Source organism: Parasphingorhabdus sp. (assembly GCF_039939955.1).
Taxonomy (GTDB): domain Bacteria; phylum Pseudomonadota; class Alphaproteobacteria; order Sphingomonadales; family Sphingomonadaceae; genus Parasphingorhabdus.
Window position 1 is genome coordinate 1 of record NZ_JBDVHS010000006.1, and the last position, 230,686, is coordinate 230,686.

Consider the following 230,686-nt stretch of genomic DNA (forward strand, 5'->3'; position numbering starts at 1 on the left):
AGTTGCAGGGAATGCCGCCCATATTATAATGGACCGTCGGCACAACCGGCAGTGCTTCCCGTGTCAGGTCGACACCAGCAAAAATCTTACCGGTTTCAGTGATGCCGGGCAGCCGTTCGGCAAGCACTTCGGGCGCGATATGGTCGAGATGGAGATAGATATGATCCTTCTCCGGTCCGCCGCCGCGGCCTTCGCGAATTTCTGTGGCCATGCAGCGCGAAACAACATCACGGCTGGCAAGATCCTTGGCGCTTGGCGCATAGCGTTCCATGAAACGCTCGCCTTCGCTGTTGGTCAGATATCCGCCTTCGCCGCGCGCGCCTTCGGTAATCAGCACGCCCGCGCCATAAATACCGGTCGGGTGAAACTGGACAAATTCCATGTCCTGCAATGGCAGACCCGCGCGCAGCACCATGCCGCCACCGTCACCGGTGCAGGTATGGGCGGACGTCGCGCTGAAATAGCAGCGCCCGGAACCGCCGGTGGCCAGCACCACAGCATGGCTGCGGAACCGGTGGATGGAACCATCTTCCATGCAAATAGCGATCACACCGCGACATTCGCCGTCTTCCATGATCAGGTCGATGGCGAAATATTCGATGAAGAAATCCGCGTCATATTTCAGGCTCTGCTGATAAAGCGCGTGCAGCATGGCGTGGCCGGTACGGTCGGCAGCGGCACAGGTGCGCTGGACCGGAGGCCCCTCGCCCATATTCTGCATATGGCCACCGAAGGGACGCTGATAGATCGTGCCGTCTTCGTTGCGCGAGAAAGGCACGCCAGCATGTTCCAGTTCGTAAACCGCCTGAGGCGCTTCGCGCACCAGATATTCGATCGCGTCCTGATCGCCGAGCCAGTCGGAGCCCTTGACCGTATCATACATATGCCACTGCCAGTGATCGGGCGTATTATTGCCCAGCGAAGCGGCGATTCCGCCCTGTGCTGCAACAGTGTGCGAGCGGGTCGGGAAAACCTTGGTAATGCAGGCCGTTTTCAGGCCTGATTCCGCTGCGCCCATGGTCGCGCGCAGACCGGAGCCTCCGGCGCCGACAACCACGGTGTCATAGCTATGGTCGATGATCTTATAGGCTGGCTGGGTGGATGTATCAGTCATTATGCGGCCACTCCGGTAAAGGCTATTTTCGCGACCGAGAAAATTCCCAGAGCCGCGCCGCCGATGGCGAAAAAGTTGAGCAGGACGATCAGGCCAAATTTGACGCCATGATCAGGAACATAATCCTCGATCAACACCTGCAGGCCAAGCCGCAAGTGCCAGAATATGCTAACCAGCATCAGGATCATCGGTACGGCGACCAATGGTGAGGAAAGCCATTCGACCAGCAATGCGTGATCGAAATTCGGCAGCCGGACCAGCGAGAAAACCAGCCACAGTGCGAGCAGCAAGTTGCTCACTGCGGTCACCCGCTGCACTATCCAGTGATGCGCGCCTTCTTGCGCCGATCCGAGGCCGCGTACCCGGCCGATATTGGTTCCTGAACCCATGTTCCGATTCCTAATCTATAGAATATTCTTGGAAGCGATGTAGAGCCACATCGCGCCGGTGGTGATGATTGCGGCCAAAGGCACAGCAACCGACCACATTTTATTGGTCTGCAACTCATAACCCGCACCGGCATCCATGACGAAATGGCGCAGACCTGAATACATATGTTCGAAAAAGGCAAAGCTCATGCCGACAAGCACAATATAGCCAGCATAGTAGAAGTTGAACCAACTCAGAAAATATTCGTAGCTCTCTGGCCCAGCCGAAATCGCGTAGAGCCACCAAACCAGCAATGGTATGCCAACCAGAGCCATTGCATCACCGGTTATACGGTGAAGGATAGAGACCAGCATTGCTGGGCCCCATTTATAAACCTGCAAATGCGGCGATAGCGGCCTTGATGGTGATCCCGGTGCCTGAGCCATTATTTTCCCCTGACCAATTGCTCCAAATATGCGGAGTCTTTCACGTCGATGCGGTCTCTTAGCGAAAAGCATCGGCCATGCAAACCAGATGGGCGGCCTTTGACGCATTTTGTTAGTCCAAGCGGTCCAACGACCGTTTCATCCCGCGAAAAGAGGATCATCAATGGACCTTTTCTTCAACCCACACTAACCAAACCACATGGCAGATAGAAAGAAACATATATTGGTAACCGGGGCCAGTCGCGGAATTGGCAAGGCAATCGTCGAATCACTAAATTCGGACGATGCTGTGGTGATCGGTCAAAGCACAGCAGGCGACAACGGCCTGATCGCTTCCGATTTTTCTGAACAAGGCGCGGCATCGAGGCTCTGGGAAGAGGCACTTGCGCGTCTGGATGGCCGGATAGATGTTCTGATCAACAATGCCGGCCTGTTCCAGCCCAATCCGCTCTCCGCCCATGACTGGCTGGAAAGCTGGAACCGGACCATGACGATCAACCTGACGACCTCTGCCGAGCTATGCCGTCTCGCGGTCCTCCATTTTCAGGAGCGCGATCAACCGGGCCGGATTATCAATATCGCGAGCCGCGCGGCCTATCGCGGCGATAGTCCCGACCACTGGCATTATGCCGCGTCCAAAGGCGGTATGGTCGCAATGACCAAAAGCATCGCGCGCGGCTATGCGGCGCAAGAGATATTGGCCTTTGCCATTTGTCCCGGTTTCACCATGACCGGCATGGCGGAAGACTACCTGGAAAGCCGCGGCGGTGATAAATTGCTGGCCGACATTCCACTCGGCCGGGTAGCCCAACCCGAAGAAATAGCGTCCATCGCCCGTTATTGCGCCCTCGATGCCCCGCCAAGCATGACCGGAGCCGTGCTCGACGCCAATGGTGCGAGCTTTGTACGATGATTGCCCGGGAACATCTGGACACAGCATCAATACCCGGCGGCGATGAGCTCAAACTATTTCGTCGCGCGCTGAAAGGTGCAGATGAATATTCGATCATGCTCGGCCGCATCGAATTGATGAACAGCCGACTGAGCGGCTCGGAGCAAGCCCTAGCCACCCTCACCTGCGAGCGATTGTCGGTCAAAAATCCGCGTCTGCTGATCGGCGGCTATGGCATGGGCTTTACCTTGCGCGCGGCCTTGTCGGTCCTGCCACCACAGGCCCGTGTCGAAGTGGCCGAGTTGATTCCCGCGATCGTGAAATGGGCGCGTGGCCCGATGGCGGCACTGTCGCAAAATTCCCTCCAAGATAGCCGCGTGACCATCACAGTCGACGATGTATGCGATGTCATCGACAAGGCCGACCGCGAATATGATGCCATTTTGCTGGATGTCGACAATGGTCCCGATGGCCTGACCCATGAAGCCAATGACCGGCTTTATAGCATGGCGGGTCTGGCGAAAGCCAAGACGGCACTGCGATCCAACGGCATATTGGCGGTCTGGTCCAGCGAAGGCGATGCGAAGTTCACAGCGCGCCTGCGTAAATCCGGCTTTGCGGTCGACGAAAAGACCGTAGCAGCCCGCAGCAACGGCAAAGGTGCAAAACATACGATATGGTTCGCACAGAAAAGATAGGGTCACGACGCTAGCAAAAGACCGCAAGCTCCGCTAACGGCTCCCCATGCTCAATTTCAGCAATATAACTGTGCGTCTTGGCGGCACCGTCATCCTAGAAGGTGCGACAGCCGCACTGCCTCCCGGTGCACGCGTCGGGATGATCGGCCGCAATGGCGCTGGCAAATCAACCTTGATGAAGGTGATTGCCGGTATGCTCGAGCCCGATGACGGCAGTGTCGATATCCCCAAGGACGCAAGACTTGGCTATATTGCCCAGGAAGCCCCTGCCGGACAGGATAGTCCCTTGGACACGGTGCTGGCGGCTGATGTAGAGCGCGCAACATTGCTGCAGGAAGCGGAAACCGCGACAGACCCGCACCGGATCGGCGAAATTCACGAACGGTTGAACATGATCGAGGCCCATAGCGCACCGGCGCGGGCGGCCAAGATTCTGATCGGCCTTGGTTTTGACGAAGCGGCACAAACACAACCGATGGACAGTTTCTCCGGTGGTTGGCGAATGCGCGTGGCGCTCGCAGCCCTGCTGTTCTCGCAGCCAGAAATTCTGCTACTCGATGAGCCGTCAAACCACCTTGATCTGGAAGCGACCCTATGGCTGGAAAATTTCCTGACCAGCTATCAGGCAACGATATTGGTGATCAGCCACGAACGCGACCTGCTTAACAATGTCGTGGATCATATCCTCCATCTGCAACATGGGACAACGACCCTCTATCCCGGTGGCTATGACGCGTTTGAGAAACAGCGGGCTGAACGACAGGCCCAACTGGCTTCTGCCCGCGAGAAACAGATTGCCCAGCGCGAAAAGCTGGAATCCTTCGTGTCCCGCTGGGGCGCAAAAGCGCATAGCGCCAAACAAGCACAAAGCCGCGTCAAAGCGCTCTCACGCATGGAACCGATTGCCGCAGCGATTGATGATCCCTCGCTCAGCTTTCATTTTCCAAGCCCGGCAGAGTTGAAACCGCCACTGATCACGCTGGATGATGCCTCGGTCGGCTATGGCGACAATATCATCCTGTCTGGCCTCAACATGCGCTTGGACCCGGATGATCGTACGGCGCTGCTCGGACGCAATGGTAATGGCAAGACCACCCTCGCCCGTCTGCTCGCCAGCCAGTTGGCCCCCAAAAAGGGATCAATCAACAAATCGGGCAAACTGACCGTTGGCTATTTTACCCAATATCAGGTCGAGGAGCTGGATACCGCGGACACGCCGCTGGAGCATATGACCCGCCTGATGAAGGACGCGAAACCGGGTGCCGTGCGCGCGCAGCTGGGACGCTTCGGTTTTTCGGGTGACAAAGCGACAATCAAGGTTGGCAAGCTGTCTGGCGGCGAACGCGCGCGGCTGGCCCTCGCGATGATCACGCGGGACGCACCGCATCTGCTTATCCTCGATGAGCCAACCAACCATCTCGACGTCGACGCCCGAGAAGCGCTGGTACATGCTCTTAATGAATATAGCGGTGCCGTCATCTTGGTCAGCCATGATCGCCATATGTTGGAACTGACCGCCGATCGCCTGGTGATGGTGGATAGCGGCAAGGCCCAAGAATTCTCCGGATCACTCAAGGATTACACCGATTTCGTTCTCGGCAGAAACCAACCCAGCGCATCATCGTCCAAAGCCAGCGGCGGCAATCGCAAGGAAGAACGCCGCGCCGCAGCGGAACGGCGCAAGCAGCAAACCGAATTGCGCAAAACCGTCACCGCTTCTGAAAAAGCAATGCAGACATTGGGCACGCAGTTGTCAGCGATTGACCGCGCGATGTTTGACCCTGCGTCGGCCGAACCCGACCATGCCGGCCTAAAGATGACTGACTTGATGAAATTGCGCGCCGACACGCAGGACAAGCTCGACAAAGCCGAAGCCCAGTGGATGGACGCCAGCGATCAGCTGGAACGGGAAAGTGCCAATGCTTGATAGGACCAGCAGTTGACCCAAAGTTGGAAGGTCTCTCTCCCCTGCACGCGCGCCGAGGCGCAGATGCTGACGGAAGACCAACTGTTTGTTGCCTCCAGCGATTCCATACCGACGATTGCCACCAGCGAAATAGACACAAGTCGTCCAGATGATTGGATGATTGATGTCTATTGCCAAACCAAACCCACTTCAGAATTTATAGAAAATCTACTGCAACTCTCACCCTCGACAGAGAAGTCTGGTTACCAACCCGTTGTCGAAAAGCTGGGAGACGAGGATTGGGTGACCATGAGCCAGCAAGGCCTTGAGCCGCTGCGCGCCGGACGTTTCCATGTTCACACGTCCCAGGACGAGCCATCTTCTGATCGAAAACTGATCAATATCTGCATCGATGCCGGGCAGGCCTTTGGCACCGGTCATCACGAGACTACGATGGGCTGTTTGAATAGTCTGGATCGGCTGAAGCGGACCGGCCACCGGTTCCGGAACATTGCTGATGTTGGAACGGGAACGGGCCTATTGGCTTTTGCCGCCCATCATCTCTGGCCAAATGCAAAGATCATCGCCAGCGACATTGATCCCATTGCGGTGACCGTCACCGAATCCAACGCCCAGTTAAACGCAATCGAACAAGGCAACGGCCGCAGCCATATCCGACTCGTTCAGAGCAATGGTCTGGATCATCCGGCGCTCAAACAACGCGCGCCTTTTGATCTGATCATCGCCAATATACTCGCGGGACCTCTTGTATCGCTTGCTCCACAAATAGCGGCGGGTGCCAGCCCCGGAACAGTGCTCCTGTTGGCCGGGTTGTTGACCCGCCAAAAGCCAGATGTTGTGCGCGCCTATGTTCGGGGAGGTTTCCGCCTCAAGCACAGCCATCTCGAAAATGAATGGCCGTGCCTAACCTTGGTCAAATCCAGAAAATATGGCTGGATCCGCAAACCGCATAAGAAGAAGTCACCGTTAGCTTCTGATTATTTCGGGGAGTGCTGAACTTTGTGTTCCGCACCGGATGATCAAATCATTTAATCAGACGACAGCAGCATCACCGGCTTGTGATTGGGCATAAGCCTGCGTCCCTATGGTCAGCAACTCATCCCCATCCACAATATCAGCGATTTTGATATCGGGCAAACCAGCGATTTTCTCATAGACCGGCTTAAAGTCCGTCTCGACCGTCACCCGCAACAGCTCGTCGAGACCGGGAATGACAAAATAATTCTGCTGATAATCATCGATCCGATATTCGCTACGCAAAACCCGTTCGAGATCGAACATGATCCGGTTGGGGCTGGGATCGTCGAGCGCAAAGACGCTCTCACCGTAGCTGGAGACGATACCCGCGCCATAGATGCGCAGGCCTTCTGCTTCCTGAATTAGACCGAATTCCACGGTATACCAATATAGCCGTGCCAGCTGTTTCAGCGTACCGAATTTCAGAGCCCGCAATCCACCGCGACCATAAGCGGCCATATAGTCTCCAAACCGTTTATCCGCGAGCATTGGTACATGGCCGAACACATCGTGGAAAATATCCGGTTCCTGCAGGTAGTCCAGCTGATCGCGCTGCCGGATAAAATTGCCCGAGACAAAGCGCCGGTTAGCGAGATGATCAAAAAACACGTCATCGGGCACCAGGCCGGGCACCGCCACGACCTGCCAACCGGTGGCGTCCATCAATATCCGGTTGAGCTCTTCAAAGTCAGGAATACCCGGCTGCGACAGATGTAATATATCGATACCGTCGAGAAACGCCTGAGCCGCCCTGCCCGGCAGCATTTTCTGCTGTCTTGCGAACAAAATATCCCACGTCTCATGATCTTCGGCGGAATAGCTTTGCCAGTCCTGATCAATGGTCCAGTCAGCATTTGCGTGTGCTGGCGGCTTGTCATAGACATGGTTGTCTGGATCGGGGGATGTCAACATTTCCGTATCTTACAGCAGAAAAGGTTTCGATGGCAACTTTAGTGCGGAAATGGTTGAGACGCATTGTTTGCGCGCTGGGAGCGATGGTCGCGCTCTATCTTCTTGCCGCTCTGGTCGGCAGCCTTCTACCGGCCAATTCGGATTGGCAAAGTCCGGATGATGGTGTCGAACTGTTTATAGAAACCAATGGCATACACACCGGTATCGTCATGCCACTATGGAGCGATATCCATGACTGGACGCCGTTGATCCGGCCCGAACATCTTGCGGACCCGGCGCGCTACGGCAGTCATATTTTGGTCGGCTGGGGTCATGAAGGCGTCTATCGCAATACTCAAAAATGGAGCGATCTACGGCCAAGTGACGCCATAAGTGCAATTTTTGGCAGCGAAGATGTCCTTATCCACATCTATCACCTGAACTATCCACAGGCTTATCCTCATTATCGCCGGAGCCTGAAAGTCAGTGAGACCGAATATCGCACAATCGCGGCGGCCATTGAAGCCAAATTTCTGCTCGACGAACACGGCCGCCCACAACCGTCACCGGGCTATGGCCAGTCCGACCTATTCTATCAATCACACGGCCGATATAGCGCGTTCCACACTTGCAACAGCTGGACCAGCGATGTCCTCCGACAGGCCGGCATTCGCACCGGGCTTTGGACTCCATTTCAAAGGGGTGTGATGCGCTGGCTGCCCGAAACCGCAGAATAGCTATTGGCTGGCGAGCATTCTCTTCAAACCGGCGCGATCTGTAATCGTTACGAAGCCATATCCCGGCTCGATCAGACCAGCGGCCTGCAATTTGGTCAGGGCCTTACCCAATGACACACGCGAAACACCCAATAGATCCGCCAAATCCTGTTGGATCGCAATAACCTCGGCTCCATTGTCCTGATTGCCGCACAGCTGGAGCAGCGCCTGCGCCAGTCTTTGTGGAACCGAGAGACTTCGACTGGATTCGACCAGGTTGATCGCTTCCTGCACGGTGAGCGCCATCGTCTTGAGCAGCAACCTTACCATCACCGGATTCGATTCCATCAGACTCTGCAGCTCGCCGTCGCCAATTTTGATCAGGGAGCAATCTGTACCGGCAATCGCATCCACAGTCCTCGGAAACTCGCCCATGAACGCCAGTTCGCCAAATGTGTCGCCTGCACCAATCAACGAAAATAAAGTCAATCGCCCGTCGATGCCATAGCGACCGATTTGTACCGATCCCCGCTCAATATACCAGAATTCACGCGCCAAATCACCGCGCTGCTGGATGATCTGCCCTCTCTCGAAAGATCGCCGCTGACCACGCGCTAACAAGTCCGCGCGCAGCTGTTCGGGAAGTCCCTTGATGAAGCCGGTTCCGGCCAACGGGGCGGCATCGTTCATGAAAATCTTCCAGAATGATAACTTGTTTGCATTTACATGTGCATACATCCGCTATCCAATATTCGCAAGCCACCCTCTCGGAGAGAAATTATGCGGCCTGAAGTTATGGCGATAACGGCAATCTTCCTTCTTTTCGGACTGTTGGAATTTTTCCGGACCAATCTGTTTCACAAGTCGGAACAAACACGCGATGATGCTTTTGTCGAAATCATCGGTTCGTTCCTGCTGCTGGTCGTCACCCAACCCTTTATCATCATAGCGGCGCAATATATACTCGGCGCGTTCGCCCCTCAGTGGGAGGGCGCTCTGCTGGGCATTCCGTTGATCGCAGCGATCGGTTTGTTTCTAATTTTTGACGATATGATGCAATATTGGTGGCACCGGCTTTCACACAGCGTCCCCATTCTCTACAATCTACACCGGTCGCATCATAATGCCCGCTATATGAGCGTGCGCTTGGTCTACCGGAACAATATTTTCTATTATCTCACCATGCCCAGCATCTGGTTCTCCGGTGCGCTGATCTATCTCGGGCTTGGCTGGGTCTATGTTGGCTATATCATTTGCAAGATGGCCATCATCATTGGCGCACATAGCGATGTCGCATGGGATGAGCCCCTCTATAAAATCAAATGGCTTTCCCCGGTCATGTGGGTCGTGGAACGCACGATATCGACACCCGCAACACACCACGCCCATCATGGCCGGCACCTGAGCGACGGAGTGACCAATTATAAGGGCAATTTCGGCAATCTACTGTTCTTCTGGGACGTGTTGTTTGGAACCGCCAAGATCACCCGCCGCTATCCCGACAGCTATGGTGTTGAAAATCTAGCACCGGCAACTTTAGGGCAACAACTGGCTTGGCCGATCTTTCCAGAGAATAAGGAAGGCGGACATGGCGTGAGGGAATTGGCCGCGATCGAGGCCGCTGCAAAAACTTGAAACAAAGCTTCTTGGGGGAGAGGTTCGGCGGTCGCTCGCGTTGCGTATGAACGGCCGCCGTACTTCAAGAAGGGAACCAGTCCAGTTTGCCCCTTCGCTATTTGCGTTCCGATGGAGGGCGCTGGCTAATCGGCGGTAGATTGCCGATCATTCCATCCGGTCGGGCCGCCGCCAGCATTCTCTGATAGGCGGGCCGGGACTGCATTTTCTCTTTCCAAGCTGCGATATTCGGAAATTTTTTGGTTTCGACGAGGTTCAGTCCGGTTGCCACGTTGAGCGGAAAGAGCATCATGATATCGGCCGCTGAAAATTCAGCGCCCCCGAAATAGGGGTTTTTCGCGAGATAATTTTCCGAAAACTGCACCACCGCTTCACTGTCGACAAGCCGGGATCTAACCGTCGGTGGATTGGTCCGCCATGCACGATAATCGCTGAACAAGCGGGCCGAGAGCGAACCCTCCGCATAATGCATCCACATCAGATATTCCGGATAATATTCACTGTCCCGCGCCGGTCCCAATTTGCCTGGTGCATAGCGGTTCAAAATGGTTTCAATGATCGCGCCGGATTCCACCAGAATCTGGTCACCGATCACCACCGTGGGCACCATCGGCATTTCATGCCCCAAGGCATGCACCTTGGCCATGGATGCGGCCAAATTCCCGCGCACATATTCAAGCTCATAGGGAAGTCCCAATTCTTCCATCAACCAGACAACCCGCTCCGAACGACGGCCCTCGAGATGATAGATGGTCACATCCGGCATCGGCATGGCTGCAATTTGAGCGGGTTCTGACTGTGCCTGAGCCAATTGCGGTACAGCGAATGCGGCAGCTACAAGCGCCAAGCTGGCAGTGGTGATACGAAGCATTTCATTTTCCTCCCTTATGCCCGACCCGATTATTTTTTGGTGAGCCGTAACGTTGTAAAAATCATTGTCAGCGGCAGACCTGCCGGATCGGACCTTGCCCGGCAATGGTTATTTTGAGGAGTGATTTTCCTGTGTCGAGTTTAGGCCTGCAATCGCTGATGGACCAGGCTCTACCAGTTTACATTTCTTCAAATTTCCGCTTGTCGGAATAACTTAATCAGTGCAGGTGGTTGTGATTACGGGATTTTGGGAAAAGCCAACGACGGGTTTTTTGTTTGGCTATTCTTAAAAACCACCCAGATATGAGCGCTACAGCGCCGACGGGGAGGATGATTGACAGAAGCTTTGGCGTCCAGTGCGCCCATCAAAAAACCGTCATTCTGGACGAAAACGGCTTATGGATTTGGTTCCGCTGCTTATGGCACCAAGGACGCCGGTCTCAAGTATTTCCTCCTGCTATTCTATTCCCAAGTCATCGGAGTGGACGCCCGTCTGGTAAGCTTGGCCATTCTGATCGCCTTGATTTTCGATGCAATCAGCGATCCAATCGTCGGCTACTGGTCAGACAATTTTCGGTCAAAATGGGGGCGAAGACATCCCTTCATGTACGCTGCGGCCATTCCCGTCGCCTTGAGCTATTATTTCATTTGGACACCGCCGGAAGGCTGGAGCGATCAGGCTTTGTTCTGGTATATTGTCATATTGGCCATCACCATCCGCACGTTCATAACGATTTATGAGACACCAAGCACCGCACTCGCCCCTGAACTCACCGACGATTATGACGAACGCAGCAACATCTTGAGCTTCCGCCATTTCTTTGGATGGTCCGGCGGTAATGCCATGACCGTCATCGCCTTCTCGTTCATTTTTCCAGCCTTTGTGACCGTCGCGATCACAAATGGGCAGTTTAACCGGGATGCCTATGCCTTTTATGGGCTGATTGGATCACTGGTAATATTCACTGCCATTTTGATCTCCGCCCTGGGCACACATCATTACATACCCAAGCTGCGAAAAGCCGAACCGAAACGTGACATGACGTTAAGGAAAATTTTCACCGAAATTTATCAAACGGTTTCTAGCCCTTCTTTCTTCGCACTATTCCTTGCATCGTTGGTCGCGTTCATCGCCAGCGGCCTGACGGCTGGTTTGATCCTATATTTCTCCACCTTTTTCTGGGAATTTACTGCCGAACAAATCGGAATGATAACATTGGGCGTTTTCTTTGCGGCTTTTTCCGGGGGAATATTGGCCCCTATCGTAACGCGAAAGCTGGGAAAGAAACGCGGCGCGCTGATCGTTGGCCTGGCGGCCTTTATCGGGGTCCCGCTACCAATATTCTTGCGATTAATTGACGTGCTTCCCGAAAATGGAACACCAGAGATATTCTGGTTCGTTTTGATCACCAATACAATCGATACTGCGCTTATCGTATGTTATCAAATCCTCGCCGCATCCATGATGGCTGATCTGGTCGAGCAAGGCGAAGCAAAAACCGGAAAACGCTCCGAAGGTCTGTTTTTCGCGGCAGGCACGTTCATGCGGAAATTTGGCGAAGGCTTTGGTATCGTCATTGCGGGCTTCGTTCTATCCATCGCCGGCGTGGCCACCGGAGCGACGCAGGGCGAACTATCTGATGAAACCTTGTGGAAACTTGGTGCGATCTACGTTCCGACAGTCTTGGTATTATTTGCCACCGTCCTGACGATCATCAGCTTCTATAAAATTGATCGGAACACGCACGAAGAAACGCTGAAAGAACTGGCAGCGCGCAAAAGTGATACGCCATAAGCTTTGACTAGCCTGGTCTAACCCGCTGCTTTCACAATTTCTGCCCAGCCCGCTTCGTCGATCACTTCGATTCCAAGCTCTGCCGCTTTTTTCATTTTTGACCCCGCACCGGGACCAGCGACCAGCAGATCAGTCTTCGCGCTCACCGAACCGGATGCCTTTGCCCCCAAAGCCTCGGCCTGCGCCTTGGCTTCGTCGCGGCTCATCGTTTCCAGCTTGCCGGTAAAAACGACGGTTTTGCCGGCGACCGAACTGTCGCGGGTTTCGACGATATAGTCAGGCGGAGAGACTTCGCCGAGCAAATCATCCCAGACCGCAACATTGTGGGGTTCGTGGAAAAAGTCAGCCAGCGCCTGCGCGACAGTGGGACCAACGCCGTCAATGGCGGTAATTTCCTCGCGCACCGCTTCGTCGTCACGTGCCGCTTTGCCGATTTCGGCTAGTTTGGGCAAAGTCGTGAAATTCTTGAGCAGGTCCCGCGCCGTCACCGTTCCGATATGCCTGATGCCTAAACCGAACAGCAATCGGGCCGCGTCAGGCTGGCGTTTCTTTTCCACAGCCTCCAACAAATTATCCACAGACTTGTCCTGCCACCGATCACGGACGAGGATTTCGGCGCGATGCTTGTGCAGACGGAAGATATCGGCGGGGCTTTCGATGAAACCCGCCTCGATAAACTCGCCGATGCTTTTCTCGCCCAGACCGTCAATATCCAGCGCCACCCGCGAGACGAAATGCACCAGTCGCTGGAACCGCTGCGCCGGACAGATCAGGCCGCCGGTGCAACGCACATCGACCTCGCCTTCTTCGGCGACTGCTTCGCTATTGCATTCCGGGCAATGGTCCGGGAACTCATAGGCTTCGCGCTCTTCGTCGCGCGTCAGATTCTCGACCACTTGCGGGATCACGTCCCCTGCCCGCTGGATCACCACCCGGTCGCCCGGACGGACGCCAAGCCGTTCGACTTCATCGCGATTGTGCAATGTGACGTTGGAAACAACCACGCCGCCCACGGTGACGGGTTTCAGGCGCCCAACCGGCGTCAGCTTGCCCGTACGCCCAACCTGGATATCAATGCTCTCCAGCGTCGTCTGTGCTTGTTCCGCGGGAAATTTATGCGCCAAGGCCCAGCGCGGCGCCTTGGCGACAAAACCAAGCCGTTGCTGCCAGTCGAGCCGGTCGACCTTATAGACCACGCCGTCGATATCATAATCCAGATCGGCCCGTTCCGCCTCGATATGACGATAATGGGCTAGTATCTCTTCCAGCGTTTCAAAGCGTTTGACCAAAGGCGATAGCGGTACGCCCCAGCTTTCCATCGCCTTGGCCACGGCAAAAGACGTATCCGCTGGCAATCCGCTATGCACGCCCCAGCCATGGGCCCAGAATTTCAGCGGCCGCTTTGCCGTGATATTGGCATCCTTCTGCCGCAACGAACCGGCGGCCGCGTTGCGGGGATTGGCGAACTGGCGGATTTTCTCCGGATCAAAATCGACATTCTTGGCCAGCGCATCCGCCTTGCCTTCGTCCATCAACCGCTCGTTGAGGCCGGCAAAATCGGCCTTAGCCATATAGACTTCGCCGCGGATCTCGAACAGGTCCGGGACATTGCCGGATAGGGTATCGGGAATATCGGAAATCATCCGCACATTGGCGGTCACATCCTCGCCCACCTGCCCATCCCCGCGCGTCGCGGCGAGCACAAGCTTGCCCTTTTCGTAGCGCAATGAGCAGGACAGCCCATCAATCTTGTCCTCCGCCGTCACCGCCACCGGCTCGTCTTCCGGCAGGTTCAAAAACCGCCGCACCCGTGCCAGCCATTCGGCTATATCTTCATCGGAAAAGCCGTTGTCGAGGCTCATCATGCGCTGTTCATGCGCGACTTTCGACAAAGGCGAAGCCGCGACCGCCGCGCCAACCAACTTGTTCGGGCTATTCTCTCGCACCAGATGCGGAAAAGCCTCTTCCAGCTCATTATTCCGCCGCACCAGCGTGTCATATTCCGCGTCGGATATCTCAGGCGTGTCTTCTGCGTGATAAAGCTTGTTATGCTTCGCAATCGTGCGCGCGAGACGCATGAGTTCGTTCGCGGCATCGGCTTCGGAGATGGTTTCGATAGAGGCCATGGTCACTTATCCCCGCTCCAGCAACCGGTCCGCTTGCGCCCTCGCCTCATCGGTCACATCCGCGCCCGACAGCATCCGTGCGATCTCTTGCCTCCGGCCCTCATCGTCCAGTGCGCGGACATCGGTACGCGATACGGTGCCGCTCCGCGACTTGTTGATCAGCATATGCGCGTCGCCTTTGGAGGCAACCTGCGGGCTATGGGTCACGACGAGCAGCTGCGCACCGTTGGACAGCCGTGACAGCCGATCACCGATGGCCGAGGCCACTGCCCCGCCGACACCGCGGTCGACTTCGTCAAAGATGATCGTTTTCAGGCCATATTCTTCCGCCAAAGCAACTTTTAGGGATAGAATGAACCGGGAAAGTTCACCGCCGGATGCGATTTTGCCCAAAGGCGCGAGGGGAGCCCCCGGATTGGTCGCAATCAGAAATTCGATCCGCTCCATTCCGCTTTTATTCCAATGCTCTTCTGGCAATTCTTCAAGTAATGTCCGAAATTTTGCCGCATCCAGTTTGAGCGGCGCCAATTCTCCCGCGACCGCTTTGTCGAGCGCCTTCGCCGCCTTGCCCCGCTTTTCTCGCAGGTTTTCCGCGGCGACAATGTAGGATTTTCTGGCGGAGGCCAAAGATGCTTCCAATCCTTCCAATGTCTTGCCGCCATCACTGATCGCCGCCAGCTTTTTCTGCAATTCATCGAGCAAGTCCGAAAGCTTGTCAGGCTCCACCCGATGCTTCCGCGCCAGCCCTCTCAGATCGAAAAGCCGGGTCTCCATATCGTCGAGTCGCTGCGGGTCGAAACTCAGCGCAGCTGCTGCATCATTGAGCTTTTCCTCCGCTTCACCGGCATCGATAATCGACCGGTCCAGCGACTCCAGCGCCTCTTTCAGCAAAGGATGATCCTCGGCAATCCGGTCTAGCCGCCGCGCCGCAGATCGCAGCGACGCCAGCCCTCCGTTCGAGCCATCAAAAACCGAACGGATCGCTTCGAGATCGCCGGTCAGCTTCTCGCCCTTCATCATCGTCGCCCGTTCGAGAGCCAGCTCTTGCTCTTCCCCCGGTTCCGGGCCGAATTTCGAAAGTTCGGCAACGCTATGCTCCAGATATTCGCGGTCTTTTTCCGCGGATTCCTGATCGTCCTTTGCCTGTTCCAGTGTCGTTTTTGCGGCCTGCCAGGCTTGATATGCCTCGCCAACTGCAGTGCCTTCAACACCGGCAAATGCATCCAGCAAAGCGCGATGGCCCTTGGGGTTGATCATACCGCGATCATCATGTTGTCCATGGATTTCAATCAGTTGCCCGCCAACCGCACGGAGCAAAGCCGCCGAGCAAGGCTGGTCATTGATAAAGGCCCGGCTACCGCCGTCAGCTTTGACCGAACGCTTGATAATCAACGGTTCACCCGGTTCAATTTCAATATCATTGTCGTCTAGCGTTGCGGCAAGCTTACTACCGGCGACAGGCGGAGCGAAACTGGCCGTCACTTGGGCTTTTTCCGTACCCTGACGAACCAGGCCGCTGTCCGCCCGATTGCCCAGTGCCAAGCCCAGACTGTCCAGCAAGATCGACTTGCCCGCACCCGTTTCGCCAGTCAGCACCGTCAGGCCCGACCCAAATTCAAGATCGAGCGCTTCAATCAAGACAATATCGCGGATGGAAAGGGACTGCAGCACAGGACCCTCTTAAAACACGTTTACCTTAGCTGCAACGCATTGCAGCGACATATAGATTTATGTCGCACCATGTTTGTGAACAAGGTCGTAAGCGCGTTCATACCATTTGCTGCCCGGATAGTTGGCCCCCAGAACAGCCGTGGTTTTCTTAGCTTCTGTCGGAACGCCCAGTGCAAGATAGGACTCGGTGAGTCGCATCAACGCTTCTGGCGTATGAGTCGTGGTCTGATATTTCTCGATCACCGTCCGAAAGCGGATGGTCGCAGCAAGCCACTTGCCACGACGCTGATAAAAGCGGCCGATTTCCATTTCCTTGCCAGCCAGATGGTCGTTGACCAGATCCATTTTCAGTTTGGCATCCGCAGCATAGCGCGAATTGGGGTAACGACGGGCAACCTCACCCAAAGACGACAGCGCCTGTTCGGTGATCTTCTGGTCACGGGTGACATCGCTGATCTGCTCATAATAGCAAAGCGCGATCAGATAATAAGCATAAGGCGCATCTTTGTTGCCGGGATGAATCGACAGGAACCGACGGGATGACTCGATCGCCTTGTTATAATCGGCCGCTAGATAATAGCTGAACGCGCTCATCTGCTGTGCGCGACGGGCCCAGGGCGAATAGGGATGCTGACGCTCGACTTCGTCAAACAGCGCAGCGGCAATCTTGTGCTGACCGCTATCAAGCCGATCTTTTGCAGCATTGTAGAGCGTGTCGACATCACGGGCAACATAACGGGTGTCAGTACCACTGCCGCCGCTGCCACCAAACATGGCACAGCCGGAAAGAAGGGAAGCGGAAAGACCCAAAGCGGCCCATTTAAGAATGTGTTTTTTCATATGGAAGACCTCTTAACCGCTTGTTTTCATCCAGCCAAGAGTAAAGCAAAAAAAGCCGCTGGAACAGAATGACCTTCCTTGTTCTCTTTGAGCTTTACCGGAGATTAATCCAGCGATTTGGCGGATCATTTTTCCCATAAAAAAGGGCCCGGATCGCTCCGAGCCCTTTTTTTAACAATATTGGAAAAGTTTAGTCTTCGGTGATCGAAGAAGGCAATGGAATGTCGCCGCCTTCATCCTTTGGACCATCATTTTTCCGACCACGTCCGCCGCCGTCACGGCCACGTCCGCGACCACCACCGCCATCACGACGAGGGCCGCGTGGCTTGTTTTCGCGCGGAGGACGGGTGTCTTCCAGCTCTTCACCAGTTTCCTGATCAACAACCCGCATCGACAAACGCACCTTGCCGCGCTGATCGATTTCAAGAACCTTGACCTTAACAGCCTGACCTTCGCTCAGTTCATCAGCGACTTTTTCGACACGCTCATTCTTAATTTCAGAAACGTGAACGAGACCGTCCTTGCCGCCCATGAAGTTCACAAAAGCACCAAAGTCGACGAGGTTAACGACCTTACCGTCATAGATTTTGCCAACTTCAGCTTCTTCAACAAGGCCTTTGATCCATGCGATCGCCGCATCAATCTGGGACTTATCAGAAGAAGAAACCTTGATCAGACCTTCGTCGTCGATATCGACCTTCGCACCAGTTTCCGCAACGATTTCGCGGATCACTTTGCCACCGGTACCAATAACGTCACGGATCTTCTCTTTGTTGATCTGCAATGTTTCGATGCGCGGAGCATGTTCGGACATTTCGGTACGAACGCTGTTCAGTGCTTTCGACATTTCACCCAGGATATGAGCACGACCGCCACTGGCTTGTTCCAGAGCAGACTTCATGATTTCCTGCGTAATGCCGGCTACCTTGATGTCCATCTGCAAGGAAGTGATACCTTTTTCGGAACCCGCAACCTTGAAATCCATGTCGCCGAGATGATCTTCGTCGCCGAGAATGTCGGACAGAACCGCAAAGTCGGTGCCTTCGAGGATCAGGCCCATCGCAATACCGGAAACCGGACGCGCCAAAGGCACACCAGCATCCATCATCGCAAGCGAACCGCCACAAACGGTCGCCATCGAAGAGGAGCCGTTAGATTCGGTAATGTCGGACAAAACCCGAATGGTATATGGGAAGTCTTCTACTGTCGGCAGTACCGGACGAAGCGCGCGGAAAGCAAGCTTACCATGACCGGTTTCGCGGCGGCTGGTGAAACCAAAACGCCCTACTTCGCCAACCGAATATGGTGGGAAGTTATAGTGCAGCATGAAGTTGGTGTAGCTCAGACCGTCGAGACCATCGATCATCTGTTCTGCATCTTTGGTGCCCAGGGTCGTGGTCACGATTGCCTGTGTTTCACCGCGGGTGAAGAGCGACGAACCATGGGTCCGCGGCAGCAAGCCAACCATGGCTTCAATCGGACGAACCTGATCAAGCTTACGGCCATCGATACGGGTGCCGTCTTTGATGATGGCTCCGCGAACGATTTCAGCTTCCAGTTTCTTGACCATCTTGCCAGCGGTCATCTGGGTCTGGCCATCTTCGTCAGCATATTTTTCTTTGGCTTTTTCCCGAACCGCATTCAAAGCGTCGCTACGCTCTGATTTATCGGTTTTCTTATAAGCCGCAGCAATATCTTTTCCGACCAGCTTGCGCAGGGCTTCTTTGATATCGCTATTGTCTTCGCCAGCATCAAGCTGCCAAGGTTCTTTCGCAGCCTGTTCAGCCAGATCGATGATCAGGCCAGCAACGTCCTTGGACGCTTCATGCGCGAATTGAACGGCGCCAAGCATGACTTCTTCGGAAAGCTCTTTTGCTTCCGATTCAACCATCATCACAGCGCCAGGTGTCGCAGCAACCACAAGGTCGAGTTCGCCGGTAGCGACTTCTTCCATAGATGGGTTCAGCTGATATTCGCCTTCTTTGTAACCCACACGAGCCGCACCAATTGGGCCCATGAAAGGAACGCCGGAGATGGTCAGAGCAGCAGATGCTGCAACCATAGCCAGAATATCGGGCTCGTTGACACCGTCATAGCTCATCACCTGACAGATTACGTTGATTTCGTTGTAGAAACCCTCTGGGAATAGCGGACGGCAAGGACGGTCAATCAAACGCGATGTCAGCGTTTCTTTTTCCGTCGCACGGCCTTCGCGCTTGAAGAAGCCACCTGGGATACGTCCAGCGGCTGAGAATTTTTCCTGATAGTGAACGGTCAGCGGGAAGAAGTCCTGTCCTTCGCGTACCGATTTTGCGGCGGTCACTGCGCACAGCACAACCGTTTCGCCGAGGGTCGCAAGCACTGCGCCATCAGCCTGACGGGCAATACGGCCCGTTTCGAGGGTGAGGGTTTGTCCGCCCCATTCCATTTCGACTTTTTTTACATCAAACATTCGTATATTTCCTTTGTCCCGCCTGCCCTATGCAGTGCGGGGGCTTTCTTGTGTCCAGCAATCCGGCTGAACAGCGGTTCGGGGCCATTTGTGCCCCGTTCGAAAGACATCACCGCCTTATTGCTGCGATGTCCAATGCGAAAACGGCCCCCACATGGGAGCCGCCTTCAAATTTCTTATTTCCGGAGACCTAGGTCTTTGATCAACTTCGCATAACGTTCCACGTCTTTTTTGCGAAGATAGTCCAGCAAGCTGCGACGTTTGTTTACCATCATCAGCAAACCACGACGAGAGTGGTGATCTTTATGGTGACCTTTAAAATGCTCGGTCAGGTTCACAATCCGCTCGGTGAGCACCGCAACCTGAACTTCTGGAGAACCGGTATCGCCCTTTGTCTGGCCGAATTTTTTGATCAGTTCTTGCTTTTTTTCTACAGTAATCGTCATTTATTTTCATTCCTTCGAACATCATTGCATATTAAACCCGCGAACAACCTTTACGGTGCCATCAACTAACTCTGCCAAAGCAACGGGAGAGCCTGCGCTCTCTGTCGCCAAGAAAAGCCCGTCGATAGCCGGGTTCCCGATCATTTCGTCCTCGTCCAGCGTTAAGCCTTGCCGAAGCATTCTTGCCTGATCAGGAGTGAGGTCAAAAGCCGGGATGTCGTCCAGCCCTGCCTCCAGTGGCAAGAGATAGTCTTTAATGTCCGCGCCCTTACCAATTTCATTGACTTTGTCCAGCGAAATCGCCTGTTCCAAGGTAAATGGACCAGCCTTTGTGCGGTGGAGCATGGTCACGTGACCGTAAGTGCCAAGTGCGCGGGCGATGTCGCGGGCGAGGGAGCGAATATAAGTCCCTTTGGAGACATTGGCAGCAAGGGTGATTTCCTCCAGCGACGCACCAGATCCTGAGGCCGGTGCAGGACGACGAATAGAAAGCGCGTAAATCGTCACCTCCCGCAGCTTCATCTCCACATCCATACCTGCTCGCGCCAAATCATAGGCCCGCTTACCGTCGATCTTCAGCGCCGAATATTTGGGTGGGATCTGTTCAATCGCTCCGGTAAACTGAGGCAGAATCGTTTCAATCTCTGTCAAAGTCGGTCGATGGTCAGAAGTTTCCGTAACGGCTCCCTCGACATCCAATGTCTCCGTCTCTGAGCCGAAACCGATCGTAAATTCATAAATTTTGGAAGCATCGAGCATCCGCCCACAAAGCTTCGTCGCCTCACCAATCGCAATCGGCAAAACCCCCGTCGCGAGCGGGTCCAGCGTTCCGCCATGCCCGACCTTCAGCTTATTCTTACCTGTGCCGAGAAGGCCAGCCTCGCGTAAATTTCGCTTTACCGCCCCAACCGCCTGCGTCGAGCCGAGCTCCAACGGTTTATCCAATATGATCCAACCATGCGGCTTCAAGCGGGTTTCTCCCACTCCATCACCACAAAGCCCGGTACCCGGGTGTAGCAATCACTTTTCGGATCATTCTGATCTGGCGGCGTTGGTTCCGCAAAATGGCGCAGGATCAGGCCGTTGGCCAGAAATTCCGTGAGATAAGCGCTCATTGGCCGATGCCAGTTCAAGACATCGATCCCCAACCATCGCTCTCGCGACGCCCGTTCTTCGTGATAGTTGTCGATTTCAAATCTCTTATATTCGCCATCTGGTCCGCGCTCCCATTTTCCGGCGGTAAAATGGCCGGTCAAATTGGCGATCAATATCGAACCGCCAGGCTTCGTCACGCGCGTCATTTCCTTTATCGCGGAACGAAAATCTTCGATATCGATCAGGGATAAATAGCTGATCGTCAAATCAAAGCTGGCGTCGTCAAACAGCAGTTTCTCGCCAACCCCAATGCGATAGTCACCATTCGGATCACGCTGCTGTGCCACGGCAATCAGCTTTTCCACGGGATCGATTCCGACACCGTGCAAACCGCGCTCTTGCAACTTGCGTACGAACCGCCCTTCCCCGCAACCTATATCAAGGAAAGTGCCGCCATGCCTTGCCACACGTTCGAGCATCGCCGCATCGAGAATGGTTTTACGGGTCCAGTCCCCCTCTTCTCCAACGGACGCAACCCATGCGTCAGCAGAGCTTACCCAGCCATTTATCTCACCCGTCATGATTATCTGGCCCATTCTTCTTCGAGCAAACCAAAAACCGCTGTGTCCCGTACATAACCGGTCCAGGTAATCCGGTTTTTGCGCAGCGTGCCTTCATGTTTCGCACCGAGCTTCAGCACAGCTGCCATCGACCGTTTGTTACGGGTATCCACCCGAAACTCGATGCGTGTGAAACCGCAATCAAAGCCATGATCAATCATCAACTTCTTCATCACATCGTTGAAACCGCTACCGCGCACCGATGGTGCAATATAGGTCCCGCCAATTTCGACTGTTTTTGCCACAGGATCAGGATTGATAAAATTGCTCATCCCGACCAGTTGATCGGTACTCCCGTTGATCACCGCAAAGCGAACCCAATTGCTTGTATTGTGGAAGACCTCCATCGCCTTGTCAAAATGCTCATCGAGCATCGACACCGGGTAGATATTCCAAATCTCCTGGTCCTCAGCACAGGCCTTGCGCAGTGGCTCGACATGATACTCAGACAAAGGTTCAAGGCGAACCGGTGCGGCTTCCAGTGTTTGAGACAGTTCAGTCATTGAGCCGTTCCACAAAATGTTTGCGGCACAGGGCAACATAGCTTTCATTTCCGCCAATTTCGGTCTGCTCGCCCGCTGCAATGGCTTTGCCACTTCCATCAATTCGCAGATTCATGGTTGCCTTTCGCCCGCAGTCACAAACCGCTTTTAGCTCAACCAAGCTATCGGCGATGCCCAGAAGCTTCGCCGATCCGGGGAATAGATTCCCTTGAAAATCGGTCCGCAAACCATAGCAAAGCACCGGCACACCAATCTCGTCCGCCATTCTTGCACATTGCCAGACTTGATCTTCCGTCAGGAATTGCGCTTCGTCGATCATCACACACGCAAGCTCATCTTCGCTATGTTCCGCTGCCACAGCTTCAAACAGATCACTATCCTCACCGAAACGGTGGGCATCAGCATGCAAGCCGATCCGCGAAGCAATCGCGCCAAAGCTGGAACGATTATCAATAGCTGCGGTCCACAACATAACCTTCATTCCGCGCTCACCGTAGTTGAACGCCGCCTGCAGCAGATTGCTCGACTTTCCGGCGTTCATCGACGCATAGTAGAAATAGAGTTTGGCCATAAGTTCCGCTGCATAGCCGCTCGTGCTGATCCTGTCGAAGCACTTTTACGCCCTAAAACCACCCTTCGGCAGTCTTCGAACGAATAAAATCAGCCTTCGTCAGCCTCTTTCGACAAATCCTGTGCAACCTTGGGGTTGCTCAACAAGCTCTCGATATGCTCGGCGGTATCGAAGCTCTCGTCTGGCAAAAATTTTAGCTTTGCCGCATATTTCATCTTAACCCGCTTCGCGACTTCCTTCTGGAAGAACGCCGTGTTGGTTTTCAGGGCCTTGAGCACGTCCGCTTCGTCGGCACCAAGCAAGGGCTTCACAAACACCGTCGCGTGACGCAGATCCGGAGACATGCGGACTTCCGTGACACTGACGCTGTGCGATGTCAGCACCGCATCATGGACCTCGCCGCGCATCAGCAGTTCCGACAAGATATGCCGGACCTGTTCGCCGACCCGCAGCAAGCGCACTGAACGCCCTTCGGGAGATGTGTCGTTATATTTTGCCATAAGCTCTATCTCCCTTTTTGATTGAGAACCTTTAAGTCCACGCATCATCCTGCGCGCGTAATCCAAAATGGCTCACGCTGCACAGTCACCCTTCCCTATAGAGAGATTGGTGTTGCTAAATAATCCGCTCGCGCTCTTCAATCTCGAAGACTTCGAGCATATCACCTGGTTTGATGTCATTGGTGTCTTCCAGCACCGCGCCACATTCCATGCCGGCACGGACTTCTTCGACATCGTCTTTAAAGCGCCGCAGCGATGCGATGGTCGTTGCGCTGACGATAACATCGTCGCGGGTAAGGCGAGCGAAAAGACCTTTGCGCAAGGATCCTTCGGTGACCAGCAAACCGGCAGCCTTGTCTCTCTTGCCAGACTTGAACACATCCTTGACCTCGGCACGCCCCATCACGTTCTCGATCTTCTCTGGCCCCAGTTCACCGGCCATTTCGGCGCGGATTTCATCGGTCAACGCATAGATGATGTCGAAATATTTGAAGCGGACATTATCGCGTTTCGCAATTTCCCGGGCTTTCGCATTGGGCCGCACATTGAAACCAATGATCGGCGCTTTGCTGGCACCGGCCAATGTCACATCCGATTCCGTGATCGCGCCAACACCGCTGTGCAAGATACGCACTTTGATATCGTCGTTCGAAATCTTGTTCAACGCCTGCACAATGGCTTCGGTAGAGCCTTGAACGTCGGCTTTGACCAGCACAGGGAATTCCACCGCGCTGTCGGCCGCCGCAGAGAACATATTCTCTAGGCTCGTCGGCGCTTGTGTCGTCCGCTTGAGTTTTTCTTGTTCCGCACGATAGGCCGCAATTTCACGGGCACGCGCTTCATTCTCGACCACGGTCAGCTTGTCGCCTGCCGACGGAACGCCAGAAATACCGAGCACTTCAACCGGCGTAGAAGGTCCTGCTTCCTTAACCTGCTTGCCTTTTTCATCGATCATCGCCCGAACTTTACCGGTCTGCGAGCCGACAACGAAGACGTCGCCGCGCTTCAACGTACCGCGTTCGACCAAAACGGTCGCAACCGGTCCGCGACCGATATCGAGCTTCGCTTCAACAACCGCGCCTTCGGCTGGACGATCAGGACGGGCCTTTAGTTCCAGCAATTCGGACTGAACGTGGATTTTCTCCATCAACTCGTCGAGGCCCAGTTTCTTGAGCGCAGAAACTTCCGCATCCAAAACGTCACCAGACATTTCTTCCACGATGACTTCATGTTCCAAAAGGCGAGTACGAACAGTTGTGGGGTCCGCACCTTCCTTGTCAATCTTGTTGATCGCCACGATCATCGGAACGCCAGCAGCCTTGGTGTGCTTAATCGCTTCGATAGTCTGAGGCATCAGACCATCATCGGCAGCGACGACCAAAATCACGATATCCGTAACATTCGCGCCACGCATACGCATTTCGGTAAAGGCTTCATGGCCTGGGGTATCCAGGAAGGTTACCTTGTCACCATTTTTCATTGTCACCTGATAGGCGCCGATATGCTGGGTGATGCCGCCGGCTTCCCCTGCAACCACATCGGTACCGCGCAAGGCATCGAGCAAGGACGTCTTGCCGTGATCGACATGGCCCATGATCGTAACGACCGGTGCACGCGGCTTAAGCGTTTCTTCTGGATCGATGTCCGCTTGGGTATCAATCTCAACATCGGCCTCGGACACACGTTGAATATTGTGACCGAATTCCTCGACCAACAATTCTGCCGTATCCTGATCAATCGTCTGGTTGACGGTGACCATTGACCCCATGTTGAACAGGGATTTGACGAGGTCAGCCCCCTTCTCGCCCATACGTTTGGCCAGTTCCTGAACGGTGATAGCTTCCGGTACAACAACGTCACGAAACTGCTTTTCGCGCGGTTCGCTAGGCCGGCCAGATCTCTGGGCCCGTTTTTCCTTTTCGCGCGCGCGCTTCAGTGCAGCAAGCGATCGGGCACGGGCCGCACCATCTTCTCCACGCAAAGCGCGGTTGACGGTCAGCTTACCGGATTGACGACGATCATTGCGGTCGCCGCGTCCAGTTTTCTGTTTTTCTTTCTCAGGCTTCGCGCGTTTTGGCGCTTCCACGGGAGTAAATTTACGCGCTGGAGGCCGGGCATCGGTCTTGGCAGCAGCAGTTTCCGGCTTAGCCGGTTCAGCTTCCGCTGGCTCCGCCGCAGCGTCGGTAGATTCGGCAGCAGCTTTTTCAGCGGCAGCAATTTCTTCCTGTGCTTTGCGCGCTTGCTCTTCTTCAGCTTTGCGTTTTTCTTCCGACCGTTTTTTCTCTTCTGCAGTCTGCTCTTTTTTCTGGCGCGTGTCGCGTTGACGCGCTTCCTTCATCGCATCCAGACGCGCTTCTTCAGCTTCGCGCAACAATTTCGCCTGTTTCTCCTGACGAGTCAGACCATCATTCGCCTTAGCCGCAGCTGGCTGTTTTTTCGAGGTCGGTTTAGCCGCTGGAGCTGGCGTTGGTGCTGCAACTGGCGCGGGAGCTGGAGCAGGTGTCTCCTTGACGATTTCTTTCGCCGCTTCCTGTGCACCGGGCTTGCCGACAAGCTTCTTGCGTTTGACTTCGACCACCACCTTGTTGGTGCGTCCGTGGCTAAAAGTCTGTTTGACTTCGCCAGGTTCGACCGAACGCTTCAACCCCAAGGGTTTGCGTGCAGGTTTTGGCGTATCTTTTGTTTCATCACTCATCGAACAGACTTAATCCCTAAAAATAGATATTTTCAACATATTACTTGGTTTGTTTAAACCAAATTACGCAACCTTCTTTTCCGCATCACCCTGCTTTGCATCAGAACCGATAAAGCGAACCCATCTCGCCAGCATATGCGAAATTCGGTCCGCTGCGCGTTTATGGGTTATCCCGATATGAACTACATTCTGGCGGCCCAATGCCACAGAAAGCCCCTGGCGGTCCACTGGCAAAGTCATCCCACGGAAATCTTCGCCTTCACGGTCGCTGCCGACGCGCCAAGCTTGGTCGAGTTTGGACGATCCGTCTTGCCCAGCATCCGACGCATGAAGAAGCATCGTGAGCTCATCCCGGCGCGCCGCCGTTTCAATTTTTTCTGAACCGGTTAGCAAGGTCCCGCCCCGTGCTTCGAGGCCGAGCCTATCCAATGTGGCACGCTCCAGCGCTTTTTCAAGCTGATCTGCCAAATTGGCGGGAATATCAAGCTGACCGGTCTTAAAGGCCCGCGAGAGCGCACCTTTAAGCTGCCCTTTGGAAAGCGCCGCTTCAAGTTCAGTCCGATCGACAGCAATCCAAGCACCACGACCCGGCGCCTTCGCCCGCACATCCGGCGCAATTTGCCCATCAGGGCTCATCGCCAGTCGCACCAATTGATCCTGAGGAAGACTTTCCCCAGTCAATATGCATTTACGGTGTGGCGTACGATCTAGAGTTTTAGACCGCGTCTCATTGGGGAGATTCCGCATCTGCGTCCTCCCCAGCTTCTTCCGTTGCAGCAGGCGCTGCTTCGTCTTCATCCTCAAACCAGTGCGCACGCGCTGCCATGATGATTTCGTTGCCCTGCTCCTCGGTCAGGCCATATTTGGCCAAGACACCGTCGGGTTCAGGCTTACGATTGTCATTCCGGCGACGCGGCTCCGACTTCCGTTTCAGAACCAATTCGTCAGTAGCGAGGTCAGCAACGTCATCGAGCGTCTTAAGACCTGCTTCTCCAAGCGTTACCAACATAGCTTCGGTCAAGTGCGGCAATTCAGCAACCGCGTCCTCAACGCCCAGTTCGGTACGTTTTTCTTTTGCAGCCGCCTCACGCCGGTCCAACGCCTCTATGGCACGGTTCTGAAGTTCCGCGGCCAATTCATCGTCAAAGCCTTCGATGTTAGAAATCTCTTCCGCTGCAACATAGGCAACTTCTTCAAGCTCGCTGAAGCCTTCAGCCACCAGCAGCTGCGACAGAGTTTCGTCGACATCCAGAGATTCTTGGAACAGTTCAGTACGAGCGGTAAATTCAGCCTGCCGCTTCTCACTCGAATCCGCTTCGGTCATGATATCAATCGCAAGAGCAGTCAGCTGGGATGCCAAGCGCACATTCTGCCCACGGCGACCGATAGCCAGGCTCAGCTGATCATCAGGAACCACAACTTCAATCCGGCCTTCTTCCTCGTCGATGACCACACGGCTAACCGTTGCCGGTTGCAACGCGTTCACAACAAAGGTTGCGATGTCTTCTGACCAAGGAATAATATCGATTTTCTCGCCCTGCATTTCCTGCACGACAGCCTGAACGCGGCTACCCTTCATGCCAACACAGGCACCGACTGGATCAATCGAGCTATCATGGCTGATCACACCGATCTTGGCACGAGAGCCAGGATCACGAGCAGCCGCTTTGATTTCGATAATGCCGTCATAAATTTCAGGAACTTCCTGAGCGAACAATAGCCGCATGAAATCAGGATGGGCACGCGATAGAAAAATCTGTGGTCCACGATTTTCGCGGCGCACATCCAGAATAAGAGCGCGGACACGATCGCCAACCCGTGCCGCTTCGCGCGGAATCTGCTGGTCACGCCGGATAACGCCTTCTGCGCGCCCGAGGTCAACAACCACATGGCCAAATTCAACCGATTTCACCACGCCGGTGATAATCTCTCCGCCACGATCCTTAAATTCTTCAAATTGCCGCTCGCGCTCCGCATCACGAACTTTTTGAAAGATCACCTGCTTCGCCGACTGCGCGTCAATTCGACCGAGATCAACTTCTGGCAACGGATCAACAATGAAGTCACCAACATTGGATCCCGGCTCCAGTTTTGCGGCCTGTTTCACGTCGACCTGCTTGAAATAGTCTTCGACTTCTTCAACCACTTCAACCACCCGCCACAAACGCAAATCGCCTGTTTTAACGTCTAGCTTGGCGCGAATATCATTCTCAGCACCATAGCGCGCACGTGCCGCTTTCTGGATCGCTTCTTCCAGCGCCTCGATCACGATCGATTTATCGATCATTTTTTCCGTAGCAACGGCGGTCGCAATAGCGAGCAATTCGGCTTTATTGGCTGAAATAGCACTGCCCATGATTAGTCTTCCTGTTCTTCTAAAGTCTGTTCTTCAATTTCGTCGGTTCCTGCGGCTGAAACCGGTACGGTCGCAGCAATCAGAGCATCTGTCAGAATCAATTTCGCGCTATGGACGTTCGTCAGAGGCGTCTCCTGACTGCCCGCCTCGCGATCGTCAATCTTTATTATGTCGTCTTCAAGGCCTTCGAGTTGACCACGAAGCTGCTTTTTGCCCGCTACCGCGTCAATCAGATTGATCCGCGCTTCATAGCCAGCCCAATTATTATAGTCGAATGGACGGGTTAGCGGCCGGTCAATACCGGGGGAACTGACTTCCAGACGATAAGCATCGTCAATGGGGTCACGGCCCTCTTCTTCCAGCATATCGAACTTTTCCGAGATACGGCGCGACAACGCCGCACAGTCATCAATGCCAAGCTGACCTGTCTCTGGACGCTCCGCCATGATCTGTAACGTAAGTTCTTCCGCACCGGGCACAAACTCCACCCGCACCAAATCAAAGCCCAAAGCATCTGCTTCCGGCTTAATCAGGTTTGTCAGGGACGCTATGTCGGTCAACTATCTTCCATTTCCAAATACAAAGGCTTTGCTGCCGGCCCCGTCTGGCGCCAGCCCCTTCAAATCTCACAATGTTGGGATGCCCTCTATTTAGAGGCAGATTCGCAATATTGCAACGCCTGATTCAAACGGCAACGACATTATAAACAAGCATGGCTAGATAAATGGCGAGCAATATACCGCCTTCCCAGCGCGTTATCTTCCGACCGGTGGCTGCAAATATCAAAAGCAATATGGAAACAACCACCAAGATCGGCAGGCCGAAATTACTAATCTCACTAGGTATCGTACCGGGAGCAATGACCGCCGTAACCCCGCCAATCAGCAACAGGTTGAAGATATTGGAGCCTAGAACATTGCCCAATGCCACGGCGCTGGCACCTTTATAGGCAGCGATCACCGACGTCACCAGCTCCGGCAGCGAAGTGCCAATTGCAATGACCGTCAGTCCGATAACGGCTTCGCTCATCCCGATCAGACGCGCAAGATCGACCGCACCCTCGACCAGCCAACGGCCGCCCAATATGATCATGACGATCCCGGACAAAAGCACCAAAATAGAGCGCCAGAGCGGTTGCTCATCATGCAAATGCGTGTCCGAAACCTCCAAAGACTCCGCTTTTTCATGTAGCGCGCTTGCCCCGACCGGCTGCGTCCGTTCGGCCCAATAGGCGTAGCCCATATAACCAGCCAGTAGCACTAGAAAAGCGCTACCGACGGCAACAGTGATACCGGTCGTGGTAGCGACCAGCCACAGAATAACCGTCATGATCAACGCAAAACCGCCATCTCGCCATAACGGCCCCCGCGGGACTACCATTGGCAGGATCAGCGAGGCCGTACCCAGAATGAGCAAGCTATTTGCAAGGTTGGAGCCGACAATATTGCCCCAGGCAATCCCGGGTGAACCGGCACGGGCAGCCTCAACACTCGCAACCAGTTCAGGTGCGGATGTACCAAATCCTACTATCGTCAGACCAATGAGAAGCTGTGACATGCCAGCCCGTTCCGCAACCCGCACCGCTCCACGAACGAGCAGTTCCCCGCCTACGATAAGAACGACAAAACCGAGACACAGGATAAGAGCTGCGGTCAACATGCCTGTAGATCAGCGATTGCGTTTACCCAAAAGCCGCAGTCGCAATGCATTCAGCTTGATGAAACCCTCTGCATCTTTCTGATCATAAGCACCTTGGTCATCTTCAAAAGTCACCACATCTTCGCTGTAGAGACTGAAATTGACATCAGCTTTCCGGCCGACGACGTTGACGGAACCCTTGTAGAGCTTCAGCCGGACTGTGCCCGTCACCCGTTCCTGGCTCTTGTCGATAGCGGCCTGTAGCATTTCGCGCTCAGGTGCAAACCAGAAGCCGTTGTAAACAAGCTCCGAGTAACGCGGCGCCAATTCATCCTTCATATGCATCGCACCACTATCCAGCGTAAGCTGTTCAATGCCGCGATGGGCTGCGTGATAGATGGTTCCACCCGGTGTTTCATACATGCCGCGCGACTTCATACCCACGAAACGGTTCTCGACCAGATCCAGCCGGCCGATGCCATGTTCGCGACCATATTCGTTCAGCTTCTCTAGGAGAGTTGCAGGCGACATAGCTTCACCGTTGATCGCGACGCCATCGCCACGCTCAAAATCAATGGTAATATATTCTGGCGTATCCGGAGCATCTTCTGGATTGTTGGTGCGCGAATAGACATAATCGGGCACTTCTTCCCACGGGTCTTCCAGCACTTTACCCTCGGATGAGGTGTGCAACATATTGGCATCCGTAGAAAATGGCGCTTCGCCACGCTTGTCCTTAGGCACCGGAATCTGATGCTTTTCAGCAAATTCGATCAATCGCGTCCGGCTGGTAAGATCCCATTCCCGCCACGGTGCGATCACCGTCACATCGGGATCAAGGCCATAATAGCCCAGTTCAAAACGAATCTGGTCATTCCCCTTACCGGTCGCACCATGCGATACAGCATCCGCTCCTGTCAGCTTTGCGATTTCAATCTGACGCTTGGAAATTAGCGGCCGCGCAATCGATGTACCAAGCAGATAAAGCCCTTCATAGAGCGCATTGGCGCGCATCATTGGAAAGACAAAATCCTTCACAAATTCCTCGCGTAAGTCATCAATAAAAATATGCTCAGGCTTAACACCCAGAGTTTCTGCTACTTTCCGCGCAGGACCAAGCTCTTCGCCCTGCCCAAGATCGGCGGTAAAGGTAACAACTTCACACTGATATTCCTGCTGAAGCCACTTCAGGATCACACTAGTGTCCAAGCCGCCTGAAAAAGCCAAAACCACACGTTTTACAGAATCGCTCATTTTACCGTCTTTCCATGAATCAAGCGCCGCGCCTAACAGGCTCCAATTTGCCGCGCAATATGATATACCGACAATCGGGAGGTTCTAATGGCAAAAGCAAAATTGAAAACCAAACCAACCGATGTCGATGTCTTGACGTTTATCGAGACAGCCGAGCCCGACCGCCGGAAAGAAGAATCCTTCAAACTGATTGAACTATTCCGCAAAGTCACCGGCGAGGAACCGAAAATGTGGGGTCCGACAATCATCGGCTTTGGCAGCTATGACTATAAATATGAAAGCGGAAGAGAAGGCACATCACTGCGCTCCGGTTTTTCTCCGCGAAAGGCTAAACTCAGCCTCTATCTAATGGGTGCCTATTGCACACCCGAAGCCCAATCAGAACAAGACCGCCTCTTGGGATTGCTGGGCAAACATAAAGTCGGAAAGTCCTGCCTATATATCAATCGCCTCGAGCAGGTGAATCTAGAGATATTGGAAGAACTTATCCGCAACAATTGGGAATTGATGAACGAACGCTATCCCCAATAATTCTCCAACGACAGACCGCTTCGAAAATAACTATGCCGTCAGGCTTTTCTCTGTTTCGCCAATATAGTCCCGCGTCAGCGGCAAGGTCCGACGATTGCGACTGAATTGAATCTGGTAATTACACATGCCACCATATTCAAACGCCGCTGTCGCGCCAGCCAGATAAAAAATCCACATCCGATAGAAGCGTTCATCATAGAGCGCGATAATCTTATCTTGGTTTTCCAAGGTTCTTTTATACCATTCGCGAAGGGTAAAGGCATAATGCAGACGGAGATTTTCTACATCCGTCGCGATCAGACGATATTGTTCGCTTGCCGCCAGCGTTTCGCTGAGGGCTGGAATATAGCCACCGGGAAAAATATATTTGCGTGTGAAAGCGTCGGTCGTCCCCGGACCACCCATCCGGCCTATTGTGTGCAAGAGCATCACGCCCTGATCCGTCATCAGATTGGCGCAACAGCGGAAAAATGTCCGAAACTGCGGCGTACCAACATGTTCAAACATCCCGACAGAAACAATTCGATCAAATTTTCCAGCCTCACGCGTCGCTAGATCGCGATAGTCAATTAGCTCGAACTTCACCTTGTCCGCCACGCCTTCTGCTTCAGCCCGCTCCCGCGCTTTTTTAAGCTGCTCCTCGCTAAGCGTGATGCCGAGCACCTCTACGCCTGTCTTGCGATGCAAATAGAGCGCCATGCCGCCCCAGCCACAGCCGATGTCGAGCACCCGCTGCCCCGGTCGTAGATCAAGCTTCGCGGCAATATGCGCCTTCTTGTCCGCCTGCGCCTGCTCCAAGGTCATATCTGCGCCGCGCCGATCGAAATCCCAATAGGCGCAACTATATTGCAGGTCATCATCGAGGAAAAGATCGTAGAGGTCATTGCCGATATCATAATGATGCGCGACATTGCTTTTCGAGCGGCTAAGCAAGTTTATCCGGTCCACCCGGCCCGCCACATAGTTACGGACTTTCTTGAAGGCACTAGGGTTCTTTAACGCTCCCCCGCGTTCAAAGGGGCGGTTGGCGCGCAAAAGCTGCACCAATTCCATGATATTTCCCTGCTCGACGATCAGCCGTCCATCCATGAACGCCTCAGCAGCACCCAATCGGGGATCCAGCAATATCTGTCGTATCACCGCTTTATCAGCAAGCCGGACACCAATGTCCGGATATCCGGGCGTCGCGGTACCATAGACTTCCGTTGACCCGTCGGGGTGGGTCACCCGTATCGATCCTTTTTTAATCACGCTTCCCAGAAATCGTCCCAATATCGACATTCATTCACTCCTGACGAAACCGAAATACATCACATACCTGCATACCATTCATAGTCGGCTACATCCTGCCAATAGCCCCCCTTGCCTTCACCGATACCGGCCAGCGATGCGACCGCTTCAATCCCGGTCACATATTTGGCATGTTTATAGCCAAGCTGCCGCTCAACTCTAAGCCGGAGAGGAGCACCATTTTCTATCGGCAAAGCCTCTCCGTTCAGACGATGCGCCAATATCGTTTGCGGATGAAAGCCATCTAGCAGATCGATACTTTCGTAATATGGCCTTCCACCAAGCCTATCCGCACAGTGAAAAACTAGAAACTGCGCACTGCGTTTTAACCGAGCAATATCCAGCAATATTTTAAGCGGAACCCCTGTCCATTGCCCGATAGCACTCCAACCCTCGACACAATCGTGTCGGGTAATCTGGGTCCGCTGCGGCAGGGAATGCAACGCCGCCAGACTGAATGTCTGGGGCCGATCAAACAATCCCGTCAACCGAAGTTGCCAATTGGCGAAGCCTTGTGCTGCGCTGGCTGCATAGTCGGGAGTTCCAGGGTCCCTGGTACCATTGGCTCTGAACTTGGGCGACCGGTCGGCCAACGTATATTCACTAGCCAGTTCCATACGATCCCCAAGTGCGCGCTGAACCGCGAAATTTGCGGTCTCCGCACTCGCCAAGATTTTCTGGAAAGCAGGGCTGCGGTTCAGGGCGTCGCAACCGGTCAACAGCCCCCCTGCACCGACGGCCGCGCTTGTTATCAACCTGCGTCGAGTAATGATCGTCACGCTGATGGCTCCTTCGCTTTTCCACCGAATATCATCGACGCGGTTTGCCGAATAGGACCGGACAGTAGAACCATGATCATGTGAACAACAAAAAATAGCGCGAGCAAGAACGCAGCAATGAAGTGCAACGAGCGGGCTGATTGGCGGCCACCGAATATATCGGTCAGAAACGGCCAGTTCGCATCCATCGCCGGGGACATTGCGAGGCCGCTAAAAATCATCAACGGTAATAGAATGAAGATCACCCCGACATAGCTCAGCTTCTGGATGATATTATAGTCCTGACCAGCCGATTGCCTGATGACGCTCGGCTTGAGATGGCTTTGAAAAGATCTCCAAATGACCGATGGCCGCCACTCTTTTACCCCTATGCGTAAATCTTGCTGGATATGCCTATTCCACAGCGAACCAATCATGAAGAGCCCAAGGCCAACACTGAATATCCAGGCGAAGAAGAAATGCCAGCGCCGGCCATCCGCAAGACTGTAAGTGGAAGGAATAGTTGCCCAGCCCGGGAAAGCCCATTTCTGTATCTTACCTTGGCTGTCTTCCCAATTTCCCAGAACGCCTGTGGTCTCTATGCGCGTCTCACCAAAACGCAGATAACCGAAGCTATCCGACGATCCTACAGCCATCCAGGCATAGTCACCATTTGCTCCATATTCACCCCAATAGAGGCGCGGATGGGCATTGAAAATCGTGAGGCCGCTCATCAGTAATACGATCAAGCACAAAGCATTGATCCAGTGCCAAAGGCGGGTCGTCAAGCGGTGGCGAGGTTGGACTGGAATGATAGTTTCCTCAGGCATGATTACACTCTAACCGCTGGTTCGGCATTGCCAAGCCCGTCGTTACAGTTACTGTTCCAGAAGCATGAACATTTGAAGTGGGGAACCGAATATCATGAGCGTCACAAAACAGGTCATCGAATTGAATCCAGATCCGCTCGCGCCTTATGCGATATCGCCGGGATGGCGGGTCGGTGACCTGCTATTTCTTTCCGGCCAGGCCGCGATTGACGAACAAGGACAAATCGTTGGCGCCAACGACTTTGATGCTCAGTTGAAGCAGTTATTCGCCAATATCGACCGTGTTCTGGAGGCTGGCGGCAGCAGCCGTGAGAAGATTGTCAAAGTCACAATCTACCTAACCGACATGGAATATTTCCCAAAAATCGTGGAAGCTAGAAAAAGCTATTTCACACCACCCTATCCAGCCGACACCATTGTCGAAGTCAAGGCGCTCGCCTTGCCGGAACTGATGGTAGAAATTGACGTAATCGCTACGGCTTAGCCGAGCGCTGCCTGTTTTTCTTCCGCTAGCCTATCCAGTTCCGCACGGCTTTTCTTTTCGCTAGCGGATTTGAGCTGACCGCAAGCGGCCATGATATCCCGACCTCTCGGCGTACGGATCGGCGCGCTGATCCCAGCATCAAAAATGATCTTGGAGAAGGATTTTATCCTTGCCGGCTCCGAACATTCATAGGCCGAGCCCGGCCAAGGATTGAACGGGATTAGATTTACCTTTGCGGGCAAATCATAATTGCGCAGCAAATTCACCAATTCCCGCGCATCTTCATCGCTGTCATTTTTGTCTTTCAGCATCACATATTCAAATGTGATCCGCCGGGCATTGTTCGCCCCCGGATAGTCCGCACAGGCCTGCAAAAGCTCCTCAATCGAATATTTACGATTAAGGGGCACAATTTCGTCCCGGGTCTCTTTGTTGACCGCGTGCAACGAAATTGCGAGATTTACACTTATCTCTTCGCCTGCCTTGGCAATCATCGGCACCACACCGCTGGTCGACAGTGTGATCCGTCGGCGCGAAAGCGCGAGCCCGTCGCCATCCATCACGATCTTCATGGCATCGCGAACATTGTCAAAATTATACAGAGGCTCGCCCATCCCCATCAGCACGATATTCGTCAGCAGACGGCCATCAGACTTATAGGCCTGATTATATACCTTGGTGTTTTCCGCTTCTTCATCGTCTGCAAAATCCATCACGCCCTTCGGCCATTCGCCTAGCGCATCACGCGCCAGCATCACCTGTCCGACAATCTCGCCCGGCGTCAGGTTCCGTACCAGCCGCATGGTACCTGTGTGGCAGAAGCGGCAATTCAATGTGCAGCCCACTTGCGATGAAATACATAATGTCCCGCGATCTTCATCGGGGATGAAGACCATTTCATAATCTTGACTATCCGCCGAACGCAACAACCATTTGCGTGTGCCATCTTCGGATAGATACGCTTCAACAATCTCCGGCCGACCAATGACAAATCGTTCCGCCAACCAGGGGCGAAGCGCCTTGCTCATATCCGTCATCACGCTGAAATCGCTGATGCCGCGATGATAAATCCAATGAAACAGCTGTTTAGAACGCAGTTTTCCTTGCTTTTCTTCCAACCCAGCTGAGATCAGGACCTCTCGGATTTCCGAAACGCTCAGACCAATAAGGTCCAAACGTCCGTCGGGACGCGGAGTCACCTTTGCGGGCAAGGGAACTGGATCAATGTGACCGGGAATCTGCATGCGCCGGCATATAGGAGCGATTGTCAGCAATTGCTAGCCGCGCTTATGTGGAGCTCTTGGCTTTGCTGACAATCTATCGATTGAGCCGCGAACACCCCAAAGACGCTGCATCAATGGCCGTCGCTGCGCCACGCAACAGATAAGCGTCGACGATCGGCTTGCCATTACGGCCAATAGATTCAACCGTCATACTCGTCGCGGAACGGATCGCGGCTATGATCGCCGCATCCATACGTTTATCTTGAGACCATCCATCTGTTCTATTCGCGGTAAGGTGAAAACGGCGGCCGGCGATACTGACGATCACCCGGCTATTGGAAGACCTGTCCCGACTCAGACGAACATGAAATTGCCGTCGGATCTTGCGTTCAGGCCAAAAACCAATGCTGACAAAGGATTTGCGCTCTGCCTTGCCGGTAATGTCCTCGGACTCCGCAATGGCATAACAACGGGGGATTTCCGCATCACGAAACGCGCCCCAGCTATTGAATATACCCAGTGAATCCTTCCCGGTTGCGGGTGCGGCGACCACCGACCCTGCCAGTCCCAGAAAAAGGCACAGCTTTTTCAAGCCTTCTCCCCTTCCCCACCGCCAAGGTGGATCACATCTTCCACGCCGTCACAGACTTGAACAATCGACCCCTGCGGTAGCCCTTCAGCAATTGGCGCACCAAAGCGCGGATGTGGATCGGCCCCGACGAGCAAGCCACGAAGTACCCGGCTGGTCATGCCATGACTGATCAGCACTGCATCGCGTTTGAAATTCTGCTCTGCGAGCCAATGTTCCAGCCTTTTTGCAATGTCGCGATAGTCTTCTCCACCCGGAGCGACAGTTATGAACAGCCGTTCCTCTTCATCTATCTCAAGCTTGCCGCCAAGGTCGCGATAATAGACACCGCCCCACTCTCCCATATCGATTTCCTGCAGCCGCGCATCGCTGCGTGTCTGATGCCAGTCTGCGCCGACATGCTCGGCAATCACCGATAAAGTCTGCAGTGCGCGATCAGTATTCGAGGCAATCAAATCCAGTTCGACTGGATCCGTTCCCAGATGCAATGCCAAGGCTCGCCCCATGGCGTCTGCTTGCGCGAATCCGGCTCTGGTTAACGGGGTGTGCGCATGTTCGCCCTGAATGCGGCCAGCAAGGTTAAAAATAGTCTCGCCATGCCTCGCTATATACAGACGTTTTCCATTGGTATTAATACCACTCATATCGACCAAATCCCGTTCCAAAATGGCAAAAACCATAGGTTGCAACTGCGGCTTTACCCACCTTCTTGCTTTTTTCCACAGTTTTTCACTGCATTATCGGACCTAAGACGGCGATCAGGCTTGCCCTGTCGCACTTTATTGTTAATGAAGCGGTGAACTATCCGTGAACCCGTGCGGACTCTTGCGCACAGCGATTTTCACGGTTGATTGGGAATAAGAAGGACGGTTTATGAAAGCGACCATTGAACGCGCGGCATTGCTAAAGAGCCTGGGCCATGTCCAGTCCGTGGTTGAGCGGCGCAATACCATACCCATCCTGTCCAACGTGCTGATCGAATCCAGTGCCGATGGCAGCATCAAATTAATGGCAACGGACTTGGATCTTCAGGTAGTCGAAACCGTCGAAGCACAAGTGGAGACTGCGGGTTCGACGACCGTATCCGCCCATACTCTTTTCGATATTGCCCGTAAGCTGCCTGATGGCTCACAAGTCCAGCTGGACGCCGCCGATGGCAAGATGAAAGTCAATGCAGGTCGTGCCCGTTTCAATCTGCAGACGCTGCCCCGCGATGATTTTCCTGTTATTGCCGAAGGTGAGTTGCCAACCAGTTTTGAACTGCCGGCCGCTTCGTTGATCCAGATTATCGACAAGACGCGCTTTGCAATCTCGACCGAAGAAACACGCTATTATCTCAACGGTATTTTCCTGCACGTGCAGGATGAAGACAAGCCGGTACTGAAAGCTGCCGCGACCGATGGTCACCGTCTGGCCCGTGTGACCCTTCCCCGTCCCGAGGGCGCAGAAGGCATGCCTGATGTGATTGTGCCACGGAAATGCATCAACGAACTGCGCAAATTGCTAGATGAGAATAGCGAGACATCGGTCCAGATCGATCTGTCCGCCAGCAAAATTCGTTTCACGCTGGGCACTGCAATCCTGACCAGCAAATTGATCGACGGCACCTTCCCTGATTACACGCGGGTCATTCCTACGGGCAATGACAAGCTACTGACAATCGATCCGAAGAGCTTTGCCCAAGGCGTTGATCGCGTTTCGACCATCGCGACGGAAAAAACGCGCGCTGTGAAAATGGCGCTCGGCGATGACAAGATCACATTGTCTGTCACGTCACCTGAAAATGGCAAAGCCGAAGAAGAAGTGCCCGGCTCCTACAAGGAAGACGTCTTCGAAATCGGTTTCAACTCCAAATATCTGATGGATATTCTGGGCGAAATCGAGGGCGACAGCGTGGAATTGCATCTTGCCGATGCAAGTGCACCGACTTTGATTCGTGAGAATGACAAGTCACCTGCGCTTTACGTCCTGATGCCAATGCGGGTTTAAAACAAAGTCTGTCGCTAAACCTTCTCTGACTCTTCTCAAAATCGAGAGGCGTTAGAGACTAGCCTTTCTTTTTACAGCGCAATATAGCGCTCCATTAAGCCCCTCCCCATTTTGGGGAGGGGTATATTTTACTCCGCTGCTTCCAGCATCTCCGCAGTCTGTGGACCACGGATAAGACCGCCCGGACGCGCTTCAGTGACAACGCCGCCTTTGAAGGTCACCTGCCCCGACTTGATCGTATAATCATAGCCATCGGCTTTCTGCAGCAAGCGCTTGCCGCCCGCTGGCAGATCAAAGGCCAGCCATGGCTTACCAAGCTTGATCCGCTCCATATCGATCACATTTACGTCAGCTAGATAGCCAGGCTTCAGCACGCCACGATCGTTCAGGCCATAGAGCCGCGACGTATCCAGGCATTGCCGCTTGATCGCATTCTCGATGCTGATCGTACCACGTTTACGATTCTTCACCCAATGTTCCAGCATGAAGGTCGGGCTGGCCGCGTCGCAAATGGTTCCGCAATGCGCGCCTCCGTCTGACAGGCTGTTCACCGTGTCGTCGGCTTGCTGCAACGTCTCGAGGAAATCGAGGTTGCCGTCCATATAGTTGAGCAGCGGTAGATAGATAAAACCTTTGCCGTCATCGCCCATCATCAAATCATAAGCATATTCTGGGCCGGATTTGCCGGCAGCTTCTGCGCGTGCGGCGATGCTTTCATCTGCCTGTGGTTCATAGTTGAAATCTACATCCATCTCAAACTGCACCGGCCAACCCTGCGTGACGATCATGAAGACCGGTACCATATCAACCTGTTCCGGCATCTGGGCAGTCTCACCGAGCAATTGCGCCTTGAATGCAGGATCCTTCAGCTTGGCATATTTTTCGTCCCAAGAGAGATCTTCCATCGCGATCCAGCTAGGGTGCCGGACGAAAGGATGCACCGTGCCTTGCCATGCCATAACGATGCCGTTTCCACGCAGTGCAATTTGCGCGACGATGTTGGCGCCATTGTCATTTTCCGCGCGCATATTGGCAATCTGCTCGTCGAGCGATTGATCCTTGGCGATAGACTGAAGCGCCGCGAAGGTTACTGGCATGCCCGTTTCACGGCTCAAGTCACCCATCCAGCTAAATTCGTCCCATTCCTTGTTGAGATCGCTTGCCATTTCAAACACACCATAGCCGACCCGGCCCATAGCACGGCCAATGCCGATCAGCTCTTCCTTGGTCGCAGTCGTGCCGGGAACCAGCTCGCCATCAATGCTGCGATGCAGGATCGTCCGCGATGTCGAGAAGCCGAGCGCGCCAGCTTTCAAGCCATCTTCGACAATTTTGGACATCTGTTCGACCTCGTCATCGGTCGGCACTGCGCCGGGTTTTTCTCGATCACCCAACACATAAGCGCGCACAGCACCATGGGGTACGTGCGTCGCGACATCGACGGTGCGTGGCATTCTTTCCAGCTCGTCGAGATATTCGGGGAAGGTTTCCCAGTTCCAGCTCATGCCCTCGGCCAGCGCAGTACCGGGGATATCCTCGACACCTTCCATCAGGTTGATCAGCCATTCATGGCGATCAGGCCGCGCCGGTGCAAAACCGACGCCGCAATTGCCCATCACGACTGTGGTAATACCATGCCAGCTTGAGGGCGCCATTTCATCGTCCCAAGTCGCCTGTCCATCATAATGGGTGTGAACGTCAACGAAGCCGGGAGTAACCAATTTACCGGTCGCATCTACCTCTTCACGGCCTTGTGCGAGCACTTCGCCGACCAGCGAAACACGATCACCATCAATTGCAACATCCGCAACAAAAGGCGCGCCGCCCGTTCCATCAACTACGGTTCCACCCCGAATTACCAGATCATGCATCGACTCTCTCCTTTATATTTTGGAACAGCTTAACAGATTTAACTGGATGATTAAAGGCCACTAGTGTTACACGATGATATGCAAGATCAATTCTCATGGAAACCGGAACCGGCAAGCGGCATTACCCTGCAGATGGTCAGAGCCAATGGCCTAGATTTCGAAGTCGCAATGGCGGGCGAAGGGAAAAAACTGGCGCTGTGCCTGCATGGTTTTCCTGAACTGCATTATTCTTGGCGCCACCAGATCCCGCAACTGGTCGAAATGGGCTATAAAGTCTGGGCACCCAATTTGCGCGGCTATGGCGGATCCAGCAAGCCAGCGGGCATCGACGCCTATCGCCTGAACACCCTTGTTCAGGATGTCGCCGCACTGATCGACGCCAGCGGTGCGGAAGAAGTCACCCTGATCGCGCACGACTGGGGTGCGATTGTCGCATGGCATTTCGCGATCCTGAAAATCCGCCCGCTGACCAAATTGGTCATATTGAATGTCCCCCATCCCAAATGCGCGCAACGAGAAATTCGCCATTGGCACCAGCTAAAGAAGAGCTGGTATATTTTCTTCTTCCAACTGCCATGGTTGCCCGAGAAAATTCTGGGAAGGAATAGTGCGGAACCCGTCAAAAATGCATTTTCAAAAATGGCCGTCGACAAAAGCCGTTTTCCGGACGCTGAGTTGCAAGTCTATGCCGATGCCGCCAACCGGCCCGGCGCCTTGCGATCAATGATCAACTATTACCGGGCTCTGGTCCGCACTAATGATGTACGCGATAATGGTGACGGCATCGTCGATATACCGACGCTGATGATCTGGGGCGAGGAAGACACGGCTCTTGATATCCGTTGCACCGACGGTACCGAACAATGGGTTCCTGATTTCGAGCTACACCGGCTGCCCGGCGTTTCCCATTGGGTGCAACAAGAAGCGCCGGAAAAGGTAAACGCGATTTTGCGGGAGTGGTTGGCTGGCTAGTCCCGTGCCGCGATCATATCGGCGATATCCGTGAATTTTTCTCGCGGAGAACCGTCTCTTGCCCGCGCAATTTCGGCTTCTTCGATTTTCTTCCAATCCCGGAATGTGACCGCCTCCACTCCACGCTCATCAAATAAACGATCCAATCCCTTGCGACCTTCCTTATTGCCACCGGAACCGATATCCTCGGCAATGGCATCAACAATCGCGAAACCGTCGGGTTTATTCGTACCAATCGTGCCGGACGGTCCGCGCCGTGCCCAACCGACACAGTAAAGCCCCGGCAATATCCGGCCTTCGCTATTGGCAAACCGCCCCCGGCCATGTTCATAGGGAACTCCTTCAATGGGTGGAGTGCGATAACCGATGCAACTGACAACCATCTGGCAATCAAGCTCATAGCGCTCGCCGGTTCCAGAAGACCGCATCTCTCTATCCAGAGCTGTCTTCTCAACGATTAATTTCTCAACTTTTCCGTCACCTTGGACTTCGATCGGCATAGCGAAAAAATCAAAATTGATCCGCAAGGGTTTTTCATCTTCTGAATCAGCCGTCAGGAAGTCGCGCAAATGGGTGACCGACTTTCGCATGCCCGGTTCCAGCATGGCATCATCACCGATATCCGGAAAATCATCGGCGTCGACATAAGGTCTCGCACGCTCCAATTTCCCCAGTTCACCCAATTCTTTTGGTGTCATGGCAATCTGATGCGGTCCACGACGGCCGAGGAACGTTATCTGTTCGACTTTGCTACGCTTCAGCCTTTCCAGCGCGTGACCGACGATATCGCTCCCCGCGAATTCATCTTCGGTTTTTGCCAATATCCGGGCAACATCCAAGGCGACATTGCCATTGCCGATGATCGCCACGGATGTGGCGTCGAGCGGAGGCTCAAGGTCTTTGAAATCCGGATGCCCGTTATACCAACCAACGAAAGCGGCACTGCCGAAAATGCCCGGCAAATCACTGCCCGGAATATCAAGAGCACGGTCATGAGGGGCACCTGTCGCCAAAACAACGGCGTCATATAGACCCTGTAATTCTTCGACGCTGACATCTTCACCAACGGTTACATTGCCCACGAAGCGAACATTGTTGCCCAAATTGGTTTTCTCATATCTCCGCGATACGGCTTTGATTGATTGATGGTCAGGAGCAACGCCAGTACGGATTAGTCCAAATGGAACGGGCAAGCGATCAATGATATCCACAGCGACATCTTCGCCATATTTCTTTTGCGCGGCTTCTGCCGAATAATAGCCTGCAGGTCCCGATCCTATGATCGCAATATGACGCATCGTCCTGCCTCCCCCAATTTTATAGCTCTCATGCTAACGCCATAATTTCAAAAGAAAAGCAAAAGGGTGCTGTCATTTTAGCGAGACCGGAATTCATCGGCGGAGGAACTAGCCAGACGCATTGGCAACATTATATCGAAGGCTTTCCTCTTGAGTCAGGCATCGGCGGGTCGATTTATCGCCATCACCGCTTTCCACCGCCCTCGTTTTATACATGACTTCGGACAGCAATTTGCGCGACACACCCATCCGGATCAGAAAATCATTATCTTCCGTCGCAAGAAGCGCACTTTCCTGCTCCACTTCACTGATCAGCCCGACCGTGGAATCCGTACCCATCTCGATGCTATAATTAATCGCGTCGCGATCACCGGTCATTGTGAACATATGAACCATGAAATGGCCGCCAGGTTCTACGATTCTGGCCGTACCGCCCATGAAAACAAAATTGCATGCGCTGAAACAGGTCCAGCCTTTCGGAATGCGTGTAATGATCGCAGTATCAGCCTCCCGGATAACCCGCCCAGCATCATTGCCAGCTCTGGCTAAACCACCAGGTGAACGCAGCCAAATTTCTGAAATGTCCGGATTCTCCGTCAGCATCTTGCGCAACCGGTCAGGCAAGCCTGCATCAACCACGCCTTCGGCTAATAGGATCTTGGTACCTTGCCGATCAACCGGCGTCAGATCCATTTTCGGGTTGGACGACCAATTGGGATAGCGTGGGCAAGTCGGGTTGTTTGGATCCATCCCGATATTGGCATCACTGGCGCCCATCACCAAAAGCGATGCGGTGGCAATTGCGGCTTTGATTCCATTGTTCATATTTCGCACCACGATGGTTTCATAAGGAACATATCCTATCAGTTACACCGTCACAAGCAGTGCCTTTCATAACATCATGTAAAATCAGATATAGAAAATCTGTGATTAACTGTTATTCTGCGTGGATAAGGAGAAACATTAGATCATGATCAAGAAATATTTGATTTCCTGTTCGGCAATTTGCTTGGTTGCCGCTGGCCTCTTCTCCACGGTGCACGCCGCCAATGAAAGCGGTACAGTTTCCGGGACGCTGTTAGTCGGCAACAAAAGCGAAGACAGCTTGAGCTTCATTGACCTAAAAAATGGCAAAGAAGTCGCACGGCGCAATACCGGGCATCAACCACATGAAATCGCTATATCTCCCGATGGTCAACTCGCGGCGGTTGTTTCCTATGGTGGTGAAACGATTGACATTTTTGACGTCGCAGCAATGGATCGGATCGAAACAGTCTCGCTGGCTCCGACCGGACGCCCCCACGGCATATTGTGGCTGGATGACGGTCGGATCATCGCAACAACAGAAGGCAGCGATAGTGTCACCATTGTCTCGCCTCCCACCGGCGAAACGCAACAACGCGAAATTTCGGTTATAAAGACGGACCAAAAAGGCAGTCACATGCTGGTCGTAACGCCCGACAAGTCTCGGGCCTTTGTTTCCAATATGCAATCAGGCACGGTCAGCGTGCTGGACCTGGAGAAAATGACAAAACTGTCGGATTTACCGGCAGGAACCGAACCCGAGGGATTGGCAATCACGCCCGATGGCAAGACCGTCTGGGTCGCCGATCGCCGAAGCGATGAAATGCGTGTTTTCGACGCTCGGAAACTTAAACAATTAGCCCTGATCAAAACCGGAAAATTTCCTATCCGTGTTGCTATCAGTCCGGATGGAAAAACCGCGATAACGTCCAACCTTGGCGATGGCGCCCTTGGTTTGTTCAACGTCGCAACACGCAAGCCCGTTGGCGATATCCAGGTCAGTGGCAACGCTGATTCTCGACAAGTGACGATATTATTCTCACCCAATGGAGAGAAGCTATATGTAGCCGAAACTGGCCCGGATACTATTGCTGAAGTCGATCTTGAAGCGCGTAAGGTCTTACGCCGATTTAAAGCTGGTGCCGATGGAGATGGCTTGGGCATCATCAGTCTTGAAACACCGATAGAATAGATCAAAATCATAAACACCCCGGGTCGCACCGAGGGAGATGAAAATTGCAAAAGCCGTTCAACCGACTGCAAGCGCGGATGATAAAGGCAATGGCAGAGGCATTGTTTCACGGCAGTGAAATGGCTATTTCGGCGGATCAAGTCGTCGAAAATCTGCAGGAGCATTTCACCAATATCGACGGGAAAAAACCAGATGAAATCCGTATGGCGCTCTATGCCTTATTCGCCGTTTTGGGTGGCCCTTTTTTCCTCGCCGCCCCTCCTGGAATACGAAAAAATATAATCCGCAAGCGTCTACAGAAGTCCCTCATTGATGTTCTACAAGATATTGCCCGGACCAAAGGCGTTATCCTCGCCGGCTATTATGGGCACTGGCAGCATGGTGATGAAGAGGAGAATCTTGATAATCCTGTCCTTAAGGATCTCGATTTCGAACTGCCTATGCAACGTGACCGTTCTGCCCCGGGCGAACGGGAAGTTCGCCGGGAGCCAGGCCGTGATCTGACTGCCAGAGCATTTGTCGGCCATGATGCGATACCGGAAGAAACTGATGTGATCGTGATTGGATCGGGAGCGGGCGGCGCAGTGGCCGCTGCTGCGGTAGCCGATGAAGGACATGAAGTCCTGATCATCGAATCCGGTAGTCATTATCCCTCTTCCCGGATCACCCTTGAAGAAGCCCGGATGACCGCCCGTCTATTCAAGGATGGCGGTCTGCAAACAACCGCGGATCGGGATGTCATCGTGTTCCAAGGCCGCGTGGTTGGCGGCTCCACCGTGATCAACAACGGAATCTGTCTGCGCATGAAACAAGACGGCCTAGTCCATCCAGATGCCGAGGATGTTTACGAAACTTGGGCGAAGCTCGGTGCTCCGATCGATGAAGCGGACCTAGTGCCGAGCTACGAAGCGGTCGAGCAGGCGCTTGAAGTATCTGAAATTGACGCGATCGTAGGTCGGACCAACGGCCCCCATCTTATCGACGGATGGAACAAATATGCAGCACAGTCCGATGATCCGCTCGACAAAAAGGCGATCACCGCGTGGTTCAAAAAAAATTACGGGCCGACAGAGCCAAAGAGCGAGTGCATCTATTGCGGCTACTGCAACACCGGCTGTCCTTATGGTCGGAAGAAAGCGATGCCGGAAAGCTATCTGACCCATGCGACCAGCGAAGCACGTGAAAAGCCCGCACGGATATTGGATCGGGCAGATGCAACCGAAATCCTGTGGGATGAAGGTGCCAATGGCAAAAAGATCGCCCATGCCGTCCAAATCACACTCAGAGGCGGCGGTAAGCGGACCATTAGTGCACGCAAAGGTGTCGTCGTCGCAGCGGGCGCGCTTGCCTCCAGTACCCTGCTCAATGACAGCGGCATATTGCAAGCGGGAAGCAATATATCGCTGAATATCGCCTGCCCTGTCGTTGCTCTGATGCCCGAAGGCACGAAGGTAAACGCTTGGAACGAAGACCAGATGGCGACCTATATCGATCGCGGTGATTTTTTGATCGAAAGCCATTTCCAGCCGCCGATGAGCATGGCAATGCTAGTACCCGGTTGGTTTGAAGATCATCATGAGCGGATGAAAAATTACAACCGATTGGTTTCCGCCGGTGTTCTGTTTCCCGCCGACCGTCTTGGCTATATGAAAAATGGCAAGCTCAAACTGAAAATCGGTGAAGCTGAACTATCGCTCTTACGCCACGCATTGGCAGCCATGACCAAGGTTCATTTTCTCAATGGCGCGATCGAAGTCTACCCTGCCCTGCTGCGTGGCCAAACGCTGACCAGTGACATGACCGATGACCAGATTGACGCATTTTACAAGGAGGCCATTATTGAGCCTGATGATGTTGTCTTGTCGAGCTCTCATCCCCACGGAGGCAATGCAATCAACGAAGACCCGCACAAGGGCGTCGTTGATCTCAACCAGCGGGTACATAATACGACCAATTGCTACGTCGCCGACGCCAGCGTGATGCCCAGTTGCATCCGCGTCAACGCGCAGCTCACCACAATGGCCATGGCCCACCGGGCTATGGCAGGCAAGAGGCGTTTCGGTTAACGAAACGCCTCTTTTCCAGCCTATCCGTCCGCACATCACTTTACTTCCGGCCGATATCGTCTAATCGCTGCTGCCAATAGTTTGGAGATTATCATGCGTGCCGACGCGCAATCCTTTGTCGACCGGATCGACGCCGCTCTTTCCCTGATCAAGACCGCCCTTAACTGGGATGCCGCACTACGCCGTCTGGACGAGTTAAACGCGCGCGTTGAAGATCCGACCCTGTGGGACGATCAGACTGCCGCGCAAGCAGTGATGACCGAACGCCGTCGCCTTGATGAATCGATCAGCGCTGCGCAGGAAATCCAGCAAGAGCGCGACGACGCGCTAGAATTCATCGAAATGGCCGAGGAAGAAGGCGATACCGAGCTTGCCGACGAAGGCGTTGCCACGCTCGAAAAACTCGCGACCCGCGCAGACCGGGACAAGGTGAACGCTTTGCTCTCTGGTGAGGCAGACGGCTTCGATACCTATATCGAAATTCACGCCGGTGCGGGCGGTACCGAAAGCCAGGACTGGGCCGAAATGCTATTGCGCATGTATCAGCGCTGGGCCGAAGCACGCGGCTATAAAGTCACTATGGTCGATTATCAGGCCGGCGATCAGGCGGGAATCAAATCCGCGACCATTGAGGTCAAAGGTGACAATGCATACGGCTATGCGAAAACCGAAAGCGGCGTCCATCGGCTGGTCCGCATCTCGCCTTATGACAGCGCCGCGAAACGCCACACGAGCTTTTCCAGCGTCTGGGTCTATCCGGTGATCGACGACAGTTTTGAAGTGGAGATCAACGAGGGCGACCTCAAGATTGACACCTATCGCGCATCCGGCTCCGGTGGCCAGCACGTCAACACCACCGACAGTGCCGTGCGGATTACCCACCAGCCCACCGGTATCGTCGTCGCCAGCCAGAATGACCGCAGCCAGCACAAAAACCGCGCCACCGCGATGGGCATGCTGAAAGCGCGCCTGTTTGAAGCCGAACTGCAACGCCGCGAAGCGGAAGCCTCTGGCGAATATGAAGCCAAGACCGAAATCGGTTGGGGCCACCAGATCCGTTCCTATGTCCTGCAGCCCTATCAGATGGTCAAGGACCTGCGCACCGGCCACACCAGCAGCGCACCCGGCGATGTCCTCGACGGCGCGCTGGATGATTTCATTGCTGCCACATTGTCGCAGAAGGTCACGGGCGAAGCGGTAGATATCGAGGATGTGGATTAGTACAACGCCATTGCCCCCGCGATCTGGCTCGCCTATCCAAGGTCTTATGGGTATTTTCAACTTTCAAACGGCGTTGATCGCGCTTTCGGGTATTCTGCTCGCTACACCACTGACGGCCTGCAAACGGATCGAGGATCCTGACGCAAATCGCGCCGCAACGGCGCGCGCCTATCCGCCTGCTTCGCGACCGGTATCAGAGCTGGCTGGCAATCAATGGTCAACCGAGACGGCGCGTGACAAGCGCGGTGAAGCCGAGGAGATCATGGAGGCGGCTGGGTTGGAGCCGGGCATGACGGTCGCCGATATTGGTGCGGGTGAAGGCTATTATACCGTACGCTTGGCCGACAAAGTCGGAAGCGATGGCCGGGTTCTGGCGCAAGATATTGATGAGGAGGCCATCGATCGCCTAGCGGAACGGGTCAATCGGGAAAGCCTCGACAATGTCTCGATCAAGCTTGGTGCGCCCGATGATCCTCGATTGCCCCAGAATAGTTTTGACCGGATTTTCCTGGTCCACATGTATCATGAAGTCCGCGAGCCCTATGCCTTTCTCTCGCGTCTGCGCCCTGCTCTGCTCAAAAAGAGCGATTCCGAAGGGATTGGTGAGGTCATCGTCGTAGACGTTAATCGCGATTTTGCGCAGCACGGCATCCCGCCAAAGCAGCTATTCTGCGAATTTGAAGCGGTTGGCTATGAGCTGGTCGGATTTATGGAGCGGCCCGAATTGGGCGGTTATTTCGCACGGTTCCGGGCCCAGGGCCCAGTCATTTCACCTGGAAAAATTATACCCTGTCTGTACGCAAAAAATAACGAATGATGTCACGAGCTTGTCGGCTTGTCCAACCATCTATTCTTCTGATTCCGTGCTTTACGTGCCAATCGTCGCCAGTGGCCTCTGTCCCGGGATGACAAAGATTCATCCACTGCCCGCTCACTCAAAATGGTTGGCGTATCCGCACCATATCGCGAATAGAGTTGACGTAATTCCCGTTCATCCTTGATGCGCCGGTCAGGCGATTCAAACAGTTCAAGCATAGAGGGTTCCCATTTTTCTATCGGGAACCCTTAATATCTGTCTAATAAACTCTATAGCACATATTGGACTTCGCTACAAAATTTTACAGACATTTACCTTACTTGTAAAAGGCAGTATCTGCACTTTAAATACTCTATGTGATACTTAGATAAAAGCGGTCCATCCATAGTCAGACTGCAGGTCAGAATCTAGCCCTCGTCGCCCATTTTCAGCGCCGCGATAAAGGCTTCCTGCGGAATGCTGACATTGCCATATTCGCGCATCTTCGCTTTGCCCTTTTTCTGCTTTTCGAGCAGCTTCTTCTTCCGGCTGATATCGCCGCCATAGCATTTCGCGGTCACATCCTTGCGCATCGCCGAGATCGTCTCGCGGGCAATCACCTTGCCGCCAATCGCCGCTTGTACGGGAATCTTGAACAGATGCCGCGGGATCAGGTCCTTGAGCCGCTCGCACATATGCCGGCCACGCGCTTCGGCGGCATCGCGGTGGACAATCATGCTCAGCGCGTCGACCGGATCGCCGTTGACCATGATGTTCATCTTCACCAACTGGCCGGTGCGCAGACCGATCTGGTGATAGTCAAAGCTCGCATAGCCGCGCGAAATACTCTTCAGCCGGTCGTAAAAGTCGAACACCACCTCATTGAGCGGCAGCTCATAGACCACCTGCGCCCGGTCGCCGACATAGGTCAGGTTCTTCTGCACCCCGCGCCGGTCCTGGCAGAGCTTCAATATGCCGCCGAGATATTCATCCGGGCAATAGATGGTCGCCTCGATCCACGGCTCCTCAATCTCGCGGATCTTGACGACATCCGGCATATCCGCCGGGTTGTGCAGGAACTGCTCGCTGCCGTCATTCATCTCTATCCGGTAGACCACCGACGGTGCCGTCGTAATCAGGTCCAGATCATATTCGCGCGTCAGCCGCTCCTGAACAATCTCCAGATGGAGAAGCCCGAGGAAGCCACAACGGAAGCCCTGCCCCAAGGCGGCGCTGGTTTCCATCTCGAACGTGAAGCTGGCGTCATTGAGCCGCAGCTTGCCGATGCTCTCGCGCAACTTTTCAAAGTCCGCGGCATCGACCGGGAACAGACCGCAGAAGACTACAGATTGCACTTCCTTGAAGCCCGGAAGCGGCTCCGGCGCCGGATTTTTCACCGTTGTAATCGTATCGCCGACCGCGGTCTGGCTGACTTCCTTGATCTGCGCGGTGATAAAGCCGATTTCGCCCGCTGCCAGCTCTGGCAACTGCTCGACCTTCGGCCGCATACAGCCGACACGGTCGACCAGATGTTCGGTGCCCTGCGCCATGAACTTGATCCGCTGGCCCTTGGTCAGCACACCGTCGATCACCCGCACCAGAATCACCACGCCCAGATAAGGGTCATACCAGCTATCGACCAGCATCGCCTTCAGCGGCTTGTCGCGATCACCGCCCGGTGGCGGGATTTTGACAACAATCTGCTCCAATATATCCTCGATGCCGATGCCCGACTTGGCACTGGCCGACACCGCTTCCGATGCATCCAGCCCGATAATTTCTTCAATCTCGTTGCGCACCCGCTCCGGCTCGGCGGCCGGCAGATCGATCTTGTTGAGCACCGGAATAATCTCGTGATCATGCTCGATCGACTGATAGACGTTGGCCAAAGTCTGCGCCTCGACCCCCTGCGCCGCATCGACCACCAGCAAAGCGCCCTCACAGGCCGCCAGCGACCGCGACACTTCATAGGCAAAATCAACATGGCCCGGCGTGTCCATCAGGCTGAGCTCATAGGTCTCGCCATCCTTCGCCGTATAGTTCAGCCGCACCGTCTGCGCCTTGATCGTAATCCCGCGCTCGCGCTCGATATCCATATTGTCGAGCACCTGCGCGCTCATCTCCCGCTCGGTCAGCCCGCCAGTATATTGGATCAGCCGGTCGGCAAGAGTCGATTTGCCATGATCGATATGGGCGATGATGGAGAAATTGCGGATATGGGAACGTTCAGTCATCCGCGCCCGTTAGCAGGGGCGTGCCGCCATGTCAGCAGGAAACATCGGCTGAGCAGTTCCACGGAGGGGCGGCGCTATATCTTGCCCGCCTTCCCGCAAGGCGCTAAATCCGCTCCATGCGCACCCGCCTCGCCATTTGCCGCAAGAAAAAGCGCTTTGCCAGTGAAGCAGACGCGATAATGGCGGCACAAAGGGCGACCATTGACCTCCGCCCCTATCATTGTGATCGCTGCTTTCACTATCATCTGACCAGCCGCACCAAGGGAAAACGTCGCTTGCCTGCTGTCGATTGAGACGTGCCCTTCCCCCGTACCTGCCCTCCCCCGCCTTGTCACAAACGTGAAATAAATATGCCATGAAAGGGCAACGCGCTGGTCATAGATCGTGCATCATCATGCAACGCAAATGCAACGGACAGGCGATTATGAAACACCATATGCTCAAGACGATAGGCCTGCTGGCCGGGACCGCGGCGATCGGGCTCTATCCTGCGGCCGCTATGGCCGCGGAAATTTCTGCGGAACAGGCTGCGGCTCTGCTGACCAAGTTGAATCAAATGGAGCGCGAAATTGCCGATCTGAAATCGCAGCTCAGCGATGTGCAACAGACCCAGCAAGCCTCGACCAGCGCGATTGCGTCGACGGAGGCCAAGATTGCTGCGACCGAGAAACGGCTGGAGCAGCAGAAGCCCGTCAAGGTCGGCTGGAAAGGCGCGCCAGAGATGAAAGGCGAGGACGGCTGGAGCTTCAAACCGCGTGGCCGCATCCAATATGACTTTGGCACCGTAGACGCCCCTGCCGCGATCAACGACGCAGGCCTCGGTTTCGCCAACGAAGCCCGCCGCATCCGGCTGGGCGCTTCCGGCGCCATTCCGGGCGGCTTTGGCTATAAGCTGGAAATGGATTTCGCCGGCAACGACCTGACCCTGACCGACGCGTTTTTCACCTATAAGGATGACGGGCTGACCGTGACTTTGGGACAGCAGAACCCGTTCCAGGGGCTCGAAGAGCTATCGAGCAGCAACGACACCAGCTTTATCGAACGCGCTGGCTATACCGATGCTTTCGGTTTCGAACGGCGGGTCGGGATTTCCGCGCAATATAGCATTTCCGACCTGTTGTTTCAGGCCGGTGTCTTTACTGCCAATATCGATGATTTGAATGATGACGAAAATGAAGCCATCGGTTTTGACGTGCGCGCCGTCGCGATGCCGAAACTGGGCGATGTGCAGACCCATTTCGGCGCTTCCTATCACTATCGCGATCTGGGCGATTCCATCGACACCCGCCGCTATCGCCAGCGCCCGCTTGTGCATTTTACCGACACACGGTTCATCAACACCGGCAACATCAGCGATGCTGAATCCGAAACCAGCTACGGACTGGAAGCAGCAATGATCTCTGGGCGTTTCCATGCGGCCGCAGAGGGCCACTGGCTGAAGCTCAACCGCACCGGCAATATGGCTGACCCGACTTTCTTCGGCGGCTCGGTTGAAGCAGGCCTGTTCCTGACCGATGACACGCGCGGCTATAAGGGCGGCGTGTTCAAAGGCGTGAAGGTCGCCAATCCTGTTGGCAAAGGCGGCATGGGTGCATGGCAGGTCAACGCGCGCTACGATCATCTCGACCTGAGCGATGCGGGCATCGTTGGCGGCACGCAGGACAGCTATCAGGCTTCCCTGATCTGGACGCCGATCAACTATGTCCGGTTCATGCTATCCTATGCGAAGATGGATTATAATAATGCTGCGATCCTGGCGGCGGGCGACAGCGACTATAGCGTCGACACGTTCGCTGGACGTTTTCAGCTGAGCTTCTAAACCCCATCACCGCATGGGCGTTACTGCGAGTAGCGATCATGCCGGTTCACCCAGATAATGGCCTAGCGACCGGATCATGTGGATATGATTGGTCATACCTGCCACTTCGGCGCCGATGATACTGGTGAAAGCGATGCATTGTTGATGCACAGTCGCGAGGCCGAAAGCGTTGAACGTATTAGCGCGGCATCCGCTTCATCGCTTCCAGCGGCGGACTGTCCGGTGTCGCATGGAATAGCTCCATCCGTTCAAAGCCAAGGCTGGCATAAAAGCGCTGGTTCGCAGGATTGCTGTTTTCCAGATAGGCTATGGTACCGCTGCGGTCGCAGGCGTCCAGAACCGGGTTGATCAACCGTCGCCCAAGTCCCTTGCCGCGCCCTGCACTGGCAACGCCAACGGTGAACAGATAGGCATGCGGCCCTTTGAGATGGTGGCTTGCCATTGCCTCACCCGCAGCCTTACCCCGCTGTAACGCGCCAAGGCCGCCGCTCGCGAACATCCCCCAATAAGTTTGCAGCCTTCCGATCGTGGAGGTGTCGGACTTGTCGCCAGGCATCAGCCACATGGTCGCGGCAAGATCCTCCCCGTCTTCACTCAATATCTGACAGAAACCATTGGGGGTATAGATATGCTTCGCGAGATTACCGAAGGTCCGCCGCATCGGTTCGAAGCCGCCGAATAGCCAGCTATTGAACGGATCATCGCGAAAAGCATCCGCGGTAATCTCGGTTAGCGCCGGCACGCTTTCTGTCCCGACCGTCCGAATGCCTTCTGCGGGCGCTATATCCGATGCTTTTAGCATCCGTATCGAAAGCTCTTCATATTAATATATGCCGCCTTCAGCCTGCAAGAATTCATCATCATTCTGCGCGGGTGTGCGATTGCGATTGGCAGCCTGTGCAGCAGCTTCTGCCGCAGCCTGTTCCGCAAGCAACTGTGCTTTGCGGGCTTCCAGTCGGGCCAGAAGCTCCTCTTTGCGGATCGAACGGCGCGGTTCGGTTTCCGGTTTAAAGACATCCCAGATGACCGCTGATTGCGGATCGTCGGTCGGCCAGCCACCATAGACGCGCTTACCGCTCTTGCGGTCGACCCGAACCATACGAATGCCCTTCGGGGCAACAAATGGTGTTTTCGGCATGCCTGCCATCGCTTTTTCGGCAAAGCGACGGAAAATCGGCGCGGCCAATGTACCGCCCTGCGCGTAACCGCCCATATTGCGCGGTTGATCATAGCCCATATAGACCCCGGCCACCATGTCCGGTGAACCACCGACGAACCAGACATTGGTCGGGCCACTAGCGGTCCCGGTCTTGCCGAACAGAGGTCGATTGAGGCCTTTAAGATTCTGCGCGGTGCCACGCGTAATCACGCCCTGTAATATGTCGATCATCTGATAGGCCGTCATCGGATCCATCAGCTGTCTTCCAGCAGGACGCGGACGCGGCATCGGCTGACCATCCCAATCGCGCAGATTGCAGTTTTCACACATCCGCTTGTCGGTCCGGAAAATCACTTTGCCTTCACGGTTTTGAACAAAATCAATCACCGTCGGGTTCAGTTCCCGACCATGATTGGCGAGCATGGAATAAGCATTGGTCAATTTCATCACCGATGTATCGCCAGCACCGAGAGCGAAAGCGAGATAGGGATTATAATCACCAATTCCCATCGTCTTGATCGTGCTGACAACATTTTCCATGCCGGCATCATTGGCCGCGCGAACCGTCATCAAGTTGCGTGATTGTTCAACACCCCAGCGCAAGGTCTGCTCACCCGCACCGCGTGCATTGCCAAAATTCCGGAAACATTTCCGCCCGAGCGCCGCTGATTGATAGACGCAAAACGGGCTGTCATCGATCAGAGTCGCCGGTGTCATGCCTTTTTCCAACGCAGTCGCATAGACAAAGGGCTTGATCGTCGAACCTGGCTGGCGCTCTGCCTGCGTGGCCCGGTTGAACGAACTCATCCGATCATCAAACCCGCCCTGCATCGCCCAAATTCGACCATTGTGGGGGTTTTGTACGACCATCCCACCCGAAACTTCCGGGACGTTTTCAAGCCGATATCTGCTGCCACCCAAAGGGCTAACGGCAATGATATCTCCCACTTTCAACTTACTTGGAGCGGAGCTGATCTGACCGGCTGTCCCATCCTTGAAACCAATTTCGGTTTCGCTTCTCGCAGATTTGGTAACCACCGCAATTTGCCAATTTGCATGATCGGTGTTGATAAAGGTCGAGGCCAACCGCTGGGGCCATTGGTCATCAATCTCAATCGTGTTGATCGGACCCGTCCAGCCCTTACCGCGACTATATCGCAGCAAGCCTTCCCGCAGCGCGTCTTTCGTATATCCCTGCAATTGCGGATTCAGCGATGTTCGAACCCATAAGCCACCAGAATAAACGCTATACGGTCCAGCCTCCTCATTTTCGCCAAATTGCTCGATCAGCTGGCGGCGGACTTCCTCGATGAAATACCCACCCACCCGTTCAAAACGGGGGCCGGAATTGGAAACCGCACCCAGTGGCTGCGCCGACGCGGTCTGATATTGCGCGGATGTGATCCAGTCATTGTCACGCATACCCTTCAACACCCAGTTGCGGCGCCCGATAGCGCGCTCCGCATGTACTTCCGGGCGATAGTTGGACGGCCCTTTTGGTAGGATCGCCAGATAGGCTATTTCGTGCAGCGCGAGTGCGTCGACATCTTTGTTAAAATAGGCCTGCGCGGCGGCTTGTACGCCATAAGCATTGCGGCCGAGAAATATCTGATTGAGATAAAGCTCAAGGATTTCCTCTTTGGTCAGCACATCCTCAATGCGATAGGCCAGAATGGCTTCACGCACTTTCCGACGATAGGAAACTTCACTGGACAGCAGCAGGTTTTTCGCAACCTGCTGGGTAATTGTCGACGCTCCGACTGGTCGCCCGCTATTGCTAATATTTGTAACGATCGCGGTGGCAATGCCGGGATAGTCGAGTCCGCCATGTTCAAAAAAGGTACGATCTTCCGCCGCCAGATATGCCCGGACCAGCAATGCCGGATATTCTGAAAACTCTAGTTGCACCCGCCGTTCGCGAGCATAGCTATGGACAGGTTCGCCATCATAAGCGCGCACCATCGTCGGCAACGGCGGCTCATAGGTTCGCAAAGCTGCTGCGTCAGGCAAATCCCGAGCAAAAATCAACCAGATCAGCAACCAGCCAAGAGCACATAGCCCTAAGAAGGCTGCGAACAGTCGAAACCATTTTTTCTGCCAGAGTTTTTGAATTCGCTCGAAAAAGCTGCCTGTGCTCCGTTCCAGCTTATAGGCAAGGCTCTCTTCAGCCGTATCAGACGCATCATTTACCATAGGCTGCGCTATCTAAACGGCCTCGCGAGCATTTTCCAGCGATTATCGATGAAAAGCGCCGACAAGCCGGAGCCGAGATGACGGAACTGGTGTTGGTCCTGCCTGCCGCCTAGCGCAGGGCGAGTTTGCGCGCAAAATGCGACTCGATTGCGCTTGCAATCCCAGTAGCGATTCTGGTCTTGCCTTCCTTCGAACTGAGAAAAGCAACATCATCCTTGTTGCTCAAATACCCGCTTTCAAACAACACCGATGGGGTGTCCGGGGCCTTAAGCACAACCAGCGACGCGAAACGATGCGGATTGGTACGGAAAGTGATCTTCCGCTGGCCTTCGCGGATCAGCAATTTCGCAAAATCAGCCGACACATTCAGGGTTTCGCGTTGCGTCAGATCGATCAAAATCGACGAAACATCATTATTGGAGCCGCCAAGGTTCACGCCATTGATGATATTCGCGCGATTTTCTCGCGCCGCCAGCTTTGCAGCCTCCCGGTCCGATGCCACTTCTGACAAAGTATAGACGGTTGCACCGGAAGCCGCCTGGTTGCCAGCGGCGTCGGCGTGGATCGAAATAAAGAGATCCGCGCCCAGACGCCGTGCAATGCCATAGCGCTCTTCGAGAACCAGAAACTTATCCGTATCGCGGGTCAAGGCTACGCGAACCTGCCCGCCGGCAATCAACCGATCGCGAACCGCCGTGGCGATAGCCAAGACGACGTCTTTCTCATATTTACCGCCATGGGGCGAAACGGCCCCTGGATCATGACCGCCATGGCCGGCATCAATGACCACCAACGGTCGTTTTGAATCATTCGGCCCGTATATTTTCGGTAGACGGACGCTATCCTGTGGTTTGCCCAAGGGGACCTTAACACTATAGCTTTTTTTCGGCGGCTCCGCTCGGAACTTCAGCGGCGGTAGAAAAGATTGTCGTCCAGTCGCTAACTGGCTTTGGCCAACGGCTTTCAAGCTTAGCTGCAAACTTTTACCGTCCTTCGAAAAACGGCCACTGGTAATCACAGCGGGTCGATCCAGATCGAATACAATGCGCGCAATATTGGGATTATATTGTCCCTGTCGCACGGATTTGACGATACCCTTCGCATAGCCGCCCCGCCCAGCCTTACCGCCACGAACATCTACGGCGATACGGTCCGGCCCGATCAAGGAAAAGGTTGAGACTCCTTCTACCAGATCATCAAATGAAACGGTGATTTGCGAACCGCGTACTTCAATACGGCTGATCGAACCGGCCTGCGCCGGATTGGTTAGCAGCAAACTCGATAGCAGGATGGTTACCAAAGCCATGGCTTGCTTATGCATCGCACGGCCCTTTTTGGTCCAGTCAAATTTCATGGCTTCGGATTTCCTGCTTAAATAACAACGCAAAACTACGTGAAGAAGCCATTAAGGATGCTTTGATAAGACATGGTGAAATGACACGGTTAACAGCGCGTTAGGCATGTTTTTATGTTGTCCCCTATTCCGCTAGATGTTTCACGACAGTCACAGTTTGTGTTGCCGATCAGCCCGAGCGGTGCTAGCACCCTGTTCGAACCAACAGGAAAATCCTGAAATGGTTCGACTAAATGCCGAAAATCATTCGGCATCTACCAGGTTGACGCGACATGAGACATGACATTTCCGGCTTTGAAGCTCTCCATATCGGAAGCGCTTCTATGGGCGGAACGACCTTGGCTACCGGCCAGGGCCATGCAGTTGTTGCAGACACAATTTTATCTGAATTTTTTCAAATCAACCGGATAACGCCGCCCGCCCCTCATCAAAGGACCGCGCGCGAAAAACCGTTATCCCTACCATATCGCATGGCACCAACGGGCTCTCGCTCTCTCTGCCATGCCAGGAGACTATTGAATGACAACGCGCATGCTAATCGACGCGCGCCACCAGGAAGAAACCCGGGTGGCGGTCGTAAAAGGGAACAAAATTGAGGAATTCGATTTTGAATCTTCCGAACACAAACAACTAAAAGGCAATATCTATCTAGCAAAAGTAACCCGCGTCGAACCGTCGCTGCAGGCCGCTTTCGTTGACTATGGTGGCAACCGCCATGGCTTCCTTGCCTTTTCGGAAATTCACCCGGACTATTATCAGATTCCGCAAGAGGATCGCGAGAAGCTGTTGGCTGAAGAAGCCGAGCATGCAGCAGAAGAAGCTGCCCTGCGCGCTCAGGAAGAGGAAGAAGAAGACGCTCCTGCGGATATGGTCCGTAGCGATGCGACCGAAGAGCTCGACACCGCGCTGGTCGAAGTCGACAAGGATGAAAGCGTTGACACGATCGATGTCACCGAAGGCGAAATTCCATCCGAAGCGAGCAGCGATGAGGATGATGACGACGATTCTGAAGAAGAAGAAGAAGAAACGTCAGAAGAAAATACCGAAAACAAAGGCAAGAGCGGAGGCCGTCGCGGACGCGGTGGCCGCAACCGTGGTCGTGGCAAAGGCAATATGCCAAAAGCCAGTGATCAGGCCCGTCAAAAACGTATGGCGTTGCGCAAACGCTACAAGATACAGGACGTTATCCAACGGCGGCAGGTCGTGCTCGTTCAGGTCGTCAAGGAAGAACGCGGCAACAAAGGCGCTGCGCTCACCTCCTATCTCAGCTTGGCAGGCCGCTATTGCGTATTGATGCCAAACACCTCCCACGGCGGCGGCATTAGCCGGAAAATCAACAATGCCGGCGACCGTAAGCGGTTGAAATCCATCATTGCCGGTCTGAACCTACCGACCAGCATGGGTTGCATCGTCCGCACCGCAGGACTTTCCCGGACAAAACCAGAAATCAAACGGGATTTTGATTATCTCGCCCGTCTATGGGACGAAGTTCGCGAAAAAACTTTGAGCGCGACGGCACCCAGCCTGATCCACAGCGACAGCGACCTCGTCAAACGCGCGATCCGTGACATTTACAATCGTGAGATTGAACAAGTCCTGGTCGAAGGGGCTGATGGCTATACGGCGGCGAAAAACTTCATGAAATTGCTGATGCCCAGCCACAGCAAGCGAGTGAAGAGCTATGCCGATCCGGTCTCGCTCTTCCAACGCTATGGCGTCGAGGATCAGCTGTCTGCGATGTATTCCCCAGAGGTTCAGCTGAAATCCGGTGGCTATCTGGTGATCAATCCAACCGAAGCGCTGGTGTCGATCGACATTAACTCCGGACGATCGACCCGTGAACACGGGATCGAAGCAACCGCGGTCAAGACCAATATGGAAGCCGCTGCAGAAATCGCGCGCCAATTGCGTTTGCGCGATATGGCCGGACTGGTGGTCATCGATTTCATCGACATGGATCGCAACGGCAATGTTCGCAAAGTCGAACGGGCAATGCGCGACGCGCTGAAAAACGACCGTGCACGTATTCAGGTGGGCCGGATATCCAGCTTTGGCTTGATGGAAATGAGCCGCCAGCGCCTGCGCACCGGTGTGCTTGAGGCTTCCACCAAAGTCTGCCCGCATTGTGAAGGCACCGGATTGGTGCGGACAGCGTCCTCTTCGGCCCTATCGGCCCTGCGCCTGCTGGAAGAAGAAGCGGCGAAAGGCAAAGCCAGCAAGATCAGCCTGCGCACGAGCCAGGAAGCTTGCATCTATGTCTTGAACAGCAAGCGTCACGAGATTGAAGATATTGAGAAACGCTATGGCGTCTCGATCGAAATCGTGCCGGACGGTGAAACCGAAGGTGCGCGGATGGAAATCCAGACATCAGGTAGTCCACCAAAAAATATGCCGAAATTCGAGCCCATCGTCGATGATGATGACGATGATCAGGTCGAAGCAGGTCATAATGATCGCGAAGACGGCGGTGAGCGGCCTAAACGCAAACGGCGGCGGCGGGGCAGACGCAACCGCGGCGGTGATCGCCCGGAATCCGGCAATTCCGAGAATAACAACTCCGAGAATAGCGGCGAGACTGCTACGCAGACGAAGGAAACGGCAGATGCTAGCGATCAGGCCGAGAAGCCGAAACCGCGCACGCGCCGTACCAGCGCTCGCAAGGCCGATAGCGCGCCTGCTACAACCGCTTCCGAAACCGGCAGCGAGGAAAAGCCAGAAGCGGCGCCCAAGCCACGGCGGCGGCGTTCTGCCAAAAGCGAAACCGAAGCTGAAAAGCCAGTAGCAGGCAAAGAACCGGAAGCAGAGGCGACGGAGGAACAACCAAAACGTCGCCGAGCGCCACGTAAAGCCAAGGAAACCAAGGAAACGGCTACGACTCCTGCGGCTGAGACCGACGGCGGAACCGCTGAGGAAAAGCCAGCGGCCAAAAAGGCTCCGCGGGCACGCGCAAAGAAAGCTGATACAGCAGGAACTGCTGACAAGGCTGCTCCAAAAGCGGCCAAAGAAAAAGCGCCTGCCAAACCGCGGAAAACAAAAACCGCTGCGAAACCAAAGGATGATGCTGTCGCAAAAACATCCGATAGTGACGCCGCGAAATCTAGTGATGGGCCACCGCGTCAAGGATGGTGGCAACGCACATTTGGATGATCTGAATGACAGCTTTCCCGTCCCAATAGCGGGGCGAGGAAGCTGTCACTTTCATCCACGGTTCAGGCAGCCATTGTCAGAAGGAAAGATTATAAACGGACTTTCATGCTGAGGAATTTCATGCGCAATAGATTTGCTGTTCTAATTTCCCGCATCGGCCTGCCCAACGCAGGCCGTTTGACCCGTTTCATGGTTGCATTTCTGGCGATGATTTCGATCACCGTCCAACCCGTTGTCGCCCAATCCATTTTGCGCGATGCCGAAACCGAAGCTTTATTCACCGAAATGGTCTCACCTTTGGTGGAGGCTTCTGAACTGGATGCCGACGAGGTCGAGGTAATCCTGATCAACGACCGCCAAATCAATGCCTTTGTCGCTGGCGGCCAACGGATGTTTTTCTATTCCGGTCTTATCGAAAAAGCGGATAGCGCCAATGAAGTGCAAGGCGTTATGGCCCATGAATTGGGTCATATCACGGGTGGCCATGCCATTCGTTTCAACGAAGGTGTGAAAACCGCAACCGGAATCACCTTGCTTAGCCTGGTGTTAGGCGCAGCCGCCATCGCGGCCGGAGCGGGCGATGCCGGAATGGGTATATTGGCCGCAGGCCAGCAAGCCGCCTTGGGTAAATTCCTGGCCTTTAGCCGTGTCCAAGAACGCGCGGCGGATTCGGCCGGAGCCCGCTATCTCTCCGAAGCGGGTATAACGGGCAAAGGCTCAATCGACTTTTTCAAGAAACTGCAAAATTTTGAATTCCGTCTCGGCATACCGCAGGAGGATAGCTACGGCCGGACCCATCCCCTGTCCGGCGAGCGGATTAGTCTATTGAGGGAAGTCTACCAAGCAGACCCTGCCTGGGACACACCGTCCGATCCGGAAATTGAAGCCCAGTTCCAGCGGGTAAAGGCCAAGCTCCTTGGTTTTACGGCGGACCCTGCCGTGACATTGCGGGAATATCCGGAAAGCGACCAATCGGTCCCTGCCCGCTATGCCCGCGCTTATGCTTGGCACAAGAGCGCCTATCCTGATCGCGCCCTCTATGAAGTCAACAATCTGCTCCAAACCACGCCGGATGATCCCTATTTTCTGGAACTACATGGCCAGATCCTGTTGGAATCGGGCAAACCGAACGATGCTTTGAAATCATTGCGCAAAGCTGTGCAACTCACCAATAATCAGCCGCTGATTGCCAGCCTGTTCGGTCACGCCTTGATAGCCACCGAAGACCCGCAATATTTTGAAGAGGCAACACAAGTTCTAAAGGCTGCGGTGCATAAGGATAATCGCAATCCCTTTGCATGGTATCAGCTGGGTGTCGTCTATTCTCATCAAGGCGACATGGCGCGCGCGCAACTGGCAACGGCGGAAAGCTCCTTGCTCGAACGCAATTATGCCAGCGCTATCCGCAGCTCCCAAATCGCTATGGCCGGTATCACCGAAAATACCGCGGACTGGATAAGAGCGCAGGATATTTCGTTCATCGCCAAAGCGGAATTCGAAAAAAGCAGCCGCCGCCGCTAAGCCATTTGGGCTAGACAAGGCTAGCGCCCATGGCCAATGCCATCCTTCAACGAAAGAATCTGATTGTGGAAGATAGTTCAAATAGAAAGTGGATGATTATGGCAGGTGGTGGTCTGGCTATAGCAGCGGCAATAGGCATTTGGTTCTGGCAAAGCAGCAGCGCTTCTACGACCGATGCGACAAGCAAAGCCGCACTGGCGGCTGGCATTGACGCACAACAACAAAAGGCCATCGAGGGAATCGTCCGCGACTATATCCTGAAAAATCCAGAGATTATCCCTGAAGCAGTGGAATTGCTGCAAAATCGCCAGAAGGCTGATGCGATTAGCGCTGTTCGAGCGACAATTGAGAAGCCCTTTGCCGGAAATGCCTTTGCCGGCAATCCCAATGGCGATGTCACTGTCGTGGAATATTCGGACTTCGCCTGCCCTTATTGCAAACAGACCGAACGCGACATCGCCAGGCTGATTGCCGAAGACAAGAATGTGAAAGTCGTGTTTCGCGAGCTTCCTATCCTGAGCGAAGCTAGCAACGATGCGGCGCTAATGGCGCTGGCAGCGGCGAAACAGGGCAAATATTATGCGTTCCACAAAACCATGTTCGCTACCGGTCGCCCGACCCCGTCGACGATCAATGCCGCCGCCAATGAAATTGGTCTAGACATGGCAGCTGCGCGGGCCTTTATCGCTTCACCGGAAGCCAAGCAGGAAATCCAGAGCAACATAGCCATCGCGCAGCAAATGCGCTTCACCGGCACGCCTGCCTGGGTGGTCGGCGATCAGTCGGAAGTCGGCGCGGTTGGCTATGACGGATTGAAAGAAATGGTCGCGAAGGCGCGGGCAGCCAATTAGGCTTCGTCCGCCCTGCCCTTGAACCCTTGGGCAATTACATACCATTCCGATGATCCCTTACGGCTCGCCGGTGGTTTTGCATGTTTGACCACTTCAAAATGCTGCTTCAACAAAGTCAGCAGCTCATGATCCGTTCCACCCGCTAGCACCTTGGCGACAAAAGCACCGCCTTTTTGCAGATTTTCAACCGCAAAATAGGCACCGGCTTCGACCAGTCCCATCGTCCGCAAATGGTCGGTTTGCTGATGGCCAACCGTATTGGCGGCCATATCGGACAGCACCAGATCCGGGGCGCACCCGAGCGCCTCTATCAACATATCTGGCGCGGCATCATCCATGAAGTCCATCTTGAAAATGGTCACTCCTTCGATCGGATCGACATCGAGCAGATCAATCCCGACAACCGCCGCCTTGGGCGCAAATTTTCGTACGACCTGAGCCCAGCCACCCGGCGCAATCCCGAGGTCAACAACCGCCTTCGCTTTGCGCACCAGCTTGAAGCGCTCGTCCAATTCCAGCAATTTATAGGCTGCGCGTGACCGATAGCCATCGGCCCGGGCCTGTTTGACATAGGGATCGTTCAACTGCCGTTCGAGCCATCGGGTCGAACCAATTTTCCGGCCCTTTGCGGTTTTGACCCGTTGCTTGCCTCCTGACCGACCTCGGCTCATCGGCCCACTCCCCGTTCGTTGGACGACATTAACGACCGCAATATACCTTCTCGGATGCCGCGATCTGCAACACCAACCCGTGAGGCCGGCCAAATATCAAGAATCGCTTCTAATATGGCACAGCCACCCACCACCAGATCGGCACGCTCCCGCCCGATACATGGGATATCCGCCCGCTCATCCGGCGTCGCCTCAGCCAGCATCGCGCTAATATCCCGCATCGATTCTGTCGGAACAATCAACCCGTCGATCAGCTTGCGATCATATTGTGGTAATTTCAGATGCAGGCTGGCCAATGTCGTCACCGTGCCGCTGGTACCCAGCAACCGATAATCGCATTGCTCCATGCGCGGCAGGCGATCCGCAAAACTGGAGAAGCTTTCCGTGACCCGCTCCCGCATCGTTGCAAAAGCCTCGCGGCGCGCAACCGGGTCATCGCCGTCGAACCGCTCGCTTTCGGTCAAAGAAACCACGCCCCACGGCGCACTTTGCCAGTCGATAATCTCCGGCGCTGCTCCGCTGGTATCCACCAGCACAAGCTCCGTCGAGCCGCCGCCTATGTCAAAAATCAAGGCTGGGCCATCGCCCGGCTCCAGCAATATCTGACATCCCAGAACCGCGAGCCGTGCTTCTTCTTCCGCTGTGATCACATCAAGCGCGATACCGGTTTCGCGGCGAACGCGCTCGATAAATTTGTCGCCATTGCTAGCCCGTCGACAGGCTTCGGTCGCGACCGACCGGGCGAGCGTCACATTGCGCCGGCGCAGCTTATCCGCGCAGATCGATAAGGCAGCAACCGCCCGATCCATTGCCCGGCTGCTAATCCGACCGGTTTCAACCAATCCCTCGCCGAGCCGCACGACCCGCGAGAAAGCATCTGTAACGATGAAGCCGTCCGACGACGGTTTGGCGACCAGCAACCGGCAGTTGTTGGTGCCCAGATCTATTGCTGCATAAGATCGCAACTTGGGCCAACGCCCACCAGCTTGATGGACAGACGACGCAATACGACTCTGTCCTTTATGTGTCGCCGCATGTTTCGGGCGGGGTTTCCTCGCGGATGCTCCGCCTTTTGTATCTTGCGGCGATGGGGACGCATGATCCGCCATAACCGTACTCTTATATTCTCCGGATCGGATAATACCGCCGGTACTTGCGTCGGAAGATAACGCCGTGACCCCGCCGACGCAAGGGTAGCAAGCTCCCTCTAACGGTAAAATATCATATATAGCCGGAAATATGCGCGGAAGGGCTAGCCCAGACAGAATATCACCATTCACCGGCAATCCGCATTTTCAGCGGGCTGAACCGCGAGCGGAGCCGGGGCATGAAATGTCTGATTTAATAGCCAGAAAATGGCCACCAAAAGGCTTGACCCTAAGCGAGTCCCTGCCTATTGCCGCGCACCGGTACTCCCCTGTCGTCTAATGGTAAGACTACGGACTCTGACTCCGTCAATTGAGGTTCGAATCCTCACGGGGGATCCAATATTTCCTTCAGAACCGCTGAATTACGTCGACTTTGGCGTAAAGCCGATGTGCAGTTCCTTTAGCGAACGCAGCAGAAAATGCGGGTGGATGGCAAAATCATTCTTGCCTTCAATGAACCACATATCTTCAAACCGATCGACCACGGCAGTGAAACCCCAGATCAGCTCGCGCCGGGCCAGTGGCGCGCCGAGGCAATGGTGGACACCGGAACCAAAGCCCATATGCGCCCCGGCCCGCTTGCGCTCGAGATCGATTTTCTCAGGACATTCAAAGATGCTCTCGTCGCGATTGGCGGCGGCATAGCGGATGTTGATCAGCGCGCCCTCGGGAATGGTCACACCATGCATCTCCACCTCTTCTCCGGCAAAGCGCATCAAGCTCTGCACCGGCGATTCCAAGCGCACGACTTCCTCGACAAAGGTCTTCATATATTTGTCGGGGTCGCTTTTCAGCTGCTCCCAGACATCCTTATTCTCGATCAGCAGCCGGATGCCCGAAGCCAGCGCGTTGGTTGTGGTCTCGCTGCCGCCAACGAAGGTGTCTGCCATCATCTCGGCATGCAGTTCGTTGTCGTTGAGCGGCCTGCCCCATTCCTCGATCACTCGGTTGACCAGCTCGCTAAGTAGACTGTCATCGGGCTTCTGACGTAGTCGTTCGAAAATCGGATGGAAATAGTGCTGCCCTTCGATCTCGCGATCGACCATCTCCAGCTCGGATTCCTCGTCCAGCATCATCGATATCCGGTGGAAAAAAGCGTCGGTCCAACTTTTGATTTTCCACATATCCTCGCGCGGTGCGCCCATCTGCTCGCCGATGATGTAGAGCGGCAACGGCACGGCGAATTGGCTGACCCAGTTGCACTGGCCGTCCTCTATGAAACCGTCGATCAGCTCATAGGCGAGATTCTCGACCAGCGGGTCCATGGTCTTGATCTTGCTGGGCTTGAATGCCTCGTTGAACATCGCCCGCATCTGCTTGTGATTGGGATCATCCCGGCTCGATAGCGTCGGTTCGGGCAGCCAGCCCTTATCCTCGAAACGCTGCTGCACCACCAGTTGCCGCTCGGTTGCGCCGGTCTTGTTGAAAACAGCGAACTTCTTGGGACTGCTGGGAAAAGTTACCGGATCGAGCAGGACACGGCGCACATCTTCATAACGGGTGATGACGTAAATGTCGGTGCCGGGCTGTTTGTAGACCGGCGCTTCGTCGCGCAAGACCTTATAGGCATCATAAGGACATTTCTGCGTTTCCGCATCGAACAGATTGATATCAAGATTGGCCTTCGTAGCCATGTCAGTTCTCCCTAGCGCACCTGAATTTTGTCTTGGCCCCATGGCGCAACGCTATCGGCTTTCTGAAAAGCCTCCGGCAGTTCGTCGACCATATGCCAGGTCGCTGCGAGACGTCCGAAACCGACGAAAAAGGCGCAGGTCATCCCCAGTTCGACAATTTGCGCTTCGCTGAAATGATCGCGCAAACCGGCATGAACCGCATCATCGATCGCTAGATGATCGGTCGCCATTAGTTCGCCATAGTGGATCGCCGCTTTTTCCGCAGCGCTGAGATTATCGGCTTCCTGGGGTTTCTCTAGCGAGCAAACCGCGCCTTCGTCGACACCATCATTGACGGCATCGGTATAGCGGATCGCCATGCAGCTGCGGCACTGGTTGAAGAAGGCGATACGGAGCCGCACCAGTTCTACCAACCGTTCCGGCAGGCTGCGCGCCATCTTGAGCGCACCCCCAAATTGCATGAGGCCCAACGCCTGTTCCGGACAATGGGCGAAATAGCGGGTCAGCCCCTGCTCTAGATCAGTGGCCGCATCCGGTTTCACAGCATCCCTGATCCGGGGATCCCAATCCTCCGGTGGTACTTTCGATATCCGGGCCATCCGATCCTCTCCAATCCGTCCATGACGTTTGGGAGAGAGTAGATTTTACCGACAGCAAAGAAACTGTCGAATTGGACAAGGTTTAATTATGAGCATTGCAGGGCGTGACGAACGCAGATTCTATTCCGCTTCGGCGCTCTTGTCATATTTGAGTTCGAGGTATCGACCGCGGATCGAGAGATTGTCGATATCACCCTTTGCGATCTGCTCGGTCACACCGGAAATCTCTTTTTCGATCAGTGACAGGCCACCGATCAGCTGTTCATCCGGTGATTTCCCGATATCCGTCGCTTTCCCGCGCATTGATGCAGGAATGGCTTTATAGCCGTTGATCAATTCAGGCAGATGCTCCCCGACCAGCTTACGGACTTCATAAGCAGCCGCATCGCCTTCATTTAGTTTTTGCAGTTGCGGCGACAGCATATCCAGTTGGACGCCAATGCCGTTGACTATCTGCACAGCCGGAGCCGGCAGGGCCAGTCTTTGATTTTCCAGCCAGATTTCCGTCTTTCCCGCTAGCGACTTTAGATCAGACTGCACGATTGACTCGGGTGTCGGTATTTTCATTTTCGGGAATTTCATCGAGGCCCAGATACCACCACCAATCAAAGCAGCGGATATCATCACACCCCAGAAACCGATGCCGCTCAATATGCCGCCAACAATGCTCGCGCCAACCAACACACCTGCCGTCCACAGAGCAGCGCGGCCCAGTTTCTTGAAAAAATGACCGCGTTTCAGTTCGTGCGAGCGGTTGCCGATTGAACGACGGAATTGGGAGTCGCGAAGCGCTCGCGACGCACTGTCGAAGATTTGTTGATTGGATTCAGGCACCGGGCGTTATTCCTCCAGAGCCGACAAAGGATTTTCCGAAGGGGCCTCCAACTGCGCTTTCGCCTGCCCTTCAGAGCGGGCAATATAGCCTTTCGACTTTTCAATCTCACCGGATAGCGAATTGACCGTCGTCTTCATATTTTCCAACGCCTTGAGTTTGAACGTGTCGATATTGTCCATCGTATCATAAACATTCTGGAATGCCCGTTGCAGCGTTTCGAGCGGGATGGTCGAAGAAGCAGCCTGCTCGTGAATCTGGCCGGTCTGGTTTTTCAGCATCTCGCTGGTACTATCGATCACGCCCGCTGTGGTCGTGTTGAGCGCACCGATCTGGTCCAGAACCAGCTTCTGATTGGTCAGCGCCTGAGCGACGGTAACGCCAGTGCGCAGCGCGCCCACGGTCGTTGTGCTCGCCCGGTCAACGCCTTTGACCAATTCAACATTGTTGCGCTTCACCAGATCAAGCGCGAGATAGCCCTGCACCGTAACCGCCATTTGGGTCAGCAGGTCCTGCGTGCGCTGGCGCACATAGAAAAGCGCGCTTTCACGGATCGCTTTCGCTTTTGCGGGATCAGTAGCGTCCAGTTCTGCCGCTTTGTCTTCCAGTCGCTGATCCATGACCTTGGATACATGGATCATCTGCTCCAGCCGCCCCATGGCCGCCCAGAGATTCTTGCGTTCGACGTCAATGGCCGCATTATCCATCAACAATTCATCTTTGCCGGACCGCAAACGATCGAGGATCGAACCAATATGGCCTTGCGCGCTTTTATAGCCGTCAAAATAGTTGCGCATCTTGTTGCCGAAAGGAATGATCCCGAAAATCTTTCTTTTGGCCGTCAGATTGCCGCGCTTGCCCGGATCGAGATCTTCGACCGTACGGCGTAGCTCGGCAAGATCGGAACCAATACCGCTTTCTTCGTCCATCGACCGGATCGGGCGATCAAGAAAACGGTTGGACTGGCCTGCCGCTTCGGCAATCTCCTTGCGGCCCATATTGGTAATTTGGTCCACTTTTTTGCCAAATTCGGGGCTGTTTTCGTCTTGTTTGATCAAATCATCGATAAAACCATCCACTTTTTCTTCAAGCTTCGACTTTATCTCTTCGCCAACCGGAACAAGGCCAGAGGCTTTTTCAGGAGCGACGGGCACCACCGGATCAGGCGGAGTCAATTTCAGGTCATCGGTCGCGGTGATTGTTTCGGTCGCCATGCTATTCAGCCTCCCTGCCCCGGCACCAGTGCGGGGCTTTCTCTATAAATGGATATAAATGCCGCATTTTTCAAGCGTTTCAACTACTGTATTAGTAAAATAATACAGTTTTTACAAAACTGCGCAACATGCTTCCAACTCTTCCAGCTTTGCCAAAGCTCAGCCTTCCAGCAGTTCCGCCACTTGCGGTGTGATTTTTCCAACAATAACATCAATGCCTTCAGCCGTAGGGTGCAGGCCATCCGGCAGGAAAAGGTCAGGATTACCAACCACCCCATCCATGAAAAACGGATAGAGAGCGACATCATATTTTCTAGCAAGTGCAGGATAAATCACGTTAAACTCATCGATAAAGGCCGCTCCCAGATTGGGTGGGGCCAGCATACCGGTCAACAGAACCGCTATGCCGCGCTGTTCAAGACTTTGAACCATTGCTTCCATATTCGCCCGCGTGTCCGCCGGTTTCAGACCGCGCAGAAGATCGTTGCCACCCAAGCCCAATATCACCAGATCCGGCTTGCGCGGCATATTATCGAGGACGAAATCCATACGCCGCAAACCTGCCGCGGTCGTGTCGCCCGAAACGCCCGCATTGTGGACCCGCACATCTTTACCCGCCGCAGTTAACGCCGCCTGCAGCTCAGGAGCGAAGCCCTCTTTCTGGTCCAGACCATAGCCGGCATAGAGGCTGTCACCGAAGGCAACGATCAGGATATCCGCGTCTTTGGCATCCGCCGTTTGATCGCCTTGCACCGCTGCATCCGTCGGCCCTGCGTCGGCGCTCGTGGCCGTTTCGTCGACGGGCGCTGGACCACATGCGATCAAAAGTTGCAGAAACGCCAGTGCGAACCCATATACAGTCAAATTCTTCAACATCGGATATCCTTACCCCCATGATCGAGAAAACCGCCGCACCGAGCGACGCTGCCACCGTTGAACCCCATATTGCGATTGCAGCCCAAAATGTCACCCTGTCTTTAGGAGAAGGGACAGCCCGGGTCGATATTTTACGTGGCATTGATCTATCGATCGAAGAAGGAAAGACCGTCGCGTTGCTGGGACCGTCCGGTTCCGGCAAATCATCGCTGATGGCCATCCTGTCCGGTCTGGAACGGGCAACCGGTGGCACGGTGAACATCGCAGGGGCTGATTTCGGTGCAATGAACGAGGATCAGCTGGCAGTTGCTCGTCGCGGCCGGGTCGGCATCGTGTTGCAAGCCTTTCATCTGTTACCAACCATGACCGCCCTCGAAAATGTCGCCGTACCGCTAGAACTGGACGGCCAGCCCGATCCTTTTGAAATCGCGGCAAAAGAGCTTACTGCGGTCGGTCTCGGCGACCGGCTGGGCCATTATCCAACCCAGCTTTCCGGCGGTGAGCAGCAGCGCGTCGCTATTGCCCGCGCCATGGCATCCCGTCCAACAATCATCTTCGCCGACGAACCCACCGGCAATCTCGACGGCGCAACGGGCGACAAGATTATCTCGCTGCTATTCGAACGTCAGAAAGCAACGTCTGCGACGCTATTGATCATCACCCATGACCCCGAACTGGCGAAACGCTGTGACCGGATCATCGAATTGCGCGATGGCCTGATCGAACGGGATAGCGCCGCGTGAGCGCTGAGCTGGGCAAAGCGTGGACGATTGCGCGCCGCGATCTGCGGGGCCGCTTTGTAGGACTCCGGCTGCTTATCATTTGCCTGTTTCTTGGCGTCGCGACGCTGGCAGCCATTGGTAGCCTGACCAATGCAATCACCGAAGAGCTGGCCAATCGTGGGCAAGCAATATTGGGCGGCGATCTGGAGATTGCGGTTGCACAGCGTGAAGCAACAGACGCAGAACTGGCCGCCCTCAAACAGGCTGGAACATTATCCGAAACCATAAGAATGCAAGCAATGGCCCGCTTGCCGGACGGCAGCGATACCCAATTGGTTGAGTTGAAAGGTGTCGACAGTTCTTACCCATTATATGGTAGTTTCACACTGGAAAACGGCAAATCTGTCTCGGCGCCAAAACCGCAAGAAATCTATGTCACCCCTGCCCTGATGCAGCGCCTATCACTAAAAATCGGCGACCCGATTGCTTTTGGCGAGGCCAGTTTCACCATTTCCGGCATCATTGCGGATGAACCCGACCGGCTCAGCGAAGGCCTATCTCTTGGTCCGGTCGCGATCACCTCTCTGGAAAGCCTTCGAACCACCGAATTGATTCAACCCGGCAGTCTCTTCGAAAGCAAATATCGTCTTCAATTCCCACCCACCGTCGATCCAGCTGAGATCGGCGACCAGCTTGTCGCGCAATTTCCCAATGCTTCATGGGAGACGAAGACGCGCGATGATGGCGCGCCCAGCACAAGGCGTTTCATTGAACGCATGGGGCAATTTCTAACATTGGTCGGCCTCGCCTCGCTTGTGATTGCGGGAATAGGCGTCGGTAACGGCGTCGCTTCCTATTTGCGGGGCAAACAGGGCGCCATTGCCACGCTCAAGATACTCGGCGCAGATAGCGCGATGATCTTCCGCATCTATCTCTTCCAGATCATGGCAGTGGCGCTTGCCGCGATTGCGTTCGGGCTGGTGGTTGGCGCTCTGGCACCGCTTGCGATCATCCAGATCGCCGGTGATGTCCTGCCGATCAAACCCGAGTTTGCTATATATCCACTGCCTTTACTGGTCAGCGTGCTTTACGGATTACTGATCGCGGTGATCTTTGCCCTGCCCCCATTATCACGAGCAAAAACAATCCCGGCGGCAGGCATCATTCGGGGTGAAGGCCGGTCCTGGCGCCAGATTGATCGGCAAAGCTGGATTGGTGTCGGCTTGGCAATTGCCGCCATTATCGCGCTTGCCCTTTTAACCGCCAACGAACCGCTATTTTCGGCCTCGTTCATTGCCGCAGCAGCGGGCATATTGTTGCTGTTAACTGCGCTGGGCTCGCTGATCCGCTGGATAGCCAGCAAGGCGCCACGCCCGAAACAGCCATTGTTGCGCCTCGCGCTGACCAGTCTCCACCGTCCGGGTGCGCAAACCGGTCAGTTGGTCGTCGCTCTGGGGCTCGGGCTGACCCTGTTCGCGACGCTAGCAGCGATCCAGACCAGCCTCACCAACGAGATACGGTCTACCGTACCGACCGATGCACCAAGCTTTTTCGTTCTCGACATTCCAGTCGAACGCAAGGATGCATTCCGCTCGAAAGTCCTAGAGACGTCGAAAGACGCCGACGTCAACATCGTTCCCACATTGCGCGGCTCCATCACCGAATTCCGGGGTCTACGAGTATCCGAGCTGGAAACACTGCCAGAAGGCGCATGGGTATTGCGCGGCGACCGCGGGCTTACCTATAGCACGACCATTCCCGAAGGCAGCGAAATTTCAGAGGGCGAATGGTGGGACGAAAATTATGACGGACCACCGTTGGTCTCCGTAGATGCCGAACAGGGCGCAGCAATGGGTCTAAAAATCGGGGACAGTCTGACCGTCAGTCTTCTTGGCGTCGAGATCCCAACCAAGGTTGCGTCGTTCCGGACGGTGAACTGGCGGAATTTCGGATTTAACTATGTGCTCGTCTTCCCGCCCAATGTGCTCGCAAATATACCCCATAATGTCGCCGCGACCATTCAGCTTGACGCGGAAAAAGAAGACCTGTTGCTGGGCACATTGCCACAAGAGTTCCCTTCTATTTCAATGGTCAAGGTCAAGGAGATTGCTTCCCAAATCGGCGACATATTGGACCAGATGGCCACGGCCATCGCCGCTGCCGCTTCGATAGCGATATTCTCTGGCATCGCTGTGCTGATCGGGGCCATTGCAGCCTCCCGCCAGGCCCGCGTTTACGACAGCGTCATTCTAAAACTGCTCGGCGCGACCAGAACACAGATATTGTCAGCTCAGGCGATCGAATATGCACTTCTCGCCTTTCTGCTATCGGCTGTAGCGCTGGGACTGGGATTGTTCGCAGGCTGGTTCGTGATCACCCAGATTTTCGAATTTACCTGGCAACCGGATTGGGGAGTCGTCCTGCTAACGCTGGGCATCGGCGCGCTTGTAACTCTCGGCATTGGTTTGCTTGGTTCCATACCGGTATTGTCGGCTAAACCGGCAAGAGCGCTTCGGGAACTCTAGTCCTTCGCCAATCGCACAGCGACCGGTGCAGACAAAAACAATTGCGCAAGATGATAGAAAATCAGCGGCAATATGACCAGGCCGGCCCGTTCCGGTGCAAAGATGATCGCCGCCAAAGGCGCGCCGATAGCAACGCTTTTCTGTGCGCCAGAGAATAACAGAGTCTTCCGATCGGCTCGAGCAAACCCCATCACACCACCAAGCAGCCAACTACCGCCAAAGGCCAGCACCAACCAGAACAGCAGCGCAGCGGCCAACCAAAGAAACTCCGCGCCACTTACCCGCGTCCACATGCCCGCAATAATGGCAGCAGAGAAGGACACATATACCGCCAAGGCGATCGCTCCCTTGTCGAGCCAACCCGTAAGCTCCTTGTGGTGCATAACGAAGGGCCGCAGCCAAGGTTGAAAAACCTGCCCGATTGCAAAGGGCAGAACCAGAATCGCGGCAATTTTCATTATTGTATCGCTAGAAATCACCACGCCTGCCGCACTCGCCAGCAGAGCAAATAGCAAGGGCGAGAGAAACACGCCCACCAGATTGATCGCGGCACTGGCGACAACAGACGCCGCCACATTGCCCTTTGCAATGGCACAATAGCTCGTGGCGGATTGGACGGTGCTGGGTAATACAGCCAGAAAAAGGAAGCCGAGGGCAACATCGCTAGGCAATATCTGGTCCAATGCCTTGGATAGAGATAGTCCAATCAACAGCATCACCCCGAAGACCCAGACAAAGATCGTTCCTTGAAGCTTGATATTGCGCAATCCCGAACGGACTTCATGGCGCTCCAACCGGATACCGTGCAGCAAGAAAATCAAAAAAATACCAATGTTGAAGGCTATTTTCGCAATCGCCTCCACCTGTCCCTGAACCGGAGCCAATGTCGCCAACAACACCGCTCCGCTAAGCAGCCAGATGAATTTGTCGGCAAGGATGAGGCGGATCGTTTGCATCTTGGTTGCGCCGAATGGATTGCTCAAGATGATTTGGCAAGCTTTCTAATGTTGCGGCGCAGCACCAAACAGGCTAAGGGCGCGGCAATATTGGGGCTTTGCCGATGGCCGCCCTATCCTCTCTTACGGTAGAATTTGATATGTCCCTTCGCAATATTGCAATCATTGCGCACGTTGATCACGGCAAAACCACGCTGGTTGACCAGCTTTTCCGCCAATCCGGTACCTTTCGTGAAAACGAGCGGGTCGAAGAACGCGCGATGGATTCGAACGATCTTGAAAAAGAACGTGGCATCACGATTCTTGCAAAATGCACCAGCGTCGAATGGAAAGGCACGCGGATCAATATTGTTGATACCCCGGGCCATGCCGACTTTGGCGGCGAAGTGGAACGCATCCTGTCGATGGTCGATGGTGTTATCCTGCTCGTCGACAGCGCTGAAGGCGCAATGCCGCAGACCAAATTTGTGACCGGCAAAGCGCTGGCGCTGGGTCTCAAGCCCATTGTGGTCGTCAACAAGATCGACCGTCCAGATGGCCGGCCCGAGGAAGTGCTCGACGAAGTGTTCGACCTATTCGTCAATCTAGATGCCAATGATGAACAGCTTGATTTCCCATCGCTGTTCGCCAGCGGCCGCAATGGCTATGCAGGCGATACGCCCGACGTTCGCGAAGGCAACCTAACGCCGCTGCTCGACAAGATTATCGAACATGTCCCTGAACCAGATGTGGACCCAGACGCGGACTTCAAATTTCTCGTGACATTGCTCGACCGCGATAATTTCGTTGGCCGTATTTTGACCGGTAAGGTCGAGAGCGGCAAGATCGATCTCAACATGCCGATCCATGCGATCGACATGGACGGCAAAGTCGTCGAAACGGGCCGTGCCACCAAGATCATGGCCTTTAACGGTCTTGAACGCGTCCCGGTAGAAAGCGCCAAGGCTGGTGATATCATCTCCCTTGCGGGTCTGACCGAAGCGACCGTGTCCAACACGATCTGTGATCCATCGGTGACCGAACCGATTGCCGCACAGCCGATTGATCCGCCAACCCTGTCGATGAACTTTTCGGTCAATGACAGCCCGATGGCTGGCCGCGAAGGCGACAAGGTCACGAGCCGCGTGATCCGCGATCGTTTGCTCCGTGAAGCCGAATCCAACGTCGCTATCAAAATTACCGAAAGCGCCGACAAGGATAGTTTCGAAGTCGCAGGCCGTGGCGAACTTCAGCTTGGCGTTTTGATTGAAACGATGCGCCGCGAAGGTTTTGAGCTGGGTATTTCACGTCCTCGCGTATTGTATCGTGAAGATGAAACTGGTCGCCAGGAACCTTATGAAACGGTCGTTATCGATGTTGATGACGAACATAGCAGCACGGTTGTTTCCAAGATGCAGCGCCGGAAGGCAGAACTGACCGAACAGCGTCCATCGGGCGGCGGCAAGACCCGCCTGACCTTCTCCGCACCGTCACGCGGCCTTATTGGCTATCATGGCGAATTCCTGTCCGATACACGCGGCACCGGCATCATGAACCGCTTGTTCGAAAAATATGGTCCGTATAAAGGCGTGATCGACGGTCGTCCCGTCGGCGTGCTTGTATCGAACGGCACCGGGAACGCTGTTCCCTATGCGCTTAATGCGCTTGAAGAACGGGGCATATTGTTCATTGGCGGCCAAACCCCGGTCTATGAAGGTATGGTGATTGGCGAAAATGCCAAACCGGGCGATCTTGACGTCAACCCAATGAAATCGAAACAGCTGACCAACTTCCGCTCGACCGGTAAGGATGATGCCGTCCGCCTGACTCCGCCAACGGTGATGACGCTGGAACAGGCAATTGCCTATATCGACAATGACGAACTGGTCGAAGTGACCCCGAAAAACGTCCGCTTGCGTAAACGTCATCTCGACCCCAATGATCGTAAGAAAGCAATGCGGAAGGCTGAGGCCGCTTAATCGGCTGATCTGTGTTAGGAAGCTCGGGTCTATTGCGGCTTGATTATCCAGTTGTTTATGGCAATGCGCTCTGATCATTAGAAAATGAGTATATATAATGACCGAAGATCAAAAACCGGATCCAGCCAATAGTGCAGCAGCTGGCCCGGACCTCCCGCCGGACCGTCTGGCCATAAATCCGCGCAGCCCACATTATGGCGGTGAACTGCTATCGCGCGGCATCGGCATTAATTTTCGCGGTGACCGCAAGCATAATATTGAAGAATATTGTGTTTCAGAAGGCTGGGTCAAAGTCCAAGCTGGCAAGACCATGGACCGTAAGGGCAACCCCCTGCTGATCAAGCTCAACGGCGCGGTTGAGGCTTGGTTCGAAGACCTCGGCGATGATGCACCGAAAATAGGCAAAAGCGCGTAACTGGCAGGCGTCCAATATGACCCCAAAGCGCATCCAATATTTCATTGCGCTGGTGTTCTTCCTAGCAGGTGGGTGGGCAGCTTTTTTCCCACAGCACGTAATTGATACGGTGTTCGTTCCAGAATATCGCCAAAATGGCGGTCTACTGCCTTACCTGATTTGCTGCTTCGGCATACAGGAGCTGCTATTGGCGGTGTTCGCTGCCTTTTCCCGCTTCTCGTCGGTTACATTTCTGGTTTACGGCGTCGCGCTGCTCCCTTTCTTCGCGTTCAACTTCTATTTCATTTTTTACGACCCAGTGTTCTCAAACATTGGAACGCTCATAGCGGTGAGCAATGCCATCATGCTGATGCTTTGTTACATCGGTTGGGAGAAATCCAAAATAACTGAATAGGGAGGAAATGAATGAAATTTTCCAACAAAATTGTCTGGATCACCGGAGCGTCGTCCGGAATTGGCGAAGCACTGGCCAAGGCCTTTGCTGCTGATGGCGCGCATATCATATTATCGGGACGCCGCACCGAAGCGCTCGAACAAGTTGCCGCCGATCTGAAGACTGATACATTGATCCTGCCCTTTGAAACGACCGACTATGACGCGCTACCTGCACAAGTCGAGAAAGCCCGCGCTTGGAAGGGCAAAGTCGACATTCTCGTCAACAATGCAGGCATCAGTCAACGTAGCCTCGCGCTGGATACGCATCCTGACGTACATTCCAAGATCATCAATGTTGATCTCCTCGCTCCAATCTGGCTGACCCAGCTCTTGCTGCCGCACATGATCGAAGACGGCGGCGGCCATATCGTCGGAATCAGTTCAGTGGCTGGCCGCGTCGGCGTGCCCCTGCGCACAGCCTATTGCGCTGCCAAGCACGGCCTGATCGGATATATGGATGCCTTACGTTCGGAAACCGAAGCTCTGCACAACATCCATGTCACCAATATTCTGCCCGGGGCCATTCGCACCAATGTGTCTCGCAACGCGCTGACCAAAGACGGCGAGCGCCGCGGCAAGTCGGACGCAGTAATCGACAACGGCATCGAACCAGCAGAATGTGCACGGCAAATTCTGGAAGCGGTTGCCAATAATGCTCCTGAGCTGCTCATTGCCGAAGGTGTCGAAGAACAGATCGCACTGTTGCGGCAGAGCGAACCAGATCAATGCTTCGCCATGACATCGGCATTTGGCGTACAGATTGCCAGCAAATATGAAGCGGGGGAAAGCGACTAATGGCTCTGGTATTACTAGAAAAGTCAGATGGAATTGCGACGATCACGCTGAATCGCCCCGACGCGATGAATGCACTTTCCCATGACTTAAGAACAGAATTTTTTAACGCCTGCAAAGACATCGCCAATGATTCTGCTATGCGAGCAGTCGTTATCACGGGTGCCGGTGACCGGGCATTTACCGCTGGCCTCGACCTCAAAGAACTTGGCCAACAAGGCCTTGGTGCAGCGACCGACCAGAACCCCGCGCGCAATCCCTGCCGTGCACTGGAATCGCTCGACATTCCTGTCATCGGTGCCATCAATGGCGTCGCGATCACCGGCGGTTTTGAACTGGCCTTGGCCTGCGATATCCGGATCGCATCAACCGGTGCACGCTTTGCCGACACTCACGCCCGGGTCGGAATCATTCCGGGCTGGGGGCTCTCCCAGAAACTATCCCGTTTCATAGGCTTGTCTCGCGCTTGTGAGCTCAGCTTTACTGGTCAATTTCTAGACGCCCAAACCGCTTGCGACTGGGGTTTGGTCAACCATGTCTACAAGCCCCAAGAGCTAATGCCCAAAGCGCACGCTTTGGCCACCGATATGGCCAGTATCGAACCGGAATTTCTCAAAGCCTATAAGAAACTGATCTTCGACGGCTATGACCGAAACTATAACGACGCCATGATGCTGGAGAAACAAACCACTGATGCGTGGAATGGCACTGTGACGGCGGAAGAAGTCGAGCAACGGCGGCTAGCGGTCATTGAGCGCGGGCGGGCTTTAAAAACCTAAGGCTGATCCTGGCATACAGCGTTAAAGCTACGATTTCGACGCAGCGAGAAAGTCTATAATTTCGGCCAATGCCTTCTTCGCTTCTGGAATAGGAAGCAGCATCCAGACATGCTGCATCCGATCATAGATTCTCAGTTCAATCCGCGCATCGCTGTCATCGCCCTTTTGTTTCAAGCGCAAGGAGTCCGAAAGCAGCACTTCATCGCTTCCCGCAAAAACCAGCATCGGCGGCAACCGATCAACCGGCTCGAACAGAGGGCTAACTGGGAAGACCGCAGGGTCTTCGCCTTCACGCGCCCACCATGTTCCAAGGCGCCGAATACCTTCAATCGAAATCAATATATCGGTCTTTTCCAGTGCCACTTGCTTTGGATCAGCCGCGGTCTGATCAAGATAGGGGCTGAGCAACACCAGTTTGCTAGGCAACGTCTTGCCCTGATTTCGCAACATCTGAGACAAGCCCAGCGAGAAGCCACCACCTGCGCTGTCCCCCATCACCACGATATTTTCTGCACCATGTCGGGAAACGGCCTGTTCAAAAGCCTCCATCACCATCGCATAGCTGCTGTCCCACTTATTTTCTGGCGACAAAGGGTAGATCGGAACGGTGACGCTGGCTCCCGTTTTGCGGATCAGTTTTTCTATGAAATGCCAATGAAGCGAGACAATGTTAAAAGCATAACCACCGCCATGCAGATAGAATATGTGCAGCGCACTAGCATTTTCCTTGGGGTTAAGTCGGAACAAGGGCTGACCATCAATTTCCGTCTTCTCGATATCGCAATGTTTGCGTAACCAACGAACCGGAGATGCAGGCCCACGTGCGTGGTCACGGGCAGTATATTTTTCGGCTTTACCAGGCCTGAGAAGATAACGTTTCAATCCCGACATACGGACAATAGAAAACAGCAAACGCGCTCTTAAACTGATCATATGGCCACCATCAATGTACGTCGGGCGATGATCACCCGGGATTGCCTTCCATTTGCGCAACATTTGCATCAATCTCGACCCAAGGCTGCTTGCTTCCCGTCCAGAAGTGGATCTGGGGCTGCAAAACGCTCGTGTCATCCAGCGTTCCAGCCTTTATGTATGTCATGCCCGGCTGCGTCGGAAGCGATGTCTTTACTGGCGAACCGCACGTTCCACAAAAATGGCGATGAACGACATTGCCGCTATCCGAATGATCATCATATGTCGTAAGATTGCCACTAATCTCGATTTGTTCATCCGCCACTGCGAACAGCACAGAATAGGAGCTGCCCGCCTGTCGTTGGCAATTTTTGCAGTGACAGACACCGCACATCTGCAAATCACCTTCGATTTTATAACTTACCGTACCGCATAGACATTGCCCCGTCATCGTCATCTCAAATCCCCTTGATCACGCAACTTTGCGCACAAAAACTGTTCCCGCCGAATAGCCTGCTCCAAAGGAACAGATGAGGCCAATGTCCCCGTCTACCAGATCATCGCTATGCTTGTGAAAAGCGATGATCGAACCGGCCGATGATGTGTTCGCATATGTATCAAGGACCGTCGGACTTTCGTCATCATTGGCTTCATGACCAAGCACCCGCTGTGCAATCAACCGATTCATACCGGCATTGGCCTGATGCAACCAAAGGCGGCGCAACGCAGTCGCTTCAATGCCCAGCCTCTCGGCTTGTTCATTGATCATATTTGCAACCATCGGCACCACTTCCTTGAACACTTTGCGTCCCTCTTGGACAAAGAGCTTGTCCTTTTCATCCCGGCTTTCCGGATTGGTGCGGTTGAGAAAACCGAAATTATTGCGGATATTATTGGAAAATTGGGTCTTGAGCTTCGTCCCGACGATTTCCCAGTGCGCGGCAGGGGCAATATCTTTTGCCTCCACCAATATCGCGGTTGCCACATCGCCGAAGATGAAATGGCTATCCCGGTCACGCCAGTTAAGATGTCCGGAACAAATTTCTGGATTGATCACCAACACCGATTTTGCACTGCCCGATCGGATATAATCCGCAGCCGTCTGGATACCGAATGTCGCAGAGGAGCAAGCGACGTTCATATCGAAACCAAAACCATCCTCCATGCCAAGAGCATCCTGAATCTCAACAGCAATAGCCGGATAAGCCCGCTGCAAATTTGAACAGGCGCACAGCACAGCATCAACATCCTCTGGTTTCCGCCCTGCCCGTTCCAAAGCCTGCAACGCCGCTTTGACACCGATTTCTGCGAGCACAGAAATTTCCTCATTGGGTCGTTCGGGCAGACGGGGACACATAACCTCCGGATTCAGGATCGGTTCCTTGGAGAGCACAAAGCGCGATTTAATACCCGATGCTTTTTCGATAAATTCGACCGAACTATGGGGCATTTCTTCCATTTCACCGGCCGCAATTGCTTCGGCATTTTCACGATTGGTGAGATCCGCATAGGCATTAAAGCTGGCAACCAGTTCTTCGTTGCTAATACTGTCTTTCGGCGTGAACAGGCCGGTTGCGGAAATGACGGGAATATTGCTGTCGGTCATGGGAGGCTGTTTTTCCTTCTGCGCTTGTGCTTTCTTATCGCACTATCGTGTGATGGTAATCTTCCTAGATGAAACTGGCAAGCAGGGTTGATCATGGCTTGCCTATCAATTTTGCCTTGCTATCAACGAGCCATGAATGACCGTGTAAAACTCGACGACAGTTGGAAAGCCCCACTCGCTCGCGAGTTTTCTAGCGAATACATGGCAAGCTTGCGGGAATTCCTGCTGCAAGAAAAAGCCGCTGGCAAACAGATTTACCCCAAAGGCAATGAATATTTTCGTGCACTCGATCTGACTCCACTCAATCAGGTTCGCGTGGTGATATTGGGGCAGGACCCCTATCATGGCCCGGACCAAGCCCACGGCCTATGCTTCAGTGTACAACCCGGTGTCCGACCCCCACCATCGCTGGTCAATATCTACAAGGAACTGGAGAGCGACCTCGGTCTTCCCCGCCCTGCCCACGGTTTTCTAGAACATTGGGCTCAACAGGGCGTTTTGCTACTCAACAGCGTTTTAACGGTTCAGATGGCCAATGCGGCTTCCCATCGCGGTAAAGGATGGGAAAAATTTACCGATGCGATCATACGGCTGATTGCGCAGAAATCCGAACCGGTCGTTTTTCTACTGTGGGGGAATTATGCCCAGAAAAAAGCCGCATTTGTACAAAGCGTCGAGCAAGGCGGGCGGCATCTGGTGCTGAACGCCCCACACCCATCGCCGCTGTCAGCCTATAACGGGTTTTTCGGATGCAAGCATTTCAGCAAAGCCAATGCTTTTCTTGAGGAAAACGGGCTTCCCCCCATCGACTGGAGTTTGCCGGACATCAATTCCTAATTCGGTGCAGCCACCTCCGCGATTACGCTCTGGATCCAGTCGTCAATATCCCGAGCGACCTGCGCCGGCGTTTCTTCCATCGGAAGATGTCCAGCATCTGCATAGGTGATCAGCTTGCTTCCCGGAATTGCGGCTTCAAAAGCCTTTGCATGGGACATAGGAATGATCTTGTCATGCTCCCCCCAAAGCAGCAATACGGGCATTTGCAGTGTGCCAACTTCCTCCCATTTCTCCGGTTCTCGCGGTGTTTTTCCTCGATCCACCGCCGCTTTTCGATTGCCGGGGAAGCGCAGCAATTCCCAATAGCGATCAACCAGTTCGTCCGTCAGCCGTTCGGATTGCGCAAAATTCTCTTCCAAGGATGACCTAACCAAAGAACGCGGAGTGATTTCGGGGAGCAACATTTGCCCGATTGATGAGCGCGCCAGTCGAGCGGCGAGATAAGGTTGTATTTTTTCCTCTACCTGCGCGCCCGATGCATCAATCAAAACCAGTCCTGAAATCCGCTCCGGAACCGACAAACCAGCCCTCCAGGACAGCCAGCCGCCCATACTGTTGCCAACCCAATAAGCCTTATCGACACCCACTTTATCGAGCACTTGAACTGCCGCTGCTATATTGGTTTCGGCATCATAGGCACCGGTCGGATTGGGACCCGTGAGCCCGTGACCGTAAAGGTCCAGCGAAATCAGGCGATATTGATCGCCGAGCAAAGCCACTAGGGGTTCCCACGTTTGCAGCAAACTGTTCGATCCATGGATCAGCAGAAGCGCCGGCCCATCTTTGTTGCCCTCATCCCGATAATGGATCTTGGCTCCATGACCGTCGTCAAGAAACTGCGAAGCTTCATTTCCATATTTGGCGATCATCTCGGCGCGATCGGTATCGGGCGTACGGAAAATCAAGAAAGCGGCCCCCAACAAAACCAGCAGCAACAGAATGATACGGATCGTCTTTTTCATGGGCTCACCTCTATTTCGACGGACTTTTTCTACCGAATATGTATCAAAACGCAAATGACCTAGTCTCCCGCCTTCCATTCTCCGAGGGGCAAACCTTCAAGCGACCACTCTCCTATGCTCCATCGCACCAGCCGCAATGTTGGATGGCCCACAGCAGCCGTCATCCGGCGGACTTGGCGGTTCCGGCCTTCCCTAATCGTGAGCTTAAGCCAGCAATCTGGTACACTCTTGCGCACCCGAATAGGCGGATCGCGCGGCCACAGGTCGGGTTCGGAAATTCGTTCGACTTGGGCGGGCTTTGTCATGCCGTCTTTCAATTCCACGCCCCGCTGCAGCGTCAATAGGCTCTCGTCCTCAACATCGCCTTCAACTTGCACCAGATAGGTTTTCGGCGTCTTGTATTTGGGGTCAGCGATCCTCGCCTGCAATTTTCCATCTTCGGTCAGCAGCATCAGTCCTTCACTGTCCCGGTCCAACCGGCCAGCCGGGTAGACCCCAGGCAGATCGATAAAGTCAGAAAGCGTTGCTCGCATGGTTTCACTGCCGCGATCAGTGAATTGCGGCAACACGCCAAAGGGTTTGTTGAAAAGGATCAATTTGCTCATTCCTCTCTTTGCCAGCGGCGGTCAGAATGAGCAATGCAACAAGCGTGCTGCGAACAAAACTACATATCCGTCAGATAATCAGTGTCAGTATAGCTACCGGTTCCAAAGGAATATGTGTAACGCATGCTGATGCAATTTGATAATTTCAATACCGACATGTTCCTGCGGGATTATTGGCAAAAACGCCCGCTGTTGATCAAAAATCCGTGGCGATCCTGGCGCAATCCGTTGTCGCCGGACGAGTTGGGCGGACTAGCTTGCGAAGACCATGTGGAATCACGCTTGATCACCCAATCAAGCGACGATTGGAACGCCGAACATGGCCCCCTTCCCGAGGCGCGTTTTGGCGAGCTTGGAAAAACACCATGGACGTTGCTGGTTCAGGCGGTTGATCATCATGTTCCCGATGTCGCTGCGCTAATCGAGCCCTTTCGCTTCATTCCCAATTGGCGGATCGATGATGTGATGGTCAGCTACGCAAGCGATGGCGGCGGCGTGGGCCCGCATTTTGACCATTATGACGTATTCCTAGTCCAAGGTCTTGGTAAGCGTAGATGGCAAATCGGTAAAATGTGCGACGATCAAACTGCCCTGCGTTCGCACGAAGATTTGTTACTGCTCGCAGATTTTGAAGTGGTAGATGAATGGATATTGGAACCGGGGGACATGCTCTACATTCCGCCTGGCATTGCGCATAATGGCGTCGCCATTGGCGAGGACTGCATGACCTATAGCATCGGTTTTCGTTCGCCGTCCCGCAAAGAACTAATCGGAAACTGGTGTGACGTTATGCTGCCTGAGTTGACCGATGACGATCGATATTCCGATCCCGATTTAACGGCCCAACAGAATCCCGGAGAAATATCCGCCGCCGCCGTCGAACGGCTACACGCGATGTTGACCGAGAAGTTCGCCGATCGCGCCGCTTTCGCACGATGGTTTGGGACATATAGCAGTACGCCGCGCTATCCAGAAACGGACTGGCGGCCAGAAAAGTTCATCGAAATCGAACAAATGCAAGATCTGCTGTCTGCCAAGCATCCGCTGCTCCGCAACCCGGCCAGCCGCTTTTCTTTCATTCGCGAGGGCAATGATAAGCTGCTGCTATTTGTGGATGGGGAATGTTTCCCTTGTGTGGATGAAGCAATCAAACTCGCTGAAATGCTGTGCGCAGAAGATCAGTGTATCGTCGATCCCGAACGGTCGAGGTCGGATGATGTCGTGGCACTGGTGACCGAACTATATAATCGGGGCAGCCTCGCCTTCGATTGGGGTTAGGCACAGAGTGCTGACACATAAAAAAGGGGCGAGAATGCCAAGCATCCCCGCCCTTTTTTGTTCGGTATGTCCGGCTTATGCCTGCTGTAGGTTTACAGCGGCTTTCTTGCCATTATTTCCGGTTTCAACATCATATGTAAGACGTTGTTCTTTTTCGAGCGTCTGCATTCCAGCAGCCTGAACTGCTGTAATGTGTACGAAGCTATCATCACCACCATCTTCAGGGGCAATGAAACCATAGCCCTTGTCGGTGTTGAAAAATTTTACGGTGCCTGTTGGCATAGTCTTATTCCTATTCATAACTTAATTATGCCCGATCATGCAAAATGCAGAACCGAACGGGAGTGGCCAACTTCGAGAAATGGGAAAAAGAGGATGCGACCGTAAGGGTTGCGAAATCTAGATTTCTTCGTAACGCGAGTTATTAGCTATCGCTCCTATAACAACCTAATCATGAATAAGCAAATAGATGCATTTCAAAGGTTTCATGGCCAGAAGAAATTGTGTAGCAATAGCGATGATGAACAAGTCCATTTTGATCCACTCGGCAACGTTTTTTCTATGCATCCCATTGATTGCATGCGATTCATCTCCTGCTTCTGCACCAGAACCATCCCCACAGGATTTGTTTTTTGAACGGCTGAGCCTGCTCTGCGGCAAGGCTTATGCAGGAATATTGGTTTCCGAGCAGAAAGCCGATGCAGACATGGCCGGCAAGCCTATGATCATGCACGCGGCATCCTGTGATCTAAACGAAATCCAAATTCCTTTCCATATCGCCGAGGGCCCGAGCGAGTGGAACCGGTCGCGCACCTGGATTATCACCCGTACGGATCAGGGGCTTCGGTTAAAGCACCGTCATCGGCATCAAGATGGCAGTTTGGACAAGGTCACCAACTATGGCGGTGATACGTATAGCGACGGCACAGCCGAACGACAGGAGTTTCCGGTCGATGCAGAATCCATCGCTTCGTTCAAGGCCAATAACCTCGATCAATCAGTGACCAATATCTGGGCAATCGAAGTAAGCGAACCCGGCCAAGGCGATGCCAAATTTGCATATGAGTTACGCCGTCCACAATCGGCCGGCGGCCGTCATTTCCGTGTCGAGTTTGATCTGTCAAAATCTATCGCTACCCCGCCCGCTCCTTGGGGAGATTAAACCAATATGCTGGCACAGCTAGCCGTCGGAACAACTATGATCCTGTTGACCGTACTAATCCACGGGGTCGGGATTTTTGGCTTAGGCCGATGGCTGCGGATCGAGGCGCGTGAGGAAGCAGAAGAAAATATCCATCCGATGTCCCTACGCGGAATTGCCGTAACCCTGGGCCTCGTGCTGGGCCTCTTCGTGCTCCACGGAATCGAAATTTGGTCCTATGCTGTGGTGTACCGGCTCGTCGATGCGATCCCGACTTTCGATCAAGCCATTTATTTCTCAACCATCACCTATTCGACCACCGGTTATAATAGTGAGGGCCTATCACTCGACTGGCAGATGGTCGCCGCGATAGAGGGATTAAACGGTTTCATCCTGCTGGGTTGGTCTACGGCATTTTTCGTCACCGTTATCGCTCGAATGAGGAACAGCAGATGACCACAACCGAAAGTTCAACGCGTCGCTTTTTCCGTTGGTTGCTGGCAATATTCTACCTGCTGGCCGGTATCGCCCATATCCGCTCGCCCGGCGGCTTCCTTGCCATAACCCCCGATTGGGTGCCGTTTCCAGAACAGGTCATTCTGCTCACGGGCGTTGCAGAGATCGTCGGGGCAATCGGACTACTGGTTCCAACCAAAACCATTCCCTACGCCCGCTATGCCGCAGGTATTGGCCTCGCGCTCTATGCGCTCTGTGTCTATCCCGCGAATATCAACCATGCGATCAACAATATCGCGGTCGGCGGAGAGACCGCGAGTTGGCTCTATCATGGGCCTCGCCTTGCCTTCCAACCGATATTCATCTGGTGGGCGCTGATCGCTGGAGGCGTCACCAACTGGCCGTTTCAGACCAAAAAACGGTGAACCTGCCCAAAAGAGCCCATTCATGCTATGATGCTGTTCGCAAATTTAGGAACGGCTAGGGAGGATGAAATGGAAAAGCATGGCGATCAGATCGAAGTAAGCGAGCGCGAAGCAAGCAACAAACCGCGCGGGCCTCATGGCGTTAGAATTGTATTAGCAACCTCGTTGCTGCTTGCGATAGCGGTAATGTCGCTAGTCTGGATCATTCCAGCGCTAAGCTGAATAGCGGCAAGATATTCAAAACTAGGATCAACAGCGGTCTTTCTGGAGAATACCGTGCCACCATAGAATCGCATTAATCAGAGCTTATTGATCAGCGACGGCCACGGCCGGTGCCGGTATTGGGAGAACCGCGTGAACTACCGCCGGAACTCGAACTATTGCCAGCAGAGCCAGCAGAGCCAGCATCGCCGCTCGAGCTGCTACTTCCAGACGAGGTTGAACTGCTACCGCTGCTACCAGAGCTGCTACCAACCGAAGAGCTTGAACCGCCTCCAGTCGGACCGCCAGTTGAGCCACTACCTGAAGATGATGATGGGCCATTGCCCTCCGCACCGCCTACATTTCCTGCAATGTCCGCGCACTCGCCAGCCAAACAGGCTTCAACATTTGTCATAGTGTTGTCGACTGCTTCACCAGTGCCTGTAAGAGCAACTACCAGACCGACGCCAATAAGCGCGGCCAGCAAACCATATTCAATGGCCGAGGCGCCAGAGCTATCCTTCATGATTTTTTTGATGACCATAGCCCGTTCCTCTATCCATCTTCCCGCTCGGCAGAGTGGATAAATAAACAGAAAATGGCTAAAATTCGTTTAATGATGCCGTATCACCGATCTTAGGCAGTTTCTTGAAATATGAAGTCGACCATCAATGGCGCCATATGCACAGGGACAGGATAAGCACTGTTCCATCACTAGGGTTTCCCGTCATGATTAATGTAAATATATTTACAAATATACATCGGAAAAACGAATTTCCCTGACATTCCGACTCGAAAATTGACAAAAATCTATAGCGCAATTCCCTAAACCCGGCCAAACATTGTCCCAGAAGCTGCAAATAAATTGACAGCATAACGGATAACCACCTCCCCCAGTTTAAGGAAGAAGCCTATGTCCTATCAAGATTTCAAGAATTCTGCAGATAACCTTATCAGCAGCCAGAACGGCGCATGGAGCGGTATTGATTCTGAATCAGTCGCCCGGATGCAGTTGCAGAACCGGTTTAAGACTGGCCTCGACGTTGCTAAATATACCGCAGCAATCATGCGCGAAGACATGGCTGCCTATGATGCAGACAGCTCACAATATACCCAATCACTGGGTTGCTGGCACGGATTTATCGCGCAGCAGAAGATGATTTCGATCAAGAAGCATTTCGGCAATACCAAACGCCGCTATCTCTATCTGTCCGGTTGGATGGTCGCCGCACTGCGCAGCGAATTTGGCCCTCTGCCCGACCAGTCGATGCATGAGAAAACTTCGGTACCTGCGTTGATCGAAGAGCTATATACATTCCTCCGTCAGGCTGACTCCCGTGAACTCAACCTGTTGTTCCGCGACATTGATGCGGCACGCGAAGCGGGTGATGCAGCGGCAGAAAAAGCCGCCATGGACAAGGTCGAAAATTTCCAGACCCATGTTGTTCCGATCATCGCCGATATTGACGCTGGTTTTGGTAATGCGGAAGCCACTTACTTGCTCGCCAAGAAAATGATCGAAGCGGGCGCCTGTGCTTTGCAAATCGAGAACCAAGTGTCGGACGAGAAACAATGCGGTCACCAAGACGGCAAGGTTACCGTGCCACATGAAGACTTTATCGCAAAGATCCGGGCCTGCCGCTATGCCTTTCTTGAGCTGGGCGTAACCGATGGCATCATCGTCACCCGTACCGACTCACTCGGCGCTGGCCTGACCAAGCAGATTGCGGTTTCCAACGAACCTGGTGATCTGGGTGACCAATATAACAGCTTCCTCGATTGCGAAGAAATTGATCCGGCCACCGCGCAAAATGGCGATGTCATCCTCAATCGTGATGGCAAGTTGATGCGTCCTAAGCGGCTTCCTTCGAACCTGTTCCAGTTCAAACCGGGTACCGGCGAAGATCGTTGCGTTCTCGACAGCATCACCTCGCTGCAAAATGGTGCTGACCTACTCTGGATCGAAACCGAAAAGCCTCATGTTGAACAGATTGCTGGCATGATGGACCGGGTACGTGAAGTCGTTCCAAACGCGAAATTGGTTTACAACAACTCACCTTCGTTCAACTGGACCCTGAACTTCCGCCAGCAGGTCTATGATGCGATGGCTGCAGAAGGCCTTGATGTTACGGGATATAATCGGGACGATCTGATGGATGCCAAATATGATGATACCGAGCTGGGTGAAGCGGCTGACAAACGCATCCGTACATTCCAGGCCGATGGTTCGAAGCGCGCCGGCATTTTCCATCACTTGATCACTCTGCCAACCTATCACACCGCCGCATTGTCGACCGACAACCTCGCCAAGGAATATTTCGGTGACGCTGGCATGCTGGGCTACGTTCTTGGCGTGCAGCGCAAAGAAATTCGCGAAGGCATTGCCTGTGTGAAACATCAAAACATGTCGGGCAGCGACATTGGTGATGATCACAAGGAATATTTCGCTGGTGACGCCGCTCTAAAAGCTGGCGGCGCGCATAACACGATGAACCAATTTGGGTAATTCAGAATAGGTCGGGTGCTCCCACCCCTTTCGGGGCACCCGATCAAACCAGTTTTCCTGGGGAGGAAAAAACTATCCGTCGGCAGCAATGTCGGCGGATTTTTTCTGTGTAAACAAATGTCCTCAACGCTATCGGGGTTGATCACATTGGGTTAAGACTATTGGCTCTAATATTGAATCAATCGTAAAAGGGGACAGCATGACATTACGGAAATCCGGTTCTGTATTGGCATTGGCAGCTTTGTTAGCATCCTGTGGCAGCGGTAGCGGCAGCAACAACAATGTCAGCCTGCCCGGTGGTGGTGGAGCAAGCCCGACACCCTCACCGACCAGCACGGCCTGTTCGCTACGCAACCGACAGCTATGGGCCTTTGATCAGATCAACGAATGGTATCTGTTTCCGGAAACACTTCCGGCTAGCCTTGATCCCGCGCCTTATAGCTCCGTACAAGATTATATTGACGCGCTTACCGCCACGGCGCGGGGCCAAGGCCGCGACCGGTTCTTCACCTATATTACCTCCATTGCAGAGGAGAACGCCTTCCTCAACTCCGGCGCGACAGCAGGCTTCGGGATACGATTGAACTATGACAGTAGCGCATCGCGGGTATTCATTCTTGATGCCTTCGAAGGCGCTCCCGCTCTTGCTGCCGGACTTGACCGCGGCGGCGAGCTATTGGCGATCGGGACCAGCACAGCCAATTTGCAAACCGTCACGTCACTCTTTGCCCAAGGCGGCGCGGGAGCGGTTAGTGATGCACTTGGGCCATCAACCGAAGGCACCAGCCGCGTTCTGCGCTTTCGTGACGCTGCGGGCGTAGAGACCACCACGACGATCAGCAAGGCCAACTATGCGATCCAGCCAGTCTCGCCGCGCTATGGCGTGCAGATCATCGACAATGGTGGCACCCAGGTTGGCTATGTCAACCTGCGCACTTTTATCGATAGTGCCGAGCAGCAATTGCGTGATGCGTTCTTGCAGTTCCGCAACGCTGGCGTGACCGAACTGGTCATCGACCTGCGCTATAATGGCGGCGGACTGGTGCGGACCGCTGAATTGTTCAACGACCTGTTAGGCCGAGAGCGCTTTACCAATCAAGTGCAGTCGATCACCCGTTTCCGCGCTAGCAAGTCTTCACAAAACGAAACCCGCAATTTCCAACCGCGAACGGAGTCCGTCGCACCAACACGGATTGCCTTCATCACCACGGGTAGCTCGGCTTCGGCCAGCGAATTGGTGATCAACGCGATGATCCCCTATCATGACGCCAATATGGCGTTGGTTGGCAGTGACACATTTGGCAAGCCGGTTGGCCAGATCGGGCTGGACCGCGCCGCCTGTGATGACCGGATCCGGATCCTCGCCTTTGCCACCGAAAATGCCGATGGCAATGCCAATTATTTTGACGGTCTAGCCAGCTCGCTCACCAACAGCTGCCAGGCAGCCGATGATATCAGCCGGCCGCTGGGCGACCCTGCCGAAGCATCGACGGCCAGCGCGCTCGGTTTTCTCTCTGGCGCTGCCTGCACGCCGATCAGCGGCGTGCTCGATGGCGCAATCGCCAGCACCAGCCGGGCTCCGACCGGACGCAGCCAAGCGCTTTCCGAGCCGCGCGAGCTGCTGATGCCAGCACAGCCAACCCCGGCCCAGCGCGAGGTTCCGGGATCATTCTGACGCGGCAATGGAGCTGACCGATCACCAATTGATGGAGGCCAGCCTTGAAGCGCTCGCCCCGCGTTATGACGGCATGGCGGCCGAACTGTTCGACCGCTATATCGCCGGTCACCCGCACTATGCCGCCGCCTTCCTCAATCCCGCAGCCGCGCAGGAGCGGATGACGCGAGAGACGCTGGAGGTGATGCTCGGTCTCGCAGCAGACGAAAATTGGGTTGATCACACCGTCACCAATTTCATCGACCTGCATCACAATTATGCCGACTTCACCCCCCAAGATTATGCCATCTGGTTCGCGCTGGTGATCGAGACCATGGCCCGCCGTACCGGTGCCGATTGGCCCGAAGGTGCCAGCGCCGCATGGCAGCGACAGGCCGATGGACTGGTCGCCAAAGTCGCCGCGGTCGAGCGCAATGATGAGGTTCCGACGCGGTCATAAGTTTCACCCCGCCCCATAGAATAAGGGATGAAAGGCCACCACGGCCTTCGGTTCCTGCACCCGCAACGGGAGTATCTGATAATAAGCGGCTGGCTCGCCTTCGGGGCAAAGGTCGGAAAATATCCGAAAGCCGAAGCGGCTGTAATAGGCCGGATTGCCGGTCAGCACACAGCCTGCCGCATCCCGTTCCCGCAGCATCGCGATGCCCGTTTCGATCAGCTGGCTGCCGATATGCTGCGCCTGCAAGTCCGGTTCCACCGCCACCGGCCCCAGCGTGTACCAGCCCGGCGACCCGTCGGCGGCGAAGGCCTCGGTAAAGGTCACCTGCCCGACCACCGCGCCGTCTTGCTCCGCCACCAATGAGATTGCCAGCGCTCCGGCATCGCGAAAGCGGTCGATCAGATCCTGCTCATTGCCGTCGGCAAAGTCCATCGGCGCAAAGGCGCGTTTGGTGATATGATAGATCGCAGCCTGATCAGCGGGCTTTTCCGGGCGAATGACAAGGCTCATCGCGCCGCAATCCCGGCGATCAGCAGGATCAGCGCCACAGTGCAGCTCACCGTCCGGACATGGTTCCACGGCAACCAGCGCTGCATATAGCGACGCCACATGGCCTCGGCATCCGGTCCCGCCGCATCGGTCGCTTCGAGCGCATTGTTCAGCGGCACATTGCCGACCATCGTCACCACCAACATGCCCAGCACATAAAGCGCCCCGCCGCCAACCATCTGCCAGGCGCCAGCATTGCCCCATTGCATCACGCCAAAGACCGCGAGCAATAGACAAGCCAGACTGCTCAGAAAGAACAGCGGCAGAAACAACGACCGCAAGATGATCCGGTTGATCGACTGCATCGCCAGCATGCCGACCGGCCGCCCCGCCGCGTCGAGCGATTGCAGGACAAAGGCCGAGAAGGTGAAATAGACCCCCGCCATGATGCCCACCGATATCGTGGCGAACCAGAGCGTTGCGGTGATCACTTGTTCCATCCTTTAGGCGTCCCGTTCCTTCATCTGCCGCATCCGCAACAGCAGATAGAGCGCAAAGCCGACGGCGACACCGGGAATGATTCCCAGCAACGCGCAAATCCAGCCATGGCGAATATCCAAAGCCTTTGCTTCATAAGCGATCCAGGCGGCCAATATGACCCAGCAGGCCAATACATCGGAAGAATAGCCGCTGGCATAAGGATTGACGAACCCGGCGGCAAAAGCGCCGATAACATCCGGCTCGGCGATCAGGGGCGGGATCACCAGCATGATGAATATCCCGAGAAACACCGCAGCAGCGGCGATGATCGTGGCTTTAAACAATGGTTCGCTCATAATATCATCTCTCTCCTATTGCCCGCCTGTTCCCGGCGGACTGGCCGGCAAGCTAGGCCGGAAGCGCGGCCTTGGCAAATCGCGCACCGCGCCGAACTTTACACAATCACGCGCTTTTATTTTCTGTCACCTTCCGGCCCCTCGCCCCCATCCTCCTCCGGCGGCAGCATCCGGTCAAGCCGCCCGAGTAGCGTCAAAAGCGCGCTATTGTCGGCTTTTCGGACCGTCCCGACATAGCGGCCGCCGCGCAGGACGGGCCGGTAGCTGCCCTGCTTTAGCCGCTGGAACAGCGTTTCTAGTGTGACCTTTCGCCGCTGACCTGCTGGCACACCCATTATCATATCCCAGGCCGCAACAAATTCCTCAGCGCCGGGCTTGCGGCGGAGCCGATAAGCGCTCTCCCTGCTCATCCCGACCAGCGCCGCCGCCTTTTTGACGCAGCGGGTCTGCGCCAGCAGCCCAATAAATTCCGCCTGCCGGACCGGCGACCAGCCGTCGGCGCGCGGGCGCAGCGGCACGGGCGTAAAAGCAGGGACGCGAGAAATGGTGCGTTCTTGCACAGAACGGCTGCGGGGGTCGGGACGGAAGTCTAACATGATCGGGATTAAGGCATATCGGGAGCGGTGTAGGAAAGGGAATTGAACTCAAATTTGGATATACCAAATTCGCTAGCCTTGGAAAAATCATGTATCTGATCATCATCGACAACAAACGAAAGAGTCAGCCTGGCGATAACGTGCAAGCAATCTCACGAACGGCTGGCCAAACCCGTATCAGAATTTGAACCAAGAAGAACAAGAATGCACAAAGCCATATAGCTATTGAGACTATCGATAAGATAATCATGTGATACGACACTGATGGTTTTTTTACTATCTGCTGGTCAACCCAACGTCGGAAAAACGACTGCTTCTTGCTACCCTTAAGTGATTGACGAACCTGTTCCTTGATATCTTTCATAGGACGTTCAAAGGAAGTTACCCCGAGCTTTTCTGCTAGTTCATTGACTTCAACTTCCCAGCTTTCTTGCCAAAAACGCGACCCTAGATTTGTTCTAAACCATAAAAACGAGGTGATCGTTCCAAACACCGTAATAATTAACGCCAGCAGATTATCGTCAACTGCAATCGCTCCAATTCCTAATGCAGTGATCAACACTAGAAAATAGTTTGAACGCTGCCAGAACAGCTGAATCTCAAAAGCTCGGTTTTCCAATGCAATATCGAGCTCTTTTAGACGATCAGATTTGGTTTTCTTGCTAGCCAAAGGATTTAGCTCGAGGAAGTTTAATTTTACCTGTATATATGTTTCTCAAAATCATTTCTGACCAAAGATCAAACGATGACAGGTCGTTCAAACGATGACTTAAATCCAACCAACTCAGTTGGTTTATTGAAAGCTCGCCTTTTTTCGGAATCTCATCATTTTTGTGGTGAAATGCAACCAAGACCGCAATGTGGTGTCGAGCATCAAAATTGTCGTCAACATTCACGTATCCAAGGATTTCCGTGCGTTCTTCCGTATCAGTAACGTCTGCATAAACATCGTCTAGAAAAAGCTCTTCGCGCAGCTCTCGGACCGCGTTATTTCGAAATGCATCCGATCCCATATTAAATAGGTCAAAATCTTGGTCATTTATATGGCCACCAAACCCTACGCTAAGCTGCCCCTTTAACTCGTCGCTGGTTGTTGTGAATTTTCCTCTCTTATAGATCAGCAACTTTGACCCGTAATACACCAAGGTAAAAGTAACAAATTGCTTTAATGTATCGTCTGTCTCTGCGGATGCACGATCCACAAATTTGCACTCTCGTTCGTAAAGGTTTTTAAATTCATCGTCGCTGAAAGGGGTATACTCGCCGTAGATAAGAGAATTTAGTTGGTCTTTAGGAGCCACTAGAACATTCTCTTTACGGATAGACTTCGTTCGTAAATGTCCAGCGTAGGCTTGCTTATATTCTTCGGGAGTTCCAACTAAGGAAGCCACTTCGTGCAAAAAATACTTGGCTGGCCCTGTCCTATAAAACGCTGAACGACTACTTTTCTGACGAATGTTTTCAGAGAGCCTCGCTGCCAAAGTCTTATCCATTCTCAGTCCGGATAAATGAGATGGCAGGAAACCTTCCTCACGAGCGAAATCAAGAATCTCAGAAGGGCTTAGCGGCGTTTTCTTTTGCAAGATGGCTTGATAGGCCACGTTCAAATAAGCGTTGTCGCCGAAAGAGGATGGAGCACTCTCAGCCATTGGCCTTTTGATTTCTAAATATTAACCCATACACTCGCTTGGACCCTATCGATCGTTCGGTAAATACTTTCAACGAAAACCCCATCTGCATAACGCAGTCTATGATTCGTTCCAAACGGTCAGCGATGAAGGGATACTCTTCTCCTGTAAACCGGTCAACTTTGTCCAAAGTGATCGGGTTATCCAAAAACTCAGAAACAATGTTCGATGAGCCTAGTTCAATCGCTTCTGCCAGAATATCCTGCCATACGTCCGGTACAATCAAAATTAAACTGCCATCCGAAGTACAAAGAGAGCAGATCTTTTTTATCACAGATGGCGATGTTCCCAATTCCAACAATGAAAAACTAACTAACACTGCTTCAAAATGAGCATTATCTAGTATCGCTTCAAGGACGTCACCACATATAATTTTTTGCTGCATATCGTTCGGTTTAAGTTTTTCCGCATGATCCAATCTACGCTGATTACTGTCAACGAGTGTCCAAAAAGCTTCATGGGAAAGCCCTCGATCGATTTCACGAGATAAATGACCGGTTGCAGCACCGACGTCAACAATAGACGAAACCAACTCCTTATTGAGGTAATCTCTAACAAAAGGTATTATAAAACTGGTACGAATTGGATCAATATTTGAACCATTTTCCCATTGCAGCACTTCGTCCAAATTTAAATAACCCCACTATTTATATCTAGAGTATCTGTTTTTGTTACTACACGTTTCTTACTATTTCAATTTTTTTGATTTGCGCCAATTGTAAGAGAAAAATTTGTCATTGGAAATTTTCGCTAGCAGAATCAAAAACAATTCACCCAATGCAAAACCAACACAGATTTGATACCCTCCTCCCAACCACCACAACAGGAGGCCCCACCATGACCACCCCCCAACCAACCCACCGCCAGGGCCATTGCCTCTGCGGCGCCATCACGATCACCGCCGCACAGGCCGTTAGCCATGTCGATTCCTGTCATTGCCGGATGTGCCGGCGTTGGGGTGGCGGGCCGTTTGTCGAGATTGATTGCGGGACGGATGTGGTGATTGACGGGGCGGAGAAGATGACCGTCTACAGCTCGTCGGAATGGGCGGAGCGGGCCTTTTGCGGGGATTGCGGCTCGCATCTCTTCTATCGCCTGAAGGGTTCGGGCGAGCATATGGTCTGCGCCGGGCTGTTCGACGATGCGACGGACAAGGATGACGGGCTGGCCCTCCGCCGACAGGTGTTTATCGATGAGAAGCCCTCTTATTACAGCTTTGCCGGGGATAGCGAGATGCTGACCGGTGCGGAGCTGTTTGCGCAGGCTGGCGTAGAGCAGGAATAGGAACGCCAGTCCGGTTCGTGCCGGGTCCTTCGACCGGCTCAGGACGAACGGTGGGGTGTGGACGCACCTGCTCTAGTCTCAACCAATCCGTTCGTGCTGAGCCTGTCGAAGCATGAGTGGGAAAAACTGAACCTGCCTCATAGACGCGGCCCAACAGGCTCACGATGAACGGTTGGGGGTGGAAGCGTCTTGTTCTTGCCTCAACCACTCCGTTCGTGCTGAGCTTGTCGAAGTACGGGTTGGAAGATCTGGGCCTGCCTCATAGACGCCGCCGTTGACCTGCGGTCGCCTTCGGCCCGACAAGCTCGGGACGAACGGGGTTTTTCGCTTTCCCGCACCCCTAGCCGCGCTTCAGCATTCGTTCCGCCCGCGCCAAAGCGCGCTGGCTATAGCTTTTGAGGCGATTGTCTGCGGGATATATACGCGGCGAGGACGGGCGCAGGCCGATTTGGCGCAGGCGGCTGTTAAAGCGGCAGGCATCGGCGTGGTGAAAACTCCACTCGCTGCGCCAGGTCAGCGATAGCGAGACCGAGACCTCGTCATGGACCTTCACCCAATGCGGGCTAAGGATCGGTACATAGATGGCCTCGCCGGGGGTGACGGTGATCGGCTGGCCGCGTTCTTCCCATTCCGGTTGCCACGGCAGATTGCGCGGGCCGCCATTGAAATATTGCTCGAAAAACGGGTCCCCGATCATGTCCGGGTCGGCGGCCGGGAAAACGGTCATCGTCTTTTTGCCCAGCGCCTGGAACATGATATTATATTCCGGGTCAAAATGCAGCGGCGTGACCGCTTGCGGTGAGGAGATGAAGATAAAGCCCTCCAGCCGCATCATCTCTCCGGTACGCGGCTCGACCACCGGCTCAATCGCGGACAGCACATCGCGCATCAACTGCGCATAGGCCGGGTCCTGATCGATGGTCTTGAGCAAAACCCAGGAGCCACAGCTGTCGATCTGCGCAATCGTTTCGTGGACGTCCAGCCCGGTATAAGGCGTTTCTTCATAGGCTATACCAAGCGGCAAATCGGTCGCGGCGTTAAATTCAATCGATTCCGGGCGCAGCCGCCGCGCGAGCGCCGCCAACGCGTCCAGCTCCAGCAAAGGGTGGCTTGCAATTTCGTGCGTCAACTGACGCGGCATATGCGGATAGGCAGCGCTCAGCGCGCCCAATGTTTCGGTAGAAAATGGCATCCTAACCATCGTCATCATATTCCCGTTATTTGCGACCATCCTCACGATAGGCAAAGATCGTTAAAATACGATAAAATGGAGACAGTTGGGTGGATATCCGCGATCAGTTCGCAAGGTGGCGGGTACGAATGCCCTACGCGGCGTAGCGCACCGGATCGAAGCGATCGCACCGATTTTTGCAAGTCGGTCATTGACAATTTCAATTAGGAATAATACATTCGTATTTATGAAAACCAACAGCTCTCTTGAACCCGCCCTTCATATCATGCTGCTGCTGGCCGCTGCCCCGGCCGGGCGCGAGCTAGCGGCCCATGATCTGGCCGACTTCCATGAATTGCGGCGCTCGACGCTTGCAAAAGTGTTACAGCAGCTCGGCGCAGCGGGATTGGTTGCCGGATCTGCGGGGCGCTATGGCGGCTACCAGCTGACACGTCGTCCGGCGGAGATCAGCGTCTATCAGGTCGCCGCCGCGATTGAAGGCGTCGAGCCCAGTTTCCACTGCCACGAAATTCGCCGCAACGGCCCCTGCGCCGGTGCCAAGGGCGATTATTCGCCCCGCTGTGCGATTGCCCAGGCCATGGACGCCGCCACCCTCGCCTGGCGCCGCGCGTTGGAGGACGTAAGCATCGCCGACCTTCTCCAGACAACCGGCGACACCACCGCACCGGCGATCCAGCAAAAGACCAAAGACTGGTTTGTCGAACATCTTAGAAATTAGAAAGGGCCTGATATGACCACCCGCGAGATCAACCAACAATGTTTGCTGCGCCACATGAAGGCGGAAGCCGAGCATGACATGGCCGGCACATTGGCCACCATCCATCTCGATGCGCTGTTTGAGGATCAGCCGATTGGCCTGATATTGAACGGACGCGAGGAAACTGCGCGCCATTATGATCTGTGGTGGAGCGCCTTTGGTATCCAGACCGACGGTGGCGCCTTGCACTGGGTCCGCGATGATTTCGTCATCGGCGACGCCTATTTTATCGGCAAACATATCGGCCCGTTTCTGGGCATCGAGCCAACCGGGCGCGCGGTCCGCTTCCCCTTCACCGTCTATGTCCGGTTCAAGGACGGCCTGCTTTCGGGCGAACGGTTTTTCTATGATCTGAACATGATCATGGCGCAGCTTGGCCAGCCAAGCGTTCCCCTCGCGGCATGAGCGCACCAGCAAAACCGCCCGCATTGTTCCTGCTCTGGCCGGAGGGCCGCGACGCGATGATCGCGGTGGATCGGCTGTGCGAGGCTGAGGGGCTATCGCTGCGGTCGCTGGAGCTGGTGCGGCTCTGGTGCTCGGTGCTCAACCGCTGCAGTTTTTGTATCACCATGCATAGCGCCCTGGCGGAGGCTGCCGGCGTTCCCCCCGCCCTGCTCGAATACCTGACCGAGCGACGCGTACCGGCCGCTCTCGACGATGGCGATCGGGCACTGCTCGGACTGGCCAGCGCGATGACGAAGCTGGACGACAACGCATCCCTAAAGGCCGCACAACAAGCGATGGCGCTGCATTTTAGCGAGCGGGAAACCGCGCTATTCAGCTATGCCATCGCCCAGATCAACGCGTGGAACCGGCTCGCCCTCACCAGCGAGGCCATGGCGGCGCGGGACTAGCCCCCTTACGCCGCGTAGCGCACCGGATAGCTCGGCAGGTTCATGATTTCTGCTGCCTGCGCCGGTGTCGCGATGGGTCGGCCCAGCCGCGTGGCGAGCGCCACCACTTCTTCGACCAGTTCGACATTCTGCGGCGTACGCGGACCGCCATAGGGTTCGATCCCGACCTGCACATGGCCGCCACGCAGGATCGCTTCCTCGGCCAGACCGCAGCCGACACAATCCGCGCCAAAGCTCGACACCAGCCACGGCAGGCCACTGCCCTCGATCATCTCGAGATAAGCATCGAGCGCTTTTGCGGTCGGCGGCAGGCCAAAGGGTTGATCCTCGGTGCCGAAATAGAATTTCATAATCCCGCCCGGCGGCAGCTTGCCCGCGCGGTGCAGCGCCATGATGAACTTCACAAAGCCGGGTTCAAAAATCGAGATGCTCATCCCCAGCTTCAACCGGCGGCATGCTTCGACATAATAGTGACTATCGTGCATGTCGTTGCGATAGATCAGCTGCGTCGGAGCGAAGACGCCGTCAGGACCGGGCACCGCAACATTGAAACTGCCGGGATCGCACAGACCCTGCGCGATCAGGCCCTCGTCCGCCATCGCCTCGATATGCGAGAAACGCTCCTCGACCGGCACGCCCTCTTTCCCCGGCATGGTCGGGGTGAGAATGGCATCGGGGCGTAGTTTGAGCAATTTCCGCCACGGCCGCGCGTAATTTTCCGCGTCCATCACCCCGGTGCCGCCAAAGACCGGCGCCTCGGTATGATTGTGCACGAGGGCCGCGCCCGCCTCCATACAGGCCACCGCCTGCGAGACAATTTCGTCATCGCTATAGGGCACATGTGGGTTCTGCGCCTTTTTGACGGAACCGTTGAGCGAGACTTCGATGATGAGCGGAATATCGGAGATTTGAGTCATGACAATCTCCTAGCATAAGCCCCTCGTCATCCCCAGCCCTCTTGACGTCCCACCGTATCGCTGTATTAATACAGTATGAAAAGAAAACTCGCCATCACCATCTGTCTCGTCTTCCTCGCATCCGGCCTGATCCGTATCGGTGTCAGCCTGCTGATGATCGGGCAAACCCTGGGCTGGTGGGCCTTTGGTGGCGAAGCGACCGAAGCGCTCGCCGAGACGCAGCGCTTCATTGCCGAACGGGAGTATAATCTCGTCGGCTTCACCCCCCTCACCTATTTTGGCTTCATCATGTTCATGGGAATAACCATCAGCCTCGGCGCGATCGGGCAGATGTGGCGCAAGCATTGGGGTCTGGTGCTGATCGGCATCTACCTGCTGAGCCACGGGGCGCTGTTCGTCAATTTCATGACGGTGAATCTGAAGATATTCCTGTGGGGATTGTCGGTGGTGGCCACGATGGTGCTGGTCTGGGCCAATCGGGAAGCGCCGCCGGAGAGCCAGTCGCTCGCGACATGATTGGCTCACGATAGGCTCTAAACGAACGGTATCGCCACCGCGCCGTTGGTAAGGGGCATTAGCATCCGGCCCCGCTTCCGTGCCCGCCAGCAAATGCCGTTATTTTTTCCAGCCATGCGAGAGCAGCTTCACCGTCACCCGCCCGGTGGCGACATGGATACCGCCCGCGCCGTGCATCGGGAATTCGGCGACATAGCCAGCGCTGCCCTTGCGCTCCAGATCGGCGAGCAGGCTTGCGATCTCGTCTTCTGACAAGCGATATTCGGCGGTGACATCGCTGTCGGCAGGCTTGTGGAAATCGACGTAAATATCTTTCAGGATCGGAAAATGGAGCGCCGCGTCAAGAAACGAAATACCCGGCAGTGCCGCCACTGCCTCCGCCAGCACCGTATAAGCGCCCATATAAAGCACGCCGACATGGTTCTCATTCCCCGCCAACGGCATCAACAAATGCGCATAGCCATGGCTTTCTTCAAGCCGCTTGAGTCCGGTGCGCTCGACAAATTCGACACGAAATTTGGGTTTGTTGTCGCCTTGCTCGCTCATGATGACCTCTCCCTGTAGTGCACCGTCACGACGGGACGGCGTGCGGTTCTGGCGGTGAGTTTATCAGCCAATCTGGGGCGCTATAGGCTTGCTTTTGATAGGGGGATGGGGACGGTTGCACCTGTCACCGTAATTCCAACTGGCCAGATAGTAGATTGACTCTCAGGGTGTTCACCGGATAGCCATCCCTATGGCCATACCAGACCCAGCAATGGTTCCAACCGAACCCGTATCAGCAAACGTATGCGCGCAAATGGTAGAATCGGCTACACGCTCTTGTCAGCCATTGTTTCAAATACCTCCTGAGCCGGTCAATAGCACGGCGGACTCTCTCGCAATGTTGTCTACAGCCTTCACGTTCGGTTCAATTATACTTGCTATAATAGCAGTCATTGCTGGCTTCGCTTGGTCTAAGGTTGTGGCCTACAAAGCGGAGGAAGAGGCAAAAAAAGTAGCAAAAGACTGCGCGGATGTATATATAGAGGATTGGTTAGCCAAAAAGGCTCCTGGAATAATCCGAAGTAGAGTAGACTTTATCTTGGACGCGACTTTAGGTCCAGGCGATGACGCCAAGGCCGCAGATGATATCGGAAAGGAGGCATAGTTATGACAGACCACATGCAAGTTATTAAACGGCATTGGGACAAGACGCCCGTGCCGATCAACGAAATCATCTGTGATATAGGCCTGCCCATTGAGTACAAGCCGTTGCCCGATGATATTTCAGGTTATATTGAACGCGAGAACGGCGATTACCGGATCGTAGTTAATGCCAATCATGCGCAAACGCGCCAACGCTTCACTGCGGCGCACGAACTAGGGCATTATATCTACCACCGCGATCTCCTTGGAGAGGGCGTTGGCGATAATCGTGCATATCGGACAGAGGGAACAGACCGCCCAAATATGAATATCCGGCCAATTCATGAGCGGCAGGCAAACAGCTTCGCTGCCAACGTTTTAATGCCTAAACACAGGCTGGTGGATGTTGCCGGAGAAACCACGCTAGGATTGGCTAACAGATTTGGCGTTTCACAAGAGGCTATGCGGATTAGATTGGGCCGATAGGGGAGGCTATTCAATAATTCGGTTCATTTCATCGAATAGATAGGGCGCGGCGGTCACGGTTTTTTGACGGCGGGCAACTTTCTTGAAGTGCTCAATATCACTGCACATTTCCATAACACCCTCTATCTTCCCGATCTGGCGCGTGAGGATTGTGCGACCCTCACCAGTTAGTCATTGATGGAATCGTGCTCGGCGCTTTCCTTCATCAGTGACGTTCAATTTGTCGAGTTCCGCCTTCACATAACCGTTCTCAATTGGTTCGTAGACATATTTATTGATGAATTTCCCATAGTATTGGGAATTATCGTGACAATGCACTTAATCCGGATGCCCGCTCAGATTTGGGTGGCGCACAGTCTGCGTAATTCATAAAGGCAACCGAAGTTTCCAATTTGGGTGAATTTCTCTCGGATCATCAATGAGATCACGGTTCAATTCGTAAATCTCGTTTGCACGGATCGGGTCATCGAAGTATTTACGTGCAATCGTTGGCAGATCTTCTCCGGGCTCAACCAAATGAAAGTCCACAGACTTTGTTTCAAGATCACATTGACGAAGTTTGTTAAGCTTTAAAAGCATTTTTTCAATCTCGTCGCTTAAACGAGCTAAGGGTTTTGGCCTATATTCCAGACCTTCCGGCAAATCGGTAGCCTTAAGCGACCACCGCCGAAATGCGAAAGCACTGACATCTTTCATAAACGTCGGACCTTGTCGGGGTGCATGAAGCAGTTTTCTATTCAACCAGCCAATTCCTCCCCTTTCATAAAAGGGGCGGTCTGGATCGTTTTGAAGCGGAGAAAGATAGTCTGGCTCAACGCCAAACACCCTAGAGTTTTTCGCCACATTTATTTCTAAACCGGCCCGTCTTGCTCCAACTAAAATCCACGAAAACGCAGAATCCGATAGGCCTCTCATAGGTCCGCCTCCCCCGACGGCGCTGTGCACCCCTGGGAACCATTTTTGCTGATATGGTGCCTCTGCATCATAAGGGGAAATACCTTTGTCAGAGTTTAACTCATTGACGTTTCCCCAAATCGTAGGCCGAAACAATTTCCGAGTTTCATCAATAGCCAGTGCATGCCGCGCGCTGTGAACCTTACTGGTCAGACGAACATCATGGAACCCTTTGCGACGATTCAGCCAATTTGCCCCTGGAAGGACATTCGGCCATCCCAACGCACCAACAGTATCCCAAACACCTACATATTTAATGTTTAACTTTGTCGAGTGTTCTTTAACAAAATCGTCCACATTCTCACAACGCCAGTCCTCATCAAATTCACTGACACAAACTTTTGAGGAATGTTCGGCGCGAAATTCTAACGCATCTAAATGATCATCGCCATCAGCACCCATGGCTGCTTCATAAAGCTCAATAGCTCTATCGATTTCTTTAGCGCTATTAACGTCCAAAATTCCGACATGGCGAACAAACCCTGCAAACGAGCGGGCTGTAAAAGCCCCTCTAGAAAAACCAAAAATGAAGATTTCATCTGCTGGCTCGTGATTAAAAATCAGAAACCGATAGGCTTCTCTCAGATTTGTAACCAAGCCGACGCCAAACAAAGTACCCCGAACTCGATCAAGTTTTCCAGTTCCAACGCCCTCATCATAATGAACCAGCTGAGGCGTGCCATCTGGAGCAGTAGGTAATATGCTCTCCGCCATAAGTACAACATTCGTTGGATTCACAGCAGCAAGCTTATTTGTAGTGCCATCGAAACAGAATACTAGTCGTTTCATAACATCGGGCCTCTGTTCCGAATATTCTTAATACGCTATACTGTAAAATTGCAATGAAAAAACTATTCCCGCTTCAAATCACTCCGCCGCTACCCCACCTCATCTTCCGGCAAATACAAGCGATCTCCCTTGTCCTTATAGACTTTCGCCATTTCGCGCATGCCTTCTTCCGCTGCGGCCTTGCTGGCCGCGGCGGTATCCGCGCCCAGTTTCTCGCTCGCCAGAAAGCCTTCGGCGCTCTGGTTTTGCGTGCTGGCGAAGTCGCGGACTTCCTGGCTGATCTTCATGCTGCAGAATTTCGGGCCACACATGGAGCAGAAATGCGCGGTTTTCGCGCCTTCTGCCGGCAAGGTCTGGTCGTGATATTCCATCGCCGTATCGGGATCGAGGCTGAGGTTGAACTGATCGCGCCAGCGGAACTCGAAGCGGGCTTTCGACAGCGCATCATCGCGGACCTGTGCGGCGGGATGGCCTTTCGCCAGATCGGCGGCATGGGCCGCGAGCTTGTAGGTGACAACGCCGACTTTCACATCATCGCGGTCGGGCAGGCCCAGATGTTCCTTGGGCGTGACATAGCAAAGCATCGCGCAGCCATACCAGCCGATTTGCGCCGCACCGATGCCGCTGGTGATATGGTCATAGCCGGGCGCGATATCGGTGGTTAGGGGGCCGAGCGTGTAGAACGGGGCCTCGCCGCAGACTTCGAGCTGCTTTTCCATATTCTCTTTAATCTTGTGCATCGGCACATGGCCGGGGCCTTCGATCATCACCTGCACGTCCGACTTCCACGCGCGGTGGGTCAGTTCGCCGAGCGTATACAGTTCGGAGAATTGCGCTTCGTCATTGGCATCCGCAATCGAACCGGGGCGCAGACCGTCGCCAAGGCTATAGGCGATGTCATAGGCCTTCATGATCTCGGTAATGTCGTCGAAATGTTCGTAGAGGAAGCTTTCCTTGTGATGCGCGAGGCACCATTTCGCCATGATCGAACCGCCGCGCGAGACGATGCCGGTGACGCGTTTCGCCGCCATCGGCACATAGGGCAGACGGACACCAGCGTGGATGGTGAAATAATCGACCCCCTGCTCGGCTTGCTCGATCAAAGTATCGCGGAAAATATCCCAGGTCAGGTCTTCGGCCACGCCGCCAACTTTTTCCAGCGCCTGATAGATAGGCACGGTGCCAATCGGCACGGGGCTGTTGCGGATGATCCATTCGCGGGTGTCGTGAATATTGCGGCCGGTGCTGAGGTCCATGACCGTGTCGGCGCCCCAGCGGATCGACCAGACCATCTTGTCGACTTCGCTGGCGACATCGGACGCGACCGCGCTGTTGCCGATATTGGCGTTGATCTTGACCAGGAAGTTGCGCCCGATCGCCATCGGTTCGCTTTCCGGGTGGTTGATATTGTTCGGAATGATTGCGCGGCCTCTGGCCATTTCGTCGCGGACAAATTCCGGCGTGACATAATCGGGAACCGACGCGCCAAAGCTTTCGCCATCGCGGACATATTCTTTCAGCCGCTCGCGCCCGAGATTCTCGCGCTCGGCGACATATTCCATTTCCGGCGTGATGATCCCCTGACGCGCATAGTGCATCTGGCTGACGTTGGCGCCGGACTTGGCGCGCAGCACTTTGCGGCGCACATTGGGGAACGGGTCGACGCCGCCGCTGCGGTCGGGGCCTAGCTGGCCATTGTCTTCCGGCTTGATCTCGCGCTGGTCGACTTCCTCGACATCACCGCGCGCACGGATCCACGGGGACCGCAACTCGTTCAGGCCGGTTTTGATATCGATCAGCGCTTCGGGGTCGGTATAGGGGCCGCTGGTGTCATAGACGCGCACCGGCGGTTCGCCGCCTTCCAACGCAATTTCCCGCATCGCTACCCGAATGCCGCTGCCGCTATGCGCCGCGACATGGACCTTCTTTGATCCACTGATCGGGCCGGTGGTTACGCCAATTTCGGTTTTTGCTGGAAGATCAGCCATATATGTTACTTTCTTTGCAGGTTAAACTTGAAGCCGGAGCAAGCCGGCGAAGGATGCGGCAAGGCCGACGATGATAGCAAGGACAGCCCATATTCGCGCGCCTTTCGGCATTATGCGGCTGGCAAAGCCCATGAACCAGTTGCCAAAGGCGAGGATCAGCATGCCTTCGACCACTATCCAGCCGCCGATGACAGTGATCAGGATCGACAGCCAGTCGGCGGGATCGAACGGATTGACGAGATAGATGGTCGCACCAAGAATCAGGGTGACCAGGCCGGTGATGAATTGCAGCGCGCTGCTTTCTTGGACTTCACTGACCATCTTGGTCCAGAAACCGGGATTGCGAAACTCGCCCACGCCAGCGGCCAGGCCGTAAAGGCCGATAAAAAGGGTGATCCAACCGGTAATGTCGCCTACACTGCCCATCGCGTCTCTCCTTCTATCCTGATGGAGAAAGAGCGTATTCGGGACAACCCAATGACCGCTCCCTCCCTCCGCCGGTAAGCCCATGAATGGTGCCGGATCAGGTTCTGCGGGTCGGGCGACGTTACGCGCCCCTCTCAGTCAAACGACTCCCCGGGGAAGACCGGAGTTTAGGACGAAGCGAAGGTGAGGTCCAGCGAAGTTTACGCGAAGTTTGCGGGCCGAGATCAGCGGCCAGCGAAATCACAATATATATTTCATCTTCACCGAATATTGCGCATCATCGGTGCCGATGGTGAATTGCGCCGATTTAAATTTTGGCGGGCCCACACCGATCTTGGGGTTGCGAGAGAAACCAAAGCCTTCGCGCGGCAAAAACAGTCGCAAGTCCATTTTGCCATTGGCATTTTCATCGTGGATCAGCGCGACCGCATAAGTTCCCGGCTTCACATCGGCAATCTGTATGGCGGCGGCCTGACCAGCGGAGATTTTCAACTTGCGCGCTTTCTTGTCCTTGCGGCAGTCGGGGAAATATTTGGGATTGGCGCTTAGACAAACCAGCACATCGCCCTTGTCGGAACGCAGGCCGCTGATCGCCAGATCAATGGAGGCCGAGACCGCTGCTGCGACGGGCACTGGTGCGGCCGGAGCCGGCGCTTCACTCGCCGACGCGCTTGCGCCGAGCAGCATCACCGAAGCCGCGCCCAGCATTGGCAAGGCCGATATCCGTGCCGCAGATCTTGTCCCAAAAGCGAAAATATAACCCATAATTTCCTCGATATAATTCATGATGCTTCTCGTGGTGGGTCGCGGTTATCAGCCACTGTCCCAATCGTCCGCGAACAAGCCAGCGCGGGAACATTTCCCACCCCATATGGTTAGACACGCCCATAATCGTCATCAGCAGCAATACCAGCCCCAATATGCCGACATGAATCGGTATTGCGATGACCAGAGCCGGAATGACGATGGCGCCACTGATTGCCTCAACCGGATGAAAGCTCATCGCGGCCCAAGCGGTCGGCGGACGACTGTCATGGTGGACCGCGTGCGCGACCTTGAACCATTGCGGCCGGTGAAACAGCCGGTGAGTCCAGTAGAACCAAGTGTCATGCAGCAAGAGATAGAGAAAAAACGATAGCGGTAAATACCACCATGAGTACATATTGGGATCGGTGTAAATCCGGGTCCAGCCAGCATTCTGCCAGCCCCATGCGACGACACCAGCAGGAACCCCATAGATGGCCGCAGAAAGCAACGACCACCGAATTTCGCGGCCAATCTGGGGCTTCAACAGATCATATTGCCCCGGCCGCAGCCGGTTGGTGAGCCATGCAAAAAAGCCGCTGCTCAGCAGATAGCGGCCGCCAACGATAAACGTCATCGCAACAGCAGAGAGCAGGATCGCAAATGCATAGTCCATGGCGACGGAATATGCCGCCGATTGCCAAGGAGCAAGGCTTAAAGCAGGAAGGGACTATGGGCTTTCGGACAGGCTTTCCCCTGCCCCCAGCTTCGGCTAAGGCAAGGCAATGCCGAAGCACGCTCGTTCCTCAGACCAGTATGATCTGGCTATCGCTGGCGGTGGACTGGCGGGTGGGCTGGTTGCTCTGGCACTGGCAAAAAAGCGCCCAGAGCTAAAGCTATTGCTGATCGAAGCCGAGGAGCAATTCGGCGGCAATCATATCTGGTCCTTTTTCGAAAGCGATGTCGAACCAGAGCATCGCTGGCTGGTCGATCCGCTCATCTCCCGTCAATGGGATAGCTATGATGTGCATTTCCCTCAATATAGCCGCCGACTGAGCAACGGCTATTGCTCGATTGAATCGAAAAATCTCGACCGGGAATTGCGGCAGCAACTGCCTGCAGAGGCACTGCAAACCGGACAGAAAGCCAAGAAGGTCGAAAATGGTCTGGTCCAACTGGCAGATGGCACGGAGGTTCGAGCAGGAGCCGTGCTGGATGTTCGCGGGAGCGGCGATATTTCAGCGCTGGAAATAGGCTGGCAGAAATTCTGCGGCCAGATGCTCAAACTCAAAAAGCCGCATGGACTTGATCGCCCGATCATCATGGACGCGAATGTCGAGCAGATTGATGGATATCGGTTTCTTTATTGCTTGCCGTTTGGCGAAACAGAGCTTTTCGTCGAAGACACATATTATGCGGACAGCGCCACACTCGACCGCGCGGCATCCCACGACCGGATTGCAAAATATGTGGCCTCTAAGGGGTGGGCCATCGACAGGATATTGAGCGAGGAAGACGGCCAACTTCCCGTCATTTACGGCGGTGACTTCGAGGCTTTTTGGAACGCCAACAAGGGCGTTGATGCACGGGCCGGCGCAAGAGCCGCGCTGATCCAGCCAATTACCAGCTATTCCCTGCCCATGGCCGTCAAAACCGCAATGATGATCACCGACATGCCGGAGATCACGCAGGACGCGCTTAACAAGATGTTACGCAATCTGGCGACCGAACATTGGAAAGATGGCAAATTTTATCGTATGTTATGTGCCATGCTATTCAAAGCCGCAAAACCGGAAAAACGTTATCTCACGCTGCAACATACCTATGCCAAACCAGAAGAGCTGATAGAGCGTTTCTATGCTGGAAAAACGACGCTATTGGACAAATTTTCAATGCTTTCAGGCAAACCGCCTGTGCCGATTAGCAAGGCTCTATCGATCATGATGAGATACCGATGACAGGCGTGACCCAATCCAATCTGTTCAAGAAAGCAGCCGTAATCGGTTCCGGCTTTGGCGGACTGGCGCTCGCCATTCGCTTGCAATCTGCCGGTGTCCAGACGACGATATTGGAAAGCCGGGACAAACCCGGTGGACGGGCCTATTATTGGGAGAAAGAAGGCTTTATCTTCGATGGCGGCCCGACCGTCATCACCGACCCCGATTGTCTCTCCCAACTATGGGATCTCACCGGCCATGATATGGCGAAAGATATCGAGTTGATGCCGGTGTCGCCTTTCTACCGGCTCAACTGGCCGGACGGCACCAATTTCGATTATGTGAATGATCCCGAAGAGCTTTATGCCAACATAGCGGCCATCGAACCTGACGATGTCGAGGGTTATAAGAAGTTCCTAGAATATAGCGGCGGCCTATATGAAGAAGGCTATGTCAAGCTCGGCACCAAGGCGTTTCTCGATTTCAAATCGATGATCAAGGCGGCCCCTGCCCTGATGAAATTCGAAGCCTATCGCTCTGTCTATGCCAAGGTTTCCGGCTTTGTTAAAAATGAGAAGCTGCGCGAATTCCTGTCCTTTCAATCGCTACTGGTCGGCGGCAATCCGATGAAAACCAGCGCAATTTACGGTTTGATCCATAAGCTGGAAAGACTGGGCGGGGTCTGGTTTGCCAAGGGAGGGACCAATATGCTGGTCGCTGCGATGGTCAAACATTTCGAGCGGATTGGCGGTGTCATCCGGCTTGATGATCCGGTCACAAAAATCGATACAACTGGCGATCGCGCGTCGGGTATCACCTGCAAATCCGGCTGGAGCGAACATTTTGATGCGGTCGCCTCCAACGCAGATATCATGCACAGCTACCGCGATCTTCTTGGCCACAAACATCGCAGCGAAACCGTCACGGGCAAGCTGATGAACAAGAAATATTCACCGTCACTTTTCGTCGTACATTTTGGCGTCAAAGGCAGTTGGCCCGGCATCCCGCACCATATGATCCTCTTTGGCCCGCGCTACAAAGGACTGCTGGAGGATATCTACGACAATGGCGTGCTACCGAATGACTTCTCTCTCTATCTGCACCATCCTACGATCACCGACCCGGAAATGGCACCGGAAGGCCACAGCACATTCTACGTGCTGGCACCGGTACCACATCAGGGGAAACTGCCGATCGACTGGGAAGAAATGGGACCGATCTACGAGAAGCGTATTCTCGATGAAATCGGTCATCGCCTGATCCCCGATATTCATGACCGGATTGTCACAAGTTTTCATTATACGCCTCAGGATTTCGGCAGCGACCTCAACGCCCATCTCGGCAGCGCGTTCAGCCTGGAACCCTTGCTGACGCAAAGCGCCTGGTTCCGGGTCCATAATCGCGATGATGTGATCGACAATCTCTATTTTGTCGGTGCAGGCACCCATCCGGGTGCGGGAATTCCCGGTGTCGTAGGGAGCGCGAAAGCGACGGCCGAACTGATGCTGGAAGATCTCGGACAGCCTGAATGAACCGTACGAACCTCGTCCTACACGCCAGAACCAGTATCGAGCGCGGATCAAAGTCCTTTGCGCGGGCCTCAAAGCTATTCTCCCGGCAGACGCGGGAGCGGGCATGGTTGCTCTATAGCTGGTGCCGGGCCTGCGACGATCTGGCCGATGGGCAGGACCATGGACAAGAGATGTCGCGGGTTCAAAATCCGGAGAAGGTCATTGCGGCTATGCGGATGATGACAGCCCGCGCCCATGGTGGAGAGAAAACCGGCAATCCGCCATTTGATGCTTTTGGCGTCGTCGCACAGGAATGCGACATTCCAATTTCACTCGCCAATGACATGATCGATGGCTTTTCACTGGATGCCAAAGGATGGCGACCGGAAACCGAGAATGATCTGCTGCAATATTGCTATCATGTGGCGGGCACGGTCGGCTGTATGATGGCAGTCGTGATGGGCATTTCTGCGCGCAATCAAGAAGTTCTCGACCGCGCCTGTGATCTGGGCTTAGCATTTCAACTGGCAAATATTGCCCGCGACGTGACCGAAGATGCAGAAGCGGGCCGATGTTATTTGCCCAAAACATGGCTGGCGGAGATGCGGATCGATCCCGACAACATCATGGCCCCGGAACGCCGGGAGGCACTTGTGCTGCTGATCGACCGGCTTTGCGATTTAGCAGGAGATTATGAGGCTTCAGCTCGTGTTGGGGCATCCAACCTGCCATTCCGGTCCCGCTGGGCGGTTCTGGCGGCAGCGGGAATCTATGGTGATATCGCCCGGGCCATTAAAAAGAGTGACGGAGCCTCGCTTGAACAGCGCATATATACCAGCAAGAGCAAAAAACTCGGCTGGATATTGAAGGCCTTTGGACAAGCTATATTCAATCTGGCTCGACGTGATCGCCAAGGTCTATGGACAAGAAAACGCGCTTAAACGGCTTAGCCGTTTATTCGCTGGCCCCGTTTTCGGTGACATATCCACTGATACGGCGAACGGCGACTTCATATAGATTTTGCGAACAACATATCACGCCAAGCGCTTTGCCGTGCGTGCCATTATAGACCAGCCGTTCGCCCATCGCGCTGGTGACACTGGCACCCGCTTCGGCAGCAATCACATGAGCAGCGGCAATATCCCATTCATGGCCCCAGCGGGTCGAGGCGACGACGTCCGCCCGATCATCTGCGACCATCGCCATGCGTAGCGCGATACTATTCGGCTTGGTCACGGCTGTCAGGTTAAGCTCGGGTGGCAATTCTTCTGCAGGTATGCGGCAACCGTCATATTCGTGACGCGTACTGGCGACCAAGGCTCTACCGTTAACGGTGGCATGGTTGCCCGCTTTTGCGGCCCAGACTTCTTCCATTGCAGGAGCAACGAGTATTCCGAAAATTGGCGCTTCATTTTGGACTAATGCAACCGACACGCACCAGCCTGTCTTACCCGCCACAAAATCCTTCGTGCCGTCGATCGGATCAACCACCCATGTCAGTTCATCACCAGCGCCGCTGTGATCAATATGGGTTTCTTCCGAAAGCCAGCCCGCTTCGGGCAGCAGTTTCTCAAGCTCGCTCCGCAGGAACCGATCAACCGCCAAATCTGCATCGCTGACAATCTGGCCCGGTGATTTTTCCCACGTCTTGTCGGCCTTCCGGCCCAGCTGCCAATCGCGCATGGCGAGTGCCCCGCCCTCTTCAGCAATTGCAATCACACGGTCAAAATCGATATCAGCCAAGAGTTTCTCCGTTAATCCAGAGCCTGTCGAGAGAAGCGTTCGCCTAATAGGTACGGTTCGACGGGCGCACCACTAACGGATTTGGTCAGCCACCCGCGACCGTCATACTGTCCGTGCGCAAGGTTGGCACATTGATGCTGTACCGATATTCCAGATCATCGGCCGCGATCAGGCTTTTGAACATATCTTTCAAATTGCCCGCGATCGTGATTTCCGAAATCGGTGGACCAATTTCTCCATCAACGATCAAAAATCCGCCCGCGCCCCGGCTATAGTCGCCGGTCACCGGATTGACGCCCATGCCGATCAATTCGGTGATATAGACGCCATGTTTGATATCTTTGATCAAATCCGCCTTGCTGACCGCGCCGTTGCACATATGCAAATTGGTCACGCTGACACCGGGTGATCCGCCAACCCCGCGGGAGGCATGTCCGGTCGGTTGCATCCCCAATTGACGGGCTGAGGCGCTTTCCATGAGCCATTGAGTCAGCCGACCATTGTCGATCAATTTGGCCTTCGCCGTCGGCAGTCCTTCCCCGTCAAATGCCTTGGAACGGAGACCGCGTTTGCGATGCGGGCAGTCGATAACGGTCAAGGCGCTATCAAATACTTCTGTATCCAGTGCATCTTGCAAGAAACTGGTTTTGCGCGCGATGCTGCTGCCGGCAATCGCGCCCACAAAATGCCCCAGCAGACTATTGCCTACCCGTGGATCGTAAACGACCGGCATTGCGCCCGCGTCAAATTCCACCGGATTGAGCCTTGAAACGGCCCGTTCTCCAGCTTCCTGGCCAATGTCTTCCGGTGCTCCTAGATCTTCCAGAAAACGCACGCTGTCATAGGCATAGTCGCGTTCCATGCCATCGCCTTCACCTGCGATAACGCTAGCCGACAGACTATAGCCACTGGTTGAATAAGCGCCGGAAAATCCATGGCTAGTCGCGAGTGCAACGATGCTGCGCCCCGCGCTTGCTCCGCCACCTTCGCTATTCGTAACGCCCTTTACGGCCCGCGCGCTGTCCTCTGCCTTTAGTGCCAGTTCACGCAATATCTCCGGCTCTGGGTCTTGTCCGTCATCGCCATCAATTGGGTGCGGTTCGGATTTCAAAAGCAGCTCTTCGGGCGCGAGACCGGCATATTGGTCTTCCGGTGCTTCTCTGGCCATGTCCAGTGCACGCCCTACTAGCGATGATAGTATCTCGGGGTCCATATCGGATGAAGAAACAGTCGCAGAACGCTTTCCAGCGAACACCCGAAGGCCAATTTCTTCGCCTTCCGATCGCTCGACATCTTCCAGATTTCCGAGACGGATTTGGACCTGTGTCGCGGCATCGCAGACATAAATGGCGTCGGCAGCATCAGCTCCGGCTTTTTTGGCTTGGGAAATTAGGGCGTCGGCGCGGTCTTGCGCTTCGGAAGGTTTTAGCATGAACCGGACATAGGTGCGGCACCCTGCAAGGTCAACGATCTGCTGTTAAATGGTGAGGAAACGATAGTCGTGTTTCTGGAAACGACTTTTTAAAGCACCGTCGCAACGGCTTTGATCAGCGCGATATAAACAATAGGCAGGCCGATAGCCAAGCTCCAGAGGATTACCTGGTCAGATCGAAATTTTGCAGCGAGACTTTGTTCGGACAGGCCAGCGCTGCTCATGTCAGACCAACGCTTTTCAAACTTGCGGCAGAATGGGATGATAACAGCTACCAACAATATCAAACCAAAATAGGGAGCGATCGACATGCCCTTGGTTTCGATAAAGCTGAGCACGAAGAAAATCTGAGCCATTGTGTAGACCAACAAGGCCGCTGCACAATTGTTGCTCATTTTCTTGTCCCAGCGGATGCCGCTGTTCCGCATATCCTGACGTGCGTGATGTTTGCTAATCGTTTTGCGAGACGCTGCTGCGACCATAGTCTATTCCCCTCAGAATATCATCTCCGTCGATCGTCGTAAGTTTGCCCCGTACGATCAACGCAGACACTATAACCGATTTATCGTAAAAGCCAAATCGCTAGTTTTCCGGTATTTTATATCGCAAAAACATAGTTCCGCTTGCCAAAAATTACCGAATGCGACAGAATCAGTTTCCATTCGCAATTTATTTTTGGAGCCTGCCCGCATGACCATTGCCCTTTCTGATCCGCTGACATTGCCCTGCGGCGCGGTGCTGCCGAACCGGCTTTCCAAGGCCGCGATGACCGAAGGCATGGCAACGCCCGATGGCATTCCCACTCCGGAGCTAGAACTGCTATATGGCCTCTGGTCCGACGGCGGAACCGGAATGTTGTTGAGTGGCAATATTCAGATTGACCGTGACCATCTCGAACGACCCGGAAATGTGGTGATCGATCGCCCGGCTGATGACGCGATGATGACAATGTTAAAACGCATGGCCCAAGCTGCCACGCGCAATGGCAATCATTTCTGGGCGCAGATCAGCCATGCAGGTCGGCAAACACAAAGCAATGTCAACAAACATCCCAAAGCCCCATCCGCTGTCAAACTTGGCCTGCCCGGCGGACAATTTGGTGAACCCGTCGCCTTGACCGGAGAAGAGATTGAAGAGCTCATCGGCCGTTTTGCGCTAGCGGCAAAAACGTGTCAGGCTGCGGGTTTTACCGGCGCGCAAATCCATGCCGCTCATGGCTATCTGCTCAGCAGCTTCCTCAGTCCACGATCCAACCAGCGCACCGACGAATATGGCGGTAGCCTGGAGAACCGGGCGCGCTTTCTGCTCGCGGCGGTCGCGGCCGTCCGGGCAGCGGTCGGGCCCGACTTCCCTATTTCGGTGAAGCTCAACAGCGCCGATTTCCAGAAAGGCGGGTTTAACTTCGACGACAGTTTGCAGGTGGTCAAATGGCTCGAAGAAGCCAGCGTCGATCTGGTCGAAATTTCTGGCGGCACTTATGAGCAGCCGGCGCTCATGGGCGCAGATGGGATGGAAGAGAAAGAGGAACAGAATGTTGCGCCTTCAACCAAGGCACGAGAAGCCTATTTCGTCGATTTCGCCAAGGCAATGCAGGATGCGGTCAAGGTTCCACTGATGGTGACCGGCGGTTTCCGGACCCGAGCGGCTATGGAATCCGCGCTCTCCAGTGGTGCCGCCGATCTGATCGGATTGGGCCGTCCGATGTGCGTGATGACCGATGCCCCCAAACAATTGCTGGAAGGATTGGAAGCACTACCACGCTATGAGGATGAATTGCGCCTCATTCCCGACTGGCTCGGCTTCCTCATGCGGGTACAGATGGTCAAGGCCGTCGCCAGTTTTGCCGTCATCTACTGGTTCTACGAACAGCTGGAAAACCTTGGCCAAAGCGGAAAAACCGATCCGCGCCTCAGCGTATTCAAGGCATTTCAAGCCGTCGAGAAACGCAACAAACGTATATTGGCAGCGCGCAGCCCCAGTGAATGAACGCCAGCGGCTAGCCGCCTCTAGATATTGGTGCTGGTCGGGATAAGGCTGGGCTGCAAATAGCTATAAGGATGCATCCGCCGACTGTTGCGCGCGACAATCCGCGCCTCGACTGCCCTCAATCCAGCCTGAAACCGTACCAACGGCCCTTCATCGCCGGTAATCGCTGGATCGCGGAACCACTTGCTATACGGCAAGCGATTGGTGCGATAGTCGCCGAGCGGCCGATAATAGACCGATCCCAGCAATACCAGAGAGGACATTTGTTCCAGCGCCAATGACATGGGCGGCATATAGTCCAGCCATTCCTGCTTGCTGTGACCGCCTTGATCCGCCGGAGCCGCTTCCCAACCTGCGCCGGAATAGGCCGGAATGAAGGTCATGATCGAACGCTGCGGAAAATTCACGGCGGCATGCTGAGCACTGGCCGTAAAAATGATCATCGTGCAGACTTCGACCAACTGCGCGCGGGACGTGATCGCTTTAAAGCCATCGATATGCCCCTCCAAAGCAATGGATGATGCCCATTGCGCCAATTCGGTATCACCGGTCACCGCATCATCATCGGCATAATAGATATCGATATATTGTTTGACCCAGTCCTGGATCGCATTCCAGACCAGCAAGGCATCGTCGCGATAAGGATAGTCGGCCAGTTTGTTCGGATCAGCGACCTTCCGCTCTGCGAAATCGACCGGAGTCATTTTCTTGTAGAAGTCAAAAGACAGGCGCGCCTGTACTGCGGCCAATTGGCTGGACGTGATCGTGCCACCAAAAAATGCATCAATCGGACCACCTTTGTTGATCAGCGTTTTTGCCGCCATATTGTTGATGAACAAAGTTCCCTCGAAATGCGGGACGAGCAAGGACCAGAGTGGATGCACATTGGCCAGATTACGGCGGGTTGCCACGGCAATAGCCTCACTGACCAGATGCGTGCCGGCGAGATGCACGAAAAGTTCATGATAGTTGATATCAGAAACCTGGACGACAAATTTTGCCATTTCCCAGCCCCATTTTTCCGAGGCCGCGGCCGATGGAGTCATGATGGGATATTGGCTGCTATCCTGCCCGCATTGGATTGCGACAGGCTTCAGCGACGCTCCGCCCGGCGGCACTGCGAACAGAGCCATCGGTTGATAGACATATTTGGCTATACCTTTCCAAACACCCGCAGAAAGAACCTCTAATTCTTTGTAATCGCTTAGATATATACGGCCGTCTGCCAATGCATCGGCTAGCGTGTCTCCGCTGATGGCTGCTGCATATTGCGCGGGCGTCACCGGGAAATTCTCTGGAATTTCATCAATGCCCCGAAGCAACATCGGATTAGGCCCCGCAACCCGCAGTCGGGCAAATTCATCATCATTTTGAAACGTGTAGCCGATTTCCGGAACGGGATAGGTTTGGAACAGATCGCGATAGGCCTCTATCGATCGGTCATCTGAAGCCTCTTCGGCTTTCAAAACATCAAAAATCACCGCAATAATATCACGAAGGGCAATATCATGCGCTTCAAGCGCTTCGAGATCCGTCGCCTGTGCCGCCTCTTCAATGCTGTTTTCAAGGATAGACAATTCGCCATTTTTGGCATGTTTTTCGAACAGCGCATCCACCTCCGTTCGTACCTTGCTGGCATCTTCCAACGCATCTTTGATGATCTGTTGCGCCGCTTTGTCGAAACCCGAGAATATGGGATGGAGCAGTACTGCTTCGATATTCTTCAGAATACCGAGACTAACCTTTAACACCTTGAACCACCATGCCATTGAAGGCTTGTCATCAGACGGCACGTCAGTAGCCAAAGGCACTCCGGGCAATGCCGGTATCTCCCGGGTCCATTGATATTTTGTACAGGTGGCAGAAATTTGTTCACGGCGTTTCGTACGCTGCTCTGGGCTGTCATTTTGTGGCAAGCTTGGATGGCGCGCTCCGTGTTTTACCAACTCCTCCGCCATATCTTGTTGCGGTACGATCGACTTTGCGTTTTCGAAGGACATGATTGCTCCTGAATCTGGTTTCAGACAGTATCATTTTGTAACAACATGGTTAATTATGAGTAAAAATCGTAATCTAGATAAATGGTTACAGATTCTGCGTATATGTAAAGAGATGTTATCCTGCATCTATACTTAACGCACTTTTCACGATTTACTGCTAGCGCGTTAGTCATGCAGTCAGCCATTCGCCAATTTGTTCAGAGACTCGTTCCCCCGATTCCAGAAGCGGTTCAGGATGAATTTGCGATTCTGAGCGCGACCCGTCTGCAAAGCCAATCGCGTGCGTTGTTTCTGGCGATGTTCCTGACTATTCCCTTCGTGCTCTACGCTTCCAGTGTCGGTGCCGATCCATGGATCCGCTATGGCATGCCGCTCGCCATGGGCAGCTGTTGCCTGATTGGTTACATTTCGCTGATCAAGGACCGCAACGCTTCTGGTAGTCCCGATCTGGCGCGCAGCTTTATCGCCGAAGCCACTTTTTTCTCGGCAACCATCTGCGTCCTTGTCAGTGTCTGGTGCGTATTGAGCTGGGTCAATGCGCCTAGCGAACTAAGGCTATTCTATCCGTTCACGCTCGCCATGGGTTCCTTGACGACCATCTATACGCTGGCAACAATCCGGCTGGCGGCAATTCTCAACATCATAATCGGTATAGCGCCGATCACCATCATCATGCTGCTCTCGGGCGATCCCATTGGCTGGTCTGCTGCGGCAAGCCTGATCATGGTGACAACATTCCTCTTCCGATTGATCACAAAGCAGAATGATGAGTTTATCAACCTGCTGGTTCTGCAAAATGAAATGCGCGAACTGGCGCATACCGATCCCCTAACCGGCCTGTTCAATCGCAGGGTTTTGGCGAAACATCTCGAACAGCAGATTGCGGCGAAAGATCAAGAAAACCGTTTCACCTTGGCCTTGGTTGATCTGGACGATTTCAAACCGGTCAATGACCAGTTCGGCCATGCCGTTGGCGATCAATTGCTGATCGAAGTGGCCAAACGCCTCCAGGCTGCCTGCGGGGAAAACGGAATTGTCGCCCGCATAGGCGGCGATGAATTTGCGATTCTACTGTCCCCAGAATCTAGCATTTCCAGCGCGGCCTGCGCGGATCATATGCTCGCTGCTCTGGTTCCACCCTGCATGATTTCTGAACATGTCATTCGTGTCGGGGCGAGCATCGGTACCGCTACATGGCCGATTGATGGCAAAACCGCAGAAGCCCTGTTCGACGCCGCAGACACCCAGCTTTATGCCCTCAAGAACCGCAGTGACAAGGCAGTAGCGCGGGAATCAAGACAGCCAAGCGAACTGCGGTCCAAAACCGCATAACGGCAGTGCCGTCGGAACTAGCCTAATTCTTCTGCCCGAAGCGTCTTGCGGTCCAGCTTTCCGATCATTGTTTTAGGCAGGCTTTCACGCACCACGACATCCGTCACTCGTTCATGTTTGCCGAGTTGGGGATTGAGCCACGTTTTCAGCTCTTCGCCGGTTACACTCACGCCAGCTTCCAACGCCACATAGGCTTGGGGACTCTCACCACGATAGTCATCCGGAACGCCAATCACGAGCGCTTCTTTGACCGCTTCATGCTTGTAGAGCACTTCTTCAACCTGACTCGGGAACACTTTGAAGCCGCCAACAGCGATCATATCCTTCAACCGGTCAACAATCTTGATATAGCCATCTTCATCAATGGTCGCGACATCACCCGTGCGCAGGAAGCCGTCGACGAATACTTTCTCGTCTTCGTCCGGCAGGTTCCAATATCCCTGCATCACCTGAGGACCAGAGAATATCAATTCGCCTGGCTCACCTTCTGGTACGGCGAGGGTCGGGTCGCTCTTGTCGACCAGTTTCACCAAAGTGCCCGGGACCGGTTGGCCGATTGTGCCGGGTTTGTTGAGCGCTTCATAGGGGTTGGCTGCAACCACGCCACAGCTTTCCGTCAGACCATAGCCCTCGACCAGCTTCGCCCCTGTCATCGCCTCGAACTTATTCTTCAATTCCATCGCCAGAGGGGCACCACCCGAAACACAGACGTTGAGCGAGGAGAAATCGGTCTTCTCAATGTCCGGATGATCGAGCAAAGCCTGATACATGGTCGGCACGCCGGGCATAGCGGTAATCTTCGTCCGGGTAATCGCCTGTAATGTCTGCTTCGCATCAAAGCGCGGCAGCATGACGATCTCTCCGCCCCGTTCGATCGTGCGGTTAAGTACGGCGCTGTTCGCGAAGACGTGGAAGAAAGGTAGAACACCCATCAACCGGTCATCCTCTCCAATAGATGGATCGATGCTGTTAATCTGCCGCGCATTGGCGGTTAGATTCTGGTGGCTGCACATCGCGCCCTTCGGGGTACCGGTGGTGCCGCCGGTATATTGCAGCAATGCAATATCCTTTTCCGCATCAATATCGGGCGCTTCATAATCGCCAGCATTCTTGGTCAAATCCGTGAAGCGGGTAATCCGGTCATCCTTGGGCACCGGGCTGTTTTCCTTGCGACGGAACAGCGAGTAGAGCAACGCTTTACCGGTGGGCAGCGCCTTTGCAATGCTTCCCACCACAAGCCGCTCCAGACTGGATTGTTCAAGCACTTGATAAGCAGTCGGAAACAGAGCTTTGGCCGAAAGCGTGAACAGGATTTTGGTACCGCTATCCTCTACCTGATGACTCAGCTCATCTACGGTATAGAGCGGTGAGAAATTCACGATCGTCGCGCCAACCGCCATCGCACCATAATAAGCGCTGACATATTGCGGTACATTGGGCAGGAACAGACCGACCCGATCGCCTTTCTTGACGCCCATATCCTGCAGCCCCTTGGCCACCCGGGCGACATCGACGGCAACAGCCGCGTAACTATATTTCCGTCCCATGAAATCCAGCAGATGCGCATCGCCGCGTTGCCCGACCGAACGGAAGAACATCCCCGGCATCGACAGAGGTGGATAGATCTGATCCCATTGCGTGGGATGATTATAGCTAGATGTCCAGATTGGTCGCTGGTCTGAGTGTATATTGGTCATTAACATTCATGTAAGTGAAGCAGCACGAACTGACAATGGAAATCGCGCATCATATTGGGTTCCCTTTCGCTTAGAACACAGTGTAGGGATAGCGCGAATGTCCGACTCCTCAAATCTCCCCGCACCAAAATCTTCCTTGGTCTTTGTTTTCCTTGTCGTGCTGATCGACATGATGGGATTCGGCATCATCATGCCGGTTTTGCCGAAATTGATTACCAGCATCACCGGCGAGACAATTTCAAATGCAGCGGTCTATGCAGGCTGGCTCGCCTTTGCTTATGCCGCGATGCAATTTGTCTTCGGACCGATCATCGGGAACCTGTCAGATCGCTATGGTCGCCGTCCAGTCTTGTTGGGCGCGCTGGCCGGCTATGCCATCGCCTATACGCTAATGGGGTTCGCATCCTCCCTAATATGGCTATTCGCTGCGCGGATCATCGCCGGGATCATGGGGGCCAGTTTCAGCACCGCCTATGCCTATATCGCCGATATATCTCCTCCCGAAAAACGGGCACAGAATTTCGGGCTTATCGGTGCGGCTTTCGGACTGGGCTTCATCATCGGCCCAGCGGTGGGTGGCATATTGGGTGAATATGGAACCCGCCTGCCCTTTTTCGGCGCCGGTGTGCTGGCTGCGCTCAATTTAGTTTTCGGCTTTTTCATGCTCAAAGAAAGTCTGCCTGCCGAAAAACGACGAGCTTTCAAACTGGCGCGCGCCAATGCTTTCGCAGCCCTCAAGGCGCTGAACGGCCAGAATAAGGTTGTTTTCTGGTATGCAGCCGCACTGACAATATGGATGACGGCCCATGTCGTATTTCCCATTATTTTTGCTTTCTACCTCATTGAGTCCTTCGGATGGAGCGAATTGCGCGTGGGGCTGGCTTTTGCGGCCGTCGGGCTCGGTTCTGCGGTTGTCCAAGGCGGTCTGATCCGCTTGTTGATCCCGCGGATCGGCGAATGCAATGCTGCCATTCTTGGGGCCGTTGGGATGGCAGTCAGTTGCGTCCTCTACGTCGTTGCGGGGCAAGGAGAAGGATGGTTGATTTTCATCGCTATCCCCGTCGGCGCAATACAGGGTCTGTTTCAGCCTTCCCTCAACGGCCTGATGAGCAACGCCGTGTCCGATGATACACAGGGCGAATTGCAAGGCGCAGTGGCCAGCTTGCAAAGCGTTGCCTCGGTTATCGGGCCACCGATGTTTGCCGCCGTGTTCGCGGCCTTCACGGTCGCAGGCGGCCTATACTATCTCCCCGGCGCACCATTCGGATTGGCCGGAATCATTTGCCTGATTGCTCTGCTGATATTCCTGCGCGGCTACGCACTGCACCGGACCAGTACTGACATGAAACCGCCAACAGATACCAAAGGCCTGGCCGCTTAAATAGCCGCATGGCGCAGGGTCAACTGGCGCTATACCAGGCGGTACCATCCTTCATTTCCAACTGGGCGCGGCCGGTATATTCAAGATGCCGCAGCGTCGCCATCGCCTCGCCACTGGCCATGCCGATAACATCAGGGGTGATCGGACGGCGGAATAGATAGGGAAAACTGTCAACGACCCGCTTGGGACTTTCGCGCAACCCCTGCTCGAGATCATCAAGCGCCTCATTATGCCGTTCAGCCAACGCATCGAGCCGCTGATGTGCGCCCAGAAAAGGCCGTCCATGCGCGGGCAATATCAGCAAGTCATTATCCAGTTCAGCCCGGAACCGGTCGATGCTCGCCAACCATTCGCCAAGCGGATCGGCGGTCGGCTCGCTCAGCAGAGTCGAGATATTTGAAGTAATCCGCGGCAATATCTGATCGCCAGAGATCATCACCTTGGCGGTGTCATCAATCAGGCAGGCATGTTCAGGCGTGTGACCATTGCCAATCATCACGCGCCATTCATGGTCGCCGGTTTTCAATCTGGTACCCTCTTCCATCCGGACGTGACCAATTGGCAAATCCGAAACGGCCCGCGCAAAACGGCCCCATCCTTTGGCAGCAAAATCGTCAATCAGATGCTGCTCCCAGCCGCAGAAAAGCCATTCATCCAGCGCTTCTTGCGGCACGCCTTCGCGCTTGTCCGCGATCAACAGGCGGGTCATCAACCATTCCGTACGGTTCATGTGCAAGGGCACTTTAAACCGGTTGGCCAGCCAGCCCGCGCAGCCGACATGATCGGGGTGATAATGGGTGACAATGATCTTGGTCGCACGCTGTCCTAGCAGCGCACCTTCTTCGAACAAATGCTTCCAGGCCTCGACAACCTCGGACATGAACAGTCCGGTATCGGCAATAGCAAAGCCTTCACTGCCATCGGCATGCTTGTCTGCCAGCACCCAATTGTTGATATGACCAAGCGGCCCCGGAACCGGTGTCCGGGTCCAGCCGATGCCGGGCATCAATTCAAAATATTCACCATATTTCGGTTCATAGTCGCCGAGCGGATAGGTCAGGCCGTCCGATTCAATCGGATCAAAACCATGATCAGCGAGCATCGCATCATAAGCAGGTCGTTTTAGAGGAGCATCCATATACCAGCCATAGCCCCTTGCCGACAAGAAGCGCAAGCTGGTTTAATCAGCTAGTTAAACCCAGTGATCGCCGAGCGGTAACCGCCAAACAATGCCCTGCTGGGCAATGAAGCCTAGCTGTCTTTGAAAAGCGTCTCTGCTGTATGCTCAACAGGTGCCGCATCTTCTTCGCCGTCTTTGCCAGACAGCGCAGCTTCCGCATCACGTTCCGCTTGTGCCCGTTCTTCGTGCAGTTCGGCGATCAAGGCTTCCTTGTCTCCGCCCAGTTTCGCGTCATCGGCGACTTCAGGTTCAATCCCCGCTTTTTTCGCGGCCTTCGCAACAACAACGTCCAGCTCGCGCTGCGAACAGAGGCCGAGGGTCACAGGATCTTTCGGAACGATGTTAGCAATGTTCCAATGTTCACGCTCGCGAATGGCGTTGATGGTTGTCCGGGTGGTCCCGATCAACTTGCCAACCTGCGCATCGGAAATTTCCGGATGATTGCGCAAGAGCCACGCGATGCCATCGGGTTTATCCTGACGCTTGGAAACTGGCGTATAGCGTGGTCCCTTGGTCCGGCGCACCTGTTCAGGGCCTTTTTGAATGACCATGCGATAGTCCGAATCTTTCTCGGCTTTCTCGATTTCTTCATGGGTCAGTTCCTGCGCCTGTATTGGATCGCGGCCCGTATATTTGGAACTTGCGAGATCATCCGCCATCGCGTTGACTTCCAGAATATGGATACCGCAAAATTCAGCGATCTGTTCAAAACTGAGCGCCGTGTGGTCCACCAACCAGCTAGCGGTTGCATGCTGCATAAGAGGGGTTGCTTGTTCGGCCATGATGGCATCCTTCTGATAGCTGGCGCCTTGGGACCAGCGGCAATAAAAAATAAAGGGCCGCCCCCTTGCGGAGACGGCCTGTTGGAAGCTTATGTAGGATATTTGTAGGGAGTCGGCAAGATATTTGGCTAAACGCGCGCAAAAACCGCCTTTGCCAGCATCCGTCGTGACAAATGATAGTCCAGACGCAGCGCTTGCGGGACCAAACCGTTGAGAAACTGGTTTGCACTTGCCTCCCAGCTATAGCTCTCGCCATGCGCTGTGCAATCCGCCGGGTTCAGCCTCAAAGCGCATTTTATCGCCACATTCAGATCCCGATCCATCGCGCCGCTTTCGTCCGTCAAAATGTCTATTGGCCCGGTCACCGGATAAGCCGCCACGGGCGTCCCGCAAGCCAAAGCTTCAATAATCACCAGACCGAATGTGTCGGTCTTGCTGGGGAAGATAAAAACATCCGCGCCGGCGTAGTAACCAGCCAGTTCACGACCCGATTTTCTCCCGACAAAATGAACACCAGGATAGCGCGTTTTCAGATTCTCTAACGCCGGTCCATCGCCGACGACAACTTTCGACCCCGGCTGGTCGCTGTCGAGGAAACCCTCGATATTTTTTTCCACGGCCACCCGGCCGACGTAGAGCTGGATTGGTCTTTGCAGTTCACCATAGATCGCGGGCGTCGGCGTATCAGGGCGAAAATTCTCCAGATCGACACCACGACTCCAGTGATGGACATGATCCAGCCTTTCACTACGCAACTGCGCGCATATGCTCTCGGTAGAAACCATGATCGCTTCCGATCGTTGGTGAAACCAGCGAATATAAGGCCAGAACACACGCGGCGACAATTTGGTTCGCTTGGCAAGATATTCTGGAAATTGTGTGTGATAGGCCGTTGTAAACGGATGACCTGTCTTACGGCACCAGCGACGGGCCTGAACACAGAGCGGTCCTTCGGTCGCGAGATGCACCGCTTCAGCTCCAAATTCCTCGATTTGCCTGCCAATGGTGCGGGCACGGGTGAAAGCCATGCGGATTTCTGGATAGCTCGGTGCGGGTATGGAGCGATATTGATCTGGTGAAATCACCAATATCTCGTGCCCCCAGCCCCGCAACAACCCGATCACCGTGTCCAGGGTTCGGACCACACCATTGACTTGTGGATGCCATGCATCCGTCACCAGCGCGATCTTCATGCTGCTTGCTCCACAGGATCGGCCTTCTCCGACATCACGCGAGCGGGCTGCGCTCGCTCCGCCTTTCGCGCCGCGATTTCGTCGGCCCAATGGAGTATTTCCATAGTGCCATCATCGCACTCCACCAAAGCGGTACAGCCCTCGACCCAATCGCCGTCATTATAATATTCGATACCTTTGATATCGCGATGCTCCGCCGTATGGATATGACCGCACACCACGCCATCAACACCGCGATTTTCCGCTGCCTTGGCGACAAGCTCTTCATAGCGGCCGATAAATTCAACCGCATTTTTAACCTTATGCTTGGCCATTTTGGACAGCGACCAATAGGGCAAGCCCATGCGATTGCGCAGCTTGTTGACCAGCCAGTTCAAGCGCATCAGCGTCACATAGGCAAAATCACCGACAACCGCGAGCCAGCGATGCGCCAGCATGACGGCATCAAATTCATCACCGTGCAAGACCAGCAAACGGCGCCCATCGGCAGTTTCATGGATCGCCGAGCGCCGGATTTCTACCCCACCAAAGTTCAGTCCACTGAACTGGCGAAACATCTCGTCATGGTTCCCCGGGATATAGACAATACGCGTGCCACGCTTTGCCCGCTTCAATATGCGCCAGATGATGTCATTATGGCTATCCGGCCAAAAGAACCGCTTTTTCATCCGCCAACCGTCGATAATATCGCCAACCAGATAGAGGGTATCACTATCCACATGGTCTAGAAAATCGATCAAAAGGTCGGCGTTGCAGCCCCGTGTGCCGAGGTGAATATCAGATATCCAGATCGTACGGTATCGCGTCCGATCATGAGACCGGACCCTCGGCCTCCGCTTCAAGCGCGCTTCATAGTGGTCGGCATCGAGCAGCGGAACATTAGCTGTGGTAATGGGGGGAAATTGCTTGGCCATCGAAAACTCCCGTGGAATTTATCCATGGGTTTCTTCTTACGCCTTGATTGTTACAGCCCAATTCTCATTCTATGAAACTTTGATGACGCAGAGCCTATCTTTGCAAATAGTCTTGCAATCGCATTTGCAGATGCGGAACGGCGCAATCACTGGCCAAAAACTTAGCAACAGGCATAGTTTCCCAGCCCTGCCCTTCATCACCAAAGACAATTTCATCCAATATTTGAGGTGACAGCCGACAAACGAAGAAGAGCGCTACTTTGCCTGCGCCTCTCCAATTTGGGTAGGTTTGAACATGTTCAAACTGGTCAATGGCAATTCGGATCCCGAATTCTTCAAATGTTTCCCGTGCGACGCATTCTGCCCCGCTCTCGTTATTTTCACGCCCACCGCCCGGCAGATCAAGCATATTGGGGAACGGAATATCCGGCTTATCATCCCGACGATAGACTAGGATATCATCGTCAATGAACACCGCGACTTTTGCACCATGAAAGTCAGGCTGATCGCTCATGATGCTCGTTCGGCCTATTCGACCGTCAGCACGATCTTTCCGATATGATCGCCAGCCTCCATATGCGCATGCGCCTTGGCAGCGTCGACTAGCGGAAAGCTCTTGTCCATCACCGGTTTCAGCTTGCCTGCTTCGACATCCGGCCAAACATACCGGTATAGCTCGTCCGCCAGCAGCGCCTTACGCATTGCCGATTGCGGCCGCAAAGTCGAACCGGTGAGCATGACGCGCTTCATCATCACATGTGCCATGTTCAACGTGGCTTGCAACCCGCCCTGAACCGCGATTGTCACATGACGACCGTCTTCTTTCAGACATTGCAAATTGCGTGCAACATAATCGCCAGCAACCATATCCAATACGACTTCCACCCCTTGGCCGTCGGTGATCTTCTTGATCTCCTCGACAAAGTCTTGGCTTTTATAGTTGATCGCATGGTCTGCGCCGATCTGCTTGGCGGCTTCGCATTTTGCGTCGCTACCACAGGTCACAATGACGGTCAGGCCAAATAGCTTTCCAAGTTTGATCGCCATCGTGCCGATACCGCTGGTCCCACCGTGAACCAGAACCGTCTCGTCTTCCCGCGCAAAGCCGCGGTTAAATAGGTTGCCCCACACGGTAAACAATGTCTCTGGCAGCGCTGCAGCTTCAGCCATCGTCAGGCTGTCCGGAACAGATAGGCATTGTTCCACTGGTGCGACGCAATATTCAGCATAGCCTCCGCCGTTGGTTAGCGCGCAAACTTTGCGCCCGATCCAGTCCGGTTCAACGCCCTCGCCTAGTGCAACCACAGTCCCGGAGACTTCCAGCCCCGGCAGAGGGGAAGCTCCCGGAGGCACAGGATAAAGGCCCATTCGCTGAACAACATCTGGCCGGTTTACACCGGCAGCAGCAACCCGGATCAGCACTTCGCCGGGTTCCGGCTGCGGCACTGCCACAGTTTCGCTTTTCAAAACTTCCGGCCCGCCCGGTTCGCTGATCGCGACAGCGGTCATCTCTTTTTGCAACAATTCAGATACAGCCATTGAACATCCCCTGGGAAACTTGCGACCCCCCATTTTTTTACCCTTATTGACAGCAAAGCACGGGCGGTCAACATTACGTTACGGGAGGAATGTCGATTCATGGATGATGATGAAAATCTACCGCGCAAAACCAATGATCCGTTGGCCGCGTTGGTCAAACAGGATCTTGATCCACTGTCAGTGGATGAACTAGATGAACGGATTTCTGCACTGAAATCAGAGATAAATCGCTGTGAAGCCAAGAAAAGCTTTGCAGTAAGCCATCGTGCGAGTGCTGAAAACCTATTCAAAAAATAACAAGTGCTGGATTATATTGTAGCATTTGTTAACTTTGTTTTGCGAAATTCTGGTCTTACCGTCCGCAATAGGGCTGAATAGGGGAAGAGAAACGAAAAACAGATAGCTTTGACCGAATAGTGGAAACCCACGGTTTTCTGCCCTTGACGTTTGAGGCTAGACTTACAATCTAGAGTCCAAGCAGTTGATAAAAGCCCGGAACCAGTTGCACCGCACCAGTTTCGGCAATCGGAGCGTTCATACCGCCCCAAATTTGGAGTAATATATATGCCATCATTCGCCGAATCACTCGAGAAAACACTGCATCAGGCACTGAAAAATGCATCTGATCGCAGCCATGAATATGCAACATTGGAGCATCTTCTTCTCGCACTGATCGACGACGGCGATGCTTCTCAAGTGATGAATGCCTGCGGCGTCGATCTAAGTGAACTGGAGGACGCCGTTGTTCTCTATCTCGACAGCGAACTAGAGTCGTTAAAGGTCGAAAAGTCGATTGACCCTTCCCCCACTTCCGGATTTCAGCGCGTCGTCCAACGCGCGATCCTGCATGTCCAATCATCCGGCAAGGATGAAGTGACTGGTGCCAATGTTCTGGTGGCGCTCTTTTCCGAGCGGGAAAGCTACGCAGTCTATTTCCTTCAGCAACAGGATATGAGCCGGCTCGATGCCGTCAGCTATATCAGCCATGGCGTCGGCAAAGGCGGCCAGACCGTCGAACCGGCAGAATTGTCAGGAATGGAAGCCGACGAAGGCGCAAAAGAAAAGAGCAAGAAAGAAACAGCGCTCGATCAGTTTACCGTCAATCTCAACAAAAAGGCTGCCGATGGCCGGATCGATCCTCTGATCGGACGGCAGGCGGAAGTCGATCGGACGGTCCAGATCCTGTGCCGCCGTTCAAAGAATAACCCACTTTACGTGGGTGAGCCTGGCGTTGGTAAAACGGCGATTGCCGAAGGCCTAGCGTTGCGTATCGTTGAAGAAAACGTACCCGATGTTCTGCTGCCCGCAATCATCTATTCGCTCGACATGGGCGCGCTGCTGGCCGGGACACGCTATCGCGGCGATTTTGAAGAACGGTTGAAGCAGGTTGTGTCCGAGCTTGAGAAAATGCCCGATGCGATCCTGTTCATCGATGAAATTCACACGGTGATTGGCGCCGGCGCAACCAGCGGTGGTGCGATGGATGCATCAAATCTCTTAAAACCAGCCCTTTCCGGCGGCGTCATTCGTTGCATTGGATCAACGACTTACAAGGAATTTCGCAACCATTTTGAGAAGGACCGTGCGTTGCTGCGGCGCTTCCAGAAAATCGATATCAACGAACCATCGGTTGAGGATACGATCAAAATTCTCACGGGCCTGCGCGGTGCTTTCGAAGAGCATCACAAAGTGCGCTATTCACCCGATGCCCTGAAATCGGCGGTGGAATTGTCGACCCGCTATATCAACGACCGGAAGTTGCCGGACAAAGCCATTGACGTAATCGACGAAGTCGGCGCGATGCAGATGCTGCTGCCCCCTTCACGTCGCAAAAAGATGATCACCGCCAAGGATATCGAAGCGGTCATCGCGACCATGGCGCGCATCCCGCCCAAATCCGTGTCCAAGGACGACAAGAAAACGCTCGAGAGTCTCGAGAAAAACCTGAAGCGCGTGGTCTTTGGGCAAGATGAAGCCATTGATAAGTTGTCCAGCGCCATCAAATTATCCCGTGCCGGACTGCGCGAGCCAGAAAAGCCGATTGGCAATTATCTGTTCAGCGGCCCAACCGGTGTCGGCAAGACCGAAGTGGCACGGCAATTGTCATCGATCATGGGCATTCCGCTCAAACGCTTTGACATGTCGGAATATATGGAACGGCACAGCGTCTCCCGCCTGATCGGCGCGCCTCCGGGCTATGTCGGCTATGATCAGGGCGGTCTGCTTACCGATGCCATCGATCAAAACCCGCATTGCGTGTTGCTGCTCGACGAAATCGAGAAAGCCCATCCCGACCTGTTCAACATATTGTTGCAGGTCATGGACAACGGCAAACTCACCGATCACCACGGCAAGACGGTCGATTTCCGCAATGTTGTGCTGATCATGACAACCAATGCCGGTGCGTCTGATATGGCCAAGGAAGGCATCGGATTCGGCAACATGTCCAAGGAAGATGCCGGCGACGAGGCGGTGAAAAAAATGTTCACCCCCGAATTCCGCAACCGCTTGGATGCGATCGTGCCCTTCGCTTATCTGCCACCGGAAGTGGTGTCACGAGTGGTTGAGAAATTCATTCTCGAACTCGAGCTGCAACTGGCTGAACAGAACGTCCACATCACGCTGGACGACGATGCGCAGGCATGGCTCACCGAGCGTGGCTATGACAAGCTCTATGGTGCGCGCCCAATGGGCCGCCTGATCCAAGAAAAGATCAAACAGCCGCTTGCTGAAGAACTGTTGTTCGGCAAGCTGAAAACGGGCGGTGAGGTCAAGGTCCATCTGAAGGACAATGCATTGACGTTCGAAATCACCGCGGCGGCGCCAAAGAGCAAGAAAAAGAAAAACCCGCCGAAGAAAAAGGCTGACAGCAAGGCAAAATAGAGCGTTCGAAATTCGGGATTAAAAACCCGATTATCGGAAAACGGCGTGTCTGGTCACACGCCGTTTTTTCTACGCCTATACCGGAACCTTAGATGCAACTGTCGATCCGCAAAGACCGTGTGGCGTCGCTGATCAGGAAATTGGCTTCATCAGCCCGAATTTCAGCAAGCACCTCCGGATCAGACACTGATGCAAGAAACCCATCATAGTCCGCCTGGGTGGCAAAATGGATTTCGGTGATGACATCAAAATCCGGATCGGCTTGATCGGCCGCGACCCGGCTCTCTGACCGGTCGAGATAGTGCCGTTGATAATGCGAAAACATCGGCAGCAGTCGTTTGATGAGCGGTACATGGTTGGCCTCGTAATAGCTGCGAAAATCCTCTGCAGAAATCTCCGGCTTCTTTGAAATCAGAAAAAAGTGCTTGATCATCAAGGCTCTCCCGCGGGGATGTGTCCATTGGGTGTCGCGACACTGAAGCCGAGGGCGCCGATCATGTCCACTATCAGCTTTCGCATCCCCCATCTGACAGCTGTCACAGGAAAGTCCGGCATTGCACGCGCCACAATGCAGTAAGCCTTTTACCGCCATTTTGTGAAACACTCCTGACATAATGCTGTCAGCAGTGTTATGATATCCGGCGCTTGTTCAACCAAGGAGAAGGAGCAAGCGAATGACCGACACAAACCCCAACCGGCTCGTATGGACGGAGATCCCGGTGACTGATCTGAAGCAGGCAAATATTTTCTATGAAACGGTGCTCAAGGCACCTTTGACAGAGGATGATCAGGGTCCGCAGACCATGCTAATGCTCCCCGGCATGAGTGACAACGGTCCCTGCGGTCACCTCTATCAAGGCAAACCTGTAACCGCCGGCGACGGTATCACCGCCCATCTTGCGATCGATGGCGAGCTGGCCGATGCGATGGAGCGGGTTAAAGGCGGCGGCGGAAAAGTTATTTCCGATATCATCACCATTCCCGCCGGTTCGTTCTTCTATGCAACCGACCCCGACGGCAATTCCCTCGGCATCTTCAAATATTAAATGCGCAGAGCCGACCGCCTTTTCCAGATTGTCCAATATCTTCGGGGTGGTCGGCTGATCACAGCAGCCAGTCTGGCCGAACGGCTCGAAGTCTCGCCGCGGACCATCTATCGCGATATAGCCGATCTTCAGTCCACCGGGGTCCCGATCGAAGGGGAAGCCGGCATCGGCTATGTCATGCGCAGCGGTTTCGACCTGCCGCCGCTGATGTTCAACCGCGACGAAATTGTCGCGCTGGTAACCGGCGCTCGGATGGTCAAGGCCTGGGGCGGGACAGCGATGATCGCGGCGGCAGAAGAAGCGCTGGTCAAGATTGAAGCCGTGCTGCCGGAAGCTGATAAAGGCCGGGTTGGTGAGACGAAGATATTCTCGCCGCGCGTCGGCATGGCAGGACAGGCCCAAGAATTGATCGATCACTGCGAGCAGGCGGTCGACGCAAAAGAGGTTGTCACTCTGGACTATGGCGATGAGCAAGGCGCAACAACCAAGCGGAACGTGCAGCCTCTGGGTCTGTGGTTCTGGGGCAAGGTCTGGACGCTGGTCGGATGGTGTGAGCTGCGCGACGATTTCCGGATGTTCCGGCTCGATCGCATTTCCGGCATGGAACTGACTGGTCGGAGCTACAAGCCGGACCCGAAACGCTCACTTGAGGAATTCTCGCGCCGGCGAAGAGAAGAATATGCGAAAGAATTAACCAATCAAACCCACGAAGGACAATAAGATGACTGTAAAATTCTACACCAACCCCATGTCACGCGGGCAGATTTCCCGCTGGGCGCTGCACGAAGCGGGTGCGGACTATGAGCAGATCTTGCTGGATTACGGAACGTCGATGAAGGCAGATGATTATTTACAAATCAACCCGATGGGCAAGGTGCCGGCGATTGAGCATCGCGGCAAGGTCGTGACCGAAGGCGCGGCAATTTGCGCCTATCTGGCTGACGCTTTTCCGGCTGCTGGACTAGCCCCCAATGCTAAGGAACAAGCCGATTATTATCGATGGATGTTCTTTGCAGCCGGTCCTCTGGAATCCGCCATCACCAACCGGTCTCTGGGCTTTGAAATCGCGCCAGATAAGGAGATGACAGCTGGATATGGCAGTTATGACCGGGTGGTCGATGTGCTGGATACGAAATTCCAGGTGGATGACTATGTCTGCGGCTCCCGATTTACGATGGCCGATGTCTATGTTGGCGCGCAGATTACATGGGGCACACAATTTGGTACTCTACCCCAACGGGACTCATTCCTTGCCTACGTCAAACGACTGACCAACCGCGATGCCTATATTGCAGCCAAAGCCATTGACGACACGCTCATCACAGAAAATAGCTGAACAATTGATCGGAAGAAAAAAGGCCAGATGGTTATCCCATCCGGCCTTTCCTGATTTCAGTAAAAAACTAGTTCACTCGCCGCTAGTTGGTCGACCATATTGGACCCGCCAGGCTTCGAGATCCCGCTCATATTCTTCATAAGCGAGATAGAAATTGTTAAACGGCTGTTCCAGCTCGGCCAAAGCTTCTACCGCGAACACTTCGAGGTCAGCAGATTTGGTCACGATAGCCCGCTGGCTCACCTGTACGGCTTGATCGCAAAAGGGCCGGCGCAGCGGCGAGAAGGACCAGTAATTATACAGCCTTGTTTGATGACGATCATGTTCCTTCTTATAGCCGGAACCAATCTCCCGCCTGAACTTGTTAATGATTGCATTGTTCGCGCGGCGCAGCGAAGCGCTGTTATTCTTGATAAAAGCGTTATAATCGCCGACCAGACGTTCATAAAGTGGTCCGGTGCAGCTTAGCGCCGCGACGTTCATACCCGCCCGAACATGCCATAGGCTCTCCAAAGGACCGAGATCACGGTTGATCGTTTGACGCAAGCCATCAGCACGGAGTTGAGGCACCACGGTCAAGGTGCTTGCGCCAAATGGCGCTGTCGGTGCGCGTGGCGTATATTGTGGCTGGACCACCGGAGCTGGCGCCGGCGGCAGCGGTGCGGTTTGGCAAGCGGCCAACATGGCCAAACCACCGGCAACCACGATAAGGCGCAAATCTTTCAAACCCGGCATAGAATATTCTCCCAAAATATTGTCATTCCCTATGATTCGTGCCGATGCTTGTCCAGTATTTGCATGTAAATCTCGGTGAACCGGCAAAAGAAAAAGCCCGACAGTTTCCTGCCGGGCTTTCCCGAAAATCTATTATGAGCCTATTGCCTAGTCTTGGCTGCCCATGAAGGTGAGCAGGAACTGGAACATATTGATGAAGTCCAGATACAGGCTGAGCGCGCTCAGAACGATGGTCTTGCCCACCATATCCGTACCCGCAACATAGGAGTACATACTCTTAATCCGCTGCGTATCGTAAGCGGTGAGGCCTGCGAAAACCAACACACCAATGGCGCTGATCACCAGGTGCATCACGCTAGACTGAAGGAAGATATTGATCACCAACGCGACCAGAATACCAATCACGCCCATGATCAAGAAGCTACCCCAGCCGGACAGGTCTTTCTTGGTTGTATAGCCGTAGAGGCTCAGCCCTAGGAAGGCTGCGGAGGTTGCAAAGAATGTCTGTGCGATAGATGCGCCCGTATAGACCAGGAAAATGGTCGACATGGACAAGCCCATCAAGGTCGCGAAACCCCAGAACATTGCTTGCAACGTAAAGGTCGAAAATTTATTCTGGCCAAAGCTCATCGCAAAAACGATCGCGAGAGGCGATAGGATGATCAGCCATTTTAGTGGGCCACCACCGAACATGATCTCCTGCGCCATGCCGGAGCTCGCAAAGAGCATAGCGACAATACCGGTAAGCAGGACACCGCTCGCCATATAATTATACACTTTGAGCATGTAAGAACGCAGCCCCGCATCAAACGCCACATCCGTTTGTGCTGTGGCGCCCACAGCGGGCTGCCCAAAGGTTGTTCTTGGATCTTGCCAAGCCATAATTCCATACTCCTCAAATTAGCGAGCCAACAAACAGGCCCTATTGCTCACAATATCGGGTAATATGTCACATTTTTCAAGGAAAACCGCTTTGATCATCTAAAATAATCGAATTGGATTCGATAGATAGCATCTATCCCATCCTCCTATATGCCGTTTCTTTGCTGACCACGGCCTTAATAGCGCCAAATTGCGCCTTATTGGCTTATTTTAGCTAGTTTCAAGCCATTTGCGGATCGTCTTGGCGGCCTCCGTCACTTCGCCCCACGTCTGATCAAAGCCTTCTTCTGCTCCATAATAGGGATCGGTGACATCCTCTCCAGCCCGACCCGCGACATGGTCGAACAATAGTGACAATTTTGAAATCGCGCTTTCTGGGCGCATAGCCTCCAGATCTCTGAGATTTTGATTATCCAGCGCAATGATATGATCGAAATCGCGAAAATCGGATGTGGTCACCTGCCGCGCGCGCAAATGGCTCACATCTACACCGTTCCGCGCTGCCACGGCCACTGTGCGTTCATCGGGGGGCTGCCCCACATGCCAATCACTGGTGCCAGCGGAATCGACGATGACATTCATGCCAGAATTTGCGCATTCATGGCGCAAGGCCGCCTCGGCCAACGGCGATCGGCAAATATTGCCAAGACAGACGAACAGGACAGATTGACTCATAAAAATACTCTAAATTTTACCAGCAAGCCACGGTCGGCTCAGCGGCCGCCGATGAATATACCGCAGGCGACCCGTCCACCGCTTTCCCCGGATGGATCCGTCTTCAGGTCGTCCGGTCCGGCGTGCACCACAAAAGCAGCGCCATCGGCATCCAGCAGGGCACTTTCTGCACCACTAAGCATTGCGCCAGAAACGGTGGCTTCCAAAGCACCCGTTCCATCCGCCCCTATGTCGAGATTAAAGAAATCACCGGCATGGGCACCTTGCGGATTGTCAAAGCCATGTTGCTTACCCGCCGGGTTCCAGTGGCCACCGGCGGATTTGAAATCAGGGCCGTCGCATTTTCCAAACTCGTGAATATGCACGCCATGGGCGCCGGGCGTCAGGCCCTTGGCATTGATATTAACCAGCAGGCCAGCGTCACCTTGTGCGACAATTACTTCGCCATGTTGCGTCTCGTCCGCACCAATCAGCGCCGCGCGGGCGACATTGCCGCTTACTTCCCCGGGAGATTCCGTTTCCTGGCTGCATCCGGCGACCACAAGGGACAGCAGAAACACCCCCGATAGAGTGATGTGATGCTGGCGCACGAAGCTTCTCCTTGATTTCCTAGCTATGGATTGCATGGTAGCAGCCGATTCATCCGCTTGGAACCATTTGTTCCGTCCGCTTTCACTTTGCATCTCATTGGAACCATATTGCCGCATTCGCTCTATCTTATCGCCTTGGGTTCGAATCAGCGCCACCAGCATCTTGGTTTACCGCGTGATGTAATAGCAGGCGCCTTACAACGAATGGCTGAGCAAGGCCTGACCATCACAGAAACATCGAGTATAATCGCCTCCCGCCCGGTTGGTCCATCTCAGCGCGCTTATGCCAATGCGGTGGCGATCATAGAAACCGCGCATAACCCTGCTGCCTTGCTGCTGACGCTCAAACGCATCGAAGCGGAATTTGGCCCCCGCCGCGGACAAGCCTGGTCGCGCCGGGTTCTTGATCTGGACATCATCCTATGGAGCGGCGGCGCATTTGCAAGCGACTCCCCTGCCCTGACCATTCCGCATCCCTTGATGCGCGAACGCCGCTTTGTTCTGGGTCCGGCAGCGGAAATTGCAGGCGATTGGCGCGATCCGTTGACCGGCCGAACGATCGCCCAATTGGACGCCCGCAACCGGCGACAAAAAAAACGATCGGAAAAAGCGCCAAAGCCGCTTGACCATGCAACAAAGCGCCACTAGGGAAGCGCTTCCCGAAGGCTTTGTGCACTGCACCAACCTGTTGAGGGGGCCCTTAGCTCAGTCGGTAGAGCAACTGACTTTTAATCAGTAGGTCGCTGGTTCGAACCCAGCAGGGCTCACCACTAAATCAGCCATTCTGGCTGATTTAGTGGTCCATATCATCTTCTCATGTCCGTCCTATGTCCCGTCCCCGAGCACCCCACTGTTGGTCGGGCACCAAGGCTCTTTGGCCCCTGTTCGCGGCATGGAAGATCATGTCTCCCGCCAGACCTGGATCGACGTGGCAGGATTCAGGAACTGAGATAAGCGATCGTGCGACGATGGAGCTGCGCCGCATGGGTTAGAATTGATTTCCGCCATAGCTGATCGTCCGGATAGAAGGCTTGGATCGCTTCTTGCCGAAGAACCGCGCTGTCCTGCTTGGTAACCGGTGCATTGCTGCGCAGGAATCGATCAATCAGCAGCGCCCTGAACATTGTGTCGATTTCGTATGTTCCCCATTCGATTACCGCGCTCAGCACCGAATTGATCCCGGCCTCTCGCATGGCGTTCTCAACAGCGGAAATGACAAGCCCGTTATGGGAAATGGTAACGCCCTCCCCATAAATATCGTCTGCATTGACATAAGCCTCGCCCCAGCAGGCAACCCCCTTGTCATATGCAGGTCCTGGAGAATTGGGATTGACGATGATGAAGGGCACACCAAAGTCCCCTATGCCCGTGTGCCAGTCTATCGCGACCACCTTTTTTGCCGCACCAGCATAGGTCCGCACGATATCGATCAATGTCCGGTAGGACCAGCAATCTCTCGTTCCGCCATAACTCAAACCATCGGGGAATTCATATTGCCCGGCCGCAAAGCCTTCCAGGCCCTGCCCGGCTCCGCGCTGCTCACAAAATCTGTGGAATGCAGCGAGCGCTCTTTTAAGACCTGATGCGGAGGCATCTTCGCCAGTAAGCAAGGGATGTAAATCCCGATAATTCTCGTTCTGGGCCAACGACATTGAACGCTTAAAACAATTGCGGTTCACATCGATATTATATTCATCCCCGCGCGTGCCATGAGCCCAGCCATAGGGATTGATGGCATGGACCAGTACAATAGAAACGTCTGGCGGCAGGGATTGCGGGCCACCATTATCCAACCAATGCAGGAACGTGGCCGCGCCTGCCGCTGCCTCGAGTCCGTGCGTGCCGCAAATGAAGAAGCCCAAGCGAGCAGCATTTGCAGGCCCGAACCTGACCACATCCGTTACCAGCGCTTCCCCATCCGGCCCGAACTGATCCGGATGCTTGAAGCTCTCCACCTGTGCATTCATCCGGCCACAGGCCGCGAGGAAGCGCTTGCGCCCTTGACTGTAGCTGAGGGAGAAATAGCGACCAATTGAGGGGTTGTCATACTGATCCTTCATCCGGAAAATCCTTTTAACAATACTTTTATGGTGACCGGAAAAGCGGTCAGATCAGCGACCTGAGAAATGAATGCAGAAGCGCGTTGAACCGATCGGGATCGTGAAGAAATGGCGCGTGCCCGCAACCAGGCAAAATGCATGGCTGGTCATTCCAAAGATTATGCCATTGCACATTCTCTACAAAGTCGATCCGGGCAAGCTTGTCTTCAGCCCCCATCACGCAGGCAATAGGCGCGTGCCATTGGGCGATGACTGCCATCTGATCAAATCCACCTGTCCCCGCCGCCCAATGCGCACCCATGATCTCACGGGCCCGTCCATCGGCACGAATAGCAGCATCTGCGAAGCAGGACGGCATCGGATCCAATGGGCCAACCGCATCGTCCAGAAATTCAAGCATCGCCTCTGCCGGGGCATCCCCTTCCATGGCAGGCGATGTGAGAGCCCTATCCTGAAAGGCGTCTGCAAAATGCTGCGTTCCCGGCCCCACCGGAGGAGTGCCGACCAACATTATTCCGGATATGCTGGCGTCGCGACCTGCAAGTTCCAATGCGATATTGCCGCCAAGAGACCAGCCCAGCACCGCAGGACGTTTAATCTCGAGGCTATCCAGCAGTTTCCAAACCAGATCCGCATAGCCAGGAATGGTGTACTGCCGATCAATATCGCTGGCGTCGTCCGAAGCGCCGTGGCCTGGCAGATCAATCGCCAGCAATGACCAGTCGCTTTCCATCAGGCCATCAAATTGATGATAAAATACTTCCTTGCAGAGGGAGTTTCCGTGAAGCAGCACCAGATAATGCTCGTTCCCTGGCAGTTCCCAATAGCGAAGCGAGACGCCATCAATTTCCCTGACGCGTTCCTCTCCAACCCGCCGCAAGCTTGCCGCATTGTCGATCGATATCTCCGGATCGCTCATTGCCTTGGCCTTGTTCCGTCAGTCAAAGTCATAGACGATGCGAAGACCAAATCGACGAGGCGGCTGCGTTATCGAGAACGGTCTTGGTTGAGCAAAGAAGAATGCATTGAAGACCCGCGTTTCGATAAACTCATCGGTGACATTGTCGACAAACAGATCGAAGCGGAAATTCTCGTGCTGAAGTGAGGCAGACAGATCGAATAACTCATAGGAATCGACCGCAAATTGTTGATCCACATCGACACCGCTGCCCGACAGGATATCACCCACATGCCGGAACCTGGCACCCAGTGTCAGATCACCGAAATCACCAATCGGAATGATTGCATCGGCATAGAGTTCCGCTGTCCATTCCGGTACAAACGGGAAACGCTCACCCGACCGGTCGGCGCCCACCGTATCGAAATAGTTCCGGTATTTAGCATTGGTGTAACCAACATTGCCGCCTAATTTGATCCATGGCGAAGGACGAATAGCCACATCCAGCTCGAACCCTTCAGACCGACTGGCACCCGCATTACCAACAGATGCGACGGGCAGGTTCGGGTCACCATTGAGGAACACAATGGTCGAAAGCTGCTGGTCCGAAATATCAATGCGGAAAAGGGCCAGATCGAAATCCAGTATTCCGCCAACCGAAGCCCCTTTCAGGCCAATCTCGTAATTGTCCGAGGTTTCCGGTCCAAAGGAAATGTTCGTTGTCGCGCTGGCCGGAGCGAGCGGAAAACCGCCAGCCTTGAAGCCCCGCGCATAACGAGCATAGGCCGTAACATCTGGAGACAGGTTGGCCCGAACGGAAACGGTTGGCGAGACATTGGAATCACTGAGCGATCCGGCGCCTGTTTCGCTAATCGCAACGATGCCAGGCAAAGCGAAGTCCAGGGTCACTTCTGAATCTACCGATTCACGGGCGAAGCGTAGGCCACCCGCGATTTCCAGCCAATCGGTCAGGCTCCATTGCAGATCGGCGAACAGCGCGAAACCGTCACGAGTCAGATCCTGACGCTGCGCATCAACCGTCAGACCACCGGGAAACGCATCAATGTCGAGCAGTTGAACGGAACGGTCCGTCAGGGAATCTTCACGAAAAACGTAACCACCAACCAGCCAGCTTAAAGAATCTCCTAATTCTCCGGCCAGTCTGACCTCCTGAGAATAGATTGTCTGATTGCTTTGAATGTCTTGGAGGTTCGGACTGCGCTCAGGCGAACCATCAAAGTCAAACGGGAGCTTCGTTGATACATCGCGGAACGCCGAGATCAAAGTAAGCGCAACATTTCCAAAGTCGTTCTCTATGGTCAGCGCGCCGCCGAAATTCTCCGTCTCACCGTCAATCTGGAATTCGCTACGGACAATATAGTCCTGTATTCCGCGAGGTACGCCGGGATATCCGTCAAGGCCACTTCTGCGTGATCCGTCTAAAGCAAGATTGATGTCCAGATTGTCATCCGGATGATAACGCAAGGCGATGCGGCCGGACACCTTGTCTCCACCATTCGCGGAAACAGAGCGTCCCTGACCATTAGCGCCTGCCACATTGGCCACCACGGGATTGCGCAGATAGCCGTCAGTTGTCGAAATATCAGCGGCAATTGAGCCGAAGAAGCTATCGCTGAGCGGACCTGAGACCGAAGCCTGGGCGCGAGCTGTTTCAAACTCATCAAATGTAAAGGCAACACGGCCGCGTGTTACTTCGTCCGGACGCCTCAAAACGATGTTAAGTGCACCGCCCTGAGTGTTGCGTCCAAACAGGGTTCCTTGCGGGCCGCGCAATACCTCTACACGCTCCACATCCATAAAGCCGATATCAAATGAAAGCGACGGCACGAACGCTCCATCCACAAACGTGCCCACTGCTGGCGTACCGGCACCTTGCGCACCAACACCGCGAATCGCGATGTTGAGAAAATCATTGCCCGGCGAAAGCACGTTAGAACTGAGCGAGAGATTTGGTATACGCCCGACTAGTCCTTCGACATTGTCGATACGTTCGTTGTCCAGCGTTTCTGCGGAAAGGACCTGCACCGAAAGCGGTGCATCAATTGCTCGCTCCTCCCGTTTGCGCGCGGTGACAACGATTGTACTTTCACCGTTCTCTTGCTCGGCAGTTACAGCTTGCGCACGCGCATCTGACGAAACCCCTGCAAGCGATATTCCAAGAGCGAAGCTCGCGGCGGTTACAAGAAATCCTGACTTCATTTGCTTTCTCCTTACACCGGTGATCAATCGTCCGAAAGAAAGTTGAGCGACCACATTGCATGTTAATATAATTAACATTGGATTGTTAACTTGATTAACATTAGGATGTCAAGAGCCACTGAAATCATCCAGACTTTGGTGAGGAAATCAGATAGGAATGCGCCATGGGCACGCCGCCTCGAAAATCCACGCAACCTCTCAGGAAGAAGAGCTATCATCATGGCGACCTGCGCAATGCCATCATCGATTCCGTTGCCAAACTGATTGAGGACAAGCGCAGCCTGGCATTCCAGCTAAAAGAGGTCGCCAATCTTGTTGGCGCCACGCAGCCTGCCATTTATCGGCATTTTGAGGGCAAGGACGACCTATTGGTTGAGACGGCTCTGCGAGGATATAGACTCCAGCGTGAAATGCGCGAACAAGCCATAGAAGCAACAGGCGGCACAGCGCTCGAAGGCATCATCGCCATTCTTGAGGCTTATGTGCTGTTCTCAGTCCGAAAGCCGGGATTTTTCCTGCTCATTAAAAACCTAGAAACAAATGAGATTCTCTCCTCGTCATCTTATCTGGAGGAGCGCAAAGTTTCGATAAGACGCATCACTAACCTTATCGAAGACTGCATTGAGGATGGCCTTTTCAGCGAAACCGACACGGAAATCGCGCACTCCACCCTACAATCTGCTGCCTATGGCCTTGCCCATTTATACATTACCGGTCAGATTCAATTGATCGCGAGCAAACAAGCAGATGACCCGGAACTTCCAAAACGCGTTTTTTCTCGCTGCCTCTCCGGACTACTCTCCGAAGCAGGCAAGAAGGAGTTTGCTCATATCTCAGATAATCTACGACCATTGATTTAGCTATGGGAGCCTTGTTTCTGCTTAGGATAGAGAGAAAATCCAGAAATCCGGTTTCTTGGGAACCATATGGGTATCAGACGACTGCAATCATATGATTGCATCTGGAACGACTTGGTTGGACTTAGTGATCTCAATCATTTCGAAAACAAAGAATGATGAACGAAGTCTTGTAGAGATCAGTATCGGCAACCAGTCATTAGAATATCACATGGATACGGCAACCGCTTCAGGTTTTGAGGCTCCCGAGAATAGCCGACAGCATAGTTTTGAAAACATCCTCATCGACCGGAGCAATAGCCTCAAGCTCACCGGGACCGCTTCTCGGTTTGAAAGTGAGCATAAGGAACTGGTTCGGATTGATAAGCTTGAATTTTCCAGATTGGACTGCCGGCAATCATAGATCAGAACATGTGCTTAGTCACCGCTTCAAAGCTAATCAAAGAGTTGAGATTTTTCAAAATCCGACACTAGTTCGTCGACAAGATCAGGATTGGCGAACCAGCGGCTAAGCACTTCGCGCGGCTGGGCATCTTCGGGCAAATCAGACCTTCTTACAAGCCGTAACCAGGACCTCCGCGCTTCGTCTTTCTCTCCCAGCATCGCTGTGGCCAATATATAGCTCAACTCCAAGCCTGGCGTGGCGCTGGGCGCCGAATCCAGATATGCTGAAGCGAGTTCTTGGGCCTCTTTGGCCTCCCCTCGCCTCAATTTTTGTATTGCCAATGTCGCCGCAACTGCCAGATCCGCATTCGGATCCATTTCCAAAGCCCTCGCGGAATATTCTTCGCCTTCCGGCATATCACATGCGAGCATATAGGTGCCCAGATGGCCCATGATTCTGGAATTCAATGGATTGTAGCTTACGGCCCGCTTCCCCCAAGCGACGCCTTTACTGCAGTCACTTTCAAAAAAAGCACTCTGCGCCACCGCAAATGTTGCTGTTGCGCTATTATGGTCTAATTGCGCGGCCCGCTGCGCAAAATCTTTACCCTTGCCATCAATCAGACGCGCATATCCTAATCGTTCAGAAATGTTTTGAGCGACGGCAATCATGCTCAACAGATAAGCTTCATTGGGGAATTGGCGAGCAGATTCCCCCATACATTTCAAAGTGGGTTTTAGCAGCGCCGTATCGCGATAGCGCAAATATTGATGAAACTGGAGCAGGCATGGATATCCCGCAGTAAAGTCATCTCTATATTTTGATAATTCATGCTGCGCGATTTTTCCATAGGGGCTCGCTATAGCAAGCACGGCTTTGTCTAGCTCAGCTTCCCGTTCTTCGGTTGTTGCCATACTAATTCTGTTGGACCACAGCACCTCTCTGCTGGCGCTATCGATCAGGCGAAGCTGAATGTTATCCGCCGCTTCGTTCAAGCTGGATGATTCAAGCAGATAATGTGAAAATTGTGTCGGATCGGCACTTTCATCAAACACACGTACTTGGTCGAATTTTTCCAGCGTGCCCCCCAAATAGCTAAGGGCCATTTCAATTTTCGCGCGCGATGAAGGGTCAGCAATCGCTTCTGGCCCTTTTACGATGATGGCCGGATATTCAATAGAAGTAGCGACCATGGCTTTCGGTCTTTGCAGATAGAAAACCGTAGCAACGGCAAGTGCGATGACCCCACCCAAGATTGCGAACACAAATCCACGACCAGCAAACCAAGGCGGTTTGGCTGCACCTTCTTCTTCTAAATCAGCCTCATCAATTTCATCACTAACATCATCTTCCGGTTCCGTAGGCTCACCTGACCGGTCGTCCGCACTATCTCCCAACTCGTTGGGGCCCAAAATAATCTCATAATGCTGATAGGGTATGGAAAGCCGATGCTCGCTATTCTCGCGCAAATAGAAATGATCGAGCATTCGGCGTAGGCGTCCGATCTGGACCCGCGGATAGCTATCAATCTGGGTGTTAAATCCATCGTCGCGGCCAAGAGCATCTACAGCAACGGCGTATGCGGTCAACGGCTGGCCATCATCCAACAGCTTGTGATCAACCAAAAAATGTAGAAGCTTGCTCATGGTTGGAGAGCGCGCGAACTCAGGACTACATAGCAGCCGGTCACGCTCTAAACATAGCTGTAGCTTCTCCCCTTCATTCAAAATTGCTAAAGCCCTTCCCATTATTTCAATCGCTACCTGGTCTGATTTTTGCGACGAAAATCATATTCAATTCGTATAACTAGCAGATCACATTCAAATGTTGAAAATAATCAACGCCAAGTCATTCACATTTTCGGTCCTTCGGCTCACTTAGATCAACAAAACAACCAAAAATTCCTAGAACCTGACCATCCCCTCCGATCTGGCAAGTTCCGCGGACCAGAACAGGAAGTTCATTTCCATATTCGGTGATGATCCGCGTGCGAAATTCAAAGTCCTCGCCCTTTTCCAATGCTTGATCCACGGCCGACTGAACCATCGGGCGAGCATCGGGGTGATAATAATGCAGCATATTGTCCAGCGGCGGATCCCCAAGAGAATGGCGCCGTTCATGCATGTCGAAAACATAATCCGACCATTTCACGACTTCTGCTCTAACATCCCAGTGCCAAGAACCAAAGCGTCCAACATCTTCCGAAATTTCAAGGGTCAGCTTGCAACGATCAAGTTCAAGCTCAATGGCTCGCAATTTGTCTTGCATATCCCGCCAACGCAAAACCAAAAATGCAAGGGCCACCACCGAAAGAAATGCCAGGAAACAATAGAAATATCCTGATAACATAGTTGCCAATATATCCTCGCCTGTATCGAAAAATGCATCCTAACCTAATATTCGCCAATCACGGTACAACCGGTGCGAAAAAGGCTGATAGCATAGTTTCGTGTTGTTATTGCATGATATTCAATCTCACCGCATATTCCTAATATCTCCATAATGCCATTACACATCAACTATCGCATCCAATTCCAATGGCTTTGCACAATCAAAATAATGACAGATATTTTCAGATTCAATACGCTCTGCGCTGGGGCGTAAGAGACAAGAATTAGCCCATTTTTTCAGCCATCCCGACACCATCAAAAACTGTCATAATTTCGTCGATCAGAAATGGGCTAACGATCCAGCGACTAAGCACTTCCCGCGCCGGGCTTTTTTCCGTTAGGCCATAACGTCCCGTCAAAATTTTCCATGCCCGTCGAGCTTCCTCCCTATCATCAAGCATCGCCGATGACAGAATATAGGTTAGTTCAAGACTAGGATCATATCGTGGAGAAGAGGCAATATATTCCGATGACAATTGCTTGGCGGCTTCGGCATCTCGCCGCTTTAGCATCTGGAATGCCACTGCTGCAGCAACCGTCAAATCTGCATTGGGATCTAATTCAAGCGCGCGAGCCGCATATTTTTCACCATCGAGATCTTTGCAACCGATCATATAGAGGCCAAGATATCCCGATATTCTTGGGTCTTGCGGGTTTAATTGTACCGCCTTTTTCCCCCAAGCCGCGCCAGTAACACAATCCCCTGCAAGAAAAGCAGACTGCGCTATTACAAAATTGGCCATCGCGCTGTGATGATCTAGAGCCTCTGCTTGCCTAGCAATGTCCATGCCCGAATATTTGGATTCAAAATCAAAGCCTCGCTGCATATTTGCACCAAATGCCAATATGCTCAATAGATGGGCATCATTTGGGAAAAGGCCGACCGAGTTCTCCAAACATTCAAGCACCGGTTTCCGTTTCTGCGGTTCACGATACCGGATGTATGAATCAAATTGCAGCAAACATGGATATCCAGCAGAATAATCGTCTTTCAATTTTGACATCTCAATCTGAGCGATTTCACCGTGACTCCCGACGAGTGCAACAACCGCCTTGTCTAGTTCCAACATCAAAATTCCTTCATCGGCTAAAGGAAGTACTTTCGACCACATTATCTCGCCACTGCCCCTATCCAGCAGCCGTAGTTCCATTTGATCTTCGACTTGATCTGCCGCAGCGTCCAAGAAACGCAACCGAATAACATAAGGGGAATCTTCCGACGGGTCCGGTCGCATATCGAATATTCTGACTCCCCCAAAACCGTTCAAGCCACGAACCAAATGATTGCTGATCGCTTTGGTACGTTCAGCTGATTCCGAACCGGGTTGAGCCACTGGGAAATCCAAAGCCACTCTCGGATAGTCTATCTCGCCGTCTTCCCTTTCTAAAAGAAAAAGATAACTCCACATGCTCAACAACAACAGAAGGATGGAAATGCCAAGGATATTGCTGAAACGTCTCCGCGAACGACGCTGGCTTGCGGTTCGCACACCCGACCGCTGCCCCGCCCTAGATTGATGTGATGTTGACGCTCTGCCAATTCCTTCGCCTGAAGCCCCACGGCGTCCGATTAGCATTGTTTGACTTTTCGAGCACCGCCCATTGGGTTCCAGAATAATTTCATATTTACTCGGAGCCAGGGAGAGACGGTTTTCTCCTCCGTTCCGTAAATAGAAATTCTCAAGCATCCGACGCAAGCGTCCCATGAGAACACGCGGGTAGCTATCGGTCTGAGCATCAAAATCTTCATCGCGACCCAGTGCATCAGTCGCGATTGTATAAGCTTTCAAAGGAACTTTATTGCCGGATAGCTTGTAATCCACCAAAAACCGCAAGAGCTTACACATCCTCGGCGACCGAGCAAACTCGGCATCGTTTAGCAGGCGGTCACGCTCCAAACATATTTGCTGCGAGGTTGCGTCATCCATCCGTTAAAATCACCCTTCACTCGACCATTCGACGGTCAACGGCATTTGGGACCAAGCTTGTTCCAAACAAGAACATCGTAACATCTTGTAACATAGCTTATGTTAACGGATCGTTCAAACGATGAAAGCTGGTCCGAATTCGGATGTTGATAGCAAGCACGCGCTGACGGCCGGACGCGAACCAAATTCTCAATAGAAAGACCGATCATCAGCCGCGACTAGAACCGCGTGAATGCTATAGCGGAAAGCCGCCTATGCTGACTAGAGCTGCCGCCAAGTTAAGATTGAGCCGCCGCCCGTTCTTCATCAAAGGCGCGCAACACAATTGCTCCGATCGATAGCTCGACATCGTCAGCATTTCTTATGCTAACTTTGTAGAAAAACTTCGAAGTGGCTTTAAACTGATTCAACGCTTCCGCTGCAGAATCCATAGTATCGATGAGAACTTCTTTTCCCAGATCATCATGACCGATAATTTTGAACGGTAGAGCATCCTCTGCCTGACGGGGCACATTACCCGACTCTGCACCCTTGTTGAGAGCCTGAAGTTCGCTTTCATCGATTTTTGCAGTCTGGTAAAAAGTCGACAACCAAACCATCAAATCATCCAGCCGAAGCCTTTCGGAGAAGGCAATTCCGACACGGACGCCGAGCTGCCACCTTATGGTGCCATCGATATCCAATAAATCTGGTACCGAAAGCCGGACCTTCTTGCCGACCTCAAACGTATGATCCGTTCTTACACAGACACCTGCCGGCGAAATGTCACAAATATCCGCGCTGATTATACGCGCACCCTGATAGAGGTTTATCGGGTGTTTCATCTCGACGCGCGGCAAGCGCGGCACCCGTCCTTTTTTTGTTTCAGTTGGCTTCGCCAGCACTTTGGCTACATTAATCGGTTCAAAAAATTCGACACCCACCAATGTATTCTTGCGCCAACGCACTGCCCCGCTGAGTTCTTGATCCTCGGTCAAAATGGCAGAAACGCTATCACCCAGTTCAAACACAGGGTTCACTTCTATCATCATACCAGTGGCTGATAGGTTTTTGATGAACCCCCAACCCTCTCCGGATTCTGCCTTAATCTTCGCGAGACGCAGCATCGCAATATGCCGGTCCTGTCTCCTGCGATCCACTTCTTCGGCAATCTGGTTTGGTTGCGGGTCATCCATCATGTCAGGTTCAGTCGCATTTTTCATCTACTTTACCTTCATTCTGTAGCGTATCGAAAATCGTTCATACTTTCCGCTCGTCGGCAGCAACGCGCCCCTCAGTCGAAGTTTTATATGCGTAACCGTCTGATCGAAGCCATCGGCATCCGCGAAAGGAATATAGTCGAACGTTTTTCCGCCATCGCTAGAAAACTCGATCGAATCTTTTGCACTATCCAAGCTGTCAAAACTGAATTTTAGACCACTGTCATTATCCGTGAATACGGCAGGACCAGCGCCAGTCTGCGCTAGATCACCGACAAATAGAGAAAGATGTTTGGGCACCATATCAACGACCGCAAATGACGTGGCGGGTGACCCGCTCTCGCCAGGTCCGGTGACGGTTACAAAGAAGTCAACAATCGCACCGGGAACTGCACGGGCGGAATCGTCGATCCCAACCGAGCTCGCTACAATGTCACTCGACAAAGCGATCGCGAGACTCTCGCTTGGACCGGCATCCGCATATACCGGTGCCGGTGCGGTAAAGAAGGTCAATGCAATCACCCACGGCAGGACATGGGGTAGCCATTTCATATTTTGGCATCCCTGACCAAAATGTGGCGTTAGCGCTTCACATCCCGCGTTGGTTTTCTGCATGATCTTTGCCTTTTTTCCAATAACTCAACTACACTTCGACAAGTCCGCAATTCGTAAGATATTCTCACAACTCTATTGCAAGAGGAAAACCCTGGGCATCTGTCCGATGATGGAGTGGACAGTATGACTATCCACTCCATCAGGAACATTCGGTAAGACATTGACCAGAACAGCCTACCGGTACCGGGACAATTGTGGTGCTTAATTGGGTTACCACAGGCAAAAGCTATATTGCCCCACTTGCCCATCATTTGTGTCGCATCTTGACGACAAAAGGCAGTTAGACACGGCAAATGATACAGTGTGTTACCTTTGAGAACATACAAGGTTCTGGATTCATATGGTTTTTGCAATTTATAGAAAAGCGCAGATCAAGCAAATTTAATGCTTTCTTCATTTTCTTTAACAAATTTTACGAGATTTTGGCGCGCCAGCCAACGACGTTTAACGGGCTTCAATGGTTAATTTGCTGTAAATTTTGCCGGGCGATATCGATAACAGGTCCCATATCTACCGGCGCCAATGCAGATCAAATGACCACAATAAGAAACAGCAGCTTCATTATATGCAAAAACCAACAAATCGCTCTAGGCAATGGATCAAGCCGACAAAGCGCCTATTCCATCAATATTTATTCAGTTGTTGCTGCCAATATGGCTTGCGCGAAGCTGCTTAGCGTATCATCGCGCGCGCCCATGACAACGATACGGTCGCCAGGCTTGGCAATATCCAATATTCTGTCGCCGCAATCGGACCTGTCCGCTATATGCTCTGCGTTACCACCAGCAGCTCTAATCGCATCAACGATGGAGTCACTACCAAGAGTACGATCAACCGTCCCCCCGAAATAAACCGGATCACACAGAATGATGCGGTCATCATGGTCCAGATACTCAGTAAAAACGGTCGCAAGCTCGCCGCCCATTTTTTTAATGGGTCCAAACCCGTGCGGCTGAAAGAAAGCGACAACGCGGCCAGGAAAAGCCTTCAGCGTCCGAAGCGTAGCGGCAATTTTATCCGGATTATGACCAAAATCATCGATCACTGTAATATCATTCTTGGTCCCGACGATGTCGAACCGTCGAGCTAGTCCTTGAAAAGACCCAATTGCAGATATCGCTGTCTCCACCTTAACACCAATCGCACAAGAGGCCGCAATAGCCGCCATCGCATTGGCCATATTGTGCCGGCCCGGCACTTGCAGAGAAACGGTATAGTCTGTGCCTCCGGTCCGCAGGGTAAAGCTACTCCCAAGCGGTTGCTCTTGGATTTGCAACGCTTGATAGTCCGAACCTTCGGAAAAACCGATGCTGCTTGCATTGGACAAATGGACAGAGCTCACCAACGCACGCGACTCTTCGTCATCATGGTTCCAGATCGCATGCTGCGCTTTGGCGATGAAATTGCCAAACAAAATTCTCAGTTCTTCAAGGCTCTTGTGGTCCAAGCTCACATTATTGAGCACCGCAATTTCAGGGTCAAACAAAGCAATAGATCCATCGCTCTCATCAACCTCGCTGACCATCAATGGACCGGCACCGACGCGAGAGCTGGCAAACGGGGTGTCCGCATCAACAAAATTCTTCATGACCGCGCCATTCATGATCGCTGGATCACGGCCAGCCTCGGTCAATATCCAGCCAATCATACCCGTGACAGTTGATTTTCCGCTGGTACCACCAACTGCAATACTATGCTCTGCACTGTTAAAATGTTCTGCCAGGAGTTCCGCGCGCGTCATTCGCTTGCAACCCAGCGCGATGGCCTGCGCAACATCGGGCACGCTGTCTTCAATTGCGGCAGAAGCGATCAATATCTGGTTGCTATCGACCAGACCACTGCCATCCTGCTGAAACAGATGAACTCCACGATCTTGCAACCATTGGAACTTGTCCGCCAATCGCCCTTGATCCAAGGCCCGGTCCGAGCCGGCGACCTGCGCGCCGCCTGCTTTCACGATCATCGCCAAGGGTAACATTCCGGAACCGCCGATTCCACAAAAATAATAGGATTTGTCTTCACTCATTTTTTCGCGCTATTGCTTCTCAATCTATTTGGCAATGGCGCAAGGAACAAATTCGATCTCTTCAACAGTCCGCATCGGCATTTGTGCCCCGTCAACACCATTCACGCAAGAAGGTGCCGACCGCGTCCAAGCGCTCGCTACCAAGGAATTTCCACAGGCTGAATTGATATTCAGCGATCAGTGTTTTTTCGAGCAGGGGCATTTCGCTGGCAGCGACAAGCAACGCACCGACAGTTTTGTTTCAATGGCCAATGACGCGAGCATGGATGCGATCTGGTTTGCCCGCGGCGGCTATGGGGCCGCGCGCATAACAGACGTAGCGATCAGTCAACTCAACGAAGTAGCAAAACATAAAATATATCTGGGATATAGCGACGCAGGCAACCTGCTCGGCGCGCTCTATCGTGCGGGCATTGGAGAGGTCACACACGGCCCCATGCCATCTGATATCGGCAGGTCTGGCGGCGATGAAGCCATTCGCAGATCGCTCGATTGGATTGTGCACAGACGGCGAAAGGCACTGGAACCGGGCCTGTCGAACCAGGAAAAATACGCAGCGTTCAATCTCATGACCCTCTCGATGATGACCGGCACCGATTTCATGCCCAATCTACGAGATCACATTCTCATCGTCGAAGAGATATCCGAATATCTCTATGCCTTTGATCGCGCAATGTTTCACCTATGCAGCAATCTCACAGATCAAGGTCTAAGCGGCATTCAATTGGGTGACGTCAGCGATGTCCCGGAAAATGATCGGCCTTTCGGTGAAACTGCTGAAGATATCACCAAGCGATGGTGCAACAAAAATGGAATTGCCTATTTGGGCCGCGCAGAAATCGGACATAATGTTGACAATAAGATTGTACCCTTCGGGACTCTTAAGGTCTGATGAAAAGACCCGCTGCCGTCAGGAAGCTTTGTCGACCGCGATATTGTCTCGACCATGGGCAAGCTCGGGCACCAGAGACTGCAAAATATCAAGCGCTTCCGTCTTATCGCGACAACCCCTCATACGCGCGATCAAATCATCCATTTTTTCCTGATCGATATGGAGTTCATGAGCCTTCATGATCCTCGGATGGGCTGTTGATTGCGGGTCATTGCCAATGATCAATTCTTCATAGAGCTTTTCGCCCGCACGCAATCCAACTTCGACGATTTCAATATCGCCATCGGGACTATTTTCGTCGCGTACCGTCAGACCGGATAGTCGAATCATGGTCTCTGCCAAGTCAAGAATTCGGACAGACTTCCCCATATCAAGCACGAATACTTCACCGCCCTTTGCCATCCCGGCAGCCTGAATCACGAGCTGAGCTGCCTCCGGAATGGTCATGAAATAGCGAGTCACATCACGATGCGTAAGCGTGATAGGCCCACCTTGTTCAATCTGCTTGCGAAACAAGGGGACAACCGAGCCGCTCGAACCAAGGACATTGCCAAACCGTACCATCGAGAATCTAGTGGCGCTGGCCGTTTCCGCAAGATTTTGAATCACTTGCTCTGCAGCCCGTTTGGATGCCCCCATCACATTGGTCGGCCGCACCGCTTTATCTGTGCTAATCAGAATGAAGTCACTCACCTGCGCCGCATCAGCAGCAGACGCCAATGCCTGTGTTCCCAAAATATTGTTTCGCATTCCCTCTATCGGGTTAGCCTCGACAAGCGGCACATGTTTATACGCGGCGGCGTGGAACACCGTATCAGGATTCCAAAGCGCGAATATTTCACGCACTCTGTCTGAATCCAGCACCGATCCCAAGACCGGGACCAGATCCAAATGAGAGATGTTTTGACCGGCCATCAATTTTTTGAGCTCTTTTTCAATCTCGTAGAGCGAATATTCCGAGAGCTCGAACAAAATCAGCTGATGCGCCCCTGACTTCGCGATCTGCCGGCAAAGTTCACTACCGATCGAGCCCCCCGCTCCCGTCACAAGCACCGTCTTGCCGACTATAGTCCTGCCAAATAGCAACTCATTCGGGACCACCGGCTCTCTGCCGAGTAGATCTTCGATTTCCAATTCACGAATATCGCTAAAGGAAATTTTTCCGGTAATTATAGCCTGCATGTTTGGCAGTGTCTGCACGTGCACTTTAAAGGCGCGAATTTGATCGACAATTTCCCGTCGTTTCTTTCGGCTGATGCTGGGTAATGCCAACAATATGTCGGTTATTTGCTCCTTCTCGATCAGGTTGGACATATGCTGGCTCCAGAAGACTTTATCCCCATCCAGTTTCTGGCCATCAAGCCGCCGATCATCATCAACATAACCACACAAACGCATTGCCGGTTCGGATCGCAAAGATGCCGCGAGCTGCTGCCCCGCATTGCCAGCCCCATAGATCAGAACATTTTTGATTTCACCTACAAACCGGTTCCGGCCGAGGACATCGACCATTAAATATCGTCCAACTACTCTAGAAAAGCCGACCAAAATGAAGAAAACCACCGGTTGAATAAGCCCGATTGTTCTTGGCACACCGTCGATTCCAACAACAACGAACACGAAGCCCATTAGCACAGAGTAAAACGCAAAAGCGCGGGCCAATGTAATCATCATCCCGGTGCCCGCATAACGAAAAATCGCACGATAAACACCGTTCAGAATGAAAATCGGGAGCATCGTCAAGAGGCAAATCAGCAAGATTTTCTGAACGGCCATATCCCACAGAACCCACACACCAATGCGCAATGAATAAGCGATCCAAATCGACTGCACGCACAGTAAAATGTCGAGCAACGACACGATTGTTTTCTTTTTCCAGCGCGCAAGCTGGGCAAGTTTTTCCAACGATGATGGGATTAAGGCTGTAATATTTTCAAACATTCGATTCTCAAAAATTGGCATTCGATTTTCATAGCTGCGACGCCTAACGCTACATTTACCGGCCAGAATTGGTTTGGCCAAGTGATTTACGATAAGTAAGTTAGGATAGCCCTATAACAATTTGGTTATATGAAAACTGAATACACTCGATTTTTCGATTGTGAACGAGAGATAACTTGCAAAATCAATTGAAAAAACTAGTCGCACAGGACAGAACTATTGCATACTTAACCTCTAACAGGCCATGGTCGGCTAACCGACAGGCTTACGATGTTAAGATGCTAAAGATATGAGGGATTTAGATGAAAATTACAATGATCGGTTCTGGTTATGTCGGCTTAGTTTCCGGCGCCTGTTTTGCCGATTTCGGGCATGATGTTGTTTGCGTTGACAAAGACACGACCAAAATATCGAACCTGAACAAGAATATCATGCCGATCTACGAACCCGGCCTTGCTGATCTGGTCAAACGCAATGTCGATGCAAAGCGCTTGTCGTTTTCAACCGATCTCACGGCTTCGGTAAAAGAATGTGATGCGATTTTTATCGCGGTGGGGACGCCTTCGCGACGAGGTGATGGACATGCGGACCTCAGTTATGTTTATGCGGCAAGCGAAGAAATTGCTGATGCGATTACCAAACCGACCGTTGTCATAACGAAATCTACGGTCCCAGTCGGCACCGGCGATGAAGTTGAACATATTCTGAAAAAGAAACAGCCGCGGGAGCAGTTTTCCGTAGTTTCTAATCCTGAATTTTTGCGGGAAGGCGCCGCGATTAGCGACTTTAAACGCCCCGATCGCATCGTTATCGGAACTGAGGATGACTGGGCGAAAGATGTGATGAGCGAGATTTATCGCCCGCTTTTCCTCAATGAATCTCCCATATTGTTCACCGGACGGCGGACAGCCGAATTGACCAAATACGCTGCCAATGCATTTCTTGCGACGAAAATAACATTCATCAATGAGATCGCAGATCTGTGCGAGAAAGTGGGTGCCGATGTACAAGAAGTGTCCCGCGGAATCGGACTTGATAATCGAATTGGATCAAAGTTTCTGCATGCTGGTCCCGGCTATGGGGGCAGCTGTTTTCCCAAAGACACATTGGCTTTGATGAAAACTGCTCAAGATAATGATAGTCCAATTCGGATCGTCGAAGCCGTTGTGCAGGTCAATGATCAGCGCAAACGGGCAATGGGTCGAAAAGTCATCCAAGCGCTAGATAGCGAAGTTCGAGGCAAAAAAGTAGCTTTGCTTGGGCTGACATTCAAGCCCAACACCGATGATATGAGAGATGCGCCTTCTATTGCGATTGCACAGACATTGCTTGACGCGGGAGCAGACGTAAGCGCCTATGATCCCGAAGGCATGGAATTGGCGCTGAAAATCATGCCATCTGTCAAAATGGCGGCTAGCAGCTACGATGCGGCACAAGATGCAGATGCAGTTGTCATCGTCACCGAATGGGACGCCTTTCGTGCCCTGGATCTCAAAAAACTAGCGCAAGTCATGAAAGGCAACGTCTTGGTCGATTTGCGAAACATCTATAATCCATCCGAAGTTGCACAAACAAGTCTAGTGTATACCAGCATCGGGCGACATCAGTGAATCCTTGCTCTAAATCATGAAGCTGAAACGGAAACTCGTCGCAAAGCCATGGGGCCAGACCGTCTTACCCGATATATTTGGTGGCAGCAGCAAAAAGAAGATTGGCGAAGTCTGGTTTGAAGCCCCGGAGGGCATCACCCCTCAACTGATGACGAAATATCTTTTCACCAGCGAAAAGATGTCCATTCAGGTCCATCCCAACGATCGCCAAGCACGTCGCGTTGGTTTTCCCCACGGCAAAGACGAATGCTGGTTTGTCCTCGACGCGAAACCAGATGCTGTTTTGGGCCTTGGCCTAACAAAAACTGTAAGCCCGACGAAGCTCAAGACCGCTGCGATATTGGGAGAAATTGAACAGCTTGTTGACTGGAAGCCCGTTAAAAAGGGTGATTTTTTCTATGTCCCGGCAGGAACAATTCACGTCATCGGGGCGGATATTTCACTTATCGAAATTCAGCGGAATGTTGACGTCACCTATCGTATTTACGACTATGGGCGCCCTCGCGAACTCCATCTCGATGAATCCTTGGAAGTCGCCACGCTTGCTCCTTACGATATGAAACACTGCCGCGACATTCCCGCTGATCAGTCCGCCAGCATAACCGATAGCACGCCATTCGGTCTGTTTCAGGTTATTGGAGATGATAGCGAGATATTGTCGAACACCATCAGCAAGGAATGGCAAATCATCCCTTTAGAAGGATCGGTCACAGTTCGCGGAAAACTGATAAAAGCAGGGGAATGTGGAATCTGTCCGCGGCTATCCGATATTGACCTGTCGAAAAACAAAAAGGCCCTAGTCGCGTGCACAATGACCTAGGATTGCGACTATGAAGCAGGAAACGCTCATCACACCCGTCATACTCTCTGGCGGCTCCGGAACTCGATTGTGGCCGGTTTCGACAGCCGAGAAACCAAAACAATTCCTAAACCTCCTTGGCCCGCTCAGCATGTTTCAGCTAACCGCTCAGCGCTGTTCAAATGAGAAATTATACCGGAAGCCAATCATTGTCGGCTCTTCCAGTCATGCGAACATCATGCAGGAACAGATGCAGGAAGTGGGTGTGGCACCCGAAACAGTCATCTTGGAACCCTGCCCTCGCAACACCGCTCCAGCTATCGCGCTCGCCGCGCTTTCTGCGGAAAGTCCCGCGGATTTACTGTTGGTGATGCCCAGTGACCACATGATCAAGAATATCACGGCATTTCAAAAAGCGGTGCAGGAATCAATTTCCGTCGCGCAATCCCGCTGGCTGGTTACATTCGGCATCGAACCGACAGCCCCAGAAACAGGATATGGATATATCCAACAGGGCGACGCGATCTTCGGGAGCACCCGAAGTCTGTCGGCGAAGCGCTTTGTCGAAAAACCTGATCAGGAAAAGGCCAAAAAAATGCTGGCCGAGGGCGGATTTCATTGGAATGCAGGAATATTCCTGTTTCGAGCCGATGTTTACTTGACGGCCATGGAAAAACACTCCCCTGATATGCTTCTCGCCTGCATAGCTGCGATGAACAACAAGCGGACGGAAAACCTGATTTGCTATCCTGACCCTGATGCCTTTTCGTCGGCGCCTTCTGATTCCATTGACTATGCGATAATGGAGAAAGCCGAAAAGGTAGCGGTGACTCCGGTCAATCCTGGTTGGTCCGATGTTGGTAGTTGGGACTCTCTATGTGAACTCTGCGATAAAGACGAAGATTCAAATGTTATCATCGGCAAGGCCAAAGCAATTGCTTCGGCCAACAATCTGATCCACAGCCCCGAACTTGAAGTCGCGGTTCATGGTGTGCAGAATTTGATCATCGTCACCCATGGCAACAAAGTAATGGTTCTGCCCCGTGGGCAATCACAAAATGTCAAAAAATTGGCAGAGAACTTGGAAAAAAAAGTTAAGTATCCGCGTTAGAACCCTGAGATTCATTGTGAGGTCCATCAACTGCAGCCTTGCCAGTCAACCAATTGGGAAAGAATCTCGCAATCACCAAAAACAGCGATGGCAAAAGCAAAGTGTTCCACATATCCCGAACCGCCTCATCAAAATATAACCGGTTTCTGATCAACATGTCCGGAACAAAGAAACTGTCATAATATTCATTGGCCAATGCAATTGCCACGACGAACAACCAGGGAATTGGGCTGGCTAAAGAACGACGGCAGAATAGAGCAACCACCAGCTGAATCGCTACCCCCGCATATATATGTAGGGAATCACGATCCAACCCCGAGAACTGCTCCAGCCAAATTTTTATTTCATACCATTGCATAAAGGTTCGCTTGGGCTAGCGCGAAGAAAGGGTCAACGATTATTCCGCAAGATATAGTTATAACAATTTCAGCCAAAAATGATTAAACAGTCAGAATGACAGCGCTACCATCAAAAAAACCGAAAATCTTGACCATTTTTGGCACTAGGCCAGAAGCAATCAAGCTCTTTCCCGTCGTCCAATCTTTATCCACTCGACAAGGCCTCGAAACACTGTCCTGTGTCACAGCCCAGCATCGTAAGATGCTGGATCAAGTTTTGGATATTGCTGATATCCAACCAAATTTTGATCTAAACCTAATGAAAGCCAATCAGAGTCTCGATGAACTTACCGGCAGGTTGCTCTCTGGCATCGGCAAAATATTGGATGAAACCCACCCCCTGCGGGTCGTGGTTCAGGGAGATACGGCGACCGCCATGTGCGGCGCTCTGGCTGCTTATTATCGTCAGATTCCAGTCAGCCATGTCGAAGCCGGCCTGCGCAGCTACAATATATATCACCCATGGCCGGAAGAAGTAAATCGCAAGATCATCGGCTCAATTGCTGATCAGCATTTTGCGCCAACACAGACGGCGGCAAATGCGCTCAAAAAGGAAAATATTACCGCAGATCAGATATATATCACCGGCAATACGGTGATCGATGCTTTGCTACTTACCGCAGATAAAGTTAGCGATTCAAATGGGCTAGATACCAACCTCAACGCACTATATAAGAAATTTAGTAGCCATAAAATCATCGGCGTGACGAGCCACCGCCGAGAAAATTTGGGTGATGGGTTAACGAATATAGCCAGCGCACTTCGGACGATTGCGGAGCGCGATGATGTCGCACTGATTTTTCCAGTCCATCTCAACCCAAAAGTGCGAGAGATCATGCAAACCGCTTTGGGCGGCCTCGACAATGTCGCAATGATCGAGCCGCTGGATTACCCCAATTTCGTAAGCCTGCTCAAACATTGCCATTTCATGCTGACCGATAGTGGCGGTGTACAGGAAGAAGCGCCCGCGCTTGGCAAACCCGTACTGGTAATGCGGGACACCACCGAACGGCCAGAGGGAATTGAGGCTGGCACCGCAAAGCTGGTCGGAACAAATAAAGAGTTGATCGTGACGGAAACTATCAAGCTGCTAGACGATGAAGATCACTATTTGGCCATGGCGCGCGCGCACAATCCATTTGGCGATGGCACGGCCAGTCAAAAGATTGCCGAGATCATCGAAAACAGCGTCGCTGTGTAAAATCATCCAACTAACGCGTGAAATTACCGAAACATTTACAATGATTGGCTAACTTCCCTATAAGAAACACTAGCCATAGTGGCACCCTGCGGAGTGGCATCTCATATGTTATCGGAAGAAAAACCAAGCGTCTGCGTAATTGGATTAGGCTATATTGGCTTACCAACCGCGGCCGTCATTGCCCGTTCTGGCTGCCCGGTTCTAGGTATCGACATCAATGAACAGGTTGTCGACACCATCAATTCCGGCAAAATCCATATCGAAGAAGTCGATCTTGACGGTTTGGTTCAAGGCGTCGTTTCCCGCAATATGCTGCGGGCTTCGCTTACCGTCGAACCGTCAGATGTTTTCGTTATCGCCGTCCCAACGCCATTTGGCGAAAACCATATTCCTGACACCAGTTTCGTGATGACGGCGGCCACCAATATCGCAAAGGACCTAAAAACCGGGGACACGGTCATTCTTGAATCCACCTGTCCTGTTGGTACGACAGAGAAGATGCGGGATTTGATCGCAGAGCTACGCCCGGACCTTAAAATTCCAGGACTGACTCAGGATATTCCCGATATAGCTATTGCCTATTGTCCGGAACGTGTGCTGCCGGGAAGAATTCTCGAGGAATTGATCCAGAATGATCGCAGTATAGGTGGGATTACATCACGTTGCGCACGCAAGGCGCTCGGCTTTTATCGGCGCTTTGTTCGCGGAGAGCTGGTGACAACATCCGCGCGAGCGGCTGAAATGACGAAACTGGTCGAGAATAGCTATCGCGATGTTAATATCGCTTTCGCCAACGAGCTATCAATCATTGCTGATCACATGGACCTAGATGTTTGGGAAGTTATCCGTCTCGCGAACCGTCATCCACGAGTAAACATATTGCAACCAGGCCCAGGGGTCGGTGGGCACTGCATTGCAGTTGACCCTTGGTTCATCATCCACAGCGCACCCGAACAGTCACCACTTATCCGTATCGCACGCGAAGTGAACGATGGAAAAATCGGCCATGTGCTGGAACAGGCTTCTCTACTTATTGATGAGCTGCCCGATGAATCCATAGCGTGCTTCGGTCTGGCATTCAAAGCCAACATCGATGATTTCCGCGAGAGCCCTGCCCTTAAAATCTCTGCAAAACTGGCAAAGCGCTATCCCGGTCGCATAAAAATCGTCGAACCCTATGCTAGCAAATTGCCAGCAGAATTCAAAGATATGGATGCAGAGTTGATCGATATCGATCAGGCTCTGGAAACCTGCCCGATCATCATCACCCTTACCGATCATGACATGTTCAAATCGATCCCGCTTGATGAACGGGTAAGCAAAGTGGTTTATGATACGCGTGGGATATGGCCGGATCAGCCGGATAATTTTTCTGCGATCAACGAACTAAAGCCGCCTGGCTAGCGCAGACTTCTCTCAACTAAAGACTTATCACTCTTCGAAATAGCGAGAAGTGCGCGGCTCATTCCAGCAGAGCCCATAGTTCAGGAGCCTAGCGGGCTGCGCTGTTTAAACAGCATGAAAATTGAAAGGGTGAAGATCGCGATTGAGTACGGATAATAAGCAAAGTTATCATATAAAAGATATACGCAACCTCCCGAAAAAAACGTCACAGCAGCCACTTGATAGGGCTTTTGCACTTCCAACCGATAAGCTCCCAAAAATCGCCATATGCCATAGAATAGCGTCAGCAATCCGATGAGGCCTGCCGAGAAGAACAGCTGCAGTGGAAAACTGTGAGGCCCCTTGAAGCCCAGTGTTTTCGCTGGTCCCATTTTTTGAAACTGGTCGATTCCGTAACCGACAAACAGTTGAATTTGCGCAAGCCTTGCGGTCTCTTTCCAAAGCTCTATCCTGCCGGTCCCGCCACGATTAACGACTTCTTCCGGCTGCAATCTGAAGATAACACGCTCCATGCCATATTGTTGGTGGGGGACGGGTGCGTAGATATTGATCACAATTGCGATAACAGCACTTGCGAGGCAATATTTGACGATGAACTTACGGTAAGCTGGCGACAATATCACGGCACCGAGCGCACCACAAACGATCGCGATGAAAGACCCTCTGGTACCAGTCCATAAGGTCATCATCAAACCAAACGAACCAAAAATCACCGCCAGAAAAAAATACTTCGCTCCGGAAACTCTTGCCAATGCCAGTCCGGCAGCGAAAATCGACAACCAGAAGAAGCCAGTCCATCTTACATTTGTGACGCCCGGCACCCGTTCGACCCAATCTATTTCAGCAGGCGGAAACATCAGGAAATCTATTGCCCAAAGCGCCGTATATCCGATCACGGAAACACCGAGGAATATCCAAAAACATTGCAGCCGATGCTCACCAACATATTTCATATTTTTGAACAGGCTGACACTAAACAGAAGGTGGATCAAAAGCGCCAAGGAACCAAGAATCAGCAGCATTTTTGACGCGGAAACAAACAAGAATGAATATATGATCGCCGATAAAAAAACTGTTCCGACAATTTTATCCATCCGATTGGCTTGCTTGATAAAGTCCGATACCAAATCCTCGTTTTTGAAAAACGCGATGAATATCAGGAGTTCGATCAAAATGGTCGGTAAGGAATGTCCGGCCATAAGTTGGCGATACTGGTTTTCCCAAAGCCCAAAATCCCACGGAATGAGAACTGCGGCAATCGGTAATATCGCCAAAAGCCCGAAGACAGCTCTGCCGCGATCTGTTTCCGATAATCTGGCTTCGTCGGTCGTTAGCGGCTTCACGTAATTCACTCCACGAAAACTCGGGTCATTGGGAAACTCTAACGAGCGATGATATATGGTTAATAGCAGGTTATTGAAAATTTCTTAAATTGCTTCAACTTAGCTCGGTGATCCGGACGGAATGTTCGATTTATCTTCGCGCCCGACGCAGTAGGTCTTGTGGGTGTCTGCGGCGATGCTAAGATGAAAACATGACAAATGCACCCCACCGCCCCCGCCGATCCTGCCTATACATGCCCGCATCAAACGCGCGTGCTTTGGAAAAGGCAAAGACCCTGCCCGCCGACACCATCATCTTTGATCTGGAAGATGCTGTGGCCCCAGATGCAAAGGAAGTGGCGCGGGAACAGGCCTGCGCGGCATTACAATCGGGCGAATATGGAGAACGAGAGCTCGTCGTGCGGATCAATGCGATGGACACGCCCTGGTTTGCTCAAGACCTAAAGCAGGCCTGCTTCAGCCAGGCAGACGCAGTGCTAGTGCCGAAAATATTGAGTGCGCAGGACATCATTGAGATCACCGATTTCATGGAAGACCAGGATGCAAGCCTCGATACCCAGCTCTGGGCGATGATCGAGATGCCTCAAGCAATATTAAATCTAGGAGAAATTGCAGCTCTTGGCCCGCAAAAGCGACTGACAAGCTTTGTCATGGGCTTCAATGATCTGGCAAAGGAAATGCGGGCCGATCATGACCACGCCATTTTCGCGCCTGTTATGGTCCAAGCGGTTATCGCCGCACGCGCATATGGCCTGAATATCATCGATAGCGTTTATAATGACTTCAACGACCCCGACGGCTTAACGACTGCGTGTCTGGAGGCCAAGAAACTTGGCTTTGACGGTAAGTCTCTGATTCATCCGGCACAGATTGAAACCGCAAACAGAAGCTTCGCCCCGCATGCCGATGAAATCGCGGAAGCCCGTGCCATAATCGCTGCATTCAAAGATTCAATCAATGCTGGCAAAGGCGTGATTGTCGTCGACGGGAAGATGACGGAGCTTTTACACTTGAAGCAAGCCAAACAACTGGTCGCGACTGCTGAAGCCATTGCGGCCCTAGAATCTTAGAGGTTAACCCTCGACAAACTCCCAAAAATCCGTTTAAGTAGTCAATCGAAACGAATTTGATGGGGCGTTGAAGCCCTGCCCTTTGGAGAGCAGAAATGGAAGCATTGGAAGCAGCCGCTGGCGAAGTCAGCAAAGACGAAATCATGAAGCTTTTTCAAGCGCAGCGCGATGCGTTTCATGCTGAGTTGCCGGTCAGCTACGATTCCCGGATGGACCGGATCAACCGTACCGCTCAGATGATTATCGACAATAAAGATGCGCTTTGTGAAGCTGTCTCCAATGACTTTGGACATCGCAGCAGCGTCCAAACCGTTATGACCGATCTGATGTCGGTTGTTGGCCATGCCAAGGATCATAAGAAAAACCTGAAAAAATGGATGCGGCCAGAGAAGCGGAAGATGGATTTTCCTTTGGGCCTGCTAGGCGCAAGTGGTCAGGTAGAATATCAACCCAAAGGCGTTGTCGGCGTAATTGCTCCCTGGAATTTCCCGATCAACCTTGCCTTTGATCCCGCCATTGGCGCTTTCGGCGCTGGCAACCGCGTGATCATCAAATTTTCCGAATTCTGCCCAGAAACGGGCGAACTCGTCAAAAAACTGGTTGCCGACTATTTCTCGCCCGAGGAAATGACCGTGATTACCGGCGGACCGGAAACCGGAAAATCCTTTTCAGAAATTCCATGGGATCACCTCATCTTCACCGGCGGTGGCGGAATTGCCAAGCATGTTATGGCAGCCGCTGCACAAAATCTGACCCCAGTGACGCTCGAATTGGGTGGCAAATCACCAACCATCGTTGGTCCTGACGCTGATCTGCAAAAGACAACCCAACGCATCGCCATGGGCAAGATGATGAACGCTGGGCAGATTTGCTTGGCGCCCGACTATCTTTTGGTTCCAGAGGATAAGGAAGACGCGGTTGTTGAAGGAATCACGTCCAATGCAGCCAAGCAATATCCGACGCTGATCGCCAATGACGACTATACGTCTGTCATCAACGCACGGCACAAAGAGAGGCTGCAAGGCTTGATCGACGATGCGGTCCAAAAGGGCGCAAAGCAAACCGTCGTTAATCCGAGCAGCGAAGATTTCTCCAACACCAACAGCAATAAAATGCCGCTAACGGTGCTGCAAAATGTCAACGACGATATGCGGGTCATGCAGGAAGAGATTTTTGGTCCGGTGCTTCCCGTCAAAACCTATAGCAATCTCGATGATGTGGTCGATTATGTGAATGATCACGACCGGCCGCTTGGGCTATATTATTTTGGCGAAACGGAGAGCGACAAGCGCAAAGTGCTGGATCGCACCATTTCAGGCGGCGCAACCGTGAATGACGTGATCTTCCATATCGCACAGCATGACCTGCCGTTTGGCGGGGTGGGGCCATCGGGCATGGGTGCTTATACTGGTCCGGATGGCTTTAAGGAATTCAGCCACGCCAAAGCGGTGTATCGTCAACCAAAGATCAATGTTGCCAAAATTGCTGGTTTCCTTCCGCCTTATGGTGCGAGTACGGAAAAGACCATGAAGCAGCAGATGAAACTCTAACGTCAGGTAAATATGGCAGATTTTCCGTTATCGGGGCTTAAAGTCCTCGATTTTTCGCGCGTCGTTGCGGGGCCTTATGCCACGCGGATGCTCTCCGATCTGGGTGCAGATGTTCTAAAGGTGGAACCACCTGAAGGCGATGTCACGCGCAAACTCGCGAAACGCGAAAACGGGGTTAGTGGCAATTATCTGCAACTGAATATTGGCAAACGGAATATCTGCGTTGACCTGAAAGCGGACGGCGCACGCGCGCTGATCCATAAGCTGGCCGCCGAGGCGGATATTGTTGTCGAGAATTTTCGCCCCGGTGTGATGGACAAATTTGGGGTCGGTTGGAACGATCTATCAAAAACCAATCCTAAACTCGTAATGCTTTCGATATCGGGTTACGGCCAAAATGGTCCGGAGCGCGGCCGCGCAGCCTATGCACCGGTCTTGCACGCGGAAAGCGGTCTCATCGCCCGGCAGGCAGAAACAAGCGGCGGCAAACCGACCGACATACAATTCGCCATGGCCGACAGTTACAGCTCTCTGCACGGCATCATTGCGATACTCTCCGCATTGCGCACACTCGATCAGACAGGCGAAGGGCAGCATATTGACCTCGCTATGCTCAACGTACTCCATTCTGCCGATGACTATGCCCATTTTGCCTTGGATGACATCTGGCCAAAACCGCCCGAAACTCTGATCTGGGAAGCGCCGGAAGACCGGCAGATATTGATCACCGGCGACATGAAATGGCTATGGGTAATGTTTTCGACCCAAGATGGCTTGCAGGACCCGACCCCAGAAGGCGCCGATATTCCTACGAAAGTACGACTGCGCCAAGAAGCGATGGAAAAGCACATCCTGTCCTACGATAGCTTCGACGCGCTAACCGTTGCGCTGGATCGTCTCAATCTCGCCTGGGGCGAGGTCTTTCCCTTCGGGCCCGCTGTTTATGAACAGACTAGTGTCAAGGCACTGGGTACCATCGTTGATGTGACCGACGATGAAGGCAATGCGCGCAGAACCGTGCAATCGCCCTATCGCTTTTCAAAATCCAAAAGCGGTATTGATAGCAATGCCAAAACCGCAAAGCGCGGCGAACATAATGTCGCCGCGCTTCAGGATTGGCTGGATATGGATGATAAGGAAATCAGCGCCCTTACCGAAAGCAAGGCGCTAATCTCAAAATAGCTTAAACGTCCGCTTTGCGCGCCTGACGGCGTTTGAACGATTTCGCACCATTGTTCCAATGTTTCGGTCCATCGCCCTTGCCCTTGGAACCAGGACCACCGCGTCCCGAACCACCGCCGCCAGGACGACCTTTGCGAGAACTATGCTTGTTTTTAGGAGGTCCGCTGCGGGTTGGCTTTGCGCCATATTTCTTGGGCTTCTGACCATATATCCGGGGTGCAACTTCTTCGCGCGGCGGCTCGTCATAACCTTCTGGCAAGGCAATCACTTCCGGTTTCACACCGGTTAGCTTTACGACATCGCGAAGGAACTGGCGTTCGTCGGGAGCCACAAGCGAGTAAGAAATACCGCTGGCCCCTGCCCGCGCCGTCCGGCCGATACGGTGAACATATTGTTCGGACACATTCGGCATATCGAAATTGATGACATGGGTAATCCCGTCGACATCAATGCCGCGCGCGGCGATATCGGTCGCGACCAGAATGTTGATCTTGCCCTTTCTAAAGTCACCCAAAGCACGCTCGCGTTGTGGCTGGCTCTTGTTACCGTGGATGGCAGCGGAGTGGATACCCACAGCCATCAGATTTTTCACAACCTTGTCCGCACCATGTTTGGTCTGGGTGAACACCAGCATATGATCCGGATTTTCTTTGTTGATGAAATCTTTCAGCAAACGCTGTTTGTCGTCCTGGTTGATATAGGTGACCTTCTGGTCCACCCGTTCAGCGGTCGTCGACTGCGGTGCAACCGAAACCTGCACCGGGTTGGTTAGGAACTGGTCCGCCAACTGCGAGATGGTCTTAGGCATGGTTGCCGAGAAGAACAAACTCTGGCGCTTCTTGGGAAGCATCGGAACGATCTTTTTCAGCGGAACGATGAACCCGAGATCTAGCATCTGGTCGGCTTCGTCGAGCACCAATATTTCGACTTTGGACAAGGTCAGATAGCGCTGATCGATGAGGTCCAACAGACGACCCGGTGTTGCCACCAATACGTCTACGCCGCGTTCCAACACGCGCTTCTGCCGATTGATGGGTACCCCGCCAAAGGCAGAGGTAACGTAGAGACCGAGGCCCTTGGAGTAGCCAATCATGCTGTCGGCGATCTGTCGCGCGAGTTCGCGGGTTGGCGCCAAGACGAGCATCCGGCATTCGAAGCGGCCTGCGCGTCTCCTGTCGTTCAGCAAGTGGTGAATAGATGGTAGCGAGAAAGCAGCGGTTTTACCGGTACCAGTTTGCGCGATGCCGAGAATATCTTTGCCTTCCAGTGCGGGCGGAATAGCCTGCTGCTGAATCGGGGAGGGAGTGGTGTAACCGCCTTCGGCCACACGTTTTTGGATTGGTTCCGCCAATGCGAAATCAGAAAATTTGGTCAAAAATAATACCTTGTAATAGCAGCAAGTTTCCAGCGCACAGCATAGAAGCTATACGCGTGTTCGCCGTCTGTTAAGACGACCCGCGTGATCAGGCTGCCGGAAATAAAAAGAAGCAATGAAGGCGATAGGTTCGAGATGATCTTGTTATCTCTCACGCAGAACTCTCGCCAGACGGTCAACATACACTGCCGCCTTTGCTGCAACGCAACATAGATGTTTTTCCGATTATGTCAAGCCTTGTGGTGGTGCGATTGAATGTCTGGACGGTGGCTTCAAGGCTTATCATGGCACACGTCCAATATATCTTGGAAGCGGACATTAGAGTTCAACGAGCCTACACTTCAGCCATTGTTCAACAAAATGGCATCAAGAAACGACCCAATTGCTTTAACCGCCGCTAACTCGTCCAACATAGGCGCATGACCGCGACTGGGGACCTCAATTCTCTCAAAAACGCCGCTATGTCGTGCACTCATTTTATTAAGCGTATCCGGGGACAATATATCGGATAATTCCCCTCTTACACTGAGTATCGGTAGCTCAGACATCATATCCCACACCGGCCAGAGATCGGCTGGCGCGGCACTCGGTTGATCACCCTGCACACCTTGCGAGATCGCCATGTCATAGGCCAGTCGGGGAATTCCATTCTCATCTGCAACACATGTGCGTTGCGCGAAGGCTATCCAGTCATCATCACCATAATCAGGAAACGCATGCTCATTGGTTTTGCGACAATGGTTCGCCGCGTCGTCCCAATCCTCGATTTCTACCGGTTTGCCGACATAGCCTTGCAGTCGGGCCAACCCGGCAGTTGCAACCTCCGGACCTACATCATTCAGGATTAGCGCTCGGGCGATGTCGGCTTTGCTCGCAATCATCAGCATCGCGATCAAGCCGCCCATCGACGTGCCCATCAATATCGCCTGTTCGATGCCAAGAGACTGGAGCAATGCAAACATGTCGCGCGCATATACTTGCGGGGTGTAGTTATCGGGATCGGGATCGTAATCTGATCGCCCGCGCCCGCGCTGGTCGGGAATGATCAGGCGATGCTTGTGGCGCAGAACGTCGGCAATATTCTCAAAGTCGGCACTGTTGCGGGTCAGACCGTGCATCATCAGGATCGGAATACCGCCGTTATTCTCGTTATAGTCACGCGCATATAGATTGAGCCGGTCATCGGCGCTGCGATAACAGTGGTCGCTATAACTATCCATCATGCGACCCATTCTCGCCGCAGATGTTTTCCGGCCAATGCCATCAACACAGCAGCAGCTACATAGAAAATCAGCGCGGTCAATATTGCATAGCGCAAGCCATCGTCACCATAGGTCTGGCTGAACTGATCGGACATCGCGCCCAATATCAATGTGCCAAATCCCAGCCCGATCAAATTATTGATAAACAGAAAACTCGCCGATGCAGTCGCCCTCATATTAGCTGGCACGAGGTGCTGGACAGCCGAAAGAACCGGGCCGAGCCAGACATAGGCCAACGCCTGCGGGATCAGGAAGAATAGAAACGCTGCTGTGACCGACGAAGAGAGGATACCACCAGCAAATAATGGAACACCGAGGATGAATGAAATTGCAGGAAGCCAAGCATAAGCGGCACGGTCTTTCTTACCAAAATAATCGCCTAGCCAGCCACCTGCAAGAACGCCTGCTGTCCCGCCAACGAGAAGAATTGCGCCGTAAAATTGTGAGGTGCCTATCAGGTCTAGGCCAAAGCTGCGCTGCATCAGGCTGGGGAGCCAGAAGGCAATACCATAGCCGCAGAGCGAACTCATCGAAGCGCCGAATGACAAGAACCAGAAACTTTTCTTCGCGGCCAATATCCGAAACACGGTACTGCTTGTCTCAGTCGGCCCTGCTGTCGTTGGAGTGGAAACGACTTCTCGTTTTGGTTCTCGCACGATCAAGCGAAATATCGGCGCAATTACAACGCCGGCTATGCCGACAGCAATGAAGGCCGTGCGCCACTCAATCATCTGCGCGACATAGCCACCGAATAAAACACCCGCCGCTGAACCCAATGGAATCCCTAGCGAATAGATTGCAAGTGCCCTTGCTCGCTCGTTACTGGGAAAATAGTCGGCTATCAGCGCATAGGATGGCGCAACGCCCCCTGCTTCGCCGACACCGACACCGAGCCGGAACAGAAACATCTGCCAGAAGTTGGTTGCGACACCGCAAAGCGCGGTAAAACCGCTCCAGACAGTCAGCGAGATCGTGATCACCCAGGTCCGGCTCGTCTTATCCGCAATGAGTGCGAGCGGAATCGCTAGCGTCGAATAAAGCAGCGCAAAGGCAATTCCACCAAGCGCACCCAATTCGGTATCACTAAGTCCCAAATCAGCTTTGACCGGAATTGCAAGGATACCCAAAATCTGCCGGTCGAGGAAATTGAACGTATAGACCAACAGCAACATGAAGAGCACGACCGCACGATATGTGCGGCCGTGCCCGTCTGGAACATTATCAACTGAAGCGGTCAGAATTTAACTCCAACCGAAACAAAGACCTGACGGGGATTACCATAAAACCCGGTAAGCGTGCCTTCAGGCCCAAGCGTACCAACCGGCAAACCATTCGCGCCGGGGATGATCACACCTGTCGTCGGATCGGCCGCTACAAAGGTATAGCCTGAAGTTTTGTAGCGCTTGTTTGTCAGGTTCTTACCATGCAGGCCAATGCTCCAGCGATCATCTGGTGCCGTGTAGACAAGATTGGCGTCCCAAAGGGCGAAACCCTTTTGATCAATAAACGGATTGGCAATCTCGAACTGGTTCACTTTGCTACGATAGGACAAAGTGGTCCCGAAATAAAGGTCGCCAGCACCGATAGGAGTGGAATACGCCAAGGTTCCGCTAGCGGTCCATTCCGGCGTATTCTGCACCTGGCGGAACTGCGCGACATCCGTTGGGACACCAACAATATTCGTGATATATTGATCATATTGCGCATCAATATAGCCAAGCGAACCAGATAGGGTGAGCTGGTCTCGGCTAGCAGCAATATCCTCACCGAGGCGGGCTAATGCTTCGAATTCCACGCCTTTTAAAGTGGCCTTACCCGCATTGTTAATCACACCACAGAAAGAGGGTAAGCCAGCAACGGTGCATGCGACTGACCCAGGTATCTGAACATCAGTATAATCCATATAGAAGGCCGCAAGCGCGACATTGAGGCCCCCATCCAATAGGCTTCCTTTATAACCGACTTCATAGCTATCGACTTTTTCCGGCCGGAAGCTCAGAAATGTTGCGACTTCAGCATCGCTCGGGATACCGCTGGCATTGGCGGTAGGCGCATTCACACCAACACCACGTGGATCAAAACCACCGCCCTTAAAACCCTGAGAAAAGCTCGCATAAATATTATGGTCGGGGGTCGGCTTATAGCTCAGCGAAGCCCGCGGAGTGAATTTCTTGAATTTGGCACTACCCTGAAAATCTGTGCTTGGTTCGTCAAGCGGAATACCAGCGCCGCCAAAGGTTGGCGACCCGCCACCCAAAAAGTTCTGACGCAATATGCTAGCCGTACGTTCGTCCCACGTATATCGCCCACCAAGCGAAAGGCTCAGTTGATCAGTAAAATCATAGGTGAGGTCAGCGAAAATGGCATAAGTTTCGGTATCGACATCCGCTTGCGTAAAGGCAGTAAGTCCCGCGAAGGTTGTGAATATCCGAACATCAAACAGCGTATCGGCGGTGGCATCCAGATAATAGAAACCAAGCAGCGCGTTTAGCGGGCCATTGTCATATTGTAGCTGGAACTCCTGACTAATCTGTTCGTTGCGATAAATGCCAGGAACATCCAGATCGACTGCCGGCAATGCATCAAAGTCGATCGGTGTTGTGGTGTCGTCTTTCCGCCAAGCGCTGATCGATTTCAATGTCAGCGTATCAGTAAGATTCGCGGTGATATTCATCGACAGACCATATGCCTCGATTTCCTGGATCGGGTCGTTAAGAGCGCCTCGTGTGTCAAAAACATTATCGAGGACCGGCGCTCCTGACACCGCACCCGGGATCAACCGGTGACCGCCACGCGGATTGCTATCGTCTTTGGTATAGTCGCCGGAAATACTGATCAGAATAGGTTCACCATAACCACCGATTTCAAGCGTACCACGGCCCGCCCAAATATCCTTGTTGTAGTTTTCCAGCCCGTTTGTCAGATTATCACCGAAACCGCCGCGCGAAAGCCGTGCACCCGATGCTCCAATCCGAACCTTGTCGGAAATTGGCATGCTCGCAGTAACAACGGCTTCTGCCTGATCATAAGTGCCATAAGTGGCGCGGGCCTTGAAAGACGGGTCCTGCGGTAGCCTTTTGGTCACATATTTTACCGCACCGCCAATGGTGTTACGACCATAAAGCGTGCCCTGCGGGCCACGCAAAACTTCGATGCGTTCAACATCATATATATCCAGCACGGCCGCCTGTGGGCGGTTGAGATACACATCATCCAGATAAATACCGACGCCTTGTTCAAAGCCTGAAACCGGATCCTGCTGGCCAATTCCGCGAATAAAAGCTGACAGCGTGGAGTTGGTGCCGCGTGATGATTCCAACGTCGTGTTCGGTGTTGTCAGACCGATATCAGTAATATCGACGGCTCCCTGCTTTTCCAGTTGTTCTCCTGAATAAGCTGTGATCGCGATGGGAACATCAACAAGGCGTTCGTCGCGACGGCGGGCAGAAACGATAATGACATTTGAATCATCGCCTTCTTCGGCAGTCTCGTCACTGACCTGCGCATATAGCGGTACGGCGGATAAGCCGCCCAAGGCAACGGTTGTCAGTGCAGCGAAACGAATGGCGCGTTGAAAGTCTCTCATGCTTCTCTCCATATTTTATTTTTTGGGGTGTCACCCCGATTCACAAGCGCAATAATGAAACATGAACCATCTTTCAATTTTAAATCTGTGGCCAACCAGATTATCGTAGACAAACGTGCCAAAAAGGTGACAGTCGCAAAAACGGAGCGGGGAAGATTTGAACAAAATATGTTAGTAGAAACAGCAAAAACGCCGCGTACTGAGCGCGGCCGCAAGACAATGCGTGCTATTCTTGATGCAGCGGCTATCGAATTTGGTACGAATGGCTTTGGCGAGACCTCGATCGTTTCCATTACCCAAAGAGCGAACGTCGCCCTGGGCAGCTTCTACACCTATTTCGACAGCAAGGAGGAGGTGTTCCGCGCTCTGGTTCAGGACATGAGCGCGCAAGTCGGAGAACATGCGGCAACTGCTATGTCCGACGAAGAAAATGCGCTGGAACGCGAACGCTCTGCCCTCACCTCCTTTCTCCAATTTGCCCGCGAGCATAAAGAAATTTATCGCATTATTGACGAAGCCGAGTTTGTCGATCCGGAGAGCTACCATGCTCATTATGAAGGCACGGCCAATCGTATTTTGGAACGACTGCATGAAGGATCAGACAATGGCGATTTGATTCCAGATCTCAACGAAGCCCATGCTTGGGCCGTCATGGGTATGAATGTTTTCTTGGGTTTGCGTTACGGTGTCTGGTCGGAAGGAAAACCTGCTGAAGATGTAGCAACGGTTGCGCATCAGATATTAGCAAAGGGAATTGCTCGTCGATAACTATTCCGGCCTCAACGAGCACTAGTTCTCGTTCCCACTTGAAGCAAAAAGCAGACTGTCTAGAGTGCGCCTTTCAATCGCCCGCGAATGACGCGGAGCTTATTCAGCAGGACGGATGATAATATGCGCACCCTACTTCTCTCCTCTTTTGTCTTGGCTGCCTTTGCGGTCAGCCCTGTCTCCGCTCAGGAAACAACATCTGTTACAGAAAGCCCAGCACTAGAAATCGGCGCCGGTGGACGGCCGGTTGGCGAAATATGGTCGCGTAGCCCCGTCCATGCCCAACATGGTATGGCGGCAACGGCCCATCCTCTCGCCAGCCAGGTTGCCATCGACATCCTCAAGCAAGGCGGCTCCGCCGTCGATGCGGCCATTGCCGCTAACGCGGCGCTGGGTCTGATGGAGCCAACCGGCAATGGTATTGGCGGTGATTTGTTTGCAATTATCTGGGATCCGAAAACGCAAAGACTCTATGGTCTGAACGGGTCCGGCAAAAGCCCAATCGGGACCAGCTATGCGCAGTTCATGCAACAGCTCAACGGGCGTAAAACCATCCCCTATTTCGGTCCGATGCCGATAACGGTTCCTGGAACGGTCGATGCCTGGTTCGAAATGCACGGAAAATTCGGAAAACTGAGCATGGCTGATATTCTGGCGCCGACCATCGCTTATGCCAAGGAGGGGCATCCAGTCTCACCAGTGATCGGCTATTATCTCCAAAGAAACCTCAACCGTTTTGAAGAAAATCTCGAGATGATCGGCGATTTCGACAATGCGCGGGACACCTATTTCGCGAATGGTGCGCCGAAAGCCGGTCAGATTTTCAAAAACCCCGATCTGGGCAATACACTGAGTAAAATCGCTACCGGCGGGCGCGATGCTTTCTACAAGGGCGAGATTGCGCAGACTATAGATACCTATTTCAAACGCGTGGGAGGCAATTTGCGCTATGCCGATTTTGCCACTCACAGCAGCAAATGGGTAGAGCCGGGCTGCGTCGATTATCGCAAGGGCTACGAGCTGTGCGAACTGCCACCAAATTCGCAGGGATTCGCGGCACTGCAAATGGCGAATATCCTGAAAAATGTCGATTTGGCGCAATGGCCACGCGGTAGCGCAGAAGTGCTGCATTATATCACCGAAGCCAAAAGACTGGCCTTTGAAGATGTCGCTCGCTTTTACGCCGACCCCGATGCCTCCCCAGCCCCGCTAGAATGGCTTCTGTCTGACGCCTATGGGAAGGAACGTTTCGCTTTGATCAATCCGGCAAAAGCTTCGCCAGAATTCGGGCCGGGCGAACCGAAGCTAGAAGGCGAAGGCGACACGACTTATCTCACCGTTGCTGACAAAGATGGCATGATGGTCTCGCTGATCCAGTCCAACTATCGCGGCATGGGCAGCGGTCTGGTCGCCGATGGTCTTGGCTTCATGTTTCAAGATCGCGGCGAACTCTATTCGCTCGATCCAAATCACCCCAATGTCTATGCACCCGGCAAGCGCCCATTCCAGACGATCATTCCGGCCTTCATGAAAAAGGACGGCAAACCCTTCATGTCCTTTGGCCTGATGGGCGGTGGCATGCAGCCGCAGGGCCATGTGCAGATAATGGTCAACATGGTGGACTATGGGATGGACCTGCAGGAAGCCGGCGATGCCGCGCGGCTGAACCATGATGGCGGCCGTCAGCCAACCAACGACCTTGCCGGAACAGGCGCCAATCTTCTTGGCGTCCTGCATGTCGAGCCAGGCATATCGGCCGAAACGATCGAACGGCTCAAGGCCATGGGGCATGATGTCAAAATCGTTAGCGATGGTGTGATGTTTGGTGGCTATCAGGCGATCACCCGGGATGCGAAGACAGGCATCTACACCGGTGCCACTGAAATGCGCAAAGATGGTCAGGCGATTGGCTATTAAGGCTGCATCAAAATATACTGGAACGACAATGCGAAAATCCTATCTCGCCGCCCTTCTTCCTCTATTGGCGCTGGCGCAGCCTGCCGCCGCACAGATGGAGAATTTTAAAACCGGACCGGTTTTTGAAGATTTTGGACCGACCGCTCCGGTTGAGATGGATGAGCCTTTGGCGCAAGATAGCATCTTCAACATCGCCTTCGACGTCGCCAAGGCTGCTGATCCCGAAAAGCTCAACCGGACAATCGAGAGCGCTGCCCGCTTCATCAACATGCATGTCGCTGCCGGTGTTCCGACAGAGAATATTCATCTAGCAATCGTCGTTCATGGCGGCGCGTCATTCGACCTGACCAACCACGAGTCTTTTGCGGCCCGTAAAGAAGGCAGAAAAAATGCTAGCGCCTCTGCTATCGCGCAGCTGCAGGAATATGGTGTAAAATTCTACTTATGCGGTCAAAGCGCCGCCGCCTATGGCATCAGCAATGCCGACCTTCTACCGGGCGTCAAAATGTCGCTTTCTGCCATGACCACGCACGCCTTGCTGCAACAGCAAGATTATATGCTGAACCCATTTTAAACCGGCAAGATAGCGAATGCTGAAGGTCGCGAGCTACAACGTCCACAAAGCCATTGGCACAGATCGACGCCGCAACCCCGGCCGGATCATCGACGTGTTGAACGAAATAAATGCCGATATCATCACCCTGCAGGAGGCCGATCGCCGGTTCGGCGCAAGAGCCGCTGCCATTCCGCAAAATCTATTGGAAATGCACAGCGACTATCGCGCAATCCCATTGGACGTCCAAACAGATTCCATGGGTTGGCACGGCAATGCAATATTGGTCCGCAAACCGACGCGAGTGCTTGCGCTGGACATCATGCACATCCCCTGCCTCGAACCGCGCGGCGCTATCATTGGGCATTTGGAGTTTGAGGGAAAACAACTAGCGGTTTTCGGCATGCATCTCGATCTGTCCGGCCTTTGGCGCAGGCGGCAAGCCGCAGCCATCATCAAGCACGCTCAAGAAAAAGAACAGGATATGCCGGTGCTTCTAATGGGCGACCTGAATGAATGGAGCGCCGCCAGCGGCTGTCTAAAGGACTTCAGTCGCGCGTTCCAGATGGTCACCTGCGGGCGAAGCTTTCATTCCCGCAGACCAATCGCAACGCTAGACCGGATCATGCATTCGGATGGAATTCATTCTACGGAGGCGGGCGTTCACGATAGTCCTGCCGCGCGCAAAGCATCCGATCACCTTCCCGTCTGGGCCAATATCACCGTCGGTTAAGAGACAATATGTAGAGGGGCTATTTTGGGTTCTTTCCTACAACTAACCAAATAGGTTATATATCGTTTTTCATAAAGAAAGGCGATACCCCCATGTCCCACTCTATTGATATCGAAAGCTTGATCGACAAGGTCATTAGCATTGAAGGCGGCTATTCTGATCATCCCGCTGACCGAGGCGGCCCCACGCGATGGGGCGTCACCGAGGCTATTGCTCGCGCGCACGGCTATGCTGGCGATATGCGTCACTTCCCGCGCGTCGAGGCAAAGGCGATTTACAAACGCAGATATTGGCATCGGCCGAATTTTGACCAGATCGCAAAGCTAGCACCCCATATCGCGGCCGAACTATTTGATACTGGCATCAATATGGGAACCGGCACCGCGAGCGGCTTCCTTCAGCGGTGTTTGAATGCGTTAAACCGAAACGGTCGCGACTATAGTGACATATCCATTGATCGCAAGATTGGCGAAAAAACGCTTGCGGCACTCGATAGTCTGCTGCGCAAACGCGGCTCCAAAGGTCAATTTGTGCTGCTCAAAGCGATCGAGGCGCTTCAGGGCGCACGCTATATAAAGATTGCCGAAACCCGTCCGGCCAATGAGGCATTTCTATATGGCTGGCTGGCCAACCGGATTGGCTGAAATACGTCCGAACCAATTTTTCTTATAACCTTGTCAACTTTGTCAAGATCAGCCTCTTTCTTGAATGCGCCCTGCCCGCAAACCCGTCTCTAGGCCCTGACTTTGACAAACTTTGCAATATGGCAAATCGAAAGGAACCCCTCCAATGTCCATTCTATCGACGCTGATCGGCCCTGTATCAAACATCATAGACAAAATCCTTCCCGACAAAGAAGCCCGTGATCGGGCCAAGCTTGAACTTCTCAAACTGGAAGGCAGTCAAGAGTTAGACGAAGTCCGTGTGCAAATGTCCGCGATATTGGCGGAGGCGCAATCCAGCGATCCGTGGACAAGCCGGGCACGGCCAAGCTTTCTCTATGTCATGTACCTTCTATTGCTCTGGTCTATCCCGATGGGATTGATCGCCGCATTCCGTCCGGAAGCAGCCCGCGACATAGCGACCGGCATGAACGCCTATCTCGCCGGGATACCCGAACCGCTCTATGCGCTCTTCGGCACTGGCTATCTTGGCTATACCGTTGCCAGACAGTGGGGAAAGATTCGCGGCGTCGAGCAATAGAATCCATTATTATCATAAAAAACAGTCGAATTAGAGGATTTTATGGCCCAAATCGGAGCAAATTCATGCCAATTTGCCGGATTAATGCAATATTTACGAAATAGGCTTGCCATGCTTGTATCTTTGCAGATAAAGGGGAAAGTCTAGTTCATCCAAAGGGGATATTTTAATGAAAACCGAAACCAATTTCCGCAAAATGCTCGCAGTAGCTGGCGGCCTTGCACTTGCTGTTCCTGCTCTTTCTGCATGTGCAGAACAAGCTGACGACGCTGCTGCAGTAGCTGAAGAAGCTGTTGAAGAAGCAACTGAAGCTGCTGAAGAAGCTACCGAAGCTGCTGAAGAAGCAACTGAAGCTGCTGCTGAAGCTGCATGTGCAGCTGGCGATGCTGCTTGTGCAGCTGCTGACGCAGTTACCGAGTAAGCCTTAGCTTATTCAGCATTGGAAAATGCATTAGAAAGGCTGTTTGAGCTTACGAGCCAGATAGCTAAAGAGGGCGTCTCGCTAGTACCCAGAGTGGTACCGGCAGACGCCCCTTTCATTGAATATCAGCATTATCCCAAAGGGGATTGCATCGCACCGGGCAATAAGTCGCGCTGGTTTTACCACGCGCATAAGCCTGAAGAGCGCGAAGAAGGCGAACATGGGCATTTCCACATGTTCCTACCACTCGACATGTTTGATGGTGTCGAACCTTATTATCAACCTCCGGCAAAACTGCCGAATGGCAAAAACACGCAAGGTGTTGTTCATTTCGGGGCGCTGAGCTTTGGCTTGGATGGCATGCCTATCAGCTGGTTCACCACCAACTATTGGGTAACCTATGAATATATGATGCCAGCCGAAGCCATTGCCTCGCAACTGCGCCATTATGACATGACCGGTGCACCAGGTGATCCGCTAGTCAACGACTGGCTAACCGCCGCGGTTCAGCAATTCCACGATCCGATTGTCGATATGCTCAACCAGCGCGACGCTATCTTGCGCGAGAAGAAACATGAACTGGGGTCTGCGGTCTTCGCGAACAAGAAAGTCGAGATACTCTCCCGCCAGCCGTTTGATCTCTAGTGATCATGTCCCGGATTGGTGCGCTTCAATTTCCGCATCAGGCCTGGCCAGATCAGATTATCGCCCAACCCTCTCTGAAAAGCAGCTGCTCCTTGTTGGTGCACGCGCTCGCCCATTTCTTCATTTTCCTCATGAAGATGCTCTTCTCCACCAACTGACTGCGCCAAAATCTGCGTCTTGCAAGCGTTTTCGAGGAAATACATCCGCAGAAACGCAATCGCGCAATTCTGACCAACGGTGAGCGTGCCGTGATTGCGCAGGATCAGCAGGTTCTTCTCGCCGAGATCATTGATCAGGCGGTCACGCTCGTCCAGATCAAGCGCAATGCCTTCATAAGCATGGTAGGCGAGATCTTCGTGCACCTGCATAGAAAATTGCGTGTAGCGCCGCAATCCCGCCTTCTGGACGGACACGGCGATACCATAAGGCGTGTGGACATGGATCACACAACCCGCATCTTCCCGAGCGCTATGGACCGCACTATGGATGGTGAAACCGGCAGGATTAATAAAATAAGGCGTGTCCTGCTTGATATTCCCATCAAGATCGATCTTGACCAATGAAGACGCCGTCATTTCATCAAACATCACACCATATGGATTGATCAGAAACCGTTCTTCGCCATCTTCATCTGGCAGCCTCACCGAGATATGCGTGAATACCAAATCGGTCCACGCATGCATCGCACAAAGCCGGTAGGTCGCCGCTAGATCGCAGCGCAACTGCCATTCCACGTCCGATACTTTACCTTGAAGGCTCTCCACATCATGCGGGTCGGGAATAGAAAAACCGGGACCAACCCCCATTACAGACTCTTGGGTTTGAATAGCGGTTGCCATGATTAATTCCTTCTCCTGAACCTCTTCGTGACATCAAAGTGACATGCATTGCACGCAATCGCAACTGTCTTATGCGTTCTGGCCAAACAGGCCCGACTAACGACCGAGCGCGTCAAACACCTTGGCTGCCCAATCCTTCTTACAGATCAGTAGATCCGGCATATAAGTATCCTCCTGGTTATAGACGAGCGGAGAACCATCAATACGCGAACAGTGCAGACCATAAGCCAATGCAACTGCCACCGGCGCACAGCTATCCCATTCGAACTGCCCCCCGGAATGCAGGTATATTTCCGCTTCACCTCGCACCACAGCCATGGCCTTCGCTCCGGCGGAGCCCATGGGCAATAGCTCGCCACCCAATTGCTTCGCCACGGAAATGGCTTCAGCTGCCGGCCGTGTGCGACTGACGACCAAGCGCGGCGGGCCATCATAAGGAGCCGGTTCTGCGATATTGTCCGAGCGCAAAATCAAGCCGCCGTCGAGGCCAGGCAATGCGACTGCCCCTATCGATGCAACGCCATCAATAGCCAATGCGACATGCACAGCCCAATCCGAACGGCCTTCGCCATATTCTCGAGTGCCGTCGACCGGGTCGACGATCCAGACCCGCGATTTACTGAGCCGTTCTTCAGTGTCCTTGCTCTCTTCCGAAAGCAATCCATCATCCGGCCGTTGATCGCGCAACGCCTGGACCAGAAATTCATTGGCAGTCTCGTCACCCGCGGTGCCAAGCGCCTTGCCTTCGAACTTTCCACTGTCGCGTACTTCGAGCAGAATGCGCCCCGCCGTTTCGGCGAGTTGAGCGGCCAAATCGGTGTCTGTCATGGCCTCGCTCATTTCAACGGCATGATCTGGTTAACGATAAACTCGGCTGCTTCCGCCGGTGTCATCTCCACAGTGTTGACCCGGATTTCAGGGCTTTCTGGCGGTTCATAAGGGCTATCGATACCGGTAAAATTCTTCAACTCTCCGCTACGAGCTTTCTTATACAGTCCCTTCACATCGCGCGCCTCGGCAACCTCCAAAGGAGTATCGACAAAAATCTCGATAAACTCTGCTTCAGGCAGCATTTCGCGCACCATTTTTCGTTCGGCCCTAAAGGGGCTAATGAAGGCAGTCAGCACTATCAGTCCCGCATCAGTCATCAATTTGGCCACTTCACCCACACGACGGATATTCTCGATCCGGTCCGCCTCGGTAAAACCAAGGTCCTTGTTGAGACCATGCCGCACATTGTCGCCGTCGAGCAGGAATGTATGACGGTTCATCAGATTGAGGCGTTTCTCTACCTCATTGGCTATCGTCGACTTTCCGGATCCCGAAAGGCCGGTAAACCACAGTACGCGCGGCGTCTGGTTTTTGAGGAGCCCATGCTCTTCCCGTGATATTGTTGTTGGTTGCCAATGCACGTTATCGGCGCGGCGCAAGCTGAAATGCAACATACCCGCCGCAACAGTCGCATTGGTAATCTTGTCGACCAGAATGAAACCGCCAAGCTGTCGGCTATTAGCATAGGCCTCGAAAACAATCGGCTTGTCCGTATGCACTTCGGCCACACCAATCGCATTGAGTTCCAACGTTTTGGCCGCAAGATGCTCCATCGTGTTGACGTTTATTTCAAATTTTGGTTCCTGCACCGATGCGCTGACCGTTTGCGTGGCCAGCTTAAGCCAATAGCTGCGCCCCGGCTTCAACGCTTCATCACTCATCCAGACAATGGTGGATTCGAATTGATCAGACACTTCTGGCGGATCACCAGCAGCGGCAATCACATCACCGCGCGAACAATCAACTTCGTCTTCCAGAGTGATGGTGATCGATTGACCCGCCACCGCTTCATCAAGCTCGCCATCCAATGTCACGATGCTTTTCACTCTACTGTTTTTACCCGATGGTATCATCCGAACCGGATCCCCCGGTTTGATGGTACCTCCGGAAACAAGACCTGAGAAACCACGAAAATCGAGATTAGGTCGATTGACCCATTGTACGGGCATACGGAACGGTTTGTCCTGTGCAGCGGTTGCTGCAATCTCGATATTCTCAAGATGGGAGATTAGCGCAGGACCATCATACCACGATGTATTTGCCGATGGCGCCTCGGTAATATTATCGCCTTTGAAACCGGAAATCGGGATCGCGGTAAAACTCTCTATGCCGATTTCAGATACAAATTCGCGATATTCCGCGACGATCGCATCAAAGGTTTCCTCACTAAAATCCACCAGGTCCATCTTGTTCACTGCCAGAATCAAATTCTTGATGCCGAGCAGATGGGCCAAATAGGAATGGCGTCGTGTCTGAACCAATATGCCCTTGCGCGCATCCACTAGAATAACCGCGGCATCCGCAGTCGATGCCCCCGTGACCATGTTGCGCGTATATTGTTCGTGGCCTGGCGTATCGGCAACAATGAACTTGCGCTTCTCGGTCGCGAAGAAACGATAGGCGACGTCAATGGTAATACCTTGCTCACGCTCTGCAGCGAGGCCGTCCACGAGCAAGGCGAAATCAATCTCTTGGCCCTGCGTACCCGACTTCTTGCTGTCCGCTTCCAATGCCGCCAGTTGATCTTCAAAGATCATCTTGCTGTCGTAGAGAAGCCTACCGATTAATGTGCTCTTGCCATCATCCACGCTACCACAGGTTATGAAGCGCAGCAGTTCCTTGTTCTGATGCTGCGCGAGATAGGCGTCAATATCTTCAGCGATCAATGCCTCGGTCTGATAAATGGGTTCTTTTTCGGTATGTTCGGTCATCAGAAATAGCCCTCCTGCTTCTTCTTCTCCATGCCGGCACCACCTTCATCTTTATCAATGACGCGCCCCTGCCTCTCGCTGGTCGTGGTCAAGAGCATTTCCTGAATCACTTCAGAAAGAGTCGATGCGGTACTCTCAACCGCGCCCGTCAGCGGGAAACAGCCCAATGTCCTGAAACGGACAGAACGCGTTGTAATTTCGGGCCTATGCCCCATGACCTTTTCCAGCCGATCAATATCATCAGCCATGAACAGGCCGCCTTCATGCATATAGGTTGAACGCGGTGCAGCGAAGTAGAGCGGTACAATTTCGATATTTTCTGCCAAGATATATTGCCAAATATCCAGCTCGGTCCAATTGCTTATCGGGAAGACGCGGATACTCTCCCCTTTTGCCTTTTTCGCATTGTAGAGGTTCCACAATTCAGGCCGCTGGTTTTTGGGATCCCAGCCATGGCTGGCGGTTCGGAATGAAAATACACGTTCTTTCGCACGGCTTTTCTCTTCGTCACGCCGCGCGCCACCGAAGGCGACATCAAAGTCGTGCAGATCAAGCGCCTGCTTCAACCCTTCGGTCTTCCACATATCGGTATGAAGTGGACCGTGATCAAACGGATTGATTCCGCGTTCCTTCGCTTCCGCATTTTGATGGACGATCAATTCCATCCCGGCATCCTGCGCTGCCTTTTCACGCAGCGCGTACATATCCTTGAATTTCCAGGTTGTATCGACATGCAGCAGGGGGAAAGGAGGCGGAGATGGATAAAATGCCTTCTTGGCGAGATGCAGCAAAACAGCGCTATCCTTGCCAACACTATACATCATCACCGGCTTTTTTGCATCAGCCATCACCTCACGCATGATGTGGATCGCTTCGGCCTCAAGCCGTTCTAAATGAGTCAATATCCGGGTCACATGTCAGTCCATTTCCAATGATTCGAAGCCCTATTAGCTGCTTTCTGCTCGCATACAGTTCCCAAATGGGATATATGCGAGAAATGGCTGTAATTCTTAGTGAAGAACATGATCTGATCGCGGCACTGCACCGTGGCACTCTGGGCGCGCCTCCATGGGAAGATTTTCTGGAACAGTTGCGCCGCAGAACCGCAGCAGACTACGCTAGTCTCCTTTTTCAGGGTGACCATGATTGGCTCCAATCCATCCAAATTCCAGCACGCAATCATGGCTCTGAAGATATAAACGGAATCTACCATCAGAACTTCGGAAGCTCCAAAACGCCTCCACATAATGCAATGCGGCCCAACCGGGTCTATTCCTTGGACGAATTGATTGATTCCGACGATCCCCTTCAAAATCGTTTCAAAGCATTGTTCATGCAGGATGTTGATATCAGCTTCGCCCGCAATATGCGGGTGGCGGAACCCAATGGCGGGCAAATCTGGATTTCGCTTGGACGCAAAAACAGTGATTTTTCAGCAAGTGATGGGGCCCTATTAGGTTCTCTAGCCAACCACCTTGCCATCGCGGCAGGCACCCATTCCGAGCTGGAGCGGCAACGGCTAAAGGCGGGTATTTCCGCGGATGCGATCATGCGTCTCAACTTCGGTTGGTTCATGCTGGATGGGGCCGGCAGGATCATTGATATGAGCGAGCAGGCCGAGGCGTTGGTGCAGGAAGCCGAGACTTTGCGCAAATCGCCTGACGGCCGCCTGATAGTGGAGCAAGCCGATGCGCAGGGCATCTTACGCAAATTCCTGACGATGCGGCAAGCTGGCGAAAGCGCTGTCCGAACCGTCCATCTTTCCGATGAACCATGGCTGGATATGTTGCTGACCAATCCGCCAGCGGATTTAACCAGCACCCTTCAGCCTGTCGCAATAGCCTTTATTCATGGTGAACGATCCAGCAGCATCGATCGCGGCCATCATTTAGCCAATCTCTTTGGCCTCACGCTTCAGGAGGCGCGGCTAGCGCTCCATATCAGTCGCGGCGTATCGATTAGGGAAGCCGCAACGCTGCTCGGCCTAACCCATGAAACCACGCGCCTATATTCGAAGCGTATCTATGCAAAAACCGGAACGCGCGGTCAGGCAGATCTTGTACGGCTCATCTTGGCGAGCATCGTCGCATTGACCTAAGATAGTTATAAATACAGTTCGTAGCGAAATATCCCGAAGAGCTGGATATTAAGAAAATCCAACGATTTTTTCCATTTTTTCTCGATCAATCTTCAATGGGTCACCGCCAGCTTTCGTGAACCGGCGCCATGCGACAGCGACCTTGTTCTGCTTGGTGGTTGCCAATGGATGGTGGCGCGGGTGATATTTTTTTGAAAATGTCGGCAGGCAGTACCAGACCATTTTCGAAAAGCTGACGGTAATGAATGATAGCGCCTTCACTGCTGAACCTGGTCGCTTAAAATAGCCTTCGGCCTTGCACATAGCCAGATAGGCTTTGAGCACTTCAGTGGCTATATGCAGCAGCGCTTTTGCGATCATATATTTGCGATACCATTCATGATCAGCATATAGATATTTATAGACTTCAAACGCGACCGCACCGTGCTCTACCTCTTCAACCTGGTGCCAAACCCACATCGCTTTCATTGTCGGATCGGAATCAGCCATCCATTCTTCATAACTGGCCAAGACAATCATACCGGCTAGGAAAGTGAACGTCTCATACCCTGCGGTAAAGCCAACCAATTCCTTCAATTCCTGTTCTTTGGCCCATTGGAAGAAATCCTGCTTGTTGCGCAGTTCCATTTCCCCCACCTTCGGATAACGACGCGCCATGATCTTGTTAAACTCTATAAAATTCCGAGCGTGATGGGCCTCTTGGCCGATAATGGCCTCAACATCTTTGGCCAGCCCCTCATCTTTGATGACTTTGAGAGCTTTGGTCATGGTGCGGACGAGATATTTCTCAAAATAGGGCACATGCGCGCTAAATGCGTTCAAAAAAATTGCAGCATGGGGTGAGGACTGACTCCAAAGCACCGCTTTTTCGTCTAGCTCTTCAGATTGAAAATCGAGGGGCCGAATAGGAATGTCGTCCATGGGATGGCCGAGTTCCGTCGCCTTGCTAGATTCCTGTAACATCTCACTCTCCAATATTTATGGATGAAATATTGCACGTTGCTCGGTCGATGTCCCCAACCTTTAGTATGGTTCGGCTTTCAATCGGCGTAAACCTCAGCCCTCAAGCAATAAGATTCCTTTGCCTCGCGGAAGCGATGGCCGCAGTTCGGTTTCTTACGTCTAGCTTTTCATAGATATTGTGCAAATGCCATTTCACCGTCGGGACCGAAACCAAAAGTGTCTCGGCCAACTGGTCATTTGCCATTCCTGCGGCGAGCAAATTCAGGATTTCAGACTCCCTTTTCGTTAGCTGTTCGATAACAGTGCTTTCCAAGCCCTGATCGGATTCCTGAGGAGACTCCATCGGATTACCGGTCAGCGCTTCGAATATCTTCCGCTCAAACTCGACGGTTTCCGCTAGATAGCTGGTCGACGTTTGAGAACGTTGCTTGACGATGATTTCAAGCATTTCGACTATGGGCCCACTGTTTTCAATAAACGGCGCCGCGAACTCTTCATGAGCGGCCATTTCTGTAGCAGCCGCAAAGGCCCGGAGAGCTTCACTTTCCCGATCTAGAGACCATAAGCACAAGGCGCGTAAAACCGTGAGTTCAATCAACGAACGGCCACGCTGCCTTGATTTCGCACGACTCGTCAGATCGGTAATGATGGTCAGTGCCTGTCCGTATTTCTGTTCCGCGAGCAACAATCGCGCCTTCATTTCGCGCTGCAACAGAAGCGAGACTTCACGCTGATAGTCGACGCCGAATATATTCTCTCCATCGATAAAGCCCCACCGTCGACCGACCGAAAGGGCCTCATCATTCCGGGAGTTTCTGATCAGGAGCTTCACCTGCTCGGCAGCGAGAAACACAGCAATCCGTGGCGTCTCTGAGACAAGACCGGATTCTTGACCGGATTGAAGTAGCGCTATGGCCTCGTCAATCTGACCATTGGCTGCCAAAATCCTAGCCTCCGTTTTATACAATATCAGGCGGGGTTCCATTGAACCCAATACCGATATGAAGCTGGAGCTCTCACCGAGGCTGGCTCTAGCGCCAGCAAAGTCTCCGCGATCGCAGAATATCTCGGCAAAAAGAACAGAGATTAATGTATTGGCGTGGGACTGGGGACCCATGAAACGGGAAGCCCTCTCTCGACCTTTTACGAGATGTGAATCTGCTTCCCGCAACCGCCCAAGTTTGACGCACAATATCGCGCTAATCCAATCGGCCCAGACAATCTCATAATCTGCCTGCGCTTCCAGGCCCAACAAGCGGCCTTTTTCAGCAACTTCCAAGCCTTTTTCAAATTCCAGATTGGCGATACAGCTGTAGGAAAGAGCATTTTGCAGAGCACCTCGCTGAAAACAGGTGGCTTCGGTCCATTTCGACAATGCCGCTTCGGTAAAATCGCGTGCTTTTTCTGAAGCATCGCCAGTAGCATAGGATATGGATTCAATGACATCTATTAGACATTGCGTGCTATATATTTCTCGCTCTGTCAGGTCCCATCGGCCATCGTCTCTTTGACCCAGATTCTTCCCAACATTCTCAGCAATTTCTCGGGCCTGCACGCATGAACGTACGAACATCAGTGACCAGGCGTGGTTTAAACCGATAAACGGATGATGATCGTGATACGAAACCGGTAACCGCCGCATCCAATCCAATATCGTCCGATGATCTCCTAGATGCTGCGCTACATTAAGCCCTTTTTCTGCGATCAGTTCCGCCGCTTCGGGAAACCTTTCTGCCGACAACAAATATTGGATGGCTTCGGTGTTAAACCCCTCCTCCTGAAACCAGTCGCTGGCTCGACCGCAAATCTTTTGATAAAGTTCCTCGTCTGCCCCCCGAAGTTCCGAAATTAGGAACTCAGCGAATAAGTGATGATATCGGAACCAGACCCCGTCCTCATCCAGTGGGATAAGAAACAGATTGTTGGTCCGCAAATATTCTAATACTCCTTTGGCATCCTCCTGTTCCGTGACTGATGCACAAACAGCGCTATTCATCCTTGCCAGCGGAGCGGTACGGAGGAGAAAATCCTGAACAGCTACGGTCTGTATCCGGAACACACTTTCCATCAAATAGCTTGATAGATTTTGATTGGCGCCGGTGAAGTTCTCAATCAGTTCGTTCGCGTTATTGGCACTATTGCTGAGCGCCAACGCAGCCAGTTGAAGGCCGGCAGCCCACCCTTCGGTTGTTGTGGTCAGCGACTGTACAGAATCTCGCCCGAGCGGAAGGCTGTTTATATCGCAAAGCATCCGCTCTGATTCTTCGACCGAAAAATTCAACGCTTTTTGGTCCAGTTCCAGCGATGTTCCGGCAATCTTCCGTCTGCTGAGCGAGAGTGGGATTTTCGACCTGCTGGCGACGATGAGGCGCACCGTTTTGGGCACAGCGCCAATGAAACTATCCAGTCCCTCGAGGATTGATGGTTCCGTGATATGCTGAAAATCATCTAGGAAGATAAAAGCTGGTGAGGACAATTGGCTGATATCTTCACAAATTGTTCTGAAAATGACTGACGGTTCTCCAATATGGTTGGAGTCAATCATTTGATATGCTCGCTCTCCCAATCTCGCCTTTATCTGCGATAGTCCCGCAGTAAAATAGGAGAGAAACGCAGAGAGTTCATCATCCTCGCTGTCGAGACTGATCCAGCAGGATGCATGGCCTTGAAGGGCAATCTTCTGACTCAGCTGGCCCATCAAAATGGACTTTCCGGAGCCAGCAGCACCCGTAATAGTGATGACGTTGGCGGGACTGTCATCGCTTAGCACGGCATGGATCAAACGCTCTCGATCAACCGTATTCGATCCTGGATTGTAGGCGGCTAGCTTTGTGTTGATCAAACCAAAACTGCGCGAGGTGTTCTGATTTTCCGACATGGTTGGAATAATGTCTTCCCTTAAGCTCCGCCTACTAACTAGTCCTCTGCAACATCTTTAGAAATGCCTTTTATCATGACAATCACGACGGCGATTAGAACCAGCGCGCCGATAAAGGCAGGAGTGAAGGCGAGCACACCTGCCCAATTGCCTTCTCCCAAACTATTGTCACCCAACGATAGCCCCCGATTAGGGGCAAAGACGCCGAACACATAGAAACAGGCATTTCCCCAAATCGTCAATATCGTTCCATAGGCCACAAATTTCTTTGCTGCGCGCGTCAACGTCAATTTGGGCAAAGCCAAAGCGAAAATTATTGCCATCAAGCCATTCATAATATTCCCGACATGAACAGCCTTCCACGCAGCGGGTGTACCGGGAATCTGATAATCCAAAACCAATGGAACGGGTGACAGGGAGATACCACCCAATATGCTGAATATGAGCAAGAAGCCCCCGATCAAGCCAATCAGGCATATCGTGAGGCCATTAAGGAACATAATTCTCTGAAATCTCGTCAACATTATCCCATCCCCTTTTGTTTTTTATATCATTGCACAATATTGGCGCCTCAAGAAACGCTACATTACTGCGCCCATGTGGCAAGCGTCCCCAACTGCCCTAAAACCTGCATTTGATCGCGGCTCGGAGCCCTAGAATTTTCGGCCGAGCGTAACACCAAATATGACCGGATTGACCTTAACATTGTTGATATTGACATCGCCAATGTTGGACGTGCCGACAACCAGGTCGGTTTTGAGATCAACGTACCAAATCGCCGCATTGAGCAGCCATTTGTCATCAAGCATCACATCAGCACCCGCCTGAAGGGCAATACCCACAGAATCATCAACATCGATGGTTGAGGCACCTGCAGCGCTATTGTTAAGCGCATCACTAGCTTTGCCGCCGAAGAACATCGTATAGTTCAGACCGACACCGACATAGGGTTGAAATTTCGATTCCGGTTTGAGCGGATAATATTGGATCGAAATTACTTCGGGCAAATATTTTGACGACCCGATGCTCGGGCTCCCGGTGGCCAGCGGCACGCCGCCGGATAATTCAGCATCCACCGTAAAGGGAAGCGCCAAAATGCCTTCGATACCGATGTGATCTGTAATCATATAGGTGATCGACCCAGCTGGCTGAGCAGCGCCAGATAATTTGCTTACGTTGGAATTTGGTAACGGCGGAACCGTGACCACAATATCATCACTGGTCTCTTTCGTCGGCGCGACCACCGCGGCACCCAAGCGGACAATCAAATCACCAGATTCATGCGCCTGCGCAGCCTGCGGAATCAAAAGTCCAGCCGCAACCGCGCTGCATAAAAGCCTCTTCAACATCAAATATCCTCCCCCAAATCATCCGGCCCAGCTCTTTTGAGCTATTCTCGCAGCCTGTTTAGTGGACATCTCTTGGACCGAAATTGAGGCAGAGACCCCAAACTAAAGGATGGGGTTGGCTAAGTTTTGAAACATTGAAATTGCAATGGTGCGCGACGCAGTTCGTCGAGAATGGGTCTCAAGTGTGATTTTCCCTGTTAATCAGGGAATGTGCAAGGAAATCCCTGCAATCATGCATAAATCCAAGCTGCGCCGACGCCCTAAACGTACAAATTCCTCGAGCAATGCACATCATTGGGATTCTTAGACCCCAAAAAATAACAGTGAATTGCACAAGCATAAACGGGGAAATTGGTTCTCTATAACAAAGCTCGATAATCAGTCTAATTTCGTTTGAGTGAACCGGGGTTGATTTATCGAAGTAGAATTTCAATCTCAATTCCCGTGAAGAAGATCTCCAAGAATATTCGCGATTTTCTTCGATTCTTAGCCAAGTACTCTCACGATACGTCCAACCAAATCAAGCACAAGGCAATAGTCTTTGACATTTTCGGCCATTTTGGAGTTTTTTGAAGGCCCTAATTTGGGGGTGTTATTTCGCTGTGGGCCTCTATTAGTCGATCTTTCTTAACCTCTGGGCAACTGCAAATCCGATCATGCGTCCAATTGACAACAGCAAAGCAAGCAGTCAACTTCCTCAATAGGTGGAGGAATAAATTGAAAAATAGAAACCCAATTTCAACGTTGGTGATAAGCAGCTTTGTAGCTCTCTCGATTTTCGCGAGTACAAGCGCCCATGCAGCGCAGCAATGGACTACTAGTCGCGAAATTATGTACATTTACCCAAGCACGTCAGGATTGACCTTCAGGCTCACTGGCACTCAAGTGAATATTGGCAGTCCATGCGAAAGCAATCGCTTCATATTGCTGAAAACTATTCCCAACTACGATGTATTGGCAAGTGGATTGATGCTTGCTTTTGCATCAAACCATATAGTGATGGTGAATTATGAAGACACTACCATCACACACTGCGATACGCAGGTAAATCGACTTCTTGTACAGCGACAATGATATGTTCTGATCATATCAGGTAGGTTCGTTACTCAACCGCAATCTACAAACAATTTCTCCAGCGCACCAAAGGCCAAATAGTCCGTTTTTCTGCTGTCTGTTGTCTGTTGCGCATGGCGATCCCATACAAGCGGTCAACGCGATTCGTGAAACAAGGAGCGTTGAATGTTAAGCTATCTGAGAAAATTCAAACATGTTGCTTTTGCAGGAATTCTGGTTGCAAGTTCCGCTCCCGTTGCCGCATGGGATGGGACGACGACCGGGAAGGTGACGCAGATAGATATCACCACTCCCGGCCCCAATTATGATTTCAGGGTATATCTGGAAGGCTTTCCTGGTCTTTGCACAGCTGGTCATACTTGGGCTTTTATTAATACCGGCGATACAAACTATGAGACTATAGCTTCAGCGTTGATGCTTGCATATTCGACTGGGAAAACAGTCACAATTTATACAAATGACAGTACCAGCGGATATTGTAAAATTGGATATGTCGTTTTGCGGCCATAGTCCTGAAGTTAGGCTTTGTATGGCAGTCGCGTGACAAAATTCAAACTTCAGTTGAAGCGGAGTCGGATGATATTCCCGAAACTTGAGGGTGATTTGCGGCTCATATGAAAATGCGTTCCAAGCTATTCATCCATTTTGCTTCTCTCAACCATCTGCAGGGTGTGAAGTCCGACTGGACTTCTAAGTTTTTTGGAGCATGGTCGTTGGAGTGAGTTAAGGCGATTGTAGGGTGCCGTCTTGTCAATTGATCGAGCGGTTGAATAAAATCTGCGATTTTGCAGGTAAATGCACTGATCACGATAATATAAGTATTACCCTTTTTTTGAATTTTGCCATTTTCAACCAATTTGTTTGATTGTCAATTTTACGCCTGTTGACATGCATGGTCATCCATGACAACTTCTGCAAAGTAACAGGGGGCTCTATGACATTTGCGGACAGGCTCAGTTTTCTTGTCGCTATAAATAGCAAAGACAATGTTCGTAGATTAGCCTCTGTCTTTAATAACCCTATCTCCATAGCATTGATTGCGCTTTGCGTAGGTAGTCCTGCACTGGCGCAAGGCACGACTGCTTATGAATATGACGCGCTCGGCCGATTGATTGGAACGACCACGACCGGTGGATCAAACGATGGTCTTGGGACTGTCTATGAATATGATGCGGCAGGGAACCGCAAACGTGTTGAGGTTACGGGAAGCAGCGGAACGCCCGGTGGACCAGGCCGTTTCATCGTGCTGCCGATAAACGGGTTTCTCGTGATCCCGATCAAGGGCCCATCATACTGACAATCTTTAACTAGTCGCAAGGAATATTGCAGTGAAAAAACTATTTTCGGCAGTGTTGGGAATTGCAGCCATGTCAATCCCTTCTACTGCAAGCGCCGCCGGCGGTTGGACCAACGACGTCATACCAACAAAAGTAGAGATCGTTCGTAATCAAGGCTTCCTTATATTTGGAGCATTTGGTAATCTTGGCTCTACGCCTTGCGCCACAGGAGATCCTGTTTGGGTAGCCAACACCCATAGCGAATATACTGAATTACTTTCCAGCGCACTAACCGCAGTTGCGGGCCAGCTGAAACTCAGAATCTATGCGCATAACTGTGCGACTGTGTCCTGGCACGGGACGGACTACAACCAGCTTACCAGCAGCGGCGCGATGTATGTTTCAAGATGATGGAACCGTGATCGATAGGTAGGGAACCCAAGCGCACGGGAAATTTAACAATTAGCAAGTTTGGAAGTTAGATGGATATCCAAAAGTCAAGAATTCTGATGTTAAACGGCGGCTTTGCAAAGCTTCAACCGATGTTGGCCAGCGTTTTGATGCTGTCCTCAACGCCAGCTTGGGCAGATACACAGCATGCAAACCATCTCGCGAACGACGATGTCACAATATGTGGATTATGGCGCACTGATTGGCCCCCAATTTGCAACCTCAATAACGACATGGAAAGCCGTACCAGCTCAGACCTAATGCGTGAAAGTGCCGTACCAGTCCATGGTACGGCAAAATAACAAACCTCATTTTGAACCAAAAGGCGCAATATGTTAAAATCAACTCTTCTAGCAACTTGCTCTATAGTATCCCTGCTACATAGTAATCAATTGTTGGCTCAATTAGACGACCGCCAGCCGTTTAATTCTGCTGATATTAATGAGGAGGAGAGGACCACTAAGTATCGAGATATAAAAAACATATCGACGGGGCTTCTGTCTCTTTCGTCTAGCGACATTTCCGTTGGCCCGAGCGAATCGGTTTCTAAAATAGAACTAACCCGGACTCACATATCTAGAAGATACGTGTCCCACGAAGCATTTGATCATGATGCGCGCTTGGGCGATCTTACAATGAATAGCCTTGATATTGTTTGGTTTTGTTATGGTGAAAGCTGGTCTAGCTGCAGTATACCTAAAAATTTAAGACAAGATCGACTAAATATAGGCTTGCATTCTATACCTTTTGACGGCGCTCGTGCGCAAATTACTTCATCGACCAATCCTAGCACATTTAAAGCCCATGCAACGGATGGGAGCGGAACTTTCATCACTCATCACGGCAACTACTTGCAAGGCCAAGAACAACTAGATGGCTCAAAAACGGTTGCCACAACATCAGATGGTACGCAGTATATTTTTGACACATCAGTAGCATGCTTTTGTTTGGGAGCAGCAGCACAATCTTCTCAATCGATTTACAGAGTCAATCCACACCTTTCACCGACTCCAGATTCACCTTCAGATGAGCCGGGTGCGCACTTAATAGGCTACAAAGTTTCTGAAGTTGTCTTTCCAAATGGGGAAAAATGGAAATTCAGCTATGCTAACGGAAGTTCATATGGGCCAGCCAATACAGGGGCAACAAATCCGAGAATTGAAAAAGTAGAGAATTCGAGAGGCTTCGGTCTCAAGTTTACCTATCTTGCCGACACGACAACCGGAGGCTTCCCAAATAGCATAAAAGTTACAAAAGTTAAGAAAGTAGATGCTTATAAAAAGAAATGCGGGACCGCATGCATAGATCATATTCTAGGTAGTGTGGCGTACACATATGACAATAATTACAACCTTTCTTCTTTCTCCGATTTATCCGGTTATATGGTATATTTTGATTACGAACCGATAAACCCAAATACACACTCAAGTTTAATATTTTCTACCGATCAAAAGCTTACAAAGGTAAGTGATGATGATAGTGATATTCTCACAATCGATTATAGCGGTAGCTCCTCAAGTGTGACAAAAGCAACCTATGGAAATGGAGAGCATGTAGAATATCCCGCCGGCATAAAGCGTTATGCGGATGGCTCAGAGATTCGTTATATAGGTAAGATAGGTGTGCCAGAGCCCCACCTAAGCTGGGATACAAATAATTATACAGATGTTGGATATAAGACTTATCACGCCGTGGATATTCATCCCCATTTTTTCAATCAACCGTTGCACCAAGTTGGTAGAATCACTGATGAGAATGGCCGAGATACAAATTACGAATACGACAAGCTTGGTCGAAAAATTACAGAAGAATTTCCTGATGGTCGCAAGATTCACTATAAGCGGGACAGTCGCGGTAATATCTTTGAGACAATAGCTAGGGCCAAGCCAGGGTCTGGGCAGCCCGATCATATTACCAAGGCAAGTTTTCCGACCTGCAATGATACAAATTTTCGCATTTGCAACAAACCTATCTACACGATTGACCCCAAAGGTAATCGCACCAATTATACTTGGTCAACAACGCATGGCGGCCTGCTGACGGAGAAATCTGGATATAACGCCACTGGCATATGTTCGCTTTCTGGTGGTTGTACTGAAACAACTCATAACTACTCGCCTTTCACAGGCGTTGATGGTGCAACTTTCTATCTGAGGACAGAAACAGAGCAAAAAATCAACGCCAGCACCATGCAGCGCACAACTTTTGCTTATGACACCGGCAATGGATTCACTTTGAAGGAAAAGGTGGAAATCGCTGACGCGGTCAGCCTGAGGACTTGTTATGAACATGACATGTTTGGAAGACTGGTTAGCGAAACTGAGCCCAACGCTAACCTTTCATCATGTCCGTTGTCGGAACCACCACCTCCACCACCACCTCCTCCTCCTCCTCCTCCTCCTCCTCCTCCTCCTCCTCCTCCTCCTCCTCCTCCGCCTCCGCCTCCGCCTCCGCCTGATCCTTGTGGTGGCCAGCTTTGCTAGTAGAATGGAGAAATCAGATGATATTTGTTCGATCACGACAGATTCTGCTTGCAGCAGCATTCGGTCTTGTTGCGCTTAGCCTTACGATCACAACCGAAGCGCGAGCTGACACAGCAGCGCCCTATAAGAATGTTATCCGATATGACTTACTGGGTCGCGTTACAGGCACTATAACCGCTAATCCTGATGATTCCGGTCCATTGAAGTATGCAGCCACTCGTGCGACTTATGATATGCGGGGTAACCCAATAAAGATAGAAATAGGCGAATTGGCCAGTTGGCAGGCAACAACAATAGCTGCTGCTAACTGGACTGATTTTACGGTACTGACTTCTATTGAAAACAGTTTTGATGAAATAAACCGCAAGCGAAAGACCGTTAGGAAAGGCAGCAACGGAGCGATTACTGACGTCACACAATTTAGTTACGATGACAGAGGCCGCTTGGAATGTACTGCGGTTCGCATGAATCCTGCCATTTGGAACAATCTGCCGGTTTCAGCTTGTATTCTAGGTGCGCAGGGTACTGGTATCAATACACATGGCCCCGATCGGATTACGAGGACCATCTACGATGCAGCAAGTCAGGTCAAGCAAGTACGCCGTGCGGTCGGTACGCCTCTCGAGCAGGCCTATGCAACCTATGACTACACCCTCAGCGGTCAGCAAAAATATGTTATCGATGCCAACGGTAACAAGGCCGAGATGGTTTACGATGGCTACGACCGTCTGATCCGCTGGTCATTCCCTTCTAAGGCAAACCCTACGGGCTATAATGACGCGACCCCTGCAACCGCGTTGACTTCCGCCGGTGCTTTGAGTGCAGCGGATTACGAGCAGTATGATTATGATGCCAACGGCAATCGTACATCTTTGCGCAAGCGCGATGGTTCTTTACTGACCTACGAATATGACGATCTAAACAGGGTTATACGAAAAGTTGTACCATCTCGACCTGGATTAGCTGCGGTTCACACGCGCGACGTCTATTATCAATATGACCTGCGTGGACTTCAACTCAAAGCACGTTTTGATAGCTTATCAGGCCCCGGTGTGGATAACGCCTATGACGGCTTTGGCCGGATGATCAGCAGTACCAATAGCATGGGCAGTACGCCGCTGGCGCTGACATATGAATATGATAAGAACGGCAATCGTACGAAGGTCATCCATCCCGACAACAAGGCTTTTCTCTATAGCTATGATGGCCTCAATCGCTTGGAACTGGTGCAGGAAAGTGGATCGACGCCGGTTGATCTAAAATCCTATAGCTATAACCAGCGTGGCCTTCGAGCAGGCGAGAAAGACGCTAATGGTGCAGTGGCTGCTAGCAGCTATGGCTATGACCCTATTGGAAGGCTTACCGATCTGGACCGCAATCTTTCGGGATCCAGTAGCGATGTGAATTTTGATTTTACCTATAATCCCGCGTCTCAAATAAAGACCCGCAAGATCAGCAATAGTCTTTACGCGGCGACTGCACATTATAACATTGATCGCAACTATACGGTCAATGGCCTCAATCAGTACACGACTGCAAATGCGAATCCGACACCTGTGGGAACAACCAAATTTGAATATGACGCCAATGGTAATTTAACACGCAGTGGAAAACCGGAAACTCAAAACGGCCCTCTGACTCCAGAAAACTCGACATCCTATATTTATGATGTAGAAAATCGTTTGGTCAGCGCTTCCGGTAAAAAGACGGCTTCGTTGATCTATGATCCACTCGGGCGTTTATATCAAACGGTTGGGGATGGCGCAGCGACAACCAAGCGTTTCCTCTACGACGGTGATGCGCTGGTGGAGGAATATAATGCTTCAGGAACGATGCTCGACCGTTATGTCCATGGCGGTGGCGTAGATGATCCGATCATCTGGTATAATGGGGCGACTATTGGGTCGACAACCCGTCGCCACCTACAGAATAATTGGCAGGGCAGTGTTATAGCAATCCAAAACAGCTCTGGCGGCATGGTGCAGGCCAACGGCTATGATGACTATGGCATTCCCAATGATACCAATTTGGGGCGCTTCCAGTATACCGGTCAGATCTGGATCCCGGAGTTGGAGATTTATCATTACAAGGCGCGGGCCTATTCACCGACGCTGGGGCGTTTCATGCAAACCGACCCGATCGGCTATGAGGATCAGGTTAATCTCTATGCCTATGTGGGCAATGATCCGGCGAACATGATGGATCCATCAGGACAAGACAGTTGCACATTATCGGGTTGTCGTTTGGATCAGCTGGTAGCGACTGGCAAAGCACCATCTGGACCAGATAGAGAAATGAACCTAGCTGAAAAAGCCTTTACTGGAATTTTCTTGGCAAGTTTCGCTTTGGCAACGCCTTTCGATGAAGCTGTTGTTGCTAGGGCAGCGTTTTCTAGGATAGGTCTTGGCGGTTTTGCAGTGCATGCGGGCACTATAGGAAAAGGTGCATTAGGCCTAAGCACAATGAAGGGTTTTGCTGCTGCTTCAAATCTGTTTAAGAACGCCCTAACTAACAAGGGAAATTTTGGCTTAGGGAGCGCGACCCGCGAAGCATCCGAAGAATTGGGCATGGCTTGGGTCGGAAAAGGAGCCACAAAATCAAAAACTGGCAACTCTTGGGTGAGTGAAGACCGAACAAGGACTTTTCGCTCCGCTTCACAAAAGAGCGGCGGAAAAACACAAGCAAATTTTGAAAGGAGGGTGCTGGTGGACGATGGTAAAGATAATAAAAGTTGGGAAGTTGTAGGAAACGGACACTTGGACATCAACTAAGATGAAATGTATTGTCAAAGAAATTGACTTTTTGGACGCCGATCAATTCGACAATAGTTATCCCTTTTGCGATGACCCTATTCGCCTGCACGCGCAGGTGATAATAGGACGGGATGATCAAGATGGAGGTGATATTTTTAATCTACATGTATGTAATTCCGCTTGGCTAAGACATACTCTAGAAAGAGAAGGCGTGCTAATTCCGTCGAGAATAATTTTTACGGAAAAATTTGATGAGAGCTCTCTTCTCGATAAAGTAAACTCTTTTGTTTCCAGAACTGAAGGAGATAGTGTTGACGAGATATTTTCAAAACTACACTTCTTCGGAGCATGGGAATTTCTCTAGTTAAAGCCACAGTTTAAAAACATACTAGGTTCGAAATAACCTGTCGCACAGGACACTCGCTTGAAAGTGCCGTCAACATGACTTTTGCGAGCCCAAATGCAACGTTCCGGGCACGACATACAAACTTTCCGCCTCCCCCTTAGAACCGTGTTGTAAAATATCAGCACATATTCTGTCACTATCCAGCTGACGTAGTGTCGCGGACAGAATCTTTGCAATCATTACAACTATTTATGAGCCAGATCCAATGGTTCCGAAGCATCCCCTCGCCCATGTTATCCGAATATAGCAAACGGCATCTGCAACGGTTGACGCGTCTAAGTTATCTAGCCCCGGACATCATCACTGCCATTATTGACGGAATGCAGCCAGTTACTCAAAATCCGGTCTACATGGGCAAAGTGCGACACAAAGGTCGCCATCTACAAAGGCGAGTATGAAGCGACCATTGATCGGGGGGATGTACAACGCATCTTTGCCGCCAATCGCAGAGACCATGCATCAGGAAAAAAATCAAGAAACCCGAGTTTGCCCCACGGGCTGATATCAGACCCTGATGGCCGATCAATGATCGTCAACCCATGCTTGCAAGGGTCCAAAGAGGTTTAGATATTATGTGACGCGGCTCCAGTTTCAATTGAGGCAAATGTCATCCAGAAGCAAAGCGGCATACCGCGGTCTCGCTAACCGGCTCCAGAACTCTGCAATTCACGAGAAACGCCAAACATTACTGGATCACCGGGTCAATGTACAAATTCTGGAAAAACAGCTTGTGATAAACTTCCAAGCGGTTGGCAAAGAGAAACGATCGGAAATCCGCGTTGACGCAAAACTTGCGAGGCAGGGCAGCGAGTTGAAATTCACTGCCCCGCCAACGAACGCGAACATCAAACCGGCTCCCGATCCCAATAGATTGGCCGAGTCAGAGGAAAATGTTCGGGTGCGCCTGACCATTTAATCCAAAATTTAAATATGCTGTGACAGCCACGAAATAGGCCTGTGAGACGAACGGCATATGTTCGCCTATATGCTGATTTCAATAGGTGAGCTACCCCTCGGACGCCCGAGTACTAAGCTCGCAAAGGAATATTCATCTAAGTAATTTATATTATGGTTTGAATGGATGGTGCGCCCGGCGGGATTCGAACCCACGGCCCCCAGATTAGGAATCTGATGCTCTATCCGACTGAGCTACGGGCGCTATATGTTCGCGGGTCTAACCACATTGAGGAGCGCATACCAGAATCAATTTTTGGATTCGGGTGGTAAAACCGGCAAAGGCAATGGCTGTGCTGTAATGCCCTCATCTGCCAATTCCGAGACCTCTTCTTGCGACGCGGTCCCATGGATGGGCTTTTCATCCGCATCACCATAGTGAATGTCCCGGGCTCGATCAGCGAATTTATCCCCCACCCATTCGGAGTCAGCGAGTAGTTTTTCTTGCGCTTTAGCCAGTTTTCCAATCATTTCCTGATATTCAGCGGGCACGGCTACGTCACTACTAACGGACTGAGGGCTTTGCGGTTCGGCGAGATTTTCGATTGGCTCAACCGTGCCAGATGCCTGATTCCCTTTCCGGCCAAGGTTCGGAGCCATAGTCGCCTTAGCGATGTTTTTGTCACCGCAAATCGGGCAGTCCAACAAGCCCCGGCTCTGCTGCTCTTCATATTCATTTGAGGAACCGAACCAGCCCTCAAACCGATGCGCCCCATCCGCGCAGATCAAATCAAAAACAATCATGTCATTTTCACCGGCAATTCGAAACTTCTACGATTAGCGACGGCGGGAATACGCGAGCGGACTTCCGCTATTTTCGTCCGATCCAAATCGCAAATTTCAAGGCCAGTCCCCTCCCCCATATCGAGCAATATTTTGCCCCACGGGTCCACGACCATCGAGTGGCCATAAGTGGTTCGACCATCCTCATGTTTTCCCCATTGCGCTGTCGCTACGACAAAGGCCCCTGCCTCAATCGCCCGCGCGCGCAGCATTATTTCCCAATGTGCTTTTCCAGTTGGAACCGTAAACGCGGCTGGAATGGCTAGTATATCGGCACCAGCATTGGTCAACGCTTCGTACAGAGCGGGAAAACGAACATCATAACAAATCGACAATCCCAGCATAGCGCCGGGAATAGGCGCCACGATCGCGCGGTGCCCACCAGCATATGCGGAAGACTCTCGCTGAGCCTCATCAGGGCTCAGATCGACATCAAACAGATGGATCTTGTCATAGCGCGCTGCAATTTCTCCATCGGGACTGATAAGATAGGAACGATTGACCCATTTCTCGTCCGGATTGTCATTGGCCTGGATGGCCAAAGAACCGAGCTGCACCCATATCCCCGATTTTTTTGCTTCGGATCGCGCTGTCGATAGGACGACATCATCCGATTCATTCCGGATCACTCTTGCAGCCCGCGACCGATCCCGATCCAGCAGACCGGTCATCTCTGGCGTAAAAACCATGACCGCACCGCCGGCTGCCGCTTCGGCTAACAACAAGCGAAGTTGACGGGCATTTTCTTCGGGATCAATGCCGCTGCACATTTGAGCAAGCGCGATTTTCAAATCAGATCATCCGGCAAGAAGCGCATCGAGCTCGCCACTCTGGTCCAAAGCGGCCAGATCGTCCGAGCCGCCGATATGACGGTCACCGATGAAGATTTGTGGAACCGTCACTCTTCCACCGGAACGCTGAATCATCTCCTCACGTTTCTTACCATCCATCGTGATGTCAGTTTCCTCAAAGCTCACATCCTTGCTTTCAAGCAAGGCCTTTGCCCGGAAACAGAATCCGCAGGTGAACTTTGTGTAAATTTCAATTTTCGACATATCTCGAACCTTCTATCATCAGTCTGCAAATGGGCGGTTAGTTGGCGAAATTCAAGCAATCGATACACTAACTATTCTCGAAACCGCTTATAACCCTAGCCCAGCAGAAAACGAGCACTCGTTCGGCACCTGCCTTTTTGAGCAACCGAGCGCAGGCATTGCTCGTCGAACCGCTGGTATAGACATCATCTACCAACAAGATCGATTTCCCGCCGATTCTGGCTCGTGCGTCGGTACGAAGCAAAAATGCCTCATCAACGGTTTTGCGCCGCTGCTTGCCGGTCATACCTCGCAACGGAGGAGTAATCCTGCTGCGATAGATTACCCTATAATCCATTCCAATACCGGTGACACGTGACAGCTCTCGACCAATCAAAATCGATTGATTGAAACCACGGCGCCATAGCCGTGAATGATGCAGTGGCACCGGAACGATGATAGAGTTCTCTGGGCATTCGACAGTGAATTTTTGTAAATGTTCTGCAATCAATCGTGCGAGCCCCAATCGATTGCCATATTTCAAACGCATCGCGATCAACGAACTCCGATCATCATAGCGCACAACCGCTCGAACTCCGTCATGGATCGGCGGATCGATTAGACAATCTATACAAAGGCTTTCTTCGGCGGGGTCAAAAGCCAAAGGCAGACCGCAACCAACACACCACGGCCTCGCGATGAAGCTCAATTGTTGCCAGCAATCCAAACAGAAACGATGATCTGCTTCCACCGTAACCCCGCAGATGGGGCACCTTGGTGGCAAAGCGAAATCGACGATCGGCCTAAAAAGATCGGGCAACGGCATTTGATCTTTTTGGCCAGCGCTCCTAAAGGCACAAGTCCCTATGACCGATACAGTCAATGTTCCCGAAACTTTTAGTCGAAAAGGTAGACGTTTAGTCAGGGACCGCGCCTATGCGCGAGAAAAGGGCGAAGACTTCCTCTCCCATATCATGGTTGAAGAAATTCTGGAGCGGCTAGATGTCGTAAAGTGCACATTTCAACGCGCATTGATAATCGGTCTACCGGCAGAAAAGCTTGGAAAAGAACTAGAAGCACGCGGCATAAAGCCGACATTTGCCGATTCCAGTACCCGATTGGTGAAAGCTGTGGGCGGCATCAGATGTGATGATGATCGTTTGCCGTTCGCCGACCACAGCTTTGACCTGATTATCAACATCGGATCTCTCGATACGATCAACGATCTACCCGGAGCGTTAGTTTTGTGCCACAGGATATTGGTTCCCGATGGATTGTTTCTTGCCGCGTTGATCTGCGCAGAAAGCTTCCCATCCCTCAAATCTGTGATCATGAAGGCAGAGGGTGATCGGGTATCGGCACATATTCACCCGCAGATCGATGTGCGAACGGCGGGCGATCTCATGGCACGCGCGGGCCTCACTCTGCCCGTCGCAGATAGCGACAGATTAAACCTCCGATATTCCAGTCTAGACCGCTTGATTGCCGATATAAGAAATGTCGGGGGCAGCAATATCATGACCGGCAATCGTTCCGCGATTAGTCGACCGATCTACGATCGCATCCGATCCCTGTTCAGCGCTCAAGCAGATGCCGACGGCAAATTCTCTGAGAATGTGACTATATTATATCTGTGCGGATGGGCCCCTCACCCAAGCCAACCGAAGCCGGCACGCCGCGGAAGCGGACAGGTCTCACTTAGCACAACACTTTCCGGAGATGATAAGGACTAATCTATATCGCGTAGAACAGATGCCAGCTTTTGAACCAGCGGGCCATCGGCCGGAGGCATCGCTAGGTCTTGAATAGCCTCCACCGATAACCACTGTAAATCCAGGGCATCAGGGCTTTCCACATATCCGGTCCATTTGCCGCAGATGTATAGAAGGAGGAGCAGATGTTTGTCCGCCAAAGCTTCGCTTGCAAAAGCAACCGGCTCTAAATCCGGCTCGCAAACAGCAATTCCCAATTCTTCCTGCAGCTCACGAATCAGAGCGATTTCTGGAGTTTCCCCTGGTTCAACCTTGCCACCAGGAAACTCCCAAAGGCCCGCCATAGGTTTACCTTTTGGCCTCTTCTGCACCAGAATTCTGCCATTCTGGTCCATCAACGCAGCAGCAACGACAAACAGATATGTCGGATTTTTTTCCATTTTTTCCTGCGATGTAAGGATTTTATTAATCCATTTCTGTGAAACCGGTCTCGTTCGTGACTTAGCAGGAATTATCTATGTTGAGAGAGTTATGATTAGTTTTCTAAAAAAATTATATCTGTCTGACACGGGTGCGACGGCTGTTGAATATGGTTTGATTTTGGCCCTCATTGCACTTGCAACGATCGTTGCAATTACCGGTGTTGCCACTGAAACGACCAACATATGGGGTGATGTTGCCACTCAGGTAACAGAGGCCTCGTAAAAAGCCTTCCTTACTTAAACTTTGAGTAAGGTTTCTGTCTTAGAACATTGAATGTGAGCAATTATTTGCTCAAATTGGGTAAGTGAATTTTTGTTATAACTAGGAGACCAGACATGAAAATCGTACGTAAAATGTTTAAAAATGAAGAAGGCGCAACGGCTATTGAATATGGCTTGATTGCTGCTCTGATCGCTGTTGCAGCCATCGTTGCAATGGGTCAATTGGGTAACACCCTCAGCAACACCTTCACCGAAGTCGAAAGCTCGATGTCCGGCGAATAATAAACGAACAATAAGACGGCAGCCTTCTGGGCTGCCGTCTTTTTTTTTGCCCGATTGAATCAATAGGTAACTATTTTGACCTTCTGGCCGACTCTCAGTCCGTCAGTCGCACGCAATCTGTTCAATACCAAGAACCGATCCTGCTTGTAGTTCGCATAGGCCATCCGTGAGGATAGGCTGGAAACTGTATCTCCACGTTTTACCGTCACAACATCGACCCTACGCGGTCGTATCCTCGACGCTTGAGCGGTCGAAAGCCTGGACATGCTCTGATACATTGGTGAAAAAACGGAGGCTTTGCCGGCGGGTGCTATCGTCGCAAAATGAAATGCACTGCTTTTCGAAAAGGCATAAGCAAAGACCGTGACATCAACCTGACCACTATTGTTGTTGACCCTTGCCATTGCATAAGATGCAGGCAGCCCGTTGACTGTCGTTCTTTGTATAGCGCCGTATGAAATAGCTTTCCCTTCGCCTGCAAGGCTCTTGAAAGCAGCGTCAATATAGGACGCCATATTTCCATTATAGGCAGCAGTCGTAAACTGTCCTTGCCCAGCCGACCCAGCAATCGATACGGCGCGCGCTCCATTTTGTATGGAAAAGCCGTTGGGGACATTGAATTTCAGCTTCATATCCGGGTGAAGAAAACTATTTCCTTCGATCACCCCTTGCTTGGGATCATCACCGTACATAATCCCATCCAGTCTTTGCAAAAACTGGTCGCGGTTCCGAACATTGCCAGACCCATTCATTTTACCAGCATTTGTTGCAGCCCGCGACACGCGGCGCGCGGGATCAGGATGCGTACTTGCCCATTCCGGAGCACTGCGGGCATCGCGCCCTGCCGTGCGTGCATCCAGCGCGGATTGCGCAGCCAAGGAATATAACATGGATGACAGTGCCTGCGGATCATAGCCTGCAGAAGCGAGGTAGCGGATACCTAGATCATCAGCTTCATATTCCTGTTTGCGCGAATATTTCAATGTCAGCAATTGACTGCCCGTACCGAAAACCTCTTGTCCGATCCGTCCGATGGCAGAGTCCCCCAACAAAACCTGAGACCCTATTTGCCCTAAGATTCCCAAGATGCTGTTGCGTTTGGCTGCTTTTTGTCTTTTTTCGCTATGTCTCGCAGCGACATGACCAACTTCGTGACCTAGAACGCCGGCCATTTCGGCCTCGTCATTCATCAATGCCATCAACTGTCGGGTTAGATAGACATATCCGCCCGGAATCGCGAAAGCGTTGTTAACTGGGCTATTCAATAAGGTTACGGTGAAATCACTGCGCGCATTTCCGAGACCGGATTGCACCGCAATATTTTGCCCCACACCCACGACATAGCCGACCTGAGAACCGGTATAGGCGCCGCCAAATTCCTGAAGCAGTTGAGGGTGTGCCTCTGCGCCCTTTTGTTTATCTGCTGCCGATATCGAACGGACCTCGCCCGCCTGATTTCCTGCTGAGTTAACAGCGCCAGCGTCCGCTCCGCCACCCGTGCATGCTGCCAAAGCCACTACTGCTGCGGCGCTCATCATTCTTTTCGAAACTGCTCTCATATCATGCTCCTCTTCACAGCAGTGTATAAGAACAGATCATCCGGTAAAGGGCGGGAGGTGTAAAATGACGTTTCACCCCACGCAGAACAAGCACTTTTGGCCTAAAGCGCACCAATTTGAAGGAATTTTTCGCGCCGCATTTTCCTCAGCGTCTCGCGGTCGAGCTTTTCAAGCTTCTCAAGTTCTTCCGCAATCGCCTTGCCCAGAGAGTTGATCGTCAATTCTTGATTGCGATGCGCGCCCCCCATCGGTTCTTCGATTATCCGATCAATGACACCAAGCTTTTTAAGATTTTGGGCTGTGATTTGCATCGCGTCTGCTGCTACATCAGCCTTATCACCCGTACGCCACAGGATCGAGGCACAGCCCTCCGGCGAAATTACCGAGTAAACGGCATGCTCAAGCATGAGCACCCGTTCGGATGCCGCCAAAGCTACAGCGCCGCCCGATCCGCCTTCACCCACGATTATCGCGACAGTCGGAACCCCGAGCGACAGGCATTTCTCGGTTGAGCGAGCGATTGCCTCAGCTTGCCCCCGCTCTTCTGCAGATACGCCCGGAAAGGCTCCTGATGTATCCACTAACGTCAAAACCGGAAGCGAGAACCGGTCGGCGATGTCCATAAGGCGTATCGCCTTGCGATAGCCTTCCGGCTTACCCATGCCAAAATTGTGCCGCAGCCTGCTTTCCGTATCATCGCCCTTTTCGTGACCAATGACGACCAACCGGCGATCTCCCAAACGTGCAAATCCGCCTATTATCGCCTGATCATCACCAAAGTTTCGATCGCCCCCAAGCGGTATAAACTCATCAAACAGGCCCTCGACGAAGTCCTTGAAATGTGGGCGCTCCGGATGGCGAGCAACTTGTGTTTTTTGCCAAGGGGTCAGTTTCGCATAGGTCTCGCTCAGCATTTTGGCTGATTTGGCCTGCAGTTTTTCAATTTCCGTTTCTATGTCAAGTGAGCCCTCATCCGCGGTATCTCTAAGTTCGAGAATACGGGCTTCGAGCGCAGCGATAGGTTTTTCAAAATCGAGATAAGATGTCATGAAAACGAGTTAGAACCGGACAAGCTAAACGTCAACGCACGAGATTTAGTTGATTCAATGGATGACGATTATTCACAAGCTCCACCAAACGTGCGCTGTCGATATGTGTGTAGATTTGGGTGGTGCTAATGTCGCTATGTCCTAGCAAAGTCTGCAATGCCCGGAGATCGGCTCCTCCTTCAAGCAGGTGGGTAGCAAAGGCATGACGCAAAACATGGGGACTTATGTTTGCGGGATCAATCCCCGCCTTAGCGGCATGTTCTTTGATAACCTGGAACAGCCTGACCCGGCTTATATGGCCAGTTCTTGAAGGGAAAAGCCATTTTTCTTTCGAGTCAATAAGTTCGATCCATCGGCGCACGGCAGTACGAGCCTGCTGAGAAATCGGCACTAACCTCTCTTTGTCTCCTTTTCCCTTCACTATCAAATAGGGTTTGTCGCTAGCCATGGATGATCGTTGCAAGCTTACAAGCTCGCTCGCCCTGAGCCCCGAACCATATAAGAGCTCCATTATCGCCGAAAGTCTTACGATAGCGGGTTTAACCGGCTGATTATTAAGGCCTTCAGTAATCAACTGGAATAACATCGCGATTTCGGCGTGAGAGAGGGTCTTTGGCAAGGAGCGGGCCAGGCCTGGCCGGGGCAACGCGTCGGAAGGATCGTTCTCTCGAAACCCTTCTTCAACAAGAAACCCGAAAAAACGCCTCAAACTCGAAGATTTCCGAGCAACCGTACTATTTTGCAATTTCCGCCAATGAGAGGGCAGTGTTTTGACCGCCTCTCGATCGGCATTGGATAGTCGCCCTCCGACGATTACAGAGGCCTGCTCCAAATCGGTTCGGTAGGCTGACAAAGTATGTTGAGATGCGCCAGTTTCTGCAACAAGCATTTCAAGAAACCGCTCAATCAGATTAGCATCATCGCTCATATTATAGACAAATAGACCTCACTGCCTTCAATGCAAAGCTTATGTCCGCGACAACGCCTCAGCGGCGATCATGCGAGCCTCAGGCTCCAGGCCGACGCGGCTCAGGCTTTGCATGATGTGATAGAGGTGCAAGGGAGACATGGCATTCCAGTCTCGGCCTTGCATTCCAACGGCAACGAGTAAAGCCACCGTTCCCTGTTGACCACGTTGAGCAGCCGCCTGAATTGCTCTCGTCCACCTCGTAGACCGCCCCAAGTCCAAACTTAAATCATTGGCAAAATCGCCGATCGCCTGTTGATCCGCTCTCCCCAAGCCAGCAACCGCGGCGAGAAGAAACTTGCTGCGCAGTTGCTCATCACTCGTATCCGAGTAAGCGAACGTGTTCAGCGCATCATAAGGAACTGGAACATCATTGGTTGGCGCAGCGACAGCCAGTAGCGCCCAGCCATCACTCCCCTGGCCCACGATATTTGCCCATCTTTCGGCATTGCGATCCAGACCGGCCGAAAGCATGGAAGCGATCAGATCTCCGCTATCGTCGTTAAGAGCCTCCGTCGGCGGAATTTTCGCCGCGGCGCGAGCGGTGAGTATCTTAGCGGAATATCGCGTCAGTACACCGTTGGATCGCCCCCACAAGTCACGCATCGCTGCCAAGCGGTATTCCGCTGTGTCATCGGTGTAAGCTTGACGCAATACCGATGCCAACGCCCTCTGATCGTCACTAGCCGCCGGATCATCATAGGTAGCGGCGTAAAGATCGACCATTGCTTGGTTCGAAATCACGCCCATAGCGGCTGCAATATCGACGGCTTTCATTCGTGATTCTTTTGAAAGCATTGGCGCCCGAGCGCGCCAACCCTGCACATGTCGCCCTGCCTGAGCGTATAGATAATCCGGCGGCTCAACGCCGGTGGCGACACCCAAGCCAAAGCGCCAGTTGTTGAAAAATTCTATATCATCCCAAAGAATCGTTACAGCTCTGCGGCCTTCGAACCCGGCACCAATCGTCTTTTCTGCTAACAGATAGTCAATTCCTGTGGCAGCCTTGTTCCGCCTTGCTTGCTGGAGAAGACGGGTCGCTCGCCCCTGTTCCCCTGCGAAGGACGCACAAATAGGGCGGAACATCGTCCAGGTCGGAGCATCGCTGACGCGCGCACCACTTTCTACTAGAGGACAAATGCCAGCCGGGTCGGCAGTTGCCAGATGCGCCTGCATCGCCACTTCAAAGAGCCGGGGCGTATAGTTGCCACCATCAACCTTCAAAACCAGCGAACGGGCCGCATCCGCCTCACCCATGCGCAGTAACCGCCAAGCGCGTTCCGCTGTCCAATCTGCTGGGTTTACATTCGCCGGACTGGTGACTTTGCTGAGCAATGCGCGGCGGAGCAAGATTGAACTCCAACGCGAAACAATAGGCCCATTCAAATTTCTAATTAGATTTGTAAGATATTCACCACCCTCACCGCCGAATGCGTCCTTGGGCAAGCCACTATATCGCGGCGTCAAAACGCCTATTTCCGCCATCGACCGCCTTGCGCCTGCGGACAAATAATATTTGGGCCGAAGCGCATCATCCAACGCATCAAGGTCAAGCTCTCCATTCTCATCAAGAGTCAGCGACGGCACAGAGGCAGTGTCAACGACGCTTCCGTCGACAAGAGTTTCGTTTGATGAATCCTGTGGCTGAGAAGGGGCAGGCCGCACTGGAACCGGTCCCGGAGCTGGCGTGGGAACGACTATGGGCGCAGACGCGGGTACAGGTGCGGGACTAGGAGCTGGAGTGGAATCTCCGAATCCCGGCGGCAGTAGAGATTCCGGAGAATCCTGTCCCAAAACCGGAATCGCGACCAAAAGCGCGCCGAGACTGGCGGCAGCTAAAGATACATGCTTGATACGCATCCGCATATTATTGCAGATCGCTACCAATTACCGATTTTTCAACCGGTTGAAGCGGCTGTTCGACATCCATCGAAGCCAAGAGAAATGCAGCACCGATCAAGATCGCCACAAATAAAATTAAATAGACCAACTGACGCGGCATCGCTGTAACTCAATCTTCCGTACGGTTAAAAACTAGCATAGTTAGTATTGGAATTTGCACCTATAGCCAACCACTGTATAGCCTTTGCCCCAATGGACAAAAACATAAAAGCCTCTTTCGACAATTCCACAGGTAATTCCGGTGAAAAGCCGAATTTGCCTACGGATCGGTCGATTGTACTGGTCGGTCTGATGGGGGTTGGAAAAACCACAGTAGGCCGACGCTTAGCAAAACGACTGGGTCTTGCTTTTGTAGATGCTGATGAGGAAATTGAACGGGCAGCGGGCCTGACGGTCGCAGAAATTTTCGAACGCTTTGATGAAGATTATTTCCGCGCCGGAGAAAGGCGCGTCATTACCCGGCTAATGGAAGGCGAGCGTCAGGTGATCGCAACGGGCGGCGGTGCGTTCATGAACGACGAAACGCGCGCACTAATTCTCAAAGACGCAACCGCAGTTTGGCTCGATGCCGACCTAGATATTTTGGTAAAACGCGTATCAAGACGCGACACACGCCCCTTATTAAAATCCGGTGATCCAGCGACGATTTTGGCCGATCTAGCAGCCAAACGAAATCCCGTTTATGCCACCGCACATATTCATGTCATGGGCAATGATTCGCCCCATGATATAACCGTTGAAAAAATTATTGAGGCGTTACAACGTTGACCCAAATCACAGTTGAATTAGGCAAGCAAAGCTACCCGATATTGGTTCGAACCGGCGCTCTTGAGTTGGCCGCCACTCATCTAAAGAAATTCGTCAACAACCAACGCCTTTTCGTTCTCACAGACGAGAATGTCGGATCGCATTTGCTCCAAAAGCTGCAGAATTCTTTTTCCGGAAGCGATGTCACCCTTGTCGTGAAAAGCCTGCCAGCCGGGGAAACTAGTAAAAGTTGGCGACAGTTGGAAACTGTGACCGACTGGCTTCTGGCTCAAGGCATCGAACGCTCCGACACGCTCGTGGCGTTCGGTGGCGGGGTGATCGGAGACCTCACTGGATTCACGGCGGCCATTGCCAAGCGCGGATGCGGATTTGTTCAAATACCCACCAGTCTCCTCGCTCAGGTAGATAGCAGTGTTGGCGGTAAGACAGCGATCAACAGTTCAGCCGGAAAGAACCTGATCGGAAGTTTTCATCAGCCGCAATTTGTCTTGATCGATCCACTGGTCCTGAACAGTTTACCGGATCGAGAACTACGCGCGGGCTATGCCGAAGTAGTCAAATATGGACTGATTAATGATGCGAGTTTCTTCGCTTGGTGCGAGACAAATGGAGACAAGGTTCTAAGCCGCGACCCAGATGCCGTCAGCAAAGCCATAATCCATAGCGTAGGCGCGAAGGCCCTCATCGTCGCCGAAGATGAAAAAGAACTCAGCGGACGGCGCGCCTTACTTAATCTGGGCCATACATTCGGCCACGCGCTGGAAGCGGAAACTGGTTTCTCTGAGAAGCTCGTCCACGGAGAAGCTGTCGCCGCCGGCATGGCACTGGCTTTCGGATATTCGGTCAGGCGCGGACATTGTGATGCAGCGGATGCAGAACGCATAGTCACCCACTTAAAGTCGGTTGGATTGCCTTATAATTTGGCCACATCATCCGTTGCGGCATCAGGCCAACGACTGGTCGAACATATGATGCACGATAAGAAAATGAGCAGCGGTACTCTTCCCTTCCTGCTCGCCAACGGCATTGGCCAGACATTTCTCGCTAATGATGTAGACTTGGATGATGTCGCCGCGTTTTTGGACGCGTCGGCTTAGTCATCTGTATCGGTTTGGACTCAACTTTTTTCGGGAAGGTCCCCGCCGAACCCAAACTCTGCTCCAGCAAACATATCGCCACCGAACTTTATTTGCGCCTCTAGCCGATCGCAATCACGTTGCCTAAATTCGTCATCAACCTCGTCGATCAGGCTTTCATCTATATCAATCGCATACATGGTCTGTCTGGCAAGGTGGATGGCAGACTCGAAAAGTTCTCGCTTCATTCCGACGATGCCTAACCCCTTTAGTACAACCAGTTGACGGCGATCATAGACCCGGACAAACATCTTGGTTTCGGGAAAGGACTGTATGACCTCACGGGCTCTTTCCGGACCGAATTCCTTGTCATTCATACAAAAGACAACAGCATCTGCTTGCTCTGCTCCCGCCCGACGCAAAAGATCTACCCGAGTCCCATCTCCATAAAATACTTTGGCGCCAAATTGTTCGTGAATATCGATCTGCTCGGGGTTGATATCAATCAATGTCAGCGGAATTTTAGCAGCCGACATCATTTGTGAAACGGTCTGACCAAATCGACCTTGCCCAACGACAATTACCGATGCTCGTTCGGCATTGGCAGGGTCTTCATGATCTGTAGTCGTTTTGCTTCCTCCCTCACTAAACATCCGCGTGAGCAGCATCAAAAAGGGAGTCATCGCCATTGAAACCGTAATGATCGCTCCAAATAGACTGCTCGCCTCCGGTTCGATCAGAATTGCTTTTTCAGCTTCGGCAAAAAGCACAAATCCAAATTCTCCGCCCTGACTGAGCAACATTCCCATTGCCAGAGCCGGATAGGTCTCCATGCCGAACAGTTTGCCCAGTCCAAAAATAATCGCGATTTTTACGGCAACCAACGCCAAAGCTGCGCCTACAACAAAGCTGGTATTTTCTATAACAACGTTGATATCCAACATCATGCCGACAGCCAGAAAGAAGAAACCAAGCAACAAGGAACGAAATGGATCGATATCGGCTTCCAACTCATGGCGATACGGCGAATTAGCCAGCATAACCCCGGCGATAAATGCGCCCAATGCCGACGACAGCCCGATCAATTCCATCAGCGCAGCGCTTCCAAAAACCGCCACAAGGCCTGCAACAATGAACAGCTCTCGCTCGGCAATGCGACCAATCACTTTCAACAAAGGCTGCAGCAAATATTTACCAGCCGCGATAAGACCAGCAATCGCTACAATCGCATAGATGGCCGTCAGCCATCCTGATTGCCCACCATCCTGCTGTGGCGCACGCGATAAAGCCGCTATGATTGTCAGCAGCGGGATGATTGACAGATCTTGAAACAGCAGGATTGAAAACGTCTTTTCACCCATCGGCGTGTTCAACCTGCCAGAGGATTGCAGCATCGGCAGTACCTGTGCCGTCGAAGACAGGGCGAGTGGTAAACCAATGGCAATAGCAGCGGCGAGCGTAAATTTGGTGGTCGCCATGATCAGCAAGAACAACACGATACCGCACAGAACAACCTGGCTTAATCCCAGTCCGAATATAGCCTGACGCAGACGCATGAGCCGCGCGGGTGCTAGCTCCAACCCGACAATGAATAGGAGAAGAATGATACCGATTTCGGAAAACTCAAGGATCGTTTCGCCGTTGCTAATCAATTGAAAGCCGTGCGGGCCAATCAAGATACCCGCGATCAAATAACCAAGAACCGCACCAATGCCGAACCGGCGAAACACGAGCACCATCACAAGCGCAGCGCCGAGCATGACGAAACCGCCCAGCAGTAGATCACTCATATGCGTTTCTGATTCCACGGCTCAAGCGGCCTTTCGTTCAGCGGCATCTTCAAAAGCCGCGATCAAGGCGTCGTAAGGGAGCAAAATTGCAGCATGGCGCCCCTTATGATCTCTAGCTGCCGCCAACTTATCCATATTCTTCCAGCCTCCAGGAGACGTGTCCGACCCTTCGAAAAACTCCTCTAGTTGTGAACGAACCTGGATAATATCGTCTATCTGCCGGCCAATGGCTTCTGCGCCCAAAATGGCTGCCGAAGCCTGCCCTAGCGCACAGGCGCTAATGATCAGACCCAAGTCTTCCAATTCACCCGTTTCTGACACCATCACATCGGCAGTAACGACGCTGCCACAAGTCCGGGAACGCACCTCCGCGCTACCATCTGGTTGTTCTAGCCGCTGCTGATACGGAATCGAAACCGCAAGGCGCAAAATATCCCGCGTATAGAGTGTCGCGCTCATTCCACCGTCTCTGGTGTATCATCCACCGACGCTCGGCGTTCCTGCACAAAGTCCACCATCGCTTTGCCACTAGCGTTGAGCAGCGGATAAGTGCGTGAATCGGAAAGCCATTGCGGTCTGGGCTCCTCAGCACCGTAAATGCTATCATATCCGAGAATCACTAACAGATAGAGTAACGTTGCGCCGATAAGTCCCTTGATCATACCAAAACCGAAACCGAGCACTCGATCAATCGGCCCTAGAAGGGACTTTCGTGATTTCGCACCGATGGATTTCGCAATCGAACGGCCCAGCGCATAGGTCACAATGACTATTGACGCAAAAGCGAGTACTGAAGCGCCGCTCTCACTGCCGATCGGATCAATCAAACGATCAGTAACCGGCGTGTGAAAAAACCTAACGCCAAAAATTACCAATATCCATGCGATGAAAGACAATGCTTCCTGAACAAAACCCCTCAGAAAACCGAGGATTGCTGCCCCGCCCATCAAAACCAGTACAAAAATATCAAGACCCGTCATGGGGTCTAGCTAATCACGACCAAGCATATGGTCAACGAGATTGGCAAGTTTGGCAAATTGCAGCTGCTTCATAGCGCCGCTGCTCTTTTCCCCTGATGTTGGTAGCAGCGCACGATCAAAGCCAAGTTTGGAAGCCTCTTTTAAGCGAAGCGATGTATGGGAGACCGCGCGAATTTCTCCAGACAGTGCAATTTCACCAAATATCACCGCATCGCTCGGCATCGGGCGTTCCGCATGCGCCGAGATTAACGCCGCTGCCACGGCGAGATCGGCAGCGGGGTCGGTCAACCGATAGCCACCTGCGACGTTGAGATAGACTTCAGCACCAGAGAAGCTTAGGCCGCATCGCGCTTCCAGAACCGCCAATATCATCGCTAGCCGGGCATTATCCCATCCGACCACCGAGCGCCGCGGAGTGGCGCCGCTCGCCAACCTAACCGTCAGCGCCTGAATTTCCACAAGCACCGGCCGAGTGCCTTCCAGGGCCGGAAACACTGTTGCTCCCGTCACTTCCTCACGGCGGTCTGTCAGGAACAATGCGGAAGGATTGGACACCTCTGCCAGTCCCGCCTCTTCCATCGCGAACACACCAATTTCATCCGTCCCACCGAAACGGTTCTTGATCGCCCGCAAAATTCTATACTGATGACTGCGCTCACCCTCAAAGCTCATCACGGTGTCGACCATATGCTCGAGCACACGCGGGCCAGCAATATTACCATCCTTGGTAACATGACCGACGAGCATGACCATCGTTCCATGTTCTTTGGCAAATTTGATGATTTCCTGCGCCGAGGCCCGAACTTGGCTAACCGTTCCGGGCGCGCCTTCGATCAGATCGCTGTGCATAGTTTGGATCGAATCGATCACAACAAAATCAGGTGCGTCACGACCTAAAGTCGTCAGTATATCGCGTACCGAAGTTGCAGAGGCCAGTTTAACTGGTGCTTTACCCAGCCCAAGCCGTCGCGCGCGCAACCGCACTTGATCCGCCGCTTCTTCGCCCGAAATATAGGCAACGGAAAGCCCCGTTTCAGCCAAACGCGCCGACACCTGAAGTAGAAGTGTCGATTTCCCTATGCCGGGGTCGCCACCCATAAGAGTCGCTGAACCTGCCACCAGACCACCGCCAACAGCCCTGTCAAATTCAGCAAGTCCCGTTTTTTTGCGGTCGGGCAGCGCAATCTCGCTATCCAGCCCGACCAGACGGACTTCCCGGCCACCGCTCTGCAAATTATGCTTGGCAGCAAAAACGGTATCACCGGCTTCCTCAACTAGTGTGTTCCACTCTCCACAGTCGCCGCACTGCCCCTCCCAACGATGGGCAATCGATCCACAATTCTGGCAGACATATTTTTTCTTGGTTTTGGCCATAAATTCCATTTAGCAGAACAAACAAGGAACGCTAGAGATATTTACAAGTCGAGCAATAGTTTACTCGCATTGCCGCTTGCACCCTTCTCGCCATCCTGTAGTTAAAAATCCATGCGACAGAAAGAACTCCGACTGGCCCTGATCTGCTATGGCGGCGTTAGTCTGGCTATCTACATGCACGGCATTACCAAAGAGATATGGAAACTGGCGCAAGCAAGTCGGGATTTTCACGATGGAGCGCGGGTCGATCAGTGCAGTCGTGGAATCTACTATGATATCCTGGAATGGGTGGAGCGGGAAACCGGGACAAAGCTGAGAGTGCTTCCAGACATTATCTCAGGCGCCAGCGCGGGGGGGATCAACGGAATATTCCTATCCCAGGCCATTCTGTCGGGCAAATCGCTCGAACCGCTGACCGATCTTTGGCTCGACACGGCCGATGTCGACAAATTACTCGACCCCGACGCGCGCCCGCTTTCACGCTTCTCCAAATTCTGGGCCGAGCCCATTGCTTGGATGGCACTTGGCCGCAAAGGTGGCGCGGTCGAACAAACCGTCTCCGAGGAAGCCCGCGAAGAGGTCAAGATGAAGCTCTCGCGCTTCGTCCGTGCCCGCTGGTTTGCACCACCCTTTGGCGGCAAGGTTTTCAGCGGCCTGATCTGGGATGCCCTCGAAGCCGTCAGCGCAACCGAACGCGGCCCGCGCTTGCTCCCGCCCGGCCAGCCACTGGATCTGTTCGTCACAGTAACGGACTTTGTTGGACATCCAGAGAAACTGCAACTGCACAGCCCTCCCGAAGCGCTCGAAATGGAGCATCGCATCACCATTGGCTTTTCGACGAGAGGCAAAAGGGACGAAGCGATAGCGGACCCTGCAGAGCTGACCTTTGCCGGCCGCGCGACCGCCAGTTTCCCTGGAGCCTTCCCGCCGTTCACGGTTAGGGAACTGGACGAGCTTTTGTCTGACCATCAATATGTCTGGGCAGGCCGTTCGGCATTCCTGAAGCGGGTGCTGCCGAACCAATATCGTGCCGGTACGGCTGAAGATACCGTGTTGATCGATGGCTCGGTCCTAGCCAATGCGCCCTTCGCACAGGCAATTGAAGCGCTGAAGAACCGCCCCGCCAAACGGCAGGTCGATCGCCGCTTCGTCTATATCGATCCCCGCCCGGATCTCGACGTCGCGAAAAGCGACAAAGCAATGGAACGCCTGCAAGCGGCCCAGGAAGCCGAGAACGAGGCGCTACCCGGCTTTTTCTCAACAATTTTTGGAGCGATCTCCAATATCCCACGCGAGCAACCTATCCGGGACAATCTCGATGCCATTGCCGGACGGTCCAACCGGATTACCCAGATGCGCCTGATCACCGAAAATTTGCGCGGCGAGGTCGAGCAAAATGTCGAGAGCCTGTTCGGTCGCACCTTTTTCCTCGATCGGCCAACGGCGTCCCGTATGGCGGCCTGGCGTCGCAAATCGCGGGATAAAGCGGCCAAACTCGCTGGTTTCTCATATAGCGCGTACGGCCACCTTAAACTGGCAACGGTGATCGAAGATATCGCCCATACGGTGCGACGGGCGAAAGCAGACCCCAACTCACATAATCACCCCGGCTTGCGCAGCGCGCTTTGGGCAGAGATACGGCACCGTGGCCTCGACAATATCAGCCAGAAAGGTGGTGGCCCAACTAAGCTGGCTGCCGAATTTTTTCGGCAACATGACCTTGGCTATCGCGTGCGTCGTCTTCGCTTCCTTGCGCGGCAACTGGCGGAAGATCTCGATCAGGCCGATCCTGCCGACTACAAGGTCATGGAAGTGATGCATGACGTCATCTATGATTGCCTTTCCCTTTATATCGAGCGCGAGACAATCGACTATCTCGGCGATGATTTCCTAACCATTGCAGAGCAAGCCGACGAGCAACCGGGAGCAATGCTGGATGCACTGGCCAAGACCCGCAATCTGGCGGAGACCGATGCAATCGTCGATGCCAAGCTTGCGGAGGCCATGGCCATGATACCGAAGGCAGAGAAGCGTTCGATGCTGCTCGCCTTCCTGGGTTTTCCTTTCTACGATGTCGCCACCCTGCCGCTTCTTCAAGGCGAAGGTCTGGACGAATTTGATCCAATCAAGGTCGACCGCATCTCGCCCGAAGATGCCAAAACGATCCGCAAAGGCGGCGTAACTGCTACGTTAAAAGGCATTGAATTCAATAACTTTGGCGCCTTCTTTAGCCGCACTTATAGAGAGAATGACTATCTTTGGGGCCGCTTGCATGGCGCCGATCGGATGATCGACATCATCCTTTCCACCCTACCCGACGCCAAGCATCCCGGTGCCGGAAAGCTGCTCGAATTCAAGAAAACCATTTTCCATAAGATCGTTGACCAAGAGGAAGCAAGACTAACCCGGGTCCAGCCGTTGATCGCTTCCTTACGGTATGAGATCGAGAATGCGACGCTCTGATCAATGATCCGCATCATGAGCATGCGCCGGCATTTCTAAGCTCTTATAGACCGCTTCGACAAAGGCATCTCCCTTGATGAAGGCATTGGGATTGGTATCCCATTGCGCCACCAGTTTCATCGCTTTGACCGCTTCCAGTGATTTGCCCTCACCCTGCGCTTTTTCCACCGCGCTGATCACGGACTTCAGCATATCGCGATAGGAGACCAAGTCCGACTTGGTTGCCATTGGGCCATGACCCGGGATAATTTTCGTATCATCATCAACGATGGTCAGCGCCTTTTCTGCCGCTGCCAGCACACCGCGCGCGTTGCCCCCGCTGTTGAGATCAATGAAGGGCAAGGTCACTTTGTTAAAGTAAAGGTCCCCCATATGCAGCACGTTGGCTTTTTTCCAGAAGACGATACTATCGCCATCGGTATGCGCGTGTTTCATATGTTTGACGCTCACCTCGTCACCATTGAGATGCAGTTTTAAACCGTCATGATATGTCACCGTGGGCAAGGCTTCAGCCGGCGAAGCCGGATCGTTTCCGCGTCCTGACTTCTGGATACCCAGCATCCGTTCGCGAACATGATCATGCGCCATGATCAATGCCCCGGCCTTGCCGAAATTCTCATTCCCGCCGCTGTGATCACCATGCCAATGGGTGTTGATCAGATATTTGACCGGCTCCGCCCCAAGATCAGCGATCGCTGCTTCAATCTTGGGCGTTAGCGGAGCAAATTGATCATCGATCAGTACTGTTCCGTCCGGTCCATAGGAAACACCAATATTGCCACCTGCTCCAAATAGAACGGCAATGCCCTCACCCAAGGACTCTGCTTTAATTTCTACAGCTGCAAAACGGTCTGCTTCCTGCGCATTGCTCTGCGTACAAGCTGACACAGCAAGCGATGTCGTCGCCAATAATGCAATGCTGAAAGATGTCTTGATAAAGCTACGCATGAGAAAATCTCCTTGGGTTTAAACGACCTTCTAACCGATCATATGTCTTTGGCAAAGAACATCAGATTGACCAACCGGCCGGTCTCGGGCGTCTTGCCAAAGGCCTGTCCGCTGTTGTGGAACATCCACGGGCTAAACAATATCAGCCGATTGAAGCGCATCGGCACTGTCATCACCTTCATCCATTGCCCGGGACGATTGGTATCCTTGTTCACCACATCCTCGATCAACGCATTAATGTCGGAATAGCCCGCATTGCTGATCGCCAACGGATCGGTCGGCACGCGCTCCAGACCCGTACGTTTGTGGCGGAAAAATTCGGTGCCGCCTTTGCAATGTTCGGGAAGCGATAGGTAGAGAATACCAGAATAAAATGCCGGATCGATATGCACGCCGCTGCGTCCCTTGTCGCCTTTCAACGTGACCCGGCAATGCAGATGAGTGCTATTGGATGTCGCCTTTACTGGAGCATTAATGATGCCAGAGATACGATCATTCAGCCCCTGAATATCCAGAGGCTTGGTCGAGATATGGCCTGGATAATTGCCATTTTTATTGTCGGGATCATAGTTGAGTCCCAATGCAGCGTTGCGCGCTGTCACTGGGTCAGCGAGAAAATCATCGAGAATTAGCAACGACGGCAGCATCAAACAGTTCTCCAACGGGATGGCGAAACATATATTTCCATAGCCTCACAAAACAAACGCACGCTATAATCGTTCATATTGTGAGCCACTATCCTGACGAACCTTACAAAGTTTACACAGTTAAAGAATAAAAGTCCTTCTTTCCCAATATCGTCAGAATCGGCGCCTAAACCACTGTTAAGTGGTGAAAAACATACAAGGTGTCGAGAATAGGGCATGGAAAGACCCTATCATGACTGGCGCGCTGTAGGACATCAATTTGTGAATCGAGGCCAACGGCTCCGTAGATATATCATCCGCAATCTCCTTATACCCTCTGCTTGCTCGGCCGTTAACGCCCCATGTCCCTTTGGATGGTTCGGCTAGCCATGTAAAAATGGAACACCGACCAAAGATATAGGCATTTGAACAGGATCATCGACCACTGCAGCCCATCAGCATTGGCAGTGTCGCATGCCGTTTGTGCGGCAACCGCAAGATTAGATGCCTTGCACGCCTCCAAGCTAAGCGTTGGATCGATTCCGGACAGGAATGTCGCATTTAGAATCGTCGATAGTCCGCCAATCAACGGTGGCCCAAGGCCATAGCCCAGCAGGTTTACGATGAACAAAGTGACAGCGACCGCCGTAGCTCTCATGCGGCTATCAACCACGCCGCTAGGCACGGCATAAAGCGGGCAGAGATAGGTGTAGAGCAGCATTTGTCCGATCATCATAAGCGGAACCGCCAGCCACAAAGATTCCGCCAAATAACCGACGACATGCATCGGGATCACACCGAGCAAGGCAAACATCGGTATTAGTGCCAATGCCTTCGGGAAACGTTCAGCATATTTATCGGCCAAAAAGCCGGACATATAGGTACCGATGGATGCCATGACAGCGAGTGCCATCGCGATTTTGACCGATGCATCGAAAATCGACATTTCATGCGTGCGAATGAGAAAGGATACGAAGAATTGACCAACGCCATAGTTGACGAATGACGCAATGGTCACCCCCATTGTGACGTGCCAATAAGCCGGCTTTTTGGTCAAAATCTTGAGAACTTCGCGAAAACCGACCTGCTCCTTGTTCTGCATTTCCGGTGGATCGGTATACCCACGAGGCGGTTCCGTGATCGTCATTTTCACCAGCATTGCGACCAGAATGCCCGGAACACCGACAACCACAAACGCAACCCGCCAGCCTTCGATATTTTGCCAATCCAGTGCATTGACGGCCCATGTCCAATTCCAGCTGTTCAGCAACGCAGCGACCGTCGGTCCGTCGAGGCTATCCACAATGAAACCGCCAAAGACATAAGCGACCATACCGCCAAGCGGGATGCCTAGCGCATAGACAGAAACTGCGGTTGAGCGCTCTTTTGGTACAAAATAATCGGCGATGATCGAATTGGCTGGTGGCGAACAACCCGCCTCACCAATGCTAACGCCAATGCGGAAAATGAACAGCGCGATAAAGCTGGTCGCAAAGCCGCATAACGCCGTCATCAAACTCCATAAAGCAATCGACCCAGCTATGATCCAGACGCGATGATGTTTTTCCGAGAATCGCGCAATGGGTATGCCAACAAAAGTATATAAGATCGCGAAGGCTGGGCCGCCGAGCAGCCCCATTTGCCAATCTTCAACGCCGAACGATTCTTTGATCGGCTCGGTCAAAATATTGATGATGGTGCGATCTATGAAATTGAAAATATAGACACTGAGCAATATTCCGAGAATATAATTGCGGTAGTTTTTGCTACCATAGCCTGTGTCTGGTGACCCATGGCTGTCAGAATGAGAGACGCTACTCGCGGTCGCTTCGGCCAAATTCAAACTCCTCTACCGTTTTCCAAACATTCTATGTGTTCGGTTTTCCTACGATACCGATTTCTCGGATATTGTATATTTCATTCGCCCGATTCTCTTCCTGCGCAAAGCGGACGTCTATATAAGTGATGTCGGGTTCACCGGTCGGCCAAAGGCCTGTCGATCCAAATAGGAGAAGACCATGCCATTTCAGTGATTGTCGCCGGTGCATTTGTCGGCGGTGCTTGCCCCAAGCGCAAACTGTCATAAGTCGACCAGCGACAGGTGGGGTTCTGGATCACGCGGACATAGTAGAACGCATTTTGCTCGGCGCGAAAATCCCGGTCCGTCCAGAGAGTTTTTAATTCCGTCGCACCTTGTGTCTGGTCAATCGAACAATCTTTCAAACTGACCGTCGCCTTTGTGGCAGGACATCGCTTTGTACGGGGATCGATAGCGCGCCCTCCACTGCACAATATATCTTGCACGGCTTCCTTTGTTTCGCCATTTTCAATCCAGCCTTTTACCACCTGGACCTTGTCCAACGGCGCATCCAAGGGATCACGCATCGCCCAGATGAAGAAGCTTGGCACTTGTCCCGCCACGCTATTCACCGAGCCCCCCATTGGGGCGCCTACCTTATACGCAGTTTTAAGAGCATCGACCGAATTGGGCAAATTATCGCGATAGTTGAAACTCGCGAAAAACCGGAGCCGAATGCGGGTTCCACTGGTCGCGTAAACCTCTTTTCTTTGCATCGCGTCAAAAAGTGCTTCTCTTGTATTGTCTTCCGCCCAGATCGCGGCAAGGCCACCCGGATTTCGCTTCAAAGTGCCGTATTCTCCATCGCGGCCGGCGCTGAGGCGGGTCTTTGCTGACGCATTAAAAATCCCGGTTACACCGCGGAAATCCCGCTCTTCGGTGTCGCCAGGGCTACTGTTATGGGTATCGGTGCTACCGACCATGCCAAAGCGGAACGGGTTCACACCATTTTCCTCCTCCAGCACCAGCCCCTTTTTCAAACCGTCCCTCGCCATTGAGGTCTCGGAGATACAGCCGGTTTCCTGACCATCGGTGCACCGCGGAAGAAATTGTTCAAAACCACATTCTTCGTCTGAAGTACCAAAGCCAATACTGCATTCCGAATTGCCCTTGATCTGATACATCTCAACAATGGGTTCGACCTGCTTGCGCTGCCGCCAGTCGTCGATCGTATATTGATCGCCATCAATAGTATGGCTCGCAAAGGCCAGCCCCCATGACTTGTTCGGATTATGAGGAATGGTTAGAAACTCACAAGGGCCCACGCAGTCGCGTAAAAGACTGTCCCATAGATCCAATTCCGTTCGTGCATGCATCGCAGAAACAGCCTGGCGCGGGACGGTACTGTTGCGAAAGATCACATTACGGTGCATCTTTCCAAAATTGGGAAGAGGCGGAGAATATTCATAGGCTGCAAATGTTGTAAACTTGCCTGGGTCATTATGTTTCTCTGCGATGGCAACAATGTTTTTCCAGGTTAATGCAGCAAGCTGTGCTTCCGTTTTTTCGCCGTTTAGATAACCTGCCAAACTCGATTCAGGTGGGCGTTGCTCCCCCTGTTCCCGAAGTTCCAGAAACAGATTTGCGTCAGGGTTTTCCAAGCGCTTGCAGAAATCTGCACCTTCCTCATTTTTTGCCGAACCGCCACAAAGTTCATGCATGCCGAAGCCTTCTGCATGATCGGTCATTGCAGCGAAATCGAGCGGTATGGACAGTTGCATCAACTCACCGCCAGGATTTTTCAAACTTTCGCCTTTAGCGAAACGATAAGACTGGTCCAACGACAGGCGGTTGCCGAAAATATAGCTATCAAAGGAAAGATCGGAGTGACCATGAAGATCACCAAAATAGACATTTCTCTCGGGATTTGCTTCCTGATATTTGATCGGTTGTTGAGTGATTCCCGCAAAGGCCGTTTCATCTTGCGCAGCGATATCTGCTTTCAATTCAGCAATATCTTCCTCGCTCATAAATGGCTGTGACAGTCGATACTGAACGTAGAAATAACCGACAACGGCCACGACCAATGCGGCCAATCCGACCCAATAAACCTTACGCATCCACCCATTCCTTATTATTTTACAAATGGATAAGAGCGTATAACCGGCAACAGGTCAACCGCACAAGTTGCGCTATTGTGCGTTTCGAAAAGTAGAAAAAAGCGAATAGATCAGGAAAACCCGACACGGACAAAACGCTTTTGAAGCGAGATGACTCGCTATCCCGACAGGCCGGTTGACAATCAAATTTCTCAAATACTATTATGTCTGTAGGAAATAATGTCGTTATGACATAATACTATTTAGGATTGAGGATGACCAATTCCGTTTCGGAACCTGTGCAAGAGCACTATACATATTGTGCAATCTGCGAGCAGCTTTGCGGGCTAAAGGTCACGACGCGTGGCGATGATGTTGTGCGCATCCAGCCTGATAAGGAGAATCCGCACAATTGGGCAGATTTTTGCATTAAAGGCGCGACTGCGGATGAATATCGCACCCACCCTGCCCGTCTTCGTTCCCCGATGAAACGCGTGGGTGATGGCTATGTTGCTGTCAGCCATGAAGAGGCGGTAGATGGCATTGCTTCGGCTTTTCGGAAAATCATCGAACGCGACGGACCTGATGCTATTGGCGCCTATGTCGGCAACCCCAATGCCTTCAACTTCGCCAACTCCATTTTTCATGGGGCCTTCATGGACGCCGTGGGATCGCACAACCGCTATTGGGTCGGCTCAATCGACCAGAACGCTTATCACTATGTCGGCGAGCAAATGTATGGTTCATCCTACACGACCTTGATCCCCGACGTCGATACATGTCAATATTTGCTCCTGATCGGTAGCAATCCGGCGATCAGCGCAATGGGCTGGGTCGGGTCGGTCCCCAACGGCTGGAAACGTGTGCTTGCCGCGGTTGAACAAGGGGCTGAGCTTGTGGTTGTCGACCCCCGGTTAACGGAAACCGCAAAACGCGCCACCACGCATCTTTCGCCACTCCCAGAGAGTGATTGGGCATTCCTGCTGGCGATCATCCATGTAATCTTGGACAAGGGACTGGAAAACCGTGCGGCCTGCGATAGTGCGTCCCATTTCGAACGAGTGCGAGATATCGCGCTGACGCAAAAACCCGCGAGCCTCGCACGCCGGTGCGATATCCCATTGTCGGATATCGAACAGATCGCCATCGGCTTCGCGACCGCTGAAACAGCGGCCTGCGTGGCCCGTACCGGCAGCGCCATGGGGCGCAATGGCGTGTTGGCGGAATGGTTGAGCCATGTTCTCAACCTGATGACCGGACGAACCGATAGTCCCGGCGGCCGCGTTTTGTGCGATGGCGTTGCCGACTTCATGAAACTCGGGGCCGAAGTCTTTGCTCCCACCACAATCCCGAGCCGTTTGCGCCAATGGCCGCCGGTCGCCGGTGCGCATGCACTGGCTGAACTGCCTGACGAAATTCTAATGCCAGGTCCCGGCCAGATCCGTGGCTTGATCATCAATGCCGGCAATCCGACGATCAGCGGACCAGATGGACCGCAGCTCGACAAAGCGCTCGCCAGCCTGGAATGTCTGGTCGCCGTCGATCTATTTCAGCGCGAGAGTCATCGTCATGCCCATTGGCTAATCCCCGGCCTCCATTTTCTGGAGAATGAGGAAATCCACGTTCTCTATAGTTCATTTCACGAAGTTCCTTTTGTGCAGAAGGCGCGCAGGACTGTTCCTCCGCCACAGGGCATGCGCGCGGAATGGGAATTTTACCGCGACCTTTCCGATGCGATGGGACTGACGCTTTTCGAAGGCATGTTCCCTCCAGAACCCGCTGCGGTCGAGGATGGCTTGTTGGCCATGGGGGGCAGAGTTGACCGGGCAACGATCGAAGCCCATCCACATGGACTGCATCTCGGTCCAAAAACCTATGGTCGCTTGTCGCAAAATCTGTTGACGCCGGACCGCAAGATCGCAGCTGCACCCGAGCCATTGATATCGCTGTTACGCGAACGGCTGGAAGAGCCTGAGACGCGCGACGCAAAACAAGCCTTCCCATACCAAATCATCTCGCGCCGCCGGTTACAGACAATGAACTCGTGGCTAACCGAATCCAGCGCCGCGCGGCTTCGCAAAGATGTGGGTGAAGAAATAACCATCAGCTCCGAAGATGCGAAGCGCGACGGATGGGAAGATGGTGACCGCGTTCAAGTCGAAAGCACAACTGGCCGTCTGACGGTGACGTTGCGGGTCAGCGAAGAATTGCGATCTGGCGCCGCTGTCATGGAATATGGCTGGGGTTCGCAAACCCTGGACCCACAGGGTCAAACGATCATGCCGGCCAGAGGCAAAAACCGGAACGAGCTGGTTTCCGGCAACGATCTGGACCCGCTGGCACGCGTCCCGCGCTTTAACGGCACCCCAGTACGTATTCGGCGGATTTCAGCAGCGACAGCTTGAATATTCGCGCAATCCAAACTGGAATATTTTGTGAGTAGTTTCGCGATAAATTCAGCGCGATTTCATCACTCGGTCAGGTCTTCCCAAGCATCTTTTAGCTTTCCAAAAAACCCGGTCGAATTGGGTGTTTCGTCACCGGTCTCGGTTGCCTGAAAATCGCGAAGAATTTGCCGCTGCTGCTTGGAAAGCTTGGTCGGTGTTTCGACTTCGATCTGGATCACCATATCACCGTTTCCGCGCCCCTGCAGAACCGGCATACCGGCCCCACGCTGGCGAATTTGCTTGCCGCTCTGGATACCCGCTGGAATACGAATTTCATGCTTTTCACCGTCTAGACCGGGAATGGTGATTTCACCGCCCAAGGCCGCCAGCGTGAAGCTGATCGGTGCACGGGTGAACAAGGTTGTTCCTTCGCGTTCAAAAATATCGTGCCGGATCAGATGAATGAAAATATAGAGATCGCCAGCCGGAGCGCCGCGAGCCCCCGCTTCGCCTTTTCCGGATAGCCGGATTCGCGTCCCGGTATCGACACCAGCAGGAATCTCGACCTCAAGCGCCTGTGGTTTATCAACCCGCCCCTCGCCGTAACAGGCATGGCACGGGCTTTCGATTACTTCGCCCCGCCCCTGACAACTGGTGCAAGTGCGTTCGACGACGAAAAAGCCTTGTTGAGCACGAACTTTACCATGGCCCTGACAGGTACCGCAGCGTTTAACGCCGGTGCCGGGCTCCGCGCCGGAACCGTCACATTCGTCACAACCAACCGATACATCAATTTCGATTTCCGTGTCTTTGCCATGGAACGCCTCTTCCAGCGTAATTTCCATGTCATAGCGCAAGTCTGCGCCGCGAGCCGGACCACGTTGTTGTTGCTGACCGCCGAAACCGCCACCGCCGCCTCCACCAAATATGGTTTCGAAAATATCGCCGATATCGTTGAAAGCAGCACCGCCGAAGCCGCCTTGACCGCCACCGGCATTATTGCCGCCGCCGTTGGTGAAGGCTTCATGGCCGTAACGATCATAGGCCGCCCGTTTCTGGGGGTCCTTTAGAACATCATAAGCTTCGCTGATTGTTTTAAACTTGGCTTCTGCGGCCTCATCACCCGGGTTCTTGTCCGGATGCCATTGCATCGCCAGTTTGCGGTAGGAAGATTTGAGCGTCGCGCCATCGCAATCGCGCGATACGTTCAACTGCTCATAATAATCAAATTCGGACGCCATAGTCATGCTTTCCCCAAAGCGAGAAGACCGTCGCCCCTGCTCAGATGAGGGCCGCTTGGATTAGATCCAACGGCCTGCGCCTGCGCAGGAGCGACGTTCCAAACTTTACTCAGCCGCCTTGGCGTCGTCTTTCTTGTCATCTTCGGAGTCATCGACTTCGGAGAATTCAGCATCAACAACATCATCGTCGGCTTTTGCCGCCGCATCTGCTGCAGCTGCATCAGCAGCATCGCCACCGGCCGCTTGTTCCGCTTCATAGATCTTCTGACCCATTTGCATGGAAACCTGCGCCAGCGCTTCAGACTTGGTCTTCATCGCTTCAGGATCGCCACCTTCGATAGCTTCCTTGGTTTCCTTCACGGCTTCTTCAATCTGGCCTTTCAGGTCAGCATCAATCTTGTCGCCATGCTCTTCAAGCTGCTTCTCAGTGGTGTGGACAAGGCTTTCGGCGTTGTTCTTGGCTTCCGCCTCGGCACGCCGCTGCTTGTCTTCTTCTGCAAATTTCTCTGCATCCTGAACCATCTGATCGATGTCGTTATCGCTAAGCCCACCAGAAGCCTGGATTTTAATCTGCTGCTCCTTGCCGGTGCCTTTATCTTTCGCGGACACATTGACGATGCCGTTGGCATCAATATCAAAGGTCACATCAATCTGAGGCACGCCCCGCGGTGCTGGCGGAATACCGACGAGGTCGAAATTGCCGAGCATTTTGTTATCGGCAGCCATTTCCCGCTCACCCTGGAAGACCCGGATCGTCACAGCGCCCTGATTGTCATCAGCGGTCGAGTAGACTTGGCTTTTCTTCGTTGGGATTGTGGTGTTGCGGTCGATCATGCGTGTAAACACGCCGCCAAGCGTTTCGATACCCAGCGATAATGGTGTCACGTCGAGCAACAGAACGTCTTTAACATCGCCCTGCAAAACGCCAGCCTGAATGGCAGCACCCATGGCCACAACTTCATCCGGGTTCACGCCCGTATGTGGTTCTTTGCCGAAGAATTTTTCAACGGTCTCGCGAACCAGCGGCATACGGGTCATCCCACCAACCATGACGACATCGTCGATCTCGCTGGCTTCGACGCCCGCATCTTTCAGAGCCTTCTTGCAAGGGTCGAGCGTGCGCTTGACGAGATCGCCAACCAGTTTTTCCAGATCAGCGCGGCTGATCGATTTCACCAGATGCTTTGGTCCGTTCTGATCTGCGGTAATGAACGGCAGGTTGACTTCGGTCGTTTGCGCGCTGGACAGTTCGATTTTGGCTTTTTCAGCAGCTTCCTTGAGACGCTGTAGCGCAAGCTTGTCCTTGGTAAGGTCGATGCTTTCCGCTTTTTTGAAGTCCGCCGCAAGAAACTCAACAAGTTTCGCGTCAAAATCTTCACCGCCGAGGAACGTGTCGCCGTTGGTCGATTTCACTTCGAAAACGCCATCACCAATTTCGAGGATCGAAATATCAAATGTACCGCCGCCAAGGTCATAGACAGCAATCGTCTTGCCGTCATTTTTGTCGAGACCATAAGCCAGCGCCGCAGCGGTTGGCTCGTTGATGATACGCAGCACTTCAAGACCGGCAATCTTACCGGCATCTTTGGTTGCCTGACGCTGAGCATCATTAAAATAGGCAGGCGTGGTAATCACCGCCTGGGTTACGGTTTCGCCGAGATAGGCTTCTGCCGTCTCTTTCATCTTCTGCAATGTATAAGCAGAAATCTGTGACGGGCTGTAATCTTCGCCGCCCGCTTTCACCCAAGCGTCACCGTTTGAGCCTTTGACGATTTCGTAAGGAACGAGTTCCATGTCTTTCTTCGTCATCGGATCATCAAACCGGCGACCGATCAGACGCTTCACAGCAAAAATCGTGCTTTCCGGATTGGTGACAGCCTGACGTTTCGCCGGTTGACCAATCAAACGTTCGCCGTCCTTGGTGAATGCAACCACTGACGGTGTCGTCCGCGCGCCTTCTGCATTTTCAATAACCTTTGGCTTACCGCCATCCATAACGGCAACACAGCTGTTGGTGGTGCCCAGATCAATTCCGATAACTTTACCCATAATTCCCTCAATCAATTTTCTAACATTAGCAAAATTGCCGCCCAGCCCTTGTTAACTGGCACTGTTACGGCTTCGCCATGCGATATAGGTGGCATTTTTCTTGGCACAAGACGTGAGACATCCTACATTTGAAAAATCAACGCAAAACACCCATATTGGGACAGGTTTGCAACGATTTAACGAGGTACCCCAATGAACAAAGTCATGACTATGCTCGCCGCATCCATTTCCCTTGTGCTCGCTTCCTGCGGTCAGGGAGACATACTCTTCGCCGACAACGCGGTGATCAACCTGTCTCCAGTGGATGGGAACCCTTCCGCCGGCTATATGGATTTGCACGGTGGCCGAGTGAACGTATCACTGGTGGGCGTCACATCTGACGATGTTCTACGCATGGAAATGCACGAAACGACCGAGACAAACGGGATGGCAAGCATGGCCAAGCTCAAATCGATCCCCGTTCCAGCTGGCAAGACCGTAAAACTTGAGCCCGGAGGGAAACATCTGATGATCTGGGGCGTCGGCGAAGGGGCCCAGAAACGTGGCTTACTGACCATGACATTAATCTATTCCAACGATGACCGGATCGAAATTAATGCGGCCATCAAAAAGGTCGGCGATGCTGCACCAGCTGCTGAATAGTCAGCCGTCCCGGTGACCAGTCGCGCGCTGACCGATCCTGAAATCACATTGTGCCAGTCCGTTTTTGGGGCAGCCATCGACTATGATCGGGTGACCATTTTCAACCGCAAATGGTGGCCGTTCCAGAACCGGCGCGTCACCATGGCCCCCGATGGCAATCTCTGGTTCCATCCCGAGAATGACCTATTCTGTGATGATTTCTGCGGATCTGCAACGAATATACAAGCGCTGTTCATTCACGAAATGGTGCATGTCTGGCAGCATCAGCAAGGCATTTTCTTACCCTTAGCGCGGCATCCCTTCTGTCGATATGACTATGAACTTCGACCGGGAAAAGCCTTCACCAAATATGGGATTGAACAACAGGCCGAAATTACGAGCCATTATTTCCTGCTCAAAAACGGGGTCAAATTGCGCAATGGCCATAGCATCGCCGACTATGAAGCAATCTTGCCCTTTTAGCAGTGCATTCAGGCAATAGGCGCTATTAGGGCAGCAGCCCCAATTTCTCCCGCATCATCCAACGGATCAGCATCAGCACCGAGACCACGCCCAATCCGCCAGCCAATCCGGCCCAGATTCCTAGACCTTCCCAGCCTTGCCAAAAGGCAAGACTGGCGCCCAAGCCAAGGCCGATAAACCAATATCCCATCAACGCAAACAGCATAGGCATGGTCGTATCGTGCAGTCCCCGCAACATGCCGGCCCCGACCACCTGAGCACCATCCACAATCTGGAAAATAGCAGCAATGGCCAGAAAACCGACGGCCAGTGCCGCAACTTCAGCATTGCCGGGGGCGCTGGCATCAATGAACATGGATATCAGCATATTGGGCGCCAAAACGAACACAAGCGCCATAGCCGCCATGAACGATGTACCAAGGATGAAACTTACCCAACCGGCGCGCATGATCCCCGCATGGTTTTTCCGGCCATATTGAATACCGACGCGCACCGTTGCCGCTTGGCCGATCCCCATCGGCACCATGAATGTCAGAGAAGCCAACTGCAATGCGATGGCGTGAGCCGCAACGGATGCGGTCCCTATCAAACCCATGAGCAACGCCGCGAAACCAAAGACGGAACCTTCCAGGCCCATAGTGATCGCAATCGGTAAACCGAGTTTCCAAAGCGCCCGGAAACGAGGCCAGTCACTGCGCCAAAACCGTCCAAACAGACGATAGCGGCGAAAGCGCTTGTGCCACATCACGACGAGCGCCATGCCTGCAAACATCAAAACATTGGTCATCACGCTGCCAATGCCCGCGCCGACGACACCAAATTCCGGAACGCCAAACTTTCCAAAAATCAACGCATAGTTGAACAAGGCATTGGCCAGCACACCAATGACGCTGATGATAAGAGCCCAGAGCGTTTGCTCCAGCGCGGAGATGAAGTTGCGCAGAATGATGAAGAACAGAAACGGCAGGATCGCCCACATATAGGCACTGATGTAGGTTCCAGCTATTTCGGCGAGATCCGGCTTTTGACCCAAGGTAAGCAAGATGCTCTCGGTGTTCCAGAGGAGCATCCAAAGAGGCAGAATAACCGCCACGGCGGCCCACATGGCCTGCCGAAAGGTCCGGCGCACGTCGCGGACGCTATGCGGCATCCGGCCAATTTCCGTGGCCATCATCGGGGCGGAGGCGGTGATCAGCCCCATGCAGAAAATCGCACCGCTCATTGCCAAATTGAACCCCAAGGTCGCCGCAGCCAGTTCACGGGCGCCGAGCCAACCCAACATCAGCACATCGGTCGCGCCGATAAGCGCCATGGTCAAGTTCGATAGAATGAGCGGCCAGGCAAGCGACAGGGTAGCGTGCAGTTCATGCCGCCAAGGGTGTTGCTCTCGCAGTCTAAGGGACGCGCTAGTCATCGACGCCCGTTAGCCCAAGGCGTATCGCTAAGCTAGTGAAACTGCGGCATTGCGCTATTTTTCAGACAATTGTTCGGGATCCGCGAAGCCACTTTACTGTCCTGAAGACCGAAAAACCCCCTTGCCCATCTAATTTCATTTGATACTATCACCCTGTTGCGCAAGCGGCCCAACCCGCGCTTGCCCAAGTGGTGACCCTATGAAATTGTTAGATTATGATATGTCCGCATCCCGCGGATTTCTCTCGCATTTTGAGATTGTCGACATTGACCTTCCCGATATTTTCGTCCCAATCATAGAAGCAGCAGAGAATTTGTCCGGCCTGATGACCACCGGCCGGGTGCGCCACTGGCTGGAACAATTGCCGATGCTTGATCTCGCAGAATGGGCGGCCAACGCGCCT

At 53.0% G+C, this 230,686-nt stretch carries 218 protein-coding genes, 3 tRNA genes and 1 riboswitch (1 of these 222 cut by a window edge); of the genes, 93 read left to right on the forward strand and 128 right to left on the reverse strand.

Annotated features, from left to right (window positions below; translation table 11 throughout):
* From ABJG22_RS11190 to sdhC, 3 genes are all read right to left on the reverse strand, one after another.
* On the reverse strand, positions 1-1,114 hold a 1,114-nt coding region (locus ABJG22_RS11190), incomplete at its 3' end, for an FAD-binding protein (protein ID WP_348020357.1).
* Positions 1,114-1,503, reverse strand: a complete 390-nt coding sequence (gene sdhD / locus ABJG22_RS11195; RefSeq protein WP_348020358.1) for a succinate dehydrogenase, hydrophobic membrane anchor protein — start codon at positions 1,501-1,503, stop codon at positions 1,114-1,116. The genes ABJG22_RS11190 and sdhD, both read right to left, overlap by 1 nt.
* Positions 1,504-1,518: 15 nt before the next feature.
* Positions 1,519-1,929, reverse strand: coding sequence for a succinate dehydrogenase, cytochrome b556 subunit (sdhC, locus tag ABJG22_RS11200; protein ID WP_348020359.1), 411 nt, complete (start codon positions 1,927-1,929; stop codon positions 1,519-1,521).
* 199 nt (positions 1,930-2,128) lie between these two features.
* Between sdhC and ABJG22_RS11205 the strand changes: the two genes are divergently transcribed.
* From ABJG22_RS11205 to ABJG22_RS11220, 4 genes are read left to right on the forward strand one after another with little or no spacing between them, the layout of a single operon-like run.
* Positions 2,129-2,842 (forward strand): SDR family oxidoreductase, encoded by a 714-nt coding sequence (locus ABJG22_RS11205; protein WP_348020360.1) that lies wholly within the window; start codon positions 2,129-2,131, stop codon positions 2,840-2,842.
* On the forward strand, positions 2,839-3,519 hold the full coding sequence (locus ABJG22_RS11210; protein ID WP_348020361.1) for a spermidine synthase: 681 nt from the start codon (positions 2,839-2,841) through the stop codon (positions 3,517-3,519). The genes ABJG22_RS11205 and ABJG22_RS11210 overlap by 4 nt, the downstream gene beginning before the upstream one ends.
* A 46-nt stretch (positions 3,520-3,565) precedes the next feature.
* The gene (locus ABJG22_RS11215; protein ID WP_348020362.1) at positions 3,566-5,446 is read left to right on the forward strand and encodes an ABC-F family ATP-binding cassette domain-containing protein; all 1,881 of its coding nucleotides are present in this window, start codon (positions 3,566-3,568) and stop codon (positions 5,444-5,446) included.
* A gap of 12 nt (positions 5,447-5,458) precedes the next feature.
* Positions 5,459-6,442, forward strand: a complete 984-nt coding sequence (locus ABJG22_RS11220) for a 50S ribosomal protein L11 methyltransferase (protein ID WP_348020363.1) — start codon at positions 5,459-5,461, stop codon at positions 6,440-6,442.
* Between the two features lie 36 nt (positions 6,443-6,478).
* Here ABJG22_RS11220 and phhA read toward each other — a convergent pair whose 3' ends face one another.
* Positions 6,479-7,375: a phenylalanine 4-monooxygenase gene (gene phhA / locus ABJG22_RS11225; RefSeq protein WP_348020364.1), complete on the reverse strand. Its 897-nt coding sequence runs from the start codon at positions 7,373-7,375 to the stop codon at positions 6,479-6,481.
* A 41-nt stretch (positions 7,376-7,416) separates the two neighbouring features.
* Here phhA and ABJG22_RS11230 point away from each other — a divergent pair, with 41 nt between their 5' ends.
* Positions 7,417-8,091 (forward strand): TIGR02117 family protein, encoded by a 675-nt coding sequence (locus ABJG22_RS11230; RefSeq protein WP_348020365.1) that lies wholly within the window; start codon positions 7,417-7,419, stop codon positions 8,089-8,091.
* On the opposite strand, the gene ABJG22_RS11235 is transcribed toward ABJG22_RS11230, so the two are convergent.
* A complete protein-coding gene (locus tag ABJG22_RS11235; protein WP_348020366.1) occupies positions 8,092-8,760 on the reverse strand; it encodes a Crp/Fnr family transcriptional regulator in 669 nt (222 codons plus the stop codon). It abuts the gene before it with no gap.
* 90 nt (positions 8,761-8,850) lie between these two features.
* Between ABJG22_RS11235 and ABJG22_RS11240 the strand changes: the two genes are divergently transcribed.
* On the forward strand, positions 8,851-9,705 hold the full coding sequence (locus tag ABJG22_RS11240) for a sterol desaturase family protein (RefSeq protein ID WP_348020367.1): 855 nt from the start codon (positions 8,851-8,853) through the stop codon (positions 9,703-9,705).
* Between the two features lie 97 nt (positions 9,706-9,802).
* Here the strand turns inward: ABJG22_RS11240 and ABJG22_RS11245 are convergent, their stop codons facing one another.
* Positions 9,803-10,576, reverse strand: coding sequence for a glutathione S-transferase (locus ABJG22_RS11245; RefSeq protein ID WP_348020368.1), 774 nt, complete (start codon positions 10,574-10,576; stop codon positions 9,803-9,805).
* A 333-nt stretch (positions 10,577-10,909) separates the two neighbouring features.
* On the opposite strand from ABJG22_RS11245, the gene ABJG22_RS11250 reads away from it, so the two are divergent.
* Positions 10,910-12,370 carry an MFS transporter gene (locus tag ABJG22_RS11250; protein ID WP_348020369.1) on the forward strand — a complete coding sequence of 487 codons (1,461 nt, stop codon included), beginning with the start codon at positions 10,910-10,912 and terminating at the stop codon, positions 12,368-12,370.
* 17 nt (positions 12,371-12,387) lie between these two features.
* On the opposite strand, the gene ligA is transcribed toward ABJG22_RS11250, so the two are convergent.
* The 16 genes from ligA to ABJG22_RS11330 all read right to left on the reverse strand — a co-directional run bounded on the left by ligA (position 12,388) and on the right by ABJG22_RS11330 (position 31,137).
* A complete protein-coding gene (gene ligA / locus ABJG22_RS11255; protein WP_348020903.1) occupies positions 12,388-14,496 on the reverse strand; it encodes an NAD-dependent DNA ligase LigA in 2,109 nt (702 codons plus the stop codon).
* Positions 14,497-14,502: 6 nt separating this feature from the next.
* Positions 14,503-16,167: a DNA repair protein RecN gene (gene recN, locus ABJG22_RS11260; RefSeq protein WP_348020370.1), complete on the reverse strand. Its 1,665-nt coding sequence runs from the start codon at positions 16,165-16,167 to the stop codon at positions 14,503-14,505.
* A 57-nt stretch (positions 16,168-16,224) separates the two neighbouring features.
* Complete coding sequence (locus tag ABJG22_RS11265; RefSeq protein ID WP_348020371.1) at positions 16,225-17,007, reverse strand: outer membrane protein assembly factor BamD; 783 nt, start codon at positions 17,005-17,007, stop codon at positions 16,225-16,227.
* A 190-nt stretch (positions 17,008-17,197) separates the two neighbouring features.
* Positions 17,198-19,459: a polyribonucleotide nucleotidyltransferase gene (pnp, locus tag ABJG22_RS11270; RefSeq protein ID WP_348020372.1), complete on the reverse strand. Its 2,262-nt coding sequence runs from the start codon at positions 19,457-19,459 to the stop codon at positions 17,198-17,200.
* Positions 19,460-19,635: 176 nt separating this feature from the next.
* Positions 19,636-19,905 (reverse strand): 30S ribosomal protein S15, encoded by a 270-nt coding sequence (gene rpsO, locus ABJG22_RS11275; RefSeq protein WP_348020373.1) that lies wholly within the window; start codon positions 19,903-19,905, stop codon positions 19,636-19,638.
* Positions 19,906-19,926: 21 nt separating this feature from the next.
* A complete protein-coding gene (truB, locus tag ABJG22_RS11280) occupies positions 19,927-20,889 on the reverse strand; it encodes a tRNA pseudouridine(55) synthase TruB (RefSeq protein WP_348020374.1) in 963 nt (320 codons plus the stop codon).
* Complete coding sequence (locus tag ABJG22_RS11285; protein WP_348020375.1) at positions 20,871-21,581, reverse strand: class I SAM-dependent methyltransferase; 711 nt, start codon at positions 21,579-21,581, stop codon at positions 20,871-20,873. Before ABJG22_RS11285 ends, truB begins: the two co-directional genes overlap by 19 nt.
* A 2-nt stretch (positions 21,582-21,583) precedes the next feature.
* Positions 21,584-22,123 carry a GNAT family protein gene (locus ABJG22_RS11290; protein ID WP_348020376.1) on the reverse strand — a complete coding sequence of 180 codons (540 nt, stop codon included), beginning with the start codon at positions 22,121-22,123 and terminating at the stop codon, positions 21,584-21,586.
* On the reverse strand, positions 22,116-22,694 hold the full coding sequence (locus tag ABJG22_RS11295) for a thymidine kinase (RefSeq protein WP_348020377.1): 579 nt from the start codon (positions 22,692-22,694) through the stop codon (positions 22,116-22,118). Before ABJG22_RS11295 ends, ABJG22_RS11290 begins: the two co-directional genes overlap by 8 nt.
* Before the next feature lie 89 nt (positions 22,695-22,783).
* Positions 22,784-23,194, reverse strand: coding sequence for a 30S ribosome-binding factor RbfA (gene rbfA, locus ABJG22_RS11300; protein ID WP_348020378.1), 411 nt, complete (start codon positions 23,192-23,194; stop codon positions 22,784-22,786).
* A gap of 115 nt (positions 23,195-23,309) precedes the next feature.
* Positions 23,310-25,889 carry a translation initiation factor IF-2 gene (gene infB / locus ABJG22_RS11305; protein ID WP_348020379.1) on the reverse strand — a complete coding sequence of 860 codons (2,580 nt, stop codon included), beginning with the start codon at positions 25,887-25,889 and terminating at the stop codon, positions 23,310-23,312.
* A 63-nt stretch (positions 25,890-25,952) separates the two neighbouring features.
* A complete protein-coding gene (locus tag ABJG22_RS11310) occupies positions 25,953-26,636 on the reverse strand; it encodes a DUF448 domain-containing protein (protein ID WP_348020380.1) in 684 nt (227 codons plus the stop codon).
* Complete coding sequence (nusA, locus tag ABJG22_RS11315; protein WP_348020381.1) at positions 26,617-28,245, reverse strand: transcription termination factor NusA; 1,629 nt, start codon at positions 28,243-28,245, stop codon at positions 26,617-26,619. The genes ABJG22_RS11310 and nusA overlap by 20 nt, the downstream gene beginning before the upstream one ends.
* A 2-nt stretch (positions 28,246-28,247) precedes the next feature.
* Entirely contained in the window at positions 28,248-28,805 is a 558-nt protein-coding gene (gene rimP / locus ABJG22_RS11320; protein ID WP_348020382.1) for a ribosome maturation protein RimP, read from the reverse strand.
* Positions 28,806-28,929: 124 nt separating this feature from the next.
* Positions 28,930-29,904 (reverse strand): calcium/sodium antiporter, encoded by a 975-nt coding sequence (locus ABJG22_RS11325; protein WP_348020383.1) that lies wholly within the window; start codon positions 29,902-29,904, stop codon positions 28,930-28,932.
* A gap of 9 nt (positions 29,905-29,913) precedes the next feature.
* The gene (locus ABJG22_RS11330; RefSeq protein ID WP_348020384.1) at positions 29,914-31,137 is read right to left on the reverse strand and encodes an argininosuccinate synthase; all 1,224 of its coding nucleotides are present in this window, start codon (positions 31,135-31,137) and stop codon (positions 29,914-29,916) included.
* 87 nt (positions 31,138-31,224) lie between these two features.
* Between ABJG22_RS11330 and ABJG22_RS11335 the strand changes: the two genes are divergently transcribed.
* Positions 31,225-31,668 (forward strand): DUF1801 domain-containing protein, encoded by a 444-nt coding sequence (locus tag ABJG22_RS11335; protein WP_348020385.1) that lies wholly within the window; start codon positions 31,225-31,227, stop codon positions 31,666-31,668.
* Between the two features lie 30 nt (positions 31,669-31,698).
* Here the strand turns inward: ABJG22_RS11335 and ABJG22_RS11340 are convergent, their stop codons facing one another.
* From ABJG22_RS11340 to ABJG22_RS11350, 3 genes are read right to left on the reverse strand one after another with little or no spacing between them, the layout of a single operon-like run.
* A complete protein-coding gene (locus ABJG22_RS11340) occupies positions 31,699-32,949 on the reverse strand; it encodes a class I SAM-dependent methyltransferase (RefSeq protein ID WP_348020386.1) in 1,251 nt (416 codons plus the stop codon).
* A 29-nt stretch (positions 32,950-32,978) separates the two neighbouring features.
* Positions 32,979-33,731 carry a molybdopterin-dependent oxidoreductase gene (locus ABJG22_RS11345; RefSeq protein WP_348020904.1) on the reverse strand — a complete coding sequence of 251 codons (753 nt, stop codon included), beginning with the start codon at positions 33,729-33,731 and terminating at the stop codon, positions 32,979-32,981.
* Between the two features lie 2 nt (positions 33,732-33,733).
* The gene (locus ABJG22_RS11350; protein ID WP_348020387.1) at positions 33,734-34,546 is read right to left on the reverse strand and encodes a cytochrome b/b6 domain-containing protein; all 813 of its coding nucleotides are present in this window, start codon (positions 34,544-34,546) and stop codon (positions 33,734-33,736) included.
* Between the two features lie 94 nt (positions 34,547-34,640).
* On the opposite strand from ABJG22_RS11350, the gene ABJG22_RS11355 reads away from it, so the two are divergent.
* Positions 34,641-35,030, forward strand: a complete 390-nt coding sequence (locus tag ABJG22_RS11355) for a RidA family protein (protein WP_348020388.1) — start codon at positions 34,641-34,643, stop codon at positions 35,028-35,030.
* On the opposite strand, the gene rlmN is transcribed toward ABJG22_RS11355, so the two are convergent.
* The 3 genes from rlmN to ABJG22_RS11370 all read right to left on the reverse strand — a co-directional run bounded on the left by rlmN (position 35,027) and on the right by ABJG22_RS11370 (position 37,486).
* Positions 35,027-36,274 (reverse strand): 23S rRNA (adenine(2503)-C(2))-methyltransferase RlmN, encoded by a 1,248-nt coding sequence (gene rlmN / locus ABJG22_RS11360; protein ID WP_348020389.1) that lies wholly within the window; start codon positions 36,272-36,274, stop codon positions 35,027-35,029. The two genes, ABJG22_RS11355 and rlmN, sit on opposite strands and share 4 nt — an antisense overlap.
* 73 nt (positions 36,275-36,347) lie before the next feature.
* On the reverse strand, positions 36,348-36,845 hold the full coding sequence (locus tag ABJG22_RS11365) for a hypothetical protein (protein WP_348020390.1): 498 nt from the start codon (positions 36,843-36,845) through the stop codon (positions 36,348-36,350).
* A complete protein-coding gene (locus ABJG22_RS11370; RefSeq protein WP_348020391.1) occupies positions 36,842-37,486 on the reverse strand; it encodes a histidine phosphatase family protein in 645 nt (214 codons plus the stop codon). Before ABJG22_RS11370 ends, ABJG22_RS11365 begins: the two co-directional genes overlap by 4 nt.
* Before the next feature lie 229 nt (positions 37,487-37,715).
* Between ABJG22_RS11370 and dnaN the strand changes: the two genes are divergently transcribed.
* Positions 37,716-38,831, forward strand: coding sequence for a DNA polymerase III subunit beta (gene dnaN, locus ABJG22_RS11375; protein ID WP_348020392.1), 1,116 nt, complete (start codon positions 37,716-37,718; stop codon positions 38,829-38,831).
* A gap of 128 nt (positions 38,832-38,959) precedes the next feature.
* Here the strand turns inward: dnaN and ABJG22_RS11380 are convergent, their stop codons facing one another.
* On the reverse strand, positions 38,960-40,702 hold the full coding sequence (locus ABJG22_RS11380) for a D-aminoacylase (protein ID WP_348020393.1): 1,743 nt from the start codon (positions 40,700-40,702) through the stop codon (positions 38,960-38,962).
* Between the two features lie 78 nt (positions 40,703-40,780).
* On the opposite strand from ABJG22_RS11380, the gene ABJG22_RS11385 reads away from it, so the two are divergent.
* On the forward strand, positions 40,781-41,674 hold the full coding sequence (locus tag ABJG22_RS11385) for an alpha/beta hydrolase (RefSeq protein ID WP_348020394.1): 894 nt from the start codon (positions 40,781-40,783) through the stop codon (positions 41,672-41,674).
* Here the strand turns inward: ABJG22_RS11385 and ABJG22_RS11390 are convergent.
* Positions 41,671-42,972 carry an FAD-dependent oxidoreductase gene (locus ABJG22_RS11390; protein ID WP_348020395.1) on the reverse strand — a complete coding sequence of 434 codons (1,302 nt, stop codon included), beginning with the start codon at positions 42,970-42,972 and terminating at the stop codon, positions 41,671-41,673. The two genes, ABJG22_RS11385 and ABJG22_RS11390, sit on opposite strands and share 4 nt — an antisense overlap.
* Before the next feature lie 108 nt (positions 42,973-43,080).
* Positions 43,081-43,797, reverse strand: coding sequence for a hypothetical protein (locus tag ABJG22_RS11395; protein ID WP_348020396.1), 717 nt, complete (start codon positions 43,795-43,797; stop codon positions 43,081-43,083).
* Positions 43,798-43,942: 145 nt separating this feature from the next.
* Between ABJG22_RS11395 and ABJG22_RS11400 the strand changes: the two genes are divergently transcribed.
* From ABJG22_RS11400 to ABJG22_RS11415, 4 genes are all read left to right on the forward strand, one after another.
* On the forward strand, positions 43,943-44,968 hold the full coding sequence (locus ABJG22_RS11400; protein WP_348020397.1) for a YncE family protein: 1,026 nt from the start codon (positions 43,943-43,945) through the stop codon (positions 44,966-44,968).
* Between the two features lie 44 nt (positions 44,969-45,012).
* Positions 45,013-47,034, forward strand: coding sequence for a GMC family oxidoreductase N-terminal domain-containing protein (locus tag ABJG22_RS11405; RefSeq protein WP_348020398.1), 2,022 nt, complete (start codon positions 45,013-45,015; stop codon positions 47,032-47,034).
* Positions 47,035-47,127: 93 nt separating this feature from the next.
* On the forward strand, positions 47,128-48,255 hold the full coding sequence (prfB, locus tag ABJG22_RS11410; protein ID WP_348020399.1) for a peptide chain release factor 2: 1,128 nt from the start codon (positions 47,128-47,130) through the stop codon (positions 48,253-48,255).
* A gap of 46 nt (positions 48,256-48,301) precedes the next feature.
* Positions 48,302-49,072: a class I SAM-dependent methyltransferase gene (locus tag ABJG22_RS11415; protein WP_348020400.1), complete on the forward strand. Its 771-nt coding sequence runs from the start codon at positions 48,302-48,304 to the stop codon at positions 49,070-49,072.
* 2 nt (positions 49,073-49,074) lie between these two features.
* Here ABJG22_RS11415 and ABJG22_RS11420 read toward each other — a convergent pair whose 3' ends face one another.
* A complete protein-coding gene (locus tag ABJG22_RS11420) occupies positions 49,075-49,290 on the reverse strand; it encodes a hypothetical protein (protein ID WP_348020401.1) in 216 nt (71 codons plus the stop codon).
* 189 nt (positions 49,291-49,479) lie between these two features.
* Positions 49,480-51,285, reverse strand: a complete 1,806-nt coding sequence (gene lepA, locus ABJG22_RS11425) for a translation elongation factor 4 (protein WP_348020402.1) — start codon at positions 51,283-51,285, stop codon at positions 49,480-49,482.
* Between the two features lie 116 nt (positions 51,286-51,401).
* On the opposite strand from lepA, the gene ABJG22_RS11430 reads away from it, so the two are divergent.
* Positions 51,402-51,578, forward strand: a complete 177-nt coding sequence (locus ABJG22_RS11430) for a hypothetical protein (protein WP_348020403.1) — start codon at positions 51,402-51,404, stop codon at positions 51,576-51,578.
* A 143-nt stretch (positions 51,579-51,721) separates the two neighbouring features.
* On the forward strand, positions 51,722-53,104 hold the full coding sequence (locus tag ABJG22_RS11435; protein WP_348020404.1) for a porin: 1,383 nt from the start codon (positions 51,722-51,724) through the stop codon (positions 53,102-53,104).
* 178 nt (positions 53,105-53,282) lie between these two features.
* Here the strand turns inward: ABJG22_RS11435 and ABJG22_RS11440 are convergent, their stop codons facing one another.
* The 3 genes from ABJG22_RS11440 to ABJG22_RS11450 form a co-directional block, all read right to left on the reverse strand.
* The gene (locus tag ABJG22_RS11440) at positions 53,283-53,906 is read right to left on the reverse strand and encodes a GNAT family N-acetyltransferase (protein WP_348020405.1); all 624 of its coding nucleotides are present in this window, start codon (positions 53,904-53,906) and stop codon (positions 53,283-53,285) included.
* A 21-nt stretch (positions 53,907-53,927) separates the two neighbouring features.
* Positions 53,928-56,456 (reverse strand): PBP1A family penicillin-binding protein, encoded by a 2,529-nt coding sequence (locus ABJG22_RS11445; protein ID WP_348020406.1) that lies wholly within the window; start codon positions 56,454-56,456, stop codon positions 53,928-53,930.
* A gap of 109 nt (positions 56,457-56,565) precedes the next feature.
* A complete protein-coding gene (locus ABJG22_RS11450) occupies positions 56,566-57,810 on the reverse strand; it encodes an N-acetylmuramoyl-L-alanine amidase (RefSeq protein WP_348020407.1) in 1,245 nt (414 codons plus the stop codon).
* A gap of 519 nt (positions 57,811-58,329) precedes the next feature.
* Between ABJG22_RS11450 and ABJG22_RS11455 the strand changes: the two genes are divergently transcribed.
* The 3 genes from ABJG22_RS11455 (at position 58,330) to ABJG22_RS11465 (ending at position 63,329) form a co-directional block, all read left to right on the forward strand.
* On the forward strand, positions 58,330-60,957 hold the full coding sequence (locus ABJG22_RS11455) for an Rne/Rng family ribonuclease (RefSeq protein ID WP_348020408.1): 2,628 nt from the start codon (positions 58,330-58,332) through the stop codon (positions 60,955-60,957).
* A gap of 189 nt (positions 60,958-61,146) precedes the next feature.
* A complete protein-coding gene (locus ABJG22_RS11460; protein WP_348020905.1) occupies positions 61,147-62,478 on the forward strand; it encodes a M48 family metalloprotease in 1,332 nt (443 codons plus the stop codon).
* A gap of 92 nt (positions 62,479-62,570) precedes the next feature.
* On the forward strand, positions 62,571-63,329 hold the full coding sequence (locus tag ABJG22_RS11465; RefSeq protein ID WP_348020409.1) for a DsbA family protein: 759 nt from the start codon (positions 62,571-62,573) through the stop codon (positions 63,327-63,329).
* Here the strand turns inward: ABJG22_RS11465 and ABJG22_RS11470 are convergent.
* Both ABJG22_RS11470 and ABJG22_RS11475 read right to left on the reverse strand, forming a co-directional pair.
* A complete protein-coding gene (locus ABJG22_RS11470) occupies positions 63,326-64,000 on the reverse strand; it encodes an RlmE family RNA methyltransferase (protein WP_348020410.1) in 675 nt (224 codons plus the stop codon). The genes ABJG22_RS11465 and ABJG22_RS11470 overlap by 4 nt on opposite strands.
* On the reverse strand, positions 63,997-65,109 hold the full coding sequence (locus ABJG22_RS11475) for a Ppx/GppA phosphatase family protein (protein ID WP_348020411.1): 1,113 nt from the start codon (positions 65,107-65,109) through the stop codon (positions 63,997-63,999). Before ABJG22_RS11475 ends, ABJG22_RS11470 begins: the two co-directional genes overlap by 4 nt.
* 304 nt (positions 65,110-65,413) lie before the next feature.
* On the opposite strand from ABJG22_RS11475, the gene ABJG22_RS11480 reads away from it, so the two are divergent.
* A tRNA-Gln gene (locus ABJG22_RS11480) sits at positions 65,414-65,487 on the forward strand.
* A gap of 23 nt (positions 65,488-65,510) precedes the next feature.
* Here ABJG22_RS11480 and ABJG22_RS11485 read toward each other — a convergent pair.
* The 5 genes from ABJG22_RS11485 to ABJG22_RS11505 form a co-directional block, all read right to left on the reverse strand.
* Positions 65,511-66,782, reverse strand: coding sequence for a cytochrome P450 (locus ABJG22_RS11485; protein WP_348020412.1), 1,272 nt, complete (start codon positions 66,780-66,782; stop codon positions 65,511-65,513).
* Between the two features lie 11 nt (positions 66,783-66,793).
* Positions 66,794-67,381 carry a carboxymuconolactone decarboxylase family protein gene (locus ABJG22_RS11490; protein ID WP_348020413.1) on the reverse strand — a complete coding sequence of 196 codons (588 nt, stop codon included), beginning with the start codon at positions 67,379-67,381 and terminating at the stop codon, positions 66,794-66,796.
* 120 nt (positions 67,382-67,501) lie between these two features.
* On the reverse strand, positions 67,502-68,215 hold the full coding sequence (locus ABJG22_RS11495) for a hypothetical protein (RefSeq protein ID WP_348020414.1): 714 nt from the start codon (positions 68,213-68,215) through the stop codon (positions 67,502-67,504).
* Between the two features lie 6 nt (positions 68,216-68,221).
* On the reverse strand, positions 68,222-69,427 hold the full coding sequence (locus tag ABJG22_RS11500) for a toxic anion resistance protein (RefSeq protein ID WP_348020415.1): 1,206 nt from the start codon (positions 69,425-69,427) through the stop codon (positions 68,222-68,224).
* A gap of 159 nt (positions 69,428-69,586) precedes the next feature.
* Entirely contained in the window at positions 69,587-70,303 is a 717-nt protein-coding gene (locus ABJG22_RS11505) for an arylesterase (RefSeq protein ID WP_348020416.1), read from the reverse strand.
* 17 nt (positions 70,304-70,320) lie between these two features.
* Here ABJG22_RS11505 and ABJG22_RS11510 point away from each other — a divergent pair, with 17 nt between their 5' ends.
* Both ABJG22_RS11510 and ABJG22_RS11515 read left to right on the forward strand, forming a co-directional pair.
* On the forward strand, positions 70,321-71,046 hold the full coding sequence (locus tag ABJG22_RS11510; protein ID WP_348020417.1) for an ATP-binding cassette domain-containing protein: 726 nt from the start codon (positions 70,321-70,323) through the stop codon (positions 71,044-71,046).
* Complete coding sequence (locus ABJG22_RS11515) at positions 71,043-73,550, forward strand: FtsX-like permease family protein (RefSeq protein ID WP_348020418.1); 2,508 nt, start codon at positions 71,043-71,045, stop codon at positions 73,548-73,550. The genes ABJG22_RS11510 and ABJG22_RS11515 overlap by 4 nt, the downstream gene beginning before the upstream one ends.
* Here the strand turns inward: ABJG22_RS11515 and ABJG22_RS11520 are convergent.
* Entirely contained in the window at positions 73,547-74,533 is a 987-nt protein-coding gene (locus ABJG22_RS11520) for a bile acid:sodium symporter family protein (RefSeq protein ID WP_348020419.1), read from the reverse strand. The two genes, ABJG22_RS11515 and ABJG22_RS11520, sit on opposite strands and share 4 nt — an antisense overlap.
* Before the next feature lie 113 nt (positions 74,534-74,646).
* On the opposite strand from ABJG22_RS11520, the gene typA reads away from it, so the two are divergent.
* The 5 genes from typA (at position 74,647) to ABJG22_RS11545 (ending at position 78,885) form a co-directional block, all read left to right on the forward strand.
* Entirely contained in the window at positions 74,647-76,464 is a 1,818-nt protein-coding gene (typA, locus tag ABJG22_RS11525) for a translational GTPase TypA (protein WP_348020906.1), read from the forward strand.
* 97 nt (positions 76,465-76,561) lie between these two features.
* Positions 76,562-76,879, forward strand: coding sequence for a DUF3297 family protein (locus tag ABJG22_RS11530; RefSeq protein ID WP_348020420.1), 318 nt, complete (start codon positions 76,562-76,564; stop codon positions 76,877-76,879).
* Between the two features lie 16 nt (positions 76,880-76,895).
* Positions 76,896-77,273: a hypothetical protein gene (locus ABJG22_RS11535; RefSeq protein ID WP_348020421.1), complete on the forward strand. Its 378-nt coding sequence runs from the start codon at positions 76,896-76,898 to the stop codon at positions 77,271-77,273.
* A gap of 11 nt (positions 77,274-77,284) precedes the next feature.
* Complete coding sequence (locus tag ABJG22_RS11540) at positions 77,285-78,109, forward strand: SDR family NAD(P)-dependent oxidoreductase (RefSeq protein WP_348020422.1); 825 nt, start codon at positions 77,285-77,287, stop codon at positions 78,107-78,109.
* Positions 78,109-78,885: an enoyl-CoA hydratase gene (locus tag ABJG22_RS11545; RefSeq protein WP_348020423.1), complete on the forward strand. Its 777-nt coding sequence runs from the start codon at positions 78,109-78,111 to the stop codon at positions 78,883-78,885. Before ABJG22_RS11540 ends, ABJG22_RS11545 begins: the two co-directional genes overlap by 1 nt.
* 27 nt (positions 78,886-78,912) lie before the next feature.
* On the opposite strand, the gene ABJG22_RS11550 is transcribed toward ABJG22_RS11545, so the two are convergent.
* Genes ABJG22_RS11550 through ABJG22_RS11560 form a run of 3 tightly spaced genes read right to left on the reverse strand, consistent with a single transcriptional unit; the run spans position 78,913 to position 81,403 of the window.
* Positions 78,913-79,818: an alpha/beta hydrolase gene (locus ABJG22_RS11550; protein ID WP_348020424.1), complete on the reverse strand. Its 906-nt coding sequence runs from the start codon at positions 79,816-79,818 to the stop codon at positions 78,913-78,915.
* A 31-nt stretch (positions 79,819-79,849) separates the two neighbouring features.
* The gene (locus ABJG22_RS11555) at positions 79,850-80,254 is read right to left on the reverse strand and encodes a GFA family protein (protein ID WP_348020425.1); all 405 of its coding nucleotides are present in this window, start codon (positions 80,252-80,254) and stop codon (positions 79,850-79,852) included.
* Between the two features lie 15 nt (positions 80,255-80,269).
* Positions 80,270-81,403, reverse strand: a complete 1,134-nt coding sequence (locus ABJG22_RS11560) for a beta-ketoacyl-ACP synthase III (RefSeq protein WP_348020426.1) — start codon at positions 81,401-81,403, stop codon at positions 80,270-80,272.
* A 132-nt stretch (positions 81,404-81,535) separates the two neighbouring features.
* Between ABJG22_RS11560 and ung the strand changes: the two genes are divergently transcribed.
* A complete protein-coding gene (gene ung / locus ABJG22_RS11565; protein ID WP_348020427.1) occupies positions 81,536-82,240 on the forward strand; it encodes a uracil-DNA glycosylase in 705 nt (234 codons plus the stop codon).
* On the opposite strand, the gene ABJG22_RS11570 is transcribed toward ung, so the two are convergent.
* Both ABJG22_RS11570 and ABJG22_RS11575 read right to left on the reverse strand, forming a co-directional pair.
* Entirely contained in the window at positions 82,237-83,202 is a 966-nt protein-coding gene (locus ABJG22_RS11570) for an alpha/beta hydrolase (RefSeq protein ID WP_348020428.1), read from the reverse strand. The two genes, ung and ABJG22_RS11570, sit on opposite strands and share 4 nt — an antisense overlap.
* A 59-nt stretch (positions 83,203-83,261) precedes the next feature.
* The gene (locus tag ABJG22_RS11575; protein ID WP_348020429.1) at positions 83,262-83,807 is read right to left on the reverse strand and encodes a pseudouridine synthase; all 546 of its coding nucleotides are present in this window, start codon (positions 83,805-83,807) and stop codon (positions 83,262-83,264) included.
* A 129-nt stretch (positions 83,808-83,936) separates the two neighbouring features.
* Here ABJG22_RS11575 and ABJG22_RS11580 point away from each other — a divergent pair, with 129 nt between their 5' ends.
* Positions 83,937-85,085 (forward strand): cupin domain-containing protein, encoded by a 1,149-nt coding sequence (locus ABJG22_RS11580; RefSeq protein ID WP_348020907.1) that lies wholly within the window; start codon positions 83,937-83,939, stop codon positions 85,083-85,085.
* Positions 85,086-85,160: 75 nt separating this feature from the next.
* On the opposite strand, the gene ABJG22_RS11585 is transcribed toward ABJG22_RS11580, so the two are convergent.
* Positions 85,161-85,367, reverse strand: a complete 207-nt coding sequence (locus ABJG22_RS11585; RefSeq protein WP_089132154.1) for a cold-shock protein — start codon at positions 85,365-85,367, stop codon at positions 85,161-85,163.
* Positions 85,368-85,710: 343 nt separating this feature from the next.
* Here ABJG22_RS11585 and ABJG22_RS11590 point away from each other — a divergent pair, with 343 nt between their 5' ends.
* The 4 genes from ABJG22_RS11590 (at position 85,711) to ABJG22_RS11605 (ending at position 87,329) form a co-directional block, all read left to right on the forward strand.
* Entirely contained in the window at positions 85,711-86,247 is a 537-nt protein-coding gene (locus tag ABJG22_RS11590) for a hypothetical protein (RefSeq protein ID WP_348020430.1), read from the forward strand.
* 6 nt (positions 86,248-86,253) lie between these two features.
* Complete coding sequence (locus tag ABJG22_RS11595; protein ID WP_348020431.1) at positions 86,254-86,682, forward strand: ion channel; 429 nt, start codon at positions 86,254-86,256, stop codon at positions 86,680-86,682.
* Complete coding sequence (locus ABJG22_RS11600) at positions 86,679-87,107, forward strand: DoxX family protein (RefSeq protein ID WP_348020432.1); 429 nt, start codon at positions 86,679-86,681, stop codon at positions 87,105-87,107. Before ABJG22_RS11595 ends, ABJG22_RS11600 begins: the two co-directional genes overlap by 4 nt.
* 69 nt (positions 87,108-87,176) lie before the next feature.
* Positions 87,177-87,329, forward strand: a complete 153-nt coding sequence (locus ABJG22_RS11605) for a hypothetical protein (protein WP_348020433.1) — start codon at positions 87,177-87,179, stop codon at positions 87,327-87,329.
* Between the two features lie 91 nt (positions 87,330-87,420).
* Here the strand turns inward: ABJG22_RS11605 and ABJG22_RS11610 are convergent, their stop codons facing one another.
* Positions 87,421-87,852 carry a Flp family type IVb pilin gene (locus ABJG22_RS11610; protein WP_348020434.1) on the reverse strand — a complete coding sequence of 144 codons (432 nt, stop codon included), beginning with the start codon at positions 87,850-87,852 and terminating at the stop codon, positions 87,421-87,423.
* A 369-nt stretch (positions 87,853-88,221) separates the two neighbouring features.
* Here ABJG22_RS11610 and ABJG22_RS11615 point away from each other — a divergent pair, with 369 nt between their 5' ends.
* The 3 genes from ABJG22_RS11615 to ABJG22_RS11625 all read left to right on the forward strand — a co-directional run bounded on the left by ABJG22_RS11615 (position 88,222) and on the right by ABJG22_RS11625 (position 91,928).
* On the forward strand, positions 88,222-89,814 hold the full coding sequence (locus tag ABJG22_RS11615; protein WP_348020435.1) for an isocitrate lyase: 1,593 nt from the start codon (positions 88,222-88,224) through the stop codon (positions 89,812-89,814).
* A gap of 199 nt (positions 89,815-90,013) precedes the next feature.
* Positions 90,014-91,489, forward strand: coding sequence for a S41 family peptidase (locus ABJG22_RS11620; protein WP_348020436.1), 1,476 nt, complete (start codon positions 90,014-90,016; stop codon positions 91,487-91,489).
* Between the two features lie 7 nt (positions 91,490-91,496).
* Positions 91,497-91,928 carry a hypothetical protein gene (locus tag ABJG22_RS11625; protein WP_348020437.1) on the forward strand — a complete coding sequence of 144 codons (432 nt, stop codon included), beginning with the start codon at positions 91,497-91,499 and terminating at the stop codon, positions 91,926-91,928.
* 3 nt (positions 91,929-91,931) lie between these two features.
* Here ABJG22_RS11625 and ABJG22_RS11630 read toward each other — a convergent pair whose 3' ends face one another.
* The 7 genes from ABJG22_RS11630 to ABJG22_RS11660 form a co-directional block, all read right to left on the reverse strand.
* Positions 91,932-92,438 carry an N-acetyltransferase gene (locus tag ABJG22_RS11630; RefSeq protein WP_348020438.1) on the reverse strand — a complete coding sequence of 169 codons (507 nt, stop codon included), beginning with the start codon at positions 92,436-92,438 and terminating at the stop codon, positions 91,932-91,934.
* The gene (locus ABJG22_RS11635) at positions 92,435-92,908 is read right to left on the reverse strand and encodes an anthrone oxygenase family protein (protein WP_348020439.1); all 474 of its coding nucleotides are present in this window, start codon (positions 92,906-92,908) and stop codon (positions 92,435-92,437) included. Before ABJG22_RS11635 ends, ABJG22_RS11630 begins: the two co-directional genes overlap by 4 nt.
* Positions 92,909-92,920: 12 nt before the next feature.
* Positions 92,921-93,253 (reverse strand): DUF2834 domain-containing protein, encoded by a 333-nt coding sequence (locus tag ABJG22_RS11640; RefSeq protein WP_348020440.1) that lies wholly within the window; start codon positions 93,251-93,253, stop codon positions 92,921-92,923.
* Between the two features lie 116 nt (positions 93,254-93,369).
* On the reverse strand, positions 93,370-93,849 hold the full coding sequence (locus ABJG22_RS11645) for a hypothetical protein (RefSeq protein WP_348020441.1): 480 nt from the start codon (positions 93,847-93,849) through the stop codon (positions 93,370-93,372).
* 124 nt (positions 93,850-93,973) lie between these two features.
* Positions 93,974-94,519, reverse strand: a complete 546-nt coding sequence (locus ABJG22_RS11650; protein ID WP_348020442.1) for a hypothetical protein — start codon at positions 94,517-94,519, stop codon at positions 93,974-93,976.
* The gene (locus tag ABJG22_RS11655) at positions 94,512-95,498 is read right to left on the reverse strand and encodes a hypothetical protein (RefSeq protein ID WP_348020443.1); all 987 of its coding nucleotides are present in this window, start codon (positions 95,496-95,498) and stop codon (positions 94,512-94,514) included. Before ABJG22_RS11655 ends, ABJG22_RS11650 begins: the two co-directional genes overlap by 8 nt.
* Positions 95,491-96,156: a class I SAM-dependent methyltransferase gene (locus ABJG22_RS11660; RefSeq protein ID WP_348020908.1), complete on the reverse strand. Its 666-nt coding sequence runs from the start codon at positions 96,154-96,156 to the stop codon at positions 95,491-95,493. The genes ABJG22_RS11655 and ABJG22_RS11660 overlap by 8 nt, the downstream gene beginning before the upstream one ends.
* A gap of 218 nt (positions 96,157-96,374) precedes the next feature.
* Here ABJG22_RS11660 and ABJG22_RS11665 point away from each other — a divergent pair, with 218 nt between their 5' ends.
* Complete coding sequence (locus ABJG22_RS11665; protein WP_348020444.1) at positions 96,375-96,821, forward strand: GFA family protein; 447 nt, start codon at positions 96,375-96,377, stop codon at positions 96,819-96,821.
* A 340-nt stretch (positions 96,822-97,161) separates the two neighbouring features.
* Here the strand turns inward: ABJG22_RS11665 and ABJG22_RS11670 are convergent, their stop codons facing one another.
* The gene (locus tag ABJG22_RS11670) at positions 97,162-98,013 is read right to left on the reverse strand and encodes a cupin-like domain-containing protein (RefSeq protein ID WP_348020445.1); all 852 of its coding nucleotides are present in this window, start codon (positions 98,011-98,013) and stop codon (positions 97,162-97,164) included.
* A 226-nt stretch (positions 98,014-98,239) separates the two neighbouring features.
* Between ABJG22_RS11670 and ABJG22_RS11675 the strand changes: the two genes are divergently transcribed.
* Genes ABJG22_RS11675 through ABJG22_RS11685 form a run of 3 tightly spaced genes read left to right on the forward strand, consistent with a single transcriptional unit; the run spans position 98,240 to position 99,624 of the window.
* The gene (locus tag ABJG22_RS11675) at positions 98,240-98,731 is read left to right on the forward strand and encodes an Rrf2 family transcriptional regulator (protein WP_348020446.1); all 492 of its coding nucleotides are present in this window, start codon (positions 98,240-98,242) and stop codon (positions 98,729-98,731) included.
* A gap of 12 nt (positions 98,732-98,743) precedes the next feature.
* On the forward strand, positions 98,744-99,175 hold the full coding sequence (locus tag ABJG22_RS11680; protein WP_348020447.1) for an ester cyclase: 432 nt from the start codon (positions 98,744-98,746) through the stop codon (positions 99,173-99,175).
* Positions 99,172-99,624 carry a carboxymuconolactone decarboxylase family protein gene (locus ABJG22_RS11685; RefSeq protein WP_348020448.1) on the forward strand — a complete coding sequence of 151 codons (453 nt, stop codon included), beginning with the start codon at positions 99,172-99,174 and terminating at the stop codon, positions 99,622-99,624. The genes ABJG22_RS11680 and ABJG22_RS11685 overlap by 4 nt, the downstream gene beginning before the upstream one ends.
* Before the next feature lie 5 nt (positions 99,625-99,629).
* Here ABJG22_RS11685 and ABJG22_RS11690 read toward each other — a convergent pair whose 3' ends face one another.
* A complete protein-coding gene (locus ABJG22_RS11690; RefSeq protein ID WP_348020449.1) occupies positions 99,630-100,541 on the reverse strand; it encodes a 3-keto-5-aminohexanoate cleavage protein in 912 nt (303 codons plus the stop codon).
* Between the two features lie 75 nt (positions 100,542-100,616).
* On the opposite strand from ABJG22_RS11690, the gene ABJG22_RS11695 reads away from it, so the two are divergent.
* Positions 100,617-101,057, forward strand: a complete 441-nt coding sequence (locus ABJG22_RS11695; RefSeq protein WP_348020450.1) for a hypothetical protein — start codon at positions 100,617-100,619, stop codon at positions 101,055-101,057.
* Between the two features lie 99 nt (positions 101,058-101,156).
* Here the strand turns inward: ABJG22_RS11695 and ABJG22_RS11700 are convergent, their stop codons facing one another.
* Positions 101,157-101,603, reverse strand: a complete 447-nt coding sequence (locus ABJG22_RS11700) for a DUF4442 domain-containing protein (protein ID WP_348020451.1) — start codon at positions 101,601-101,603, stop codon at positions 101,157-101,159.
* A 190-nt stretch (positions 101,604-101,793) separates the two neighbouring features.
* Between ABJG22_RS11700 and ABJG22_RS11705 the strand changes: the two genes are divergently transcribed.
* Both ABJG22_RS11705 and ABJG22_RS11710 read left to right on the forward strand, forming a co-directional pair.
* On the forward strand, positions 101,794-102,207 hold the full coding sequence (locus tag ABJG22_RS11705; protein ID WP_348020452.1) for a hypothetical protein: 414 nt from the start codon (positions 101,794-101,796) through the stop codon (positions 102,205-102,207).
* 2 nt (positions 102,208-102,209) lie between these two features.
* Positions 102,210-102,671, forward strand: a complete 462-nt coding sequence (locus tag ABJG22_RS11710) for an ImmA/IrrE family metallo-endopeptidase (RefSeq protein WP_348020453.1) — start codon at positions 102,210-102,212, stop codon at positions 102,669-102,671.
* 366 nt (positions 102,672-103,037) lie between these two features.
* Here ABJG22_RS11710 and ABJG22_RS11715 read toward each other — a convergent pair whose 3' ends face one another.
* The 5 genes from ABJG22_RS11715 to ABJG22_RS11735 form a co-directional block, all read right to left on the reverse strand.
* Complete coding sequence (locus tag ABJG22_RS11715) at positions 103,038-104,414, reverse strand: DUF2235 domain-containing protein (protein ID WP_348020454.1); 1,377 nt, start codon at positions 104,412-104,414, stop codon at positions 103,038-103,040.
* Between the two features lie 89 nt (positions 104,415-104,503).
* On the reverse strand, positions 104,504-106,402 hold the full coding sequence (gene thiC, locus ABJG22_RS11720; protein WP_348020455.1) for a phosphomethylpyrimidine synthase ThiC: 1,899 nt from the start codon (positions 106,400-106,402) through the stop codon (positions 104,504-104,506).
* A 21-nt stretch (positions 106,403-106,423) separates the two neighbouring features.
* The gene (locus tag ABJG22_RS11725) at positions 106,424-106,828 is read right to left on the reverse strand and encodes a hypothetical protein (protein WP_348020456.1); all 405 of its coding nucleotides are present in this window, start codon (positions 106,826-106,828) and stop codon (positions 106,424-106,426) included.
* A 46-nt stretch (positions 106,829-106,874) separates the two neighbouring features.
* A riboswitch (TPP riboswitch) is annotated at positions 106,875-106,991 on the reverse strand.
* 77 nt (positions 106,992-107,068) lie between these two features.
* On the reverse strand, positions 107,069-107,536 hold the full coding sequence (locus ABJG22_RS11730; protein ID WP_348020909.1) for a DUF2141 domain-containing protein: 468 nt from the start codon (positions 107,534-107,536) through the stop codon (positions 107,069-107,071).
* Positions 107,484-108,248: a sterol desaturase family protein gene (locus ABJG22_RS11735; protein ID WP_348020457.1), complete on the reverse strand. Its 765-nt coding sequence runs from the start codon at positions 108,246-108,248 to the stop codon at positions 107,484-107,486. The genes ABJG22_RS11730 and ABJG22_RS11735 overlap by 53 nt, the downstream gene beginning before the upstream one ends.
* 109 nt (positions 108,249-108,357) lie before the next feature.
* Here ABJG22_RS11735 and crtY point away from each other — a divergent pair, with 109 nt between their 5' ends.
* Genes crtY through ABJG22_RS11750 form a run of 3 tightly spaced genes read left to right on the forward strand, consistent with a single transcriptional unit; the run spans position 108,358 to position 111,961 of the window.
* The gene (crtY, locus tag ABJG22_RS11740) at positions 108,358-109,530 is read left to right on the forward strand and encodes a lycopene beta-cyclase CrtY (protein WP_348020458.1); all 1,173 of its coding nucleotides are present in this window, start codon (positions 108,358-108,360) and stop codon (positions 109,528-109,530) included.
* Complete coding sequence (locus tag ABJG22_RS11745; RefSeq protein WP_348020459.1) at positions 109,527-111,041, forward strand: phytoene desaturase; 1,515 nt, start codon at positions 109,527-109,529, stop codon at positions 111,039-111,041. Before crtY ends, ABJG22_RS11745 begins: the two co-directional genes overlap by 4 nt.
* Entirely contained in the window at positions 111,038-111,961 is a 924-nt protein-coding gene (locus ABJG22_RS11750) for a phytoene/squalene synthase family protein (RefSeq protein ID WP_348020460.1), read from the forward strand. The genes ABJG22_RS11745 and ABJG22_RS11750 overlap by 4 nt, the downstream gene beginning before the upstream one ends.
* A 13-nt stretch (positions 111,962-111,974) precedes the next feature.
* Here ABJG22_RS11750 and ABJG22_RS11755 read toward each other — a convergent pair whose 3' ends face one another.
* From ABJG22_RS11755 to ABJG22_RS11765, 3 genes are all read right to left on the reverse strand, one after another.
* A complete protein-coding gene (locus ABJG22_RS11755; protein ID WP_348020461.1) occupies positions 111,975-112,763 on the reverse strand; it encodes an inositol monophosphatase family protein in 789 nt (262 codons plus the stop codon).
* 85 nt (positions 112,764-112,848) lie between these two features.
* Entirely contained in the window at positions 112,849-114,195 is a 1,347-nt protein-coding gene (locus tag ABJG22_RS11760; RefSeq protein WP_348020462.1) for a metallopeptidase TldD-related protein, read from the reverse strand.
* A gap of 89 nt (positions 114,196-114,284) precedes the next feature.
* Complete coding sequence (locus tag ABJG22_RS11765) at positions 114,285-114,677, reverse strand: hypothetical protein (protein WP_348020463.1); 393 nt, start codon at positions 114,675-114,677, stop codon at positions 114,285-114,287.
* Between the two features lie 208 nt (positions 114,678-114,885).
* Here ABJG22_RS11765 and ABJG22_RS11770 point away from each other — a divergent pair, with 208 nt between their 5' ends.
* Positions 114,886-116,181: an NADH:flavin oxidoreductase/NADH oxidase family protein gene (locus ABJG22_RS11770; protein ID WP_348020464.1), complete on the forward strand. Its 1,296-nt coding sequence runs from the start codon at positions 114,886-114,888 to the stop codon at positions 116,179-116,181.
* A 20-nt stretch (positions 116,182-116,201) separates the two neighbouring features.
* Here ABJG22_RS11770 and ABJG22_RS11775 read toward each other — a convergent pair whose 3' ends face one another.
* Entirely contained in the window at positions 116,202-118,181 is a 1,980-nt protein-coding gene (locus ABJG22_RS11775; protein ID WP_348020465.1) for a lipoxygenase family protein, read from the reverse strand.
* A 171-nt stretch (positions 118,182-118,352) separates the two neighbouring features.
* Between ABJG22_RS11775 and ABJG22_RS11780 the strand changes: the two genes are divergently transcribed.
* Positions 118,353-119,513 (forward strand): diguanylate cyclase, encoded by a 1,161-nt coding sequence (locus ABJG22_RS11780; protein WP_348020466.1) that lies wholly within the window; start codon positions 118,353-118,355, stop codon positions 119,511-119,513.
* A gap of 17 nt (positions 119,514-119,530) precedes the next feature.
* On the opposite strand, the gene ABJG22_RS11785 is transcribed toward ABJG22_RS11780, so the two are convergent.
* Positions 119,531-121,210 (reverse strand): long-chain fatty acid--CoA ligase, encoded by a 1,680-nt coding sequence (locus ABJG22_RS11785; protein ID WP_348020467.1) that lies wholly within the window; start codon positions 121,208-121,210, stop codon positions 119,531-119,533.
* A 97-nt stretch (positions 121,211-121,307) separates the two neighbouring features.
* Here ABJG22_RS11785 and ABJG22_RS11790 point away from each other — a divergent pair, with 97 nt between their 5' ends.
* Positions 121,308-122,591 carry a TCR/Tet family MFS transporter gene (locus ABJG22_RS11790; RefSeq protein ID WP_348020468.1) on the forward strand — a complete coding sequence of 428 codons (1,284 nt, stop codon included), beginning with the start codon at positions 121,308-121,310 and terminating at the stop codon, positions 122,589-122,591.
* A 19-nt stretch (positions 122,592-122,610) separates the two neighbouring features.
* On the opposite strand, the gene ABJG22_RS11795 is transcribed toward ABJG22_RS11790, so the two are convergent.
* From ABJG22_RS11795 to ABJG22_RS11820, 6 genes are all read right to left on the reverse strand, one after another.
* Complete coding sequence (locus ABJG22_RS11795) at positions 122,611-123,729, reverse strand: MBL fold metallo-hydrolase (protein ID WP_348020469.1); 1,119 nt, start codon at positions 123,727-123,729, stop codon at positions 122,611-122,613.
* Between the two features lie 113 nt (positions 123,730-123,842).
* Positions 123,843-124,553 carry a DUF1013 domain-containing protein gene (locus ABJG22_RS11800; protein WP_348020470.1) on the reverse strand — a complete coding sequence of 237 codons (711 nt, stop codon included), beginning with the start codon at positions 124,551-124,553 and terminating at the stop codon, positions 123,843-123,845.
* 128 nt (positions 124,554-124,681) lie between these two features.
* Complete coding sequence (locus ABJG22_RS11805) at positions 124,682-125,746, reverse strand: glycosyltransferase family 1 protein (protein WP_348020471.1); 1,065 nt, start codon at positions 125,744-125,746, stop codon at positions 124,682-124,684.
* Positions 125,743-126,660 carry a UDP-2,3-diacylglucosamine diphosphatase gene (locus ABJG22_RS11810; RefSeq protein WP_348020472.1) on the reverse strand — a complete coding sequence of 306 codons (918 nt, stop codon included), beginning with the start codon at positions 126,658-126,660 and terminating at the stop codon, positions 125,743-125,745. The genes ABJG22_RS11805 and ABJG22_RS11810 overlap by 4 nt, the downstream gene beginning before the upstream one ends.
* A gap of 94 nt (positions 126,661-126,754) precedes the next feature.
* Positions 126,755-127,174 (reverse strand): NUDIX hydrolase, encoded by a 420-nt coding sequence (locus ABJG22_RS11815; protein WP_348020473.1) that lies wholly within the window; start codon positions 127,172-127,174, stop codon positions 126,755-126,757.
* A 14-nt stretch (positions 127,175-127,188) separates the two neighbouring features.
* Entirely contained in the window at positions 127,189-128,199 is a 1,011-nt protein-coding gene (locus ABJG22_RS11820) for an NAD(P)H-quinone oxidoreductase (protein ID WP_348020474.1), read from the reverse strand.
* Positions 128,200-128,298: 99 nt separating this feature from the next.
* On the opposite strand from ABJG22_RS11820, the gene ABJG22_RS11825 reads away from it, so the two are divergent.
* Both ABJG22_RS11825 and clpA read left to right on the forward strand, forming a co-directional pair.
* Positions 128,299-128,496 carry a DUF1192 domain-containing protein gene (locus tag ABJG22_RS11825; RefSeq protein WP_348020475.1) on the forward strand — a complete coding sequence of 66 codons (198 nt, stop codon included), beginning with the start codon at positions 128,299-128,301 and terminating at the stop codon, positions 128,494-128,496.
* 267 nt (positions 128,497-128,763) lie between these two features.
* Positions 128,764-131,082 carry an ATP-dependent Clp protease ATP-binding subunit ClpA gene (gene clpA / locus ABJG22_RS11830; protein ID WP_348020476.1) on the forward strand — a complete coding sequence of 773 codons (2,319 nt, stop codon included), beginning with the start codon at positions 128,764-128,766 and terminating at the stop codon, positions 131,080-131,082.
* 88 nt (positions 131,083-131,170) lie between these two features.
* On the opposite strand, the gene ABJG22_RS11835 is transcribed toward clpA, so the two are convergent.
* A complete protein-coding gene (locus tag ABJG22_RS11835) occupies positions 131,171-131,515 on the reverse strand; it encodes an EthD domain-containing protein (protein WP_348020477.1) in 345 nt (114 codons plus the stop codon).
* Between the two features lie 241 nt (positions 131,516-131,756).
* On the opposite strand from ABJG22_RS11835, the gene ABJG22_RS11840 reads away from it, so the two are divergent.
* From ABJG22_RS11840 to ABJG22_RS11850, 3 genes are read left to right on the forward strand one after another with little or no spacing between them, the layout of a single operon-like run.
* A complete protein-coding gene (locus ABJG22_RS11840) occupies positions 131,757-132,128 on the forward strand; it encodes a VOC family protein (protein WP_348020478.1) in 372 nt (123 codons plus the stop codon).
* Entirely contained in the window at positions 132,129-132,848 is a 720-nt protein-coding gene (locus ABJG22_RS11845) for a YafY family protein (RefSeq protein ID WP_348020479.1), read from the forward strand. It abuts the gene before it with no gap.
* A 1-nt stretch (position 132,849) separates the two neighbouring features.
* Positions 132,850-133,464, forward strand: a complete 615-nt coding sequence (locus ABJG22_RS11850; protein WP_348020480.1) for a glutathione S-transferase family protein — start codon at positions 132,850-132,852, stop codon at positions 133,462-133,464.
* A gap of 72 nt (positions 133,465-133,536) precedes the next feature.
* On the opposite strand, the gene ABJG22_RS11855 is transcribed toward ABJG22_RS11850, so the two are convergent.
* The 4 genes from ABJG22_RS11855 to ABJG22_RS11870 all read right to left on the reverse strand — a co-directional run bounded on the left by ABJG22_RS11855 (position 133,537) and on the right by ABJG22_RS11870 (position 136,346).
* Positions 133,537-134,199 (reverse strand): hypothetical protein, encoded by a 663-nt coding sequence (locus tag ABJG22_RS11855; RefSeq protein ID WP_348020481.1) that lies wholly within the window; start codon positions 134,197-134,199, stop codon positions 133,537-133,539.
* A 147-nt stretch (positions 134,200-134,346) separates the two neighbouring features.
* Positions 134,347-135,081, reverse strand: a complete 735-nt coding sequence (locus tag ABJG22_RS11860) for a Bax inhibitor-1/YccA family protein (RefSeq protein WP_348020482.1) — start codon at positions 135,079-135,081, stop codon at positions 134,347-134,349.
* 210 nt (positions 135,082-135,291) lie between these two features.
* Entirely contained in the window at positions 135,292-135,756 is a 465-nt protein-coding gene (locus tag ABJG22_RS11865) for a low molecular weight protein-tyrosine-phosphatase (protein ID WP_348020483.1), read from the reverse strand.
* A 38-nt stretch (positions 135,757-135,794) separates the two neighbouring features.
* Positions 135,795-136,346, reverse strand: coding sequence for a superoxide dismutase family protein (locus ABJG22_RS11870; RefSeq protein ID WP_348020484.1), 552 nt, complete (start codon positions 136,344-136,346; stop codon positions 135,795-135,797).
* 135 nt (positions 136,347-136,481) lie between these two features.
* On the opposite strand from ABJG22_RS11870, the gene folK reads away from it, so the two are divergent.
* The gene (gene folK, locus ABJG22_RS11875) at positions 136,482-136,994 is read left to right on the forward strand and encodes a 2-amino-4-hydroxy-6-hydroxymethyldihydropteridine diphosphokinase (RefSeq protein ID WP_348020910.1); all 513 of its coding nucleotides are present in this window, start codon (positions 136,482-136,484) and stop codon (positions 136,992-136,994) included.
* A 46-nt stretch (positions 136,995-137,040) separates the two neighbouring features.
* Positions 137,041-137,116, forward strand: a tRNA-Lys gene (locus ABJG22_RS11880).
* A 168-nt stretch (positions 137,117-137,284) separates the two neighbouring features.
* Here ABJG22_RS11880 and ABJG22_RS11885 read toward each other — a convergent pair.
* The 3 genes from ABJG22_RS11885 to ABJG22_RS11895 are packed head-to-tail and all read right to left on the reverse strand — an operon-like array spanning position 137,285 to position 141,524.
* Positions 137,285-138,406 carry a DUF2817 domain-containing protein gene (locus ABJG22_RS11885; RefSeq protein WP_348020485.1) on the reverse strand — a complete coding sequence of 374 codons (1,122 nt, stop codon included), beginning with the start codon at positions 138,404-138,406 and terminating at the stop codon, positions 137,285-137,287.
* Positions 138,407-138,452: 46 nt separating this feature from the next.
* Entirely contained in the window at positions 138,453-139,325 is an 873-nt protein-coding gene (locus tag ABJG22_RS11890) for an alpha/beta hydrolase (protein WP_348020486.1), read from the reverse strand.
* 18 nt (positions 139,326-139,343) lie between these two features.
* Positions 139,344-141,524, reverse strand: coding sequence for a TonB-dependent receptor (locus ABJG22_RS11895; protein WP_348020487.1), 2,181 nt, complete (start codon positions 141,522-141,524; stop codon positions 139,344-139,346).
* A 164-nt stretch (positions 141,525-141,688) separates the two neighbouring features.
* Between ABJG22_RS11895 and ABJG22_RS11900 the strand changes: the two genes are divergently transcribed.
* Together ABJG22_RS11900 and ABJG22_RS11905 are read left to right on the forward strand one after the other, a co-directional pair.
* Positions 141,689-142,384, forward strand: a complete 696-nt coding sequence (locus ABJG22_RS11900; protein WP_348020488.1) for a TetR/AcrR family transcriptional regulator — start codon at positions 141,689-141,691, stop codon at positions 142,382-142,384.
* Positions 142,385-142,475: 91 nt separating this feature from the next.
* Complete coding sequence (locus tag ABJG22_RS11905) at positions 142,476-142,784, forward strand: hypothetical protein (protein WP_348020489.1); 309 nt, start codon at positions 142,476-142,478, stop codon at positions 142,782-142,784.
* Positions 142,785-142,816: 32 nt separating this feature from the next.
* Here ABJG22_RS11905 and ABJG22_RS11910 read toward each other — a convergent pair whose 3' ends face one another.
* The 6 genes from ABJG22_RS11910 to ABJG22_RS11935 form a co-directional block, all read right to left on the reverse strand.
* A complete protein-coding gene (locus ABJG22_RS11910; RefSeq protein ID WP_348020490.1) occupies positions 142,817-144,412 on the reverse strand; it encodes a hypothetical protein in 1,596 nt (531 codons plus the stop codon).
* A 202-nt stretch (positions 144,413-144,614) separates the two neighbouring features.
* Positions 144,615-145,034, reverse strand: a complete 420-nt coding sequence (locus ABJG22_RS11915) for a PAS domain-containing protein (protein ID WP_348020491.1) — start codon at positions 145,032-145,034, stop codon at positions 144,615-144,617.
* A gap of 346 nt (positions 145,035-145,380) precedes the next feature.
* The gene (locus ABJG22_RS11920) at positions 145,381-146,508 is read right to left on the reverse strand and encodes a hypothetical protein (RefSeq protein WP_348020492.1); all 1,128 of its coding nucleotides are present in this window, start codon (positions 146,506-146,508) and stop codon (positions 145,381-145,383) included.
* A gap of 854 nt (positions 146,509-147,362) precedes the next feature.
* The gene (locus ABJG22_RS11925) at positions 147,363-148,286 is read right to left on the reverse strand and encodes a PilZ domain-containing protein (RefSeq protein WP_348020493.1); all 924 of its coding nucleotides are present in this window, start codon (positions 148,284-148,286) and stop codon (positions 147,363-147,365) included.
* Positions 148,287-148,898 (reverse strand): hypothetical protein, encoded by a 612-nt coding sequence (locus tag ABJG22_RS11930; protein WP_348020494.1) that lies wholly within the window; start codon positions 148,896-148,898, stop codon positions 148,287-148,289.
* Positions 148,899-149,529: 631 nt separating this feature from the next.
* Positions 149,530-150,924, reverse strand: coding sequence for a Mur ligase family protein (locus tag ABJG22_RS11935; RefSeq protein WP_348020495.1), 1,395 nt, complete (start codon positions 150,922-150,924; stop codon positions 149,530-149,532).
* Positions 150,925-150,958: 34 nt separating this feature from the next.
* On the opposite strand from ABJG22_RS11935, the gene ABJG22_RS11940 reads away from it, so the two are divergent.
* A complete protein-coding gene (locus ABJG22_RS11940) occupies positions 150,959-151,816 on the forward strand; it encodes an LD-carboxypeptidase (RefSeq protein WP_348020496.1) in 858 nt (285 codons plus the stop codon).
* 18 nt (positions 151,817-151,834) lie between these two features.
* Here the strand turns inward: ABJG22_RS11940 and ABJG22_RS11945 are convergent, their stop codons facing one another.
* The gene (locus ABJG22_RS11945) at positions 151,835-153,757 is read right to left on the reverse strand and encodes a nucleoside-diphosphate sugar epimerase/dehydratase (RefSeq protein WP_348020497.1); all 1,923 of its coding nucleotides are present in this window, start codon (positions 153,755-153,757) and stop codon (positions 151,835-151,837) included.
* A 302-nt stretch (positions 153,758-154,059) separates the two neighbouring features.
* Here ABJG22_RS11945 and ABJG22_RS11950 point away from each other — a divergent pair, with 302 nt between their 5' ends.
* From ABJG22_RS11950 to ABJG22_RS11960, 3 genes are read left to right on the forward strand one after another with little or no spacing between them, the layout of a single operon-like run.
* Complete coding sequence (locus tag ABJG22_RS11950) at positions 154,060-155,367, forward strand: UDP-glucose/GDP-mannose dehydrogenase family protein (protein WP_348020498.1); 1,308 nt, start codon at positions 154,060-154,062, stop codon at positions 155,365-155,367.
* A 16-nt stretch (positions 155,368-155,383) separates the two neighbouring features.
* Positions 155,384-156,187 (forward strand): class I mannose-6-phosphate isomerase, encoded by an 804-nt coding sequence (locus tag ABJG22_RS11955; RefSeq protein ID WP_348020499.1) that lies wholly within the window; start codon positions 155,384-155,386, stop codon positions 156,185-156,187.
* A 10-nt stretch (positions 156,188-156,197) separates the two neighbouring features.
* On the forward strand, positions 156,198-157,277 hold the full coding sequence (locus ABJG22_RS11960; RefSeq protein ID WP_348020500.1) for a mannose-1-phosphate guanylyltransferase/mannose-6-phosphate isomerase: 1,080 nt from the start codon (positions 156,198-156,200) through the stop codon (positions 157,275-157,277).
* On the opposite strand, the gene ABJG22_RS11965 is transcribed toward ABJG22_RS11960, so the two are convergent.
* Positions 157,261-157,635 carry a hypothetical protein gene (locus ABJG22_RS11965; protein WP_348020501.1) on the reverse strand — a complete coding sequence of 125 codons (375 nt, stop codon included), beginning with the start codon at positions 157,633-157,635 and terminating at the stop codon, positions 157,261-157,263. The genes ABJG22_RS11960 and ABJG22_RS11965 overlap by 17 nt on opposite strands.
* Before the next feature lie 95 nt (positions 157,636-157,730).
* Here ABJG22_RS11965 and wecB point away from each other — a divergent pair, with 95 nt between their 5' ends.
* Together wecB and wecC are read left to right on the forward strand one after the other, a co-directional pair.
* On the forward strand, positions 157,731-158,876 hold the full coding sequence (wecB, locus tag ABJG22_RS11970) for a UDP-N-acetylglucosamine 2-epimerase (non-hydrolyzing) (protein WP_348020502.1): 1,146 nt from the start codon (positions 157,731-157,733) through the stop codon (positions 158,874-158,876).
* A gap of 105 nt (positions 158,877-158,981) precedes the next feature.
* Positions 158,982-160,280, forward strand: coding sequence for a UDP-N-acetyl-D-mannosamine dehydrogenase (gene wecC / locus ABJG22_RS11975; protein WP_348020503.1), 1,299 nt, complete (start codon positions 158,982-158,984; stop codon positions 160,278-160,280).
* Positions 160,281-160,360: 80 nt separating this feature from the next.
* Here the strand turns inward: wecC and ABJG22_RS11980 are convergent, their stop codons facing one another.
* The gene (locus ABJG22_RS11980) at positions 160,361-161,623 is read right to left on the reverse strand and encodes an O-antigen ligase family protein (RefSeq protein ID WP_348020504.1); all 1,263 of its coding nucleotides are present in this window, start codon (positions 161,621-161,623) and stop codon (positions 160,361-160,363) included.
* A gap of 191 nt (positions 161,624-161,814) precedes the next feature.
* Here ABJG22_RS11980 and ABJG22_RS11985 point away from each other — a divergent pair, with 191 nt between their 5' ends.
* The 3 genes from ABJG22_RS11985 to ABJG22_RS11995 all read left to right on the forward strand — a co-directional run bounded on the left by ABJG22_RS11985 (position 161,815) and on the right by ABJG22_RS11995 (position 165,425).
* On the forward strand, positions 161,815-162,693 hold the full coding sequence (locus tag ABJG22_RS11985) for a CoA ester lyase (protein WP_348020505.1): 879 nt from the start codon (positions 161,815-161,817) through the stop codon (positions 162,691-162,693).
* A 95-nt stretch (positions 162,694-162,788) separates the two neighbouring features.
* Complete coding sequence (locus ABJG22_RS11990; protein WP_348020506.1) at positions 162,789-164,243, forward strand: coniferyl aldehyde dehydrogenase; 1,455 nt, start codon at positions 162,789-162,791, stop codon at positions 164,241-164,243.
* Between the two features lie 12 nt (positions 164,244-164,255).
* Entirely contained in the window at positions 164,256-165,425 is a 1,170-nt protein-coding gene (locus tag ABJG22_RS11995; RefSeq protein WP_348020507.1) for a CaiB/BaiF CoA-transferase family protein, read from the forward strand.
* 1 nt (position 165,426) lies between these two features.
* Here the strand turns inward: ABJG22_RS11995 and ABJG22_RS12000 are convergent, their stop codons facing one another.
* The 4 genes from ABJG22_RS12000 to ABJG22_RS12015 all read right to left on the reverse strand — a co-directional run bounded on the left by ABJG22_RS12000 (position 165,427) and on the right by ABJG22_RS12015 (position 171,648).
* A complete protein-coding gene (locus ABJG22_RS12000) occupies positions 165,427-166,800 on the reverse strand; it encodes a DEAD/DEAH box helicase (RefSeq protein WP_348020508.1) in 1,374 nt (457 codons plus the stop codon).
* A 341-nt stretch (positions 166,801-167,141) separates the two neighbouring features.
* Positions 167,142-168,023: an alpha/beta hydrolase gene (locus ABJG22_RS12005; protein ID WP_348020509.1), complete on the reverse strand. Its 882-nt coding sequence runs from the start codon at positions 168,021-168,023 to the stop codon at positions 167,142-167,144.
* A complete protein-coding gene (locus ABJG22_RS12010) occupies positions 168,020-169,234 on the reverse strand; it encodes an MFS transporter (RefSeq protein WP_348020510.1) in 1,215 nt (404 codons plus the stop codon). Before ABJG22_RS12010 ends, ABJG22_RS12005 begins: the two co-directional genes overlap by 4 nt.
* A gap of 62 nt (positions 169,235-169,296) precedes the next feature.
* The gene (locus ABJG22_RS12015) at positions 169,297-171,648 is read right to left on the reverse strand and encodes a TonB-dependent receptor (RefSeq protein WP_348020511.1); all 2,352 of its coding nucleotides are present in this window, start codon (positions 171,646-171,648) and stop codon (positions 169,297-169,299) included.
* A 168-nt stretch (positions 171,649-171,816) separates the two neighbouring features.
* On the opposite strand from ABJG22_RS12015, the gene ABJG22_RS12020 reads away from it, so the two are divergent.
* The 8 genes from ABJG22_RS12020 (at position 171,817) to ABJG22_RS12055 (ending at position 177,888) form a co-directional block, all read left to right on the forward strand.
* Positions 171,817-172,416, forward strand: a complete 600-nt coding sequence (locus ABJG22_RS12020) for a TetR/AcrR family transcriptional regulator (RefSeq protein WP_348020512.1) — start codon at positions 171,817-171,819, stop codon at positions 172,414-172,416.
* A gap of 123 nt (positions 172,417-172,539) precedes the next feature.
* Entirely contained in the window at positions 172,540-174,333 is a 1,794-nt protein-coding gene (gene ggt, locus ABJG22_RS12025; RefSeq protein ID WP_348020513.1) for a gamma-glutamyltransferase, read from the forward strand.
* A gap of 28 nt (positions 174,334-174,361) precedes the next feature.
* Complete coding sequence (locus ABJG22_RS12030) at positions 174,362-174,907, forward strand: DsrE family protein (RefSeq protein WP_348020514.1); 546 nt, start codon at positions 174,362-174,364, stop codon at positions 174,905-174,907.
* A 16-nt stretch (positions 174,908-174,923) separates the two neighbouring features.
* Positions 174,924-175,619: an endonuclease/exonuclease/phosphatase family protein gene (locus ABJG22_RS12035; RefSeq protein ID WP_348020515.1), complete on the forward strand. Its 696-nt coding sequence runs from the start codon at positions 174,924-174,926 to the stop codon at positions 175,617-175,619.
* A gap of 104 nt (positions 175,620-175,723) precedes the next feature.
* Positions 175,724-176,263 carry a glycosyl hydrolase 108 family protein gene (locus ABJG22_RS12040; protein WP_348020911.1) on the forward strand — a complete coding sequence of 180 codons (540 nt, stop codon included), beginning with the start codon at positions 175,724-175,726 and terminating at the stop codon, positions 176,261-176,263.
* Between the two features lie 145 nt (positions 176,264-176,408).
* Positions 176,409-176,822, forward strand: a complete 414-nt coding sequence (locus ABJG22_RS12045; RefSeq protein WP_348020516.1) for a holin family protein — start codon at positions 176,409-176,411, stop codon at positions 176,820-176,822.
* A gap of 169 nt (positions 176,823-176,991) precedes the next feature.
* Positions 176,992-177,243: a hypothetical protein gene (locus tag ABJG22_RS12050; RefSeq protein WP_348020517.1), complete on the forward strand. Its 252-nt coding sequence runs from the start codon at positions 176,992-176,994 to the stop codon at positions 177,241-177,243.
* A gap of 18 nt (positions 177,244-177,261) precedes the next feature.
* On the forward strand, positions 177,262-177,888 hold the full coding sequence (locus tag ABJG22_RS12055; protein WP_348020518.1) for a hypothetical protein: 627 nt from the start codon (positions 177,262-177,264) through the stop codon (positions 177,886-177,888).
* Here ABJG22_RS12055 and ABJG22_RS12060 read toward each other — a convergent pair.
* The 4 genes from ABJG22_RS12060 to cysD form a co-directional block, all read right to left on the reverse strand.
* A complete protein-coding gene (locus ABJG22_RS12060; RefSeq protein ID WP_348020519.1) occupies positions 177,885-178,727 on the reverse strand; it encodes a class II aldolase/adducin family protein in 843 nt (280 codons plus the stop codon). The two genes, ABJG22_RS12055 and ABJG22_RS12060, sit on opposite strands and share 4 nt — an antisense overlap.
* 96 nt (positions 178,728-178,823) lie before the next feature.
* Positions 178,824-179,555, reverse strand: a complete 732-nt coding sequence (locus ABJG22_RS12065; RefSeq protein WP_348020520.1) for a 3'(2'),5'-bisphosphate nucleotidase CysQ — start codon at positions 179,553-179,555, stop codon at positions 178,824-178,826.
* 8 nt (positions 179,556-179,563) lie between these two features.
* The gene (gene cysN / locus ABJG22_RS12070) at positions 179,564-181,489 is read right to left on the reverse strand and encodes a sulfate adenylyltransferase subunit CysN (protein ID WP_348020521.1); all 1,926 of its coding nucleotides are present in this window, start codon (positions 181,487-181,489) and stop codon (positions 179,564-179,566) included.
* Positions 181,489-182,403, reverse strand: coding sequence for a sulfate adenylyltransferase subunit CysD (gene cysD, locus ABJG22_RS12075; RefSeq protein ID WP_348020522.1), 915 nt, complete (start codon positions 182,401-182,403; stop codon positions 181,489-181,491). The genes cysN and cysD overlap by 1 nt, the downstream gene beginning before the upstream one ends.
* Positions 182,404-182,486: 83 nt before the next feature.
* Between cysD and ABJG22_RS12080 the strand changes: the two genes are divergently transcribed.
* Positions 182,487-183,587, forward strand: coding sequence for a helix-turn-helix transcriptional regulator (locus ABJG22_RS12080; protein ID WP_348020523.1), 1,101 nt, complete (start codon positions 182,487-182,489; stop codon positions 183,585-183,587).
* Between the two features lie 48 nt (positions 183,588-183,635).
* On the opposite strand, the gene ABJG22_RS12085 is transcribed toward ABJG22_RS12080, so the two are convergent.
* The 4 genes from ABJG22_RS12085 to ABJG22_RS12100 form a co-directional block, all read right to left on the reverse strand.
* Positions 183,636-184,550 carry a metal-dependent hydrolase gene (locus tag ABJG22_RS12085; RefSeq protein WP_348020524.1) on the reverse strand — a complete coding sequence of 305 codons (915 nt, stop codon included), beginning with the start codon at positions 184,548-184,550 and terminating at the stop codon, positions 183,636-183,638.
* Positions 184,551-184,650: 100 nt separating this feature from the next.
* Positions 184,651-187,428 (reverse strand): LuxR C-terminal-related transcriptional regulator, encoded by a 2,778-nt coding sequence (locus tag ABJG22_RS12090; RefSeq protein WP_348020525.1) that lies wholly within the window; start codon positions 187,426-187,428, stop codon positions 184,651-184,653.
* Positions 187,429-187,466: 38 nt separating this feature from the next.
* Positions 187,467-187,952 carry a hypothetical protein gene (locus ABJG22_RS12095; protein ID WP_348020526.1) on the reverse strand — a complete coding sequence of 162 codons (486 nt, stop codon included), beginning with the start codon at positions 187,950-187,952 and terminating at the stop codon, positions 187,467-187,469.
* A 129-nt stretch (positions 187,953-188,081) separates the two neighbouring features.
* The gene (locus ABJG22_RS12100) at positions 188,082-188,777 is read right to left on the reverse strand and encodes an OmpW family outer membrane protein (RefSeq protein WP_348020527.1); all 696 of its coding nucleotides are present in this window, start codon (positions 188,775-188,777) and stop codon (positions 188,082-188,084) included.
* A gap of 1,239 nt (positions 188,778-190,016) precedes the next feature.
* Between ABJG22_RS12100 and ABJG22_RS12105 the strand changes: the two genes are divergently transcribed.
* The 6 genes from ABJG22_RS12105 to ABJG22_RS12130 all read left to right on the forward strand — a co-directional run bounded on the left by ABJG22_RS12105 (position 190,017) and on the right by ABJG22_RS12130 (position 198,136).
* Positions 190,017-190,361 carry a hypothetical protein gene (locus ABJG22_RS12105; RefSeq protein ID WP_348020528.1) on the forward strand — a complete coding sequence of 115 codons (345 nt, stop codon included), beginning with the start codon at positions 190,017-190,019 and terminating at the stop codon, positions 190,359-190,361.
* A 523-nt stretch (positions 190,362-190,884) separates the two neighbouring features.
* Positions 190,885-191,148, forward strand: coding sequence for an RHS repeat domain-containing protein (locus ABJG22_RS12110; protein ID WP_348020529.1), 264 nt, complete (start codon positions 190,885-190,887; stop codon positions 191,146-191,148).
* 31 nt (positions 191,149-191,179) lie between these two features.
* Positions 191,180-191,539, forward strand: coding sequence for a hypothetical protein (locus ABJG22_RS12115; RefSeq protein WP_348020530.1), 360 nt, complete (start codon positions 191,180-191,182; stop codon positions 191,537-191,539).
* A gap of 626 nt (positions 191,540-192,165) precedes the next feature.
* On the forward strand, positions 192,166-194,061 hold the full coding sequence (locus tag ABJG22_RS12120; protein WP_348020531.1) for an RHS repeat domain-containing protein: 1,896 nt from the start codon (positions 192,166-192,168) through the stop codon (positions 194,059-194,061).
* Between the two features lie 17 nt (positions 194,062-194,078).
* A complete protein-coding gene (locus ABJG22_RS12125) occupies positions 194,079-196,832 on the forward strand; it encodes an RHS repeat-associated core domain-containing protein (protein WP_348020532.1) in 2,754 nt (917 codons plus the stop codon).
* A gap of 1,118 nt (positions 196,833-197,950) precedes the next feature.
* Positions 197,951-198,136: a hypothetical protein gene (locus ABJG22_RS12130; protein ID WP_348020533.1), complete on the forward strand. Its 186-nt coding sequence runs from the start codon at positions 197,951-197,953 to the stop codon at positions 198,134-198,136.
* Positions 198,137-198,302: 166 nt separating this feature from the next.
* On the opposite strand, the gene ABJG22_RS12135 is transcribed toward ABJG22_RS12130, so the two are convergent.
* The 5 genes from ABJG22_RS12135 to ABJG22_RS12155 all read right to left on the reverse strand — a co-directional run bounded on the left by ABJG22_RS12135 (position 198,303) and on the right by ABJG22_RS12155 (position 200,817).
* A tRNA-Arg gene (locus ABJG22_RS12135) sits at positions 198,303-198,379 on the reverse strand.
* Between the two features lie 44 nt (positions 198,380-198,423).
* Positions 198,424-198,918, reverse strand: a complete 495-nt coding sequence (locus tag ABJG22_RS12140) for a DUF1178 family protein (protein WP_348020534.1) — start codon at positions 198,916-198,918, stop codon at positions 198,424-198,426.
* Positions 198,915-199,748, reverse strand: coding sequence for a carbon-nitrogen hydrolase family protein (locus ABJG22_RS12145; protein WP_348020535.1), 834 nt, complete (start codon positions 199,746-199,748; stop codon positions 198,915-198,917). Before ABJG22_RS12145 ends, ABJG22_RS12140 begins: the two co-directional genes overlap by 4 nt.
* A 6-nt stretch (positions 199,749-199,754) precedes the next feature.
* Entirely contained in the window at positions 199,755-200,012 is a 258-nt protein-coding gene (gene grxC, locus ABJG22_RS12150) for a glutaredoxin 3 (protein ID WP_348020536.1), read from the reverse strand.
* A gap of 67 nt (positions 200,013-200,079) precedes the next feature.
* Entirely contained in the window at positions 200,080-200,817 is a 738-nt protein-coding gene (locus tag ABJG22_RS12155; RefSeq protein WP_348020537.1) for a ComF family protein, read from the reverse strand.
* Between the two features lie 40 nt (positions 200,818-200,857).
* Between ABJG22_RS12155 and ABJG22_RS12160 the strand changes: the two genes are divergently transcribed.
* Complete coding sequence (locus ABJG22_RS12160; protein ID WP_348020538.1) at positions 200,858-201,724, forward strand: methyltransferase domain-containing protein; 867 nt, start codon at positions 200,858-200,860, stop codon at positions 201,722-201,724.
* Here ABJG22_RS12160 and ABJG22_RS12165 read toward each other — a convergent pair.
* The gene (locus tag ABJG22_RS12165; protein WP_348020539.1) at positions 201,721-202,143 is read right to left on the reverse strand and encodes a (deoxy)nucleoside triphosphate pyrophosphohydrolase; all 423 of its coding nucleotides are present in this window, start codon (positions 202,141-202,143) and stop codon (positions 201,721-201,723) included. The genes ABJG22_RS12160 and ABJG22_RS12165 overlap by 4 nt on opposite strands.
* Before the next feature lie 91 nt (positions 202,144-202,234).
* Here ABJG22_RS12165 and ABJG22_RS12170 point away from each other — a divergent pair, with 91 nt between their 5' ends.
* On the forward strand, positions 202,235-202,408 hold the full coding sequence (locus ABJG22_RS12170) for a Flp family type IVb pilin (RefSeq protein WP_348020540.1): 174 nt from the start codon (positions 202,235-202,237) through the stop codon (positions 202,406-202,408).
* 113 nt (positions 202,409-202,521) lie between these two features.
* Positions 202,522-202,689: a Flp family type IVb pilin gene (locus ABJG22_RS12175; RefSeq protein WP_348020541.1), complete on the forward strand. Its 168-nt coding sequence runs from the start codon at positions 202,522-202,524 to the stop codon at positions 202,687-202,689.
* A 59-nt stretch (positions 202,690-202,748) separates the two neighbouring features.
* On the opposite strand, the gene ABJG22_RS12180 is transcribed toward ABJG22_RS12175, so the two are convergent.
* The 5 genes from ABJG22_RS12180 to ABJG22_RS12200 all read right to left on the reverse strand — a co-directional run bounded on the left by ABJG22_RS12180 (position 202,749) and on the right by ABJG22_RS12200 (position 208,266).
* Positions 202,749-204,248, reverse strand: coding sequence for a M48 family metalloprotease (locus tag ABJG22_RS12180; protein WP_348020542.1), 1,500 nt, complete (start codon positions 204,246-204,248; stop codon positions 202,749-202,751).
* A gap of 101 nt (positions 204,249-204,349) precedes the next feature.
* A complete protein-coding gene (locus ABJG22_RS12185; protein ID WP_348020543.1) occupies positions 204,350-205,297 on the reverse strand; it encodes an acetyl-CoA carboxylase carboxyltransferase subunit alpha in 948 nt (315 codons plus the stop codon).
* A gap of 31 nt (positions 205,298-205,328) precedes the next feature.
* Positions 205,329-206,225, reverse strand: coding sequence for a tyrosine recombinase (locus tag ABJG22_RS12190; RefSeq protein WP_348020544.1), 897 nt, complete (start codon positions 206,223-206,225; stop codon positions 205,329-205,331).
* Positions 206,226-206,264: 39 nt separating this feature from the next.
* Positions 206,265-208,130: a hypothetical protein gene (locus ABJG22_RS12195; protein WP_348020545.1), complete on the reverse strand. Its 1,866-nt coding sequence runs from the start codon at positions 208,128-208,130 to the stop codon at positions 206,265-206,267.
* A 1-nt stretch (position 208,131) separates the two neighbouring features.
* Positions 208,132-208,266, reverse strand: a complete 135-nt coding sequence (locus tag ABJG22_RS12200) for a hypothetical protein (RefSeq protein WP_348020546.1) — start codon at positions 208,264-208,266, stop codon at positions 208,132-208,134.
* Between the two features lie 92 nt (positions 208,267-208,358).
* On the opposite strand from ABJG22_RS12200, the gene ABJG22_RS12205 reads away from it, so the two are divergent.
* The gene (locus ABJG22_RS12205; protein WP_348020547.1) at positions 208,359-208,934 is read left to right on the forward strand and encodes a shikimate kinase; all 576 of its coding nucleotides are present in this window, start codon (positions 208,359-208,361) and stop codon (positions 208,932-208,934) included.
* Entirely contained in the window at positions 208,931-210,031 is a 1,101-nt protein-coding gene (gene aroB, locus ABJG22_RS12210; RefSeq protein ID WP_348020548.1) for a 3-dehydroquinate synthase, read from the forward strand. Before ABJG22_RS12205 ends, aroB begins: the two co-directional genes overlap by 4 nt.
* A 20-nt stretch (positions 210,032-210,051) precedes the next feature.
* Here the strand turns inward: aroB and ABJG22_RS12215 are convergent, their stop codons facing one another.
* From ABJG22_RS12215 to radA, 4 genes are read right to left on the reverse strand one after another with little or no spacing between them, the layout of a single operon-like run.
* Positions 210,052-211,800: a monovalent cation:proton antiporter-2 (CPA2) family protein gene (locus ABJG22_RS12215; protein ID WP_348020549.1), complete on the reverse strand. Its 1,749-nt coding sequence runs from the start codon at positions 211,798-211,800 to the stop codon at positions 210,052-210,054.
* Between the two features lie 21 nt (positions 211,801-211,821).
* Positions 211,822-212,259 carry an iron-sulfur cluster assembly scaffold protein gene (locus ABJG22_RS12220; RefSeq protein ID WP_348020550.1) on the reverse strand — a complete coding sequence of 146 codons (438 nt, stop codon included), beginning with the start codon at positions 212,257-212,259 and terminating at the stop codon, positions 211,822-211,824.
* Positions 212,256-212,780, reverse strand: a complete 525-nt coding sequence (locus ABJG22_RS12225) for a CvpA family protein (RefSeq protein ID WP_348020551.1) — start codon at positions 212,778-212,780, stop codon at positions 212,256-212,258. The genes ABJG22_RS12220 and ABJG22_RS12225 overlap by 4 nt, the downstream gene beginning before the upstream one ends.
* 9 nt (positions 212,781-212,789) lie before the next feature.
* Complete coding sequence (gene radA / locus ABJG22_RS12230) at positions 212,790-214,154, reverse strand: DNA repair protein RadA (protein WP_348020552.1); 1,365 nt, start codon at positions 214,152-214,154, stop codon at positions 212,790-212,792.
* Positions 214,155-214,265: 111 nt separating this feature from the next.
* Here radA and ABJG22_RS12235 point away from each other — a divergent pair, with 111 nt between their 5' ends.
* Positions 214,266-216,617: a patatin-like protein gene (locus ABJG22_RS12235; protein WP_348020553.1), complete on the forward strand. Its 2,352-nt coding sequence runs from the start codon at positions 214,266-214,268 to the stop codon at positions 216,615-216,617.
* Here the strand turns inward: ABJG22_RS12235 and ABJG22_RS12240 are convergent, their stop codons facing one another.
* From ABJG22_RS12240 to ABJG22_RS12255, 4 genes are all read right to left on the reverse strand, one after another.
* Positions 216,618-217,565 (reverse strand): MBL fold metallo-hydrolase, encoded by a 948-nt coding sequence (locus ABJG22_RS12240; RefSeq protein ID WP_348020554.1) that lies wholly within the window; start codon positions 217,563-217,565, stop codon positions 216,618-216,620.
* A gap of 38 nt (positions 217,566-217,603) precedes the next feature.
* The gene (locus tag ABJG22_RS12245; protein ID WP_348020555.1) at positions 217,604-218,212 is read right to left on the reverse strand and encodes a DUF6445 family protein; all 609 of its coding nucleotides are present in this window, start codon (positions 218,210-218,212) and stop codon (positions 217,604-217,606) included.
* Positions 218,213-218,543: 331 nt separating this feature from the next.
* Positions 218,544-220,028: an MFS transporter gene (locus ABJG22_RS12250; protein WP_348020556.1), complete on the reverse strand. Its 1,485-nt coding sequence runs from the start codon at positions 220,026-220,028 to the stop codon at positions 218,544-218,546.
* A 137-nt stretch (positions 220,029-220,165) separates the two neighbouring features.
* Positions 220,166-222,109 carry a DUF3604 domain-containing protein gene (locus tag ABJG22_RS12255; protein ID WP_348020557.1) on the reverse strand — a complete coding sequence of 648 codons (1,944 nt, stop codon included), beginning with the start codon at positions 222,107-222,109 and terminating at the stop codon, positions 220,166-220,168.
* A 254-nt stretch (positions 222,110-222,363) separates the two neighbouring features.
* Between ABJG22_RS12255 and ABJG22_RS12260 the strand changes: the two genes are divergently transcribed.
* Positions 222,364-224,493: a molybdopterin-dependent oxidoreductase gene (locus ABJG22_RS12260; RefSeq protein ID WP_348020558.1), complete on the forward strand. Its 2,130-nt coding sequence runs from the start codon at positions 222,364-222,366 to the stop codon at positions 224,491-224,493.
* 65 nt (positions 224,494-224,558) lie between these two features.
* Here the strand turns inward: ABJG22_RS12260 and dnaJ are convergent, their stop codons facing one another.
* Together dnaJ and dnaK are read right to left on the reverse strand one after the other, a co-directional pair.
* A complete protein-coding gene (gene dnaJ, locus ABJG22_RS12265; RefSeq protein WP_348020912.1) occupies positions 224,559-225,716 on the reverse strand; it encodes a molecular chaperone DnaJ in 1,158 nt (385 codons plus the stop codon).
* Between the two features lie 105 nt (positions 225,717-225,821).
* The gene (gene dnaK, locus ABJG22_RS12270) at positions 225,822-227,765 is read right to left on the reverse strand and encodes a molecular chaperone DnaK (protein WP_348020559.1); all 1,944 of its coding nucleotides are present in this window, start codon (positions 227,763-227,765) and stop codon (positions 225,822-225,824) included.
* Positions 227,766-227,957: 192 nt separating this feature from the next.
* Here dnaK and ABJG22_RS12275 point away from each other — a divergent pair, with 192 nt between their 5' ends.
* Entirely contained in the window at positions 227,958-228,407 is a 450-nt protein-coding gene (locus ABJG22_RS12275; protein WP_348020560.1) for a copper chaperone PCu(A)C, read from the forward strand.
* A 12-nt stretch (positions 228,408-228,419) separates the two neighbouring features.
* Positions 228,420-228,869 (forward strand): vgr related protein, encoded by a 450-nt coding sequence (locus tag ABJG22_RS12280; RefSeq protein ID WP_348020561.1) that lies wholly within the window; start codon positions 228,420-228,422, stop codon positions 228,867-228,869.
* 25 nt (positions 228,870-228,894) lie between these two features.
* On the opposite strand, the gene ABJG22_RS12285 is transcribed toward ABJG22_RS12280, so the two are convergent.
* Positions 228,895-230,283, reverse strand: coding sequence for an MATE family efflux transporter (locus ABJG22_RS12285; protein WP_348020562.1), 1,389 nt, complete (start codon positions 230,281-230,283; stop codon positions 228,895-228,897).
* Positions 230,284-230,503: 220 nt separating this feature from the next.
* Here ABJG22_RS12285 and ABJG22_RS12290 point away from each other — a divergent pair, with 220 nt between their 5' ends.
* On the forward strand, positions 230,504-230,686 hold the start of the coding sequence (locus tag ABJG22_RS12290; protein WP_348020563.1) for an indoleamine 2,3-dioxygenase. The gene runs 957 nt beyond the window's last position; only the first 183 of its 1,140 coding nucleotides appear in the window; its start codon is at positions 230,504-230,506; the stop codon falls past the right edge of the window.

What these genes read in the sequence shown, in the direction of transcription:
- sdhD (WP_348020358.1), bottom strand. Translation starts at nt 1,503, where the DNA reads ATGGGTTCAGGAACCAATATCGGCCGGGTACGCGGCCTCGGATCGGCG.
- sdhC (WP_348020359.1), bottom strand. Translation starts at nt 1,929, where the DNA reads ATGGCTCAGGCACCGGGATCACCATCAAGGCCGCTATCGCCGCATTTG.
- ABJG22_RS11205 (WP_348020360.1), top strand. Translation starts at nt 2,129, where the DNA reads ATGGCAGATAGAAAGAAACATATATTGGTAACCGGGGCCAGTCGCGGA.
- ABJG22_RS11210 (WP_348020361.1), top strand. Translation starts at nt 2,839, where the DNA reads ATGATTGCCCGGGAACATCTGGACACAGCATCAATACCCGGCGGCGAT.
- ABJG22_RS11215 (WP_348020362.1), top strand. Translation starts at nt 3,566, where the DNA reads ATGCTCAATTTCAGCAATATAACTGTGCGTCTTGGCGGCACCGTCATC.
- phhA (WP_348020364.1), bottom strand. Translation starts at nt 7,375, where the DNA reads ATGTTGACATCCCCCGATCCAGACAACCATGTCTATGACAAGCCGCCA.
- ABJG22_RS11235 (WP_348020366.1), bottom strand. Translation starts at nt 8,760, where the DNA reads ATGAACGATGCCGCCCCGTTGGCCGGAACCGGCTTCATCAAGGGACTT.
- ABJG22_RS11240 (WP_348020367.1), top strand. Translation starts at nt 8,851, where the DNA reads ATGCGGCCTGAAGTTATGGCGATAACGGCAATCTTCCTTCTTTTCGGA.
- ABJG22_RS11245 (WP_348020368.1), bottom strand. Translation starts at nt 10,576, where the DNA reads ATGCTTCGTATCACCACTGCCAGCTTGGCGCTTGTAGCTGCCGCATTC.
- ligA (WP_348020903.1), bottom strand. Translation starts at nt 14,496, where the DNA reads ATGGCCTCTATCGAAACCATCTCCGAAGCCGATGCCGCGAACGAACTC.
- ABJG22_RS11265 (WP_348020371.1), bottom strand. Translation starts at nt 17,007, where the DNA reads ATGAAAAAACACATTCTTAAATGGGCCGCTTTGGGTCTTTCCGCTTCC.
- pnp (WP_348020372.1), bottom strand. Translation starts at nt 19,459, where the DNA reads ATGTTTGATGTAAAAAAAGTCGAAATGGAATGGGGCGGACAAACCCTC.
- rpsO (WP_348020373.1), bottom strand. Translation starts at nt 19,905, where the DNA reads ATGACGATTACTGTAGAAAAAAAGCAAGAACTGATCAAAAAATTCGGC.
- ABJG22_RS11285 (WP_348020375.1), bottom strand. Translation starts at nt 21,581, where the DNA reads ATGACGGGTGAGATAAATGGCTGGGTAAGCTCTGCTGACGCATGGGTT.
- ABJG22_RS11290 (WP_348020376.1), bottom strand. Translation starts at nt 22,123, where the DNA reads ATGACTGAACTGTCTCAAACACTGGAAGCCGCACCGGTTCGCCTTGAA.
- ABJG22_RS11295 (WP_348020377.1), bottom strand. Translation starts at nt 22,694, where the DNA reads ATGGCCAAACTCTATTTCTACTATGCGTCGATGAACGCCGGAAAGTCG.
- rbfA (WP_348020378.1), bottom strand. Translation starts at nt 23,194, where the DNA reads ATGGCAAAATATAACGACACATCTCCCGAAGGGCGTTCAGTGCGCTTG.
- infB (WP_348020379.1), bottom strand. Translation starts at nt 25,889, where the DNA reads ATGAGTGATGAAACAAAAGATACGCCAAAACCTGCACGCAAACCCTTG.
- ABJG22_RS11310 (WP_348020380.1), bottom strand. Translation starts at nt 26,636, where the DNA reads ATGCGGAATCTCCCCAATGAGACGCGGTCTAAAACTCTAGATCGTACG.
- nusA (WP_348020381.1), bottom strand. Translation starts at nt 28,245, where the DNA reads ATGGGCAGTGCTATTTCAGCCAATAAAGCCGAATTGCTCGCTATTGCG.
- ABJG22_RS11325 (WP_348020383.1), bottom strand. Translation starts at nt 29,904, where the DNA reads ATGTTGACCGCAGCTCTTATCCTGTGTCTCGGTTTTGTCGTTCTTATC.
- ABJG22_RS11330 (WP_348020384.1), bottom strand. Translation starts at nt 31,137, where the DNA reads ATGAGCGATTCTGTAAAACGTGTGGTTTTGGCTTTTTCAGGCGGCTTG.
- ABJG22_RS11335 (WP_348020385.1), top strand. Translation starts at nt 31,225, where the DNA reads ATGGCAAAAGCAAAATTGAAAACCAAACCAACCGATGTCGATGTCTTG.
- ABJG22_RS11340 (WP_348020386.1), bottom strand. Translation starts at nt 32,949, where the DNA reads ATGTCGATATTGGGACGATTTCTGGGAAGCGTGATTAAAAAAGGATCG.
- ABJG22_RS11350 (WP_348020387.1), bottom strand. Translation starts at nt 34,546, where the DNA reads ATGCCTGAGGAAACTATCATTCCAGTCCAACCTCGCCACCGCTTGACG.
- ABJG22_RS11355 (WP_348020388.1), top strand. Translation starts at nt 34,641, where the DNA reads ATGAGCGTCACAAAACAGGTCATCGAATTGAATCCAGATCCGCTCGCG.
- rlmN (WP_348020389.1), bottom strand. Translation starts at nt 36,274, where the DNA reads ATGCAGATTCCCGGTCACATTGATCCAGTTCCCTTGCCCGCAAAGGTG.
- ABJG22_RS11370 (WP_348020391.1), bottom strand. Translation starts at nt 37,486, where the DNA reads ATGAGTGGTATTAATACCAATGGAAAACGTCTGTATATAGCGAGGCAT.
- dnaN (WP_348020392.1), top strand. Translation starts at nt 37,716, where the DNA reads ATGAAAGCGACCATTGAACGCGCGGCATTGCTAAAGAGCCTGGGCCAT.
- ABJG22_RS11380 (WP_348020393.1), bottom strand. Translation starts at nt 40,702, where the DNA reads ATGCATGATCTGGTAATTCGGGGTGGAACCGTAGTTGATGGAACGGGC.
- ABJG22_RS11385 (WP_348020394.1), top strand. Translation starts at nt 40,781, where the DNA reads ATGCAAGATCAATTCTCATGGAAACCGGAACCGGCAAGCGGCATTACC.
- ABJG22_RS11390 (WP_348020395.1), bottom strand. Translation starts at nt 42,972, where the DNA reads ATGCGTCATATTGCGATCATAGGATCGGGACCTGCAGGCTATTATTCG.
- ABJG22_RS11395 (WP_348020396.1), bottom strand. Translation starts at nt 43,797, where the DNA reads ATGAACAATGGAATCAAAGCCGCAATTGCCACCGCATCGCTTTTGGTG.
- ABJG22_RS11400 (WP_348020397.1), top strand. Translation starts at nt 43,943, where the DNA reads ATGATCAAGAAATATTTGATTTCCTGTTCGGCAATTTGCTTGGTTGCC.
- prfB (WP_348020399.1), top strand. Translation starts at nt 47,128, where the DNA reads ATGCGTGCCGACGCGCAATCCTTTGTCGACCGGATCGACGCCGCTCTT.
- ABJG22_RS11415 (WP_348020400.1), top strand. Translation starts at nt 48,302, where the DNA reads ATGGGTATTTTCAACTTTCAAACGGCGTTGATCGCGCTTTCGGGTATT.
- ABJG22_RS11420 (WP_348020401.1), bottom strand. Translation starts at nt 49,290, where the DNA reads ATGCTTGAACTGTTTGAATCGCCTGACCGGCGCATCAAGGATGAACGG.
- lepA (WP_348020402.1), bottom strand. Translation starts at nt 51,285, where the DNA reads ATGACTGAACGTTCCCATATCCGCAATTTCTCCATCATCGCCCATATC.
- ABJG22_RS11430 (WP_348020403.1), top strand. Translation starts at nt 51,402, where the DNA reads ATGCGCACCCGCCTCGCCATTTGCCGCAAGAAAAAGCGCTTTGCCAGT.
- ABJG22_RS11435 (WP_348020404.1), top strand. Translation starts at nt 51,722, where the DNA reads ATGCTCAAGACGATAGGCCTGCTGGCCGGGACCGCGGCGATCGGGCTC.
- ABJG22_RS11440 (WP_348020405.1), bottom strand. Translation starts at nt 53,906, where the DNA reads ATGCTAAAAGCATCGGATATAGCGCCCGCAGAAGGCATTCGGACGGTC.
- ABJG22_RS11445 (WP_348020406.1), bottom strand. Translation starts at nt 56,456, where the DNA reads ATGGTAAATGATGCGTCTGATACGGCTGAAGAGAGCCTTGCCTATAAG.
- ABJG22_RS11450 (WP_348020407.1), bottom strand. Translation starts at nt 57,810, where the DNA reads ATGAAATTTGACTGGACCAAAAAGGGCCGTGCGATGCATAAGCAAGCC.
- ABJG22_RS11455 (WP_348020408.1), top strand. Translation starts at nt 58,330, where the DNA reads ATGACAACGCGCATGCTAATCGACGCGCGCCACCAGGAAGAAACCCGG.
- ABJG22_RS11460 (WP_348020905.1), top strand. Translation starts at nt 61,147, where the DNA reads ATGGTTGCATTTCTGGCGATGATTTCGATCACCGTCCAACCCGTTGTC.
- ABJG22_RS11465 (WP_348020409.1), top strand. Translation starts at nt 62,571, where the DNA reads ATGATTATGGCAGGTGGTGGTCTGGCTATAGCAGCGGCAATAGGCATT.
- ABJG22_RS11470 (WP_348020410.1), bottom strand. Translation starts at nt 64,000, where the DNA reads ATGAGCCGAGGTCGGTCAGGAGGCAAGCAACGGGTCAAAACCGCAAAG.
- ABJG22_RS11475 (WP_348020411.1), bottom strand. Translation starts at nt 65,109, where the DNA reads ATGGCGGATCATGCGTCCCCATCGCCGCAAGATACAAAAGGCGGAGCA.
- ABJG22_RS11485 (WP_348020412.1), bottom strand. Translation starts at nt 66,782, where the DNA reads ATGGCTACGAAGGCCAATCTTGATATCAATCTGTTCGATGCGGAAACG.
- ABJG22_RS11490 (WP_348020413.1), bottom strand. Translation starts at nt 67,381, where the DNA reads ATGGCCCGGATATCGAAAGTACCACCGGAGGATTGGGATCCCCGGATC.
- ABJG22_RS11500 (WP_348020415.1), bottom strand. Translation starts at nt 69,427, where the DNA reads ATGGCGACCGAAACAATCACCGCGACCGATGACCTGAAATTGACTCCG.
- ABJG22_RS11505 (WP_348020416.1), bottom strand. Translation starts at nt 70,303, where the DNA reads ATGTTGAAGAATTTGACTGTATATGGGTTCGCACTGGCGTTTCTGCAA.
- ABJG22_RS11510 (WP_348020417.1), top strand. Translation starts at nt 70,321, where the DNA reads ATGATCGAGAAAACCGCCGCACCGAGCGACGCTGCCACCGTTGAACCC.
- typA (WP_348020906.1), top strand. Translation starts at nt 74,647, where the DNA reads ATGTCCCTTCGCAATATTGCAATCATTGCGCACGTTGATCACGGCAAA.
- ABJG22_RS11530 (WP_348020420.1), top strand. Translation starts at nt 76,562, where the DNA reads ATGACCGAAGATCAAAAACCGGATCCAGCCAATAGTGCAGCAGCTGGC.
- ABJG22_RS11535 (WP_348020421.1), top strand. Translation starts at nt 76,896, where the DNA reads ATGACCCCAAAGCGCATCCAATATTTCATTGCGCTGGTGTTCTTCCTA.
- ABJG22_RS11540 (WP_348020422.1), top strand. Translation starts at nt 77,285, where the DNA reads ATGAAATTTTCCAACAAAATTGTCTGGATCACCGGAGCGTCGTCCGGA.
- ABJG22_RS11545 (WP_348020423.1), top strand. Translation starts at nt 78,109, where the DNA reads ATGGCTCTGGTATTACTAGAAAAGTCAGATGGAATTGCGACGATCACG.
- ABJG22_RS11550 (WP_348020424.1), bottom strand. Translation starts at nt 79,818, where the DNA reads ATGATCAGTTTAAGAGCGCGTTTGCTGTTTTCTATTGTCCGTATGTCG.
- ABJG22_RS11555 (WP_348020425.1), bottom strand. Translation starts at nt 80,254, where the DNA reads ATGACGATGACGGGGCAATGTCTATGCGGTACGGTAAGTTATAAAATC.
- ABJG22_RS11560 (WP_348020426.1), bottom strand. Translation starts at nt 81,403, where the DNA reads ATGACCGACAGCAATATTCCCGTCATTTCCGCAACCGGCCTGTTCACG.
- ung (WP_348020427.1), top strand. Translation starts at nt 81,536, where the DNA reads ATGAATGACCGTGTAAAACTCGACGACAGTTGGAAAGCCCCACTCGCT.
- ABJG22_RS11570 (WP_348020428.1), bottom strand. Translation starts at nt 83,202, where the DNA reads ATGAAAAAGACGATCCGTATCATTCTGTTGCTGCTGGTTTTGTTGGGG.
- ABJG22_RS11575 (WP_348020429.1), bottom strand. Translation starts at nt 83,807, where the DNA reads ATGAGCAAATTGATCCTTTTCAACAAACCCTTTGGCGTGTTGCCGCAA.
- ABJG22_RS11580 (WP_348020907.1), top strand. Translation starts at nt 83,937, where the DNA reads ATGCAATTTGATAATTTCAATACCGACATGTTCCTGCGGGATTATTGG.
- ABJG22_RS11585 (WP_089132154.1), bottom strand. Translation starts at nt 85,367, where the DNA reads ATGCCAACAGGCACCGTAAAATTTTTCAACACCGACAAGGGCTATGGT.
- ABJG22_RS11595 (WP_348020431.1), top strand. Translation starts at nt 86,254, where the DNA reads ATGCTGGCACAGCTAGCCGTCGGAACAACTATGATCCTGTTGACCGTA.
- ABJG22_RS11600 (WP_348020432.1), top strand. Translation starts at nt 86,679, where the DNA reads ATGACCACAACCGAAAGTTCAACGCGTCGCTTTTTCCGTTGGTTGCTG.
- ABJG22_RS11605 (WP_348020433.1), top strand. Translation starts at nt 87,177, where the DNA reads ATGGAAAAGCATGGCGATCAGATCGAAGTAAGCGAGCGCGAAGCAAGC.
- ABJG22_RS11610 (WP_348020434.1), bottom strand. Translation starts at nt 87,852, where the DNA reads ATGGTCATCAAAAAAATCATGAAGGATAGCTCTGGCGCCTCGGCCATT.
- ABJG22_RS11615 (WP_348020435.1), top strand. Translation starts at nt 88,222, where the DNA reads ATGTCCTATCAAGATTTCAAGAATTCTGCAGATAACCTTATCAGCAGC.
- ABJG22_RS11620 (WP_348020436.1), top strand. Translation starts at nt 90,014, where the DNA reads ATGACATTACGGAAATCCGGTTCTGTATTGGCATTGGCAGCTTTGTTA.
- ABJG22_RS11625 (WP_348020437.1), top strand. Translation starts at nt 91,497, where the DNA reads ATGGAGCTGACCGATCACCAATTGATGGAGGCCAGCCTTGAAGCGCTC.
- ABJG22_RS11630 (WP_348020438.1), bottom strand. Translation starts at nt 92,438, where the DNA reads ATGAGCCTTGTCATTCGCCCGGAAAAGCCCGCTGATCAGGCTGCGATC.
- ABJG22_RS11640 (WP_348020440.1), bottom strand. Translation starts at nt 93,253, where the DNA reads ATGAGCGAACCATTGTTTAAAGCCACGATCATCGCCGCTGCTGCGGTG.
- ABJG22_RS11645 (WP_348020441.1), bottom strand. Translation starts at nt 93,849, where the DNA reads ATGTTAGACTTCCGTCCCGACCCCCGCAGCCGTTCTGTGCAAGAACGC.
- ABJG22_RS11655 (WP_348020443.1), bottom strand. Translation starts at nt 95,498, where the DNA reads ATGGCTGAGAGTGCTCCATCCTCTTTCGGCGACAACGCTTATTTGAAC.
- ABJG22_RS11665 (WP_348020444.1), top strand. Translation starts at nt 96,375, where the DNA reads ATGACCACCCCCCAACCAACCCACCGCCAGGGCCATTGCCTCTGCGGC.
- ABJG22_RS11670 (WP_348020445.1), bottom strand. Translation starts at nt 98,013, where the DNA reads ATGCCATTTTCTACCGAAACATTGGGCGCGCTGAGCGCTGCCTATCCG.
- ABJG22_RS11675 (WP_348020446.1), top strand. Translation starts at nt 98,240, where the DNA reads ATGAAAACCAACAGCTCTCTTGAACCCGCCCTTCATATCATGCTGCTG.
- ABJG22_RS11680 (WP_348020447.1), top strand. Translation starts at nt 98,744, where the DNA reads ATGACCACCCGCGAGATCAACCAACAATGTTTGCTGCGCCACATGAAG.
- ABJG22_RS11685 (WP_348020448.1), top strand. Translation starts at nt 99,172, where the DNA reads ATGAGCGCACCAGCAAAACCGCCCGCATTGTTCCTGCTCTGGCCGGAG.
- ABJG22_RS11690 (WP_348020449.1), bottom strand. Translation starts at nt 100,541, where the DNA reads ATGACTCAAATCTCCGATATTCCGCTCATCATCGAAGTCTCGCTCAAC.
- ABJG22_RS11695 (WP_348020450.1), top strand. Translation starts at nt 100,617, where the DNA reads ATGAAAAGAAAACTCGCCATCACCATCTGTCTCGTCTTCCTCGCATCC.
- ABJG22_RS11700 (WP_348020451.1), bottom strand. Translation starts at nt 101,603, where the DNA reads ATGAGCGAGCAAGGCGACAACAAACCCAAATTTCGTGTCGAATTTGTC.
- ABJG22_RS11705 (WP_348020452.1), top strand. Translation starts at nt 101,794, where the DNA reads ATGGCCATACCAGACCCAGCAATGGTTCCAACCGAACCCGTATCAGCA.
- ABJG22_RS11710 (WP_348020453.1), top strand. Translation starts at nt 102,210, where the DNA reads ATGACAGACCACATGCAAGTTATTAAACGGCATTGGGACAAGACGCCC.
- ABJG22_RS11715 (WP_348020454.1), bottom strand. Translation starts at nt 104,414, where the DNA reads ATGAAACGACTAGTATTCTGTTTCGATGGCACTACAAATAAGCTTGCT.
- thiC (WP_348020455.1), bottom strand. Translation starts at nt 106,402, where the DNA reads ATGGCTGATCTTCCAGCAAAAACCGAAATTGGCGTAACCACCGGCCCG.
- ABJG22_RS11725 (WP_348020456.1), bottom strand. Translation starts at nt 106,828, where the DNA reads ATGGGCAGTGTAGGCGACATTACCGGTTGGATCACCCTTTTTATCGGC.
- ABJG22_RS11730 (WP_348020909.1), bottom strand. Translation starts at nt 107,536, where the DNA reads ATGCTGGGCGCGGCTTCGGTGATGCTGCTCGGCGCAAGCGCGTCGGCG.
- ABJG22_RS11735 (WP_348020457.1), bottom strand. Translation starts at nt 108,248, where the DNA reads ATGGACTATGCATTTGCGATCCTGCTCTCTGCTGTTGCGATGACGTTT.
- crtY (WP_348020458.1), top strand. Translation starts at nt 108,358, where the DNA reads ATGCCGAAGCACGCTCGTTCCTCAGACCAGTATGATCTGGCTATCGCT.
- ABJG22_RS11745 (WP_348020459.1), top strand. Translation starts at nt 109,527, where the DNA reads ATGACAGGCGTGACCCAATCCAATCTGTTCAAGAAAGCAGCCGTAATC.
- ABJG22_RS11750 (WP_348020460.1), top strand. Translation starts at nt 111,038, where the DNA reads ATGAACCGTACGAACCTCGTCCTACACGCCAGAACCAGTATCGAGCGC.
- ABJG22_RS11760 (WP_348020462.1), bottom strand. Translation starts at nt 114,195, where the DNA reads ATGCTAAAACCTTCCGAAGCGCAAGACCGCGCCGACGCCCTAATTTCC.
- ABJG22_RS11765 (WP_348020463.1), bottom strand. Translation starts at nt 114,677, where the DNA reads ATGGTCGCAGCAGCGTCTCGCAAAACGATTAGCAAACATCACGCACGT.
- ABJG22_RS11770 (WP_348020464.1), top strand. Translation starts at nt 114,886, where the DNA reads ATGACCATTGCCCTTTCTGATCCGCTGACATTGCCCTGCGGCGCGGTG.
- ABJG22_RS11775 (WP_348020465.1), bottom strand. Translation starts at nt 118,181, where the DNA reads ATGTCCTTCGAAAACGCAAAGTCGATCGTACCGCAACAAGATATGGCG.
- ABJG22_RS11780 (WP_348020466.1), top strand. Translation starts at nt 118,353, where the DNA reads ATGCAGTCAGCCATTCGCCAATTTGTTCAGAGACTCGTTCCCCCGATT.
- ABJG22_RS11785 (WP_348020467.1), bottom strand. Translation starts at nt 121,210, where the DNA reads ATGACCAATATACACTCAGACCAGCGACCAATCTGGACATCTAGCTAT.
- ABJG22_RS11790 (WP_348020468.1), top strand. Translation starts at nt 121,308, where the DNA reads ATGTCCGACTCCTCAAATCTCCCCGCACCAAAATCTTCCTTGGTCTTT.
- ABJG22_RS11795 (WP_348020469.1), bottom strand. Translation starts at nt 123,729, where the DNA reads ATGGATGCTCCTCTAAAACGACCTGCTTATGATGCGATGCTCGCTGAT.
- ABJG22_RS11800 (WP_348020470.1), bottom strand. Translation starts at nt 124,553, where the DNA reads ATGGCCGAACAAGCAACCCCTCTTATGCAGCATGCAACCGCTAGCTGG.
- ABJG22_RS11805 (WP_348020471.1), bottom strand. Translation starts at nt 125,746, where the DNA reads ATGAAGATCGCGCTGGTGACGGATGCATGGCATCCACAAGTCAATGGT.
- ABJG22_RS11810 (WP_348020472.1), bottom strand. Translation starts at nt 126,660, where the DNA reads ATGGCCAAGCAATTTCCCCCCATTACCACAGCTAATGTTCCGCTGCTC.
- ABJG22_RS11815 (WP_348020473.1), bottom strand. Translation starts at nt 127,174, where the DNA reads ATGAGCGATCAGCCTGACTTTCATGGTGCAAAAGTCGCGGTGTTCATT.
- ABJG22_RS11820 (WP_348020474.1), bottom strand. Translation starts at nt 128,199, where the DNA reads ATGGCTGTATCTGAATTGTTGCAAAAAGAGATGACCGCTGTCGCGATC.
- ABJG22_RS11825 (WP_348020475.1), top strand. Translation starts at nt 128,299, where the DNA reads ATGGATGATGATGAAAATCTACCGCGCAAAACCAATGATCCGTTGGCC.
- clpA (WP_348020476.1), top strand. Translation starts at nt 128,764, where the DNA reads ATGCCATCATTCGCCGAATCACTCGAGAAAACACTGCATCAGGCACTG.
- ABJG22_RS11835 (WP_348020477.1), bottom strand. Translation starts at nt 131,515, where the DNA reads ATGATCAAGCACTTTTTTCTGATTTCAAAGAAGCCGGAGATTTCTGCA.
- ABJG22_RS11840 (WP_348020478.1), top strand. Translation starts at nt 131,757, where the DNA reads ATGACCGACACAAACCCCAACCGGCTCGTATGGACGGAGATCCCGGTG.
- ABJG22_RS11845 (WP_348020479.1), top strand. Translation starts at nt 132,129, where the DNA reads ATGCGCAGAGCCGACCGCCTTTTCCAGATTGTCCAATATCTTCGGGGT.
- ABJG22_RS11850 (WP_348020480.1), top strand. Translation starts at nt 132,850, where the DNA reads ATGACTGTAAAATTCTACACCAACCCCATGTCACGCGGGCAGATTTCC.
- ABJG22_RS11855 (WP_348020481.1), bottom strand. Translation starts at nt 134,199, where the DNA reads ATGCCGGGTTTGAAAGATTTGCGCCTTATCGTGGTTGCCGGTGGTTTG.
- ABJG22_RS11860 (WP_348020482.1), bottom strand. Translation starts at nt 135,081, where the DNA reads ATGGCTTGGCAAGATCCAAGAACAACCTTTGGGCAGCCCGCTGTGGGC.
- ABJG22_RS11865 (WP_348020483.1), bottom strand. Translation starts at nt 135,756, where the DNA reads ATGAGTCAATCTGTCCTGTTCGTCTGTCTTGGCAATATTTGCCGATCG.
- ABJG22_RS11885 (WP_348020485.1), bottom strand. Translation starts at nt 138,406, where the DNA reads ATGAAGGATCAGTATGACAACCCCTCAATTGGTCGCTATTTCTCCCTC.
- ABJG22_RS11890 (WP_348020486.1), bottom strand. Translation starts at nt 139,325, where the DNA reads ATGAGCGATCCGGAGATATCGATCGACAATGCGGCAAGCTTGCGGCGG.
- ABJG22_RS11895 (WP_348020487.1), bottom strand. Translation starts at nt 141,524, where the DNA reads ATGAAGTCAGGATTTCTTGTAACCGCCGCGAGCTTCGCTCTTGGAATA.
- ABJG22_RS11900 (WP_348020488.1), top strand. Translation starts at nt 141,689, where the DNA reads ATGGGCACGCCGCCTCGAAAATCCACGCAACCTCTCAGGAAGAAGAGC.
- ABJG22_RS11905 (WP_348020489.1), top strand. Translation starts at nt 142,476, where the DNA reads ATGATTGCATCTGGAACGACTTGGTTGGACTTAGTGATCTCAATCATT.
- ABJG22_RS11910 (WP_348020490.1), bottom strand. Translation starts at nt 144,412, where the DNA reads ATGAGCAAGCTTCTACATTTTTTGGTTGATCACAAGCTGTTGGATGAT.
- ABJG22_RS11915 (WP_348020491.1), bottom strand. Translation starts at nt 145,034, where the DNA reads ATGCAAGACAAATTGCGAGCCATTGAGCTTGAACTTGATCGTTGCAAG.
- ABJG22_RS11925 (WP_348020493.1), bottom strand. Translation starts at nt 148,286, where the DNA reads ATGAAAAATGCGACTGAACCTGACATGATGGATGACCCGCAACCAAAC.
- ABJG22_RS11930 (WP_348020494.1), bottom strand. Translation starts at nt 148,898, where the DNA reads ATGCAGAAAACCAACGCGGGATGTGAAGCGCTAACGCCACATTTTGGT.
- ABJG22_RS11935 (WP_348020495.1), bottom strand. Translation starts at nt 150,924, where the DNA reads ATGAGTGAAGACAAATCCTATTATTTTTGTGGAATCGGCGGTTCCGGA.
- ABJG22_RS11940 (WP_348020496.1), top strand. Translation starts at nt 150,959, where the DNA reads ATGGCGCAAGGAACAAATTCGATCTCTTCAACAGTCCGCATCGGCATT.
- ABJG22_RS11945 (WP_348020497.1), bottom strand. Translation starts at nt 153,757, where the DNA reads ATGTTTGAAAATATTACAGCCTTAATCCCATCATCGTTGGAAAAACTT.
- ABJG22_RS11950 (WP_348020498.1), top strand. Translation starts at nt 154,060, where the DNA reads ATGAAAATTACAATGATCGGTTCTGGTTATGTCGGCTTAGTTTCCGGC.
- ABJG22_RS11955 (WP_348020499.1), top strand. Translation starts at nt 155,384, where the DNA reads ATGAAGCTGAAACGGAAACTCGTCGCAAAGCCATGGGGCCAGACCGTC.
- ABJG22_RS11960 (WP_348020500.1), top strand. Translation starts at nt 156,198, where the DNA reads ATGAAGCAGGAAACGCTCATCACACCCGTCATACTCTCTGGCGGCTCC.
- ABJG22_RS11965 (WP_348020501.1), bottom strand. Translation starts at nt 157,635, where the DNA reads ATGCAATGGTATGAAATAAAAATTTGGCTGGAGCAGTTCTCGGGGTTG.
- wecB (WP_348020502.1), top strand. Translation starts at nt 157,731, where the DNA reads ATGACAGCGCTACCATCAAAAAAACCGAAAATCTTGACCATTTTTGGC.
- wecC (WP_348020503.1), top strand. Translation starts at nt 158,982, where the DNA reads ATGTTATCGGAAGAAAAACCAAGCGTCTGCGTAATTGGATTAGGCTAT.
- ABJG22_RS11985 (WP_348020505.1), top strand. Translation starts at nt 161,815, where the DNA reads ATGACAAATGCACCCCACCGCCCCCGCCGATCCTGCCTATACATGCCC.
- ABJG22_RS11990 (WP_348020506.1), top strand. Translation starts at nt 162,789, where the DNA reads ATGGAAGCATTGGAAGCAGCCGCTGGCGAAGTCAGCAAAGACGAAATC.
- ABJG22_RS11995 (WP_348020507.1), top strand. Translation starts at nt 164,256, where the DNA reads ATGGCAGATTTTCCGTTATCGGGGCTTAAAGTCCTCGATTTTTCGCGC.
- ABJG22_RS12005 (WP_348020509.1), bottom strand. Translation starts at nt 168,023, where the DNA reads ATGATGGATAGTTATAGCGACCACTGTTATCGCAGCGCCGATGACCGG.
- ABJG22_RS12010 (WP_348020510.1), bottom strand. Translation starts at nt 169,234, where the DNA reads ATGTTGCTGTTGGTCTATACGTTCAATTTCCTCGACCGGCAGATTTTG.
- ABJG22_RS12015 (WP_348020511.1), bottom strand. Translation starts at nt 171,648, where the DNA reads ATGAGAGACTTTCAACGCGCCATTCGTTTCGCTGCACTGACAACCGTT.
- ABJG22_RS12020 (WP_348020512.1), top strand. Translation starts at nt 171,817, where the DNA reads ATGTTAGTAGAAACAGCAAAAACGCCGCGTACTGAGCGCGGCCGCAAG.
- ggt (WP_348020513.1), top strand. Translation starts at nt 172,540, where the DNA reads ATGCGCACCCTACTTCTCTCCTCTTTTGTCTTGGCTGCCTTTGCGGTC.
- ABJG22_RS12030 (WP_348020514.1), top strand. Translation starts at nt 174,362, where the DNA reads ATGCGAAAATCCTATCTCGCCGCCCTTCTTCCTCTATTGGCGCTGGCG.
- ABJG22_RS12035 (WP_348020515.1), top strand. Translation starts at nt 174,924, where the DNA reads ATGCTGAAGGTCGCGAGCTACAACGTCCACAAAGCCATTGGCACAGAT.
- ABJG22_RS12045 (WP_348020516.1), top strand. Translation starts at nt 176,409, where the DNA reads ATGTCCATTCTATCGACGCTGATCGGCCCTGTATCAAACATCATAGAC.
- ABJG22_RS12050 (WP_348020517.1), top strand. Translation starts at nt 176,992, where the DNA reads ATGAAAACCGAAACCAATTTCCGCAAAATGCTCGCAGTAGCTGGCGGC.
- ABJG22_RS12060 (WP_348020519.1), bottom strand. Translation starts at nt 178,727, where the DNA reads ATGGCAACCGCTATTCAAACCCAAGAGTCTGTAATGGGGGTTGGTCCC.
- ABJG22_RS12065 (WP_348020520.1), bottom strand. Translation starts at nt 179,555, where the DNA reads ATGACAGACACCGATTTGGCCGCTCAACTCGCCGAAACGGCGGGGCGC.
- cysN (WP_348020521.1), bottom strand. Translation starts at nt 181,489, where the DNA reads ATGACCGAACATACCGAAAAAGAACCCATTTATCAGACCGAGGCATTG.
- ABJG22_RS12080 (WP_348020523.1), top strand. Translation starts at nt 182,487, where the DNA reads ATGGCTGTAATTCTTAGTGAAGAACATGATCTGATCGCGGCACTGCAC.
- ABJG22_RS12085 (WP_348020524.1), bottom strand. Translation starts at nt 184,550, where the DNA reads ATGTTACAGGAATCTAGCAAGGCGACGGAACTCGGCCATCCCATGGAC.
- ABJG22_RS12090 (WP_348020525.1), bottom strand. Translation starts at nt 187,428, where the DNA reads ATGTCGGAAAATCAGAACACCTCGCGCAGTTTTGGTTTGATCAACACA.
- ABJG22_RS12095 (WP_348020526.1), bottom strand. Translation starts at nt 187,952, where the DNA reads ATGTTGACGAGATTTCAGAGAATTATGTTCCTTAATGGCCTCACGATA.
- ABJG22_RS12100 (WP_348020527.1), bottom strand. Translation starts at nt 188,777, where the DNA reads ATGTTGAAGAGGCTTTTATGCAGCGCGGTTGCGGCTGGACTTTTGATT.
- ABJG22_RS12105 (WP_348020528.1), top strand. Translation starts at nt 190,017, where the DNA reads ATGTTAAGCTATCTGAGAAAATTCAAACATGTTGCTTTTGCAGGAATT.
- ABJG22_RS12125 (WP_348020532.1), top strand. Translation starts at nt 194,079, where the DNA reads ATGATATTTGTTCGATCACGACAGATTCTGCTTGCAGCAGCATTCGGT.
- ABJG22_RS12140 (WP_348020534.1), bottom strand. Translation starts at nt 198,918, where the DNA reads ATGATTGTTTTTGATTTGATCTGCGCGGATGGGGCGCATCGGTTTGAG.
- grxC (WP_348020536.1), bottom strand. Translation starts at nt 200,012, where the DNA reads ATGTCGAAAATTGAAATTTACACAAAGTTCACCTGCGGATTCTGTTTC.
- ABJG22_RS12155 (WP_348020537.1), bottom strand. Translation starts at nt 200,817, where the DNA reads ATGCCGTTGCCCGATCTTTTTAGGCCGATCGTCGATTTCGCTTTGCCA.
- ABJG22_RS12160 (WP_348020538.1), top strand. Translation starts at nt 200,858, where the DNA reads ATGACCGATACAGTCAATGTTCCCGAAACTTTTAGTCGAAAAGGTAGA.
- ABJG22_RS12165 (WP_348020539.1), bottom strand. Translation starts at nt 202,143, where the DNA reads ATGGAAAAAAATCCGACATATCTGTTTGTCGTTGCTGCTGCGTTGATG.
- ABJG22_RS12170 (WP_348020540.1), top strand. Translation starts at nt 202,235, where the DNA reads ATGATTAGTTTTCTAAAAAAATTATATCTGTCTGACACGGGTGCGACG.
- ABJG22_RS12175 (WP_348020541.1), top strand. Translation starts at nt 202,522, where the DNA reads ATGAAAATCGTACGTAAAATGTTTAAAAATGAAGAAGGCGCAACGGCT.
- ABJG22_RS12180 (WP_348020542.1), bottom strand. Translation starts at nt 204,248, where the DNA reads ATGAGAGCAGTTTCGAAAAGAATGATGAGCGCCGCAGCAGTAGTGGCT.
- ABJG22_RS12185 (WP_348020543.1), bottom strand. Translation starts at nt 205,297, where the DNA reads ATGACATCTTATCTCGATTTTGAAAAACCTATCGCTGCGCTCGAAGCC.
- ABJG22_RS12190 (WP_348020544.1), bottom strand. Translation starts at nt 206,225, where the DNA reads ATGAGCGATGATGCTAATCTGATTGAGCGGTTTCTTGAAATGCTTGTT.
- ABJG22_RS12195 (WP_348020545.1), bottom strand. Translation starts at nt 208,130, where the DNA reads ATGCGGATGCGTATCAAGCATGTATCTTTAGCTGCCGCCAGTCTCGGC.
- ABJG22_RS12200 (WP_348020546.1), bottom strand. Translation starts at nt 208,266, where the DNA reads ATGCCGCGTCAGTTGGTCTATTTAATTTTATTTGTGGCGATCTTGATC.
- ABJG22_RS12205 (WP_348020547.1), top strand. Translation starts at nt 208,359, where the DNA reads ATGGACAAAAACATAAAAGCCTCTTTCGACAATTCCACAGGTAATTCC.
- ABJG22_RS12215 (WP_348020549.1), bottom strand. Translation starts at nt 211,800, where the DNA reads ATGAGTGATCTACTGCTGGGCGGTTTCGTCATGCTCGGCGCTGCGCTT.
- ABJG22_RS12220 (WP_348020550.1), bottom strand. Translation starts at nt 212,259, where the DNA reads ATGAGCGCGACACTCTATACGCGGGATATTTTGCGCCTTGCGGTTTCG.
- ABJG22_RS12225 (WP_348020551.1), bottom strand. Translation starts at nt 212,780, where the DNA reads ATGACGGGTCTTGATATTTTTGTACTGGTTTTGATGGGCGGGGCAGCA.
- radA (WP_348020552.1), bottom strand. Translation starts at nt 214,154, where the DNA reads ATGGCCAAAACCAAGAAAAAATATGTCTGCCAGAATTGTGGATCGATT.
- ABJG22_RS12235 (WP_348020553.1), top strand. Translation starts at nt 214,266, where the DNA reads ATGCGACAGAAAGAACTCCGACTGGCCCTGATCTGCTATGGCGGCGTT.
- ABJG22_RS12240 (WP_348020554.1), bottom strand. Translation starts at nt 217,565, where the DNA reads ATGCGTAGCTTTATCAAGACATCTTTCAGCATTGCATTATTGGCGACG.
- ABJG22_RS12245 (WP_348020555.1), bottom strand. Translation starts at nt 218,212, where the DNA reads ATGCTGCCGTCGTTGCTAATTCTCGATGATTTTCTCGCTGACCCAGTG.
- ABJG22_RS12255 (WP_348020557.1), bottom strand. Translation starts at nt 222,109, where the DNA reads ATGCGTAAGGTTTATTGGGTCGGATTGGCCGCATTGGTCGTGGCCGTT.
- ABJG22_RS12260 (WP_348020558.1), top strand. Translation starts at nt 222,364, where the DNA reads ATGACCAATTCCGTTTCGGAACCTGTGCAAGAGCACTATACATATTGT.
- dnaJ (WP_348020912.1), bottom strand. Translation starts at nt 225,716, where the DNA reads ATGGCGTCCGAATTTGATTATTATGAGCAGTTGAACGTATCGCGCGAT.
- dnaK (WP_348020559.1), bottom strand. Translation starts at nt 227,765, where the DNA reads ATGGGTAAAGTTATCGGAATTGATCTGGGCACCACCAACAGCTGTGTT.
- ABJG22_RS12275 (WP_348020560.1), top strand. Translation starts at nt 227,958, where the DNA reads ATGAACAAAGTCATGACTATGCTCGCCGCATCCATTTCCCTTGTGCTC.
- ABJG22_RS12285 (WP_348020562.1), bottom strand. Translation starts at nt 230,283, where the DNA reads ATGACTAGCGCGTCCCTTAGACTGCGAGAGCAACACCCTTGGCGGCAT.